This is a genomic window from Qipengyuania gaetbuli, from assembly GCF_020171365.1.
Lineage (GTDB): Bacteria > Pseudomonadota > Alphaproteobacteria > Sphingomonadales > Sphingomonadaceae > Qipengyuania > Qipengyuania gaetbuli_B.
The window spans coordinates 1,400,357-1,624,611 of the sequence record NZ_JAIUZO010000002.1 but is presented as its reverse complement, the minus strand read 5'-3'; the positions used below and the strand labels follow the sequence as shown (position 1 = coordinate 1,624,611).

Annotated in this window: 217 protein-coding genes and 1 tRNA gene (2 of these 218 running past the window's edge); 104 read left to right on the top strand and 114 right to left on the bottom strand. The window is 64.9% G+C overall.

The genetic code is table 11. The features are described 5' to 3' along the window. Positions 1-165: the beginning of a c-type cytochrome gene (locus LCL94_RS08595; protein WP_224831840.1), read on the bottom strand. 537 nt of this gene lie to the left of the window's left edge; the window shows 165 of its 702 coding nt (coding positions 1-165); the start codon lies at positions 163-165; the stop codon falls past the left edge of the window. 133 nt (positions 166-298) lie between these two features. Here LCL94_RS08595 and LCL94_RS08590 point away from each other — a divergent pair, with 133 nt between their 5' ends. After that, positions 299-1,192: a prephenate dehydratase gene (locus tag LCL94_RS08590; RefSeq protein WP_224831839.1), complete on the top strand. Its 894-nt coding sequence runs from the start codon at positions 299-301 to the stop codon at positions 1,190-1,192. Between the two features lie 58 nt (positions 1,193-1,250). Here LCL94_RS08590 and LCL94_RS08585 read toward each other — a convergent pair whose 3' ends face one another. Then, positions 1,251-1,700 carry a hypothetical protein gene (locus LCL94_RS08585; protein ID WP_224831838.1) on the bottom strand — a complete coding sequence of 150 codons (450 nt, stop codon included), beginning with the start codon at positions 1,698-1,700 and terminating at the stop codon, positions 1,251-1,253. A 205-nt stretch (positions 1,701-1,905) separates the two neighbouring features. After that, on the bottom strand, positions 1,906-3,009 hold the full coding sequence (locus tag LCL94_RS08580) for an isoaspartyl peptidase/L-asparaginase family protein (protein ID WP_224831837.1): 1,104 nt from the start codon (positions 3,007-3,009) through the stop codon (positions 1,906-1,908). Between the two features lie 109 nt (positions 3,010-3,118). Between LCL94_RS08580 and LCL94_RS08575 the strand changes: the two genes are divergently transcribed. Beyond that, on the top strand, positions 3,119-4,360 hold the full coding sequence (locus LCL94_RS08575; RefSeq protein ID WP_224831836.1) for a mechanosensitive ion channel: 1,242 nt from the start codon (positions 3,119-3,121) through the stop codon (positions 4,358-4,360). A 101-nt stretch (positions 4,361-4,461) separates the two neighbouring features. Then, positions 4,462-5,424, top strand: a complete 963-nt coding sequence (locus tag LCL94_RS08570) for an SDR family NAD(P)-dependent oxidoreductase (protein WP_224831835.1) — start codon at positions 4,462-4,464, stop codon at positions 5,422-5,424. Here LCL94_RS08570 and LCL94_RS08565 read toward each other — a convergent pair. The 3 genes from LCL94_RS08565 to LCL94_RS08555 all read right to left on the bottom strand — a co-directional run bounded on the left by LCL94_RS08565 (position 5,418) and on the right by LCL94_RS08555 (position 7,388). Further along, complete coding sequence (locus LCL94_RS08565) at positions 5,418-6,170, bottom strand: putative DNA-binding domain-containing protein (protein WP_224831834.1); 753 nt, start codon at positions 6,168-6,170, stop codon at positions 5,418-5,420. The genes LCL94_RS08570 and LCL94_RS08565 overlap by 7 nt on opposite strands. Continuing rightward, positions 6,167-6,994 carry a DUF692 domain-containing protein gene (locus tag LCL94_RS08560; RefSeq protein ID WP_224831833.1) on the bottom strand — a complete coding sequence of 276 codons (828 nt, stop codon included), beginning with the start codon at positions 6,992-6,994 and terminating at the stop codon, positions 6,167-6,169. Before LCL94_RS08560 ends, LCL94_RS08565 begins: the two co-directional genes overlap by 4 nt. A 106-nt stretch (positions 6,995-7,100) precedes the next feature. Further along, complete coding sequence (locus tag LCL94_RS08555; RefSeq protein ID WP_224831832.1) at positions 7,101-7,388, bottom strand: hypothetical protein; 288 nt, start codon at positions 7,386-7,388, stop codon at positions 7,101-7,103. A 185-nt stretch (positions 7,389-7,573) separates the two neighbouring features. Here LCL94_RS08555 and LCL94_RS08550 point away from each other — a divergent pair, with 185 nt between their 5' ends. The 4 genes from LCL94_RS08550 to LCL94_RS08535 are packed head-to-tail and all read left to right on the top strand — an operon-like array spanning position 7,574 to position 9,568. Then, positions 7,574-7,861, top strand: a complete 288-nt coding sequence (locus tag LCL94_RS08550; RefSeq protein WP_224831831.1) for a DUF2282 domain-containing protein — start codon at positions 7,574-7,576, stop codon at positions 7,859-7,861. A gap of 48 nt (positions 7,862-7,909) precedes the next feature. Continuing rightward, a complete protein-coding gene (locus tag LCL94_RS08545; protein ID WP_224831830.1) occupies positions 7,910-8,368 on the top strand; it encodes a DoxX family protein in 459 nt (152 codons plus the stop codon). A gap of 25 nt (positions 8,369-8,393) precedes the next feature. After that, positions 8,394-8,924 (top strand): sigma-70 family RNA polymerase sigma factor, encoded by a 531-nt coding sequence (locus LCL94_RS08540; protein ID WP_224831829.1) that lies wholly within the window; start codon positions 8,394-8,396, stop codon positions 8,922-8,924. 2 nt (positions 8,925-8,926) lie between these two features. Beyond that, entirely contained in the window at positions 8,927-9,568 is a 642-nt protein-coding gene (locus tag LCL94_RS08535; protein WP_224831828.1) for an NrsF family protein, read from the top strand. Positions 9,569-9,571: 3 nt separating this feature from the next. Here LCL94_RS08535 and LCL94_RS08530 read toward each other — a convergent pair whose 3' ends face one another. Then, entirely contained in the window at positions 9,572-10,573 is a 1,002-nt protein-coding gene (locus tag LCL94_RS08530; RefSeq protein ID WP_224831827.1) for a zinc transporter ZntB, read from the bottom strand. A 69-nt stretch (positions 10,574-10,642) separates the two neighbouring features. On the opposite strand from LCL94_RS08530, the gene ispG reads away from it, so the two are divergent. Genes ispG through LCL94_RS08495 form a run of 7 tightly spaced genes read left to right on the top strand, consistent with a single transcriptional unit; the run spans position 10,643 to position 16,746 of the window. Then, on the top strand, positions 10,643-11,782 hold the full coding sequence (gene ispG, locus LCL94_RS08525; protein ID WP_160608878.1) for a flavodoxin-dependent (E)-4-hydroxy-3-methylbut-2-enyl-diphosphate synthase: 1,140 nt from the start codon (positions 10,643-10,645) through the stop codon (positions 11,780-11,782). Then, entirely contained in the window at positions 11,779-12,534 is a 756-nt protein-coding gene (locus LCL94_RS08520) for a hypothetical protein (RefSeq protein WP_224831826.1), read from the top strand. The genes ispG and LCL94_RS08520 overlap by 4 nt, the downstream gene beginning before the upstream one ends. Positions 12,535-12,558: 24 nt before the next feature. Further along, complete coding sequence (locus LCL94_RS08515; protein WP_224831825.1) at positions 12,559-13,104, top strand: TIGR02281 family clan AA aspartic protease; 546 nt, start codon at positions 12,559-12,561, stop codon at positions 13,102-13,104. 50 nt (positions 13,105-13,154) lie between these two features. Next, complete coding sequence (locus LCL94_RS08510; RefSeq protein ID WP_224831824.1) at positions 13,155-13,646, top strand: thioredoxin family protein; 492 nt, start codon at positions 13,155-13,157, stop codon at positions 13,644-13,646. A gap of 13 nt (positions 13,647-13,659) precedes the next feature. Then, the gene (locus LCL94_RS08505) at positions 13,660-15,081 is read left to right on the top strand and encodes a hypothetical protein (protein ID WP_224831823.1); all 1,422 of its coding nucleotides are present in this window, start codon (positions 13,660-13,662) and stop codon (positions 15,079-15,081) included. Between the two features lie 40 nt (positions 15,082-15,121). Continuing rightward, a complete protein-coding gene (locus LCL94_RS08500; protein ID WP_224831822.1) occupies positions 15,122-16,042 on the top strand; it encodes a histone deacetylase in 921 nt (306 codons plus the stop codon). Further along, on the top strand, positions 16,039-16,746 hold the full coding sequence (locus LCL94_RS08495; RefSeq protein ID WP_224831821.1) for a murein L,D-transpeptidase catalytic domain family protein: 708 nt from the start codon (positions 16,039-16,041) through the stop codon (positions 16,744-16,746). The genes LCL94_RS08500 and LCL94_RS08495 overlap by 4 nt, the downstream gene beginning before the upstream one ends. 18 nt (positions 16,747-16,764) lie before the next feature. Here LCL94_RS08495 and LCL94_RS08490 read toward each other — a convergent pair whose 3' ends face one another. Beyond that, positions 16,765-18,165, bottom strand: coding sequence for a L,D-transpeptidase family protein (locus tag LCL94_RS08490; protein WP_224831820.1), 1,401 nt, complete (start codon positions 18,163-18,165; stop codon positions 16,765-16,767). Positions 18,166-18,297: 132 nt separating this feature from the next. Between LCL94_RS08490 and LCL94_RS08485 the strand changes: the two genes are divergently transcribed. Beyond that, entirely contained in the window at positions 18,298-19,182 is an 885-nt protein-coding gene (locus LCL94_RS08485; protein ID WP_224831819.1) for a DMT family transporter, read from the top strand. On the opposite strand, the gene LCL94_RS08480 is transcribed toward LCL94_RS08485, so the two are convergent. Beyond that, complete coding sequence (locus LCL94_RS08480; RefSeq protein WP_224831818.1) at positions 19,179-19,346, bottom strand: hypothetical protein; 168 nt, start codon at positions 19,344-19,346, stop codon at positions 19,179-19,181. The genes LCL94_RS08485 and LCL94_RS08480 overlap by 4 nt on opposite strands. Before the next feature lie 229 nt (positions 19,347-19,575). Here LCL94_RS08480 and acnA point away from each other — a divergent pair, with 229 nt between their 5' ends. The 4 genes from acnA to LCL94_RS08460 all read left to right on the top strand — a co-directional run bounded on the left by acnA (position 19,576) and on the right by LCL94_RS08460 (position 23,812). After that, positions 19,576-22,248, top strand: a complete 2,673-nt coding sequence (gene acnA, locus LCL94_RS08475; protein ID WP_224831817.1) for an aconitate hydratase AcnA — start codon at positions 19,576-19,578, stop codon at positions 22,246-22,248. Continuing rightward, complete coding sequence (locus LCL94_RS08470) at positions 22,245-22,667, top strand: rhodanese-like domain-containing protein (protein ID WP_224831816.1); 423 nt, start codon at positions 22,245-22,247, stop codon at positions 22,665-22,667. The genes acnA and LCL94_RS08470 overlap by 4 nt, the downstream gene beginning before the upstream one ends. A gap of 6 nt (positions 22,668-22,673) precedes the next feature. Further along, entirely contained in the window at positions 22,674-23,390 is a 717-nt protein-coding gene (locus LCL94_RS08465) for a prolyl hydroxylase family protein (protein WP_224831815.1), read from the top strand. A 143-nt stretch (positions 23,391-23,533) separates the two neighbouring features. Further along, positions 23,534-23,812, top strand: coding sequence for a hypothetical protein (locus LCL94_RS08460; RefSeq protein WP_224831814.1), 279 nt, complete (start codon positions 23,534-23,536; stop codon positions 23,810-23,812). Between the two features lie 161 nt (positions 23,813-23,973). On the opposite strand, the gene LCL94_RS08455 is transcribed toward LCL94_RS08460, so the two are convergent. From LCL94_RS08455 to ruvA, 4 genes are all read right to left on the bottom strand, one after another. Then, positions 23,974-25,077: an MYXO-CTERM sorting domain-containing protein gene (locus LCL94_RS08455; protein WP_224831813.1), complete on the bottom strand. Its 1,104-nt coding sequence runs from the start codon at positions 25,075-25,077 to the stop codon at positions 23,974-23,976. A gap of 196 nt (positions 25,078-25,273) precedes the next feature. Continuing rightward, entirely contained in the window at positions 25,274-26,302 is a 1,029-nt protein-coding gene (gene ruvB, locus LCL94_RS08450) for a Holliday junction branch migration DNA helicase RuvB (RefSeq protein WP_224831812.1), read from the bottom strand. A gap of 1 nt (position 26,303) precedes the next feature. Continuing rightward, positions 26,304-26,819 carry a DsrE family protein gene (locus tag LCL94_RS08445; protein WP_224831811.1) on the bottom strand — a complete coding sequence of 172 codons (516 nt, stop codon included), beginning with the start codon at positions 26,817-26,819 and terminating at the stop codon, positions 26,304-26,306. 11 nt (positions 26,820-26,830) lie between these two features. Then, positions 26,831-27,433, bottom strand: coding sequence for a Holliday junction branch migration protein RuvA (gene ruvA, locus LCL94_RS08440; RefSeq protein WP_224831810.1), 603 nt, complete (start codon positions 27,431-27,433; stop codon positions 26,831-26,833). Between the two features lie 116 nt (positions 27,434-27,549). Between ruvA and aroC the strand changes: the two genes are divergently transcribed. After that, positions 27,550-28,620 carry a chorismate synthase gene (gene aroC, locus LCL94_RS08435; RefSeq protein ID WP_224831809.1) on the top strand — a complete coding sequence of 357 codons (1,071 nt, stop codon included), beginning with the start codon at positions 27,550-27,552 and terminating at the stop codon, positions 28,618-28,620. 1 nt (position 28,621) lies between these two features. On the opposite strand, the gene LCL94_RS08430 is transcribed toward aroC, so the two are convergent. Beyond that, positions 28,622-29,404, bottom strand: coding sequence for an energy transducer TonB (locus LCL94_RS08430; protein ID WP_224831808.1), 783 nt, complete (start codon positions 29,402-29,404; stop codon positions 28,622-28,624). Positions 29,405-29,628: 224 nt separating this feature from the next. On the opposite strand from LCL94_RS08430, the gene ahpC reads away from it, so the two are divergent. The 4 genes from ahpC (at position 29,629) to LCL94_RS08410 (ending at position 35,056) form a co-directional block, all read left to right on the top strand. Then, the gene (gene ahpC, locus LCL94_RS08425) at positions 29,629-30,195 is read left to right on the top strand and encodes an alkyl hydroperoxide reductase subunit C (RefSeq protein WP_160608860.1); all 567 of its coding nucleotides are present in this window, start codon (positions 29,629-29,631) and stop codon (positions 30,193-30,195) included. 148 nt (positions 30,196-30,343) lie between these two features. Next, on the top strand, positions 30,344-31,933 hold the full coding sequence (ahpF, locus tag LCL94_RS08420) for an alkyl hydroperoxide reductase subunit F (protein ID WP_224831807.1): 1,590 nt from the start codon (positions 30,344-30,346) through the stop codon (positions 31,931-31,933). A 201-nt stretch (positions 31,934-32,134) separates the two neighbouring features. Next, entirely contained in the window at positions 32,135-34,339 is a 2,205-nt protein-coding gene (gene katG / locus LCL94_RS08415; protein WP_224831806.1) for a catalase/peroxidase HPI, read from the top strand. A 102-nt stretch (positions 34,340-34,441) separates the two neighbouring features. Beyond that, positions 34,442-35,056, top strand: coding sequence for a Pr6Pr family membrane protein (locus LCL94_RS08410; RefSeq protein WP_224831805.1), 615 nt, complete (start codon positions 34,442-34,444; stop codon positions 35,054-35,056). Here the strand turns inward: LCL94_RS08410 and LCL94_RS08405 are convergent. The 3 genes from LCL94_RS08405 to LCL94_RS08395 are packed head-to-tail and all read right to left on the bottom strand — an operon-like array spanning position 35,040 to position 37,479. Then, positions 35,040-35,597, bottom strand: a complete 558-nt coding sequence (locus tag LCL94_RS08405; protein ID WP_224831804.1) for a Smr/MutS family protein — start codon at positions 35,595-35,597, stop codon at positions 35,040-35,042. The genes LCL94_RS08410 and LCL94_RS08405 overlap by 17 nt on opposite strands. Next, positions 35,594-36,781, bottom strand: coding sequence for a murein transglycosylase A (locus LCL94_RS08400; protein WP_224831803.1), 1,188 nt, complete (start codon positions 36,779-36,781; stop codon positions 35,594-35,596). The genes LCL94_RS08405 and LCL94_RS08400 overlap by 4 nt, the downstream gene beginning before the upstream one ends. Before the next feature lie 26 nt (positions 36,782-36,807). After that, on the bottom strand, positions 36,808-37,479 hold the full coding sequence (locus LCL94_RS08395; RefSeq protein ID WP_224831802.1) for a Tim44/TimA family putative adaptor protein: 672 nt from the start codon (positions 37,477-37,479) through the stop codon (positions 36,808-36,810). A 266-nt stretch (positions 37,480-37,745) separates the two neighbouring features. Between LCL94_RS08395 and secB the strand changes: the two genes are divergently transcribed. The 3 genes from secB to trpS are packed head-to-tail and all read left to right on the top strand — an operon-like array spanning position 37,746 to position 40,897. After that, the gene (gene secB, locus LCL94_RS08390) at positions 37,746-38,276 is read left to right on the top strand and encodes a protein-export chaperone SecB (protein WP_224831801.1); all 531 of its coding nucleotides are present in this window, start codon (positions 37,746-37,748) and stop codon (positions 38,274-38,276) included. Between the two features lie 29 nt (positions 38,277-38,305). Further along, positions 38,306-39,874: a murein biosynthesis integral membrane protein MurJ gene (gene murJ, locus LCL94_RS08385; protein WP_224831800.1), complete on the top strand. Its 1,569-nt coding sequence runs from the start codon at positions 38,306-38,308 to the stop codon at positions 39,872-39,874. 6 nt (positions 39,875-39,880) lie between these two features. Beyond that, positions 39,881-40,897 (top strand): tryptophan--tRNA ligase, encoded by a 1,017-nt coding sequence (trpS, locus tag LCL94_RS08380; RefSeq protein ID WP_224831799.1) that lies wholly within the window; start codon positions 39,881-39,883, stop codon positions 40,895-40,897. 1 nt (position 40,898) lies between these two features. On the opposite strand, the gene LCL94_RS08375 is transcribed toward trpS, so the two are convergent. From LCL94_RS08375 to LCL94_RS08360, 4 genes are all read right to left on the bottom strand, one after another. Further along, complete coding sequence (locus LCL94_RS08375; RefSeq protein ID WP_224831798.1) at positions 40,899-41,246, bottom strand: heavy metal-binding domain-containing protein; 348 nt, start codon at positions 41,244-41,246, stop codon at positions 40,899-40,901. Between the two features lie 10 nt (positions 41,247-41,256). Then, the gene (locus tag LCL94_RS08370; protein WP_160608849.1) at positions 41,257-41,508 is read right to left on the bottom strand and encodes a hypothetical protein; all 252 of its coding nucleotides are present in this window, start codon (positions 41,506-41,508) and stop codon (positions 41,257-41,259) included. Between the two features lie 60 nt (positions 41,509-41,568). Then, positions 41,569-41,805, bottom strand: coding sequence for a DUF2312 domain-containing protein (locus LCL94_RS08365; protein ID WP_160608848.1), 237 nt, complete (start codon positions 41,803-41,805; stop codon positions 41,569-41,571). 83 nt (positions 41,806-41,888) lie between these two features. Next, a complete protein-coding gene (locus tag LCL94_RS08360) occupies positions 41,889-42,203 on the bottom strand; it encodes a DUF1244 domain-containing protein (protein WP_224831797.1) in 315 nt (104 codons plus the stop codon). A gap of 46 nt (positions 42,204-42,249) precedes the next feature. Between LCL94_RS08360 and pyk the strand changes: the two genes are divergently transcribed. Beyond that, entirely contained in the window at positions 42,250-43,737 is a 1,488-nt protein-coding gene (gene pyk, locus LCL94_RS08355; protein ID WP_224831796.1) for a pyruvate kinase, read from the top strand. Between the two features lie 15 nt (positions 43,738-43,752). Here pyk and LCL94_RS08350 read toward each other — a convergent pair whose 3' ends face one another. The 6 genes from LCL94_RS08350 to rpoB form a co-directional block, all read right to left on the bottom strand. Then, complete coding sequence (locus LCL94_RS08350) at positions 43,753-44,388, bottom strand: hypothetical protein (RefSeq protein WP_224831795.1); 636 nt, start codon at positions 44,386-44,388, stop codon at positions 43,753-43,755. Between the two features lie 110 nt (positions 44,389-44,498). Continuing rightward, entirely contained in the window at positions 44,499-45,845 is a 1,347-nt protein-coding gene (gltX, locus tag LCL94_RS08345; protein WP_224831794.1) for a glutamate--tRNA ligase, read from the bottom strand. A 128-nt stretch (positions 45,846-45,973) separates the two neighbouring features. After that, positions 45,974-48,316, bottom strand: a complete 2,343-nt coding sequence (locus LCL94_RS08340) for a putative bifunctional diguanylate cyclase/phosphodiesterase (protein WP_224831793.1) — start codon at positions 48,314-48,316, stop codon at positions 45,974-45,976. A 109-nt stretch (positions 48,317-48,425) separates the two neighbouring features. Beyond that, positions 48,426-49,187 (bottom strand): hypothetical protein, encoded by a 762-nt coding sequence (locus LCL94_RS08335; protein WP_224831792.1) that lies wholly within the window; start codon positions 49,185-49,187, stop codon positions 48,426-48,428. Positions 49,188-49,282: 95 nt separating this feature from the next. Further along, positions 49,283-53,611 (bottom strand): DNA-directed RNA polymerase subunit beta', encoded by a 4,329-nt coding sequence (gene rpoC / locus LCL94_RS08330; RefSeq protein ID WP_160608841.1) that lies wholly within the window; start codon positions 53,609-53,611, stop codon positions 49,283-49,285. 61 nt (positions 53,612-53,672) lie between these two features. Further along, entirely contained in the window at positions 53,673-57,854 is a 4,182-nt protein-coding gene (gene rpoB / locus LCL94_RS08325) for a DNA-directed RNA polymerase subunit beta (protein WP_224831791.1), read from the bottom strand. 349 nt (positions 57,855-58,203) lie between these two features. Between rpoB and LCL94_RS08320 the strand changes: the two genes are divergently transcribed. Continuing rightward, on the top strand, positions 58,204-59,268 hold the full coding sequence (locus LCL94_RS08320; protein ID WP_224831790.1) for a metallophosphoesterase: 1,065 nt from the start codon (positions 58,204-58,206) through the stop codon (positions 59,266-59,268). After that, complete coding sequence (locus LCL94_RS08315) at positions 59,265-60,290, top strand: hypothetical protein (protein WP_224831789.1); 1,026 nt, start codon at positions 59,265-59,267, stop codon at positions 60,288-60,290. The genes LCL94_RS08320 and LCL94_RS08315 overlap by 4 nt, the downstream gene beginning before the upstream one ends. Before the next feature lie 10 nt (positions 60,291-60,300). On the opposite strand, the gene LCL94_RS08310 is transcribed toward LCL94_RS08315, so the two are convergent. Beyond that, a complete protein-coding gene (locus LCL94_RS08310) occupies positions 60,301-60,984 on the bottom strand; it encodes a DUF4956 domain-containing protein (protein ID WP_224831788.1) in 684 nt (227 codons plus the stop codon). A 191-nt stretch (positions 60,985-61,175) separates the two neighbouring features. Here LCL94_RS08310 and LCL94_RS13425 point away from each other — a divergent pair, with 191 nt between their 5' ends. From LCL94_RS13425 to rplL, 5 genes are all read left to right on the top strand, one after another. Then, positions 61,176-61,304, top strand: coding sequence for a hypothetical protein (locus tag LCL94_RS13425; RefSeq protein ID WP_263611767.1), 129 nt, complete (start codon positions 61,176-61,178; stop codon positions 61,302-61,304). Between the two features lie 22 nt (positions 61,305-61,326). Continuing rightward, positions 61,327-61,866 carry a DUF2975 domain-containing protein gene (locus LCL94_RS08305; RefSeq protein ID WP_224831787.1) on the top strand — a complete coding sequence of 180 codons (540 nt, stop codon included), beginning with the start codon at positions 61,327-61,329 and terminating at the stop codon, positions 61,864-61,866. After that, positions 61,866-62,096 carry a helix-turn-helix domain-containing protein gene (locus LCL94_RS08300; RefSeq protein ID WP_224831786.1) on the top strand — a complete coding sequence of 77 codons (231 nt, stop codon included), beginning with the start codon at positions 61,866-61,868 and terminating at the stop codon, positions 62,094-62,096. Before LCL94_RS08305 ends, LCL94_RS08300 begins: the two co-directional genes overlap by 1 nt. Before the next feature lie 299 nt (positions 62,097-62,395). Further along, positions 62,396-62,911 (top strand): 50S ribosomal protein L10, encoded by a 516-nt coding sequence (gene rplJ / locus LCL94_RS08295; RefSeq protein WP_160608833.1) that lies wholly within the window; start codon positions 62,396-62,398, stop codon positions 62,909-62,911. A gap of 81 nt (positions 62,912-62,992) precedes the next feature. Next, entirely contained in the window at positions 62,993-63,370 is a 378-nt protein-coding gene (gene rplL / locus LCL94_RS08290) for a 50S ribosomal protein L7/L12 (RefSeq protein ID WP_160608832.1), read from the top strand. Positions 63,371-63,892: 522 nt separating this feature from the next. Here rplL and LCL94_RS08285 read toward each other — a convergent pair. Then, positions 63,893-64,435, bottom strand: a complete 543-nt coding sequence (locus LCL94_RS08285; protein ID WP_224831785.1) for an acyloxyacyl hydrolase — start codon at positions 64,433-64,435, stop codon at positions 63,893-63,895. Positions 64,436-64,575: 140 nt separating this feature from the next. Here LCL94_RS08285 and LCL94_RS08280 point away from each other — a divergent pair, with 140 nt between their 5' ends. Further along, positions 64,576-65,577: a transglutaminase-like cysteine peptidase gene (locus LCL94_RS08280; RefSeq protein WP_224831784.1), complete on the top strand. Its 1,002-nt coding sequence runs from the start codon at positions 64,576-64,578 to the stop codon at positions 65,575-65,577. An 18-nt stretch (positions 65,578-65,595) separates the two neighbouring features. Here the strand turns inward: LCL94_RS08280 and LCL94_RS08275 are convergent, their stop codons facing one another. The 7 genes from LCL94_RS08275 to LCL94_RS08245 form a co-directional block, all read right to left on the bottom strand. Beyond that, positions 65,596-66,861, bottom strand: a complete 1,266-nt coding sequence (locus LCL94_RS08275) for an HlyD family type I secretion periplasmic adaptor subunit (RefSeq protein ID WP_224831783.1) — start codon at positions 66,859-66,861, stop codon at positions 65,596-65,598. Next, positions 66,858-67,880, bottom strand: a complete 1,023-nt coding sequence (locus LCL94_RS08270; protein ID WP_224831782.1) for a cell wall hydrolase — start codon at positions 67,878-67,880, stop codon at positions 66,858-66,860. Before LCL94_RS08270 ends, LCL94_RS08275 begins: the two co-directional genes overlap by 4 nt. Further along, the gene (locus LCL94_RS08265; RefSeq protein WP_224831781.1) at positions 67,877-70,021 is read right to left on the bottom strand and encodes a type I secretion system permease/ATPase; all 2,145 of its coding nucleotides are present in this window, start codon (positions 70,019-70,021) and stop codon (positions 67,877-67,879) included. Before LCL94_RS08265 ends, LCL94_RS08270 begins: the two co-directional genes overlap by 4 nt. Before the next feature lie 24 nt (positions 70,022-70,045). Beyond that, positions 70,046-71,446: a TolC family protein gene (locus LCL94_RS08260; protein ID WP_224831780.1), complete on the bottom strand. Its 1,401-nt coding sequence runs from the start codon at positions 71,444-71,446 to the stop codon at positions 70,046-70,048. A 15-nt stretch (positions 71,447-71,461) separates the two neighbouring features. Then, positions 71,462-72,079, bottom strand: coding sequence for an OmpA family protein (locus LCL94_RS13485; protein ID WP_318245574.1), 618 nt, complete (start codon positions 72,077-72,079; stop codon positions 71,462-71,464). A gap of 118 nt (positions 72,080-72,197) precedes the next feature. Continuing rightward, positions 72,198-83,438 (bottom strand): DUF5801 repeats-in-toxin domain-containing protein, encoded by an 11,241-nt coding sequence (locus LCL94_RS08250; RefSeq protein WP_224831779.1) that lies wholly within the window; start codon positions 83,436-83,438, stop codon positions 72,198-72,200. Positions 83,439-83,813: 375 nt separating this feature from the next. Beyond that, positions 83,814-84,377, bottom strand: a complete 564-nt coding sequence (locus tag LCL94_RS08245) for a DUF2569 family protein (RefSeq protein WP_224831778.1) — start codon at positions 84,375-84,377, stop codon at positions 83,814-83,816. Between the two features lie 540 nt (positions 84,378-84,917). Here LCL94_RS08245 and LCL94_RS08240 point away from each other — a divergent pair. The 14 genes from LCL94_RS08240 to LCL94_RS08175 all read left to right on the top strand — a co-directional run bounded on the left by LCL94_RS08240 (position 84,918) and on the right by LCL94_RS08175 (position 97,102). Further along, the gene (locus tag LCL94_RS08240; protein ID WP_224831777.1) at positions 84,918-85,088 is read left to right on the top strand and encodes a Flp family type IVb pilin; all 171 of its coding nucleotides are present in this window, start codon (positions 84,918-84,920) and stop codon (positions 85,086-85,088) included. 92 nt (positions 85,089-85,180) lie between these two features. After that, positions 85,181-86,104 (top strand): Flp pilus assembly protein CpaB, encoded by a 924-nt coding sequence (cpaB, locus tag LCL94_RS08235; protein WP_224831776.1) that lies wholly within the window; start codon positions 85,181-85,183, stop codon positions 86,102-86,104. Continuing rightward, on the top strand, positions 86,094-87,593 hold the full coding sequence (locus LCL94_RS08230; RefSeq protein ID WP_224831775.1) for a type II and III secretion system protein family protein: 1,500 nt from the start codon (positions 86,094-86,096) through the stop codon (positions 87,591-87,593). The genes cpaB and LCL94_RS08230 overlap by 11 nt, the downstream gene beginning before the upstream one ends. Then, positions 87,577-87,858 (top strand): hypothetical protein, encoded by a 282-nt coding sequence (locus tag LCL94_RS08225; protein WP_224831774.1) that lies wholly within the window; start codon positions 87,577-87,579, stop codon positions 87,856-87,858. The genes LCL94_RS08230 and LCL94_RS08225 overlap by 17 nt, the downstream gene beginning before the upstream one ends. Before the next feature lie 14 nt (positions 87,859-87,872). After that, the gene (locus tag LCL94_RS08220) at positions 87,873-89,540 is read left to right on the top strand and encodes a TadE/TadG family type IV pilus assembly protein (protein ID WP_224831773.1); all 1,668 of its coding nucleotides are present in this window, start codon (positions 87,873-87,875) and stop codon (positions 89,538-89,540) included. Then, a complete protein-coding gene (locus LCL94_RS08215) occupies positions 89,537-90,031 on the top strand; it encodes a TadE/TadG family type IV pilus assembly protein (RefSeq protein WP_224831772.1) in 495 nt (164 codons plus the stop codon). The genes LCL94_RS08220 and LCL94_RS08215 overlap by 4 nt, the downstream gene beginning before the upstream one ends. Then, the gene (locus tag LCL94_RS08210; protein WP_224831771.1) at positions 90,028-90,618 is read left to right on the top strand and encodes a TadE family protein; all 591 of its coding nucleotides are present in this window, start codon (positions 90,028-90,030) and stop codon (positions 90,616-90,618) included. The genes LCL94_RS08215 and LCL94_RS08210 overlap by 4 nt, the downstream gene beginning before the upstream one ends. Before the next feature lie 7 nt (positions 90,619-90,625). Continuing rightward, entirely contained in the window at positions 90,626-91,801 is a 1,176-nt protein-coding gene (locus tag LCL94_RS08205; RefSeq protein WP_224831770.1) for an AAA family ATPase, read from the top strand. Position 91,802: 1 nt separating this feature from the next. Beyond that, on the top strand, positions 91,803-93,194 hold the full coding sequence (locus LCL94_RS08200; protein WP_224831769.1) for a CpaF family protein: 1,392 nt from the start codon (positions 91,803-91,805) through the stop codon (positions 93,192-93,194). Next, positions 93,194-94,195, top strand: coding sequence for a type II secretion system F family protein (locus LCL94_RS08195; RefSeq protein ID WP_224831768.1), 1,002 nt, complete (start codon positions 93,194-93,196; stop codon positions 94,193-94,195). The genes LCL94_RS08200 and LCL94_RS08195 overlap by 1 nt, the downstream gene beginning before the upstream one ends. A gap of 1 nt (position 94,196) precedes the next feature. Further along, positions 94,197-95,168, top strand: a complete 972-nt coding sequence (locus LCL94_RS08190; RefSeq protein ID WP_224831767.1) for a type II secretion system F family protein — start codon at positions 94,197-94,199, stop codon at positions 95,166-95,168. A 1-nt stretch (position 95,169) separates the two neighbouring features. Next, a complete protein-coding gene (locus LCL94_RS08185) occupies positions 95,170-96,003 on the top strand; it encodes a hypothetical protein (RefSeq protein WP_224831766.1) in 834 nt (277 codons plus the stop codon). A 9-nt stretch (positions 96,004-96,012) separates the two neighbouring features. Further along, positions 96,013-96,477, top strand: a complete 465-nt coding sequence (locus LCL94_RS08180) for a prepilin peptidase (protein WP_224831765.1) — start codon at positions 96,013-96,015, stop codon at positions 96,475-96,477. A 40-nt stretch (positions 96,478-96,517) separates the two neighbouring features. Then, entirely contained in the window at positions 96,518-97,102 is a 585-nt protein-coding gene (locus LCL94_RS08175; RefSeq protein WP_224831764.1) for a hypothetical protein, read from the top strand. 13 nt (positions 97,103-97,115) lie between these two features. Here the strand turns inward: LCL94_RS08175 and LCL94_RS13480 are convergent, their stop codons facing one another. Continuing rightward, on the bottom strand, positions 97,116-97,802 hold the full coding sequence (locus LCL94_RS13480) for a helix-turn-helix domain-containing protein (protein WP_224831763.1): 687 nt from the start codon (positions 97,800-97,802) through the stop codon (positions 97,116-97,118). Between the two features lie 137 nt (positions 97,803-97,939). On the opposite strand from LCL94_RS13480, the gene LCL94_RS08165 reads away from it, so the two are divergent. The 3 genes from LCL94_RS08165 (at position 97,940) to groL (ending at position 101,493) form a co-directional block, all read left to right on the top strand. Then, the gene (locus tag LCL94_RS08165) at positions 97,940-99,355 is read left to right on the top strand and encodes an MATE family efflux transporter (RefSeq protein WP_224831762.1); all 1,416 of its coding nucleotides are present in this window, start codon (positions 97,940-97,942) and stop codon (positions 99,353-99,355) included. A 150-nt stretch (positions 99,356-99,505) separates the two neighbouring features. Continuing rightward, positions 99,506-99,793 (top strand): co-chaperone GroES, encoded by a 288-nt coding sequence (gene groES, locus LCL94_RS08160; protein WP_090477425.1) that lies wholly within the window; start codon positions 99,506-99,508, stop codon positions 99,791-99,793. A gap of 53 nt (positions 99,794-99,846) precedes the next feature. Continuing rightward, positions 99,847-101,493: a chaperonin GroEL gene (gene groL, locus LCL94_RS08155; RefSeq protein ID WP_224831761.1), complete on the top strand. Its 1,647-nt coding sequence runs from the start codon at positions 99,847-99,849 to the stop codon at positions 101,491-101,493. Positions 101,494-101,573: 80 nt separating this feature from the next. Here groL and LCL94_RS08150 read toward each other — a convergent pair whose 3' ends face one another. Continuing rightward, positions 101,574-103,796: a DUF305 domain-containing protein gene (locus LCL94_RS08150; RefSeq protein ID WP_224831760.1), complete on the bottom strand. Its 2,223-nt coding sequence runs from the start codon at positions 103,794-103,796 to the stop codon at positions 101,574-101,576. Positions 103,797-104,021: 225 nt separating this feature from the next. Between LCL94_RS08150 and LCL94_RS08145 the strand changes: the two genes are divergently transcribed. Together LCL94_RS08145 and LCL94_RS08140 are read left to right on the top strand one after the other, a co-directional pair. Then, on the top strand, positions 104,022-104,429 hold the full coding sequence (locus LCL94_RS08145) for a host attachment protein (RefSeq protein ID WP_224831759.1): 408 nt from the start codon (positions 104,022-104,024) through the stop codon (positions 104,427-104,429). A gap of 125 nt (positions 104,430-104,554) precedes the next feature. Next, positions 104,555-105,577: a serine hydrolase gene (locus LCL94_RS08140; RefSeq protein ID WP_224831758.1), complete on the top strand. Its 1,023-nt coding sequence runs from the start codon at positions 104,555-104,557 to the stop codon at positions 105,575-105,577. 105 nt (positions 105,578-105,682) lie between these two features. Here LCL94_RS08140 and LCL94_RS08135 read toward each other — a convergent pair whose 3' ends face one another. Further along, the gene (locus LCL94_RS08135) at positions 105,683-106,120 is read right to left on the bottom strand and encodes a hypothetical protein (protein ID WP_224831757.1); all 438 of its coding nucleotides are present in this window, start codon (positions 106,118-106,120) and stop codon (positions 105,683-105,685) included. 57 nt (positions 106,121-106,177) lie between these two features. On the opposite strand from LCL94_RS08135, the gene polA reads away from it, so the two are divergent. Genes polA through LCL94_RS08120 form a run of 3 tightly spaced genes read left to right on the top strand, consistent with a single transcriptional unit; the run spans position 106,178 to position 111,411 of the window. Next, positions 106,178-109,012 carry a DNA polymerase I gene (gene polA, locus LCL94_RS08130; RefSeq protein WP_224831756.1) on the top strand — a complete coding sequence of 945 codons (2,835 nt, stop codon included), beginning with the start codon at positions 106,178-106,180 and terminating at the stop codon, positions 109,010-109,012. Positions 109,013-109,017: 5 nt separating this feature from the next. Next, entirely contained in the window at positions 109,018-110,319 is a 1,302-nt protein-coding gene (locus tag LCL94_RS08125; RefSeq protein ID WP_224832688.1) for a sensor histidine kinase, read from the top strand. A 12-nt stretch (positions 110,320-110,331) separates the two neighbouring features. Further along, positions 110,332-111,411, top strand: a complete 1,080-nt coding sequence (locus tag LCL94_RS08120; protein WP_224831755.1) for a mechanosensitive ion channel family protein — start codon at positions 110,332-110,334, stop codon at positions 111,409-111,411. A gap of 19 nt (positions 111,412-111,430) precedes the next feature. Here the strand turns inward: LCL94_RS08120 and LCL94_RS08115 are convergent, their stop codons facing one another. Then, the gene (locus LCL94_RS08115) at positions 111,431-113,740 is read right to left on the bottom strand and encodes a CDC48 family AAA ATPase (RefSeq protein ID WP_224831754.1); all 2,310 of its coding nucleotides are present in this window, start codon (positions 113,738-113,740) and stop codon (positions 111,431-111,433) included. Positions 113,741-114,207: 467 nt separating this feature from the next. On the opposite strand from LCL94_RS08115, the gene LCL94_RS08110 reads away from it, so the two are divergent. The 6 genes from LCL94_RS08110 (at position 114,208) to LCL94_RS08085 (ending at position 119,399) form a co-directional block, all read left to right on the top strand. Then, on the top strand, positions 114,208-114,915 hold the full coding sequence (locus tag LCL94_RS08110; protein WP_160608799.1) for a CoA transferase subunit A: 708 nt from the start codon (positions 114,208-114,210) through the stop codon (positions 114,913-114,915). Then, positions 114,912-115,436, top strand: coding sequence for a YybH family protein (locus LCL94_RS08105; RefSeq protein WP_224831753.1), 525 nt, complete (start codon positions 114,912-114,914; stop codon positions 115,434-115,436). The genes LCL94_RS08110 and LCL94_RS08105 overlap by 4 nt, the downstream gene beginning before the upstream one ends. Continuing rightward, the gene (locus tag LCL94_RS08100; RefSeq protein ID WP_224831752.1) at positions 115,433-116,356 is read left to right on the top strand and encodes an HAD family acid phosphatase; all 924 of its coding nucleotides are present in this window, start codon (positions 115,433-115,435) and stop codon (positions 116,354-116,356) included. The genes LCL94_RS08105 and LCL94_RS08100 overlap by 4 nt, the downstream gene beginning before the upstream one ends. Before the next feature lies 1 nt (position 116,357). Further along, the gene (locus LCL94_RS08095) at positions 116,358-117,014 is read left to right on the top strand and encodes a CoA transferase subunit B (protein ID WP_160608796.1); all 657 of its coding nucleotides are present in this window, start codon (positions 116,358-116,360) and stop codon (positions 117,012-117,014) included. 71 nt (positions 117,015-117,085) lie between these two features. Next, positions 117,086-118,225: a nitronate monooxygenase gene (locus LCL94_RS08090; RefSeq protein ID WP_224831751.1), complete on the top strand. Its 1,140-nt coding sequence runs from the start codon at positions 117,086-117,088 to the stop codon at positions 118,223-118,225. A gap of 37 nt (positions 118,226-118,262) precedes the next feature. Next, positions 118,263-119,399: a CaiB/BaiF CoA transferase family protein gene (locus LCL94_RS08085; protein ID WP_224831750.1), complete on the top strand. Its 1,137-nt coding sequence runs from the start codon at positions 118,263-118,265 to the stop codon at positions 119,397-119,399. A gap of 1 nt (position 119,400) precedes the next feature. Here the strand turns inward: LCL94_RS08085 and metK are convergent, their stop codons facing one another. The 6 genes from metK to hisS all read right to left on the bottom strand — a co-directional run bounded on the left by metK (position 119,401) and on the right by hisS (position 126,311). Then, positions 119,401-120,639, bottom strand: a complete 1,239-nt coding sequence (gene metK, locus LCL94_RS08080) for a methionine adenosyltransferase (RefSeq protein WP_224831749.1) — start codon at positions 120,637-120,639, stop codon at positions 119,401-119,403. Between the two features lie 32 nt (positions 120,640-120,671). After that, a complete protein-coding gene (gene lnt / locus LCL94_RS08075) occupies positions 120,672-122,267 on the bottom strand; it encodes an apolipoprotein N-acyltransferase (protein ID WP_224831748.1) in 1,596 nt (531 codons plus the stop codon). Positions 122,268-122,331: 64 nt separating this feature from the next. Continuing rightward, a complete protein-coding gene (locus LCL94_RS08070; protein ID WP_224831747.1) occupies positions 122,332-122,952 on the bottom strand; it encodes a DUF4167 domain-containing protein in 621 nt (206 codons plus the stop codon). A 236-nt stretch (positions 122,953-123,188) separates the two neighbouring features. Further along, positions 123,189-124,013, bottom strand: a complete 825-nt coding sequence (gene prmC, locus LCL94_RS08065) for a peptide chain release factor N(5)-glutamine methyltransferase (protein WP_224831746.1) — start codon at positions 124,011-124,013, stop codon at positions 123,189-123,191. Next, a complete protein-coding gene (prfA, locus tag LCL94_RS08060; RefSeq protein WP_224831745.1) occupies positions 124,006-125,073 on the bottom strand; it encodes a peptide chain release factor 1 in 1,068 nt (355 codons plus the stop codon). The genes prmC and prfA overlap by 8 nt, the downstream gene beginning before the upstream one ends. 2 nt (positions 125,074-125,075) lie before the next feature. Continuing rightward, positions 125,076-126,311: a histidine--tRNA ligase gene (gene hisS / locus LCL94_RS08055; RefSeq protein WP_224831744.1), complete on the bottom strand. Its 1,236-nt coding sequence runs from the start codon at positions 126,309-126,311 to the stop codon at positions 125,076-125,078. Positions 126,312-126,428: 117 nt separating this feature from the next. On the opposite strand from hisS, the gene ppa reads away from it, so the two are divergent. Continuing rightward, on the top strand, positions 126,429-126,962 hold the full coding sequence (gene ppa / locus LCL94_RS08050; RefSeq protein ID WP_224831743.1) for an inorganic diphosphatase: 534 nt from the start codon (positions 126,429-126,431) through the stop codon (positions 126,960-126,962). 1 nt (position 126,963) lies between these two features. On the opposite strand, the gene LCL94_RS08045 is transcribed toward ppa, so the two are convergent. The 3 genes from LCL94_RS08045 to LCL94_RS08035 all read right to left on the bottom strand — a co-directional run bounded on the left by LCL94_RS08045 (position 126,964) and on the right by LCL94_RS08035 (position 130,149). Continuing rightward, entirely contained in the window at positions 126,964-128,352 is a 1,389-nt protein-coding gene (locus LCL94_RS08045) for a mechanosensitive ion channel family protein (protein WP_224831742.1), read from the bottom strand. After that, complete coding sequence (locus LCL94_RS08040) at positions 128,349-129,695, bottom strand: TldD/PmbA family protein (RefSeq protein WP_224831741.1); 1,347 nt, start codon at positions 129,693-129,695, stop codon at positions 128,349-128,351. The genes LCL94_RS08045 and LCL94_RS08040 overlap by 4 nt, the downstream gene beginning before the upstream one ends. A gap of 64 nt (positions 129,696-129,759) precedes the next feature. Then, positions 129,760-130,149, bottom strand: coding sequence for a hypothetical protein (locus LCL94_RS08035; protein ID WP_318245573.1), 390 nt, complete (start codon positions 130,147-130,149; stop codon positions 129,760-129,762). Positions 130,150-130,339: 190 nt separating this feature from the next. Between LCL94_RS08035 and lptB the strand changes: the two genes are divergently transcribed. From lptB to LCL94_RS08000, 7 genes are all read left to right on the top strand, one after another. Beyond that, positions 130,340-131,110, top strand: coding sequence for an LPS export ABC transporter ATP-binding protein (lptB, locus tag LCL94_RS08030; RefSeq protein ID WP_224832686.1), 771 nt, complete (start codon positions 130,340-130,342; stop codon positions 131,108-131,110). 26 nt (positions 131,111-131,136) lie between these two features. Beyond that, positions 131,137-132,591, top strand: coding sequence for an RNA polymerase factor sigma-54 (rpoN, locus tag LCL94_RS08025; protein WP_224831740.1), 1,455 nt, complete (start codon positions 131,137-131,139; stop codon positions 132,589-132,591). Positions 132,592-132,730: 139 nt separating this feature from the next. Next, on the top strand, positions 132,731-133,426 hold the full coding sequence (gene ctrA, locus LCL94_RS08020; RefSeq protein WP_160596098.1) for a response regulator transcription factor CtrA: 696 nt from the start codon (positions 132,731-132,733) through the stop codon (positions 133,424-133,426). 189 nt (positions 133,427-133,615) lie between these two features. Next, the gene (locus LCL94_RS08015) at positions 133,616-135,412 is read left to right on the top strand and encodes an SLC13 family permease (RefSeq protein WP_224831739.1); all 1,797 of its coding nucleotides are present in this window, start codon (positions 133,616-133,618) and stop codon (positions 135,410-135,412) included. Between the two features lie 46 nt (positions 135,413-135,458). Continuing rightward, on the top strand, positions 135,459-136,160 hold the full coding sequence (gene trmB, locus LCL94_RS08010; RefSeq protein ID WP_224831738.1) for a tRNA (guanine(46)-N(7))-methyltransferase TrmB: 702 nt from the start codon (positions 135,459-135,461) through the stop codon (positions 136,158-136,160). Between the two features lie 60 nt (positions 136,161-136,220). After that, positions 136,221-137,603, top strand: coding sequence for an NAD-dependent succinate-semialdehyde dehydrogenase (locus tag LCL94_RS08005; RefSeq protein WP_224831737.1), 1,383 nt, complete (start codon positions 136,221-136,223; stop codon positions 137,601-137,603). Beyond that, on the top strand, positions 137,600-138,253 hold the full coding sequence (locus tag LCL94_RS08000) for an SDR family NAD(P)-dependent oxidoreductase (RefSeq protein ID WP_224831736.1): 654 nt from the start codon (positions 137,600-137,602) through the stop codon (positions 138,251-138,253). Before LCL94_RS08005 ends, LCL94_RS08000 begins: the two co-directional genes overlap by 4 nt. 30 nt (positions 138,254-138,283) lie before the next feature. Here the strand turns inward: LCL94_RS08000 and LCL94_RS07995 are convergent, their stop codons facing one another. The 3 genes from LCL94_RS07995 to LCL94_RS07985 all read right to left on the bottom strand — a co-directional run bounded on the left by LCL94_RS07995 (position 138,284) and on the right by LCL94_RS07985 (position 142,418). Further along, positions 138,284-138,892: an outer membrane protein gene (locus LCL94_RS07995; protein WP_224831735.1), complete on the bottom strand. Its 609-nt coding sequence runs from the start codon at positions 138,890-138,892 to the stop codon at positions 138,284-138,286. Between the two features lie 120 nt (positions 138,893-139,012). Further along, a complete protein-coding gene (locus tag LCL94_RS07990; protein ID WP_224831734.1) occupies positions 139,013-140,149 on the bottom strand; it encodes an aminotransferase class V-fold PLP-dependent enzyme in 1,137 nt (378 codons plus the stop codon). A gap of 4 nt (positions 140,150-140,153) precedes the next feature. After that, complete coding sequence (locus LCL94_RS07985; RefSeq protein ID WP_224831733.1) at positions 140,154-142,418, bottom strand: NADP-dependent malic enzyme; 2,265 nt, start codon at positions 142,416-142,418, stop codon at positions 140,154-140,156. Positions 142,419-142,531: 113 nt separating this feature from the next. Between LCL94_RS07985 and mutS the strand changes: the two genes are divergently transcribed. Genes mutS through LCL94_RS07970 form a run of 3 tightly spaced genes read left to right on the top strand, consistent with a single transcriptional unit; the run spans position 142,532 to position 145,968 of the window. Continuing rightward, positions 142,532-145,156: a DNA mismatch repair protein MutS gene (gene mutS / locus LCL94_RS07980; RefSeq protein WP_224831732.1), complete on the top strand. Its 2,625-nt coding sequence runs from the start codon at positions 142,532-142,534 to the stop codon at positions 145,154-145,156. A 26-nt stretch (positions 145,157-145,182) separates the two neighbouring features. Then, positions 145,183-145,521, top strand: a complete 339-nt coding sequence (locus LCL94_RS07975) for a hypothetical protein (RefSeq protein ID WP_224831731.1) — start codon at positions 145,183-145,185, stop codon at positions 145,519-145,521. Positions 145,522-145,557: 36 nt separating this feature from the next. Then, positions 145,558-145,968: a YidH family protein gene (locus LCL94_RS07970; RefSeq protein ID WP_224831730.1), complete on the top strand. Its 411-nt coding sequence runs from the start codon at positions 145,558-145,560 to the stop codon at positions 145,966-145,968. Here LCL94_RS07970 and LCL94_RS07965 read toward each other — a convergent pair. The 5 genes from LCL94_RS07965 to gluQRS form a co-directional block, all read right to left on the bottom strand. After that, positions 145,965-146,306 carry a hypothetical protein gene (locus tag LCL94_RS07965; RefSeq protein ID WP_224831729.1) on the bottom strand — a complete coding sequence of 114 codons (342 nt, stop codon included), beginning with the start codon at positions 146,304-146,306 and terminating at the stop codon, positions 145,965-145,967. The genes LCL94_RS07970 and LCL94_RS07965 overlap by 4 nt on opposite strands. A gap of 47 nt (positions 146,307-146,353) precedes the next feature. Then, positions 146,354-147,226, bottom strand: coding sequence for a 3-hydroxyacyl-CoA dehydrogenase family protein (locus LCL94_RS07960; RefSeq protein ID WP_224831728.1), 873 nt, complete (start codon positions 147,224-147,226; stop codon positions 146,354-146,356). Positions 147,227-147,297: 71 nt separating this feature from the next. Further along, positions 147,298-147,876, bottom strand: coding sequence for a cob(I)yrinic acid a,c-diamide adenosyltransferase (locus LCL94_RS07955; protein WP_224831727.1), 579 nt, complete (start codon positions 147,874-147,876; stop codon positions 147,298-147,300). A gap of 13 nt (positions 147,877-147,889) precedes the next feature. Continuing rightward, complete coding sequence (locus tag LCL94_RS07950) at positions 147,890-148,120, bottom strand: HIG1 domain-containing protein (RefSeq protein WP_160608769.1); 231 nt, start codon at positions 148,118-148,120, stop codon at positions 147,890-147,892. Between the two features lie 9 nt (positions 148,121-148,129). Then, a complete protein-coding gene (gene gluQRS, locus LCL94_RS07945; protein WP_224831726.1) occupies positions 148,130-148,960 on the bottom strand; it encodes a tRNA glutamyl-Q(34) synthetase GluQRS in 831 nt (276 codons plus the stop codon). 103 nt (positions 148,961-149,063) lie between these two features. Between gluQRS and LCL94_RS07940 the strand changes: the two genes are divergently transcribed. The 3 genes from LCL94_RS07940 to LCL94_RS07930 all read left to right on the top strand — a co-directional run bounded on the left by LCL94_RS07940 (position 149,064) and on the right by LCL94_RS07930 (position 150,649). Next, on the top strand, positions 149,064-149,672 hold the full coding sequence (locus LCL94_RS07940; RefSeq protein ID WP_160608767.1) for an HNH endonuclease: 609 nt from the start codon (positions 149,064-149,066) through the stop codon (positions 149,670-149,672). A gap of 52 nt (positions 149,673-149,724) precedes the next feature. Beyond that, a complete protein-coding gene (locus LCL94_RS07935; protein ID WP_224831725.1) occupies positions 149,725-150,243 on the top strand; it encodes a GNAT family N-acetyltransferase in 519 nt (172 codons plus the stop codon). Between the two features lie 130 nt (positions 150,244-150,373). Further along, entirely contained in the window at positions 150,374-150,649 is a 276-nt protein-coding gene (locus LCL94_RS07930) for a hypothetical protein (RefSeq protein WP_224831724.1), read from the top strand. 19 nt (positions 150,650-150,668) lie between these two features. Here the strand turns inward: LCL94_RS07930 and kynU are convergent, their stop codons facing one another. The 7 genes from kynU to dksA form a co-directional block, all read right to left on the bottom strand. Continuing rightward, positions 150,669-151,886, bottom strand: coding sequence for a kynureninase (kynU, locus tag LCL94_RS07925; RefSeq protein ID WP_224831723.1), 1,218 nt, complete (start codon positions 151,884-151,886; stop codon positions 150,669-150,671). Continuing rightward, positions 151,879-152,526: an arylformamidase gene (kynB, locus tag LCL94_RS07920; protein ID WP_224831722.1), complete on the bottom strand. Its 648-nt coding sequence runs from the start codon at positions 152,524-152,526 to the stop codon at positions 151,879-151,881. The genes kynU and kynB overlap by 8 nt, the downstream gene beginning before the upstream one ends. Next, entirely contained in the window at positions 152,523-153,314 is a 792-nt protein-coding gene (locus LCL94_RS07915) for a tryptophan 2,3-dioxygenase family protein (protein ID WP_224831721.1), read from the bottom strand. Before LCL94_RS07915 ends, kynB begins: the two co-directional genes overlap by 4 nt. 62 nt (positions 153,315-153,376) lie before the next feature. After that, positions 153,377-153,748: a DUF4112 domain-containing protein gene (locus LCL94_RS07910; RefSeq protein ID WP_224832685.1), complete on the bottom strand. Its 372-nt coding sequence runs from the start codon at positions 153,746-153,748 to the stop codon at positions 153,377-153,379. 104 nt (positions 153,749-153,852) lie between these two features. Next, complete coding sequence (locus tag LCL94_RS07905) at positions 153,853-155,310, bottom strand: ABC transporter substrate-binding protein (protein ID WP_224831720.1); 1,458 nt, start codon at positions 155,308-155,310, stop codon at positions 153,853-153,855. A gap of 39 nt (positions 155,311-155,349) precedes the next feature. After that, the gene (locus LCL94_RS07900) at positions 155,350-155,709 is read right to left on the bottom strand and encodes a PilZ domain-containing protein (RefSeq protein WP_224832684.1); all 360 of its coding nucleotides are present in this window, start codon (positions 155,707-155,709) and stop codon (positions 155,350-155,352) included. A 123-nt stretch (positions 155,710-155,832) separates the two neighbouring features. After that, positions 155,833-156,291, bottom strand: a complete 459-nt coding sequence (dksA, locus tag LCL94_RS07895) for an RNA polymerase-binding protein DksA (protein WP_160608759.1) — start codon at positions 156,289-156,291, stop codon at positions 155,833-155,835. 270 nt (positions 156,292-156,561) lie between these two features. Here dksA and LCL94_RS07890 point away from each other — a divergent pair, with 270 nt between their 5' ends. Then, positions 156,562-156,894, top strand: a complete 333-nt coding sequence (locus LCL94_RS07890; protein ID WP_160608758.1) for a sel1 repeat family protein — start codon at positions 156,562-156,564, stop codon at positions 156,892-156,894. Positions 156,895-156,897: 3 nt separating this feature from the next. On the opposite strand, the gene LCL94_RS07885 is transcribed toward LCL94_RS07890, so the two are convergent. Genes LCL94_RS07885 through LCL94_RS07865 form a run of 5 tightly spaced genes read right to left on the bottom strand, consistent with a single transcriptional unit; the run spans position 156,898 to position 160,063 of the window. Beyond that, a complete protein-coding gene (locus LCL94_RS07885; protein ID WP_224831719.1) occupies positions 156,898-158,034 on the bottom strand; it encodes a GNAT family N-acetyltransferase in 1,137 nt (378 codons plus the stop codon). Further along, positions 158,031-158,804, bottom strand: a complete 774-nt coding sequence (locus tag LCL94_RS07880) for a glycerophosphodiester phosphodiesterase family protein (protein WP_224831718.1) — start codon at positions 158,802-158,804, stop codon at positions 158,031-158,033. The genes LCL94_RS07885 and LCL94_RS07880 overlap by 4 nt, the downstream gene beginning before the upstream one ends. Next, a complete protein-coding gene (locus LCL94_RS07875; RefSeq protein ID WP_222554900.1) occupies positions 158,776-159,234 on the bottom strand; it encodes a RidA family protein in 459 nt (152 codons plus the stop codon). The genes LCL94_RS07880 and LCL94_RS07875 overlap by 29 nt, the downstream gene beginning before the upstream one ends. Continuing rightward, the gene (locus LCL94_RS07870; RefSeq protein WP_224831717.1) at positions 159,231-159,860 is read right to left on the bottom strand and encodes an HAD family hydrolase; all 630 of its coding nucleotides are present in this window, start codon (positions 159,858-159,860) and stop codon (positions 159,231-159,233) included. The genes LCL94_RS07875 and LCL94_RS07870 overlap by 4 nt, the downstream gene beginning before the upstream one ends. Next, entirely contained in the window at positions 159,857-160,063 is a 207-nt protein-coding gene (locus LCL94_RS07865) for a DUF3572 family protein (protein WP_412070793.1), read from the bottom strand. The genes LCL94_RS07870 and LCL94_RS07865 overlap by 4 nt, the downstream gene beginning before the upstream one ends. 141 nt (positions 160,064-160,204) lie before the next feature. On the opposite strand from LCL94_RS07865, the gene LCL94_RS07860 reads away from it, so the two are divergent. The 4 genes from LCL94_RS07860 to LCL94_RS07845 all read left to right on the top strand — a co-directional run bounded on the left by LCL94_RS07860 (position 160,205) and on the right by LCL94_RS07845 (position 162,664). Beyond that, positions 160,205-160,573: a response regulator gene (locus LCL94_RS07860; RefSeq protein WP_160608753.1), complete on the top strand. Its 369-nt coding sequence runs from the start codon at positions 160,205-160,207 to the stop codon at positions 160,571-160,573. Positions 160,574-160,681: 108 nt separating this feature from the next. Further along, positions 160,682-160,924, top strand: a complete 243-nt coding sequence (locus tag LCL94_RS07855) for an acyl carrier protein (protein ID WP_224831716.1) — start codon at positions 160,682-160,684, stop codon at positions 160,922-160,924. Next, positions 160,924-162,174 carry a serine palmitoyltransferase gene (gene spt / locus LCL94_RS07850; RefSeq protein WP_224831715.1) on the top strand — a complete coding sequence of 417 codons (1,251 nt, stop codon included), beginning with the start codon at positions 160,924-160,926 and terminating at the stop codon, positions 162,172-162,174. The genes LCL94_RS07855 and spt overlap by 1 nt, the downstream gene beginning before the upstream one ends. 58 nt (positions 162,175-162,232) lie before the next feature. Beyond that, positions 162,233-162,664 carry an OsmC family protein gene (locus LCL94_RS07845; RefSeq protein WP_224831714.1) on the top strand — a complete coding sequence of 144 codons (432 nt, stop codon included), beginning with the start codon at positions 162,233-162,235 and terminating at the stop codon, positions 162,662-162,664. A 52-nt stretch (positions 162,665-162,716) separates the two neighbouring features. Here LCL94_RS07845 and LCL94_RS07840 read toward each other — a convergent pair whose 3' ends face one another. Continuing rightward, on the bottom strand, positions 162,717-163,562 hold the full coding sequence (locus tag LCL94_RS07840; RefSeq protein ID WP_224831713.1) for a sterol desaturase family protein: 846 nt from the start codon (positions 163,560-163,562) through the stop codon (positions 162,717-162,719). Between the two features lie 110 nt (positions 163,563-163,672). On the opposite strand from LCL94_RS07840, the gene LCL94_RS07835 reads away from it, so the two are divergent. Next, on the top strand, positions 163,673-164,299 hold the full coding sequence (locus LCL94_RS07835) for a Crp/Fnr family transcriptional regulator (RefSeq protein WP_224832682.1): 627 nt from the start codon (positions 163,673-163,675) through the stop codon (positions 164,297-164,299). On the opposite strand, the gene LCL94_RS07830 is transcribed toward LCL94_RS07835, so the two are convergent. Beyond that, the gene (locus tag LCL94_RS07830) at positions 164,296-164,937 is read right to left on the bottom strand and encodes a YqaA family protein (RefSeq protein ID WP_224831712.1); all 642 of its coding nucleotides are present in this window, start codon (positions 164,935-164,937) and stop codon (positions 164,296-164,298) included. The two genes, LCL94_RS07835 and LCL94_RS07830, sit on opposite strands and share 4 nt — an antisense overlap. 214 nt (positions 164,938-165,151) lie before the next feature. Here LCL94_RS07830 and LCL94_RS07825 point away from each other — a divergent pair, with 214 nt between their 5' ends. The 4 genes from LCL94_RS07825 (at position 165,152) to LCL94_RS07810 (ending at position 167,893) form a co-directional block, all read left to right on the top strand. Next, positions 165,152-165,595: a hypothetical protein gene (locus tag LCL94_RS07825; RefSeq protein WP_224831711.1), complete on the top strand. Its 444-nt coding sequence runs from the start codon at positions 165,152-165,154 to the stop codon at positions 165,593-165,595. After that, positions 165,585-165,935, top strand: a complete 351-nt coding sequence (locus LCL94_RS07820; RefSeq protein ID WP_412070776.1) for a hypothetical protein — start codon at positions 165,585-165,587, stop codon at positions 165,933-165,935. The genes LCL94_RS07825 and LCL94_RS07820 overlap by 11 nt, the downstream gene beginning before the upstream one ends. 197 nt (positions 165,936-166,132) lie before the next feature. Continuing rightward, positions 166,133-167,263, top strand: coding sequence for an OmpA family protein (locus LCL94_RS07815; RefSeq protein ID WP_318245572.1), 1,131 nt, complete (start codon positions 166,133-166,135; stop codon positions 167,261-167,263). A 162-nt stretch (positions 167,264-167,425) separates the two neighbouring features. Then, positions 167,426-167,893: a superoxide dismutase family protein gene (locus LCL94_RS07810; RefSeq protein WP_224831710.1), complete on the top strand. Its 468-nt coding sequence runs from the start codon at positions 167,426-167,428 to the stop codon at positions 167,891-167,893. 12 nt (positions 167,894-167,905) lie between these two features. On the opposite strand, the gene LCL94_RS07805 is transcribed toward LCL94_RS07810, so the two are convergent. The 7 genes from LCL94_RS07805 to LCL94_RS13475 all read right to left on the bottom strand — a co-directional run bounded on the left by LCL94_RS07805 (position 167,906) and on the right by LCL94_RS13475 (position 174,821). Beyond that, positions 167,906-169,522: an MFS transporter gene (locus tag LCL94_RS07805; RefSeq protein WP_224831709.1), complete on the bottom strand. Its 1,617-nt coding sequence runs from the start codon at positions 169,520-169,522 to the stop codon at positions 167,906-167,908. A gap of 4 nt (positions 169,523-169,526) precedes the next feature. Beyond that, positions 169,527-170,243: a 7-cyano-7-deazaguanine synthase QueC gene (gene queC / locus LCL94_RS07800; RefSeq protein ID WP_224831708.1), complete on the bottom strand. Its 717-nt coding sequence runs from the start codon at positions 170,241-170,243 to the stop codon at positions 169,527-169,529. A gap of 40 nt (positions 170,244-170,283) precedes the next feature. After that, positions 170,284-170,700, bottom strand: a complete 417-nt coding sequence (locus LCL94_RS07795; protein WP_224831707.1) for a DUF3617 domain-containing protein — start codon at positions 170,698-170,700, stop codon at positions 170,284-170,286. A 119-nt stretch (positions 170,701-170,819) separates the two neighbouring features. Further along, positions 170,820-171,725 (bottom strand): Hsp33 family molecular chaperone HslO, encoded by a 906-nt coding sequence (locus LCL94_RS07790; RefSeq protein WP_224831706.1) that lies wholly within the window; start codon positions 171,723-171,725, stop codon positions 170,820-170,822. Positions 171,726-171,763: 38 nt separating this feature from the next. Beyond that, a complete protein-coding gene (argF, locus tag LCL94_RS07785; RefSeq protein WP_224831705.1) occupies positions 171,764-172,735 on the bottom strand; it encodes an ornithine carbamoyltransferase in 972 nt (323 codons plus the stop codon). Next, positions 172,735-173,925, bottom strand: a complete 1,191-nt coding sequence (locus LCL94_RS07780) for an aspartate aminotransferase family protein (protein WP_224831704.1) — start codon at positions 173,923-173,925, stop codon at positions 172,735-172,737. Before LCL94_RS07780 ends, argF begins: the two co-directional genes overlap by 1 nt. Before the next feature lie 131 nt (positions 173,926-174,056). Further along, the gene (locus tag LCL94_RS13475) at positions 174,057-174,821 is read right to left on the bottom strand and encodes a cold-shock protein (RefSeq protein WP_318245571.1); all 765 of its coding nucleotides are present in this window, start codon (positions 174,819-174,821) and stop codon (positions 174,057-174,059) included. 258 nt (positions 174,822-175,079) lie between these two features. Between LCL94_RS13475 and LCL94_RS07765 the strand changes: the two genes are divergently transcribed. Both LCL94_RS07765 and LCL94_RS07760 read left to right on the top strand, forming a co-directional pair. Next, entirely contained in the window at positions 175,080-175,898 is an 819-nt protein-coding gene (locus LCL94_RS07765; protein ID WP_224831703.1) for a TerC family protein, read from the top strand. Continuing rightward, on the top strand, positions 175,895-176,335 hold the full coding sequence (locus tag LCL94_RS07760) for a TIGR01244 family sulfur transferase (protein WP_224831702.1): 441 nt from the start codon (positions 175,895-175,897) through the stop codon (positions 176,333-176,335). The genes LCL94_RS07765 and LCL94_RS07760 overlap by 4 nt, the downstream gene beginning before the upstream one ends. On the opposite strand, the gene LCL94_RS07755 is transcribed toward LCL94_RS07760, so the two are convergent. Beyond that, positions 176,336-177,754, bottom strand: coding sequence for an amidohydrolase (locus LCL94_RS07755; protein WP_224831701.1), 1,419 nt, complete (start codon positions 177,752-177,754; stop codon positions 176,336-176,338). 63 nt (positions 177,755-177,817) lie between these two features. On the opposite strand from LCL94_RS07755, the gene LCL94_RS07750 reads away from it, so the two are divergent. Genes LCL94_RS07750 through LCL94_RS07735 form a run of 4 tightly spaced genes read left to right on the top strand, consistent with a single transcriptional unit; the run spans position 177,818 to position 181,142 of the window. Next, on the top strand, positions 177,818-178,222 hold the full coding sequence (locus tag LCL94_RS07750) for a hypothetical protein (RefSeq protein WP_224831700.1): 405 nt from the start codon (positions 177,818-177,820) through the stop codon (positions 178,220-178,222). Between the two features lie 6 nt (positions 178,223-178,228). Then, positions 178,229-179,167, top strand: coding sequence for a sterol desaturase family protein (locus LCL94_RS07745; RefSeq protein ID WP_224831699.1), 939 nt, complete (start codon positions 178,229-178,231; stop codon positions 179,165-179,167). A gap of 24 nt (positions 179,168-179,191) precedes the next feature. Further along, positions 179,192-180,778: a GMC family oxidoreductase gene (locus LCL94_RS07740; RefSeq protein WP_224831698.1), complete on the top strand. Its 1,587-nt coding sequence runs from the start codon at positions 179,192-179,194 to the stop codon at positions 180,776-180,778. After that, a complete protein-coding gene (locus LCL94_RS07735; protein ID WP_224832680.1) occupies positions 180,771-181,142 on the top strand; it encodes a YkvA family protein in 372 nt (123 codons plus the stop codon). The genes LCL94_RS07740 and LCL94_RS07735 overlap by 8 nt, the downstream gene beginning before the upstream one ends. Here the strand turns inward: LCL94_RS07735 and LCL94_RS07730 are convergent. The 8 genes from LCL94_RS07730 to LCL94_RS07695 form a co-directional block, all read right to left on the bottom strand. Continuing rightward, on the bottom strand, positions 181,139-181,663 hold the full coding sequence (locus LCL94_RS07730) for a GNAT family N-acetyltransferase (RefSeq protein WP_224831697.1): 525 nt from the start codon (positions 181,661-181,663) through the stop codon (positions 181,139-181,141). The genes LCL94_RS07735 and LCL94_RS07730 overlap by 4 nt on opposite strands. Positions 181,664-181,730: 67 nt before the next feature. Further along, entirely contained in the window at positions 181,731-184,490 is a 2,760-nt protein-coding gene (locus LCL94_RS07725; RefSeq protein WP_224831696.1) for a TonB-dependent receptor plug domain-containing protein, read from the bottom strand. 251 nt (positions 184,491-184,741) lie between these two features. Next, positions 184,742-186,082, bottom strand: a complete 1,341-nt coding sequence (locus tag LCL94_RS07720) for an ammonium transporter (protein ID WP_224831695.1) — start codon at positions 186,080-186,082, stop codon at positions 184,742-184,744. A 17-nt stretch (positions 186,083-186,099) separates the two neighbouring features. Continuing rightward, positions 186,100-186,438 (bottom strand): P-II family nitrogen regulator, encoded by a 339-nt coding sequence (locus LCL94_RS07715; RefSeq protein ID WP_224831694.1) that lies wholly within the window; start codon positions 186,436-186,438, stop codon positions 186,100-186,102. Between the two features lie 142 nt (positions 186,439-186,580). Beyond that, on the bottom strand, positions 186,581-187,282 hold the full coding sequence (locus tag LCL94_RS07710) for an endonuclease/exonuclease/phosphatase family protein (RefSeq protein ID WP_224831693.1): 702 nt from the start codon (positions 187,280-187,282) through the stop codon (positions 186,581-186,583). A gap of 7 nt (positions 187,283-187,289) precedes the next feature. Next, complete coding sequence (locus tag LCL94_RS07705) at positions 187,290-187,847, bottom strand: pyridoxamine 5'-phosphate oxidase family protein (RefSeq protein ID WP_224831692.1); 558 nt, start codon at positions 187,845-187,847, stop codon at positions 187,290-187,292. Continuing rightward, positions 187,847-188,716, bottom strand: a complete 870-nt coding sequence (locus LCL94_RS07700; protein WP_224831691.1) for an alpha/beta fold hydrolase — start codon at positions 188,714-188,716, stop codon at positions 187,847-187,849. The genes LCL94_RS07705 and LCL94_RS07700 overlap by 1 nt, the downstream gene beginning before the upstream one ends. Before the next feature lie 37 nt (positions 188,717-188,753). After that, on the bottom strand, positions 188,754-190,298 hold the full coding sequence (locus LCL94_RS07695; RefSeq protein WP_224831690.1) for a peptide chain release factor 3: 1,545 nt from the start codon (positions 190,296-190,298) through the stop codon (positions 188,754-188,756). A gap of 125 nt (positions 190,299-190,423) precedes the next feature. Here LCL94_RS07695 and LCL94_RS07690 point away from each other — a divergent pair, with 125 nt between their 5' ends. Beyond that, on the top strand, positions 190,424-191,032 hold the full coding sequence (locus LCL94_RS07690) for a hypothetical protein (protein WP_224831689.1): 609 nt from the start codon (positions 190,424-190,426) through the stop codon (positions 191,030-191,032). Between the two features lie 12 nt (positions 191,033-191,044). Here the strand turns inward: LCL94_RS07690 and LCL94_RS07685 are convergent, their stop codons facing one another. From LCL94_RS07685 to hisN, 11 genes are all read right to left on the bottom strand, one after another. Beyond that, positions 191,045-191,794, bottom strand: coding sequence for an SDR family NAD(P)-dependent oxidoreductase (locus tag LCL94_RS07685; protein WP_224831688.1), 750 nt, complete (start codon positions 191,792-191,794; stop codon positions 191,045-191,047). Continuing rightward, positions 191,791-194,181 carry a phenylalanine--tRNA ligase subunit beta gene (pheT, locus tag LCL94_RS07680; protein WP_224831687.1) on the bottom strand — a complete coding sequence of 797 codons (2,391 nt, stop codon included), beginning with the start codon at positions 194,179-194,181 and terminating at the stop codon, positions 191,791-191,793. The genes LCL94_RS07685 and pheT overlap by 4 nt, the downstream gene beginning before the upstream one ends. Next, positions 194,178-195,278 carry a phenylalanine--tRNA ligase subunit alpha gene (gene pheS, locus LCL94_RS07675; protein WP_224831686.1) on the bottom strand — a complete coding sequence of 367 codons (1,101 nt, stop codon included), beginning with the start codon at positions 195,276-195,278 and terminating at the stop codon, positions 194,178-194,180. The genes pheT and pheS overlap by 4 nt, the downstream gene beginning before the upstream one ends. 53 nt (positions 195,279-195,331) lie before the next feature. Continuing rightward, positions 195,332-196,255, bottom strand: coding sequence for a helix-turn-helix domain-containing protein (locus tag LCL94_RS07670; protein WP_224831685.1), 924 nt, complete (start codon positions 196,253-196,255; stop codon positions 195,332-195,334). A 51-nt stretch (positions 196,256-196,306) separates the two neighbouring features. Then, the gene (locus tag LCL94_RS07665) at positions 196,307-197,212 is read right to left on the bottom strand and encodes a helix-turn-helix domain-containing protein (RefSeq protein ID WP_224831684.1); all 906 of its coding nucleotides are present in this window, start codon (positions 197,210-197,212) and stop codon (positions 196,307-196,309) included. A 3-nt stretch (positions 197,213-197,215) separates the two neighbouring features. Continuing rightward, positions 197,216-198,139, bottom strand: a complete 924-nt coding sequence (locus LCL94_RS07660; protein ID WP_224831683.1) for a helix-turn-helix domain-containing protein — start codon at positions 198,137-198,139, stop codon at positions 197,216-197,218. A 116-nt stretch (positions 198,140-198,255) separates the two neighbouring features. Continuing rightward, complete coding sequence (rplT, locus tag LCL94_RS07655; RefSeq protein WP_160608720.1) at positions 198,256-198,615, bottom strand: 50S ribosomal protein L20; 360 nt, start codon at positions 198,613-198,615, stop codon at positions 198,256-198,258. A 23-nt stretch (positions 198,616-198,638) separates the two neighbouring features. Continuing rightward, positions 198,639-198,842, bottom strand: a complete 204-nt coding sequence (rpmI, locus tag LCL94_RS07650; protein WP_160608719.1) for a 50S ribosomal protein L35 — start codon at positions 198,840-198,842, stop codon at positions 198,639-198,641. Between the two features lie 130 nt (positions 198,843-198,972). After that, entirely contained in the window at positions 198,973-199,722 is a 750-nt protein-coding gene (locus tag LCL94_RS07645) for an SDR family oxidoreductase (protein ID WP_224831682.1), read from the bottom strand. A 103-nt stretch (positions 199,723-199,825) separates the two neighbouring features. Continuing rightward, positions 199,826-200,452 carry a hypothetical protein gene (locus tag LCL94_RS07640; RefSeq protein WP_224831681.1) on the bottom strand — a complete coding sequence of 209 codons (627 nt, stop codon included), beginning with the start codon at positions 200,450-200,452 and terminating at the stop codon, positions 199,826-199,828. Positions 200,453-200,551: 99 nt separating this feature from the next. Beyond that, positions 200,552-201,334, bottom strand: coding sequence for a histidinol-phosphatase (gene hisN, locus LCL94_RS07635; protein WP_224831680.1), 783 nt, complete (start codon positions 201,332-201,334; stop codon positions 200,552-200,554). Between the two features lie 142 nt (positions 201,335-201,476). On the opposite strand from hisN, the gene LCL94_RS07630 reads away from it, so the two are divergent. Beyond that, complete coding sequence (locus LCL94_RS07630; protein ID WP_224831679.1) at positions 201,477-202,430, top strand: helix-turn-helix domain-containing protein; 954 nt, start codon at positions 201,477-201,479, stop codon at positions 202,428-202,430. Between the two features lie 15 nt (positions 202,431-202,445). Next, positions 202,446-203,441 carry a helix-turn-helix domain-containing protein gene (locus tag LCL94_RS07625; RefSeq protein WP_224831678.1) on the top strand — a complete coding sequence of 332 codons (996 nt, stop codon included), beginning with the start codon at positions 202,446-202,448 and terminating at the stop codon, positions 203,439-203,441. On the opposite strand, the gene LCL94_RS07620 is transcribed toward LCL94_RS07625, so the two are convergent. Both LCL94_RS07620 and glpX read right to left on the bottom strand, forming a co-directional pair. Continuing rightward, positions 203,438-204,373, bottom strand: a complete 936-nt coding sequence (locus LCL94_RS07620; protein WP_222554862.1) for a ribose-phosphate pyrophosphokinase — start codon at positions 204,371-204,373, stop codon at positions 203,438-203,440. The genes LCL94_RS07625 and LCL94_RS07620 overlap by 4 nt on opposite strands. Positions 204,374-204,465: 92 nt before the next feature. Continuing rightward, a complete protein-coding gene (gene glpX, locus LCL94_RS07615; protein ID WP_224831677.1) occupies positions 204,466-205,440 on the bottom strand; it encodes a class II fructose-bisphosphatase in 975 nt (324 codons plus the stop codon). Positions 205,441-205,534: 94 nt separating this feature from the next. On the opposite strand from glpX, the gene LCL94_RS07610 reads away from it, so the two are divergent. Continuing rightward, on the top strand, positions 205,535-206,155 hold the full coding sequence (locus LCL94_RS07610) for a hypothetical protein (protein ID WP_224831676.1): 621 nt from the start codon (positions 205,535-205,537) through the stop codon (positions 206,153-206,155). Here LCL94_RS07610 and LCL94_RS07605 read toward each other — a convergent pair. From LCL94_RS07605 to LCL94_RS07595, 3 genes are all read right to left on the bottom strand, one after another. Continuing rightward, on the bottom strand, positions 206,109-207,416 hold the full coding sequence (locus LCL94_RS07605) for a homoserine dehydrogenase (protein WP_222554859.1): 1,308 nt from the start codon (positions 207,414-207,416) through the stop codon (positions 206,109-206,111). The two genes, LCL94_RS07610 and LCL94_RS07605, sit on opposite strands and share 47 nt — an antisense overlap. Then, entirely contained in the window at positions 207,409-207,828 is a 420-nt protein-coding gene (locus LCL94_RS07600) for an acyl-CoA thioesterase (RefSeq protein WP_160608710.1), read from the bottom strand. The genes LCL94_RS07605 and LCL94_RS07600 overlap by 8 nt, the downstream gene beginning before the upstream one ends. Positions 207,829-207,897: 69 nt before the next feature. Further along, positions 207,898-208,767, bottom strand: a complete 870-nt coding sequence (locus tag LCL94_RS07595) for a hypothetical protein (protein WP_224831675.1) — start codon at positions 208,765-208,767, stop codon at positions 207,898-207,900. A 327-nt stretch (positions 208,768-209,094) separates the two neighbouring features. On the opposite strand from LCL94_RS07595, the gene LCL94_RS07590 reads away from it, so the two are divergent. The 5 genes from LCL94_RS07590 to LCL94_RS07570 all read left to right on the top strand — a co-directional run bounded on the left by LCL94_RS07590 (position 209,095) and on the right by LCL94_RS07570 (position 212,257). After that, on the top strand, positions 209,095-209,763 hold the full coding sequence (locus tag LCL94_RS07590; protein WP_224831674.1) for an energy transducer TonB: 669 nt from the start codon (positions 209,095-209,097) through the stop codon (positions 209,761-209,763). A gap of 52 nt (positions 209,764-209,815) precedes the next feature. Continuing rightward, the gene (locus tag LCL94_RS07585; protein ID WP_224831673.1) at positions 209,816-210,592 is read left to right on the top strand and encodes a MotA/TolQ/ExbB proton channel family protein; all 777 of its coding nucleotides are present in this window, start codon (positions 209,816-209,818) and stop codon (positions 210,590-210,592) included. Between the two features lie 78 nt (positions 210,593-210,670). Next, positions 210,671-211,201, top strand: coding sequence for an ExbD/TolR family protein (locus LCL94_RS07580; RefSeq protein WP_199800462.1), 531 nt, complete (start codon positions 210,671-210,673; stop codon positions 211,199-211,201). A 37-nt stretch (positions 211,202-211,238) separates the two neighbouring features. After that, on the top strand, positions 211,239-211,685 hold the full coding sequence (locus LCL94_RS07575) for an ExbD/TolR family protein (RefSeq protein WP_222554855.1): 447 nt from the start codon (positions 211,239-211,241) through the stop codon (positions 211,683-211,685). Between the two features lie 134 nt (positions 211,686-211,819). Further along, positions 211,820-212,257, top strand: coding sequence for an ExbD/TolR family protein (locus LCL94_RS07570; RefSeq protein ID WP_224831672.1), 438 nt, complete (start codon positions 211,820-211,822; stop codon positions 212,255-212,257). On the opposite strand, the gene LCL94_RS07565 is transcribed toward LCL94_RS07570, so the two are convergent. The 5 genes from LCL94_RS07565 to LCL94_RS07545 are packed head-to-tail and all read right to left on the bottom strand — an operon-like array spanning position 212,254 to position 218,097. Further along, entirely contained in the window at positions 212,254-214,713 is a 2,460-nt protein-coding gene (locus LCL94_RS07565; protein WP_224831671.1) for a ligase-associated DNA damage response DEXH box helicase, read from the bottom strand. The genes LCL94_RS07570 and LCL94_RS07565 overlap by 4 nt on opposite strands. Positions 214,714-214,754: 41 nt before the next feature. Then, positions 214,755-215,561 carry a DUF2059 domain-containing protein gene (locus LCL94_RS07560; RefSeq protein ID WP_224831670.1) on the bottom strand — a complete coding sequence of 269 codons (807 nt, stop codon included), beginning with the start codon at positions 215,559-215,561 and terminating at the stop codon, positions 214,755-214,757. 24 nt (positions 215,562-215,585) lie between these two features. After that, entirely contained in the window at positions 215,586-216,989 is a 1,404-nt protein-coding gene (gene pgmG, locus LCL94_RS07555) for a phosphoglucomutase/phosphomannomutase PgmG (protein WP_224831669.1), read from the bottom strand. Then, the gene (locus LCL94_RS07550) at positions 216,986-217,288 is read right to left on the bottom strand and encodes a J domain-containing protein (protein WP_224831668.1); all 303 of its coding nucleotides are present in this window, start codon (positions 217,286-217,288) and stop codon (positions 216,986-216,988) included. The genes pgmG and LCL94_RS07550 overlap by 4 nt, the downstream gene beginning before the upstream one ends. Further along, positions 217,285-218,097, bottom strand: coding sequence for a division plane positioning ATPase MipZ (locus LCL94_RS07545; protein WP_224831667.1), 813 nt, complete (start codon positions 218,095-218,097; stop codon positions 217,285-217,287). The genes LCL94_RS07550 and LCL94_RS07545 overlap by 4 nt, the downstream gene beginning before the upstream one ends. An 86-nt stretch (positions 218,098-218,183) precedes the next feature. On the opposite strand from LCL94_RS07545, the gene panC reads away from it, so the two are divergent. Beyond that, entirely contained in the window at positions 218,184-219,035 is an 852-nt protein-coding gene (gene panC / locus LCL94_RS07540) for a pantoate--beta-alanine ligase (RefSeq protein ID WP_224831666.1), read from the top strand. Positions 219,036-219,047: 12 nt separating this feature from the next. On the opposite strand, the gene LCL94_RS07535 is transcribed toward panC, so the two are convergent. The 6 genes from LCL94_RS07535 to LCL94_RS07510 all read right to left on the bottom strand — a co-directional run. Beyond that, positions 219,048-219,121 (bottom strand) — tRNA-Gly (locus LCL94_RS07535). Between the two features lie 57 nt (positions 219,122-219,178). Further along, positions 219,179-219,814, bottom strand: a complete 636-nt coding sequence (locus tag LCL94_RS07530; protein WP_224831665.1) for an OmpA family protein — start codon at positions 219,812-219,814, stop codon at positions 219,179-219,181. Further along, positions 219,811-221,670, bottom strand: coding sequence for a cation:proton antiporter (locus LCL94_RS07525; protein WP_224831664.1), 1,860 nt, complete (start codon positions 221,668-221,670; stop codon positions 219,811-219,813). The genes LCL94_RS07530 and LCL94_RS07525 overlap by 4 nt, the downstream gene beginning before the upstream one ends. 94 nt (positions 221,671-221,764) lie before the next feature. Further along, on the bottom strand, positions 221,765-222,301 hold the full coding sequence (locus tag LCL94_RS07520) for an adenine phosphoribosyltransferase (RefSeq protein ID WP_224831663.1): 537 nt from the start codon (positions 222,299-222,301) through the stop codon (positions 221,765-221,767). An 82-nt stretch (positions 222,302-222,383) separates the two neighbouring features. Next, positions 222,384-223,235, bottom strand: coding sequence for a cytochrome c1 (locus tag LCL94_RS07515; RefSeq protein WP_224831662.1), 852 nt, complete (start codon positions 223,233-223,235; stop codon positions 222,384-222,386). Between the two features lie 24 nt (positions 223,236-223,259). Next, positions 223,260-224,255, bottom strand: the 3' portion of a protein-coding gene (locus LCL94_RS07510; protein WP_160608695.1) for a cytochrome b. 297 nt of this gene lie beyond the right edge of the window; the window shows 996 of its 1,293 coding nt (coding positions 298-1,293); the start codon falls outside the window, past its right edge; it ends in the stop codon at positions 223,260-223,262.

Sequence of the window (224,255 nt, the reverse complement as noted above, 5' to 3'; positions counted from 1 at the left end):
GCCGCCTTCTTCGGCTTCACCTTCGATGAAGAAGCCGAAATCCTTGCCTTCGGGATAGTCATGGCTGTCGGCATGGAAATACATGCCCGAAGCGATCGATGCCCCGAGGGCCACGATGCCGGAGAAGAGTACCCAACCGGCGGCGGTGTTGAAACGGTCGTCCATTGCGTGAGAACCTGCGAGAATCCGTGTGGTCTATGGTTGCGCGCCGCTCTAGTGCCGTGCGCGCCTTCGTGCAAGTCCGCCCTGTGCAATAGCGCTTGCGATGGGTGCAACTGGTGCCTAGCAGCGGCCTCCCATGCGTAATTTTGCCAAGCCAGCCCTCGCCATGGTCGATTCCATGCGCGCCGCCGCCGCCGAGGAACCCGCGCGCGCCATCGCTTTCGGCGGTGCGCCCGGTTCCAATTCGCACCAGGCGGCGATGCAGTTCGCGCCCGAAGCGCTGCCCCTGCCCTGTTTCAGCTTCGAGGATGCGCTCGACGCGGTGAAGAGCGGCGCGGCCGGCTGTGCGATGATCCCCATCGAGAACAGCCAGCATGGCCGCGTGGCGGATATCCACTTCCTGCTCCCTGAAAGCGGGCTGGCGATCGTGGCCGAACATTTCATGCGTATCACCCATGCGCTGATGGCGGTCGGCGACGGTCCGTTCGAGGCGGCCTACAGCCATCCGCAGGCGCTCGGCCAGTCGCGCGAATTCCTGCGCGCGCGCGGCATCACCGGCATGAGCTATGCCGATACGGCGGGCGCGGCGGCCTATGTGGCGGAAACCGGCGAGGCGAATATCGCCGCCATCGCCCCGCCGCTCGCTGCCGATCTCTACGGCCTCAGGATCGTGGAAGACGCGGTCGAGGACGCGCATGACAACACCACGCGCTTCGTCGTGCTGGCGAAGGAACAACTCGCGCCGGGCGCGCTCGCCGGTGTCGATGCGATGACGACCTTCATCTTCGAGGTGAAGAACATCCCTGCCGCGCTTTACAAGGCGCTGGGCTGCTTTGCCACGAACGGCGTCAACATGACCAAGCTGGAAAGCTACCAGAAGGGCGCCAGCTTCGCGGCCACCATGTTCTTCGCCGATATCGAAGGCGCGCCGGGCGATGCGCGGGTCGATACCGCGCTGGAGGAACTGGCATTCCAGACCAACGAGGTCCGCCTGCTCGGCAGCTATCCGCGCGCCCGCAAGCGCGGGTAGGCGCAGGGCAAGAGAAGACGGGCCGCAGGGCGACCCGCCTTCTCCCGGGGGGCAATCGTCAGTCGCGCCAGACGAGGCGCTTGATCAGCACATCGCCGAGCACGGTGCGGTATTTCGCCCGGTCGCCGCTTTCGGCCTGCAATTGCTGGATGTTGCGCTGCATGAAGGCGCGCATCTGCTTGTTGCGTGCTTCGAATTCATCGTTGCTTTCGAATTCGTCGAAGCGGGTGAGGAGCCACATGTCGGGCTCGCCCTGGCGCGCATACGCGTTCGACCAGATCTCGTAGCTTTCGATCCAGCCCTGCGAGACGGCATAGTCCATGCGCTTGCGCCATTCGCTTGCCAGCCAGTTGGCATATTGGAGGCCTCCGCCGTCCTCGAGGCTGATGCCGGTGACCTCGATCCACTCCGCGCCCTTGAGCGGGTACTGGTCCTGCGCCACGGCAGCCTGCGGCATGGCGACAAGCAGCGCGCCCGCGGCGAGCACGGCTTTGGTAAGTGATTTCATGGTTGTGACTCCTAGGTGACGAGTTGAACGACCCGTGACTTCGGCGTCAGGACCTTATGCGGCCCGTTGTGATGGATTTTCGTCCCCCAACGCTGGCGGCAGGCTGCGCCTTGCCGTCCTCAGAGTCAAAAGAGGGGCGCAAACGCCTGAAAAGCGTGACCAATCGCGTCTTTCGCGAACCGCCAACCGGCCCTGCGACTCGGAGCTATTCGTCGCCGTAGATGGCGACTTCGTTGACGCCTGCGCTGGTGGCGCGGCCTCGGTACATGCCGGCGGTATTGAAGCTGTAGAGCGCGTGGCCTTCGGGCGTCACGACGATCACCCCACCGTCGCCGCCCAGCGCCTTGACATCGTTCATCACGGCATCGGCTATGTCCTGTGCCGCACCTTCGGGAATCGCGACTTCGGGCATCTCGGGCCCGTCGTGATGGTCCAGCGCGACCAGCGTCGGAATCCTGTCGGCGGCGCTCATCGCACCCACGGCCTTCTCCATGCGCAGGCGCGCGCAGATCTCGTGCGCCACCCCAACCCGGATGAAGAATTCGCCCCAGCCGGTCGCCGACACGGCGCAGGCGCGGTCGTCGGCATAGGTGCCGGCCCCGATGATCGGCGCATCGCCCACGCGGCCCCAGCGCTTGCCCGTCATCCCGCCGGTGGAAGTGCCTGCGGCCATGTTGCCGTGCCGGTCCAGCGCCACCGCGCCGACGGTGCCGAATTTCAGGTCGACATCGAGCGCGGACAGCTGTTTCGCCTTCATCCGCTCCAGCGCCTTCAGGCGGAACTCGGTATCGAAATAGCTCGGCGGAACCAGCTCGATGCCCTGTTCGGCAGCGAATGTTTCCGCGCCCTTGCCCGACAGCATCACGTGCGGGCTGTCGGTCATCACCTTGCGCGCGAGGAGGATGGGATTGCGCACGGTGGTGACGCCTGCGACCGCGCCGGCATCGCGCGTGCGGCCGTCCATGATCGAGGCATCGAGTTCGTGCGTCGCGTCCCAGGTGTAGACCGCGCCCTTGCCCGCGTTGAAGCGCGGCTCGTCCTCCATGATCAGGATCGCTGCCTCAATCGCGTCGAGCGCGCTGCCGCCATCGGCCAGCACTTTCGCGCCGGCATCGAGCGCGGCCTGCAAGGCGGCGCGGTGCGCGGCGTCTTCTTCGGGCGTCATGCTGTCGCGCGCGATGGTGCCTGCCCCGCCATGGATGGCGAGCGACCATCCGGCCTGCGCATGGTCCTGCGCCGAGACGGGGTACGAAACGGCGAGCGCGAAGCCCGAAGCCGCGATAGCGAAGCGGGTGAAAAATCCTCTCATGCGAGCGTGATAGCAGCCAAAGTTATCCACTCCAGTCTTTCGTGGATTTTTGGATATTTCCGACAGCGTGATAGGCCATGCCGTAGGGGAACCAATGGGGAGAGGTTTCATGCAAATCGGTAGATATCGCTTCGACGAAGAGGTGGCGATGACCGTCATCGAAAAGGTCGGACTTGCACTCATCGTCCTGCTCGTAACCTGGGCTGCGGCGAAAGCGGCCAAGTGGGCATTCGCCAAGCTGGTCGACAACATATCCTTCTTCCAGCGCGGCACCGGCAGCGGTTCGTCGCTGGGGGCATCGCTCGGCAAAATCGTCTCGCTGCTGATCTGGCTGTTCGGCCTGCTGGTAATCCTGCAGGTGCTGGGCCTCGGCGCAGTGGCAGGGCCGGTCGACAGCCTGCTCGAAAACGTGGTCGCCTTCATCCCGAACCTGGTGGGCGCTGGACTGATCTTCTTCATCGGCCTGATGGTCGCGCGGATCGTGCGCGATCTCATCGTCACCACGCTGCAGACGGTCGATTTCGACAAATGGGCCAATCGCGGCGGGGTCGACAATGTCACCGGCAACACCGCGATCAGCAACACGATCGCGACTATCGTCTATGCGGTGATCGTGATCTTCGTGGCGATCATGGCGCTCGATGCACTCAATATCGAGAGCATCTCGCGGCCTGCCAGCTCCATGCTGCAGCTGATCTTCAACGCCATCCCGAACATCATCGCGGCCGCGGTGCTGCTGGGCATCGGCTACCTGATCAGCAAGTTCGTGGTGCAGGTGCTGAAGGAAGTCCTGCCCGGCCTCGGCGTCGACAGGGCTCTGGCGGAAAGCGGGATGATGGGCGAAAATGCCCGCGCATCCAGCATCATCGCCCGCGTCGTGCAGGTGGCCATCATCCTGTTCTTCGCCATCGCGGCGACCAGGCTGCTGGGCTTTCCCGAACTGACCGCAATCCTCGATGCCGTGCTCGAACTGGGCGGCAAGGTGATCTTCGGTGCGGTGGTGATCGCTTTCGGCTTCTTCATCGCCAATTTGCTGGCCCGGCTCATCTCGGGCGACGGGGAGAACGCGACCGCGGCGACCATCGTGCGCTGGGCGACGATCATCCTGTTCGTCTTCATGGGCCTGCAGTTCACCGGCATCGGCGGGATGATCCCGGCCAATGCGCTGACCATCCTGATCGCAGGCGTCGCGGTTGCAGGCGCACTCGCCTTCGGCCTCGGCGGACGCGACTGGGCGGCACGCAAGCTCGACCAGATGGATAGCGACCTGGCAGGCGCCGCAGGCGCTGCTCCGAAGCCGAAGAAGCGCAAGGCGGGCTCGGCCAACGATCCACTGCCGCCGGGCGCATAACGAGACCCCAAGGGGACGCAAGGAGGGGGCGCGGGACGATAAGGTCTCGCGCCCCCTTACCTTTGTGCTAAGCCACCTCCTGCCCAAGAGGAGACAGGATGATGAGCAAGTTCGGTTACGAAAGCACGGCGGACGAAGTCCTCGAAGGCAAGGACCTGACCGGCAGGACGGTGTTGATCACCGGCGCCTATTCGGGCCTCGGGCGCGAAACGGCGCGGGCCATGGGCGCGAAAGGCGCGCATCTGATCCTGTCGGGCCGCGACGAAGGCAAGCTGGCCGAGGCGGCATCGGAAATTTCGCAGGAAACCGGCGCCAGTGTGGAAACGCTGGTCTGCGACCTCGCATCGCTCGCCAGCGTCCGCGCGGCTGCGAAGGAAGCGAACGAACGGTTCGACAAGATCGACCTGCTGATCAACAACGCGGGCGTCATGGCCTGCGACCAGGCCAAGACCGCCGACGGGTTCGAGATGCAGTTCGGCACCAACCACCTCGGGCATTTCGTGCTGACCAACCACCTCGTCCCGCTGCTGGAGCAGGGAGAGCGTCCGCGCATCGTCAACCTGTCGAGCCGCGGCCACCACATCGCGCCGGTCGATTTCGACGATCCGAATTTCGAGCGCCGCGAATACGAGAAATGGCAGAGCTACGGCCAGTCCAAGACCGCGAACGTGCTGTTCGCCGTTGGCCTCGAAGACCGGCTCGCCGACAAGGGCATCCATGCCTATTCGCTTCACCCGGGCGGGATCATGACCAATCTCAGCCGTCACATGACCGAACAGGACATGGCCGATCTGATGGAGCGTATCCGCAAGAACGCCGAAGCATCGGGCCAGACGCCCGAGCCGTTCAAGTCCATCCCGCAGGGCGCGGCGACGACCTGCTGGGCAGCCACGGCGGAAGAGCTGGAAGGCGCAGGCGGGCTCTATTGCGAGAATTGCCACGTGGCCGACCAGGACGACGAAAGCCCCAGCGGCGGCGTGCGCAGCTATGCCATCGACAAGGGCAATGCCGACCGCCTGTGGGCGATGAGCGAGGAAATGGTGGGCGAAAGCTTCGCTTACTGAGCGAGGCCTTCGACCAGCCCTTCGGCCAGCCAGCGCGCGAGCATGGCCCCGGCGGCGGCCGGTGCCTCTTCCTCGCCCAGCAGGCCGGACAACAGCTCGCAGGCCTCGGCGAAGCTTGCGCCCTCCATCATGGCGGACAGCGCCTCGCCTTCGGGCAGGGGCAGCTGCTGGAAGACGGGCCACTCGCCCTCGCGCCAGACGATGCAGCAGGCGACCTCTTCCAGAAGGTGCGCGTCCCCGTCTGACCAGAGACGTTTCACGTCGTGACGGAGCGTGCGTAGAGCGATGCCGGGCACGAAGCGCAGCCGCAATCCGGCCCAGTCCGCATCGCCGTAGCTCGCCGTCGCTGCAGCAAACCCCGCCCCGTCGAGCCTTGCCGCATCGCGCGCGACGAAGGCGCAGTGCATGGCCCATTCCAGCCAGGCGAGTTCGGCAACCTCGGGGTCCCGCGCGAACAGCTGCGCGCAGGTCGCATCGAACCCCTCGCCTGCAAAGTCGAGGGTCCAGCTGGTCGGAGGGTGGGTAATCACGTGATGCGCGGCGGCGCGCTCGAAACTGTCCTCGCCGACCAGCCGTGCGGTGCGCTCGAAAGTCGACCGCAGCGCCTCGACCAGCGCGGAGCGGTAGTTGTTGCGATAGACCGCAAGGCCCGCTGCATGGCGCGGTGTCCAGCCTGCCGGAAGCGGCAGGTCCTCGTCGAGGATACGCGCCAGCATCGCGTCCTGCGCCTCGGCAAGCCCGCTCATGCCGCGATCCGCTGCGCCGCCAGTGCGCGGGCGTGGTCGAGTTCGCCGAGCAATTCGGCCAGCGGTGGAATCTTGTCGTCGCGCTCGATCATGGTGGCGACCGGACCGGTGCGGGCGATGGTTTCCGCAAAAAGCGCCCACACCTCGCCGCAGACTGCGCGGTCGTGCGTGTCGATGACGATCTCGCCCGGCGTGTGTCCGGCAAGATGGATCTGCCGTACACGGTCGAGCGGCAGTCCGGTGATGTAGTCACTCGCCGAGAAACCATGGTTCCGCGCGCTGACATGGACGTTGTTGACGTCGAGCAGCAGGTAGCACCCGGTGCGCCGTGCCATTTCCGAAAGGAATTCCCATTCCGCCATCTCGTCCTCCGGAAAGGCGAGATAGCTCGACGGGTTCTCGAACAGCATTACGCGGCCCAGCGCGGTCTGCGCACGGTCGATATTCTCGCACACCACCTCCAGCGCCTCGCGCGTGAGCGGCATGGGCAGGAGATCGTGCGAATTATGGGCGCTGTTCCGGGTCCAGCACAAATGGTCGGACACCCAGAGCGGCTCTATCCGGTCGGCCAGCGCCTTCAGCTTGGCCAGGTAATCGCGGTCCAGCCCGTGGGCCGAGCCGATCGACATGGAAACGCCGTGGAGGATCACCGGATGGTGCGCGCGCACCTGTTCGAGGATGCGCAGCGGCTTGCCGCCCTCCACCATGTAGTTTTCCGAGATCACCTCGACGAAATCGACCGGCACGTCGCCTTCGAGGAAGTCCGCATAATGCGTCCGCCTGAGGCCGAGGCCGAAGCCGTGGAAGGGAGCGATGCTCGTCATGGGTGTCTCCGGCAGCAAGGGAAAAGGCGACCCGGCGAGGGACGTTGGGGGACACGAAGGGGGAGGATCCCCCGCACGCCGGGCCGCCCACTTGGGGCAGTGAGGATCAGCCGATGTCGCCGATCGTCCCGCCCTTGGTCAGGCACTGGCCCGCCTTCATCGCCTTGAAGCCGTGGCCCTTGCATTCGTTCTGGCCCTTGCAGGCGTTCTCGCTGGTGGCGCAGTCGGCCTGGCCCTTGCAGCTGTGCACGCCGTAGCAGTGGACGGTATCGTCGGCGGCAATCGCCGAACCGCTGCTGCCGGCAGGGGCAGGCGCGGCAAGCGCGCTCATCGACGAAAGGGCAAAGGCCGCGGCGGCGGCGGCAGTGGCGGTCTTGCGGGTAGCGAGGTTCATGGCATCCATTCCTTGTGATCTGATGCGTGCGTCGGTGCACCCGGTATCCTTCGCCCCCGGCCAGCGACCGGTTACAGGCACTTTTTTCGCAAACCGGCGTAACCGCCCGGCCTCTCGCCCCGAATGACCTGCCAGTTGCGGCGCCCCCGCCCCGACACAGCATTCGAGAACAAGAGAGACTTGCCATGCACAATCAATCGATCGCCCGCCTTGCGGGCCTTGCCCTGACCGCCGGCATCGCCGCCACGCTCACCGCCAGCCCCGCCGCTGCGCAGAAGAAACACGCGATGGAGAAGTGCTACGGCGTCGCCAAGGCAGGCGAGAACGATTGTGCCGCCGGTCCCGGCACCAGCTGCGCGGGCACGTCCACCCGCGACTGGCAGGGCGATGTCTGGAAGCTGGTCAAGAAGGGCAGCTGCGAGACCATCTCCACGCCCAAGGGCAAGGGTTCGCTCACGCCCGTGAAGCGCTGAGCCAAGCGTCCCTCCCGCCTGCCCGGCCAGCCCATGACGAGGTGAGACATGCAGCGAGTACTGACCCCCTACGACCGCCTGGCCGCCTGGCTCGCATCGCGCGGGCCGGAAAGCCTCGCACTGCTTCTCACCCGCGTGGCTCTGGCCGGGATTTTCTGGCGATCGGGCCGCACCAAGGTGGAGGACGGCACGGCGCTGACCGTCAGCGACAATGCCGTCTTCCTGTTCGAATACGAATATACCGGCCTGCCCCTGCCCGCCGACATTGCGGCTCCCCTGGCTACCTATGCCGAGCACCTGTTTCCCGCCCTTCTGGTCGCCGGATTGTTCACGCGCTTTGCCGCGCTGTCGCTGCTGGGAATGACGGTTGTCATACAGGTCTTCGTCTATCCGGAAGCCTGGTGGAGCACGCATGTCGCCTGGGTTGCCATGGCGGCGATTCTCGTCTCGCGCGGCGGCGGGGCGCTGTCGCTTGACGCGCTCCTCGCCTCGCGGCGGGCGGCGTGATAGCCATGCTTGCGGAGGGGCAGAAATGATCGCCGACGAAGCCAGCATGGCGCACATGATGGCGGCCGCGCAGAGGGGCGACCGCGAGATGTACCGCGTTCTCCTGGGCGAAGTGCAGCTGTGGCTGGCGCGCTATTTCAGGAAACGCGTGCCGCCCGCCCAACTCGACGATTTGGTGCAGGAAGTGATGATGGCGGTCCATGCCAAGCGCGCCACCTGGGACCCCACCCGCGCCTTCTACCCCTGGCTGGCTGCCATCGCGCGCTATCGCTGGGTCGATCACCTGCGCAAGGTCTACCGCAGCGCGGAAGACGGGCTGGGTGACCACGATGCCGCCGAAGACAGCGAGGAAGAGGCGGTGATGGCCCGCATGAGCCTCGAGAGGTTGTTCGTGCACCTGCCCGACCGGCAGGTCGAGGTCATCGAACTGGTGAAGATAGAGGGGCTTTCCATCGCGGAAGCCGCAGAACGGACCGGGCAGAGCGAAAGCCTGGTCAAGGTGAACATCCATCGCGGGCTGAAGAAGCTGTCCGCGCTCGTAGAAAAGGCCGAATGACAATGAACCGGGTCCCTAATCCGCTGATCGACGAACTGGCGGACGATCTCGCCCCCGTCGCCCCGATCCGCTTCTGGCACGGCGCGCTGCTGGTCGCGCTGTCCGCGCTCGCCACCGTGGTGCTCGTCGAACTGGTCGACGGGCTGTGGCGCGGCATCGCCAGCGGCGCTGCGTCGAGCATCTTCTTCATCGCCAATGGCATGCTGGGCCTACTCGGCGTGGCAGCGGCAGGCGCGGTCCTCTCCATGGCCAGCCCGCGCGTCGGCAACCGCCACGAAGGTGCGCGCTGGTCGACGGCCATGCTCGGCCTCCTGCCTCTGACCGCCCTGCTCGCGCTAGGTGCCGGCGGCCTTTACGCGGCGGTATCGAGCGATCCCTACGGCTTCGAGTGCTTCCTTGCCGGCGCTGGCTTCGGCCTCGTGACGGCGACAGCGCTGGTGCTGTGGCTACGCCGCGGCGCGCCTGTCTCGCTGGGTGCTGCAGGATTGTTCACCGGCATTGCGGCAGGCGCCATCGGCAGCTTCGCCTACGGCCTTGCCTGCCCGATCGACAGCATCGGCCACCTCGGCATCTGGCATGTCGCGCCGGTCGCACTGATGGGGCTCGTCGGCCGGATCGCCGTGCCCGCGCTGGTGCGCTGGTAGGGCCTAGAGCCAGCGCAGGCGGCGGAAGACGACGATCAGGCACACGAACAGCACGAGGCATAGCGCCACGACGGCCCAGAATGCATCCGGATCGTCCATCCCCGGCATGCCGCCGACATTGATGCCGAGCAGGCCGGTCAGGAACGACAGCGGCAGGAAGATGCCCGCCACGATGGTCAGCATGTAGGTCGCATGTTCGCTGCTGGCGAGGCTGCGGGCACGCAGTTCGTCCTGCAGCACGACGGCGCTTTCCTTGCTGATGTCGATGTCGTCGAGATAGCGGCGCAGGCGCGCGATGCTTTCAGCGATCTCGCGGCGGTCCTCTTCCTCGAACCAGTCGGGCGAATCGCGGCTGATCTGCTCCAGCGCCTCGTGCTGCGGAGCCATGTGACGCTTGAGGCTGAGGCAATTGCGCCGGATGGTGGAGATGCGCTTCAGCATCCCTTCCGGGTCCTTCTCCGGGTCCTCGTCCTCGAGGTCGTCCAGCACCTGGTTCATGTCGACGATCGACTGGCTCATCCGGGTGATGAGCAATTCCGCCAGCAGCGTGATTGTGGCCCCTGCATCGAGTGGGCCGTCGCCGCGGTCGAGCATTCCCATGACCTCGCGCGGGGTCTGCATCGGCGCGCGGCGCAGGGTTATCAGGCGCTGTCCGTCGCTCCACAACTGCATGGAGATCATGTCTTCCGGCTCGGCACCGGGATTGAAGTTGATGCCCCGCAGCGTCGCCACCAGCGTCTCACCCTCGCGAAAGGCGCGCGGCCGGGTCTGGTTGCTGGTCAGCAGTTCTGCGGTGGGCTCGGGCATGCGGAGTTCGTTTTCGAGCCACAGGCGCGTGCCCGCGAAATCGCGGCGCAAGTGGAGCCACAGCACTTCGCCCGGCGACTGCGGCGTCCAGCCCTGCGCTTCGTCCCAGCCGATCGGCCGGGCCCCGCCCCTGCCGTCCATCACGCGCCCGAACAGTAGCGGGGTCTGGGTCGAGAATTCGTCGGTCGCTTCGCTCATGCGCGTCTCATGCCCCAAGTCGTGCGGCCTGTCATTGCCCCTTCATCGAAGCGCCTCTATATCGCCCCCATGTCTTCCGTACGTCCCTGGCGCACTATCGAGCGCCGCCAGTCCCGCCAGATCATGGTCGGCAATGTCCCTGTCGGGGGCGATGCGCCGATTACCGTGCAGACCATGACCAATACGCCCACCGAAGACGTGGGGGCGACGATCGACCAGATCCGCCGCTGCGAGGACGTGGGCGCGGACATCATTCGCGTCTCCTGCCCGACCGAGGAAGCGACCGCGAATTTCGACAAGATCACCAAGGCAGCGAATGTCCCGATCGTCGCGGACATCCACTTCCACTACAAGCGCGCACTCGAAGCGGCCGACAAGGGCGCGGCCTGCCTGCGCATCAATCCGGGCAATATCGGTTCTTCCGAACGCGTCGCCGAAGTCGTGCGAGCCGCCAAGGCGAACGGCTGCGCGATCCGCATCGGCGTGAACGCGGGCAGCCTCGAGAAGGACCTGCTGGAAAAATACGGCGAGCCCTGCCCCGAAGCGCTGATCGAAAGCGCGCTCGACCATATCAAGCTGCTGCAGGACCATGATTTCCACGAATACAAGGTCGCGGTGAAGGCGTCCGACGTGTTCCTCGCGGTCGCCGCTTATCACGGCCTTGCCGAGGCAGTGGATTGTCCGCTGCATCTCGGCATCACCGAAGCGGGCGGTCTCATCGGCGGGACGGTCAAATCCTCCATCGGCATCGGCAGCCTGCTGTGGGCCGGCATCGGCGACACGATCCGCGTGTCGCTGTCCGCCGAGCCGGAGCAGGAAGTGAAAGTCGGCTTCGAAATGCTGAAGGCGCTGGGCCTCAGGACCCGCGGCGTGCGCGTCGTCTCCTGCCCCAGCTGTTCGCGCCAGGGCTTCGATGTCATCCGCACGGTCGAGGCGCTGGAAAAGCGCCTCGAACACATCAAGACGCCGATGAGCCTTTCGGTCCTTGGCTGCGTCGTCAATGGTCCGGGCGAAGCGCGCGAGACCGACATCGGCCTGACGGGCGGCGGCAATGGCAAGCACATGGTCTATCTCTCGGGCGTGAAGGATCACCACATCGAGAACGAGGACATGCTCGACCACATCGTCCGGCTGGTGGAGGAAAAGGCCGCCGCCATCGAGGCCGGAGACGCGGTCGCTTTCGATCCGCACGCGGTCGCCGCCGAGTGATCAAGGCATTCGCGCGCCGCATCGTTGATGTCCTGCGCGACAGCGGCCGCATCTGGCTGCTTGCGCCGGTCATCCCCCTCATCGCGATCGTGCCGGAATTCATCCAGCACGTAGCCGAGATAAACCTGGGCATGTTCGACGATATCGAGACCGCGCGTACGGTATCGAACGGCGAGACGCGCTGGGCCTTCGGCTATGCCAAGCTCGCCGGCTACCTGATCGCCATCCTTGCCGCGATCCGCTTCTGGGCCGCGCAGCGCGAGGGGCTGCCCTGGTGGTCGATGAAGGGCATCGCGTGGAAGGTCTTCGGCATCGCGCTGGTCGCCAATATCGTGGTGGGACTGGCGAGCGCAGGTCTCGAAATCGGCACTGCGCACTATGGCGAGATGGCCGTGCAGGCAGTCTCGATCGCCTTCAGCATCATTACCCTGCCGATCTTGGTCATGTTCATCGCTGGGCTGGTCGGCGACCAATCTGCAACGCTTGCCTCGCTTTATCGCTCTGGCTGGGGCGCGGGGCTGCGGATCGTGATCTTCTCGGCAATCGTCCTCGTTCCGCTGATGTGGCTTCATTCGCAAAACCACGCCTGGGCGATGGGCGCGGACAAGGCACTGGTCTGGGCGCTGATGGTGTTCGACAGTCTCGTCGTCGGCCTGCTGGCGGGCGCATGGGGCACCGCGATCCATCACGGCTACCGTCCGCTGTCCGAACCGCTTGAGAAGGGCGACGACGCGGGCTTTACGGCGGTTTAATCCCTTCCCGCTAGGTTTGCGTCCATGATCAGGCCGCTGCTCTTCATCGTTGCCGCCATTTCGGGCCTCGCCGCGTTCGCCGTGCGCGACCACCCGGGCGTGACCGCGGGGGAGCCGGGAGAGGTGAAACGCTTCAACTCCTCGCCCAACCCGTGGTCGAGCGATGCCGTGATCGAAACCCAGCAAGGCGGCGAATGGTACGGCGAAGTCCGCCTCGAACGCGCGGGCGACGGCCACTATTATTCCAGCGCGAGCGTGGGTGCGGCCAAGTTCAACGTGATCGTCGACACCGGCGCATCGGTCGTGGCGCTGACCGGCGAGGATGCCCGCGCGGCTGGCCTCAATTGGGAACAGCACGAGGTCGCCGTGGTCGGCCGCGGTGCTAGCGGCGATGTCCACGGCGTCATCCGGCGCATCCCCGAAATCGATGTCGGCGGCATCACTGCCCGCAATGTCGAGGCGATCATCATTCCCGAGGGGCTGGACGTCTCGCTGCTGGGCCAGAGCTACCTTACCCATGTCCGCAGCGTGGAAATCCGCGGCGGGCAGATGGTGCTGTCCAACATGTGACTGCGATAGCAGGGCTTTCGGCCCGGCATGACGCTCGCTAAGAACCGGTGATGCACCGCACACCGCTCCTTCTGCTCGCGAGCCTCTCCCTCGTTGCCTGCGCCACCGTCCCTGAAGCTGCCGCACCGGCCCATCCGGAAGCGCGGCCCTATGCCGTAACGAAGAACCCGATGGGCGAAGTCGATGCAGCGCTGGCCCGCGCGTCCGAGCGCGGCACGCGCCTGCTGCTGGTGATGGGCGGGAACTGGTGCCACGACAGCCGTGCGCTGGCAGGCTGGCTGGAAACGCCGCGGTTCGCCGAACTGGTCGAGCGCAAGTACGAACTCGTCTACGTCAACGTCGGCCTCCCGCAGACGGGCGACGGGCACAATCTCGACATCGCGCAACGATTCGGCCTCGAAGAACTGCCCGGCACGCCGAACTTGCTGGTCGTCACCGCCGACGGCACACTGGTCAATGCGGACACGGCAACGACGTGGCGCAATGCTGCGAGTCGCAGCGAGGATGCAATCTACGAGGAACTGGTCGGCCTCGCCGGATAGGAGAAACGGCGCAATGGCTCTCGAAGCGGATTACCTGGTCATCGGCGCGGGCGCGACCGCCCTCTCCTTCGTCGACACGCTGCTCGAACAGGACGAACAGGCGACGGTGGTAATGATCGACCGCCATTCGGCGCCCGGCGGGCACTGGAACGACGCCTATTCCTTCGTCGCGCTGCACCAGCCAAGCTCGTCCTACGGGGTCAACCGCGTGCCGCTGGGGCAGGACCGGATCGACGAGGCCGGTCCCAACAAGGGCTTTTTCGAACTGGCGAGCGGGGCCGAAGTCCTCGCCTATTTCCAGTCCGTCATGCGCGACCACCTGCTGCCCACGGGCCGGGTGCAATATTTCCCGAACAGCGAATATGACGGCGAACGCGGCTTCCGGAACATCTTCTCGGGCGAGGAGACGCAGGTGACGGTCCGCCGCAAGCTGGTCGACACGACCTATTTCGAAACCTCCGTCCCCTCGACCCACAAGCGCGCCTTCGCGGTCGCCGACGGGGTGCGCGTCGTCGTGCCCGGCGCGCTGCCCGACCTGTGGAAGAGCGGGCCTCTGCCGCCGCATTACTGCATCCTCGGCGCAGGCAAGACCGCGATGGACACCGGCGTCTGGTTGCTGGAGGCGGGCATTCCGACCGACAGCATCACCTGGGTGAAACCGCGCGAAAGCTGGCTCATCAACCGCGCTACCGTGCAACCGGGCGAACAGTTCTTCGACAGCACCATCGGGGGACAGATCAGTATCATGAAGGCCGCCGCCACAGCCACCAGCGGGGCGGAGATCTTCAACCAGCTGGAACGCGACGGCGTCATGCTGCGCATCGACCGCGACGTGGAGCCGGAGATGTTCCACTACGCCACCATCTCGCAAGGCGAGGTCGACCGGCTGCGCGGCATCGGCAACGTCGTGCGCATGGGCCGCGTCGAAGCGGTCGAGCATGGTCGCATGGTGCTGCAGGGCGGTGAGGTCGCGATGCCCGAAGGCACGCTCTACATCGACTGCACGGCTTCGGCCGTCCGGCCCAAGCCCGTCGCGCCGCAATGGCAGGGCGACCGCATCGTGCTGCAATTGCTGCACGTCCCGCTGGTGACGCTCAATTCCGCGGTCAGCGCCTTCATCGAAGCGAATTTCGACACCGACGAGGAGAAGAACGCGCTCTGCCATCCGGTGTCCTTCATCGACAATATCGATGGCTATGCCGGCATCATCCTCGGCACCGGCATCAACCGCTTCACCTGGGCGCAGAACCCCAAGGTATCGGAATTCCTCGCGGCATCGCGGCTCGATCCCTCGGCCCCGACGATCCGCCAGCTGCGCGAAACCGCGCCCGAGCGGCTCGGCATCATTGCCGAGATGCAGGGGGCGGTGATGGCGGCCATGCCGAACCTCCAGAAGCTGGCGGCCAAGGCTGCGACAGAGGCGCAGGCAGGCTAGAGGGCGCGCCATCCTCCACGTCGTCCACCACGTCGATTACATGGCGCCCGCGCCGGCGCGCGGGACCTTCCGCTTCGACAAGTACCGGGCGGTCATGCAGGTGCTGCGCGAAAGCGGCGAGCCGATCACCGAACACGCGCCCCCGCCCTGCCCGCGCCACTGGCTGGAGGCGGTCCATTGCCCCGATTACGTCGAGGAAGTGCTGAGCGCCGCGGTCCCGCCCGGCAAGGAACGCCGCATCGGCTTTCCCGTCACTCCGCATATCGCCAGCCGCGTTACGCATACCAACGGCGGCACGTGGATGGCCGCGCAGCTTGCCTTCGAGCACGGCTATGCCGCCAATTCCGCTGCCGGCAGCCACCATGCGCTGCACGATACCGGCGCGGGGTACTGCGTGTTCAACGACCTGGCCGTCTGCGCCAACCGGCTGATTGCGGAAGGCGATGCGGGGCGCGTGCTCGTGGTTGACCTCGACGTGCACCAGGGCGACGGGACGGCCAGCCTCACGGCGGGGCGCGACGACATCTTCACCCTGTCGCTCCACGCGGAAAAGAACTTCCCGGTGCGCAAGGCGCGCTCCAGCCTCGACGTGCCGCTGGCCGACGGGACGGACGACGACGGTTATCTCGAGGCGCTGGAACGCCACCTGCCGCAGGTGCTCGACATTTTTGCGCCCGATATCGTGCTGTACCAAGCAGGAGTGGACGTCCACGCGGACGACCGGCTGGGCCGGCTGGCCCTGAGCGATGAAGGCATCGCGGCACGCGACCGCTTCGTCGTGAATGCGGTGCGCGAGCGTGGACTCCCGCTCGCAAGTGCGCTTGGTGGCGGATACGGGACCGATCCGCTGGAAGTCGCCCGGCGGCACGCGCGTTCCATGCTTACCTGCGCGCAGGCGAATGTCGCATTCGACCATTCATTTTCGCGCAGCACATCCTATGTTATAAGCCAGAAACCATGAAGCGTCGCGATCTCATCAAGGGTACCATTGCAGCCGTCACCGCTGCCGCGCTGCCCGCGCGCGTCTTCGCACAGGTCAATTCGACCGCATCGCGCGACCGCAAGCTGATCGAGATCGCCCGCCGCCAGCTGGACCGCGTGGGCGCGGATATCTGGAAGAAGGATATCGTCGGCATCGCCGATTTCGGCCTCCATTCGGCCAAGGAACGCTTCCACTTCGTCGATCTCGACAACGAGCGGGTGGAAAGCTTCTTCGTCACCCACGGCACGGGTTCCGACGGCGAACACGACGGCTGGCTCAAACGCTATTCCAACATCGAAGGCAGCGAGGCGACCAGCCGCGGTGCCTATATGACGCGCAGCTGGTATCGCGGGCGCTACGGCACCTCGATCAGGCTGGACGGGCTGGACCCGACCAATTCCAACGCCCTGCCGCGCGCCATCGTGATGCATCCGGCCGAATATGCGCGGCCCGAACATATCTCGCGCTATGGCCGGCTCGGCCGGTCGAACGGGTGCTTTGCGCTCGGCCCCGACCAGTTCGACAAGGTGCTGCTGAAGCTGAGCGGCGGGCGCCTGCTGTTTGCCGAAAGCCTCGGCCTCGAAGCGGACGGCAGCCAGCTGCCCCCGCCGATGGCGCAGATGGACCTGCTCCTGCGGCCGGGCGGCGGCACGTTCGAGCGCACCAATCCCGGCCTCTTCTAGGCCCTATTTCTCAATCGCTCAGGTCTGCATGTCGTCGACGATCTCGACGACTTCCTCGCTCGTCTCGCGGGCGCGGTTGGACTGGCGCGGCGCATCGAGTGCGGCCAGCACGGGCGCATCGCGGTCGTAGATGTCGCCGAAGGTCTTCATCACTCCGTCGACGTCGCTCGCCATGGTGAAATAGGTGATGTAGACCGGCCACTGCTTGTCCATCGCATAGCGCGTGTATTCGCCGCTCGCGGTGATTTCGGACACCTCCTGCTGGATCAGCGGCAGGTCTTCCTTGCTCTTCGCATTGCCGAGCATCGACATGGTCATGGCCAGTTCGCGCGCGCCCTGCACGCGGATGCAACCGTGGCTGAGCGCCCGGTTGTCCTGCGCGAACAGATTGCGGCTGGGCGTATCGTGCAGGAAGATCGCATGCGGATTGGGCATGTCGAGTTTCATCAGGCCGAGCGCGTTCTGCGGCCCGGGCTGCTGAACCACGGTGACCCAGCCGTTGGCGCCCTTGGTCGCCTTGTAGCCGGCGGCCTTGGCCCAGCCGGGATTGCCCAGCACTTTCGCGCCAAGACCTTCGCCCTTCACGATCGACTGCGGGACGGTCCAGGTCGGGTTGTAGATGACTGCCTCGACCATTTCCGCCAGCTGCGGGGTCGCGGTGCGGCCCGGCTTGCCGACAATGGTGCGGTAGCTCTTGATGATGCGCCCGTTGACGGTCAGCCGCAGCTTGTATTCGGGCACGTTGGTCAGGAGGTACTGCTTGCCGAGGTCCTGCGGCAGCCAGCGCCAGCGGTCCATGTTGGCGCGGATCAGCTTGCGCTTGGCGGGATCCTTGGCCGACGCCAGTTCGGTGCGCAGCCTTTCGTAATCGGGGTGCACGGGATCGAGCGAATCGAGCGTGCCGGCGATGTCGCCGCTCGCCAGCGCGTCTTCCAGCAGCTTCCAGGTCGGCAAGCGGTCCGCGTCGGGATCGACGACGAACCACTGGCGGCGCGATTCCATCGGCGTGCGCCCGTCGCGCAGGTCCTCGACCAGCCAGACGAAAATCTCGCTCGCCATGCGGTTCACCTCGCCGCCCGGCCCCTTTACGGTCAGCAGTTCGCTGAGCTCGTCGGCGCGGTAATCGGCCGGGTTCAGCCCTTCGGCGGCAACGGTCGGGATATAGGCGAGCAACGCCTCGACCTGTTCGACGCTCCAGACACCTTCGAGCGACGGGACTTCCTGCACGACTTCGCCGCTTTCCATGCGGATATCGCCGAAGGCTTCATCGACGCTCTGCTGCTTTGCCGGGGCGGGCTTGGCCGGCTGCGCCTTGGTGGCCGGCAGGAGGCTTTCGGGCGCGCTGTTCTGCGCCTGCGCAGTGCCTGCAAGAAGAATGGCGCCAGCCGCGCCGGAAAGAAGAAGAGTCTTGATAGTCATTCAGCCCACCGGATGCCGTCCGTTTCGGATCGACCTTCATTAGCAATTGTTTGGCCCTTTATCCACGTGTGCGGCTTGCACAAGGATGAACCAGCGTGACCTTCTCGCCTGCCCGTAATATGCCCGCCCTGCATGAGCGCGCAGGACAACTCGATCCGCCCGGTACTGGCGGCAACGCTGGGAATTGCGCTGTTCGCGGCGATGGATGCCGTGATGAAGGGCGGCGCGCTGGCGATCGGGGCCTACAGCGCCTTCCTGCTGCGCTGCCTGATGGGCAGCGTGCTGCTGGCGCCGATATGGTGGTGGCGCACAAGGGTCTTCCCGAGAGGGCGCGTACTGCGCATCCATTTGGTGCGCGGCACGGTCATCGCCTTCATGGGCTGGAGCTTCTTCGCCTCGCTCGTCTACCTCCCGCTCGCCGAAGCCATCGCCATCAGCTTCGTCGCGCCGCTGATCGCGCTCTATCTCGCGCGGCTGCTGCTGGGAGAAGTCATACGCCCCCGCGCCGTGGCCGGAACGATCCTCGGGCTGGTGGGTGTAACCGTGATCGTGGCGGGCCGCATCGGGCGCGAACGGCTGGACGGCGATGCCGCCTTCGGCATCGCTCTGGTACTGGTATCGGCCGTCCTGTTCGCCTGGAACCTGATCCTCCAGCGGCAACAGGCGTTGGTGTCCTCACCGCTCGAGGCAAGCACCTTCCAGAATGGCACGGTAACGCTGGTGCTGGGGGTCGGCGCGCCATTCCTGCTGGTTTTGCCGGACCGCGAGACGGTCATGCTGCTCGGCCTTGCCGCCGTGCTGGCGATCCTTGCCGCTATGCTGTTCATCTGGGCCTATGCCCGCAGCGAAACGCAGCGGCTGGTGCCGATCGAATACACCGGCTTCCTGTGGGCTTCTCTGTTTGGCTGGCTGTTCTTTGCCGAGCCGATCCGTCCCTTGACCGTGGCAGGGGCGGTGCTGATCGTCATCGGCTGCTGGATCGCGACCCGTCGCAGGACCGAACAGACCGCGCTTTAGCGGGCAGCGGCGATCAGCGTATCGGGCTGCTCGCTCGCCTGTGCCGGATTGCCGGCGCAAGTGAAGGCGGCGCTGAAGCAGCCGATCACGCCAAGCGCGGCTGCAGTTACGGCGATACGAAGGGTGCGGCGCGAACGGGTGTGCGCCTGCGACTGGGCAGTCATGTCATACTCCTCTGGCGGGCCGCGCCTCGACTGGACTGGCCGCCCGGCGCCGTTGCCCCAATTTTGCCTTAATAAGCCATGAAGCGTCGCTTTTGTTCCCGATGAGACGTTTTGCCTAGGCGGCGGGCCTTGATTTTTCGCCCGTCTCGGCGCAGGTGCGCGGCACATTGTGCCCGCCCGCCCGCACAGGCGCGAAAGGCCCCATTCTAGATCAAGGACGAATGCGCGCATGACCCAGGTCGGCAAGGATACGCTCGGAACCCGCTCCACCCTCACCGTCAACGGCAAGGACTATGCCTATTACTCCTTCGCCAAGGCGGAAAAGACGATCGGCGACGTGTCGAAACTGCCGTTCAGCCTGAAAGTGCTGCTGGAAAACATGCTGCGCTTCGAAGACGGCGGCTTCACCGTTTCGACCGACGATGCGCAGGCGATCGCCGACTGGCAGAAGAACCCCGCCACCGGCAAGGAAATCCAGTACCGCCCGGCGCGCGTGCTGCTGCAGGACTTCACCGGCGTGCCCTGCGTGGTCGACCTTGCCGCCATGCGCGATGCGATCAGCAAGCTTGGCGGCGATACCGCCAAGATCAATCCGCAAGTTCCCGTCAACCTCGTCATCGACCACTCGGTCATGGTCGACGAATTCGGCCACCCCAAGGCGTTCGAAAAGAACGTGGAACTCGAATACGCCCGCAATGCGGAACGGTACGACTTCCTCAAGTGGGGTTCCAAGAGCTTCCAGAACTTCACCGCAGTGCCCCCGGGCACCGGCATCTGCCACCAGGTGAACCTCGAATACCTCGGCAAGGGCGTGTGGTCCTCCGCTGGCGATGACGGCCAGTTGGTCGCCTATCCCGACACCTGCGTCGGCACCGACAGCCACACCACCATGATCAACGGCCTCGGCGTGCTGGGCTGGGGCGTCGGCGGGATCGAAGCCGAAGCTGCCATGCTCGGCCAGCCGGTCTCGATGCTGATCCCCGAAGTCGTCGGCTTCAAGCTGACCGGCTCGATGGCCGAAGGCGTGACCGCCACCGACCTCGTGCTGACCTGCGTGCAGATGCTGCGCGAAGTCGGCGTGGTCGGCCGCTTCGTCGAATTCTACGGCGAAGGCGTCGCCAATTTGACCCTCGCCGACCGCGCGACGATCGCCAACATGGCGCCCGAATACGGCGCGACCTGCGGCTTCTTCGGCATCGACGACAAGACGCTCGAATACATGCGCCTGACCGGCCGCGACGAAGACACCATCGCGCTGGTCGAAGCCTATTCGAAGGAACAGGGCATGTGGTTCACGCCGGAGAACGAGCCGGTCTTCACCAAGACCCTCGAACTCGACGTGTCGAAGGTCGTCCCCAGCCTTGCCGGCCCCAAGCGTCCGCAGGACCGCGTCGCGCTGCCGCAGGTGGACGAGCTGTTCAACACCGACCTCGAGAAGGTCTACAAGAAGGCCGCTCCGGCACGCGTCGGCGTCGAGGGCAAGGACCACGACATCGGTGACGGCGACGTGGTCATCGCGGCCATCACCAGCTGCACCAACACTTCCAACCCCGACGTGCTGATCGCCGCCGGCCTCGTCGCCAAGAAGGCGAACGAACGCGGCCTCAAGCCCAAGCCGTGGGTCAAGACCAGCCTCGCACCGGGATCGCAGGTCGTCACCGACTACCTCGAGAAGAGCGGGTTGCAGGACGATCTCGACGCGCTCGGATTCGACCTCGTCGGCTATGGCTGCACCACCTGCATCGGCAACTCGGGCCCGCTGGCCCCGCCGATTTCGAAGGCGATCAACGGCAACGACATCGTCGCTGCCAGCGTCCTGTCGGGCAACCGCAACTTCGAAGGCCGCGTGTCGCCCGACGTGCGCGCCAACTTCCTCGCCAGCCCGCCGCTGGTCGTCGCCTATGCATTGAAGGGCACGGTAACCGAGGACATCACGCAGACCCCGATCGGCCAGGACCAGGACGGCAATGACGTGATGCTGGCCGACATCTGGCCGTCGAACGAGGAAGTGCGCGCACACCGCATCGCCAATATCGACCGCAACATGTTCGAAACCCGCTATGCCGACGTCTACAAGGGCGACGAGCACTGGCAGGCGATCAAGGTCGAGGCCTCGGACACCTATCGCTGGAACCCGGTCAGCACCTACGTCGCAAGCCCGCCCTACTTCGAAGGCATGGGCATGGAACCGGCACCGGTCACCGACATCGAAGCCGCAAAACCGCTCGCCATCCTCGGCGATTCGGTCACCACCGACCACATCTCGCCCGCCGGTTCGATCAAGGAAGACTCACCCGCAGGTGAATACCTCAAGAGCCACCAGGTCTCGAAGGCGGACTTCAACTCCTACGGCTCGCGCCGCGGCAACCACGAAGTCATGATGCGCGGCACCTTCGCCAACATCCGCATCAAGAACGAGATGGTCCCGGGCGTCGAAGGCGGCGTGACCACCTACAATGGCGAACAGATGGCGATCTACGACGCCGCGATGAAGCACAAGGCCGACGGTACGCCGCTGGTCGTCGTCGCGGGCAAGGAATACGGCACCGGCTCCAGCCGCGACTGGGCGGCCAAGGGCACGATCCTGCTGGGCGTTCGCGCGGTCATCGTCGAAAGCTTCGAGCGTATCCACCGCTCGAACCTCGTCGGCATGGGCGTGCTGCCGGTCCAGTTCAAGGACGGCGAGACGCGCAACAGCCTCGGCCTCACGGCGACCGACAGCTTCACGATCCGCGGCCTTGCCGACCTGACGCCGGGCCAGGATCTCGAAGTCGAAGTCACCCGCGAAGACGGTTCGACCTTCACCTTCACCGCGCTCTGCCGCATCGATACGGCGAACGAGATGGAGTATTACCGCAACGGCGGCATCCTCCACTACGTCCTGCGCAAGCTGGCCGCATGATGCTGCGGTCGCTCTTTGCCCTTGCGGCGGCGGGCCTGCTCGCCGCCTGCTCGGCAGGTGCGACCACAGCGGACGACGATGTCGCCGCGCCGCATCTTGCCGGCGCGCTGACGATCGAGGCCAAGGCGCTCGCCACGCGCATCGAGGCGGGCGAACAGATCCAGCTGATCGACGTGCGCACGCCGGAAGAATTCGCCGAAGGCCACCTGGAGGGCGCGATCAACGTGCCGCTCGACAGCTTCGACCCTGCTACCCTGCCCGATACGGGCGGGGCCGAGCGGGTGCTCTACTGCCGTTCGGCACGCCGTTCTGCCGAGGCGGCGGAGAAGCTGGCCGATGCGACCGGACGCGATGCGGTGCACCTCGAAGGCGGCATCCTCGCCTGGGAAAAGGCAGGCCTTCCGGTCAAGCGTGACTGACGCGGCGTGACGCTGCTCGGCCGCCTGTCGGGACTGCTGCGCCCGCGCCCGGTCGATCCCAAGGCCGACCCGCAAGTCCTTTCCGCCATCGGCTCTAGTGTCCGCGAACGGCTGCGCGCCGACCCGCGCGCGCAGGAGCGTGGGGGCACCAAGGCCGACCTGTTCCTGCTGCCCGGCTTCCTGGCGGCTGAAGAATGCGAACGACTGATCGCCATCATCGAAAGCCGCATCCAGCCCTCGAAGCTGTTCAACGAACGCAAGGTGCCGAACGCGCGCACCAGCTCGACGCATTTCTTTGCGCAGGAAGCGCCCGAAACGCTCGCGCTCGGGCGCAAGATCGACGAAGTCACCGGCATTGCTCGCAGCCATGCGGAAACCATCCAGGGCCAGCGTTACCGCGTGGGCGAGGAATACCGCCACCACCGCGACTACTTCCGCGAGGAACGCGACCACTGGCAGAACGAACGGCGGCGCGGCGGACAACGCAGCTGGACCGCGATGGTCTATCTCAACGCTGTGGAAGCGGGCGGGGAGACCGAATTTCCCGAACTCGGTCTCACCGTCACGCCCGAACCCGGCCTGCTCATTGCATGGGACAACATGGACCGCAGCGGGCGACCCAACCGCAATACGCGCCACGCCGCCTTGCCCGTCATCAGCGGGGAGAAATACGTGATCACCCAGTGGTACCGGCAGGAAGAATGGAGCCGCAATTACCGCTGAAAAACCAGCCTGCAGGACTACGACCGGCCGAGCCTGTTCGACGAGCGGCTTTGCCATCCAGTCATGCTACGTGCATAATACTGCTCTATCTCCATGAATGTTGAGACAGATTTGGCCGTCCGATTGGCCCGGAAGGAAGAAACATGAAGAAGACCGCAATGGCCCTCGCCGCAACGCTGCTGCTGGCCCCCGCCGCTTTTGCGCAGGATGCAGAACCCGCTGCCGGCGACACGGCCGCAACCACCTCCGCAAAGAGCGGCGATGAAGAACGCGTCATTTGCAGGCGCACGTCGATCGTCGGATCGAAGTTCAAGAAGAAGATGTGCGGCACCCAGGCCGATTGGGATCGGATGGCGCAAAACGCCAAGGACGCTACGCGCGAGTTCCAGACGCGCGGCCGGGGCGTCGAACCGGGTAACTGATCCTGCTCGTATTCAGGTTCGAAAGGGCGCCGCCTTCGGGCCGGCGCCCTTTTTTCATGTCCAACGGAGGTTCGTGACCTGCCAAGAAAAAGCCCGCCGCGGCACGTGTGCCGGGCGGGCTAGAGGCCGGGCCGGACAAACCGGCCCTGCGGTGTTCGAATTCAGGCCTTCGCGCCTTTCGCGCCGCGCACCAGTCGCAGGCGTCGCCGCCCGAGGATAGCGGCCGCGCCCAGCCCGAACAGCGCCATCATCGGCGGCGCCGGCACTTCCGTACCACTGCTCGTGCTCGACGGCGGCGGCGGAGGCGGCGGAGGCGGAGGAGGCGGAGGAGGGGGCGGCGGCGGTTCGCCACCGGTCGTCGTGCCGCCGGATGTCGAAGTGCTGGTGCTCGTGCTGGTCGAGGAACTCGTGCTCGAGCTCAGGTCCCCGCTGGTCGAGGTCGAGCTTGTGATATCGCCCGAAGTCGAGGTGGACGTCGAGCTGGAAGTCGAGGTCGAGCTGCTCACATCGCCCGAAGTCGAGGACGAGGTCGACGTCGAGCTCGACACGTCGCCCGAGGTCGAGCTGGACGTGGAGCTGGTGACATCACCGGAGCTGGACGAGGTCGAGGTCGAGGAGACCTCGCCCGTCGAGCTGGAAACGCTGCCCGTGCTGGTCGAGGTGGACGTCGAGCTAGAGGTGCTGACCTCGCCCGTTGAGGTGCTGATCCCGCCGGTCGACGTGCTGGTCGAGCTGCCCCCGGTGCTGGTGCTGGTCGACGTGGTCACGGTAATCGGGGGCAGGTCGCCGCCCGTGGTGGTGGTCGAATTAACGACCACGCTGCCGCCGCTCGATCCGCCGCCGAAGAAACCGCCGAAGAAACCGCCGCCGAAGCCGCCACCGTACCCGCCGCCATAGCCGCCCTGGATCGAGCGCGAGCCACCGCCGCCCGACGGCGGGGCCGCCTGCGGCAGCGGTGGCAGCGGCACGGGGGCCATTACCACTCGCTGCACCGGCGGGCAGACGTTGTTGGGATCATAGGCCGCTTCGGGCGAATCGGCGGGAACGCATTCGAGCACGCGCTGCGGAATGGTGCGCGCGGCGCGGACCGGCGGCTTGGCCCGCTTGATTGGGACCGGCTTCGCCTTCGCCTGCTTGATGCTCTTGGACTTGTAGCTCGGGGCATCGGTGATCGGGCGTTCGGCCACATGGACCGCGCCGCCAGCGACGAGCGCACCGCCGGCGGCGATGGCTGACAATTTGGCAAGCGCTGCTTTGACCGACATATGATGCACTTCCTGCTGCGCGGGGGGCTACCCCGCATCGATCGGAAAAGCCGGATTTTCGCGAATCCCCCGACCGACGAATTTACACGTCCTTATGAGGCCACAAAACTAAATTTTCCTGACCGGCGCGAGCGTTGCGCAACGCCTGTCCCGCTATGGGACCGGAAATTCGCGGGATGTTACCGGGCGATTCAGCCTATTTGTCGAACATGTCCGACTGCCCCGCCGCGCGCGGCGCGCTCATGCCGAGATGCTGCCAGCCGCCGTCGTTGAGCATTCGCCCGCGCGCGGTACGGGCAATCAGGCCCAGCTGGATGAGATAGGGCTCGATCACCTCTTCCACCGTGTCGCGTGGTTCGCTGAGGCCCGCTGCCAGCGTCTCCACGCCCACAGGACCACCCTTGTAAGTTGTGGCGATCATGGTGAGATAGCGGCGGTCCATGGCATCGAGCCCGAGGCTGTCGACCTCGAGCCGGGTCAGCGCCTCGTCAGCGACCCTGGTGGTCACCACCGCTTCGCCGAGCACGCTCGCAAAGTCGCGTACGCGGCGCATCAGGCGGCCTGCGACACGCGGCGTGCCGCGCGAACGGCGGGCGATCTCGCGTGCGCCGCCCTCGTCGATGCCCATGCCGAGCAGGCCCGCGCCGCGAGTGACGACCTTTAGCAGCTCGTCCTCGGTGTAGAAATTGAGCCGCACCGGGATGCCGAAACGGTCGCGCAGCGGCGTGGTCAGCAGCCCCTGCCGCGTGGTCGCCCCGACCAGCGTGAAGGGCGGCAAGTCGATCCGCACGCTGCGCGCCGACGGCCCCTCGCCGATGATGATGTCGAGCGCGCGGTCCTCCATCGCGGGATAGAGCACTTCCTCGACCACCGGATTCAATCGGTGGATCTCGTCGATGAAGAGGACGTCGTTGGGTTCAAGGTTGGTGAGCAGCGCGGCGAGGTCGCCCGCCTTGGCGATCACCGGCCCGGAAGTGGCCCGAAAGCCGACGCCGAGTTCCTTCGAAACGATCTGCGCCAGCGTGGTCTTGCCGAGACCCGGAGGCCCGAAGAACAACACATGGTCCATCGCCTCGCCGCGGTTCTTGGCAGCCTCGATGAAAACGCGAAGGTTCTCGCGCGCCGCCATCTGCCCGACGAATTCGGACAGGCTCTTTGGCCGCAGCGCAGCATCCGGGTCTTCCGGCTGCCGCTCGGGCGAATGGAGGGGAACGGGTTCGGTCATCTCAAAACGGGTTCACCGTATAGCCGCGCTGCTGCAGCAATGCGTGAGCCGTCATGGCGGAGAGCGCCATTTCAACGCCCGGCAGCAGGTCCTCCTGCTTCACGCCATAGGCCGCCACGCTCTGGCCGCAGACGATGAAGCGCACGCCCTCGCCGAGCATGACCTGCACCATGTCGGCAGAGGTGTTGTCGGGCTTGGCGAGCAAATCCATCACCGCCTTGCCGTGGACAACCACCGCGATGCGGATGTTGTCTTCCGGCACGCCGTGCGCGACGTGCATGTTGATGAAGCGCGCCGCGCTTTCGAAGCCCCGGTTAACCGTGCCCTCGTCCGCCGGCTTCGACACGTCGAAAGCGATGGCAAACTCGGTATCGGCAGGCACCTGCCCGATCCCCGCGACCGGCGCGTGGGGGCCGAATTGCGGGAAGACGGGGCCGGGTTTGAAGGCGCTCATGTCCTGTGCCGAAGCGCCGGTCGCCATCAGCGCGGCTGCTGCAAATGCTATCGTGATACGCATGGTCATTCCCCTTATCCCGCTGCCCGCTTCAGGGCGACGCGGATGAGGTCGCCCTCGCTTGCGCCTTCTCCCAGTTCTCCCTGCGCCGCTGCGACCGCGCGGGCCGCCACGGCAGGCTTGAAACCGAGGTTTTCGAGCGCGCTCACCGCATCGGCGCTGGCCCCGCCTGCCGGGGTCGCTGCCATCGCCGCGCCGCCGCCCGAGGAGGGCAGCGCGCCCGCCTTGTCCTTCAGTTCGTTGACGATGCGCCCAGCCAGTTTCGGCCCGACCCCGTTCGCGCGGGCGACCGTCGCCGCATCGCCGCTGGCGCAGGCCTGCTGCACCTCTGCGGTCGAGAGCGCGGACAGGATCGCGAGAGCCACCTTGCTGCCCACGCCCTGCACCTGCGTGAGCAGGCGGAACCAGTCGCGCTCCGCCGCTTCGGCGAACCCGAGCAGCCGCATGTCGTTTTCCGACACTTGCAGGTCGGTATAGAGCGTGCAGGCCTCGCCCTTCTCGCCCAGCGCGGCGAGCGTCTTGGTCGAACAGTGGACGAGATAGCCGACGCCCGCGACGTCGATCACCGCCCAGTCGGCACCGGTATCGTCGAGCAGGCCCTTGAGCTTCGCAATCATAAGTCTCTTTCCGCGCCACGCTTCCCTGCATGAGCGCGTTTTGTTCTTGCCCCCCAAGAAGGATTTGGTCCAGCACGAATGGACACGCGCCCACAGTTGCGACAGGAAGGCTCACCATGAGCTGGAACACTTTCGGACGCGTGCTGCGCTTCACCACCTGGGGGGAAAGCCATGGCCCCGCCATCGGCGCGGTCGTCGACGGGTGCCCGCCGGGCATCACGCTGGCCGAGGGCGACCTCCAGCCCTTCCTCGATGCGAGGAAGCCCGGACAGAACAAGTTCACCACCCAGCGCAAGGAGGCGGACGAGGTCCGCATCCTGTCGGGCGTGTTCGAAGGCAAGACCACGGGCACGCCGATCAGCCTGCTGATCGAGAACACCGACCAGCGCTCGAAAGACTATTCCGAGATCGCGAACACATATCGCCCCGGTCATGCCGACTATGCCTATGACGCGAAATACGGTTTCCGCGACTATCGCGGCGGCGGACGGTCCAGCGCGCGCGAGACGGCGATGCGCGTGGCGGCAGGCGCGGTGGCGCGAAAGGTGATCCCCGAAGTCGCAATCATCGCTTACGTCGCCGAAATCGGCGGCGACGGGATCGATCCAGCGAATTTCGACGCTGCCGAGATCGGCCGCAATCCCTTCTGGTGCCCCGATGCAGCCGCCGCCAAGCGCTGGGAAGCGCTGGTCGACGAGGCACGGAAGGCCGGCTCGTCGCTCGGCGCGGTGGTCGAATGCGTCGCCACCGGCGTTCCGGCGGGCTGGGGCGCGCCGATCTATGCCAAGCTCGACAGCGACCTTGCCGCAGGGATGATGAGCATCAATGCAGTGAAGGGCGTGGAGATCGGCGACGGCTTCGAAGCAGCGCGCCTGACGGGCGAGCAGAACGCCGATGCCATGTCGCCGGGCGAAGACGGCCCCGAATTCGCTGCCAACCATGCCGGCGGCATCGCGGGCGGCATCTCCACCGGCCAACCGGTGGTCTGCCGCGTCGCCTTCAAGCCCACGAGTTCGATCCTCACCCCTGTCGCCAGTATCGACCGGCAGGGCGAAGCGACGCAGGTGCGTACCAAGGGCCGCCACGATCCTTGCGTCGGCATTCGCGGGACCCCTGTTGTGGAGGCGATGATGGCGCTGGTGCTGGCGGACCACAAGCTGCTCCACCGCGGACAGACGGGCCGTTGACCTAGGGCTTCTTGCCTCCGGGCGGAGGCTTGAAATGCGCGTTCAGAATGATCCGCTCGCCATAGATGCGCGTCCCGTTGCGCTCGCGCAGTTGCAGGCGATAAACGCCCTCTGCCTGCAAGGCCGCCTCGCCGAAGCCGTAATTGGCAGGCGCTTCTCCCAGCAGGCGGCAATCGCGCACCCGGTCGCGGCGGATGATCTCGCAATCGAGGCGGGCGACGCCTGCAATCCGTTCGGACTTGGCCGCGTCGGGATAATAGCGGTGCAACCGCTCGAACCGCATCGACGGGGCCCAGCTCAACCGGACCAGCCGCTTGGGCGCGGCCGCCTCGCCGCCACCGCCCTTGCCGCTGCCTACGCCCGACCCCGTTCCCGTTCCGATGCCGCCCAGCCCGGTTCCGCCCGGCCCGGTTATGGCGGAAGGCGGCACAAGGGCGAGATCAGGCCGCTCGACAGCGACCATCACCGGCTCCGGCTCCGTCAGGACGATCGGGGCCAGCGGCAGGCTGCGCGCTACTTCGGGGGCAGGTGCGCCGCCCGCGATGTCCGGCTCTGCCGCAGGCGGATCGGGCACCGGCGGCGGCGGTTCGGGCGCAGCTTTGGGTAGCAGGATCACCGGCAGCGGCTGCGGCGGTTCGGGTACCGCGGCGCGCATCTGGAGGGCAATCAGCAGGAGCGCGAATTGCGAGATCGTCAGGCCGGCCGCAATGCCGGCGCTGCGCCAGTCGAGGCGCCTGTTTCCTGCCGCGGAGCGCGGGGATCGGTCTGCGAGGACAGCTCCCATCCCCTTCACCTAGCACGAAAATCAGGATTTCGCGAACCGGCCTCCCACACCCCTCTCTTGCGTCAGGCGCAACGAAATCGCGCGACAGTTGCACTTATCGAAAGTTCCAATCGATTGATTGATTATTTCGATGCTCGCAATCGCACAAAATCACTTTTGTGCATCGCAGCGAACCCTATCTGGAGGGCACGAATTTCAACCCGAACATACGGAGAATAACAACCATGGGTATCATCGGAAGCCAGATCAAACCGTTCAAGGCCACCGCCTTCCAGGCCGGCAAGGACTTCTACGACGTCACCGACGAAGACGTGCGCGGCAAGTGGGCCGTGTTCTTCTTCTATCCGGCCGACTTCACCTTCGTCTGCCCGACCGAGCTCGAAGACCTCGGCGAGCATTACGAAATGCTCCAGAAGCTGGACGTCGAAGTCTACGGCGTGTCGACCGACACCCACTTCAGCCACAAGGCGTGGCACGACACCTCTGAGAAGATCGGCAAGCTGAACTTCCCGTTCCTGGGCGACCAGAACCACGAGCTGGCCAAGAACTTCGACGTGCTGCGCGAAGGCGTCGGCCTGGCCGATCGCGCCACCTTCGTCGTCGATCCGGACGGCGTGATCCAGCTGGTCGAACAGACCTGCGAAGGCGTCGGCCGCAATGCCAACGAACTGGTCCGCAAGATCCGCGCCGCCCAGTACGTGCGCAACAACCCCGGCCAGGTCTGCCCGGCAGCCTGGGAAGAAGGCAGCGAAACGCTGGCTCCCTCGCTCGACCTCGTCGGCAAGATCTAAGCGCGACAAGACTGGCGGCGCCCATCTTCTCCGGGCGTCGCCCAAGAGCCCGAGCCTGACTGGACTCGGGTCGCTGGAAGGCCCGGGGCACTTGCCTCCCCCCCCGCCCCGGGCCTTTTCCCATTTCCCATCCCTTCGGAGACTTTGCATGCTCGACACCGCGATGAAGCAGCAGCTTTCGACCTATCTCGCCAATCTGCGCGAGCCGATCGAACTCGTCGCCTCGCTGGGCGATGACGCCAAATCCGCGCAGACGCGCGAACTGCTGGAGGAAATCGCCGCGCTGCACGATCTCGTGAGCGCAAGCTTCGACGGGACCGACGCGAGGAAGCCCAGCTTCGTTATCCGCCGCGCCAGCGATGCGGAAAAGTGGGTGCGCTTCGCGGGCCTGCCGATGGGTCACGAGTTCACCAGCCTCGTCCTCGCCCTGCTGTGGGCCGGCGGCCACCCGCCCAAGGTCGATGCCGACCTCATCGAACAGGTCCGCGGCCTCGAGGGCGATTACAATTTCGAGATGTACTTCTCGCTGTCCTGCCACAACTGCCCCGACGTGGTGCAGGCGCTGACGCTGATGGCGCTGGAAAACCCGCGCATCACCGCCACGCTGATCGAAGGCGGCACGCACAAGGACGAGGTCGAGGCACGCGAAATCATGGCGGTGCCCGCGACCTTCCTCAACGGTGAGCCCTTCTACAACGGCAAGATGGAACTGGCCGAAATTCTCGCCAAGCTGGATACCGGCAGCGAGGAAAAGGCGGCTGAGAAGCTGGCGGCCAAGGACCCGTTCGAAGTGCTCGTTATCGGCGGCGGCCCGGCAGGCGCTGCGACCGCCATCTACACCGCGCGCAAGGGCTTTCGCACCGGCATCGCGGCGGAACGCTTCGGCGGCCAGTTGCACGATACGCTCGGCATCGAGAACCTGCCCGGCACGCCTTATACCGAAGGGCCGAAGCTGGCTGGTGAACTGAAGCGCCACGTGGGCGAATACGACATCGACCTGATGGATCTCGCCAAGGCCGTGAAGCTCGTCCCCGCCACCAAGGAAGGCGGCCTCCACACGGTCGAACTGGGCAATGGCGCAAGCCTCAAGGCCCGCAGCCTGATCCTTGCGACGGGTGCCCGCTGGCGCAATCTCGGCGTGCCGGGCGAGGCGGAATACCGCAACAAGGGCGTCGCCTATTGCCCGCACTGCGACGGTCCGCTGTTCAAGGGCAAGCGCATCGCGGTGATCGGCGGCGGCAATTCCGGCGTCGAGGCGGCTATCGACCTCGCAAAGATCGTCGGCCACGTCACACTGATCGAATATGACGAGAAGCTGCGCGCCGACGAGGTGCTGCAGGCCAAGCTGCGCAGCCTCCCCAACGTGGAGATCGTCACCAGCGGCCAGACGACCGAGATCACCGGCGAGAACGGCAAGGTGAACGGCCTCGTCCTCAAGGACCGCAAGTCGGGTTCCGAACGCCGCATCACGCTCGAAGGCGTGTTCGTCCAGATCGGCCTCGTGCCCAACACCGAATGGCTGCAGGGCTCGGGCCTCGAACTGACCAAATTCGGCGAGATCGTCACCGACGAGGAAGGCCGCACCAATGTGCCCGGCATCTTCGGTGCAGGCGATGTGACCGACGTGCCTTACAAGCAGATCGTCGTCGCCATGGGCGAAGGGTCGAAAGCGGGCCTGTCCGCCTTCGATTACCTGATCCGTACAGAGCCGGTGGAGGGCATCGCCCAGGCCGCCTGAAATTGATCCAGATCAGTCACGAAAGCGTCGTCATTCCAGCGGGATGGCGGCGCTTTTCGCATCTGGGGCACGCATCACCGCTAAATCGCTTATGGCAATCAATTTGAACCGTTTAATCGATTGGACGAATTAACGGGCGCCGTTCATCGTCCTTCGGTTCTCGGGCGGGAGACCGAGTCTTTTTTCGAAGGAGAGAGTTCAATGGACGCCAAGACCGGAGATATCAGCGGTTGTCCTTTCCACGGCAACGCCGGCACACGCTCGCTGTTCGGCCGTACCAACCGCGACTGGTGGCCCGACCAGCTCGACCTTGAGATCCTGACCGAAGGCGGCCGCGCGGCCGACCCGATGGGCGAGGATTTCGACTATTGCGAAGCCTTCAACGCGCTCGATTACAACGCGCTCAAGAAGGACCTCACCGCCCTCATGACCGACAGCCAGCCCTGGTGGCCGGCTGACTATGGTCACTACGGCCCCTTCTTCATCCGCATGGCCTGGCACGCAGCCGGTACCTATCGCACGGGCGATGGCCGTGGCGGCGGCGGCAGCGGCCAGCAGCGCTTCGCTCCGCTCAACAGCTGGCCGGACAACGGCAACCTCGACAAGGCCCGCCGCCTGCTGTGGCCGATCAAGCAGAAGTACGGCAAGCACATCAGCTGGGCCGACCTGTTCATCCTCACCGGCAACGTCGCCATTGAATCGATGGGTGGCCCCGTCTTCGGCTTCGGCGGCGGCCGCAAGGACGTGTACGATCCGGAAACCGTCTATTGGGGCACGGAAGAACAGTGGGTCGACACCGGTGCGGAAACCCGCATCCTGCCCGACGAGGGCAAGGCGCTCGAAAACCCGCTGGCAGCGATCCAGATGGGCCTCATCTACGTCAATCCCGAAGGTCCGGGCGGCAATCCCAACGACTGGGAAGGCATGGCGCGCGACATGAAGGAAACCTTCGCGCGCATGGCCATGAACGACGAGGAAACCGTTGCGCTGACCGCCGGTGGCCACGCTTTCGGCAAGGCCCACGGTGCCAAGCCTTCGGACACGTTCTCGGGCGCGCCGGAAGGCGAAACCCTGCACCGCATGGGCTTCGGCTGGCTGACCGATCCGGAAGAAATCGAGAAGGGCCACATCACCACCTCGGGTATCGAAGGTGCCTGGACGCCGAACCCGACGCAGTGGGGTGGCGACTACTTCCGCTTGCTGTTCAAGTACGATTACGAGCTCGTCCAGAGTCCGGCCGGCGCGAACCAGTGGCAGCCGATCAATCCCGATCCGGAAGACATGGCACCCGATGCGCGGGACCCGAGCAAGAAGGTCCCGACCATGATGACCACCGCCGACATGGCGCTGAAGCGCGACCCGGATTATCGCAAGATTTCCGAGCGCTTCCGCGACGACCAGGCGGCGTTGGACGATGCCTTCGCCCGCGCATGGTTCAAGCTGTGCCACCGCGACATGGGTCCCAAGGTCCGTTACCTCGGCCCGGAAGTCCCGGCTGAAGACCTGATCTGGCAGGACCCCGTCCCCGCCGGCAAGCAGGCCTCGGACGCTGCAGTTGCCGACTTCAAGGCCAAGGTCCTCGCCAGCGGCCTGTCGGTTGCCGAACTCGTCAAGACGGCCTGGGCCTCGGCCTCGACCTACCGCAATTCGGACCACCGCGGCGGCGCCAACGGTGCCCGCATCCGCCTCTCGCCGATGAAGGACTGGAAGGCGAACGAGCCCGACAAGCTGGCCAAGGTCCTTGCCAAGCTCGACGAGCTGCGCGGTGACCTCTCGATGGCCGATGCCATCGTGATCGCCGGTTCGGCTGCGGTCGAGAAGGCGGCCAAGGATGCCGGTTTCGACGTCTCGGTCCCGGTCACAACTGGTCGCGGCGATGCAAGCCAGGAGCAGACCGACGCCGAGAGCTTCGAGCCGCTCGAACCCTTCGCCGATGGCTTCCGCAACTACCTCAAGACCAAGGCTTCGGTGAAGACCGAGGACATGCTGGTCGACAAGGCACACCTTCTCGGCCTCTCGATCCCCGAGATGACCGTGCTGGTCGGCGGGCTGCGCGCGATGGGCGCGGTCTATGGCGACAAGCCGCTCGGCGTTCTCACCGACACCCCGGGCAAGCTCGACAATTCCTTCTTCGTGAAGCTGCTCGAAATGGGCACGGTGTGGGAAGTGGTCGACGAGAGCGGCGACGAGGAATTCGTCGGTCGCTGCCGCCTGAAGGGTGCCGAAAAATGGCGCGCCACGCGCACCGACCTCGTCTTCGGCTCGAACTCGCGCCTGCGCGCAGTGGCCGAAGTCTATGCCGAGAACGGTAACGAGGAGAAGTTCGTGCGCGACTTCGTCAAGGCCTGGACCAAGGTCATGGACGCGGACCGCTTCGACCTCACCTACGCCAAGTACCACAAATAAGGGTCATACCCAAGCCCACTGGGCCGCAGAAGAAGCCCCCGGCAGCGATGTCGGGGGCTTTTTCGTGCTTTACTGCACGCCGCCACCCGCTACGCAACGGGCATGAGCATCGCATTTTCGCAACGGGCCCGCGTTCTCGCCGGCATCATTTCGCTGGCAGCCTTCATCGGCCTCGCGGTCCAGTCCACGCTCAATCTCGAACGGGACGGCAGCCCGCTCGTCTCCTTCGCCCTGCTGCTGCGTTTCTTCACGATCTGGAGCAATCTGGCAGCCGCCGTGCTGTTCGCCTGGATCGCAGCGAAGGGATCGATCCACCGCGCCGTGCCTTTTGCGCTTGCGACCGCCATCACGATCGTGGCCATCGTCTATCACACTCTGCTGGCGGCAGATCACTACCCGGTCGGGCTGGACTGGTATACCAACCAGATGCACCACACGATCATTCCCGCCGCGACGGTCGGCTGGTGGCTGGCCTTCACCCGTCCGGTCAACAATGGCTGGAAGGACCTGCCGCTGGTGATGATCGCACCGGTGGCCTACACCGTCTTCGCGCTCGTCTATGGCGAGATGAGCGGCTTCTACGCCTATTTCTTCCTCGACGTGCCGCAGTACGGATATGGCCGGGTCTTCGCGAATATCGCGGGGCTTGCGCTGGTGTTCATGTTGTTCGGCGCGCTGCTGCTCGGTCTGCGCCGGCTCGTCAGCGCTCGCGCCTGAGCACGATGTAGAGCGCGCCGTCCCCGCCATGGCGCTGGTGCGCGCGGCGCACGGCAGCGATGGCGGAATGGTGGCTTGAGGCCGCCAGCCAGTCCAGCACCTTGGCCCTGATGGCACCGCGCCGTTCCGCCCGGTCGGCAGGCGCGACGGGCCGCGGCTTGCCAGTAATGAGCAGCACCGTGCGCGCACCCATGGCCCGGGCCTGCGCGATGCCGCTCATCAGCCGGTCGTAGGCCGCATCGAGCCCGTGGTCGTGCAGGTCGAGCGTCACATCGGGCTGGATCGAGCCCGATTTGAGCCTGCGGTCCCAATGGGAATCGAGCGAATTTGTCTGCGGAGGCGGAGGTGGTGACGGTGCCTGCTTCGGCGGCGCTGCCGCCTTGCGGACCTTCGGCAGGGGCTTGGGCGGAGCAGGCGCGGGAACGGCAGCCGGTGCAGGCGCCGCAGCCCGCTTTACAGGCGGGTGCAGCGGATCGACCGTCGCCGCGACCTTTTCCCAGGCCGCCGCTTCTTCTGCCGTCAGGCCACGCGGCGCGCTCACGGTTTGAGACGCGCGAGCGTTCCCTTGGGCAGGAGGATATAGGCCTTGCCGCGCCCGCTCATGCCGCCGGCGATCTCGCGTGCATCGGCGCCGTTGCCCCAGAACGTATCGAAGCGGTTGGCGCCCTTGATCGCACCGCCCGTGTCCTGCGCCACCCAAAGCCCGTCGGCCACGTCGCGGTCGAGATCGAGCCAGACGGGCGCGCCATAGGGCACGAACTTGGGGTCCACAGCCACGCTGTCGCCCCGACGCACCGGCACTTCGAGCGAGCCGAGCGGCCCATCGGTCGTCAGCTCGCGGAAGAAGATCCAGCTCTTGTTGAGGTTCATCAGCGCCTGGCCCTCTGCAGGGTTGTCGCGGATGTGCTGGATGATGCCCTGCATCGAGCCGGGATACTGGCCGGGCCCGTCGCCGATCAGTCCGCGTTCGCGCATGACCGAGCCGACACCGACATATTCGCGCCCGTTCTGCCCGGCATAGCCGATGCGCATGACGCTGCCGTCGGGCTGGCGCAGCAGGCCCGAGCCCTGGATCTGGAGGAAGAAGAATTCGACCGGATCGGCGGCCCAGGCAATCACCGGCACCTTGCCTTCGAGCGCGCCTGCGACGATTTCGGCCCGCTCGAAATAGGGGACGAACTTGCCGCTCTCGTCATACCGGCCGAGCGGAGGGCGACCGGTCCGTTCGGCTTCGGGCGTGTTTTCGGGCCATGCACGCACGAGGTCGGTGGGCATGGCATAGACCGGCACGTCATATCCCGGCGCGCGGGTACGACTGCCGAGGATTTCAGGCTCGAAATAGCCGGTGGCGAAGGCCTTGCCCTCGCCCACGACGGCGGTTTCGAACTGGCTGGTGAAGAACAGGCGCGGCTCGCTCGACCAGTTGGTCGCGGCAAGGCACGGGCCCTGCCAGTCGAGCCGGCTGGTCAGACCGCTCGCATCGTCGCGGAACAGGATCTTGTCGCACGAGGCGCGAAATGCGGACAGCGCCGCGGCGGCATCCTGCGAGCCAATCGGCAAGCTGGCGATGTCGGGCCCGGCGGTCAGCCCTGCCGACAGGGCATTGTCGGCCAGCGTCGCGGGCGGCGGCGGGACCACGCCCGTGTCCATCGGCGGCCTTGCATCGGGAACCACTGCACAGGCGGACAGCAGCAAAGCCGCCCCTGCTATGAGCGCGCTTCGCATCCATCGGTCTCCTGTCCTGGCGGTGATCAGTCCTGGTCGGTTTCGTCGAGGACCCAGTTCGGGTCCATCGCGTCGACATGGCGGCGGAAGGTCCAGATGTCCCGGCTTTCCACGGCATCGTCGAGCGAGCCTGCCACCACGGTGCCGTCCTTGTCGCGGGTCACGGCCGCGATATCGGCGACGAAGCGCACGGCGATGCGCGCATCCTTGCCCGCGAGTTCGGCCGAATGGACAGTCGCATCCTCGATCCGGATCAGGCGGTTGTCGAGCGTTTCGCCCGCAGCTTCGCGCGCGTCGATAGCGGCAGCGAAGCTGGCGTAGACATCGTCGTCGGTCAGTTCTCGCAGGGTCTCGCGGTCGCCGTTCCAGAAGGCTTCGAGGATCATCGCATAGGCCGCCTTCGCCCCTTCGAGGAAAGACAGCAGGTCGAACCGCGAATCGGACGCGGCGATCGCGCGGATCGCGGTTTCGTTGGCGCTGGTGGCATTGTCCACGCTGCGCAGCGTCACGGTCGGGCGGGCGGCAGGAATCGCGTCGGGGCTGCCAGCGACGGGGGGGGGCGGCGCATTCTGTTCGCGCGGGCCGTAGCTGCGGCGGATCGGGTCCTCTTCCTGCTCCGACCGCTGGCCGAGCACCGAATAGAGGCGCAGGCCGAGAAAGGCGGCGATGGCGGCAAGGATGACGATCTCGTAGATCACTGGCGGAATTCCGTTCTAGTCGACTTGGCAAATCTGCGGGGGGAGGCAGGTTAGCGGCCCTGTCTCCCTACTGCCCTAGATAGGGACCAATTACAAACGCACAATGGGCGCTGCCGGGTCCCTACGCCCCTTTCGCGGACCGGACCGTCGCCTTCCTCGCGCATTGCCCCGCGCCCTGCACGGTGCTAGGCGCGCGCCCTGAAATGCGGGGCGCGTGCGCGTCCGGCGACCGATCCCGAATTGCCAGTCTAGAGAAAGCTTGCCCGATGGCCGATGAAAACGACGTACTGACCGATCTCAACGCGGACCCTGCAGCCGGTGCCAACGGCGCGGACAACCGCCCCACGGTCGGCGTCCTCAACCAGTATGTGAAGGACCTCTCGGTCGAGAACCCGAATGCGCCGGCTGCCTACCAGTGGACGGAACAGCCGCGCATCGACGTGCAGGTCAACATCGCGGCCAACAAGATCACCGACGAAGTGCACGAAGTCGAACTGAAGATGACCGTGCGCGCCGATGCGGACCAGGGCGCGATGTACATCGTCGAGCTGGCCTATTGCGGCCTCGTCGGCATCCGCAACGTTCCCGAAGAACACGCGCACGCTTTCCTGTTCGCGGAAACGCCGCGCCTGCTCTTCCCCTTTGCCCGCGGCATCATCGCCGAAGCCGTGCGCGACCTCGGCTACCCGCCGCTGATGCTCGATCCGATGGATTTCGGCACGCTTTACCAGCAGCAGCTGCAGGCTCGTGCCGCGCAGCAGGCGCAGGGCACCCCGGCTCCGACCGGGAACGCCTGAGGCCCCGGAGGGCTGATGGAGGCTCGCCCATGAGCCTGCTCAAGCACGTCGGCACGATCGGCTCGCTCACCATGGTGAGCCGCATCGCCGGAATGGCGCGCGAGATGATCTTCTCGCGCGTCCTCGGCGCGAATGCGGTGACCGATGCCTGGTTCCAGGCCTTCATCATTCCCAACGTCTTCCGCCGCCTGTTCGCGGAAGGCGCATTCTCGGCCGCCTTCGTGCCGATGTTCTCCAAGCGGCTCCACGGCGATGGCGGGCTGGAAGACGCGCGCAGCTTCTCCGCCGACGTGCTCAGCGTTTTCCTGCCGGTGCTGATCGCGCTGTGCATCGTCTTCGAACTGGCGATGCCGGGCGTGATATGGGTGCTGGCGGACAAGCCGGTCGATCCGGGCGAATTCGGCCTCGCGGTCGATTTTGCACGGATCATGTTCCCCTACATCGTGCTGGTCAGCCTGGTGACGCTGTTCACCGGCATGCTCAATTCGGTCTCGCGCTTTGCGCCGGGTGCCAGCTTTCCGATCATCCTCAACATCGTGCTGATCGCAGCCTTGCTGACCGGCGAAAGGTGGATGGAGGCGGGCGCAAGCCTGGAACAGGTCACTTACGGCATCGCCTGGGCGGTGACCGCAGGCGGCGTGATACAGCTGCTCTGGCTGCTCTACTGGGTGCGGGTCGAGGGCTTCCGTCCCAAGCTCCTGTGGCCGCGCATCACGCCCGAGGTGAAGCGCCTGTCGATCATCGCCCTGCCCGCCGCGATCGGCGGCGGCGCCTACCAGATCAACACCCTGGTCCAGCTCTACTTCCTCAACCAGCTCGAAAGCGGGTCGGTGAGCTACATGAACTATGCCGATCGGCTGAACCAGCTGCCGCTCGGCATCATCGGCATCGCCCTGTCGACCGCCATCCTGCCGACGCTGTCGAAGTTCGTGGGCGGCAACAACAAGGAAGGCGCGGACCGCATCCAGTCGGACGCGATCGAGCTGTCGATGCTGCTGACCATTCCGGCAGCCGTGGCGATGGCGATCTGCGCGACCCCGTTCATCACCATGATCTTCCAGGGCGGCCGCTTCGACCTGGCCGATGCGGCGGTCACGGGCGAGGTGCTGGCCGCGCTCGTCCTCGGCCTGCCCGCCTATGTGCTGGTGAAGGTGCTGGTGCCCAATTTCTACGCCCGGTCGGACACCAAGACGCCGGTCTATGCCGCCTTCATATCGCTCGCGGTATTCGTCGGCTTCAACATCGCCTTCCTCCAGCGGTTCGGCGTGGTCGGGGTCGCCTATGGCAGCGTCATCGGCGCCTGGATCAACGTGGGGTACCTCTACCTCGTGCTGCTCAAGCGCGGGTATTACGCGATTCCGCTGTCACTAGTCGGGCGGGTCGGGCGGCAGTTGCTGGCTGCGGGAGCCATGGGCGCGGCCTTGTGGTTCGCGCGCGATTTGCTAACCGGCTGGTATTCGGCCGGCCTGTTCGAACGGCTGGGCGCACTCATCGTCCTCGTCGCCTGTTCGGCGGTGGTCTATTTCGGGGTGGCGTTCGCAGTCGGCGCCATCGACCGGCAGCGCATCGCTGCCCTCACCAGGAAGAAAGCTTCGTAACCCGTCATGCGCGTTGTTTCCGGCATCCAGCCCACCGGCAATCTCCACCTCGGCAACTACCTGGGGGCGATCCGCAACTGGGTGCGCATGCAGGACGAGATGGGCGACGGTCACCAGTGCCTGTTCTTCCTGGCCGACCTGCACGCGATCTCGATGCCGCACGATCCGGCCGAATTGCGCAAGGGCACGCTGGAAATGGCCGCCGCGCTGGTCGCCTGCGGGATCGACCCGCAGCGCAGCGTCCTGTTCAACCAGGCACAGGTCCCGCAGCACGCGGAACTGCAATGGCTGCTTGGCGGCACGGCGCGCATGGGCTGGCTCAACCGCATGACGCAGTGGAAGGACAAGGCGGGCAAGAACCGCGAAGGCCAGTCGGTCGCGCTGTTCACCTACCCCGTCCTGCAGGCTGCCGACGTGCTGCTCTACCAGGCGACCCACGTGCCGGTGGGCGAAGACCAGAAGCAGCATCTCGAACTGGCGCGCGACATCGCGCAGAAGTTCAACAACGACTTCGCGTCCGAGGAAGCGCCGGTCTTCACCCTGCCCGATCCGATCGTGCCGCCGCAGGCTGCGCGCATCATGAGCCTGCGCAACGGCGCGGCCAAGATGAGCAAGTCGGACCCTTCCGACATGAGCCGCATCAACCTCGCCGACGATCCGGACGAGGTGATGAAGAAGATCAAGAAGGCCAAGACCGACCCCGAGCCCTTGCCGAGCGAGGAAAAGGGTCTGGAAGACCGCCCCGAGGCGCTGAACCTCGTGACGATCTATGCCGCGCTGACCGACGGCAGCGTCGAAGGCGTGCTGAAGGATTTCGGCGGCGAAGGCTTTGGCAAGTTCAAGCCTGCGCTGGGCGAACTGCTGGTGGAAACGCTGCGCCCGATCTCGGCGCGGTTCACCGAGCTGCTCGAAGACCGCGAGGCACTGGACGCGATCCTCGCACGCGGCGCGGCGCAGGCACGCGAGATCGCCGTGCCCACGCTCGATGCCACCTACGAGGCGCTCGGCCTCGTGCGCGGCTAGGTCAGACCTTCACCGCAGTGCCGCTGGCGCTGACCATCAGCATCGAACCGGTGTCGCCGATCACTTCGTAATCGAGGTCGATGCCGACCACCGCATTGCCGCCGCGCGTGGCCGCTTCGGCCTGCAGTTCCTCGATCGCCTGGTTGCGCGCATCGGCAAGGATGCGCTCGTAGCTGCCCGAACGCCCGCCGACGATGTCGCGGATATTGGCGAACAGGTCGCGGAAGATGTTGGCGCCTACGATCACCTCGCCGGTGACGATGCCCAGGTATTCCTGGATCGGCCGGCCTTCGATCGTGGGGGTGGTGGTGACGATGACGCCGCGGGCGTCTTTCCAGGGTCCTGCCATGGCTGCTCTCCTACTTGCGCTTCGGGAATGATGCGCGAAGGAAGGTCGCAAGGAAACCCAGCATCGCGCCGAGCTGCCATGCCGGAATCGCCTCGCCGAAGATCAGCGTGGTCAGCCGGTCGAAAACCTGCGGGAAAATGAGCCCGCCGGCCCAGCCGGCCGCAGCGCCGAACAGCATCGCAACCAGCGATACGATGGCGATGAAGACCGGCCCCAGCAGGACCAGCCCGACCAGTCCTGCCCCGCGATTTACTTCCGACATGCCGCTCTCCTTGTTGATTTGGTGTATTACTTCACCAATACGCAAGGAAAGTCAAGCAAATCAACCCATTCCGAGCGCGGCCTTGTAGGTATCGAGGATCGTTTCCTGCTCGCTGCGCTCGTCCGGCTTCATTTTGCGAAGCTTGATGATCTGGCGCATGATCTTGGTGTCGTAGCCCACCGCCTTGGATTCGGCGTAGACGTCGCGAATATCGTCGGCGATGCCCTTCTTCTCTTCTTCGAGGCGTTCGATGCGCTCGATGAGAAGGCGCAGGCGGTCGTCGGTGGCTTCGGCCATGTGAAGGTAACTCCGGTGATCTTGAGAATCGGTTGGCCGGTGCGAATAGCCACCCAGCCGCGCGGGGTGAAGGCGGCGACTCGCTACTCCACGCGATTTTTCGCGATACTGGCTTCCATGCGCTCCAGTTGCTCCGGCGTGGCAGGAGACTGGCGGGTCGCCTTCCACTGGTCCTGCGGCATTCCGTGCACCAGTTCGCGCGCCTGCGCCTTGTCGCCTTCGTAACCGGCATCGATGATCCAGTCGGCAAGGCAGTTGCGGCAGAAACCGGCCAGCCCCATCAGGTCGATGTTCTGGGCATCGTGGCGGTGCTGCAGGTGGCGGACCAGCCGCCGGAAAGCTGCTGCCGCTACGTCATCGGGCAGTCGGTCGAGCGGGTCGGGTGCATTCGTAACCATGTCATCGTCCTTGAAATGTCGCACCGCCCTGCCATAGCGCTGGTTCATGGCAAAGCCCGACAAAGAGCGCGAAGGCGCACCCAAGCTCGATCCCCGTGGCCGCAAGGTCAAGATTCTCGCGACCGTGGGTCCGGCCAGCCGATCTCCCGAAATGCTCGCCCGCCTGTTCAAGGCCGGGGTCGACGCCTTCCGCGTCAACATGAGCCATGGGGAGCACGAGACCCATGCCGAAACGATCGCCGCGATCCGCGCGCTGGAGAAGCAGTTCCACCGCCCCATCGCCATCCTGGCCGATTTGCAGGGTCCGAAGCTGCGCGTGGGCAAGTTCAAGGACGGCAAGGCGGTCATCCGCCATTCGGGCCATTTCACGCTCGACCGCAATCCCGAGCCGGGCGACGAAACCCGCGTCGAATTGCCGCATCCCGAACTGTTCGGCCTGCTCGAAAAGGGCCAGCGCCTGCTCATCAACGACGGCAAGATCCGCCTGCGCGTGATCCGAGCCGACGAGAACGAGATCCTCTGTTCGGCAGAGGTCGGCGGCGTCATTTCCGACCGCAAGGGCGTCAACGTGCCCGATGCCGAAGTACCGATCCCCGCACTGACCGACAAGGACCGCAAGGACCTCGCCTTTGCCATGCAACAGGGCGTCGACTGGATCGGCCTCAGCTTCGTGCAGCGCCCCGAAGACCTTGCCGAGGCCCGCAAGCTGATGGGCGGCTATGGCGCGCTGTGCGCCAAGATCGAAAAGCCCATGGCGGTCCGCCGCCTCGACGAGATCATCGAACTGTCTGACGGCATCATGGTCGCCCGCGGCGACCTGGGCGTGGAGCTGGAGCCGCAGGAAGTCCCGCCGCTGCAGAAGCAGATCGTCAACAAGGCGCGCACTGCCGGCAAGCCGGTGATCGTCGCCACCCAGATGCTTGAAAGCATGATCGAGAGCCCCGCGCCGACCCGCGCCGAGGTCTCCGACGTCGCCAATGCCGTCTACGACGGTGCCGATGCCGTCATGCTGTCGGCCGAAACCGCCGCCGGCGACTGGCCGGAAGAGGCCGTCACCATCATGCACCGCATCGCCCACCAGGTGGAACGGGACGAGGCTTACCTGCCCCGCGTGCGCTTCCTCGACACGCCGCCTGACAAGACCACCGCCGACGCGCTGGCCCATGCCTGCATGACCGTGGCCGACACCGTTTCGATCGCCGCGATCACTGTCTTCACCGGATCGGGCAGCACCGCCCGCCGCGTGGCGCGCGAACGCCCGAGCGTGCCGATGCTGGTCCTCACGCCCAGCATGAAGACCGCGCGCCGTCTCGCCCTGCTGTGGGGCGCGCACGCCGTGGCCACCAAGGACATCGGCAGCTTCGAAGAGATGATCGCCAAGGGCAAGCGCATGGCGCTGCGCCACGGCTTTGCCGGAGCTGGCAGCAAGCTGGTCGCGCTCGCAGGCGTTCCCTTCGGCACGCCCGGCTCGACCAATCTCATGCACGTCGTCACCGTCAGCGGCGACGAGCTGGAGAAATACGAAGGTAGGTGATCGGCCGCGGCTGTCTCAGCCGTAGGGCAACCTCACATCCCAGCGTAGCGCTTCGACACCGCCCGCATCGAGTGCATCCGCGGCGCGTGCGACGAGGAGCGATTCGTCGGCGATATCCTCGATCGCGTTCTCTTTCTCGCCCGGGAAATACATCTGCGTGGTCAGGCGCGCCTGCCGGCTCTTGATGTCGAAATGGATGTGCCGGGGCCGCGGGGTGCCGCCGAAGGCATAGATGCCGGGGCGGATCGTGCGGAAGCGGTAGCGCCCTTGCGCATCGGTCACCAGCACGGCCGAGCCCTGGAAATAGGGGTCGAGCGGCAGTTCCTCGCGCTGGTCGCCGCCATGCATGTACCGGCCCACCGCATTGGCTTGCCACAGGTCCAGCGTCACGCCCGCGAGCGGCGAGCCGTCGTGGTTGGTCACCACCCCGAAGACATCGAGCAGGTCGCCCTGCGCCGTCCCGTGGACGCCCTGCACATGGGTCAGGTCGGAATCCTGGTCGAGCGGCCTTGCAGTCGGATAGAAGGGGCCGAGCTGCTGCGGCGGGGTCGATTTGCCGAGGACTTCGAGCAGGTCCTGTCCGGCAGCAGGAGCCGCGATGGTGGCAGCGCCCCCTGCGACGATGAAATTACGGCGTGAAAATGCAGGCATAGTCTCCCTCCCTAGAAGAGCTGCGCACCCTGCGACCGTAATTGGCTTGTTATCGGGCCACGCTAGAGCGCGGTCCAGTCCGGCACAAGTCCGCTAGAACTCGAATGGGCCTAGGCCGAGGCGCGCCCCAGCCGCGCGCGCGCCTCCGCCTCGCCGATCAGCGGCAGCAATTCCGCCATGTCGGGGCCGTGGTCCATGCCGGTCAGCGCCTGTCGCAGCGGCAGGAAGAGCGGCTTGCCCTTGCGCCCCGTCGCCTCCTTCAGCGCATTGGTGAGCGCGTGCCAGGGATCGTCGCCCCACGCGAGCAGGCGCGCAGCCTCTGCAAGGTAAGCGCGGTCGTCATCGGCAAAGTCCGGCTGAGCGATCGGGCCGGTCACAAGCCGCCACCAGTCGGCCGCCTCGTGCACGTGCGAAAGGTTCGGCCGGATGGCATGCCAGCCGGCCTCGTCGATGCCTTCGGGCAGGCGATGCCCGACGGATGCAAAATCCATCTGGTGGACCAGCGCGGCATTGATCCGCTCCAGTTCCGCATCGTCGAATTTCGCGGGCGCCCGGCCGAAGGTGGACAGGTCAAAGCTCTCGACCAGCACGCTGCGCTCGGCGATCGGTTCGACCGGCTGGCTGGTGCCGAGACGGGCGAGCAGCGCCACCAGGGCCTGCGGCTCGACGCCTTTCTCGCGGAAGGCATCGCAGCCCAGCGAACCGAGGCGCTTCGACAGCTTACCCTCGCGCCCGACCAGCAATGCCTCATGCGCGAAACGCGGCATTTTTGCTGCAGCATATTGTGCAGCAATCAGTGCGGTAAACATCTGAATTTGAACGGCAGTATTGCTGACGTGGTCTTCGCCGCGCAGCACGTCGGTGACGCCCATGTCGAGATCGTCGACCGCGCTCGGTAGCATGTAGAGCCAGCTACCGTCGGCGCGCCGGATGACCGGATCGGAGAGCTGGGCAGCATCGAATTTCTGCGCCCCGCGCACGCCGTCATCCCAGGTGATCGGCTCGCCATGGTCGAGCTTGAAACGCCAGTGCGGGGCGATGCCTTCCGCTTCCTTCGCCGCACGTTCGTCCTGCGTGAGCTTGAGCGCGCCGCGGTCGTAGATCGGCGGCAGGCCGCGGCCCAGCTGGATCTTGCGCTTGAGTTCGAGTTCCTGCGCGGTCTCGTAGGCGGGATAGACCCGGCCTGCGGCCTTCAGCGCCTCGAATGCCGCATCGTACTTGGCGAGGCGCAGCGACTGGCGCTCCTCGCCATCGGGTTCGAGGCCAAGCCAGGCGAGATCGGCGCGGATCGCCTCGACATATTCCTCGCGGCTGCGCTCTGCATCGGTATCGTCGATGCGCAGCATGAAACGCCCGCCGGCCTTTCGCGCGAGCATCCAGTTATGGAGCGCGGTGCGGATATTGCCGACATGCAGGCGCCCGGTCGGAGACGGCGCGAAACGCGTGATCGTGGTCATGGCCGCGCCGATAGCGCAGCGCGCGGCCTATTGCGAGAAGAGCGTGACCGAATGTCCGCCGCCGCGCAGTTCCATCTGATTGGCGGGAGTTCGGCGCAGCTCCTCTGTCCTTCGCATAAACCCAATCCTCACGCGGCCTGGCCTCCGCGGCGCTTCAGGGCTGCCTTGCGTGCGGCGCGGTAATCGATGACCGCCTTGTCGACCGGCGGGCCGATCTTCGCCCCGTGCTCCGGGTCTTCCTGCGCCAGCGTTTCGGCCAGCATCGGCTTGCAGATGAGGAAGCCCTGCGCTTCCTTCACGCCGAGCTTGCGCAAGAGGTCGAGCTGGGCGCGGTCCTCGATCCCTTCGGCGGTGGTCTCCATGTCCATCGCCTCGGCAAGGCGCGTAATGGTCGAGATGATCGCCTGGCTGCCGAGATCATGCGTCACGTCGCGCACGAAGGCGCGGTCGATCTTGATCCGGTTGAAGGGGAAGCGGCGCAGGTAGGCGAGCGAGGAATAGCCGGTCCCGAAATCGTCGAGCGCGATGCGCACGCCCAGTTCGCGCAGGGCCAGCAGCGTCTCGCGATTGGCATCGCTGGTATCCATGAGCACGTGCTCGGTGATTTCCAGCTCGACCCGTTCGGGCGGGAAGTCCGTGGCACGCAAGGCCTGCGACACGGCGGCGACGAGTTTCGCATCGGCGACCTGGGTGGTCGACAAGTTGATCGCGATGCGGAAATCGCCGTCCCAGCCGACCGTCTCTTCCAACGCTCGGCGGATGACCCATTCGCCGATGGACGTGATCAGCCCGGTATCCTCTGCCACGGGCAGGAAGTCTGCCGGCCCCAGCACGCCGCGGGTCGGGTGGTACCAGCGCAGCAGCGCCTCGTAGCCCGTGGTCTGGCCGGTATCGAGTTCGATGATCGGCTGGAAATGCAGACGCATCTGGTCGCGCGCTAGCGCTTCGCGCAGGTCAGCCTCGATATCGCGCCGCTCGCGCGCTTCCTGGTCGAGACGCGGCTCGAACAGGGCCAGATTGTCGCGCCCCTTGTTCTTGGCCGCATACAGCGCAAGGTCCGCGCGGCGCATCAGTTCCTCGGCGTCGCAATCGCCTTCGAGACAGCGCGCCACGCCCACGCTGGTGGAGACGCGGTAGCTCTGCCCGTCGATCTCGTAGGGCGCACGCACGACCGACAGGAAGCGGTGCGCCCGTTCGATCAGCAGGCCGTCACCTGCACGCGTTTCGAGCAGCACGGCAAATTCGTCCCCGCCGAGCCGGGCGACGAGATCCTGCTGGCGGACTTCGCCGGCAAGCCTCTCGCCGACCTCGCGCAGCAGGCGATCGCCGACAAGGTGGCCGCGCGTGTCGTTGATCGCCTTGAAATCATCGAGGTCGAGATAGAATAGCGCGATGTTCGCCCCGCGCGACCGATTGTCTCCCAGCAGTTCGCGCAACCGCTCGTTGAAAAGGTAGCGGTTCGCGAGGTTCGTGAGATTGTCGTAATGCGCCATGAAAGTGACGCGCTGTTCGATCAGCCGCGCTGCCGTGACGTCGCGGGCTATCCCGCTCATCGTGCCGTCCATTCGCGGGCGGCCCGACAATTGCCAGAAGCGGCGTTCGCCCTCGACCGCAATGGTCACGGGCAGGTCGCGGAATGCGCGCTGTTCGACGAGGTAGCGCGACAGGCTCTCCCGCTCTTCCCCCGGCTCCACGAGATCGAGCAGCGACATTCCCTCGAGGGCCTCCCCGTCAAGGCCCAGGACCTTGGCGAAGCGTTCGCTCACTTCGCGAAGGCGCGCATCGCCATCGACGATCCACAGCGAGTCGGTCGACTGTTCTTCGTAGTCGTCGAGCAGCATGGCGACGGTCGCGGCTGCATCCTCGCGTTCGATATCGCCGACAACTGCCGCCTCGAAAGCGGCATCCATGCGTCCGACCGCCCGCCACAGGGTCAGGCCGTAGACCAGCAGCAAAGCCGCCACGGGCGCCGCTTCGATGCCGATGGCGAGCCAGGCCGCGGCCAGCAGCCCGCCCAGCAGCATGAGGATATGGACATAGCCGGCCTGCGGTGCCGCGCGGTGGATGAGCAGCACGCCGACCATCATCGCGGTACCGACGACCGCCAGCGTCGCGATTTCCAGCCCCTGTGCAATCAGGGCAAGGAGCACGAAACCGACCGCCCAGACCACGCTGGACGCCATCATCGCCGCGGTCACGCGACGGTAATCGCGGCGCAACGAGGCAGAATCGCCGATCTCGGGATCGAGCGAGGCGAAATAGAACGCCCTGAGGCAGAACAGGCCGATGGCCACGCCCGCCCAGGTCAGGATCGGCACCTCCAACTTGGCTTCGTCGAAAGCGATGACGAGCACGAAAATGGAAGCGATGGCCGAAAGGGTCGCAAGCGTATTGCCCGCGGTTACGGCCCGCAGGCGCCGCACCAACAGCAGGCGGCGCACCTCTTCGCTTTTCGCGCTCGGTCTTCCCATGCGGCCCCCGGTTGTGCGCAGGATCGCGCGCATCCTGCTCAAGTGTAACCGAATTCCCGGTCCGCTGTATAGCTTTCTGCTCCGGATCGGGGGATTGTCCGCCCGGTTGTCAGCGCCGCTGCAACACTACCTCGTGTCCCTTGCCCGACAGGATGACGCGGTTTTTCCCGTCCGCGCGCACGGTGTCGGCCATGTCCATCGCCTGCCAGAGCGCGGGCAATTCCTCGGGGAAACCGATGTCGCAGACCATCTCCGGAGGTTTGTGGTCCATGAGGTCGAACCGCGCGCCATCGATCGTATAACCGACCGACTGGCCGGCGCAGCCGGGTTCCCACCAGACCTGATCGAAATTCGCCTCCAGCGGGATCGGCTCCGCGAGGGACTTGCCGTCGAGGCTGACGAGGTCCCAAGATCCGCGGAGGTCCACCGCACGTGCGGCGACCTGTGCGGGGTCGGGAATGCTTTCGAGTTGCACCGTCCCGCCTGGCCCCGACAGCCAGAGCCCGCCCCGCACAGCCGTGATGGTTGTCGCCTTGTCGATAGCGGCGATGATCGCCTCCTCGCCCGGCGCGTAACTGCGCGCGCACATGGCGGGCGGTTCGGCATAATCCCATTCGCCGGTCTCGATACCCTCGCCCGCGCGGTCGAAGGACCAGTCGTCGTAGATACACTGCGACTGGAAATGGATGCGGTTGCCCGAAAAGGTGATCGTCGGCTCGTACCCTTCGATGCCGATCAGCGGCGTTTCTTCATTGACGAAGGTGACGACATAATCGCCGTCGAGGGCAGGCGCAGCGCTGGCCGGGGCATCTTCGGGTGCGGGCGAACAGGCCAGGAGGCCTAGGGTGGCAAGGACGACAGCTACTCGCATCGGACACTCCCCAAACTGTCCGGAGCGCGGATAGAAAAAGGCCCCGGAAGCGATGACTTCCGGGGCCTTTTCAATTTGTTGCGATGAACGGGGGCTTATTCGCCGTCCTTCGCCTCTTCGTTGAGGTAATCGCCCGCATCGGCATCGGTGCCGTGGGTTTCACCTTCCATCACCGCCAGCGGATCGTCGCCGATCGCAGCTTCGGGGCCCTGGGCCAGTTCCGCCGCGTGCTCTTCTTCTGCGGTATTGGCAGCGATGATCGCTTCCTGGGCCTTCTTCCACGAGGCGCGCAGGGCGGCATCGCGGCTGGAGGCAGTGACGCGCATCCGGTTCATGCCCGCGCCGGTACCGGCGGGGATGAGACGGCCGACGATCACGTTTTCCTTCAGGCCGATCAGCGTGTCCTTCTTGCCCTCGACAGCGGCCTGCGTGAGCACGCGGGTCGTTTCCTGGAACGAGGCGGCAGAGATGAACGAGCGGGTCTGCAGCGAGGCCTTGGTGATGCCGAGGAGGATCGGGGTGCCCTGTGCGGGTTCCTTGTTCTTCGGCAGCTTGGCGTTGGTCTCGTTGAGTTCCTCGAGGTCGACCTGTTCGCCCGGCAGCAGCGTGGTGTCGCCGCCATCGGTGATCTCGACCTTCTGCAGCATCTGGCGAACGATCACCTCGATGTGCTTGTCGTTGATCTTCACGCCCTGGAGTCGATAGACTTCCTGGATCTCGTTCACGAGGTACTCGGCCAGCGCCTCGACCCCGAGGACATCGAGGATGTCGTGCGGGTTCGGCGAGCCCGAGATCAGCGTGTCGCCCTTCTTGACGAAGTCGCCTTCCTGGACGTCGATGACCTTGGTCTTGGGGATGAGGTATTCAACCGCATCACCTTCCTCGGGCACGATCGCGATCTTGCGCTTGGCCTTGTATTCGCGGACGAATTCGATCTTGCCGGAAATCTTGGCGATGATCGCATTGTCCTTCGGCACGCGGGCCTCGAACAGTTCGGCGACGCGCGGCAGACCACCGGTGATGTCGCGGGTCTTGGCGGCTTCGCGCGAGGCACGGGCGAGAATGTCACCGGCCTGCACCTGCGCACCGTCCTCGACCGAGAGCGCGGTACCGGGCGCCAGCATGTAGCGCGCGGCTTCGTTCTCGTCGCCGGCTTCGTTGAAGAGGGTCAGCCGCGGACGCAGGTCTTCCTTCTTCGCACGGCCGCTGGTGCGGATCTCGGTGACGACGCGCTGGGCGATACCGGTGGCATCGTCGACGCGTTCTTCCATCGAGGTACCGTCGATGAGGTCCTGGAACTTCACCACACCCGAGGTTTCGGTGATGATCGGCAGCGAGAACGGATCCCATTCCGCCAGGCGATCGCCTTCCTTCACCTTCGCGCCATCCTTGTGCATCAGCACGGTACCGTAGGGCACCTTATGGATTTCGCGCTCGCGGCCTTCGGCGTCGATCACGGCCAGTTCGCCGTTGCGGGCGAGCGACAGGATGCGACCCTTCTTGTCGGTGATGGTCGGCATGTCGCGATAGACGACCTTACCGTCCGACACCGCTTCGAGGTGCGAGGTTTCGTTGAGCTGTGCGGCACCGCCGATGTGGAAGGTACGCATGGTCAGCTGGGTGCCCGGCTCACCGATCGACTGGGCGGCGATGACGCCGACAGCTTCACCGATGTTGACCGGCGTACCGCGGGCAAGGTCACGGCCGTAGCAGGTCGCGCAAACGCCCTGCTTGGCTTCGCAGACCAGCGGCGAACGGATCTTGGCGACCTGCGTTTCGGCCTCCTCGATCGCCTTCACCAGCGGTTCGTCGACCAGCGTGCCGGCCTTGGCGATGACTTCGTCGGTCGATGCGTTGACGATGTCTTCGGCCAGCGTACGGCCGAGGATACGTTCGCCGATCGATGCGATCACGCTACCGCCCTGGACGATGGCACGCATTTCGAGCGCGTTGTCGGTCTTGCAGTCCTCTTCGACGATCACGCAGTCCTGCGACACGTCGACCAGACGGCGGGTCAGGTAACCCGAGTTCGCCGTCTTGAGCGCCGTATCCGCGAGACCCTTACGGGCGCCGTGGGTCGAGTTGAAGTACTCGAGGACGTTCAGGCCTTCCTTGAAGTTCGAGATAATCGGGTTCTCGATGATCTCGCCCGACGGCTTGGCCATCAGGCCGCGCATGCCGGCCAGCTGCTTCATCTGGGCCGGGCTACCACGGGCGCCGGAGTGGCTCATCATGTAGATCGAGTTGATCTGCGCTTCCTTGCCGTCCTTGTCGATCGGCTGCGACTTGATCTCTTCCATCATGGCATCGGCCACCTTGTCGCCGCACTGGCTCCAGGCGTCGATGACCTTGTTGTACTTTTCCTGCTGGGTGATGAGACCGTCCTGGTACTGCTGCTCGTAATCGGCAACCAGCGCCTTGGTCGCTTCGACCAGTTCAACCTTGGCATCGGGGATGATCATGTCGTCCTTGCCGAAGGAGATGCCGGCCTTGAACGCGTGGCGGAAGCCCAGCGCCATGATGGCGTCGGCGAACAGCACGGTGTCCTTCTGGCCGGTGTGACGGTAGACCTCGTCGATCACGTCGGCGATGTCCTTCTTCGTCAGCAGGCGGTTGACGATGTCGAAGGGAACCTTGTGGTTCTTCGGCAGGCATTCGCCGATCAGCATGCGGCCCGGAGTGGTGACGAAACGCTTCATCGAAACGTTGCCGTCCTCGTCCGCCTGGGGAACGCGGGCCATGATCTTCGAGTGCAGCGTGACCGACTTGATTTCCAGCGCCTGGTGCACTTCCGCCATGTCCGAGAACAGGGGCAGCTTCTCGACCTTGTTGCCGTCGCTGTCTTCGGTGAACTCGGGCTTCTTCTCCTGACGTTCCATCGACAGGTAGTAGAGACCCAGCACCATGTCCTGCGAAGGCACGATGATCGGCTTGCCGTTGGCGGGCGAGAGGATGTTGTTGGTCGACATCATCAGGACGCGCGCTTCCAGCTGGGCCTCGAGGCTCAGCGGGACGTGCACGGCCATCTGGTCGCCGTCGAAGTCGGCGTTGAACGCGGCGCAGACCAGCGGGTGGAGCTGGATTGCCTTGCCCTCGATCAGCACGGGCTCGAAAGCCTGGATGCCGAGACGGTGGAGCGTCGGTGCGCGGTTCAGGAGGACCGGGTGTTCGCGGATGACTTCATCCAGGATGTCCCAGACTTCCTTGCGTTCCTTCTCGACCCACTTCTTCGCCTGCTTGAGGGTCATCGAGAGACCCTTGGCGTCGAGACGGGCGTAGATGAACGGCTTGAACAGCTCGAGCGCCATCTTCTTGGGCAGGCCGCACTGGTGCAGCTTGAGTTCCGGGCCGGTCACGATGACCGAACGGCCCGAATAGTCGACGCGCTTACCCAGAAGGTTCTGGCGGAAGCGGCCCTGCTTGCCCTTGAGCATGTCGGAGAGCGACTTGAGCGGACGCTTGTTCGCGCCGGTGATGACGCGGCCGCGGCGGCCGTTGTCGAACAGCGCGTCGACGGCTTCCTGCAGCATGCGCTTTTCGTTGCGGACGATGATGTCCGGCGCGCGCAGCTCCATGAGGCGCTTCAGGCGGTTGTTACGGTTGATCACGCGGCGGTAGAGGTCGTTGAGGTCCGACGTCGCGAAGCGGCCACCGTCCAGCGGGACGAGCGGGCGCAGTTCCGGCGGAATGACCGGCACGACTTCGAGGATCATCCACTCGGGACGGTTGCCCGATTCGATGAAGCTTTCGACGACCTTCAGACGCTTGATGATCTTGGCGGGCTTGAGCTTCGACTTGGTGGTCGCGAGCTCTTCCAGCAGGTCCTCTTTCTCCTGTTCGAGATCGAGGTCCATCAGCATCATCTTGACGGCTTCTGCGCCGATGCTGGCCGAGAAGGCGTCTTCACCGTACTCGTCCTGCGCTTCGAGCAGTTCGTCTTCGGTCAGCAGCTGGAACTTGTCCAGCGGGGTGAGACCCGGTTCGACGACGATGTAGCTTTCGAAATACAGCACGCGCTCGAGCTGCTTGAGCTGCATGTCGAGCAGCAGGCCGATGCGCGAAGGCAGCGACTTCAGGAACCAGATGTGCGCGACCGGCGCGGCCAGTTCGATGTGGCCCATGCGCTCGCGGCGGACCTTGGTCACGGTCACTTCGACGCCGCACTTTTCGCAGACGACGCCCTTGTACTTCATGCGCTTGTACTTGCCGCAAAGGCATTCGTAGTCCTTCACCGGACCGAAGATGCGCGCGCAGAACAGGCCGTCACGTTCGGGCTTGAACGTACGGTAGTTGATCGTTTCAGGCTTCTTGATCTCGCCGAAGGACCACGAGCGGATGCGCTCGGGGCTGGCGATGCCGATCTGGATCTCGTCGAAAGTCTCGGGCTTCGCGAGCTGGTTGGTGAATTTGGTCAGTTCGTTCATGACTTAAATCCCTGTCGGGTTAATTCTTTCGGGCGGAAGCGGTGGGGAGCGAAACGCCCCCCTATTCCGCCGCGATCGCGAGGCCGTCGTCGTCTTCGTCGTCGGTAAGCGACTTGAGTTCGACGTTGAGACCCAGGCTGCGCATTTCCTTGACGAGCACGTTGAAGCTCTCGGGAATGCCGGCCTCGAAGGTATCGTCGCCCTTGACGATGGCTTCGTAGACCTTGGTACGGCCGATCACGTCGTCCGACTTCACGGTGAGGATTTCCTGCAGCGTGTAGGCTGCACCGTAGGCCTGGAGTGCCCAGACCTCCATTTCCCCGAAGCGCTGGCCGCCGAACTGCGCCTTACCGCCCAGCGGCTGCTGGGTGACGAGGCTGTAGGGGCCGATCGAACGTGCGTGGATCTTGTCGTCGACCAGGTGGTGCAGCTTGAGCATGTAGATGATGCCCACGGTCACCTTGCGGTCGAACGCTTCGCCGGTGCGGCCGTCGTAGAGGACGGACTGGCCGTCCGCATCGAGGCCGGCCTTTTCCAGCTCCACGGTCACGTCGCCTTCGCGGGCGCCGTCGAACACCGGAGTGCCCATCGGGACGCCGTAGCGCAGGTTGCTTGCCAGCTCGACGATCTCTTCGGTCGAACGGCTGTCGATCGCCTCGACATACTGTTCGCCGTAGACCTCCTTGAGGCGGTCGATCACGGCTGCAGGCGGCTTGGCCTTGGCGTAATCTTCCTCTGCATTCGGGTTGGCAGCCTTCCATTCGTCGAGCTGCTGGCCGATCTGCATGCCCAGGTTGCGGGCCGCCATGCCGAGGTGCGTTTCGAAGATCTGTCCGACGTTCATGCGCGAAGGCACGCCCAGCGGGTTCAGCACGATGTCGACCGGCGTACCGTCTTCGAGGAACGGCATGTCCTCGACCGGCAGGATGCGCGAAATCACACCCTTGTTACCGTGACGGCCGGCCATCTTGTCGCCCGGCTGAAGCTTGCGCTTCACGGCAACGAAGACCTTGACCATCTTCAGCACGCCCGGAGCGAGTTCGTCGCCGCGTTCGAGCTTTTCCTTACGGTCCTCGAACTTCTCGTCGATGAACTTGACGCTCTCGTCGTACTGCGACTTCACCGCTTCGAGCTGGGCCTGGCGGTTGTCGTCGGCGACCGCGAACTTGAACCATTCGTGGCGGTCCACGCTTTCCAGCAGTTCCTCGGTGATTTCCGAACCCTTCTTGACGCCCTTGGGGGCGGCCGAAGCGGTCTGGCCGAGCAGCATGTCGCGCAGGCGGTTGTAGGTCGCACGGTTGAGGATCGCGCGCTCGTCCTGCGCGTCCTTGCGCAGGCGCTCGATTTCCTCGTTCTGGATCGCGCGGGTACGGTCGTCGATCTCGATACCGTGACGGTTGAAGACGCGGACTTCCACGACTGTACCGGCAACGCCCGGCGGCAGGCGGAGCGAGGTGTCGCGCACGTCGCTGGCCTTTTCGCCGAAGATGGCGCGCAGGAGCTTTTCTTCCGGCGTCATCGGGCTTTCGCCCTTCGGCGTGATCTTGCCGCACAGGATATCGCCCGGGTGCACTTCGGCACCGATGTAGACGATGCCCGCCTCGTCGAGGTTGCGCAGCGCTTCCTCGCCGACGTTCGGGATGTCGCGGGTGATGTCTTCCGGCCCGAGCTTGGTGTCGCGAGCCATGACTTCGAATTCCTCGATGTGGATCGAGGTGAAGACGTCGTCCTTCACGATACGCTCGGAGATGAGGATGGAGTCCTCGTAGTTGTAGCCGTTCCAGGGCATGAAGGCGACGAGGCTGTTGCGGCCCAGTGCCAGTTCGCCGAGGTCGGTCGAAGGACCGTCGGCGATCACGTCGCCGGCTTCGACCGTCTCACCGACCTTCACCAGCGGACGCTGGTTGATGCAGGTGTTCTGGTTCGAACGCTGGAACTTCTGCAGCGTGTAGATGTCCACGCCCGACTGGCCGGGTTCGACATCGCCGATCGCACGGATCACGATACGCGTCGCGTCCACCTGGTCGACCACGCCGCCGCGCTTGGCGGTGATGGCCGCGCCGGAATCGCGGGCGACGGTTTCTTCCATGCCGGTGCCGACCCAGGGCGCTTCCGCCTTCACGAGCGGAACGGCTTGGCGCTGCATGTTGGCGCCCATCAGGGCGCGGTTGGCGTCGTCGTTTTCCAGGAACGGAATGAGCGATGCACCGACCGAGACGAGCTGCTTGGGGCTGACGTCCATCAGCGTGATGGTTTCACGCGGGGCCATCAGGTTGTCGCCGGCCTGGCGGGCCGAAACGAGCTCTTCCACGAAGCCGCCGTTCGCGTCGAGTTCGGCCGAAGCCTGTGCGACGGTGTGCTTCTGCTCTTCCATGGCGGACAGGTAGATCACCTCGTCGGTGACCTTGTTGTCCTTCACCACGCGGTACGGCGTCTCGATAAAGCCGTACTTGTTGACGCGCGCGAAGGTCGAGAGCGAGTTGATCAGACCGATGTTCGGGCCTTCCGGCGTTTCGATCGGGCAGATGCGGCCATAGTGCGTCGGGTGGACGTCGCGGACTTCGAAGCCGGCGCGCTCACGCGTGAGGCCGCCCGGGCCAAGCGCCGAAACGCGGCGCTTGTGGGTGACTTCCGACAGCGGGTTAGTCTGGTCCATGAACTGCGAGAGCTGCGAGGAGCCGAAGAACTCGCGCACGGCGGCAACGGCCGGCTTCGCGTTGATCAGGTCGTTCGGCATGACGGTCGACACGTCGACCGAGCTCATGCGCTCCTTCACCGCGCGTTCCATGCGCAGCAGGCCGACGCGGTACTGGTTTTCGAGCAGTTCGCCGACCGAACGGACACGGCGGTTGCCGAGGTTGTCGATGTCGTCGACTTCGCCCTTGCCGTCCTTGAGGTCGACCAGTTCCTTGACCACGGCGAGGATGTCTTCCTTGCGCAGCGTGGTGACGGTGTCTTCGGCATCGAGGTCGAGACGCATGTTGAGCTTGACGCGGCCGACGGCCGACAGGTCGTAGCGTTCGGCGTCGAAGAACAGGCCTTCGAACAGCGCTTCGGCGGTTTCCTTGGTCGGCGGTTCGCCCGGGCGCATGACCTTGTAGATGGCCTCGAGGCCTTCGTCGCGGTTCTCCGCCTTGTCGACCTTCATCGTGTTGCGGATCCAGGGACCCGTGTTGATGTGGTCGATGTCGAGCAGCACGAGGCTGTCGACGCCCGCATTGTCGAGCGCTTCGAGGTTCTCGGCCGAGACTTCGTCACCGGCTTCGATGTAGATGCGGCCCGTGCTTTCGTCGATCATGTCGGCCGAGGCATAGCGACCGAAGATTTCCTCGGTCGGCAGCAGCAGGGTTTCGAGACCGTCCTTGGCAGCCTTGTTGGCAGCACGCGGGCTGATCTTCTGGCCGGCGGGGAAGACCTCCTCGCCGGTCTTGGCGTCCACCAGCGGGAAGGCCGGCTTACGGCCGCGCCAGTTTTCGGCGACGAACGGGATTTCCCAGCCGTCCTTGGCACGCTTCCAGGTGACGGTGTCGTAGAAGTGGGCGAGGATGTCCTCGGCATCGAGGCCGAGGGCATAGAGCAGCGCGGTGACCGGCAGCTTGCGCTTGCGGTCGATACGCACGTTGACCACGTCCTTGGCGTCGAACTCGAAGTCGAGCCACGAACCGCGGTAGGGAATGATGCGGGCTGCGAACAGCAGCTTGCCCGAGGAGTGCGTCTTGCCGCGGTCATGGTCGAACAGCACACCCGGCGAACGGTGCATCTGCGACACGATAACGCGCTCGGTACCGTTGATGACGAAGGTGCCGTTGTCCGTCATGAGCGGCATGTCGCCCATGTAGACGTCCTGCTCCTTGATATCGAGGACGGAGCGGGTTTCGGTTTCTTGGTCCACCTCGAACACGATCAGGCGAAGGGTGACCTTCATCGGGGCGGCGTAGGTGATGCCGCGCTGGCGGCATTCGACGATGTCGTACTTCGGCGCTTCGAGCTCGTAATGCACGAAGTCGAGCTCGGCGGTGCCAGCGAAGTCGCGGATCGGGAACACCGAACGCAGCGTCTTTTCGAGGCCCGAGACGTAGTCGATCTGCTTGTTCGAGCGCAGGAACTGCTCGTAGCTTTCACGCTGCACCTCGATGAGGTTGGGCATGTCGACGACTTCGTGGATGTCGCCGAAAATCTTGCGGATGCGCCGCTTAGCGGTGCCCGACGACGTGTTGCGGGGTGCCTTCGCCTTGGTAGCCATAAAGGAGCTCGTGCCTCTTTTCGTGTGCTTGCAGCCCCGCGCGGACAGGGCTGCCAATCAGATGTCTCATGCGCGTGAGAACCGTATCGCGAGACGCAAAAAGGCCGCAGCGATGACACGCCCGTGGGGGCGGCGGCTGCAGCTCGTTAAAAAGCGTCGCGATATGGAAACGCCGCTTCCATCCTGTGTCCGAAACCCGCGCATGAATCGGACTCGCTCGAAGCGTGCGGTCGAGGGGCATTTAGGAAGGCGCAGGGGCTTTGTCAAACGCCCTGCGACGTAACGACAGGCAGGCCTCGCAGGTCGCAAAAATATGCTATGGACCGGGCTTCGCAAGGGGGGAGGACGCATGCTGCGACTGCTGGTCCTGCTGGCAAGCCTGCTGCTCGCGCCACTCGCGCTGGCAGCGCAGGAGGCCGCACCTCCTGCGCCTGCCCGCATCGTCGCGGTGGGCGACCTGCATGGCGATTACGAGGCATGGGAGGAAATCGCCCGCGCGGCCGGCATCGTCGATGCGAAGGGCGGCTGGTCGGGCGGCGGGACGACGCTGGTCCAGATGGGCGACATCACCGACCGCGGACCGGATTCATTGAAGATCATCCGCCAGCTGCAGCGGCTGTCCGGCGAAGCGCCTGCGGCCGGCGGGCAAGTCATCGTCCTGCTCGGCAATCACGAGGCGATGAACGTCACCGGCGATCTGCGCTACGTCCACCCCGGCGAATACGAGGCCTTCCGCGACCGAAGCTCGCGCGCGGTGCGGCTCGATGTCTGGGCCACCCAGCGCGACCGGCTGGCAGAGCTTTACCGGACGGCGAAACCCGACCTGCCGATCGACGAGATCAAGCGGCGCTGGCTGGCCGAAACGCCGCTCGGCATGATCGAGCACCGGCGCAGCTGGCGCGCCGGGGGCGAGCTGGGCTTGTGGGCCGCCACCCTGCCTGCCGTGGTGCAATTGGGGCCGACCCTCTTCGCGCATGGCGGCCTCAGCGCGGAACGGTCGGCAGAGGATATCGCGACGATCAACCGCCGCCACCAGGCCGCGCTCGCCCCCGGGGACGAGGTCGACAGGAGCGTGCTCGACGATCCGCTCGGCCCCTTGTGGTATCGCGGTAACGTCGTCCGCGAGGCCGATGACACTACGCCCCCTCCCGCCAGGCTATCGCGCGAAGAAGAGCTGATAGCGGTCCTCGCCCGTTATGGCGCACAGCGGCTGGTGGTCGCCCATACGCCCTCGCGAGACGGCATCGCGGACGATCTCGGCGGCAGGCTGCTGCGCATCGATACCGGCATTTCGCGCCATTACGGCGGGCCTGCATCCTACCTCGAAATCGAAGGCGATCGCGTCACCGCGCACCAGCGCGGCAGCGACGGCTCGTGGACCAGCCGGATATTGTCCGAAGGAGCGCCCCGATGAAGCGTCTCGCTCTCACCCTTGCCCTTGCCTGCGGTGCCCCACCCGCTTTCGCACAGGGCGAGCCCACCCCGCTCTTCGCGTCCGACGAAATCCTCGAACTCGCGCTCGACGGACCGATCCGCGAGATCGTGGCGCGGGGCGAGAAATCGACCGATCCCCACCCCGCTACCTTGTCGGCTGCCGGCGAGAGCCACGCCATCCAGCTGTCCGCCCGCGGCAATTCGCGGCGCCTGAAGGAACTGTGCCGCTTCCCGCCATTGAGGGTACGTTTCGATGCCAAGCCGGACGAGGCCTCGCTGTTCCACCGGCAGGGCAGCATCAAGCTGGTCACCCACTGCCGCGACAGCGACAGTGCGGAACAGACCATGCTGCGCGAATATGCCGCCTACCGGCTCTACAATGTCCTGACGCCGGAAAGCTTCAGGGTCCGGCTGGTACGCGTCAGCTACCGCGACGGCGTGAGCGAATATGCGCGCCGGCTGGCCTTCTTCATCGAGGACGGGGACGATGCGGCGCGGCGGCTGGGCCTGAAGGAACTGGACGTTGGCAACACCCCGCTGGCGCAGGTCGACCGCGAGGATGCCGCCCGCTACGCGCTGTTCCAGTACATGATTGGCAATACCGACTGGGCCATGGTGCTCGGCCCGACGAAGACCGATTGCTGCCACAACTCGCGCCTGTTCGGAGCAAGCAAGGAAGCCCGCAGCGAGCTGGTGCCGGTGCCCTATGATTTCGACAATTCGGGGCTAGTGGACGCAGGCTATGCCGTGCCCAATCCGGAACTCGGCACCTATTCGGTGCGCACCCGCGTCTATCGCGGCTTCTGTTCGTTCAACGACCTCGTCCCTGCGGCGGCGGCACGGATGCGCGCCTTGCGCAGCCAGCTCGAAGCGAGCCTTGCCGCAACGCCCGAAGCCGATGCCGGGACCGTGGCGGCCATGACGAAATACCTCGCGACCTTCTACGAGGACATCGAGGACGAGGAATCGATCGGGAAGAAGCTGCTGAAGAAGTGCCGCTGAGGGCGGGCGGTCAGCCCACCTCGCTGCCTTCGCCCGACTGGTCGTGGCGGTCGGTGTCCGCATCCTTGCCGCCGGCAGAGGCCTCGGGCGAACGCAGGTAGCGGTGGGTGCCGTCCTTGGCCCCGTAATCCGCCATCCAGAGCAGCGCGAAGGCGTAGTTGAACATCACCGTCATCACGAGCGCGATCTCCAGCGCGCCGATGCCGGCGGCCAGCCCGATGCCGATGGCGAGCAGGATATAGATCGCATCGCCCGAACTCTTGAGCGTGTTGCGGAAACGCACGCCGCCCACAATACCCGCCAGCGAGAAGGCCAGCGCCAGCGAGTTGTGGACCATGACCACGATCGCGGTCACGGCGATGGGCAGGACGATCATCGTCTCGACCAGCGCCTGGTCGTATTCCGCGCGGTTGCGGCTGGCCATATAGGTCCAGGTCACCGGGATCGTCGTCAGCATCGCCCCGGCCACGGCGACGAACAGCCAGAGGATCGAACTGCCGAGGTTGGCGACCTTTTCCGCCCCGATCTGCACCCCGCCGAGCGGATCGCCGGAGGTTGCGCTGAGCAGCGTCTGCGCGCCGCCGATGGGCAGGAAATGGCCAAGCGAGGGATCGAGCGCCACCACGCCCAGTACCGCGCCGGTCACGACGAGGTAGAACACCGTCAGCCTGACGAACAGCATCCGGAAAACCATGAAGACCAGCCCTCCCCTTGCGTGCCTTATAGAGTGAAGCGGGGCGCCTGCCAAATCCCGCTCCTGGGGCCTGAGCGAGGCCCGTTTATCGCCTCTCGCTAATTCAGATATTGTTTTTCGATATTATCGATTGACAATAAGTGCGACTCGGATTATTGATTATCGATATTGAGATGCAAGGAGATCGATAAATGTCCCGTTTCCAGTCCCACTTCGCCGCGGCGCTTGCCGCCATCGTCATCACCCTCGTTTCGGTCCAGACTGTCGTGACCGTGCCGTCTGCTCAGATGGCGGTGGTATCCGCGCCGCTCATCGCCTGACCCGGTAGAGAAAGGACCAGCCATGGCCCGCATCATTCCCAACGACCCGCTGCTCGCGATCGGCCGGATCATCATCCTGATCGGCCAGGCGATCATGGGCTTCGCCGCCACCGCCGTGGTGGTCGGACTCCCGCTCGTCATCTTCCTGCGCGACAAGGCGACCGTCGAAGTCCGCGCCGAACTCGGCAATCCCGACTTCGTTTTCCCCACGCTCGCCGTAGTACTGGTCATGCTGCTCGCGCTGGCGATCGTCGTCATGGCCTTCCTGTTCCTCGACCGGATGCGGCGCATCGTCGACACGGTCGGCGAAGGAGATCCGTTCAAGCCGGAGAACGCGCAGCGCCTGACCTCGATGGCGTGGCTGATGCTCGGCATCCAGCTGCTCGCCATCCCGGCGGCAGGGGCCGGCCTCTACATCGCGAAGCTGATGGAAGAGACTGACGCGACCGTCGATGCCTCGATCGACCTCAGCGGCGTCGTCATGGTCGTCACCCTGTTCATCCTCGCCCGCGTCTTCCGCAAGGGAACCGAAATGCGCGCCGACCTGGAAGGGACCGTGTGATGGGCGCCGATTCAGAAGGAACCGCAATCATGGTCAAGCTCGACGACCTGCTCCACGACCGCCGCATGACGCTGACCGAACTCGCGGAACGCGTCGGCCTCACTCTCGCCAATCTGTCGATCCTCAAGACCGGCAAGGCCAAGGCGATCCGCTTCTCCACACTGGAGGCGATCTGCCGCGAACTCGACTGCCAGCCGGGCGATCTGCTCGCCTACCAGAAAGCCCAGTGAAAGCTTGACAGAATCGCAGGAATGCTTAGAGGCCCGCCCCCGAAGGCGGGTCTCTTTGTATTCGCCTTCATCCGTCCGAGACAGTTGGTGGCCGGGATCTGCCCGACCTTAATTTCCAGCCTAGACGGGGAACAGAGATTTTCCGGCGGTTCGCCCAGTCGTGGGTAAACCGTTGTTTCGCGCCAATTGGCGCACTCCTTCCCCCTCAACGGACTCGCCCGTGTTGCAGTTTGCAGCATGGACAAACGTAGCCGATTTCGCCGGTCCATTCCGGCGGGGTCATAGTGAAGGAGTATGGCATGGATCGTTCGCAGAAAGCCGATTCGGTCGCCCAGCTCAGCGAAGTCTTCAACCAGGCTGGCGTGGTCGTCGTGACCCGCAACCTGGGCCTTTCGGTCGCCCAGTCGACCGAACTGCGCACGAAGATGCGTGAAGCCGGTGCGTCCTACAAGGTTGCGAAGAACCGTCTCGCCAAGCTCGCGCTGAAGGACACCGATTACGCAGGTCTCGAAGAGTACCTGTCGGGTCCGACCGCCCTCGGTTATTCCGAGGATCCGGTCGCTGCGGCCAAGGCCGTGGTGGACTTCGCCAAGACCACCGACAAGCTTGAAATCGTCGGTGGATCGATGGGCGCGACCGTGCTCGACGAAGCAGGGGTCAAGGCACTCGCCTCGATGCCGAGCCTCGACGAGCTGCGTGGCAAGATCGTGGGCCTCGTCAACGCGCCGGCAACCAAGGTTGTCCAGCTCGTCAACGCACCCGCAAGCAAGCTCGCTCGTGTCTTCGGCGCATATGCCGCCACGGAAGCCGCGTAAGAGCTGGTTCTCGCACAGAACACATATTCATCGGGGCAGAGCCTATCCGGCACCCCGGCCTATTATTTGGAGTGAAACATCATGGCCGATATCGCCAAGCTTGTTGAAGAACTGTCGAAGCTGACCGTCATGGAAGCCGCTGAGCTTGCCAAGGCGCTCGAAGAAGAGTGGGGCGTTAGCGCCGCCGCTGCTGTTGCCGTTGCCGCACCTGCTGGTGGTGGCGACGCTGGCGCCGCTGCTGAAGAGAAGGACGAATTCGACGTCATTCTCACCGGCGACGGTGGCAAGAAGATCCAGGTCATCAAGGAAGTCCGTGCCATCACCGGCCTGGGCCTGACCGAAGCCAAGGCTCTCGTCGAAGGCGCCCCGAAGGCGCTCAAGGAAGGCGTGAACAAGGCCGAGGCCGAAGAAGTGAAGGCCAAGATCGAAGCAGCCGGCGGCACCGTCGAACTGAAGTAAGCTTTTCGCTTACGCTTCGAACAGCCTACGCTGATCACGGAAAGGGCGGTGCCGAAAGGCGCCGCCCTTTTCTTATGCGGCCAAGTGATTTATAGAAATTCTTCAAATTAATCAGGCTTTTGGTGCAATATTGATATGTTGTTGCACTTGCAGAGAATTGATTGGGCGGTCACTTTGCTGCGCAATTTGAGGGGGTTGCTATCATGAACGTCATATTGGGTTGCCTTTGCGGTTATTTATTCCTCTGCTTCCTGCTAAGTGCCGCGCTCGTACGAATTTGCCCGCACAGCTGGATTGCAATGAAATTGCGGCGACGGTTGATATTATTCGGCGCATTGCCAGGCTTTCTCGCATTTCAAGGTGTCGCCATGAGCCTCAAACTCTGGAAGAAAACACGAATAAGCGCGATCAGAGTTTTCGAAATTATCTCGGGTCACAAGACTTTACGTACAAAGTCATGCTATTTCGGTCATAGCCGGGCAATCAAGAAAGCGAAAACGAACCTTCTATAAATACGACTTGTCACATCCGGTAATTCACCCGCAGGCCCATCATGTCGATGCCGGGATTCTGCTCGGAATTGAACAGCCTCGCATTGCTGATGTGCACCCAGCTGGCCTCGATCGACCATCGCTGGTCCAGGCGCGTGCCGATGGCCAGTTCGGGCTCGAACAGCACGCGGCTGCCGAGGTCGGTGCGGTAGCCCGTTTCCGGATCGACGCGCAGCGCGGGCGCATCGTGGAGCACGAGGCCGACGCCCGGGCGCAGGTAGATCCTGCCGATATCTGCCTGCCAGCTGACGCCCATGCCGACGAAGTTCGTGTCACCTGCAGTGTTCACCGACGCGAAGACATAGGGCTGCGGCCCGCCCAGCGCGCCAAGCGCCTCGATCTCGTCGAAACGGTAGCCCGCCTGGACGTCCATGCCGCCTTCGCCCGTATCGAAGGTAAAGGGCGTATCGACGCCGTGGGCATAGGCGCCGCCGTAGATTTCGCCCGCGGATGCACCGGCGGGAAGCAGCGCGGCAGTCAGGGTCAGGGGTAGCCAGAGGCGGCAGGCACGCATCGCGCGATCCTCGCTGGAATTGGGGGGAAGGCCGCTCCTAATCTCCCCACGCTTTCGCGCCGATGAAGCGCCAAAGCGTTTCCTCGCCGTTAACCAGAGCGCGAAACCTCGTCTTGACCGCGACCCACTAGCAGGGGGGCATGGTCGATGCACCAATCTCCCTGCGCCGCGGTAAGCACGGCATTTCCCTCGCCCTGGCGGGTGCGGCCCTTGCAGCCATGCTGCCGGCCAGCGCCTCTGCGGCGAGCGCGGAAGTGCTGATGCGGGCCGCGCCGGGCCTTGCGCCGGCAGAGGATTGCGCCGCCAGCACAGGCGCCGCATCGGTGCCCGCAGACCTCGCCCCTGCCGCACAGAGCAAGTCCGCCGCCATCCTCGGCGGATCGAGCGCGCTTGACGCGATCCGCGCCCAGCAGGAAGGCGTCAAGGAAGACCACCCGCTGTTTGCAGGCGTGCCGGCCAAGCCGCTGGAACCTGCCGCAGCGCCCTCGCCCGCACGCAGCGCCGGTTGCAGCGTGGCCAGCCCCTTCGCCGCACGGCCCGCTTTCGATCCCGTGAAGCCGCTGTCCTTCGTGCTGCGCCCACAAGCGCAGCCGGCGCTGGCACCGGCCCCCGGCCCTCGCCGCGCAGACGCCAATCTCGTCCTAGGCAGCAAGATGGTGCCGGTGGGGCATACCAGCTTCGACGGGGCCTTCGCCCGCGTCAGCCGCGCCCGCAGCAACCTTGGCCCCACGCTGGCCGCGATCGGCACCGCCAAGACCGACAAGTCGGCGCTCGTTGCCTCGGTCAACCGCTGGGTCAATCGCAGCATCCGTCATGCCGAGGACCGCGACCTCTATGGCCGCGCAGACTACTGGGCCGATGCCGCCACGACGCTGCGCCTCGGCAAGGGCGATTGCGAGGATTTCGCGCTGCTCAAGATGGAATTGCTCGCCGCCGCCGGTGTCGCGCGCGAGGACATGATGCTCACGCTTGCCCGCGACCTCATCCGCCGGCGCGACCACGCCGTGCTGCTGGTGAAAACCGACCACGGCATGATGATGCTCGACAATGTCGGCGATGCACCGCTCGATGCGCGCTCAGACCACGGCTATCGCCCGGTCATGAGCCTGGGTGCGAAACAGAGCTGGCTGCACGGCTATTGAGCCGCGCCCCGGCGCTGGTCAGCGCTCGGTCATTGCCCTGTCGAAAGCGCGGTTCACCGGCTTGAAGAGGTATGACAGCACGCTGCGGCGGGCGGTCATGATCTCCACATCGCAGACCATGCCCGGCACGATCGGCAGGCGGACCCCGCCCTTCTCGATGAAGGCGCGATCGGTCTCGATGACCACGGCGTAATAGGCCTCGCGCTCGACCTCGTCGAAGATGCTGTCGGCGCTTACCTGCGCCACGCGGCCCTTGATCCCGCCGTAGATCGAAAAGTCGTAGGCGGTGACCTTCACGTTCGCCGCGTCGCCGACCTTCACGAAGGCGCGGTCGGCAGGCGAAATGCGCGCCTCGATCAGCAGCTTGTCGCCCACGGGGACAATCTGCATGATCTGCTCGCCCGCATTGACGAAGCCGCCCTGCGTGCTGACCTGCAGATCGTTGACCACGCCGTCGGAAGGCGCGCGCAATTCATTGCGGTCGCGGCGTGCGGATGCGCCGCGGATGCTTTCCTGGTTCACCGCGATGCGCGTGGCGATCTCGCTCCGCTCGGCCAGCGCCTGCTGGCGGAAATCGGCGCGCGCCTGGCTGAGATCGGCCTGCGCCTGCATGATCGAGGCCGAAGCACGGCCCGCAGCCTGCCGCGCGGCGGCAAGGCGGCCCTGCAGGTCGACCACTTCACGCTGGGCCTGCAGCAGGTCGGTCTGCGGGACGATGTTCTTGGCCGCCAGCGGGCGGAGCATGTCCACCTGCTCGCGGGCAAGGCGCAGGCTGCTCTCGAGGCTGCTGGCAGTCGCTTCGGCTTCCGAAAGGTCGCGGCGACGCTGCTCTACAGCCGATGCAAGCGAAGTCTCGCGCGCCTGGGCGGTCGCACGGCGGGCCTGGGCAAGCCGCGCTTCCTCGGCACAGGCACTGCCGGCCTCGCAGCCGATGCTGCCGCCCGACGCTTCCTGGTCGAGCCGCTGGGCACGAACGGCAAGCCGCTGGTTCTCGGTTTCGAGTTCGCCGAGCGCTGCGGAAGATTGCGTGTCGTCGAGGCGGACCAGGAGGTCGCCCTTCTTCACGCTCTGCCCGTTGCGCACGAGAATCTCGGCGATCACGGACGGTTCGGCCGGTTGCACCAATTGTGCCTTGCTCGACGGGATGACTTTGCCCGTGCCGCGCGTGATCTGGTCGACCTGCGCAAACGCGGCCCAGACGAACAGCAGCGCCATGCCGAGCGCGGCGGTGACGATCAGGCGCTGGGCGGCAGGCATTGTCCGCCAGCGTGCGGCGAGCGTCATTGTTTCATCTCCGTGGAACCATCGGTTGCGACCGCGCCGGCCTCGCCCTGTCCTGCCAGGGTCGAGCGGTAACCGGCGCTCAGTTCGACGGGGTCGGGGATCGACAGGCGCCAGGTCTTGGTGGTGTCGATGCGCCCGCCGACGTCGGCAGCAGCGTGGCGGTCCTTGACGTCGGGGACAACGGTCAGGCCCGGCGTGTATCCGGTGTCGATCGCCATCTCCTCCGCGCCCTCGGCCTCCGCGAGGAGGAAGCGCGTGTAGTCGACCTGCGGCAGCACTTCGCGTCCGCCCCAGCCGCGATAGAAGCTGGCGGACATGCCGGGCGAGCCCGGGAAGCGGTAGAAGATGTGGCGGCCGATCTGCGTGATCTTGCCCAGGGTGTAAGCCCATTTCGGCACCACGTAATCGGCATGGTAATGCGTCGCCGTGCCCACGTCGGGCATGACGTATCCGGCCAGCGCATCCTTCGCGAGGGCCTGCGCGCGCTTCCACAGATTGGCCTGCGGGCGGCGCAGCAGCGCCCCGTCGCAAGTGAAGCTGAACTGGCACACGCGCTGGTCGTAGCCCTGGTAGACCACGCCGCAGACCGTGTTCGGATAGGCGGGATGGCGCACGCGGTTGAGCACGACCTGTGCAACGGCGCGCTGGCCCGATTCCGGTTCAAGCGCGGCTTCGTAATAGATCGCCTGCGCAAGGCATTCGCGCGCCGTACCGAAATAGGCCGACGAAAGCGGGATGCCGCTGAACCGCCCGGTCTTCTCCAGTCGCAGGCCGCTCAGCGGAATGGCGAGGTTGCGGCTGCGCGCGCTGTCCACGTCTTCCACGGCGAGCTCGGCGATATCCTGGCTGCCGGTGGTCATGGCGACCAGTCCGGCCTGCATTTCGGGATCGAGCCGCGCCATGGCCCGCGCCGCTTCCTGCGGAGCGAGCAGCGAGGAGGTGCCGACCAGCAGGCTGGCCAGCGCCAGCATCATCAGCGCGCCGAAGCGGCGGACGCGGGTGACGGCGGCGGCGCTCACGAGACCACTCCGCGCGGCGCACCGGCCTTGGCCAGCACTTCCTTGATGGGGCCATCGGCCGCAACGCGGCCGCGGTCGAGCACGATCAGGCGGTCGCAAATGGCGAACAGCGCCGGGCGATGTGTCGCGATGACGAGAGTCTGTTCGGGCTTGAGCGCAGTCGACAGGCGCTCGACGAACATCTTTTCGGTCTCGCTGTCCATCGCGCCGGTCGGCTCGTCGAGGAACAGGAGTTCGCGCGGCTCGACCATTGCACGGGCCAGCGCCAAGAAGCTGCGCTGACCGCCCGAAAGCTGGCGGCCGTCCTCGCCCACCGGACGGTCGAAACCGCCGGCATCGCGCGACAGGTAAGTGTCGGCCCCGGTGGCGCGCATCGCGGCCAGCAGGTCTTCTTCCGAAATGCCCAGCCGGCCGAGGGTGAGATTGTCGCGCACCGAACCGGAGAACAGCGCCGCATCCTGCCCGACGAAGCCGAGCGCCTCGCGCAACTGCTGCGGGCGGTACTGGTGCACGTCGATGCCGTTGACCAGCATCGCACCGCCGGTCGGGCGGTAGAGGCCGCACAGCAGGCGCCCCAGCGTCGACTTGCCCGAGGCGACGCGGCCAACCAGCGCCACGCGCTCGCCCGGCTCGATCGTCAGGTTGAGACCCGAGAGCGCCGGTTGCATGTTCTCGCCATAGGCGAACTCGGCGTCGTGGAACTCGATCTTCGGGCGGGCAATCGCGGTCGGGGCGACGCTGGCGCCTTCGCGCCGTTCGTCACCGCCTTCGAAGAGGCGCTCGATACTGCCGAGCGTTTCCTGCGCCTGCCGCCCGCGGGTCAGCAGGAATGCGATCTGGCCGGCAGGAGCGAGCGAGCGCGAGGCGAGCATCACGATGGCGATGATCGCGCCCATGGTGATGTCACCGGCCGCGAAGAGATAATAGCCGCCGATGATCAGCGAGACGGTCGAGACCTGCTGGAAAACCTGCGCCAGCCCCACGGCGAGCGAGTTGATCGAGCGCAGGCGAAGCTGCGAATGGCCCCCGATTTCGGCCAGCTGGTGCCAGCGCGACAGCATCCCGCCCTCGCCGCCCATGGCTTTCAGCGTTTCCGCGCCGGTCAGCGATTCGACCAGCAGCGTCTGCTGGAGGCCGTAGTCGGCCTGCGCATCCTGCGAGGCTTCGACGACTTTCTTCTGGAGCACGTAACCGGCCACCATCATCGCCAGGATGATCGTCAGCGGCACCAGCGCCAGCCAGCCGGCAATGATGGCGATGACCGCCACGAACACCACCAGGAAGGCGACGTCCACCAGCAGCACCACCGAGGTCGAGGCGAAGAAATCGCGCACCACGGCATATTCGGACACCCGCGCGGCAAGCGAGCCGGTGTGGCCCTTGCGCTCGGCCAGCGGCACGGCGAGCAGGCGCGAGAAGATTTTCTGGCTCAGCTTGAGATCAAGCCGCTGGGCGATTTCATCGACGATCGAGGTGCGCGCGCGGCGCAGCGCGAATTCCAGCGTGAAGGCCAGCAGCACGCCGATGCCCAGCACCCAGAGCGTTTCCTGCGCCTGGTTGGGGATCACCCGGTCGTAGACGTTCATCGTGAAGATCGGCAGCGCGATCGCCAGCAGGTTGATCAGCAGCGAGCCGAGGATGACCGGAAGGAAGGCGCGGCGTTCGCGGCGCAGCTCGCCCCAGAACCAGTGCTGGCGCGCCTTGGCGTGCCACGGCGCCTCGTTGGCGCGCATCTTGTCGGGATCGCCGTAGATGGAAATGAGCGTGCCGGAATAGGCCTGCTCCACATCGCCGCGCGGCTCCCACAGCTCGTTGCCGCTTTCGGGATGCCACAGCAGCAGTTCCTCGTCCTGCGCATCGAGCAGCAGGGCGACGCCGCGATCGGCCAGCGTGATGATGGCCGGCAGGTCGCCTGCGCCATTGGGCAGGCGGCGACGCGGCACCACGTCATAGTTGAGGCCCGCAAGCTCCAGCGCTGCCGGAGCCTGGTGGAAAGGAAGCAGCCCTTCGGCATTGCGCGGCAATTGCGCAAGCAGGCCGCGCGCAAAGGGCAGGCCGTACCGGCGCGCCCCTTCCGCGATGCACTCGACGAGCGGGTCCAGGACCCGCCCGTCGATCTGGTCTGCACTTGTCTGTTCCATGCCCGTCACGAGCCTCTACGCGTTTCAGTCTCCGTCAACGCGCCTTTGCAGTTCGGCTTCGACAGGCGGTCCGTAATCGAACCGCTCGCGTTCCCGCTCGTTAGCACCGGCTCCCGGTGCAATGCTCAGCGCGTCCAGAAACTGGTTTGTAGCAGCAAGTGTCTGGTACTGGGCGAACAATTGGGAGAAGCGTGCCGTTTCGAGACGAACCTGGGTGTTAAACCTAGTATTCTGAGCATCGAGAACATCGAGCAAGGAACGGCGTCCGATGTTGAACTGGCTGCGGTAGGACAGCAGCAGATCGTCGCTCACCTGGCTCTGCCGGGCAAGCTGGTCGGTAATGCGGCGCTGCGTATCGAGCTGCTGCCAGGCGAGCCTGACATCCTCTTCCGCGGCACGCTGCCGGTCATGCAGCGCATAGCGTGCAAGGCTGGCCTGGCGGACCGTTTCCTGCAGCTTGGCGCGGTTGATGCCGCCGTCGAACACGTCCCAGCGCAGAACGACACGCGCCTGCACATCGTTCGTCTCGCCGGCGAAACCGTCGATGTCCTCGCCGACGCGGCCGCGAGCTTCGATACCGATCGTGGGCCACAGGTCGCCTTCGGCCGATTTGACCACGGCATTTGCCGCATCGACATCGGCCTGCGCCTCGCGGACCAGCGGGTTATTGAGCCGTGCCATGCCGACAGCGCTCGGAAGATCCGGCGGCATCGCGCTGGCAAGGTTCGGCGGCAGGGTCGCAGCCGACAGGTCCAGGCCAGTCAGGCGGCGCAGCGAGATATAGGCATTCTCGAGCTCGAGATTGGCTTCTTCGCTGCGGACCAGGGCGGACTGGAGCCGTTCCTCGGCCTGCTGCTGGTCGGCGATGGAGATCGAGCCTTCATCGACGCCGCGCGACAGGTCGCCCACCAGCGACTGGTGGAAGGCCGCATTGTCACGAGCTGCTGCCACGACGCGCTGCTGGAGCAGGACGTCGAGATACTGGCGCGCGATCTGGAGCGCGATGAACTCCGAGCGTTCGAGCACGCGGAGCGAGGCGCCATCGACTCGGGCGGCCTGACGCAGCAGTTCGCCCCGACGGCGACCGAAGTCGATGACCGTCCACTCGCCGGTGATGCCCGCTTCGAGCGGATAAAGCTCGTCATCGGCGATACCGAGCGTGCGGCGCGTATTGTTCTCAAGCCGGCGGATGCCCGCACTGGCTTCGATATTGACGCGGGGCATGTAAAGGCCCTGCGCCTGGCGGCGTTCGAACTCGATCGCCTCCTTGTTGTACTGCGCCTGCAGGATTTCCGGGTTGGACTGCATGGCGATGGTAATCGCCTCCTGCATGGTCACCGGATCGGCGGCCTCTTGGGCCATTGCTGCCGGAGCCGCACCTGCAAGCAGGAGCGCTGCGGTCATTGCCAGGGTTGTCGTACGCATTTCTCGTCCCCCCTCTTATTCGCTGACCTGGATTTCGACGCGGCGGTTCTGCAACTCGCGCACGCCATCGGCAGTCGGCACCCGGGGCGTTTCTTCGCCCTTGGCGTCGGTGGAGATGCTGGCCGCGGGGATACCGCGACTGGTCATCAGGTTCGCAACCGCTTCGGCGCGCCGCTCGGACAGGCCCTGGTTGTAGGCATTGCTGCCCGCGCGGTCCGTATGGCCGATCACGGTGAAGCTGCGCCAGTTGCAGGCGGGTGCGTTCTGCACGACGTATTCGACGGTCTGGATCGCGTCGTCCTGCGGCGTGGCGGAATCGAATTCGAAGAAGATCAGGCCCGGTGCCTCGACACCGCACTGTGCCGGCGGCGGCGCGACCGGAGCCGGCTCTACCCGCGTCTGCGGCATGCGCTGCATCATTGCATAGGCCATACCGCAACGCCGCAGGCTGGTCTCGTCCCTCGTGTTGGACTTGAGGAAGCCGAGCGCGATACCGCACTGCGCCTTTGCCTCGCTCGCCCAGATGTAGCGGGGGTCATTGGCCGAAACCACCGAGGCATCTCTCGTCAGCGCAAGCGCCGCGTCGTACCGTCGCTGGACTTCGGGCCGCAGCTGGCCCTTCTCCATCGCCATCAAGTCATCCTGCGCAAAAGCCGCGGTAGGGCATAGGCCCACCGCAGCTCCTGCCAGCGTGAACACCGCTGTTATTTTCTTCATTGCAAGTTCCCCTGTTGCAAGGTTTCTTGGATCCTCATGCTGCCGCCCCCGCTTGGGCTGCAGCTTCATCGAGATTGTCGACCGTCATGCCGCTGGCCAGCGACTGAGCCAGGCCCGGGTGGACCATGGCATCGAGCAGGCCTTCGGCAGCGAAGTGGCTGTGGTTGCCGCCACTCTCGCCCGTCGTGCGGACATCGAACTGGGCCACCAGCGCATCCACTCCGGCTTCCGCCACCACGTCCGAGATCGCATCGCCCAGCGTGCTGGCAAGCGCCGCATCGCCGAGGAAGTCGGCCGCCGGAGCCTTCGTGCCGGGGAGGTCGGCAGTCATCTGGAGCAGCGCTTCCATCGAACTGTCGACTGCGCCGCCGGTCGCGAAGGCCGTGTCCGAAACCTCGCCCGTGGTGCCATCGGCCCAGGTAAAGGCGGACTTGCCGAAGACGGTCACATCGCCGTCGGCCGCAACCGACTGGATGCCGTCCGACACGAGGTCGATCGAAACGATGCCCATGTCGGAGAGCGAGACGAATTCGCCGTCGTCGGACACGCCGTCGAGATCGCCGTCGATCCACACTCCAAATTTACCATACGCATCGTCGGAAGCGTCGAGCTTGCCGTTACCGTCGCTGTCGTACTTGGCAGCGATGGCTTCGAGGTCGGTCATCGTGCTGGTGCCGAAGACGAACTCCGATGCCCCGCTGACCGCGCCGTCGCCGTTCATGTCGTAGGCAAGTATGGCGCTGCCGGCAGCGATCCAGGCGGTCTGCGCCTTCACGCTGTCGCCATTGTAGTCGTAGGCAACGCCCGCAGCCTTGGACACGAAGCTGTTGCCGCCGCCGTCGAGGTCGAGGACCACCGGAGTGACAGCCGGGTTCAGGGTGATGTTGAGCACGCCCGAGCTGACCGTGTCGCCGTCATTGTCCGTCACCGAAATCGGCACCGAGAAGGGAACCGGATCGTCGGTGATGGCGATCGTGTTGAAGTCGCCGATCTTGAAGGTCTGGCCACCGGCCCAGTGGAATTCGATGCTGTTGTAGTTGTTGTCGGCAATCCCGCCGAGTCGGGTATTGGAGACAACCCCTGCAACGGTGGCGAAATCCCCGTTGAAGGTAACGGTGAAGGTGTTGCCGCCCACATCATGGTTGCCGGCAGTCGTGATGATCTTGGTGACACCGTTGTACTCGATCACGACCGCATTGATGTTCACCGCAGTGCCATCGCCCACGTCGTTGTCGGTGTCGGTATCGCGGTAGGCCCGCAGTTCGACCGTGCTCTTGGCAGTGCCGCCACTGATCTGCGTGAACAGGGCCGATGCGCCGTTCACGTCGTAGTGACCGGCAAAGCTGTGGTTCTGGTTGGCGAGGATCGAATAATCCGCACCGTTCTTCGGCGAACCTGCCAGGTCGATCACGAAATCGACGCGCATGGCCTCGCCCGTTCCGACCGAGTTGCCCGAACCGATACCGCCTTCATTGGCGTTGGTGTTCACGGTGCTGGAGTCGACGTTGTTGCCTTGCGTCGGCGTCAGCAGGACGTCCAGGCTTCCGGTCGTACCCGGCTGGTTGAACCCTGCCCACGAGCCGTTGCCGCCGACGAAATTGTAACCGCCACCGTTGAAGTCGATGTTCGAGGTAGCATCGAGCGGCAGCGACATATCAAGGACGTACTTGTCATCCGCGCTGGCGGGATCGAGCGTGATTTTGAACACCTCGGTCGTCGTGCCGGCCTTGACCGCCGTAAGGACGGTGCCGTCGGCAGAGATCGAATAGCTCAGCTGCGACAGGCCCGAAGTCAGGTTCTGGCTCTGCAGCGAAGAGATAGTTGCCGCAGTGAAGATCACCCGGCCGCCGTCGCCACCATAGTTGTTGTCGACATTGCCATCACCGGTATCGAGCGAGGCCTGGAAGGAGCCGGCCGTGTTCGTAGCCGTAAGCGCAGCGGCTGTGGTGGCCACCGGGCTGTCGTCCTCGATCTTCACGGTGATCGCGTCGGTCTTGGTCTCGGTGACCGTGCCGTCGTTGACGTTCACGTCGATCTGGAACTGGGTGACGTCCTCGCTCGTGGTGTCCGAGTGGAAGATCGGAGCGAACTGGATGACGTTGAACGCACCGGTATCATCGATCTCGACCGTGATGGCCGTGATCGGCGTGCCGGGGTTATTCGGATCGTCATAGCTGCCGACGAGGATCTTGCCGCCATTGGTCAGCGACCAGCTGATCGGCGAGCCCGAGGCCGAGCCGTCGGCCACCGCCAGAGTCTCGCCCGGGATCGACAGCGTGACCGTCAGCGCGTCGCCGTCGACGTCGGAGATCGACACCGCGCCCACCGCGACCAGCGAGTTGGTCGTGTCGGTCGGATTGCCGACGCTGTCCTTGTTGCCGTTCGTGAAGCCCTCGTCGGACACTGCAACGGTGGCCGTGCCGATGACCGGCGCGTCGTTCGCACCGAAGATGCTGATGGTCAGCGAAGTCTCGTTGCTCTGCGCCGTGCCGTCGAAGGCATTGTAGAGGAACGTGTCGGTCAGCGGCGTATCGCCCACGTCGAGCGCCTGGACCGTATTGTAGGCCCCGGCATTCTCGCCCTGGGTGTAGAGACGGTAGCTGTACGAACCATCGGCATTGAGCGTCAGGACGCCGTAGGTGCCGTTGATCGTGCCCGTGTCCGCCGCGGCGACGAACAGCTGTTCGATATCGACATCGCTGTCGGCCACGTCGGCACGGTCGACTGCATCCGGCGCGCCGTTGTGGGTCGCACCGACGATCACGTTGCCGGTGATCGGTCCGCCGTCCTCGACGATCCAGTTGGTGTCGGCATTGGCCACCGGCGCATCGTTGGCACCGTTCACCGTGATGGTGAGCGTGGCCGTGCTGGTGTCGCCGTCGCCGTCCTGCATGGTGTAGGTGAAGGTGTCGGTGACGCTTTCCGTGTCATCGAGGATCTGCACCGCGGCCTTGTTGAGGACGTACTCGTAGGAACCGTCCTCGTTCATGACGAGTGTGCCGTAGGTGCCGACGACCGAATAGTCGCCCGAACCGTCGGCCGTGTTGTCCGAATTGCCGAGGCCCGGATGCGTGATCGAAAGGATCGCAGGATCGCCGACGCCGTCCGCACCGGGCAGGTCCGAACCGCTGGCACCATTGGTGGTGCCGGTGCCGAGGATGACGTCGCCAAAGGCGCTGTCATCGTCTTCGCCCATCGAATCCGTGTCGTTGCGGGCGATCGGCGTATCGTCGTCGATATTGATCGTCAGCGTGCCGTCGTCACTGTCGAGATCGCCATCGGTCACTCGGAAGGTGAGCTGCAGGCTGAGGTCGTTCTCGTCCCCGCCTGCCGCGTGCAGCACATTGGCGTTCTGCGTGACGGTATAGGCACCGGTGGTCGGGACAAGGGTCACGGTCACGACCGTCACCCACGAACCGCCCTGGTCCTGCTGGATCAGGATATCATTGCCGCTCGCCACATACTGGAAGCCGGCCGGCGCACCCGTGGTCAGGAAGGCGATGGTGCCGCCGTCGCTGCCGAAGCTGTGTGCCAGCGTGCCGCTGGTGAAGGCGGTGTCAGGCGTAACGTCGCCCGTGCCGCCCGGATTGCCGCCGGCAAGGGTATCGTCGTCGAGCTGGACGGTGTTGTTGCCAGCGCCGGGATTGGCGTCGCGCAGCTGGATGTCCCGGCCGATCTCGATCGTCGCGCTGTCCGTATCGCCGTCACCATCGGTGGCGGTTGCCGTCAGCGTGATGAGGTCGTCAGATGCCAGGAACGCGGGTTCGTTTGCATTCGTGGGATCGGAATGCTCGACCGAACGCAGCTGGGTGAGGTTCACGAAGCCGTTCGCATCGACCGACAGGGTGAAGACCTGCTCGCCCGTGGCGGCATCGATGGCATCGGTACCTTCACGGCCGACGACCACGCCGCCCTCAAGGAAGAGGTAGACGTTATTGCCGGTCAGCGTGTCGTCCAGACCGCTGTCGGCGCCGGTGGCCGAGATGCCGAGGGTGTAAGCCTTGCCGCCGTTCACGGCACCTGCGCCGTCGGCCCCGAAATCGAAGCTGAACACATCCGCGAACGTGGCGTTCGCGCCGTCGGGCAAGAAGCTTTCATCGGTAATGAGCGTCGGGATCGCACCGATTACGGTCACGTCCGGACCATGGTCGGCAAAGCGGATGTTGCCGCCGAGGTTGAGCGTCACGGTCTCGCTGGCCGTGTCGCCGTCGCGATCTTCGATGGTGGCGGTGCCCGAAAGGATGACCAGATTGGTGCCCAGAGCTTCCAGCTGGTTTTCATAACCGCTGGTGTCGCCCGGCAGATCGTGATCGATCTCCTGGAACTGCGTCAGCGTGACCACGCCCGTCGCTTCCACAACGCCGATGGTGAAGACGGTGTTCGTGGCATCGATCGCGCCGCCGCCCGGCGTCTGCGTCGAACCGACCACCAGACCGCCTACCTGGTAGAGGTAGATGGTGGTGCCGTTCTGGGTCAGGCCACTGTCCACGCCCGACGTTCCGACGATGGAAAGCGAGAATTCCCAGGAAATGCTTCCTGCGCCGTCTGCACCGTAGGCAGAGCTGGCAACACTGAAGGCATTGCCGAAGTTCGCGCTCGACACATCGGCATCGGAATTCGCCCCGATGGTGGCCCCGTCCTCGGTCGTCAAGGTGACGGTGTCGAGGTCGACCACGGCTGCATCGATGCTCGGCCCGTCGTCGCGGAAGCTGAAGGCGCCGCCGATATTGGCCGTGGCGTTGGCGGTATCGCCGTCGCCGTCGGTGACGGTTGCCGTCAGCGTGACGAGATCGTCGGCAAGGCCGCCGGTGGCATCGTCGGGATCGGTGTCGTCGGCGTGCACCACGGCGCGCAGCTGGGTCAGCGTCACGGTGCCGTCGCTGGCGACGGTGATCGTGAAGACGAGGTCGTCGCTGGTCGCCGTGCGGCCTTCGATGGTCGTGCCGTTCATCGACACTTCGACCGCTTCGCCAGTGGCAGTGTCCACCAGGCTGGTGGCCGAGCCGGTCAGGCCGAGGACGTAGCCGCCCACGCTGCCCGGACCGTCCGCATTGTAGTCGGGCGTGAACAGGCCGGAGAAGTCGGCATCGGCCGGAACGCCGAGAGCGGTTTCATCGACCTCGATCGAATCTGCAAGCGGCGCTGCAGCCTCGAGCGTCGGACGGTCGTCGGACACGCGCACCAGCACGCTGCCGGTAGCGGTGTCGCCATCGATATCGGTCGCGATCACGTCGATCGAGCCGAGCGTCGCGATTTCGTCGAGCAGCGGGTTGGTGTGGCCGAGGTAGTTGTCCTCGAGCGTCGCCGTGACCGTCGCGTCATTGCCCGAAACGCTGAGTTCGAGCGTGATGACGAGGCGGCCACCGTCGGAGCCGGTGATCGTGTTGTCGTCAACGCGCAGCCAGGTGAGCCCGCCGAGCAGGCCCGACGTATCGCCGAAGACGAAGCTGGCAAAGGCGTCCGAACCTTCGGTGAAGCTCAGGACGTGGAAGGCGGAATCCGGGCCTGCCGGCGTGCTGCCATCGGCCAGGTTCTGGTCGTCCACGGTGACAGAGCCCGGGGTCGGGTCGGCCGGACCGGTGCCATCCTCGATGCGGATCGGCTGGGTGGCGGTGGAGATATCGCCGTCACCGTCGGTCAGCGTGTAGCTGAAGTCGGCCACGATATCGCCGCCGCTCTGGTCGAGGCCGGTGTTCGGGTCGAACGTCCAGTTGCCGTCCATGTCGATGGTGTAGGTGCCATTGGCAGTGATGACCGTGGCATCGGTGCCGTCCTGCGGGACCGCGACGGTCTGCGCGCCGACAGTGATGGAGGTGACGGTCGCGCCGTCGGCCCCTTCGGTGTCGTTGGCCATGACGTCGCCGCCGATGGTACCGACTGCATCTTCCGCCACGCTCTGCAGCGTTTCGTCGCGCGCGGTCGGGACATCGTCGACGATCGAGACCGAGATGGTGCCCGTGCCGATGAGGTTGCCGAGCGTGTCGCGCACTTCGTAGTCGAAGGTTTCGAAGCCGGTGACGGTGTTGGTGCTGTTGTTGCCGCCCTGGTCGGGGACCAGCGTGTCGCCGTCCACCGCGCTGGTCAGCGTGTAGGTGTATTCACCCGTGTTGCTGTCGAGCGTGAGCGTACCGTAGCTGCCCGTCGCCGGATCGAGCAGGGTGTAAACCAGCGTGCCCGATGCGCCGCTGACCGTAATCTGGCCATTGGCATCGACTTCGCTCGGATCGCTATTGTTGCCACCATTGCCGTCGGCGAGTTCGCCCGAACCGGTCGGCAGGCCCTTTTCGTTGACGATGGCGTCATTGTCGAAGACTTGGCCGGCCACGTTGTCGATATCGATCGTCAGCGTCGCGGTGGCTTCATCGCCGTCACCGTCACGGATGGTGTAGGTGAAGACGTCCGCCACATCGGCATTGGTCGAGTCCACCTTGGATTCGTAGGTGTAGGCACCCGTCGTCGCATTCAGCGTGAGCGTCCCCAGCGTGGTCACGATGACCAGGTTCCCGTCTACGTCGACCGTGGTCTGGGTGATCGTGTCGTTCACGCTGCTGATGGAGACGATGCCGCCGCCAGCCGCATAACCGTCCGCACCGGCCGCATCGAGGCCGAAGCCGTCGCTGTCGGTCAGGACATTGCCGGCGGTGGAGCCGCCTTCGCTCACGTCATTGGCATTGTCGTAGGCAGACGGCGCATCATCGTCGAACACGATGCCGAGATTGGTCGTGGTCTGGTCGCCGTCGCTGTCCGTGACAGTGAAGTCGATCGAGACCGAGGCATTGTTCTCGTCGCCACCGGCTGCGTGCAGGACATTCTGCAGCAGGGTGACGGTGTATTTGCCGGTCGCGCTGTCGGTGATTTCCACGGTGAAGACCGCGCCGCGGGCGCTGCTGGCAGTCAGCGTGTTGCCGCTGATCGAATAGGTTACCGTCTCGGTGCCGAGCGAGGCCGAGGCGCCTTCCAGCGCCGGGTCGAAAGCGATTGCTGCGGGCGTGTCGTTGCCGACGTTGAAGAACAGCGTACCGGTGAAGCTGGCTTCGCTGGTGTCGGCCGGGTCGTCGCCATTGTTGGCGTCGAGATCGCCAGTGGTCGACGCGGCATTACCGCCGGCCAGGCCGTCATCATCCACGCTCGCGGTGCGTTCGCCGCCCTGCGGCTCGGAATCGGGTTTCAGGGTCACTTCCACCGTCGCGGTCGAGGTGTCGCCGTCATTGTCGGTGATGGTGTAGGTGAAGCTGTCGGTCAGATTGCCGTTGCTGCCTGCGCCCGGTGCGGGCGTGTAGGTGAACAGGCCGGTCGCCGGATCGTAGGTCACGGTGCCCTGCGCAGCCTGCGTGGTCACTTCCACGCTGGCGACATTGGCGGTGTCGACGCCGTCGGCCCCGAACACGTCGTTGTCGAGCGCGTCGATGGTGAAGGCCTGGTTCTCGTTTGCCTGGACGACACCGTCATCATTGGCAGTGGGAACATCGTCGACCACTTCGATGTCGAGCACGGAGCTCGCGCTCGAACCGTCGCTATCGGTGGCCACCACGTCGAAGGCGTCGAAGAGCGAGTCCTGCGAGTCCGCGATCGGGTGATCGAGCGTGTTCTGGATGAGCTCGTATTCCCAGGTCACGGTCAGCGAAACCGTATCGCCATCCGCATCGGTGACCGGCGTAGCGCCGGTGATGCGCAGCGTGCCGTAATCGCCGGTCAGGACGACCGGATAGGTGACGCCTGCACCGAACACAGCGGTGCCGCCGATGGTGAGGGTTTCGAGCCCGTCCTGTGCATCGACCGAGAAGGTGCCGTTCGTGACAAGGCTTTCCTTGGTCGTGTCCGAACCGTCGGCAAGGTCGTCTTCGTCGACGAGGCCTTCCGGAGCGGTCAGCGACAGGTCGTTGATGACGACCGGATCGTCGGCACCGTTGATGGTGATCGTCAGCGTGGTGACGCTGTCATCGCCGTCGCCGTCGGTCAGCGTATAGGTGAAGACCTCCGTCAGGCTCTCGGTCTCGTCGAGGCCCTGGACAGTCTCGTTCGTGTTATCGAGCTCGTAGCTGTAGCTGCCGTCGGCGTTGAGCGTCAGCGTGCCGTAGAGGCCCTGCAGCGGAGTACCCGGCGTGCCGTCGGTTGCGCCGAAATCGACGTCGGTGACAGTGGCACCGTCGGCGCCGCGCGTGTCGCCGCCATTGTCGCCATTCGCCTCCGCATCGGTGATGACATTGCCGCTGGCAAGCAGCGGGCCGTCTTCGGTGACGCTGTCGGTGTCCGGACGCGCGGTGGGCACGTCGTCGACGATGGCGATTTCGAGGTCGCCGCTGATCGAATCGCCGTCCTGGTCGGTCACGACGATCGCGAAGCTGTCCGACGTGGTGTCGCCGTTGGTATTGGTGGTCAGCTCGTAGGTGTAGCCGACCGTGCCGTTGCCAACCGAGGTGATGGTCAGCGTACCGAAACTACCCGTATAGGTCTGGCCGGCGACCAGCGGAGCGCCGTCGATGGTCAGGACCGCCGGGCCGTCGGGCGCGGTGAAGGTAAAGGTGCCGCTTGTGAATTCGCTGTTGCTCGCGGCATCCGAACCGGCAGCAAGGCCGGCCTCGTCCACCTGCGTCGTCTCGCCGCCGGCAACCGGCAGGTCGAGCGTGACGGGGCTGTCGGCGATCGAGATGACCAGCGTCGCAGTGGAAGTGTCGCCGTCGTCATCGGTGATGACGTAGTCGAAGCTGTCCTCCACGCCACCCGGCGTGCCCGCGTCGCGGGTGTAGCTGTAAGTGCCGTCGGCAGCGATGGTCAGCGTACCGTAGAGGCCCTGGATGGTCTCGCCGGCCACGCCGCTGTCGCTCGCGCTGGAATAGGAGGTGACATCGGCGCTGTCCGCGCCCTGCACGTCGTTCGACAGCACGTTGCCGCCGACCGGACCATAGGTGCCGGCGCCGAGCGCGTTCGCATCGTCATTGGCGGTGGGCGCATCGTCGATGATGGCGATGACCAGCGTGGTGGAGGCGGTGTCGCCATCGCTGTCGGTCACCGTCAGGGTGAAGCTTTCGCTGTCCGGATCCGACAGCGTGTTGTCCTTCAGCTCGTAGCTGTAGCTGTAGGCACCATTGTTCACCGAGATAGTGAGCACGCCGGCAGCCGTGGTTACCGTGCCGCCGCCGGTGACATTGACGCCATTCACGACGAGCGAGGCGACGGTGTCGTTGCCGGTGCTGATCGCGATCACGCCCGAGGCGGTCTCGCCATCGCTGGCTTCGTTCGAGCCGGCCGGCTCGCCATCACGGGCAGCCAGGGCGGCTTCTTCGACATCGTCGTCGCCTTCGACCGCGATTTGCGGGGTCGAATCGTCCGAAAGGGTGATGGTGACAGTCGCGGTGGACACGTCGCCGTCGCCATCGGTGATGGCATAATCGAAGGTGACCGTGCCGGTTTCGCCGGCGGCGGGCGTGTAGGTGAAGGTGCCGTCGCCATTGTAGGCAAGACTGCCGCCACCGCTCAGCGTTCCGTCGACAGCGGCAACGCCGGTCGCCAGGTCGACGCCGTCGGCGCCGGGCGTGTCGTTGGCAATCACGTTCACCGAAACCGGTGCGTTCTCGCTGCCCTGCGTCGCGCTGTCGTCGAGCGCGGTCGGGGTGTCGTCGACGATGGTGATGACGAGGTCGTCGGATGCCACGTCGCCGTCGAGATCGGTGATGACGATCGGGAAGGTGACCGTGGTCGTGTCGGCATCGCCGGTGTTGTCGGTCAGCTCGTAGACATAGGTGATCGTGCCTGCGCCGGTCACCGGGTCATAGGTGTAGCCCGTGACCGTCAGCGTGCCCGTTTCGTCCGAGAAGACGACCTGCGGCAGGCTGCCGGGCGTGATGACTGTGCCGCCGAGCGTGACGCTGCCGACACCGTCGGGCGAATTGAAGGTGATCGTGCCGGTCGCGGTTTCGTCGTCGCCGTCGAAGTCCGAACCTTCCGGCTCGTCGGTGCGCGTACCGGTGTTCGGCGGAAGCTGGCCTTCCTCGACCACGGTCTCGTCGAAGCCGTCGGGAACGTTGGTGATCGAATCGGGCGCATCGCCGATGTTGATCGTCAGCGTGGCGGTGCTGGTGCTGCCGTCGGCATCGACGATCGAATAGGTGAACTGCTCCGACACGCCGCCGGGCGTGTTGACGAAGCGGGTGTATTCGTAGGTGCCGTCCGCGTTCAGCGTCAGCTCGCCATAGGTTCCGACCAGGGTCGCGCCGGGCGCAGCGCTACCGCCGGCATTGGCGAAGCCGTTGACCGCGCCGCTGGGCGCGTAGTTGTCGGCGCCCGATTCGTCGTTGACGAGCACGCTGCCCGAAATCGTCGCGTGGCTTCCGCCCGGGACCGAGCCCGTGTCGTCCTGCGCGATCGGCGCATCGTCGATGACGATGATCTGCAGCGTTGCGGTCGCGGTATCGCCATCGGTGTCGGTGACCGTCATCGAATACGAACCGTCGACGGTTTCGCCCACGAGGTTGTCGTTCAGCGTGAAGCTGAAGCCGATCTGGCCGCCGGCAAAGTCGATGCTGGTGATCGTCAGCACGCCGTACTGGCCCACGAAGGTCTGGCCGACCGCGGTGATGGCCACGCCGTTGATCGCAACCGATCCCACGCCGTCGGGCGCGTTGAAGACGATGGTGCCGTTGGCGGTTTCGCCATTGGTTTCGCTCTGCGTGCCTTCGCTTTCATCGACGCCGTTGATCGTGCGTTCGGGCAGGCCCGATTCGGCAACGGTCGCGATGGCGTTGATCACGCCAGCCGGATTGTCCGGCGTTTCGATGATGATGTCCGGATCCTGGTCCGGCGCATTAGGGATGATCTCGCGCTCTTCGGGCTGCGGGAACTGCAGCTCGGTATAGGGCAGCAGGTCGCCGAGGTCGTAGGCAGCCTGGATGGCGCCCGGATCGACTTCGAAATTGCCGCCCGAGCTCTGCGGATCGCCGGCAGCGGGCTGCGGCTCGTTGCCGGTCAGCAGGGCTGCAAGGTTGGCAGCCGGAACCGTGACGCCGTCGACCACGATCTGCGGGACGATGATGGCGCCTTCGGGAATGATGATGCGCGTGCCGTCGTCGAGGACGAGGACGAGGTCGCGGCCGGACGCGGTCAGGTTTTCGAGCGATGCACCTTCGGGCAGGACCACGACGCCGTTTTCATCGGGCGTGAGCACGATATCGCCGCGCGCACTGCGCTGGGCCGGGGCCCGTTCGACACGCGGGGTGTCGCCGGTGTCCTGGCTGTCCTGTGCGCCGGTGAATTCACCATTCTGCTCGAAACTGTCCATCGTATCGGTCCTTCCTGCAGCCGGGAGGAGGAGCGAATTCCCCCCTATGACGCGGAAGTTGCCGGGAACGATACGGGCTGCGAATCTTCGGGGTACCACCCCCCAAGGATTGTTCGAGCAAGATCCGGGCAGGTGCCCGTCCAGCAATTTCCGCGGCCCGACTTGTAGTCCTCGCAAGGGCGAATCGAGCCGCCTGCGGGACGTGTCGTTGCATTAGGTGAAACAGGTACAACCTGATCTTTCAATGTTGTTAACCAGTTGATGGATAGCAAAAAAACGCCATTCCCGCCCGAGAAGGGCAGAAAATGACACTTAAAGCTCTGAAAGATTGAGAAACTTGCCTGCTGTCCGAAAATGGGACCGGAGGACAGTGAATCAGGCCAATGGCGCTTCCGAGGGCACTCGGTGGCGGAAGGTAACGTTCACACGTTCCGAGAGAATCAGGTAGGGCAACCAGATGGCCGCGCTGATGAGGACGGTATTGAGGTTCGCAGTGAGCAACGTGGCCAGCGGCTCTCCGATGGCAGGCGGCAAATCCTTCCCCGCCAGCGCGCGCGCGATTGAGAGCTGGCACAGCACGTCGAGAATCCAGACGTAAAGCAGCATGCGCGGAAACAGCGGCACGCTGCGCAGCGCCATGACGAAGCAGATCATGTAGAAGAAATTCATCACGGCGATTTCCACGCTCATCGCGAGGAACAGCGTATAGGCCCATGCAGGCGCGTGTTCGTTCAAGGCGGGCTGGATCATGACGAATTCACCAGTGCGCATCACCACGCCGCACATCATTCCCACGATCAATGAGGTCAGGAAGCCGATCGACCCGAAACTGGGATGCGCTTCGGCCTGGATGCGGTCGAGTTCCCGCCACCGGCCGAACAGGGCGAAGCGGTATTCCGGCTGCGTGCGATTCCGCAGGAAGGCAACACGGCCGATCATGAAGCCCGCGATCGGGGCCAGCCAAGCAAAGGCCAGCAGGCGCAGGTGGTTTTCGATTCAGGAGGTCAGCGCAACGCTGCGCCGGTGGAGATCCGCCTTCCGGCGTGCGAACCAGGCGGCCAGTAGGGGAAACGGCGAAACCGTTAATTTCCCACGAGCATTCGCTGGCCTGCGAATCATTTCAAACTCCTCGCCGAATCAGCAATTTCCCGATTCGAGCAGTGCGATAAAGCCGCAACTTCTACCGCCTGTTAACTAGCAGAATTAACTTTTCTCCGAATTATCTTGCTGAAAATTTGAGAAATGTTAGATTCGTTGCACCAAAGTTGACCGTAACGGCTGTTTGCGGGAACTTGTAATTGCTCCGAGGGAGCCAGCGTGAAACGGATCGGCGCATGCCGATTAAACAATAAAAGGTCGCGCCGGTTCCAACACCTTACCCCCTCGGGCGGGCCATCCGGAAATAGATGCCGGGGTCCTGTTTAGAAGACGACACTTCGCTCTCCTGGCGAATTGTCATTCAAGACTTGGGGTAATATCATGTTCAAGAACTTTCTTCGCAATGAGTCGGGCGCTTCGGCTGCCGAGTACGCTCTGATCCTCGCCATCGTTGGCCTCGGCATCGTCGTTGCTACCGGTACGCTGAGCACCTCGATTTCGGGTGCAATGAATGCCGCATCGGACACCATTGATACTTCTGCTACAGTCTAATGGCTTCGTGGCCCCGCTGATCCGATCAGCGGGGCCATTTGTCATCCGGGCTTTGGCGTTTGCCAAGATAATTTCAACTGGGGGGTTAAGCCATGCAGGGCAGGAATCTGCTGATCGCCGGCATTGCGGTGTTTCTCGGCCTAGTCGCCGTCTATCTCGCGAATGCCTATTTTTCCGGCATGGAAGAACAACAGGAAGAAATTGCTGAACAGCAGCAACTTGCCCGTATCGTTGTCGCTTCCCAACCCCTCGCCTTTGGCCAGCAGTTAACAGACACGAATGTGCGGTTGGTCAACTGGCCCAGCGATTCGGTTCCCCAAGGGGCCTTTACTTCATTAGAGCAGGCCATGCTGGGCGGACGTGTGGCACTACGCCCGATCGTCCCCGGCGAACCGGTCCTTGCTTCCAAGGTCAGCGGCGATAACGGCCGCGCAACCCTGGCTTCCAATCTTCCCGAAGACATGCGTGCTGTGTCGATCCCAATCAACGACGTATCCGGCGTGGGCGGTTTCGTCCGTCCGGGCGACGTGGTCGACGTGATCCTGACCCGCCAGATCCCGGGCGAAGGTGCCCAGCAAACCGATAAGATGACCACCGTCGCGCTCGAGAACGTCCTCGTCCTCGGCATCGATCAGGTGGCCGACGAGAACAACACCGAACCGGTCTTGAGCAAGACTGCCACCCTGCAGACCGACATCTACGGCGCGCAGAAACTGGCGCTCGCCCGCGAAATCGGTGTACTTAGCCTGGCGCTGCGCAATGTCGAGAACCAGGAAGTTGGCGCGACGGAAACCGTAGTTGCTAACGATCTGGGCGGGGAGGGACGCTATGTATACCGCCGCATGGGGGGCGCTGCCCCGGCAGTGGCGACTCCTTCCTATTCGGCGGCCCCGCGCGGAGCTAGTTCTGCTCCGCAACAGGCCAGTGCCCCGGCACGCCCGCGCGGTCCGACGATGAGCGTCGTGCGCGGCACCGAAGCAGAAACCTATTCCGTGGAGGCTCTCCGTGGTTACTAAGAAAGCAGCCCTGGCGGCATTTGCACTGACCACCGCGCTTTCCGCGGCGGCCCTTCCCACCCCGGCTCTGGCCCAGACGCAGTATTCGGGTGCTTCCATGCACGCCGGTACGGTCGAAATCCCGGTCAACAAGAGCCAGGTCGTCACGGCCGACGTGCCGATCGACCGCGCGATGATCGGCAACGAGGAAGTGGCCGACATCCTGCCCGTCTCGGACCGTTCGGTCTACGTGCTGGGCAAGAAGATCGGCACCACTTCGCTGACGCTTTACGATCGGTCGAACCAGGTCATCGCGGTGATGGACATCGCCGTGGGCCCCGACGTGCTGAGCCTACGCGAACAGATGGCAGACCTTCTCCCCGGGGAGGAAGTCGATGCCCGTATGTCAGGTGAAGCGATCATCCTTTCTGGCTCCGTGAGCGACCCAGGCGTTGCCGATCGCGCCGTCCAGCTGGCCAAGGCCTATGCCGGCGGCACGGACAACGTACTCAACCTGATGACCTTGGCAGGCAGCCAGCAGGTCATGCTGGAAGTCCGCTTTGCCGAAGTTTCGCGGAACATCGGCAAAGAATTGGGTGTGCGCACGCTGTTCTCCTCGAACGGCGGAAGGCTGTCCGGTGTGACCGGAAGTGGCTCCGGCCTCATCTTCACGCCTGAAGATGGCATCCCGAGCAGTAATTTCGGCAACCGCAGCCTCGGCCAGACCGAACTGCTCAACACTTTCGGCGTATTAACTCGCTCCTTCACCGACATTCTCGGCCTCGACGTTGATGTGGCTATAGATGCGCTGGAAGAGAAAGGTCTCGCCAAGACGCTCGCCGAACCGACGCTTGTCGCCCTTTCGGGCCAGCGCGCGTCATTCCTTGCCGGCGGCGAATTCCCGATCCCCGTGGTCCAGAGCGGCGGCGGTGGCGGGGTCGGCGGTGGCGGCCAGAACGGCATCACGGTCGAGTTCAAGTCCTTCGGCGTCAGCCTCGGCTTCACTCCGACGGTGCTGTCGAACAAGGTCATCAACCTCGTCGTGGAACCGGAAGTCAGTTCGATCGACGAAAACGCCTCGATCACGCTGAACGGCATCCGCATTCCGGGCCTGCAGACCCGCCGGGCCAGCACCGTGCTGGAACTGCGCGACGGCGAAAGCTTCGCCATCGCCGGCCTGCTGCAGCGCGATTTCCAGACCACCGTCAGTCAGATCCCGATCCTCGGCTCGATCCCGATCATCGGATCGCTGTTCCGTTCGACCGGCTTCCAGAAGGGCGAGACGGAACTGCTGATCATCGTCACGCCGCGCCTCGTCGCGCCGATCCGGCCCGAACTGGTGCAGCTGCCGACCGACCGCGTGAAGGACCCGATCCAGGCGGACGTGCTGCTCAACGGCAATGCGCACCGCGTGAATGACCTGCCGCCGATCCAGGGGGCAACCCCGGCGAACACGCAGCAGGGCACCGAAACCACCGCGCAGGAGGGCGCCGATGACTATGAATTCTAAGTTCATTCGCACCCTTGCTCTGGCAGGCGGCACGCTGGCAGTTGCCGGCTGCGCCACCGGCAGCGGCGAGGATTTCATGGCCGACGCCACCTGGGGCGAGGCGAACCGCCGGACCATGGCAGCGCAGGTGATCGACCCCAATCCGGTCTATGAAGACCCGATCCCGCCGACTTCGGCCGACAACTCCGTCGGCGCGATCGATCGCCTTCGCAACGACCAGGTCAAACAGCCCGAGCGCGTTTCCACCACGGAAGAGCCGGACTGATAGGACATGACACGATGGCCAGCGCACTTCACCATCTGAGGCGGTTCCACAAGGACCAGAGCGGCGCAGTCGCTGCTACCTATGCGCTGGCCCTCATCCCGCTCGTCGCCATGGCGGGCCTGGGCTTCGACTATGCCCGCATGGCGGGGATGGATTCCGAACTGCAGAACGGCGCGGACCAGGCAGCCCTTGCCGCCGCGACCCAGCTCGACGGCCGCGTTGGTGCCTGCGCCAGGGCTGGCAATGCCGCCATTGGACTGGTTTCGAACACCACCCTGCTGGCAGACGGTAATGATGCGTTGACGGTCGGCACAGCCGTGGGAGTTTCCGCCGACCAGTGTTCGGCATTCCCGGCGATCCGCTTTTTCTCGGAATATACCGACCGGGACAACTTCACCCTCGCCACAGGCGATGACGATGCGAACTATGTCGAGGTAACTATCGACGGGCGTGAGGTAACGTATTCACTCGTTGCGGTCACCGGCGTCGCCAACGCGGACGGGATCGCTCTTGCAGTCGCGGGCCTTGGCTCGGCGATCTGTAAAGTCCCGCCGGTGATGATGTGCAATCCGAACGAAAGCAACGACCCGGAATTCACCATTGCGAATTATGTCGGCAAAGGCATTCGCCTCGTCGCCAACGTAAACGGGCAAAACGGTGCCGGTGAGGACCCCGATGAGCCCACCGGCAGCTACGGGCCAGGCGTATTCGGTTATCTCGAGACCAATGCAGGCAATGGTGCAGTCGCAACGGCACAGACGCTGGGTCGCGAAAACTTCCCGGGCGATTGTGTCTCGATCGACGGTGCCGACGTGAAGCCGGGGCAGCAGGTTAGCGTGCTTGACGCCCTGAATGTTCGCTTCGGGATTTACGCGAACGGCCTCAACAACGCCTGCGGCAATGGCAACACATTCTGCCCGCCGTCTGCCAACAGCCGGATAGACCTGGTGCGTGAAGTGGCGCCTGGCGGTAGCGGCGGTTCCTGTGCGATCGGCCCGGGCGGCTTCGAGGTTGGCCCGCGACCCTATCGTCCTGTCGATGCTGTCAACAATATCGACCCGTCTAATACGCAACCGATGGGCTATCCGCGAGACAAGTGTCATGCGCTAAGCTTGGCAGGCAACTGCTCAGGAAACGGAAGTGCTCGTATCGGCGATGGCAACTGGGACCGTGCGGCCTACTATGCGACCAACGGGCTTGGCACGATGCCCACTACCTGGTCGAACTATGGCTACGCCGAGCTTACCGGCCGAGCGATGCCGACCCGCTACCAGCAATATCGTTATGATTACGAACAGCGTCTTGCCAATCTCAACAGGCGGACCTTCCAGCACACCAGGACATCTCCACCGATCAAAACGGTAAACTACGAGCATCAGGGCACACCTTTTTGCCAGGCTCCCGGTATCGCGCCTGCAAGCACGCCCGACCGTCGCATCCTGAGCATCGCGGTAATCAATTGTACCGCTGAAAATGTCGGCGCAAACACGACGGATGCCGATATTCTGAAGTTTGTAGATGTGTTCCTGGTTGAACCGGTCGCGCGGCGCGTCGGTCCGGACGGAACGCGCTTCACGAACAATTCCGACGTTTATGTGGAAGTGATCGGCGCGACAACTGTCGGCGGCGGCGGAACATCAGGGCAGGAGGTCCGCAAGGACGTCCCGTATCTCATTGAATGATGTGCCTGCGCATCTATGCTCTCCGCGACGACGGTGCTGCAGCGGCGGAAATGGCGCTCATGTTGCCATTGCTCTTGGTCATGCTCTTCGGAGGCTTCGAGGCTGGCCACTACCTTTATACGGAACAGAAGATCGTGCAGGCGGTGCGCGAAGGAGCTCGTTATGCGGGTCGACGCCCGTTTTCCGACTATCCATGCCCAGGAAATGGGACCACGCCAGCTGCGGACGCAATAAGAAATGTCACCCAGACCGGCACGATTTCTGGCGGTACGTCACGAATAGCGAACTGGGATAAGAACTTAATTACAGTCACTTATACATGTAACATTTCCTATGCTGGGCAAGGTATTTTCAAGGGCAATGCTGGCGGAGCGCCAGTTGTTACAGTCACAGCCGCCGCAACATACCCTTCCCTATTCGGCGCGCTGGGCCTGATCGATGGAACCTACCAGGTGCGCTCGTCGGCGCAGGCAGTGGTGAACGGGATATGATTAGCTCACTTCACCTCTTGAAGCGATATGGACGCGAGAACGCTGCAGCGTCTGCCGCAGAGTTCGCCTTGGTCCTGCCGGTCATGCTGATCTTCCTTATCGGCATTATCGACGTCGGCTACTACATCTGGCAGGTTAACCGGGCAGAAAAGGCCGTCCAGATCGGTGCCCGATGGGCAGTGGCTACGGACATGATTCCGGCAACTTTGCGCGACTACAGTTTCGCGGTTTCGGGCGGCATCCCCCAAGGCACCGTCGTTCCAGCTGGATCTTTTCCCAAGGTTACCTGCACTTCGTCAAGCTGCACTGCCTGGGGTCACAACCAAGCTGCCTTCGATTCCATTCTGACCCGGATGCAAGAAATAAAATCGGGCATCGCAGCCAACAACCTTATCGTCGAATACGAATGGTCAGGCCTTGGTTACGCGGGGGACCCCAACGGTCCGGACGTCGCTCCCATCGTCACAGTCAGGCTGACTGGGATGACCCATACGCCGATCACATCGCTGATTTTCGGCACCCTAAACCTTCCTACTTTCGCTTATTCCCTCACCGCGGAAGACAGCGCTGGAAGTTTCTCGAATTGAGCTTGCGATGACCGATTTCTCAGACATCTACCACACGGATACCGGAATGACGCTACCTGATGGAGTGCACGTGTTTGCACGCGAGGAGGCGCTTGGGAACATCGCTATCCTCGACAGCGCACTAACCCTGCACAACACCGGACTGGCTGAGGACTTCCCGGCCGCCGTCATCGAGCATGCGACCATCGCTGTCGTGGAAATCGATTCCAACAATCCTTCGTCCCTGGCGCGCTTGGAAAGACTTCGTGCCTTGAGGCCCAATCTTCCGGTGATCGCGGGGCTGCAGGCCGCACCGGTTGCGACTGTGCGCTCTCTTTTGCGCAAGGGCGTATCCGACGTGCTCGAACTTCCATTTTCGAGTGAAGAACTCGTTGCTGCGATTATCGATGTAGCGCGCGTCAGCGAAACGCCGGCAGCCCCTGTCGAACTTGCACCCGTCATCGCGGTCATCGGTGCCGCTGGTGGGGTCGGCGCAACGACAGTTGCTACTCAGCTTGCCCCGTTGATGCCCGAACATCTCGGCGAGAACGCTCGTACTGCCCTGATTGACCTGTCATTGCAGAGCGGAGACGCGTCAGCCTATCTAGACAAACACCCCAAGCTCTCAATTCATCACCTTTTCGGTGCAGTCGGCAGGATAGATGATGAACTGATCCGCTCGGTCGCGATGAAATGTGATGACGGTTTCGATCTCATAGCCGCGCCGGACGAAATAGAGCCGATTGAAAGCGCACCAGCCGAGGCGGTCTCCCAGGTTCTGCGTGAAACCAGGAAGCGCTACGACCTTGTAATTCTTGACATGCCATCGACGATTGCAAACTGGGCAATGCCTGTCTTGCTCTCCGCTGATGTCGTGGTGCTTGTAGGCGTGGGTAAACTCTCAGCCCTGCGTCACGTAAAGCGCAAGCTGTCGCTTCTCCAAATGCTTGGCCGTCCACGCGAGTCGATCGCCATCGTGTTGAATCGCTGTGAATCCGGATTGTTCAAGCGGGCAGATGCCTCCCAGATGGAGGAGCTCCTCCACCATCCGGTCGAACAGATGCTTGAGGATGATCCCTCTCTCCTCGAGGAAGCACAGCTACAAGGTTATGCAGTTTCGCACCTTCAGAAGCGCGCGAAACTTTCGAAACAATTTGCGGAATTGGCAGCAGCACTCGGCGACAAGATCGAGAAGGACAGCTGACATGTGGAAGATCAAACTAGATGATAGCCAGAATCAGGATCACCATTCTGCAACCACGTCCGAGCCCATCTCGACCGAAGAGGAGCAACGTATTCTTTTCGGCCGTAAGGACGAGCGGACCGAAAAGATGCTGCAGCTCAAGCTGTCGATCCATCGCAATCTGCTGGACCGGCTCAACCTTGCCCTGCTCGACCAAGCACCGATTGAGCAAATCAAGTCTCAAATCGCGGCAATGCTGCCCGAATTACTCGCCGATTTCGACGAGCCGCTGAACCGCGAGGAACGCGACCAGCTCGTCCAGGAACTGGTCGATGAGCTGATGGGCCTCGGCCCGCTTGAACCGCTGCTGGCGGACGACACCATCACCGATATTCTCGTCAACGGCGCGGAGACGGTCTTCGTCGAAAAGCGCGGCCAGCTGGAACGGGTCGGCACGCGCTTCCAGGACGAAAAGCACCTCATGCGCGTGATCCAGAAGATCGTCAGCGCGGTCGGCCGACGGGTCGACGAAAGCTCGCCCTTCGTCGATGCGCGCCTTGCAGACGGTTCGCGCGTCAATGCGATCGTCGCACCGCTGGCGCTCGACGGCTCGCTCCTCTCGATCCGCAAGTTCGCCAAGAAGCCGATCAGCATCGCCAAGATGATCGACCTCGGCAGCATCCCCGAGCAAATGGAACCGGTGCTCGAGGCGATCGTGCGCTCGCGCCGCAACGTGCTCATCTCCGGCGGTACCGGTTCGGGTAAGACGACATTGCTGAACGCGATGTCCTCCTACATCGACGAGAAAGAACGTATCGTCACGATCGAGGACTCGGCGGAACTCCAGCTCCAGCAGACGCACGTGGCGCGGCTCGAAACGCGACCGGCCAATATCGAGGGCAAGGGCGAAGTTACCCAGCGCGATCTCGTGAAAAACGCCCTGCGTATGCGTCCCGACCGCATCATCGTCGGCGAAGTGCGCGCCGGCGAGGCCTTCGACATGTTGCAGGCCATGAACACGGGCCACGACGGCTCGATGACCACGGTCCATGCCAATACGCCGCGCGATGCACTCAGCCGTGTCGAACAGATGATCGGCATGAGCGGGATCGACATTACCTCGCAATCCTCGCGTGCGCAGATTGCCTCGGCGATCAACGTGGTGGTCCAGGTCGGCCGACTTTCCGACGGTCGCCGCAAGATCAAGAGCCTGTCCGAGCTGACCGGCATGGAAGGCGAGACCATCACCATGCAGGAAATCTTCCGCTTCAAGATGACCGGCCGCGGCGAAGACGGCAGCGTGCTTGGACACTTCGAGGCAACCGGCATCCGGCCCAAGTTCCTCGCCGACGCCGAAGCCCATGGCATCACGCTTCCCGCCGACCTGTTCCGTCCGGACATGAAGATCGGCTGATGGCGACAGAAATCATCCGCATCGTTTTCCTGCTGGCAATCTTCGCAGCTGCCTTCCTATTATTCCAAACGATTGGAAGAGTAGTCGCATCAAAGCGAGCTCATTCTGCGGCAGCAAACCGTCGAATGACAATGATCCAAAGCGGAACCAACCGCGAGGAACTGTACAGCGAATTATTGAAGAACCGTCCTCGAAAACACGAAGGCTTGCCGTCATTGATCCGAAATGCGGTCGTCTCTTTCGAACACAATGTCTACACATCCGGTGTTAGTTGGAGTGTATCGCAGGTCGTTGTGGCGATGTTGGTCGGCGCGGCCATACTATTTGTCATCGCCTTGGCAATTGCATTGGGTACTGGTGCAGAATTGGGTTTCGGCGCAGTCCAAGTGTGCTTGATCTTCGCAATTGCTGCTGGAATTATGCTCCCTTATCTTGTCCTCAAGCGCATGGCGACGGGTAGACGAAAGAAAATTGAGAGCCAATTTCCCGTTGCATTAGACATCTTCGTCCGGGCCCTTCGCTCCGGCCATCCTGTCGCTTCCGCAATCGATTTGCTCACGCAAGAGATGGAAGATCCCATCGGATCTGAGTTCGGGTTGGTGAGTGACGAGGTCACCTATGGTGCCGATCTCACGATGGCTCTCGATGCAATGGCCGAGCGTTGGCAACTCGAAGACATGCGAATGTTTGTCATCTCGCTCTCTGTCCAAGGGGAAACCGGAGGCAACCTTGCGGAAATTCTCGAGAACTTGGCCAACGTAATTCGTGAGCGCGCGGCCCTCTATCTCAAAGTCCGTGCTCTAAGTTCCGAAGGTCGCATGACCGCTTGGATGCTTTCGGTATTGCCCGTCTTCGCCTTTGTAATGACGTTCCTCGCGGCGCCATCATTCTATTTGGACGTAGCGGACGACCCAATTTTCATCTGGGGCTGGGTGTTTCTGGTGTCGCTATACATCATTGGCGTCATAGTCATGCGCAAGATGATCAACCTCAAGGTGTGACATGTTAGAGATTGCAGCCTCAAGCACCGCATTCCGTATTATCGCCCTAGCGATTGTTTTTGCTCTGGTTACCGGCGCAATTTTGATTGTTGTAAATGGCATTGAGGCCCGAAGGCGCGCGAGCCGCCAGATTGCTCGGCTTGATGCAGCTGCTTCGGTCGATTCCCAAGTCGATTTGTTAAGAGATCAGCGCAAGGATCGATGGGTCAAGATCGCTGATACCATAGAAAAGTCCGGCATAAGCCTGACGGATAAGAATAATTTGAAGCTAGAGCAACAGATGCGCATGGCCGGCTATCGGAGCAAGGCTGCAGTTAGAACATTTACTATTGCAAGAATAATGTTAATATTCACAATACCTGGAATTTATCTGCTTCTTTCTTTTTTTAATAGCGATCCTCCTTCGGTTTTTAAACTTTATCTAGTAAGCTCTATACTAGCGGCAGCTGGTCTATATTTGCCGAATCTATATGTCCGCGCAAAGGCCGACAGGCGTAAAGAACGGATCATCAACGGCTTTCCGGACGCACTTGATCTCATTCTGGTCTGTGTCGAAGCGGGTTTGGGCCTAGAGGCGGCGCTCGACAAAGTTGGCCGCGAGATGAGCCGATCACATACCTTAATAGCAGAGCTCTTGGTTGAAACGACCCTACTGATGCGTGCCGGCGCATCACGAGAACTCGCTCTGCGTCAGCTCGCCGACAATTCAGGCGTGCAAGAGATTCGTTCCTTTTCTACACTCCTGATTCAATCGGACAAACTAGGCACCAGCATAGCTGACACGCTTAGGATCTATGCTGGCGAAATGCGGGAAGCTCGACGTCTGCGTGCTGAAGAAAAAGCTCACCGCATTCCGGTACTCGTATCTATCCCTTTGGTGGCCTGTATGCTTCCAGTGATGGTTGGCGTATTGGCTTTGCCCGCAATAATCGGGTTTGTTCGTGAACTTGGTCCCGCACTGGCAGGAGGATAACATGAAGAAAGTCCCCGCAACCCTTGCAGCCCTGGCGGTGGTAATGCCGCTGTCCGGTTGCCAGAGCTTCCTCAGCGCTTTCGATCTCGGCAAGCATTCGCGGGCGAGCCAGCCGGTCTTCGGCGAAGCGGATCTCGAGGAAGGACGCCGGTTGCTGGCCGAAGGCCAGATCGGCAACGCCCTGCCCGCCTTGCAGCGGGCCGCGCTCAATCGCGAAACCGCGCCTGAAGCTGCCAATGCCCTTGGAGTAGCCTACGCCCGCCTCGGCCGCGGCGATTTGGCCGAACGCTATTTCCGTGCTGCCGTCACGCTGGCGCCGGAAGAGACCAAGTTCGCTGCCAATCTCGACCGCTTCTATGCCAGCGACCTCGGCCAGGACCTGCGCACGCTCTACGCCCAGCGCGAGGAGGCTCGCAAAGCCTACACCGAATTCGCCAAGTCCGACGAGGCCGTGCGCCCCGATATGCCGGCCGAGCAGGAACGCGTGGTGATGAGCGGAGGGCAGGAACGCCGCATTACCCTCGCCCGCGGCGCGACGTCTTCGCGCATCGCGCTCGGCGCGCCCCAGCCTCTCGCCGCGCCCGAGCGCGTACGTGTCTCGGTGGCCGAAGTGGCTGACGCACCCGCCAAGCCGGCCGTGCGGGTAAGTGTGAACGGCCAACAGATGCACACCAGCGCTTCTGCCCGTCCGGCCGAAATTCGTGTCGGTGCCACATCCGGTTATCCCATGCGCGTGCGCATCGGGAAAGAGGCGCGCGTATCCGCCACGCCTGCCAGGGGCTATCCGGTGCGGGTCAGCCTTAATGTGCCCAAGGTCGAGCAAGAAAAGAAATAATCGCTCGAAATGGCTATAGCCTCCTTGTCCTTCGGGGTTCTCGCGGCGCTATCGTTCATCGGTGCCCTCATCGATGTATTCAAGCGCAAATTGCCCAATTACCTGTCACTTGCGCTTGCCATCGCCGGTCTTGGCTTTGCCTTCGCTGCGGCAGGATCGGTCGGCATTGGCCTGCATTTCGCCCATGTCGTCGCCGCCTTCCTTATCGGCTACGGGCTATTTGCCGGCGGCATGTTCGGGGCAGGCGACGGCAAGTTCTATGCCGCAGTAGCGGCGTTCTTTCCGATCCAGCTTGCGCCGGCCCTTGCACTTGTCATCCTTCTGATGGGTGGCGTGATGGCCATCTTCTGGCTGTTCGCCAGGAAGTTCAGTCCCGCTCTGCGCGCGCGCAAGGACGACTTTGCCAAGATGCCTTACGGTCTCGCGATCGCGACAGGAGCGGTTGTGCTAGCCGGATTGCGACTGGCGGTTTGACATGGGCTGCGCCCCTCCCCAGCCGCGGAAGACCAAGGTCATGCAACTGGGGGTCATCGCCGCGACCTTGGCGGTCACGTTCCTCGTCGTCTTCCTTGCCTTCGCCTCGACGGCGGCAGTCCATCCCCATGATCCCTCGCGCGATATCCTGCGCGTAGCGCTCGAACCCGCGCCTGCCGAAAGCGTGGTCGACTTCGGCCACGGGGCGCAGCGCGCCGACACGGGTGAACAGGCGGCCAAGCTTGCCGAAGTTGCCACGCAGACGCCCGGCGCACCGGAGCCGTCTCGTATGGGGTCGTCGCCGCGCGGCTCCTCCGACAGGAACATCCTCGCACTCGATTACTCGCTCAAGCCCAATTTCAATCCCGGGCCGGACGGCATGCGGGTGACTAAGGCGCTGGCGCGGGAAAAGGGCCCGCAGACCGAGCTGCCCATTATCCTGGTCGATGCGACCCGTATCGAAATCGGGCGCGCGGACCTCATGGCCGCGCTCGAACGGCTGGGGCTGGCGATGGACGACGCGAAGCTTCCGCAGGGAGATCGCCTTTCGCTCGATGCCGTCCGCCGTGGGGGACTGGACCTGCGCTATGACGCGATAAGGGACCGGCTCGTATTGATGGACTGAGCCGGGCGCCGGCCTATTCGCCGTCGCCCCAATCGATCGAGACATCGACCTTGGCCTCATCGACGCCGGCCGCCTCGGCGATGCGCTTTTTCGCATCGCGCACGATTTCCGCCAAGGACCCCTGCACGATCTCGTCCGGTTCACCGAGGTCCGGGGCCCCGTAGACCAGTTCCAGCTCGCTCACTCCCAGCTCGTCGGCGAGGCGCTGCATGGTCTTGTGCCGCGGCCGCACCTGGTCGCTTTCCCACTTCCACAAGGTCGGCTTGCTGACCCCGACAGCGGCGGCGAGCCCCCGCATGGTCATGCCGCGGCGATTGCGCAGGTGGCGGATGCGTCCCCCCAGCGTAGCGTGGTCGACGCCGTGCGTTTCATCCGGATCGGATGCCGCCTCGTTGGCCGCGTCAAGCTGTTCCGGCGTAAGCGGCGTTGCGAAACTGCAGCCGTATAGCTGGTCGTCGAACCAGACGACCTTCGCCACCGTGGGCCCCACTTGCGGCAAGACCACCTCCAGCGGCGCGTCGAAGGCAAGCGTCGCCTGCGTCTTCACCAGCATGCCACTGTGCGACAAGTTCATGATTTCCGCGTCGAAGGCGCGGCCCGACTGGCCGACGCCGGTATTGAGACGAAGCACGAGGCGGGGTTTCCGGCGTCGCCGGTCGGCCTCGTCCGCTGAGGTTTCCTCGGTCCTCGTCTCGTTCACCTGTTCGTCCCAGTCGCGTGCGATGCTGCGTCATCACGAAATGCAGTGTGGCAAAGCGGTGCCAGTTTGTCACCGTGTAAGGCCCAGAATCGGGCGCGGGATTGGTAAGTGTCCCCGGCTGGCCTATCGAGCGGGCCATGCGCAGTGATCGCCCGCTTGCGCCCACGCCCGCGGGCGGTGACGGCTGGCGCGAGGAAATCGCGGCGACCTTCCGGCTGGCCTGGCCGCTCGCGCTCGCCAACCTGCTGCAGATGCTGGTCCATGCGGTCGACGTGATATTCGTCGCGCGGCTGGGCGAGCGCGAACTGGCAGCCTCCGCTCTCGGGATTGCGCTGTTCGGCCTGACCATGTGGGCCTTCACCGGCCTGGTCGGGATGGTCGCAGCACTCATCGCCGAGGAACTGGGCCGGCGCCGCCATTCGGTCCGCGAGGTTCGCAGCTCGGTGCGCATGGCCATGTGGCTCTCGGTCGTCGCATCGCTGGTTGGCATGGCGATCTGCTGGCAGGGCGAGGCGCTGATGCGGCTGACGGGCCAGGACGACGCGTTGTCCGAGCGGGCGGGAGACTTCCTCGTCATCATCATGTTCGCCATGTGGCCGATGATTGCCTCGAGCGTCCTGCGCAATTTCGTTTCCGCGCTCGGCCGTCCGGTTTTCGCCACTGCCATCACGGGCGTCGCGCTGGTTGCCAGCGTGGTGTTCAATTACGCTTTCGTGTTCGGCAATCTCGGTGCCCCGGCGCTCGGCCTCGAAGGCTCTGCACTGGCGAGCGTGCTGACTTCGTTCGTCCAGCTTGCCAGCTACCTTGTCGCCATCCGCCTCGACCGGCGCCTGCGCCGCTACCGCATCCTTGGCAACTGGTGGCGACCGGAATGGCCGAGAATGCGCGAGCTGGTGATCCTCGGCACGCCGGTGATGATCATCATCATCGCGGAAGCCGGCCTGTTCAGCGGTGCCGCGCTGCTGATGGGCCGCATCGGACCGGCCGAGCTGGCTGGCCACACGATCGCCCTGCAGATTGCAGCGCTCGCCTTCCAGATCCCGTTCGGCCTGGGGCAGGCGGCGACCATCCGGGTCGGCTATCACTATGGCGCACGCGACCGCGCGGCGATGGGCCGGGCAGGCTGGGTCGGTATCGCCATGGGCGGCGCCTTCATGTGCATCACCGCGATCCTCATGCTCGCCGCACCGATGCTGCTCCTGCGCATCTATATCGATCCGACCCTCGCCGCGAACGCCGCCATGGTGGTCTTTGCCGTGCGCTACATGAAGGTCGCCGCCGCGTTCCAGCTGTTCGACGGCGTGCAGGCGGTTGCAGCAGGCGCCTTGCGCGGCCTGCAGGATACCCGCGTCCCCATGCTGATCGCGGTCTTCAGCTACTGGGTGCCCGGCTTCGGGACGGCAATCTGGCTCGGCTTTTATACTCCGCTGGAGGGAACCGGTGTGTGGATCGGGCTGGCCATCGGGCTGGTATTCTCGGCCGGACTGCTGACCTGGCGCTGGGCGAGGCGCGAAACGCTCGGCCTCACGGCAGAGCCACACCACGCCTTCTAGGATCGCGCACGCCGCGACCTGCACGGGGCAAATTTTTTCCTCGCCGACCCGTTGACTCCGCGCCGGGGCGCTACCAAATGCGCACCCGCTGGCACTCTCCGGGTGGGAGTGCCAATCCAGACATTCACTCTCAGTAGAAAGGTCATCAACATGGCATTTCGTCCGCTGCACGACCGTGTGCTCGTGCGTCGCATCGAAGCAGAAGAAAAGACCGCCGGCGGGATCATCATTCCCGACAGCGCCAAGGAAAAGCCGAGCGAAGGCGAAGTCGTGGCCGTGGGCAACGGCTCGAAGGCCGAAGACGGCACCGTCACTCCGCTGGACGTGAAGGCCGGCGACCGCGTGCTGTTCGGCAAGTGGTCGGGCACCGAGGTCAAGCTCGACGGCGAAGACCTGCTGATCATGAAGGAAAGCGACATCATGGGGATCATCGGCTGAGCCCGATCCTCTGACGCTTCCAACCACCAGACAGAATTCCAGGAGAAACACCAATGGCAGCCAAGGACGTAAAGTTCGGCCGCGACGCGCGCGAAGGCATCCTGCGCGGCGTCGACACCCTCGCCAACGCCGTGAAGGTCACGCTGGGCCCCAAGGGCCGCAACGTCGTGATCGACAAGAGCTTCGGCGCACCCCGCATCACCAAGGACGGCGTTTCCGTCGCCAAGGAGATCGAACTGAAGGACAAGTTCGAGAACATGGGCGCGCAGATGATCAAGGAAGTCGCATCGAAGGCGAACGACGCCGCCGGTGACGGCACCACCACTGCCACCGTGCTTGCCCAGGCCATCGTCACCGAAGGCATGAAGTCGGTTGCCGCCGGCATGAACCCGATGGACCTGAAGCGCGGCATCGACCTCGCTGTCACCAAGGTCGTCGAAGATCTCAAGGGCCGTTCGAAGGACGTGTCCGGCTCGAACGAAATCGCGCAGGTCGGCATCATCTCGGCCAATGGCGACCGTGAAGTCGGCGAGAAGATCGCCGAAGCGATGGACAAGGTCGGCAAGGAAGGCGTGATCACCGTCGACGAGAGCAAGGGTCTCGAATTCGAGCTCGAAACCGTCGAAGGCATGCAGTTCGACCGCGGCTACCTGTCGCCCTACTTCATCACCAACCCGGAAAAGATGACGGTCGAACTCGAAAACCCGTACATCCTGATCCACGAAAAGAAGCTGTCGAACCTGCAGGCGATGCTTCCGGTGCTCGAAGCGGCTGTCCAGTCGGGCCGTCCGCTGCTGATCATCGCGGAAGACATCGAAGGCGAAGCGCTGGCCACCCTCGTGGTCAACAAGCTGCGCGGCGGCCTCAAGGTTGCAGCGGTCAAGGCTCCGGGCTTCGGCGATCGCCGCAAGGCCATGCTGCAGGACATCGCGATCCTGACCAAGGGCGAAATGATCAGCGAAGATCTCGGCATCAAGCTCGAGAACGTCACGCTGGGCATGCTCGGCCAGGCCAAGCGCGTCACCATCGACAAGGACAACACCACCATCGTCGACGGTGCCGGTGACGAAGCCGACATCAAGGCCCGCGTCTCGGAAATCCGCACGCAGATCGACAACACCTCGTCGGACTATGACCGTGAGAAGCTGCAGGAACGCCTTGCCAAGCTCGCTGGCGGTGTGGCCGTGATCAAGGTCGGCGGTGCCACCGAAGTCGAAGTGAAGGAGCGCAAGGACCGCGTCGACGACGCGCTGCACGCAACCCGCGCAGCTGTCGAAGAAGGCATCGTCCCGGGCGGCGGCACCGCCCTGCTCTACGCCACCAAGGCTCTCGACGGCCTCGAAGGCGCGAACGACGACCAGACCCGCGGCGTGGACATCGTCCGCCGTGCGCTGCAGGCTCCGGTTCGCCAGATCGCGACCAACGCCGGCCATGACGGCGCCGTTGTCGCCGGCAAGCTGGTCGACGCCAATGACGAAACGCTCGGCTTCAACGCCGCGACCGACACCTACGAAAACCTCGTGGCTGCCGGCGTCATCGACCCGACCAAGGTTGTTCGCACTGCCCTGCAGGACGCAGCCTCGGTTGCCGGCCTGCTGATCACCACCGAAGCGGCCATCGTCGACAAGCCGGAAGACAAGCCGGCCGGCGGCATGCCCGACATGGGTGGCATGGGCGGCATGGGCGGCATGGGCTTCTAAGCCCGGCACCATTGCCGAAAGGAAAGAGGCCCGGCGGAGCGATCCGCCGGGCCTCTCCTTTTCGTCTACGGAATGACTGGTCAGCCGCCCTTGCGGCTTGCTTCCACCGCCGCGATGACATCGGCCGGCCAGGTCACTTCGGTCTGCGTCTGCGGATTGAAGACGCCGCCCGAGTACTGCGCCGCTTCGGCTGCCGCGATTTCCTCGGCAGTGAGGAATTCGCTGGGTTCGAGCGCGAAGACGTCGAGGCCGCGGCTGATCTCGGTCGCGTAGATACGGCCGTTGTACCAGTAGGCCGACCAGTAACCGCCGGTGATCAGCTGGTCCTTGTCGATCGGGCCACGGTCGAAATAGGCGATCTCGACCGGGTTGGTCGCATCGGTGAAGTCGATCACCGAAATGCCGCCCTGGTACCATGCCTGCACGAAGATATCGCGGCCCGGGACCGGGATGATCGAACCGTTGTGCGCGACGCAGTTCTCCTTGTCGCTCTGCGGAGCGGGAAGCTTGAAGACACCGCGATATTCGAGCTTGTCGCCATTGAGCGCATAGAAGGCGTCGGCACCCCAGGTCACGGGATCGCCCGCCTGGCAACGCGGACGACCGCCGCCGCCCCATTCGTCGGTGAACAGCACCTTGGTGCCGTCATTGTTGAAGGTGGCCGAGTGCCAGTAGGCGAACCCCTTGTCCGTCACATCGGCGATACGCGTCGGCTTCAGCGGGTCCGAGATGTCGAGCACGATGCCGTTGCCCGAACAGGCGCCGGCAGCGATCTTCTTGGACGGGAAAACCGTGATGTCGTGGCACTGGTTCGTGACATTGGTGTCCTGCGTGCCCTCGCCGTGGTCCCCGCCGCGCCAAAGGCCGGCGATCTGGCCGTCCTTGGCAAACACGCGCGGGCTGTCGACGATGCGGGCCGCCGCCGGATTGGCGACCGGGATCTCGATCACGTCGATGCTGAAGAGAGCGGTCTCGTCACCGGCGGTGTTGAAACAGCCCGGCATTTCCTTCTCGTCGCGCACATAGGACGTGCCCGAATTATAGACGACGATGGTCTTGTCGTCGGCCGTGACGATCGAGTGGGTGTGGCTGCCACGGCAGGTCTGCACCTGGCCGACCTGGCGCGGGCGGGTGATGTCGGAAATGTCGAAGATACGCAGGCCGCGGAAGCGTTCCTCGCTCACCTTGCCGTTGACGCCCTGCAGGCCGCAATCGACGCGCGCGCGGCTGTCCTGCACGCTCATCACGAGCAGGTCGCCGACGATCGAGACGTCGCCCTGCCCGCCCGGGCAGACGACCGAGCTGACCAGCTGCGGCACCCCGTCTTCGCCAAGGCGATAGGCGTTGAAGCCGTGATAATTGCCCGCCACCATCAGGTCGCCGGAAAAGGCCATGTCGGTATTGGCGAAGTCGAGCAGCGAACCACGCTTGCCGAAGCGCGGCTTTTCTTCCTCGCCGTCCTCGCTCGCAGCCTTCTTGGCCGGTTTGGCCTTGCCGCCCTTCTCGTCCTTATCGTCCTTGTCCTTCTCTATGCGCGGCTGGAGGCCGGCGGGGTTGGCAGGATCGAAAAAGCCGGTGGGCTTGGGCTGTGCGACGACCAGGCGCAGGCCGGAAATCGCCTCGCCAGCGTCGCGGAAACCGGCGGCCAGCGTGGCGCGCGGGTCGGTCGACAGTTCGGCGAGCACGGCGTTCATGCGCTCGATCTCGGCCTGCTGGTCGCTGACGACCTCGTTCGTGAATTCGAACATGACCGGTTCGTAAGCGCTGCCGGGGGCATCGTGCAGGGCCTCGACCATGTCGAGCGCGCCCTGGTGATGTGCGACCATGAGCATGAGGAACTGGCGGTCGAATTCGGTCCCGCGAGCGGCAGCAAGCGCCATCATCTGCTCACCGCTGGCCATGCCCTTCATGCCGCCGTGACCGGCGTGACCCATATGCGCCGAATGCGGCATGGTGACCGCTTCTCCGCGCGCTTCCAGCCACTCGCGCATGAATTTCATCTCGTCCTTCTGACCCGCCTCGATACGGTCGGCAGTCTTCAGGATGGCATCGTTATTGGTACGTTCCTTCACCAATGCAGCCATGTCGACGGCCTGCTGGTGGTGGACGATCATGCCCTGCATGAAGGCGACGTCGGCGGGCGAATAGGACGTGTCCGAAAGCGCAACGGCTTCGGTCTTGTCGATGACGCGCGGCGCTTCGCCCGGCGCGCCGGGCAGCACGATGGGCACGTCCTGTGCCAGCACCGCATGCGAAGAGGAAAGCAACAGGCCAGCAGCCGTTACGCGGATAATCGATTTCATGTCAGTCCCCCGGGGCAACCCAAACCTTGGCGGGGCACATAGTTGGCATGGATCAAGGCCGGTCAAGCCGGAAAGCGATAGGCTCAAGTCGTTGGCCCGTGATGGTTGGCAATTCGTCGAACCATGAAAGGCAGGGCGAGCGCGCAGCGCGCTGGATTGGCGGACCGGATCGCTCCCTCGTCCGTTGACAGGATGAGACATCAACCGAGCCAGAGGAGATATCCCATGAAAGTGCCGCACAAGGCCCATGTCGCCATCGTCGACGGCGAAAGCTTCACCGTCATGCGCAATACGGGCAAGCCCTTCGAGCCCCGACTTTCGGAAGCGCAGAAGCCGGACCTCAGCCCGAGCAATTTCAGCGCAGGCGTGCGTCACCAGGACCAGATCGGTCGGCAACTTGGCCGTACCGACCTCGAAGAACTTGCCCACGGTGCCGCGGCAGCCGAGTGGCTGAATGCCAAGGCGATTTCCGGCGAGATCACGGACGTGCTCATCATCGCCGATCCGAAGACTCTCGGTGAGATGCGCAAGCACTATCATTCCGAACTGCAAAGCAGGCTGGTGGGCGAAATCGACAAGACCGTGACCGGACAGAGCACCGACCGGATCGAGAAGGTGATTGCGTCCGCGTAACGCGTCCTGACGCCGATAAACAAGCATCGGGCGTGCTTGCGACACATTCTGTCGCGGGCGCGCTTGATTTGCTCGATTCCGTTACGTTAAGCAGGCCCTAACCAAACTGTGCTATACGTAACGGTATGCGGATGAAGAACCTCGGCAAGACAATCCTGGCAGCGACGCTGGCCTTCGCAGCCCCGACCACGCTTAGCGCGCAGGACAATTCCTACCTCAAACAGTTCGATACGGCGCTCGGCACGGAACTGCGTGCGCCGCAAAGCTTCGAGGCAATCTACGACAATGCGTTCGAGCAGCGGCTGGCCGAACTGGCCGACGGCTCCAACGGCCGGATCGGCGTTGCCGCCATCGACCTGACGAGCGGCCAGATGGTCACCGTGCTGGGCGACCAGCGCTTCCCCATGGCGAGCACCAGCAAGATCGCGGTCGCTGCGACCTTCCTCGAAGGCGTCGAGAAGGGGAAGTGGAGCCTCACCAGCGAATTCCCGCTGCTGCTTCCGCGCAAGTCGGCCCGCTTCTCCAGCAAGGTCGCCCCGGTCTACGAGGGCGAGTACATGAAGGCGATCGACCTGATCGAAATCATGATCACCCGCTCGAGCAACCCGGCCACGGACGCGCTGCTGCGGGTTGTGGGCGGGCCTGATGCGGTAAACGACTGGGTGCGCCGTCAGGGTATCAGGGATTTCAGCATCGACCGCGATATCGCCACGCTGGTGCGTGACGACGGCGAATACGATCCGGCCCAGCACATCGACAAGCGCGACAGCGCCACGCCCAAGGCGATGCTCGACCTGCTGAGCGGCCTGTACCAAGGCAAGTTCCTGAAGCCCGAAAGCCGCCGCGTGCTGCTCGGCGCGATGAGCCGCACGCGCACCGGCAAGCGCCGCATCCCCGCGCTGATGCCGGAAAGCGTGCGCGTCAGCCACAAGACCGGCTCGCTCAACAATACCTCGAGCGATGTCGGCATCCTTGAGATGCCGGACGGCCGCGCCGTGGCGGTTGCCATCTATGTGACGGGACAGGGTTCGCGTCTTAATCGCGAAGCGAAGATCGCGCAGATCGCGCGGGCCATCCACGATGGCTATTCGGCCCAGAGCAGCAACACCAAGCGCGTGTGGACCAACGCCGATTTCGGCGGGAAATAAGCGTCCGTCCCTTCGGGGTCTCATGACCGGACAAACGAAAAGGGCGGCACCTTGCGGTACCGCCCTTCTGTATCGTTGGCTTATCAGCCAGCGAAGAGTGCGCGATTACTCGGCAGCAGCTTCTTCGCCTTCGACAGCTGCTTCGACTTCGGCAGCAGCTTCTTCGCCTTCAGCGGCAACTTCTTCACCAGCTGCTTCGACGGCTTCGCCAGCAGCTTCCATGTTTGCTTCTGCGTCAGCAGCAGCAGCTTCGGTGGTGGCTTCAGCAGCGTCTTCGGTGGCTTCCGAGCAAGCGGCGAGCGAGAGAGCAGCGGCCGAAGCGGCAGCAACGAGAGCGATCTTGCGCATAAGATAAATCCTTAAACAGCGAGTTTGAGTGCGAATTCGGCGATGATCCACCTCCTCCGCGCAAGACCCTTTCGAGGCCTTACGAGGCCCTAAATAATGGCCGGATTGTGGCGCTGCAAGCGATTTCGCCACATTCATGCCCAAATTCGCCTTATTTGCCCCCAAATTGCCGGATTTCCGCCATTTGTCGGCCACATTTTTTCGGGCCTTTCCGCTCCCCAAGTCCCTTAACCGCTGCTAGGCAGCGCCATGATGGCCGATAAAAAGCACCTCTATCTCGTCGACGGGTCCGCCTATATTTTCCGCGCCTATCACAGGTTGCCGCCCCTCACCGATCCCGAAGGCACGCCGGTCGGCGCGGTTTACGGCTACACCACCATGTTGTGGAAGCTGGCTGAAGATCTCGACAAGGCTGAAGGCCCGACGCACCTCGCGGTGATTCTCGACAAGTCGAGCCACTCTTTCCGGAACGAGATCTACGACCAGTACAAGGCCAACCGGCCCGCTCCTCCCGAAGATCTCGTGCCCCAGTTCCCGCTGATCCGCGATGCGACGCGCGCCTTCTCGTTGCCCTGCATCGAGGAGCCCGATGTCGAGGCCGACGACATGATCGCCTCCTATGCCCGGGCTGCACAGGCACAGGGCTGGGACGTGACCATCGTGTCCTCCGACAAGGACCTGATGCAGCTTGTCGGCGAAAAGGACGGCGCGCGCATCGACATGCTCGACACGATGAAGAGCGCGCGCATCTATATCGAAGAGGTCGAGGAAAAGTTCGGTGTCCCGCCGGAAAAGGTAGGCGACGTGCTCGCGCTGATGGGCGATTCGGTCGACAATATCCCGGGCATTTTCGGCGTCGGCCCCAAGACCGCAAGCAAGCTGATCGCCGAGCATGGCGACCTGACGGCTGCGCTCGATTCGGCAGAGGACATGAAGAAGTCCAAGCTGAAGGAGCGGCTGCTGGAACACCGCGCTGACGCGGAACTGAGCCGCATTCTCGTGACGCTCAAGGAAGACTGCCCCCTGCCCGTCGCGCTCGACGACATGAAGCTCGACGGCGTGCCGCCCGGCCCGCTTGCCCAGTTCCTCGAAAAGCACGGCTTCACCAGCCTGCTGCGCCGCCTCGATGCCGGTGCCGGGAGCCCCGGTAGGCCGACCGAACTCAATCCCGCCAAGCAGGAAAACGCCAGCGCTCCCGCCAACGCCGAGGGCAGCCGGCAGCCTCTCCCCGACATGGCGAAGGTAGACCGGAGCGCCTATGAATGCGTCCAGTCGATGGAGCGCCTCGAGCACTGGATCGAGCGCGCCAAGGCCGCACGGCTGGTCGCCATCGATACCGAGACCAGCGCGCTCGACAGCATGGCGGCGGACCTCGTCGGCATCAGCCTCGCACTCGGCCCGAACGATGCCTGCTACATTCCGCTCGCCCACGGCGGTACGGATATGTTCGCCGAAAAGCCCGACCAGGTGCCGCTGGACGCCGCGCTTTCCGCGCTGCGCCCGCTGCTGGCCTCCGATGCGGTGATCAAGGTCCTGCACAACGGTAAATACGACCTCAATGTCCTTTCCCGCTACGACGTCGAAGTCGCGCCGGTCGAGGATACGATGATCATCAGCTTCGACCTCGATGCGGGGCGCGGCCTCGACGGGATCGGCGGCGGGCACGGCATGGACGAGCTTGCCGAACGGCACCTCGGCCACACCTGTATCGCGTTCAAGGACGTGTGCGGCACCGGCAAGAAAGCCATCCCCTTCGGCGAGGTTCCGCTCGACAAGGCGACCGAATATGCCGCCGAAGACGCCGACGTCACATGGCGGCTCTACCAGCACCTTAAGCGCCGCCTGCCGGACGAAGGCGGTGCGGCCATTTACGAGCGTGTCGACCGTCCACTCGTGCCTGTTGTCGCCCGCATGGAACAGCGCGGCATCAAGGTCGACCGGGCGCGGCTGGCCAAGCTGTCGGAAGAATTCGCGACGGAGACCGGAAGGCTGGAAAAGGAAATCCACGCGCTCGCCGGCGCAGAATTCACCGTCGGCAGCCCCAAGCAGCTGGGCGACGTCCTGTTCGACACGCTCGGCTACAAGGGCGGCAAGAAGGGCAAGAGCGGCCAGTATTCGACCGACCAGTCGGTGCTCGAACGCCTGTCGGGCGAAGGCGCCGAAATCGCCGACAAGGTGCTGGAGTGGCGCCAGCTCAGCAAGCTGAAGTCGACTTATACCGACGCCTTGCAGGACGCGATCAACCCCAAGACCGGCCGGGTCCATACGAGCTACAGCCTCGTGGGCGCGCAGACCGGGCGCCTGTCCTCGACCGACCCGAACCTGCAGAACATCCCGATCCGCACCGAAATCGGCCGCCAGATCCGCGAAGCATTCGTGGCGGAAGAGGGCAATATCCTGCTCGCCGCCGACTATTCCCAGATCGAGTTACGGCTGGCCGCGCACATGGCCGATGTCGGCCCGCTGAAGGAAGCCTTCGCAAACGGAGAGGACATCCACGCGCGCACGGCAACCGAGATGTTCGGCGAAGTGACGCGCGATACCCGCGCCCGGGCCAAGACGATCAACTTCGCCATCCTCTACGGCATCTCGCGCTGGGGCCTTGCCGGCCGCCTCAAGGTTGAGCCGGACGAGGCGCAGGCCATGATCGACACCTATTTCCAGCGCTTCCCCGGCATCCAGCGCTACATCCTCGAAACGCTCGAGCGGGTGCGCGAGCGCGGCTATTCGGAAACGCTGTTCGGCCGCAAGACATGGTTCCCGCGCATCTCGTCCAAGAACCAGGCCGAGCGGCAGGGCAGCGAGCGCGCGGCGATCAACGCGCCGATCCAGGGCACCAGCGCCGACATCATCAAGCGCGCCATGGTCCGCATGGACGAAGCCCTTGTAAACGCAGGGCTCGACAAGGTGCGCATGCTGCTCCAAGTGCACGACGAACTCGTTTTCGAACTGCCCGAAGGCGACGTCGAACGCGCTTCGAAGGTGATCGAGGAGGTCATGGCCGGTGCGGCCGGCCCCGCGGTCAGTCTCGATGTCCCGCTCGGCGTCGAAATCGGGACCGGCAAGAGCTGGGGGGCCGCGCATTGAAGGACATGATCGCCGCTGTGCGCACGACGCGCCGATGGCCCAATGCGGCGCTGTCGCTGGTCATCTTCGGCGCGATGATCGCGGTGGTCTTTCTCGTCTACCAGACCCTTGCGGGCGAACGGGACGAACGCGAACAGTCGCGCCTGACCGCCAGCGTGCTTGCCGAACTGCAGCAGGTCGAAGTGGCCGCGCTCAATGCGGAAACCGGCCAGCGCGGTTATCTCATCACGCTCGACCGGCGTTACCTCGCATCCTACGAGGAAGGCAGCGAGCAGATCGAACCGACGCTGCGCCGCCTGCGCGCGCTGCTCAAGGGACAGACCACAGTCCGGCAGGAAGAACTGCTCGACCAGATCGATGCCCTCGCGCGCGCCAAGTTCGACGAGATGGAACGCAGCGTGCTGCTGGTGCAGGACGGTCGCCTGCTCGACGCGCGCCGTGCGGTCCTGTCCGACGAAGGGCAGGAAGCGATGGAGCGCCTGCGCCGCGCGATCGAGGAAATGCGCCTGATCGAACGCGACATCCTGGCCGCACAAGGGGCGGAAACCGCCCGGCTGGAGGCGCGCATCCTGCCGCTGCTCGGCGGCCTCATCATCCTCATCCTGATCGCCATCCTGCTGGGTGCAAGGCTGGTATCGCGCGCAGCCCGGGCCGAAGCGGAAGCCGCACAGGCCGCTGCCGTCGTCGAGGCGCGCGACCGCGCGGACCTGCTTGCGCGCGAACTCAACCACCGCGTGAAGAACCTCTTCGCGGTGGTGCTCGCCATCGTGCAGATGAGCGCGCGCGACAAGCCGGAAGCGAAGCCGGTCACGGACAGCATTTCGGAGCGTATTCGCGCCCTCCTGACCGCGCACGAAGTAAGCCAGGGCGCGCTGGAGACGCAGGTCGCCTCGCTCGAGGCTCTGGTCGATACCTCACTTGCGCCCTACCGCTCGTCGTCGCAAACGGCGACCATCGGCGGCCCCGAAGTGCTGGTACCTGCCAAGCGGATCACGCCGCTCGGCCTCGTGTTCCATGAGCTGACCACCAATGCGGTGAAGTACGGTGCCTGGGCAAACGGCGGTACCATCGACGTATCCTGGGATCGTAAGGACGATCGCGTCGTGCTGGTGTGGAAGGAAAGCGGCGTCCCGCTCGACGGAGAGCCCGAGCGGCAGGGCTTCGGCAGCCTGCTGATGAACTCCGCCGCGCGCCAGTTCGGCGGATCGGTCACGCGGGATTTCACGCCCGACGGGCTCGTCGTGACTATCGACCTGCCTGCCGACGAAGGCCCCGCTTCGCTTGCAACCGATAGCGCCAAACCCTAGTCGCCTCTGCCGATGCTAGAACGCTACGATCCCCGCAACTGGCCGATTTCCTACGAAGGCCTGATTGAAACCGCAGTCGCACTGGGCAGCTCGATTTTTCTCGCGCTGATCGTCCATTACGTCGCCTTTGCGCTGCTGCGGCGGTTCACCCGCGCATCGGAAAGCCAGATCGACGACGTGATCGTCCAGCGCGTGCGCAAGCCGCTGCGCTGGGCCATGATTGGGTTTGCGATCTCCATTGCCGCAGAGAACGACCACCTTGTGGGCAATGGCTGGGACGTTCTGGCGAAATTCCTCCAGCCCTTCGTACTCGGCTGGGTCGCCTATGCCGTGGTCAAGGGTTTCGCAGCCGGATACGAACGGCAGGTGGAGCTGGCCGGCGACGAGGTGGCGACACGTTCGCTGCGCACCCGAATTGCGATCCTGTCGCGCACGGCGACCTTCGCCATCGTCCTTATCACCATCTCGCTGATTATGCTGAGCATTCCGGGTGTCGCCAAGGTCGGCACGACCATGCTCGCATCCGCCGGTCTTGCCGCACTGGCCATCGGCGCTGCCGCCCAGCCGGCGCTGAAGTCGCTGATTGCAGGCCTGCAGATGGCGCTGACCCAACCGCTGCGCATCGGGGACCTCGTCAAGGTCGACGGCCAGGCCGGGCGCGTGGAAGAGATCCGCATGAGTTTCGTGACAGTGCGGACCTGGGACGAGCGCGTGCTGGTGGTGCCGACCGCACGCTTCCTCGACAACACGTTCGAGAACTGGTCACGGGTGAGCGAGAAGCTGACCGGCCCGGTCATGCTCCATCTCGACCCGGCAAGCGAAGTCGAGCCGATCCGCGAGGAATTCGAAGCCTTCGTGAAGGCCCATCCCCTGTGGGACGGCCGCAATCTCGCGCTCGTCATGACCGAAGCCTATCCGGAAAGCATCGAGCTGCGCCTGTCGATGAGCGCGGAGACAATCGGCGATCTCTTCAACCTGCGCTGCGCCGTGCGCGAGCACATGGTGAAGTGGCTGCGCGAAAACCAGCCGGATGCGCTGATCCGCCACCGCCTCGAAGTGGAAGCAGCGAACGCGCGGGCGAAAGAGGTCTGACCCTTCCGCCCGCTGCGGCTCAGTGCTTCTGGTCGCGCGTGCTTTCCACCATGCCTTCGTGAATGAAGCCGATCGGCTGGATTTCCGCCGCCCGCTTCTTCAGTTCGCCGCGCATCTTCTGGTATTCGGCTTCCATCTGCGAGGTCACGGTCGCGCGGCTGTCCTTCAAGGCTTCCTCGAAATCGACCGCCGCCACTTCCTGCACATCGCCGCCTGCCCGCTGCAGGGCGTTGAGGCCTGCCCGGCGCACGACGTCTTCGAGGTCGGCGCCGGTGAAGCGTTCGGTCTTGCCTGCCACGTCGGCCAGCGAGACATCGGCGGCCAACGGCATGTTCTCGGTGTGGATGCCGAGGATCTGCTCGCGTCCGGCCCTGTCGGGCGTGCCGACATAGACCAGCTCGTCGAAACGGCCGGGGCGTAGCAGTGCTGGATCGACCAGCGTGGGCCGGTTGGTCGCACCGATGACGACGACAGACTGGAGTTCCTCAAGCCCGTCCATCTCGGCAAGGATGGTATTGACGACCCGGCCGGTGACCTGCGGTTCGCCCTGCCCGCTGCCGCGCGCCGGAACGAGGCTGTCGATCTCGTCGATGAAGACCACGCAGGGCGCCACCGCACGGGCGCGCTTGAACATGCGGGCGATCTGCTGCTCGCTCTCGCCGTACCATTTCGACAGGAGGTCCGAGCTCTTCATCGAGATGAAGTTCGCCTCCGCCTCCTTGGCGACGGCCTTGGCCAGCAGCGTCTTGCCGGTACCGGGCGGGCCATAAAGCAGGAAGCCCTTGGCCGGACGGATACCGAGCCGGTGGAAAGCGTCGGGGTTCTTGAGCGGCAGCTCGATGCCTTCCTTCAGCTTCTCGATCGCATCGCCCACACCGCCGATGTCGGACCAGCCGACATTGGGCACCTGGACCATGACTTCGCGCATGGCTGAGGGCTGGATGCGCTTGAGCGCGGAAAGGAAGTCCTCGCGGCTGACGAACAGCTCGTCGAGAACTTCGGGCGGGACCGTGCGTTCGTCGAGATCGAGCTTGGGCATGATCCGGCGCACCGCGTCGATCGCGGCCTCGCGCGACAGGGCGGCGATGTCCGCACCGACGAAGCCGTAGGTCGCCTTGGCGAGCTCGTTGAGGTCCACCTTGTCGCCCAGCGGCATGCCACGAGTGTGGATGCCGAGAATCTCGCGCCGACCTTTTTCGTCTGGCACGCCGATGACGATCTCCCGGTCGAAACGACCGGGACGGCGCAATGCCTCGTCGATTGCGTCGGGGCGGTTGGTCGCGGCGATGACCACGAGATTGGAGCGCGCCTCCAGCCCGTCCATCAGCGTGAGCAGCTGCGCAACGAGGCGCTTTTCCGCCTCGCCCGGCACACGGTCGCGCTTGGGCGCAATCGAATCGATCTCGTCAATGAAGACGATGGCAGGCGAGGACTTGCTCGCTTCCTCGAACACCTGGCGCAGGGCCTTCTCGCTCTCGCCATAGCCCGAGCCCATGATTTCCGGGCCGTTGATGGTGAAGAAGTTCGCGTCGCTCTCGTTGGCTACCGCCTGCGCGAGGCGGGTCTTGCCGGTGCCGGGCGGGCCATGGAGCAGCACGCCCTTGGGCGGATCGACTCCGAGGCGGGTGAACAGCTCGGGATAGCGCAGCGGAAGTTCGACCATCTCGCGCAGCGCCTGGATGGTGTCGCCCATGCCGCCAACATCGTCGTAATTGACGACGGCGCGGGCATCGCGCGGCTCCTCGAACTCGGCGCGCAGCTCGACCTCGGTATTCTCGTCGATATGGACGATGCCCTTGGGGCTGGTCGACACGACCGATAGACGGATCTGGGTCAGCGCATAGGCCGGTGCATTGAACATGCCGCGCACGTTGGGCGGCAGGTTCTGTACCGGCTGCTGGCCAGTGGTGGCGACGAGGTCGCCGGCCATGATTGGCTTGCGGAAGAAATTGCGCTTCAGCGCCTGCGCCGGCCCTTGCAGGCGCATTTCGCGGGTCGCGGGGGCGAAGACCACACGGGTGGCAGGCCGCGATTCGGCAGCCACGACCTTGACGTGTTCCCCCGAGCCGACCTCGGCATTGCCGCGCTGGAGGCCGTCGAGGCGGATGACGTCGAGGGTCTGGTCCTCGTCATAGGCGGCCATGGCAATCGCCACCGTGTCTCGCTTGCCGGTGATCTGGACGGTATCGCCTTCGGTGATGCCCAGCGCCTGGAACGCCGAACGCGGCATGCGGGCGATCCCCTGGCCGCTTTCCTCCTGGCGGGCAGCGGCGACCTGGAGCCGCACCGTCTTGTCTTCCACGGCAGTCGCAGCGTCGGCATCGGCCATCTGGGTAGTCTCCCTTCCGTCAACTCGTATCCGGTTGCCCCCCAGATGGGGTCACCGTGCAAGGTTGCAATGAGCGAGAGGCGCAAGGGGTCCGGAGAAAAGCCCCGTGCAGGCAAGAAAAAAGCCCGGCTGGAAGTCCAGCCGGGCTTGGAAAGTCTTGGGAGAGGATGCCTGAAAGGCAGGCCTACATATGCTTTCCGGACACATTTTGTGCAAGTGCGAAAAGCACATGGATTGTTGCACGAGACGCAACATTTGGAGGCAAATAACTGAATTAACAAAGGCTGACTTTTGGGGTTATTTCGCACCTGCAGCGCAAAGACCCAAAAGTGGCCTGGGGACTCACGAAAGGCCGGCACCGTATGCTGCGATGGCGAATGCGCTGCTTCACTTACGCGCCTGCGCCATTCTTCAGGGGTGACAGGCGACCGGTCCAAGGCTAGCAGCCATGCCGTAACGGAGGATTGATGAACAAGCTTTACCCCGACGCCGCCAGCGCCCTCGAGGGCATCCTGAAAGACGACATGCTCATCGCCAGCGGGGGCTTCGGCCTGTGCGGCATTCCCGAACGCCTGCTGGAAGCCATCCGCGAGAGCGGGGTGAAGGGCCTGACCTTCGCCAGCAATAACGCCGGGATCGACAACGAGGGCATCGGGATGCTGCTGCGCACGCAGCAGGTGAAGAAGATGATCTCTTCCTATGTCGGCGAGAACAAGGAGTTCGAACGCCAGTTCCTCTCCGGCGAACTGGAAGTCGAATTCTGCCCCCAGGGCACGCTCGCCGAACGCATGCGCGCCGGCGGCGCGGGCATTCCCGGCTTCTACACCAAGACCGGCGTCGGCACGCAGGTCGCCGAAGGCAAGGAAACCAAGGTTTTCGACGGCGAGGAATACATCCTCGAGCGCGGCATCTTCGCCGACCTTGCCATCGTGAAGGCATGGAAGGCCGACGAGACCGGCAATCTCGTCTTCCGCAAGACCGCGCGCAACTTCAACCTGCCGGCAGCGACCTGCGGCAAGGTCTGCGTCGTCGAGGTCGAGGAAGTGGTGCCGGCCGGCAGCCTCGATCCCGACTGCATCCACCTGCCGGGCGTCTACGTCCAGCGCATGATCGTCGGCGCGCCCTACGACAAGAAGATCGAATTCGTGACGACGCGCCCGCGGGAAACCGCATGAGGGCGCTTGCGGCAGCCCTGCTGCTGTCAGTTCCGGCAGCAGCATCCGCCGGGCATCACGGGGAGAGCGCGATGAGCGAGAACATTGAAGACAAGGCTGCCATCAACGCGGCGGTGGATGCGGTTTACGCCGTCATTTCCGGCCCCGTCGGCCAGCCGCGCGACTGGGATGCGATGCGCGCCCTGTTCCTGCCGGACGCGAAGATGACCGCCTTGCGGGTCGACGGCTTCTGGAGCGGCTCGGTCGAGGACTATATCGAACGCAGCGGCCCGTTCCTCATCGATCGCGGCTTCACCGAAAGCGCGCTGGTCAACCGGATCGAGGTCTATGGCGACATCGCCCACGCCTGGTCCTCCTATGCCGGGACCTGGACCAACGAGGATGGCAGCGCCGGTTCTGTGCGCGGCATCAACTCGTTCCAGCTGATGCGCCAGGACGACGGTCGCTGGCTGGTGCAGTCGATCTACTGGCAGGCCGAAACGCCCGCGAACCCGCTTCCCGCAGACATGGAAGGCAAATGATGAAGCTTCGCCTCGCAATCGCCGCCTCGACGATGCTCCTCTCGGCCTGCGCCACGACCGGCGCCGCGCCCGAAGCCCCTGTCGCCAGCGCGCCCGCCGTCACACTCGATAGCGACGCGCCCGACACGATGCGCTGGCTCTACGGCTCGGGCGAAGCTGCGGCCGTATCCATCCAGAGCTGGCGGATGCTGGCCGACTACGCGACCGCCCGCGCCCGCGAACGCCGCATTCCGCAGGCCGTGCCGATGGGTATCGACGGCGACGTCTCCGCACCGTCCTGCATGGACGGGGACCGGATGAAGCCGCTTGCCGTCGTGTTCGACGTGGACGAGACCGTGCTGCTCAACCAGGGCTACGAATACTGGCTGGCACAGGGCAATCGCTACACCAGCGATAGCTGGCGCAAGTGGGAAGAAAGCGCCGCATCGCTCGCGCGCCCCGTGCCCGGTGCCGTCACCGGTATCCGCCGGCTTCGCGAGGCAGGCATCACGCCGGTCTTCAACACCAACCGCCAGCATAGCCCCGAAGGCGCTGCACGTGCGATCGAGGTCGCCGGGCTCGGCAAGGCAGTCCACCTCGACACGCTGTACCTGCGCGGTGACGATGGCGGCGGAGGCGGCAAGGACGGTCGCCGCAAGATGATCGCAGCCAAGTACTGCGTCATCGCTCTGGCAGGCGATAACCTCGGCGACTTCGCCGACGTCTTCAACGAGGAAGGCCGTGCGCCTGCCGCGCGCCGCCAGCTGGCCGCCCGCGGCGACTATGCGCAATTGTGGGGCAAGGGGTGGTTCGCCCTCCCCAACCCCGTCTACGGCGATTCCATCAAGGGCACGATCGGCGAGGTCTTTGCCGAAGACCAGCGCTGGAACCCCGATACCGCGCGATCGAACGCGCCTGCAATCATGAGCGAAGGCAATTGAGATGAGCGACACGGCAGAAAAGACCGGCTGGGACCGTAACCAGATGGCCGCCCGCGCAGCGCGCGAGCTGAAGGACGGCTATTACGTCAACCTCGGCATCGGCATCCCGACGCTGGTGGCCAACCACATCCCCGAAGGCATGCACGTCACGCTGCAGAGCGAGAACGGAATGCTTGGCATCGGCCCCTTCCCCTATGAAGGCGAGGAAGACGCCGATCTCATCAATGCCGGCAAACAGACCATCAGCGAACTGGCGCACTCGGCCTATTTCGACAGCGCGGCGAGCTTTGCCATGATCCGCGGCGGGCACATCGACCTGACCGTGCTGGGCGCGATGGAAGTGGCCGCAAACGGCGACATCGCCAACTGGATGATCCCGGGCAAGATGATCAAGGGCATGGGCGGCGCGATGGACCTCGTCGCAGGCGTGAAGAAGATCATCGTCGTGATGGAACACACGGCCAAGGACGGCAGCCCAAAGTTCATTCCCGAATGCACGCTGCCGCTGACGGGCCGCAATGTCGTCGACATGATCATCACCGATCTGGCCGTGTTCCAGCGCCCCGACCACGACAGCCCGTTCCGTCTCATCGAGATGGCACCGGGCATCACGGCCGACGAGATCGCCGCCAAAACGACGGCAAATTACGTTTCCTAACGCAACGGGTATTGCCAGCCTCCGATTCGCCCCGCACGATGCTGCGAGGGAGTAATCGAGGGGAGAATGCGATGCCGATGAACCGCGTCTGCGAACTGACCGGTGCGGAGTTCCCGCTGTTCGCTTTCAGCCATTGTCGCGACGTCGTCGCCGCAGTGAGCAAGGCCGGCGGGTTCGGCGTGCTGGGCGCCACGCGTTTCAGTCCCGACCAGCTCGAGGAAGAGCTTGCCTGGATCGACGCCCATGTCGACGGCGCGCCTTACGGCGTCGACGTGCTCGTGCCGGAGATCGTCGATCCGCGCGTACGCGACCTTGGCGACAACCAGTCCCGCGCGGCAGCTATCGACCCTGCTTACCAGGGCTTCGTGAACGAGGTGCTCGGCCACTATGGCATCGCCCCCGAGGCCGAGATGCCGATCCTGCGTGAACGCATGGGCATTACGCCTGAAAACGGGCTCGCCTTGATGGAGGTCGCCTTCCGCCATCCCATCCGGCTGATCGCGAATGCGCTCGGCATCGCGCCGCCCGCGATGATCGAGGAAGGCAAGAGGCGCGGCGTGCCCGTGGCGGCACTCGTCGGTGCGAAGGAACATGCCATCCGCCAGGCAGAGGCCGGCGTCGACATCATCGTCGCGCAGGGCACGGAAGCCGGAGGTCATTGCGGCGAGGTATCCACCCTCGTCCTGATCCCCGAGGTCGTGCGCGAACTCAGGCGGGCCGGGCACGACATCCCCGTACTTGCGGCCGGCGGCATCATGACCGGCGGCCAGATGGCCGGCATGATGGCGGCCGGGGCGCAAGGCGCATGGACCGGCTCGATCTGGCTCGCCACGCCCGAGGCGGAAACCTCCGAGGCCTTCCGCGCGCGGATGATCGCCGCACGCAGCCGCGATACCGTCCGTTCAAAAAGCCGCACCGGCAAGCCCGCACGCCAGTTGAAGACCGCATGGCATGATGCGTGGGATTCGGCAGACGGCCCCGGGACCTTGCCGATGCCGCTGATGGGCATGGTCTCCGAACCCGCCTTTGCCCGCATCGAGCGGGAAGCGGCGGCAGGCAACCGGCAGGCGCACGAACTGGTGAGCTATTTCGTCGGCCAGGGCGTCGGGCTGGTCGAACAGGTCCGTTCCAGTCGTCAGGTCGTGCAGGACTTCCGCGAGGAATTCCTCGAAGCGGTGGGCAGCCTTGCCGCATCGGTCGGCATGGAGTGACTTGACCGCCGCGCGCGCGCCAAGCACTGCGCATCGCATGTGGCTCGATACACCGCGCAATCCCAAGGCCCCGCTTGCCGGCCTGAAAGTGCTTGAACTCGCCCGCGTGCTCGCCGGGCCATGGGCGGGACAGATCCTCGCCGATCTCGGCGCGGATGTCATCAAGGTGGAAAGCCCGGAAGGCGACGGCACCCGGCTGTGGGGGCCGCCCTGGGTCGAACATGAGGGAGAGCGTTCGGCGGCGTATTACCACGCGACCAATCGCGGCAAGCGTAGCATCGTCGCCGATTTCAAGAACGCGGACGACCTTGCCCGGGTGCGCGAACTTGCCGCGAATGCGGACGTGGTGCTGGAGAATTTCAAGACCGGGACGCTGGCGAAATTCGGGCTCGACTACGAAACGCTGGCCAAGGCAAACGCGGGTCTCGTCTATTGCTCGATCACCGGCTTCGGCCAGACCGGCCCCCGCGCGCACGAGGCGGGGTACGATTTCGTCATTCAAGGCATGAGCGGCTTCATGGCCCTGACGGGCGAGCCGCAGGGTCAGCCGATGAAAATGGGCGTGTCGATCTCCGATCTCACCTGCGGCCTTTATTCGGTCATCGGGATCCAGGCGGCCCTCGCCATGCGCGAGCGCACGGGGCGCGGGCAGCATGTCGACATGGCGCTGCTCGATTGCTCGGTCGGCCTGCTCGCCAGCCAGGCGCTCCATTACCTCACCACCGGTTCCAATCCCCCGCGGATGGGCAACGAGCACGCACAGGTCAGCGCCTATGGCGTGTTTCCGGTAGCCGATGGCGAAGTGGTGCTGGCGCCCGCGAATGACGGACTGTTCCGCCGCCTGCTGAAGCTGCTCGGCCGGGATGACCTGCTGAGCGACGAACGCTTCTCCTCGAACGAGGCGCGCCTTGCCAACCGCGGCAAACTCGACGCGCTAATCGCTGGCGAAACGGCCAAATGGCAGAAGGAAGACCTGCTGGCCGAATGCGGCGAGGCCGGCATCCCCGCCGGGCCGATCAACCCGGTCGACCAGGTCTTCGCCGACCGCCAGGTGGTGGCACGGGGGATGCGTGTCGATCTGGACGGAGTGCCGGGCGTGCGCAGTCCGTTCACCTTCTCGGACGCCGAACTCGCACTCGACCGGCCCAGCCCGCGCAAGGGCGGCGACGGCTAGCTCAGGCCAGCGCGGCCTTCAACTCGTCCACCAGGTCTGTGCGTTCCCACGGGAAGGCATCGCCGTCCGCCTGCCGGCCGAAGTGGCCGTAGGCAGCAGTCTGGCGGTAGATCGGCTTGTTGAGCCCGAGGTGCGTGCGGATGCCGCGCGGCGTCAGGCCGCCCAGCTTCTCGATGTTCGCAATCGCGGTTTCGAGCTTCTCGTCGGTAACACCTGCCGCACTGGTACCGTGCGTGTCGACATAGAGCGACAGCGGCTTCGACACGCCGATCGCATAGGACAGCTGGATCGTGCAGCGCTTCGCCAGTCCTGCCGCCACGATGTTCTTGGCGAGGTAGCGGGTGACGTAGGCAGCCGAACGGTCGACCTTGGTCGGGTCCTTGCCGCTGAAGGCGCCGCCGCCGTGCGGTGCTGCGCCGCCATAGGTATCGACGATGATCTTGCGGCCTGTAAGACCGGCATCGCCGTCGGGACCCCCGATTTCGAACGCACCGGTGGGGTTGATATGCCATTCGGTCGCATCGGTCAGCCAGCCATCGGGCAGCACGTCGGAAACGACCTCCTTCACATAGGCCTTGAGCTCGGCTTCCTTTTCGCCCTCGTGGTAGCCTTTTCCATGCTGGGTCGAAACGACCACGGCAGTGCATTCAACCGGCTTGCCGTTCTCGTAGCGCAGAGTGACCTGGCTCTTCGCATCGGGTTCGAGAAAGGGAGCTGCACCGCTCTTGCGGTCGGCAGCGAGCCGTTCGAGGATCTTGTGGCTGTAGTCCAGCGTGGCGGGCATGAAATCGGGGGTCTCGTCGCATGCGAAGCCGAACATGATGCCCTGGTCGCCTGCGCCCTCGTCCTTGTTGCCGCTGGCATCGACGCCCTGTGCGATGTGGTCCGACTGGCCGTGCAGATGGTTCTCGAACTGGAGCGTCTGCCAGTGGAAGCCTTCCTGCTCGTAGCCGATTTCGCGCACGGTGCGGCGAACCGCCTGTTCGATTTCGTCCTTCGCGCCCGGAGCCCAGCCGCCATTGTCGGCCCAGTCGGGATTGTGCTTGTCGTACATGGGCGCGCAGCGGATTTCGCCGGACAGGATGACGCGCTGCGTCGTCGTCATGGTTTCGCAGGCAACGCGCGACTCCGCGTCCTTTGCCAGCATCAGGTCGACGATGGCATCGCTGATCTGGTCGGAAACCTTGTCCGGATGGCCTTCGGAAACGCTTTCGGACGTGAACAGGTAATTGGCGCGCATTGAGACCCCGGAATCTGGATATAAAGAAATCTTTATGTGTCTTGGGACAGGTAACGCCCCTTGGCGCGCATGGCAACAAGCGATCCGCCCAGCAGAGCAATCGTCCAGATCAGCGTGAGCCAGTGACCTAACCGGGAGAATGGCGTCGGCGCACTTGCGGGAGGGACATAGCCATCGATACGGTCGGCTTCAGCGCGTCCAATGTGATCGCGCACCACGCCGCGCGCATCGATCACCGCACTTATGCCGGTCGTGGTCGAGCGCAACACCGGCAGACCCTCCTCGATCGCGCGCATCCGCGCCTGCGCGAGATGCTGAGGCGGACCCCAGCTACCAAACCAGCCGTCGTTGGAAGGGTTGAAGATGTAATCGGGACGCTTGCCCCGCTCCGCCACTTCGCCGCTGAAGACGATTTCGTAGCAGATCTGCATGCCTGCCTTGCCATAGGGGCCAAGGTCGATGGTCTGCGGCCCGGGTCCTGGAATGAAGTCGATCGTGCCGGCCACCAACCGCGAAAGGCCAAGCGGCTCGAGGATTTCGCGCATCGGCAGATATTCGCCGTAGGGCACCAGATGCGCCTTGGAGTAGCGCGGCCCCAGCGTCCCGTCCGCCTCGATGGGGGTGATGGTGTTGTAGGCGCCGGTTGCCCGCCGGTAGCCATCGACCTCGCCGATTTCGAGGTCGGTCGCGCCAGTCAGCAACAGCGAGCCTTCGCCAATCGCCTGGCCGATGCGGAATCGCGCGAAGGCCGGGTCGCCGGCAGCGGTCATGCGGTCGTAATAGCGCTGCGGATAGCCGTCGCGCAGGTAGTCGGGCACACCGCTTTCAGGCCACAGGACGAGCCGCCTTTCGACATCGCGCTGCGGCAGGCTGAGGCTGGCGATGGTGAGGAACTGGGCCTCGAACTTCGAAGGATCGTCGATATCCTCCTGCTTCAGATCCGGCTGGACGAGCGTCAGCGGCAGCGTGCCCTCCCGCCCCTCCCCGGCTGGCAGGAACATGGCGAAGGTGAGGACGGCCAGTGTCCCGCCAAGCACGGCCCACCGCCGGCCGGCGACCATCCATGCCAGCAGCCCACTCAGGGTCGCGGCAATGCCCGACAGGGCATAGGTCCCGGTAAACGGCAGAACCACCGCTGCACCCGGCGTGCTCCAACCGCCAAGCAGGGCGAGCGAGAAGGGTCCCCAGGCATAGCCGGTGAACATCCAGCTCTTGAACCATTCGCCAGCGATCCAGAATGCGCCGAAAGCGAGCGCAAAGGCGACCGTCCCGCCGCGCCGCGCGAGCAACCATGCCCCGAGCGAGGCAAGACCCGGCCAGACAGCAAGGTAGAGGCACAGGAGCGGCACGGCGAGCCAGCCCAGCCAGGCAGGCATTTCGGCCTGGAAGGTGAAGGCAGTCGCGATCCAGTTGTTGGTGAGCGTGAAATGCGCAAGGCCGAACAGCCAGCCCGCGAGGAAGGCTCCACGCGCCGTGCCCCGCTCGCTCAGCAGTTTCACGAAGAACGCCATGCCGGCCAGTGCCAGCGGCCAGAAATGCAGCGGCGGAAAGCCGAGAGCGGCCACCAGCCCGAGCACGAAGGCGCTGCGGAACGGGTAGCGGGTGAGCAAGCCGGTAAGACTGTCCATCGCCGCGCCTGTTACGAACAAGCGCGGCGATGGCAAGCGAAAGCGTCAGCCGGTCGCGGAGCGATCAGCCGACGGCGCTTTCGGCGTCTTCGCTCTTGCGGCGACGGCGGCGCGGAGCCGGGCTCTCGTCGCTGTCGTCATCGTTGGAGCCGAAGGCCGGCGGCAGCACCGCCACGTCGATTTCGCCTTCGACGCCCGGTTCACCCTCGACGGCGCGCGGCGCTTTCTTGGGGCCGCGGCGCTTCTTGGGCTTTTCATCGGCCTCGATGTCATTGTCCCGGTCATCGCGGCCGTCGTCATTGCCGTCGCGCTGCTTGCGCCCGCGGCCGCCCTGCTGGTCGTCGTCGCGGCGCGAACGCTGGCGGCGGTTGCCGCGGCGGTCGTCGCCCTCGTCTTCGCCATCATCCTCGTCATCGGAGGAGCGGTCGTCGCGCTTGCCCTTGGACTCTTCCTGGCGCGCCTTGTTGTCGGCGATCACGCGGAAGTAGTGGTCGGCGAACTGCAGGTAGTATTCGGCCTGCACGCGGTCGCCATTGTGCTGGGCGTCCTGGGCAAGCTTCTTGTACTTGTCGAGCAGCTGGGGTGCATTGCCCCTGGCACGGCTGTCGATCCGGTTGGCGGAATTTGCCCCGCCCTGATTCCGGTTGCCGCGACCGCGACGACGGTTATTGCGATTGTTGTTCAAGGATATTCGTCCTCATCACTGGCGCGGCGCAGATCCTGTGATCCGCATACAGCCGCGTATCCCCTTGCGCAGGACGCGACCTATGGCGACCTGCGTGCCCCTGTTCGTGCATGGTATGCGGGGCTTTCGCCTCGCACCAAAACTGCAATGTCGGAGCTGGAACCGGTGGGACGAAGTCCTTCGCACACCACTGGCCTGTGGCCAGAGGTAAAGCGTCGAATCGCCTTTGCCAAGTCTTATCTGAGAATCAGTGCCCGGGGGCGTCCGGCAAGGTCGTGGCGCAGGGTCACATCGAAGCCCGAGTCGCGTGCCAATGCCGCGACCGCATCTGCTTGACTCGAGCCGATTTCGAGTACTGTCACCCCGCCCGGATTTAAAAGCTTGCCAAGCTGCGGGATGATCACGCGATAGTCGTCAAGTCCTTCCGGGCCGGCGAAAAGAGCGGAGGCCGGCTCGTAATCGCGCACATCGGGTTCGAGCGCGGCATCGTCTTCCACATAAGGCGGGTTGCACAGCACGAGGTCGAACTGGCCGAGCCCGTCGGTCCAGCCCGCCTGCGTCCAGTCGCGCTCCACGAAGCGGGTGCGCGCGGAAAGCCCCAGCCGCTCCGCATTGTCGCGCGCCACGGCAAGGGCGCCGGAAGAACGGTCGGTCGCCACCCCTTGCGCTTTGCAGTGGGACAGGATGGCGAGCAGCAGCGCGCCAGTCCCCGTGCCCAAGTCGAGCACGCGCGCGGCATCTGGTTTTAACTCGAGCGCCGCCTCGACCAGCACCTCGCTATCCCCGCGCGGCACCAGCGTTTCCGAAGTCACGCGCAGCGGCAGGCCGAAGAATTCCTGCTCGCCAGTTATGTGTGCGACCGGCTCGCGCGCGGCACGGCGTTCGACTAGCCCGGCAAAAGCAGGCGCAGGTGCTTCGCGCATCATGGTGATCAGCATCCGCGAGCGCGGCAAACCCAGCGCGTGCGCCATCAGCAATTCGGCATCGAGACGCGCGGTATCGCTGGTGGCGGCAAGCCGTTCCGCAGCAGTGCGGATCGCATCCGCGACCGTCTCAGTCATTCATCGCGGCGAGCCGCTTGGCCTCGTCCTCGGCGATCAGCGCGTCGACCAGTTCGCCAAGGCCCGGCCCGGCGATGATCTGCGGCAGCTTCTGCAAGGTCAGGCCGATGCGGTGGTCGGTCACGCGCCCTTGCGGGTAATTATAGGTGCGGATGCGTTCCGAGCGGTCGCCGCTGCCGACCATCGCCTTGCGCGCCTCGGCCTCCGCGCCCTGCGTCGCCTCGCGCTGGGCATCGTAGAGGCGGGTGCGCAGCACCTGCATCGCCTTCTCGCGGTTCTTGTGCTGGCTGCGGCCATCCTGGCAGGTGACGACCGTATTGGTCGGCAGGTGCGTGATGCGTACCGCGCTGTCGGTGGTGTTGACGTGCTGGCCGCCCGCACCGCTGGCACGGTAGACGTCGATCTTGAGGTCGCCCGGATCGATCTGTACGTCGACCTCGTCTGGTTCGGGCAACACGGCGACCGTCGCTGCGGAGGTATGGATGCGCCCTCCGCTTTCCGTCTCGGGCACGCGCTGGACGCGGTGCACGCCGCTTTCGAACTTGAGCTTGGCAAACACGCCCGTGCCGGTGACGTTGGCGACGATTTCCTTGAAACCGCCGACTTCGGACGCGCTCATGCTGACCGGCTCGACCTTCCAGCCCTGTTCGGCGGCATAACGTTCGTACATGCGATAGAGATCGCCGGCGAACAGCGCCGCCTCGTCGCCGCCGGTCCCCGCGCGGATTTCCAGCATGGCCGGCTTGTTGTCGGCATTGTCGCGCGGCAGCATGGCGATGGCCAGCTGGCGTTCCGCCTCGGGCAGGCGCTTGCGCAATGCCGCTAGCTCTTCCTCGGCCATCGCCTTCATCTCGGGATCGGTCAGCATCTCCTCGAGGCTATCGATCTCCTCGCGAGCGGCCTTCACCTCGGCAGCGATCTTCGCCACCGGTTCGAGCTCGGCATAGTCGCGGCTCGCCTGGACGAAGGCATCGCCTTCCAGCTGGCCCGAGGCCATGCGCGCTTCGAGTTCGGCGAAGCGGTTGGCAATCTGGTCAAGGCGTTCGGCAGGAACCTGCATGGTCAGTCAAGCAGCTTCTCGATGGCACTGCGCGCATGGTCGTCCGCCTTGATGCGCACGTGTTCCACGCCGTCGCGAAGATCGAAGGCGACGATCTTGTCGGCCCCCGCCTTCACGGCCTTGTCGAAACGCTTGCGCGGACTTCCGCTCGCCATGAGTTCGGCCGAGTGGCCGCCGGCCCTGATCTTGCCGATGGCCGCGATCGCGCGCTGGATGAGATCATCGTTTTCGACCACCACGATGACGTCGGCATTGGGCTCACCCTTGTCGCCGACCAGCATCGCGAGGCGCTCGATCCCGGCCGCCCAGCCGACGGCGGGCGTGGGCGATCCGCCGAGGCTTTCCATCAGCCCGTCATAGCGTCCGCCGCCAAGGATGGTGCTCTGGCTGCCGAGCTTGCCTGCGGCCTCGCTGCCTTCGTCGGGAATGAACTCGAAGGCGGTGTGGCGATAATAATCGAGGCCGCGCACGAGGCTTTCCGCGCGCGTCCACTTCACACCCGCCGCATCGAGGCCCGCAGTGACAGCATCAAAGAAAGCGCGAGCGTCTTCCGACAGGTAAGCGTCGATCTTCGGCGCATCAGCCACGAAACGCCTGTCGCGCGGGTCCTTGCTGTCGAGGATGCGCAGCGGGTTCTTTTCGAGCCGCTCCTGCGAATCTTCGCTCAGCTCGCCCTTCACAGCGCGGAAATGCTCGACCAGCGCGCCGCGCCAGGCTTCGCGGCTGTCGCCGTCGCCCAGCGTGTTGAGGTGGAGCGTCACGCCCTCGATCCCCAGTTCGCGGATGATTTGGTCGGCCATGGCGAGCAGTTCGACATCGGCCTGCGGCTCGGCGGCGCCGAGAATCTCGGCATCGATCTGGTGGAACTGGCGATAACGGCCCTTCTGCGGGCGCTCGTAACGGAAGAGCGGGCCATGCGTGGCAACTTTGAGCGGCGCATGCTGCTGCCAGCCATTCGACAGATAGGCGCGCGCGATGCCGGCGGTGAATTCGGGGCGCAGGGTGAGCGATTCCCCGCCGCGATCATCGAAGGAATACATCTCCTTCGAGACGACATCGGTCGTTTCGCCGATGGCGCGGCTGAACACCTCGGTCTTCTCGAACACGGGCATTTCGACCCGGCGGAAGCGATAGAGCTTGCGCACGCGCTCGAAGGTTTCGACGACGAAAGCGAATGCTTCCGCATCGGGACCGAAGATATCCTGCGTGCCGCGAATGGCCTGTGGTGTTTTCGACATGGGCGCCGCGATTAGGACTATCGTCCCCCTTCCGCAATCCTTCGCAAGGCGCTAGGGCGCGCCGCGAAGTCTTTCTGGGGAGAGGGGCGAACCTAAACTTAGTTAGAAGAGTAGCGCATGCGCATCGACAAGATCCCCGTTGGCGACAATCCGCCCGAGAGCCTCAACGTCATCATCGAAGTGCCCACCGGCGGCGAACCGGTGAAGTACGAATTCGACAAGGAAAGCGGCGCGCTGTTCGTCGACCGCATCCTGCACACGCCGATGCGCTACCCGGCGAACTACGGCTTCGTGCCCCACACGCTGTCGCCCGATGGCGACCCGCTGGACGCGCTGGTCATCTCGCGCTCGCCCTTCATCCCGGGCTGCGTCGTTCGTGCCCGCCCGATCGGCGTGCTCAACCTCGAAGACGAGCATGGCGGCGATGAAAAGCTGATCTGCGTGCCGGTCGACACGACTTTCCCCTATTACTCGGACGTCGGCGAGACGAAGGACCTCCCGTCCATCATCTTCCAGCAGATCGAGCACTTCTTCACGCACTACAAGGATCTGGAAGCCGAAAAGTGGGTCCGCGTCGGCGCTTGGGGCGATGCAGCCGAAGCGCGCAAGATCGTGATCGAAGCGATCGAGCGTTACGAAGCGGGCGAGTAACTCATTCCACCGGGCGTGAGCGGTCGAGCAGGTCCTTGTCCTGCTCGCCGCCCGCCTGACGACGTTCCTGCTCGACCATCTCGACGATCTCGTCGACCGGCCGCACGTCCTCTTCGGGCGGCGCGGCACTTACCTGCCGCACTTTCTTCGCCGCCTGCTGTTCCTTCTCGCTCGTGCCTTCCGCACGGTTCTCGAACGGCAGAGTGGCCGAACGCGGGTCGAACCGCAGGCGGTAGATCGGCTCCGGCAGTCCGAAGCCGGCCTCTTCCAGAGCATCCTTCACCGCCGGGATCGCCTGGCTTTGCGCCTTCCACCAATCGGTCTTGGTCTGGTCGATCCAGCCGAGGAAGCGGATCACCACGTTCGAATCGCCCACTTCGACAATCCGCGCTTCGGCAGGCGGGTCGTCGAGCACGAAGTCGAGCGCCGCCAGCGTATCGCGGCCCAGCTGCCGCGCCGCGCGCGCATCGTCGTCCGCATCCACGCCGAGATCGAATTCGAAGCGCCGGTTCGGATTGCGGGTGAAATTGGTGATGACCGCCTTGAACACCTGGCTGTTGGGGATGCGCAAGTGATTGCCGTCGAGCGTCATGAGGATTGTCGCGCGGCTGGTCAGGCGGATGACGCGGCCTTCCAGCTGGTCGATCTGCACCCAGTCGTTGGCGCGGAAGGGCTGGCGCAAGGACAGCATCAGCGAGGCGACGTAGTTCTCGATCGTATCGCGCAGCGCAAAGCCGAGCGCGAGGCCGATAACGCCGGCCCCGCCCAGCACCGCGCCGAGCAGTGCGCCCGCCCCGACCATGTCGAGCGCCACCACGAGGCCGCCCACGATGAAGACGAAACGGATGGCACTGGCGATGAGTTCGGCAAGGAAGTTGTTGGGCGCGAGCTTGTGCCACAGCACCCCCAGCCCGGCGATGATGTAGCCGACCAGCGCGATCACGCCCCACACGGCAAGCGCCAGCGCAATCAGCGGCAGCATCGCGACGAAGCCGGACCAGCGGTCGGCAAGGCTCGACAGCCCTTCGCCCTGCGAGGAAATGGACAGGTCGCGCTGCAAGTCGTTCTCGACCGTCACCACGCCCGAGACGCGCCCGGCGATCGCTTCGGCGCGGGCGATGTCTTCCTGTCGCGGTACCGTGCCGCCGAGCGAGACGACGCCCTGGCGGACCGACACCTCGACCTCCGAAAAGGCCGGGAGTTCGGCAAAGATGCCGCGGATCCGCTCTGCAATTCTGTCGTCCGCGCCCTCGTCGATGGTGTCGTCGATCTGCTGGACGGGGGCCTCGACAGGGGCGGCGGCCTCGCTGCCTTCCTGCGAGAGCTCGGGCAAGATCGCACCCGCTGGCGTCGCCGCAAGCAGCGCGAGCGAGGCGAGGAGCGCCCTCATTCGCCGGCCACCGTCATGCCGTCGATCCGGATGGTGGGCACGTTGATCGCGCGGTCCATTTCGAGATCGTTTGCCGGGATCATAGCACGGAACATGTCGAGCAGATTGCCGGCGATGGTAATTTCCGCAACCGGCCCGGCAATCTCGCCATTGCGAATGCGGAAGCCCGTCGCGCCGCGACTGTAATCGCCCGTCACCATGTTCACACCCTGCCCGAACAGTCCGGTGACATAAAGCCCGTCCGCAATACCGGCCATGAGTTCGGCTGGCGTGACGGTGCCCGCTTCAAGATGCCCGTTGGCAAGGCTGACACCGGGTGCCCCGCCGCTCGACCGGGCTGCATGACCCGTCAGGCCAAGACCCAGTTGCCGGGCCGAGGCGACATTGGTCAGCCAGCCGGTAATGCGTCCGCCCTCGACCAGATTGCGCGGCGTGCAGGCCACCCCTTCGCCGTCGAAGGGGCGCGAGCGCAGGCCGCGCGCGCGAAGCGGATCTTCGACGATACGGATCGCGCTGTCGAACAGGGCCTCGTCCTCGCGCCCGAGCAGAAAGCTGGATTTGCGCGCAATGGCCGGTCCGCTCATCGCACCGGCGAGGTGGCCGAGCAGGCCTGCACCGATACGCGGATCGAAGACCACCGGCATTGGCCCGCTGGGCAGCGATCCGGGACCGACCTTAGCCACCGCCCGCTCGCCCGCCTCGCGCCCGATTTCGGCGGCTGACGGCAGGTCGGCGAGATGCCGCGCGCTGCGAGTGGCGTAATCGGTCTGCATCGTGCTGCCTTCGCCCGCGATGACATTGGCAGAGAGCGAGAAGCCGCTACCCGAATAGCCGCGTGCGAATCCTTCCGAGGTGACCAGAGCGACCAGTGAACGGCCACTGCTGGCGCCCCCGCCATTGCTGTTCGTCACGCCTTCGACGGCGCGCGCGGCGTCTTCCACCGCCAGCGCCATCTCGCGCAGCTTTTCCGGGCCGGGTTCGCTATCGTCGGAAAGGTCGAGGTCGGGCAGATCGCCGGTCATCAGCGCGTCGGCCCCGGCAAGCCCGGCATAGGCGTCTTCCGGCGCGTGGCGCGCCATCTCGACCGCACGTTCGGCTAGCGCGCGTAGGCCCTCGGGCGCGAAATCGCTGGTATGGATCGAAGCCGAGCGCTTGCCGACGAAGACGCGCAAGCCGATCTCCTCGCCTTCGGACCGCTCCACCTCTTCCAGAACACCCAGCCTGACGCTGACGCTTTCGGAAGAATCGGCGCGCGCCACGGCATCGGCAGCATCGGCGCCCATCTTTCGGGCCAGCGCGACGAGGTCCTGGCAGCGCGCTAGCGCGGTGTCGGTATCGATCATGTAAATGCAACTCCGCTGGACCTGTTCGGGGTCCGGCTAGAGCGCGGGAGGCGTCCCCGCAAGGTCAGCCGAAAGCGGCGTAGGCGAGCTTGAACAGGCCGGTCAGGATCATCGGCAGCCCGATGGCGAGGCCCCACAGCAGCACGAGGTCGCGGCGGAACGCGCCGAGCAGTTCCGAACCATGCGCTTCTTCGTCGGTGAGATTGGCCCAGCGCTTCTCGAACCAGCGGCAAGCCGGGATGATAAGCGCGACGAGGATCGCCAGGGCGAAATAGGGGGCGGTGGAAGACACGCCTTCCTTCATGGCGTGAACCGTGAAGAAGATGTGGAGACCGGTGTAGACGATCAGCGCGATCGCGACATTGTCGCTCATCGATTTGCGCAGGTCCCTGCGGTGGACGCGAGGCTCGGCCCCCGACACCGCGCTGTCCTCGATCGCCTTGCCCATCGGCATTCTCCCCGTTCTCTCTCCGACTCGCATTGTTTCAAAATTGCGGCAGGCTGGCAAGCTTGGCGCGCGACATTGCGCGGGACTGTTCCAATGTAGTCCATGCAGGAATCCTGCCAGTTCGTCGAAAGAGGCGTCCTCGGGGGTTTCCAGCAAGGCCTGCCATGCTATGGCGCGGCCCATGGCAGATGTCAGCATGAGCCCTGAAAACGAAGCGGTGCACGATGCCGCCCCGCCCATCCCGCAGGGCGGGCTGGAAGTCATTTCGATCGCCAAGAGCTACGACAAGCGCGCCGTCCTTACGGATATTTCGCTGACCGTGGGCAAGGGCGAAGTGCTCGGCCTGCTGGGCCCGAACGGCGCCGGCAAGACGACTTGCTTCTATTCGATCATGGGTCTCGTGCGCCCCGATGCAGGCCGCATCCTGATGGACGGCGAGGACGTGACCAAGCTGCCGATGTACCGGCGCGCGATCCTCGGCCTCGGATACCTGCCGCAGGAAACCAGCATCTTCCGCGGCATGACGGTGGAGCAGAATATCAATTGCGTGCTCGAGATGGTCGAGCCCGATGCCGACACACGCGAAAAGGAACTGGACCGCCTGCTCGACGAATTCGGCCTGCAGCGGCTGCGCACCAGCCCGGCCATGGCGCTGTCGGGCGGTGAACGCCGCCGCGCCGAAATCGCCCGCGCGCTGGCCGCCAAGCCTTCGATCATGCTGCTCGACGAACCTTTCGCCGGGATCGACCCGCTTTCGATCAGCGATATCCGCGACCTCGTGAAGGATCTGAAGACGCGCGGCATCGGTGTGCTCATCACCGACCATAACGTGCGCGAGACGCTGGAAATCGTCGACCGCGCCTGCATCATCTACGGCGGCCAGGTCCTTTTCGCAGGAACGCCGGAGGCTCTGGTGGCGGACGAGAACGTCAAGCGCCTCTACCTCGGCGAGAACTTCACGCTGTGACGACGGCGCGCGCCCGGAGCTGACCCATGGCGCTTGGTCCGAGGCTAGACCTCCGGCAAACCCAATCGCTGGTGATGACGCCGCAACTGCAGCAGGCGATCAAGCTGCTGGCGTTGTCCAATCTGGAAATCGAAAGCTTTGTGGCCGAAGCGCTGGAAAGCAATCCGCTGCTCGAAATCGGCGAGACACGCCGCGAGGCAGGCGAGCCGGATGCGCCCGAGCCAGCCGGCGAACACGATAGCGCTCCCGGCCCTGATGGCGAAGGGGCGCTCGATATTGCGCAGCACGCACTCGATCCCGATGCAGCACCCGGCGACATGGGCGACTGGGGCCGCGCAGGGACGAGCGGCGCCGGCGAAGGCGACCTGCCCGATTTCGAGAACCGCAGCTCGGACGGTCCGACGCTGGCCGAACACCTGCTCGACCAGGTCGGTGCGCAGGCGCATGACGGGCGCGAGGCTCTGATCGCGACGCGGATCGTCCACGAGCTGGACGAGGCGGGCTATCTCCATACCGAATTGCGCCACCTCGCCGAGGAACTCGGCACCTCGCTGGCCGAGGTCGAGCGCGGCCTCATGCTGGTCCAGTCGCTCGACCCAACTGGCATCGGTGCCCGCAGCGTAGCCGAATGCCTCGCGCTGCAGGCGAAGGAAGCCGACCGCTACGATCCTTGCATGGCGCGGCTGATCGACAATCTGGAGCTGCTCGCGCGCGGCGAGATCGCGCGCCTCAAGCGGCTGTGCGATGTCGACGACGAGGACTTCACCGACATGCTCGCCGAATTGCGCAGCTACGATCCCAAGCCCGGCTGCCGCTATGGCGGGACGGCGGAGGCAGCGGTGGTGCCGGACGTGCTCGTCAGCCCGAGCGGGAAGGACAGCTGGACGATCCGCATCAACGAGGCGAGCCTGCCGCGTCTGGTCGTCAATCGGGAATACTACGTGGAACTGGAAGCGGGGGCTCGGGACAAGGCCTCGCGCAAATGGCTTAACGAACAGCTGGGCGAAGCCGACTGGCTGATCCGCGCACTGGACCAGCGCCAGAAGACCATCCTGAAGACCGCGAGCGAGATAGTGAAGCGGCAGGAAGGCTTCTTCCGCGAAGGCGTTTCGGCCATGCGTCCGCTTACCTTGCGCGAAGTGGCCGAAGCCATCGAGATGCACGAAAGCACGGTCAGCCGCGTCACCAGCAACAAGTACCTGCACTGCCCGCGCGGCACCTTCGAGATGAAGTACTTCTTCTCCAGCGGGGTGGCCGCTGCCGACGGGGAAGGCGCCTCGTCCGAGGCGATCAAGGCCCGCATCCGCGCCCTGTGCGATGTGGAAGATCCCAAGAAGGTCCTGTCCGACCAGGCCCTCGCCGACCTGCTCAACAAGGAGGGGTTCGACCTCGCCCGGCGCACCGTCGCCAAGTACCGCGAGGCCATCGGTATCGGGTCGAGCGCAGAGAGGCGCCGGCAGAAGAAACTGAAATCATTGTGAGTCTCTTCTGCAACACCGAAAAATCTTAACGCACTTTACCTCACGTTAACCTTTTCCGTTCAGACCTGCTGTGGTTAACAACGGGCAACACCTCTTGACGGGGCGTTACCGCGAACTGGGGCAACGGGGGACCAGACCCATGCGTGTACTGCTGATCGAAGACGAGCCGACAACCGCCAAGGCGATCGAGCTCATGCTTACGACCGAAGGGTTCAACGTCTATTCGACCGACCTGGGCGAAGAGGGTTTGGATCTCGGCAAGCTCTATGATTACGACATCATCCTGCTCGACCTGAACCTGCCGGACATGCACGGCTACGACGTGCTCAAGAAGCTGCGCGTCGCCAAGGTGCAGACGCCGGTTCTCATCCTCTCGGGCATTGCCGAGATGGACAGCAAGATTCGCAGCTTCGGTTTCGGCGCCGACGACTACGTCACCAAGCCGTTCCACCGCGAGGAACTGATCGCCCGCATCCACGCCGTGGTGCGCCGTTCGAAGGGCCACAGCCAGTCGATCATCCGCACCGGCAAGCTGGCCGTGAACCTCGATGCGAAGACTGTCGAAGTCGACGGCGCCCGCGTCCACCTGACCGGCAAGGAATACGCCATGCTGGAGCTCCTCTCGCTCCGCAAGGGCACCACGCTGACCAAGGAAATGTTCCTCAACCACCTCTACGGCGGCATGGACGAACCCGAACTCAAGATCATCGACGTCTTCATCTGCAAGCTGCGCAAGAAGCTCAGCCATGCATGCGGCGGCGACAATTACATCGAAACCGTATGGGGCCGCGGCTACGTGCTGCGCGACCCGAACGAAGAGGCGGAAGCCGCCTGACCTGATTAATCCTGGACGGGACAGCGAGACGCCCGCAGGCCACCGGCTTGCGGGCGTTATTCGTTGCGCATGGCCCCTGCGCCGCGCTCCATTGATTGGCTATCCGGCCCGATTGCCCATCTTGCTTGGAACCCGCCGCGCGATCTGCGAATTTGATGGCCTGCAAACCAGACAATTCGATCGGGCCCTATGTCGTTTCTCTCGGACTATTCGGCCCAGATAGGGCTCCTGCTGCTGGCCGCGACATTTGCCGCCTTCGTGCTCGAGCGCAGGCCGCCGGTCGTCATCGCCGTCGTCTCGGCCGTGCTGATGCTGCCGCTCGGCTATCTCTCGCCCAAGCAGATGCTGGAGACCTTCTCCAATTCCGCGCCGATCACGATCGCGGCCATGTTCATCCTTTCGGGCGCGCTGCTGCGGACCGGGTCGCTGGAGGCGATATCGGGCTGGGTCGTGCGGCGCACCTTGCGCAAGCCCCGGCTGGCTGTGGGCGAGATCGGTGTCGGCACGCTCGCCGCTTCGGCCTTCATGAACAACACGCCGGTAGTCATCGTGATGATCCCGGTGGTCAAGCGCCTTGCCCGCGCATTGAAAATCTCGGCAACGCGCCTGCTGATCCCGTTGTCCTACCTGACCATCCTCGGCGGCACGATGACGCTGATCGGCACCTCAACCAACCTGCTGGTAGACGGCGTGGCGCAGGAACAGGGGCAGGCCGCCTTCGGTATCTTCGAGATATCGGCGGTGGGCGCGGTCGCGGTGCTGGCAGGCCTTGCTGTGCTGCTGGTGTTCGGCCCCTTCCTCCTGCCCGACCGCGGGCCGCGGGTGGGCGACGAGGAACGCGAGGACGATCTCTACCTTACGCACCTGATCCTGAACCCCGCCAGCCGCTATGTCGGCCAGCGCATCAAGGATGCCGCCTTCTCGCGCCGTCCTGGGCTCAAGGTGCAGGCGATCATGCGCGGCGGCAAGCCGGTGCGAAAGGACGTGGGCGATGCCGTCCTTGCAGCAGGCGACCAGCTCGTCGTGGCCGGAAGCCCGGAAGAGATCGCCTCGCTTGCCGAGGCGCGCGATTTCCGCACCGGCCTCGTCGGCGTGGGCGGCGGAGTGGCGACCGCCGCGCCCGACCGGCCGCGCGACCTGCGGATCGTCGAGGCGATGGTCGCTGCGTCGCACCCCGTGGTCGGGCAGCGACTGGCCGAAATACCCATGCTTTCGCGACTCAAGGTCCGCGTGCTCGGCCTCTCGCGGCCGCGCCATCTTGCCGGGCCTTCGCTGGCCGAGGTCCGCGTGCGACCGGGCGACCGCCTGCTGATCGCGAGCGGCACTGAGGCGCTGCAATCGCTCCAGGACAATATCCAGCTAGCAGGCGTGGGCGAGACCGCCGTCCGGCCTTTCCGCCGCGACAAGGCGCCCATCGCCATCGCCACGCTTGCCGCCGTGGTCGTCGGAGCAGCGCTTTTCGGCCTGCCGATCGACGCGCTGGCAGTGGCCGGCGTAGCCGTTGCGCTGGCGACGCGCTGCATCGAGCCGACCGACGCCTGGGCGAGCCTCGATGGCAATACGCTGGTACTGATCTTCGCGATGCTCGCCTTCGGCAAGGGGCTCGACAATGCGGGCACGATCGAGCTCATCGTGGAGGCCATCCAGCCGTTCATGGGCGCAAGTTCACCCTTCCTGCTGATCCTTCTGGTCTATGCCGTGACCAGCGTGATGACCGAGGCAGTGACCAACAACGCCATCGCGGTCATCATGACCCCGATCGCCATCGGCCTTGCGCAGGCGGCAGGGATCGACCCGCGCCCGCTGATCGTGGCAGTGATGTTCGGCGCCAGCGCGAGCTTCGCCACGCCCATCGGCTACCAGACCAACACGCTGGTCTACGGCGCGGCCAATTACCGCTTCGGGGATTTCGTGAAAATCGGCGTGCCGATGAACATCGGCGTGGGGCTGGCTACCTCGGTCGCCATATGGATGCTCTTCGCCTGAGCACACACGCTGGACCGCAGCGTCCGGCACGGCTAACGGGCGCGTCATGTCTGCACACAAGGATGGCGATCCGACCACGTTGAACCGGCTCTACGGGCGCAGCCAGGGCAAGCCCCTGCGCGCAGCCCAGCAGGAGCTGGTCGACAAGCTGCTGCCGCAGATCGCGGTGCCCGAGGAAGGCCCGGTCACCGCTGAGCGCCTGTTCGGCTTCGACCGCCCGCTCCATTTCGAAATCGGCTTCGGCGCGGGCGAACATCTCGCCTACCGCGCCGACCTGCTGCCCGACCATGGTTTCATCGGCGCGGAGCCCTTCCTCAATGGCGTGGCGCAGGCGCTGACGCATATCCGTGACGGCGGCCTGGCCAATGTCCGCATCCAGCACGGCGATGCGCTGCAGGCCCTCGCCCGTGTGCCCGACGGCGGGCTGACAATGCTCTACCTCCTCCATCCCGACCCCTGGCCCAAGGCCAAGCACGCCAAGCGCCGGATGATGAACGACGGGCCGGTGCGGATGATCGCCGACAAGCTAAAACCGGGCGGCGAATTCCGTTTCGGCACCGACCACCCGATTTACCTGCGCCACGCGCTGATGGTGATGCGCCGGTTCACCGACGAGTTCGAATGGCTGGTCGATGGCCGGCAAAGCTGGGAAAACCGCCCGTCGGGCTGGTGCGAGACGCGCTACGAGCACAAGGCGCGCAACACCTACGGCCACGAGGTCTGGTATTTCCGCTTCCGCCGCAAATAGGGCCGGAACGCCTGGCGGGGGCGGCCATTGGTGGAGCATACCCCGCACAGGAGCGCGTTCTTGATTACCACCACCAACCCCGCCACCGGCGAGACCATCGCGGAATATGAAACGCTCGATGCGAACGGCATCGATGCGAAGCTGGAGGCGGCCACGCGGGCCTATCGCGATTGGCGCACCAGCCCCATGGAGCAGCGCACGCAGCTGCTTGCGCGGCTGTCGGAGCTTTACCTCGAACGCAAGGAAGAGCTGGCAAGGCTCGCCGTGACCGAGATGGGCAAGCCGATTACGCAGGCCCGTTCCGAAGTCGAAAAATGCGCCAGCCTGTTCGCCTACCTTGCCGAACACGGTCCGTCGATGCTGGAATCCGAATTCTGGGAACTGGGCGATGGCGGCAGGGCCGAAGGGCGCTGGCTGCCCCAAGGGCCGGTGCTGGCAGTCATGCCGTGGAATTTCCCCTACTGGCAGGTGGTCCGCTTCCTTGCCCCCACCATCCTTGCCGGTAACGTCGGCGTGCTGAAACACGCCAGCATCGTGCAGGGCGTCGCACACAAGATGGAAGAGTTGGTCCTGGAAGCCGGCGCGCCCGCGGGCCTGTTCCAGAACCTGTGCGTTTCGTCCGACCCGATTGCCGATGTCATCGCCGACACGCGCATCGTCGCCGCCACACTCACGGGCAGCGAAGGTGCAGGCAGCGCGGTCGCCGCGCAGGCGGGCAAGCACCTGAAGAAGGTCGTACTGGAACTCGGCGGATCGGACCCCTTTATCGTCATGCCGTCCGCCGACATCGACAAGGCGGTGGAGGACGCGGTCTTTGCGCGCATCCAGAACAACGGCCAGTCCTGTATCTGCGGCAAGCGAACCATCGTCCATGCCGATATCCATGACGCCTTCGCCGGCAAGTTCATCGCGGCACTGGAGGCGATCAAGCCGGGCGACCCGATGGACGACGACACGAAGCTCGGCCCGCTTTCGAGCGAAGGGCAGCGGGACACCGTCCTCGAACAGGTCGACAAGGCACAGCAAGAAGGCTGCACGCTCCTGTTCGGCGCGGAGAAACTCGAACGCCCCGGGGCGTGGATGACCGCCGGCCTGCTCACCGATGTCCCGCTCGCCAGCGAGACCGGTACGGACGAAATCTTCGGACCCGTGGGCCAGATCTACAAGGCGATGGACATCGACGAGGCGATCACCATCGCCAATGCCATCCCCTTCGGCCTCGGTTCTGCCGTCTGGACCCGTGACGAGGAAGAGCGCGAAGTCTTCGCCAACCGCATCGAGGCGGGAATGACGACCTTCAACGCGGTCAATGGCTCCAAGATCGAGGCGCCTTTCGGCGGCATCAAGAAATCGGGCTTCGGGCGCGAATTGTCGCACCACGGCTTGCACGAATTCATGAACCTCAAGACGCTGGTCTACCCGGCAGAAGGACAATCCGCATGAGCAAGACTATCCTCATCGTCGGCGCATCGCGCGGCATCGGCCTCGGCCTCGCGCGCGAATTCAAGGCGCGCGGCTGGAACGTGATCGCGACCGAACGCTCGCAAAGCGAGGAACTTCACGCGCTGGGCGATGTGACGATCCAGAAGATGGACGTGACCGATCCCGCCAGTTTCGAAGGCTTCGACACCCCGCTCGACGCGCTGATCGTGAATGCGGGCATCACCGGCGCAAGGCACCAGTCGGCCGAGCAGGCAACGGGCGAGGAAGTGGCAGAGGTCATGATGACCAACGCCTTCGGCCCGGTGCGGCTGGCCAAGACGCTGCTGCCCCGCGTGGGGGATGGCGGGACCATCGCCTTTATGACTTCGCTGATGGGCTCGATCGAGGACAGTTCGGGCGGATACGAACTCTACCGCACCAGCAAGTGCGCGCTCAACATGCTGGCCAAGGGCGTGGCGGAGCAGGATGCCGGACCGCGCAACATCGCGACGCTGGCGCTCCATCCGGGCTGGGTCCAGACCGACATGGGCGGGCCCAATGCGCCGACCACCGTCGATGAAAGCGTGAAAGGCCTTGCCGATGTAATCGAGAGCGCGGGGGGAGGAGAGTTTCGCTACGTCGACTACACCGGCAAGGACCTGCCGTTCTAGCGCCTCACGGGCGCCAGAAGGTTTGCCCGGTCAGAACCGGAAACCGATACCTGCAACCAGCTGGTCGGTCGTGGCATCGCCCTGGTCGAGATCGGCCAGGTCGTTGTACTTCGAACGGCGATATTCGACCTTCGCTTCCAGCGCCCCGGGCAGCTGGAACTGCAGGCCCGCGCCGTAGCGGAAGCCGTCGGCGTTCTCGTCGAGATCCGACAGCGAACCGCTTTCGGTGAAGGCCTTGGTGTCGAGCGCGGTGTAACCGGCCTTGCCGTAAGCCGCGATGCCCGGAGTGATGGCGAAGCCGGCGCGCGCACCGACATAATACTGGCCATTGGCTTCAAGACCTTCACGCGCACCGCCGAAGCTGTCCGGGAAGCTGGTCGAACCGTCGCTGGTCGATAGCTCGCCCTCGAGGCCGACGAAGGCGCTGCCGAGGCTGAGGTCGTAACCGGCCGTGATGCCGTAGACGGCACTGTCGGCACTGGCGGTGGCGCTGCCGTCGGCCGCGTCCACGTCGAGGCCCTGGTAGCCGCCGATCACGCCGATGTGCAGTCCGCCGGGGGCGGCGTTCTGGTCCTGCGCCATGGCCGGCGCGGCTGCGAAGCCTGCACCGATGGCGGCGAGCGCGATGATTTTCTTCATGTTCTGGGTATTCCTTGTTCTGCTTTCCCCGTTGGGGCGCGGCCTTTGCGCAAGGCCGCCTTGCGCGCGGCTTAACCGCGCGGCCAGCTTGCAGAACCGCTCGACGAGCCGTGCGGGAAGCTAGGCGAGAACCTGCCGGAGCGTGCCCAGCAGCGCCGCCGAATCTTCCTCGTCATTGTAGAGATGCGGCGTGACGCGCAGCGACTGGCCGCGTGCCGAAACGAACACCTGCGCCTCGGCCAGTTTCTCGGGCAGCCCCGCAGGCAGGCCGCCAGGGAATTCGAGCCCGAGGAAATGCGCCGCGCGAGTGCCGAGCGGCGCCGCGCCCAATCCGAGGGTCGCAGCCTCATCGGCGATCGCCTGCGTCTTCGCGGCAAGAGTTGCTTCAATCGCGTCGACCCCGTGACCGGTCAGGAAATCGAGCGCTGCGCCCGCCCCCATCAACAGCGGGGCATTGGACTTCTCGCCCATGTCGAAACGCCGCGCGCCGGGCTGGAAATCCTCGCGATAATCGACCAGCCGGGCAAAATCCTCCGAGCCTGCGCGGTTGATCCAATTGTGCTCGATCGGTTCGCCCCCGTGATGCTTCGGATCGACGTAGAGCACCCCGATGCCATAGGGCCCCATCAGCCACTTGTAGCAGGCAGCAACCGCGAAATCGGGCTTCACTGCCGCGAAATCGAGTGGCATCGCGCCCAGCGACTGGGTCAGGTCCAGCACCAGCGCGGCGCCGACTTCGCGGCACCGCTCGCCAACCCTCACCAGGTCGACCACCCGCCCGTCGGCCCAGTGGCAGTTCGGCACGGCAACGATGGCGGTGTCTTCGCCTATCGCGTCGAGCACGGCGCCGGTCCAGCAATCCTGCGACGGGCGCTGCACGGCAATCACCTCGCCGCCTTCGTGCTTGGCCTTTTCCTGCCAGGGATAGACGTTGGAAGGAAACTGGTCGCCCAGCGTCACCACCTTGCGGCCCGGCCCCAGCGAGAGGTTCTTCGCCGCGACGGAAATTGCATAGCTGACGGACGGCACCACGGCGATGCAATCGGCATCGACCCCGGCCAGTCCTGCCGCCCTGGACCGGAAATCCTCGACCACGCGGAAGAAGTCCGGCGGACGGAAATCCCACGGCTGTTCCTTCAGCCGCGCGCCCTCCACCATTGCCGCGCTGACCGCGTGCGAGAGCGGCGCCATATAGGCGCAGCTGAGGTAGTGCACCTCGCGCGGGATCGAGAACAGGTGGCGCTGCGAGCCGATCAAGGCGTCAGCCCAGCACGCCCGCACTCGCCAGCACGGCCAGCGTCAGGATGTCGGGCGCAATCGAGGTCATCGGCGCGATCTGCACCGGCTTTTCCATTCCGATCATCATCGGGCCGACCGTAGTCTCGCCGCCGAGTTCGCGCAGCAGCTTGGCCGAAAGGTTTGCCGATTGCAGGCCGGGCATGATCAGCACGTTGGCCGGACCCGACAGACGGCTGAAGGGATAGAGCGCCATGACCTTGGGGTTGAGCGCGGCATCGGGCGCCATTTCGCCCTCGTACTCGAAGTTCACGTTCGGATCGGCATCGAGCAGCGCCACCGCATCGCGGATATTGGCCAGCCACTGGCCCGACGGATTGCCGAAGGTGGAATAGGACATGAAGGCGACGCGCGGCTCATGGCCCATCCGGCGGGCGACGGCAGCCGTCTCGCGCGCGATGTGTGCGAGCTGTTCGGCGCTCGGGCGTTCGTTGATGGTCGTATCGGCAAGGAAGGTCGTCTGGTTCTTGCCGATCATCATATGGATGCCGAACGGCACTGCGCCGGGCTTTGCATCGAGCACGCGGCCGACCTCGCGCGCAGTCTGCGCGAAGGTGCGGGTAAGGCCCGAAATCATTCCGTCGCCATGCCCCAGCGCCACCAGCAGGGCGGCGAAGACGTTGCGCTCCTGGTTGACCATGCGGCCCACATCGCGCTCGGTATAACCGCGGCGCTGCATGCGCTTGTAGAGATAGTCGACCATGGCCGGGACCTTGTCCGACACGGCCGAATTCTCGATGATCCAGTCGTCCGGATCCTCCACCGCCAGTTCGACCAGCTTCTCGCGCACCTTCTCGGTGCGGCCGACGAGGATCGGTTCGCCATAGCCGAAATCGCGGAACTGGATCGCGGCGCGCAGCGCCACTTCCTCTTCGGCTTCGGCAAAGACCATGCGCTTGGGATTGGCCTTGGCGAGTTCGTAGATATTGGTCAGCGCGGCCGTGGTCGGGTTGAGGCGCGCCTTCAGCTTGTGGCGGTATTCCTCCATGTTCTCGATCGGGGCCTGTGCCACACCCGAATCCATCGCAGCCTGTGCGACCGCGCTGGAGACGACTTCCATGAGACGCGGATCGAAGGGCGCGGGAATGATGTATTCCTCGCCGAACTGGTGAGTCACGCCGTAGGCGGCGGCCACTTCCTCGGGCACGCGTTCGCGCGCCAGTTCCGCGATGGCGCGGGCAGCGGCAATCTTCATTTCCTCGTTGATCGCGGTCGCCTGCACGTCGAGCGCGCCGCGGAAGATGAAGGGGAAGCCCAGCACGTTGTTGACCTGGTTGGGATAGTCGCTGCGCCCGGTAGCGATGATCGCATCGGGGCGCACGGCCTTGGCGTCCTCGGGCATGATTTCCGGCACCGGATTTGCCATGGCGAAGATGATCGGCTTGTCCGCCATCTTCGCGACCCATTCGGGCTTCAGCGCGCCGGCTGCCGACAGGCCGAGGAAGACGTCGGCACCTTCGAGCGCTTCTTCGAGGCTGCGGGCCTTGGTCTCGACTGCGTGCGCGCTCTTCCACTGGTCGACGCCATCGCGGCCCGGGTAGATCGGGCCGGAACGGTCGCACACGATCACGTTTACGTGGCGCACGCCGACCGACTTGATCAGCGCGGTGCAGGCGAGCGCCGAGGCCCCTGCCCCGTTGACCACCATCTTCACGTCCTCGAGCTTGCGCCCGGTCAGGTGGCAGGCATTGATGAGGCCGGCCGCAGAAATGATCGCGGTGCCGTGCTGGTCGTCATGCATGACGGGGATGTTCATGCGTTCGCGCAGCGCCTGCTCGATGATGAAGCATTCGGGCGCGGCGATGTCTTCGAGGTTGATGCCGCCGAAGCTCGGCTCCATCAGCGCGACCGCTTCGATGAACTTGTCGGGATCTTCGGTATCGAGTTCGAGGTCGATGGAATCGACGTCGGCGAAGCGCTTGAACAGGACGGCCTTACCTTCCATCACCGGCTTGGATGCCAGCGCGCCCAGATTGCCGAGGCCAAGGATGGCGGTACCGTTCGAGATCACCGCGACGAGGTTCGAGCGCGCGGTGTATTTCGCTGCATCCTGCGGATTGGCTGCAATCGCTTCCACCGGCGCGGCGACGCCCGGCGAATAGGCAAGCGACAGGTCGCGCTGGCTCGCCATCGGCTTCGAGGCGATGATCTCGATCTTACCGGGACGGATGGTCTCGTGGTAGAACAGCGCCTCGCGCGTGGTGAATGCGGTCGGTTTCTCGTCGTCCATGTGCGTCCTTGTCTCTATCCGGCCCCGCCCTAAGGGCATTTTCCGAGAAGTCATAGGGGAAAGGCGCCTCCAGCCGACTCCCGAATCGCCAAGCCCCTCGCTAGGCCGGTCCCATGTCCGGCAAGCCTACCCCGATGATGCAGCAATATCTCGCGCTGAAACGCGAGGCCGGCAATGCGCTGCTGTTCTACCGTATGGGTGACTTCTTCGAGCTGTTTTTCGAGGATGCGAAAGTGGCCTCGGGCGTGCTCGACATCGCGCTGACCAGCCGCGGCGAGCACGGGGGCGAGCCTGTGCCCATGTGCGGCGTGCCGGTGCATGCGGCGGAAGGCTATCTCGCCCGGCTGATCAAGGCGGGTTGCCGCGTTGCCATTGCCGAACAGACCGAAACACCCGACGAGGCCAAGGAGCGGGCGAAGCGCGAAGGCACGCCGACGTCGAAGGTGCTGGTCGCCCGCGATATCGTGCGCTTCGTCACAGCCGGCACGCTGACCGAAGAGGCGCTGCTCGAGCCGCGCCGGGCCAACCTGCTGGTGGCCATCGCGCCGGTACGTGACGGCGTGGGCCTTGCTTCCTGCGACATCTCAACCGGGCGGATGGAACTGGAAGAATGCGCGCCGCAGGCGCTCGATGCGGCCCTTGCGCGGCTCGGGGCAAGCGAGATCGTCGCGCCCGAAGACTGGGATGATGCGCCTGCCGATGTCATCCCCCGCCCGCGTCCCGATTTCCGGAGCGAGGAAGGCGAAGCGCGGCTGAAGGCGGTTCACGGCGTGGCGACGCTTGACGGGCTGGGCGATTTCACGCGGCCCATGTTGGCGGCTGCGGGCGGACTGGTCGCCTATCTCGACCATGTCGGCCGCGGCACGCTGCCGTTCCTCCTGCCTCCCGTCGCCCGCGGTAGCGGCGCGCATCTCGCCATGGACGCAGCGACTCGCGCCAGCCTCGAAATCCTCGAGGCGCAAGGCGGCGGACGGGCAGGCTCGCTCATCGCCTGTGTCGATCGCTGTTCGACCGGGGCAGGTGCGCGGCAGCTGGCCGAAGACCTTTCCGCTCCGCTCGCCGACCGTGGCGCGATCGAGGAGCGGCTCGCAGCAGTCCAGCATTTCCACACCGATCCCCTGCTGCGCGCCGATCTGCGCGCAGTGTTGCGGCAGGCGCCGGACATCGGCCGTGCGCTGGGTCGCCTCGTCGCGGGGCGCGGCAGCCCGCGCGATCTGGGCCAGATCCGCGACGGCCTGTCCGAAGCGCGGCGTGTTCGGGACATGCTGGCCGCCAGCCCCGACCTGCCAGCGCTGCTTCAGCGGATGACGGGCGCCCTCGGCGGCCATGCAGCCCTGGTCGATCATCTCGCCCGCGCGCTCGTTCCCTCCCCGCCGACCGAGCGTAGCCAGGGCGGCTTCATTGCGGCAGGCTATGACCATTCGCTCGACGCGCTGCGGGAAGCTTCGGGCAATGCACGCAAGGCCATCGCCGCGCTGGAAGCGAAATACCGCGAAGAGACCGGGACGCCCTCGCTCAAGATCAAGCACAACAAGGTGCTCGGCTATTTCATCGAAGTGCCTGCCAAGCACGGCGACAAGCTGATGGCAGCCGACAGCGGCTTCACCCATCGCCAGACCATGGCCGGCGCGGTGCGGTTCAATTCTGTCGGCCTGCACGAGGAAGCGACCCGTATCGCCGAAGCGGGCGGCCATGCACTTGCCACCGAGGACGCGCATTTCGAAGTGCTGCTCGGCGAAGTCGTGGCCGCGCGCGAGGCTATTGCTGCAACCGCTGCCGCCCTTGCCCGCATCGATGTGTCCGCAGCGCTCGCCGAACGGGCGGTGGAAGGCGACTGGTCGCGGCCCGAGATGCTCGACGAGCCCTGCCTCGAGGTAAGCGGCGGGCGTCACCCGGTCGTGGAGCACGCATTGGCCAAGGCGGGCGAGCGTTTCGTCGCGAATGATTGCGCCTTGGGGCCGGACGATCGCCTGTGGCTCATCGGCGGCCCGAACATGGGCGGCAAGTCGACTTTCCTGCGCCAGAACGCGCTGATCCTGCTGCTGGCGCAGGCGGGCAGCTTCGTCCCTGCTTCCTCGGCGCGGATAGGCCTTGCCGACCGGCTGTTCAGCCGCGTAGGCGCATCGGACAACCTCGCCCGCGGACGCTCCACCTTCATGGTCGAGATGGTGGAAACCGCCGCCATCCTGTCGCAGGCGACCGAGCGCAGCTTCGTGATCCTCGACGAAGTGGGGCGCGGCACGTCGACTTATGACGGCATGGCGCTGGCCTGGGCGGTGGTGGAGGCCGTGCACGAGCAGCTGAAATGTCGTTGCCTGTTCGCAACGCACTACCACGAGCTGGCCCGCCTCGCCGATACCTGCGACGCACTATCGCTCCACCACGTGCGGGCGCGCGAGTGGAAGGGCGACCTTGTCCTCCTGCACGAGCTCGCAAAGGGCGCCGCGGATCGCAGCTACGGCCTGTCGGTCGCCAAATTGGCGGGTGTACCTGCGCCGGTCATCCGGCGGGCCAAGGCGGTGCTCGACAAGCTGGAAAAGGGCCGCGCGGAAACCGGGGGACTAGCAGCCGGGCTTGGCGATTTGCCGCTGTTCGCTGCCAGCCTCGAAGCGCCGGAAGCAAAGGACGACGGCTTGCGCACTATGCTGGAAGCGCTCGACGTCGATACGCTCAGCCCGCGCGAGGCGCTGGAAAAACTCTACGAACTCAAGGCCGAAGCGGGATCAACGAAGGCTTAACCGCGCCGCGCCTATAGTTGCGCGTCATGGAAACCAGCCTGTTTACCACCCAGCGCAAAAAGCTCGTGATGATCGGCCTGTTCCTCCTCGCCGTCATGGCGATGGTGGGGCGCGAGGATGACCCGGGCATGTTGCAGAGCCTTGCCGACCAGTCGGCCGAAGCTACCGCTCGTCCCGTAGTGGCTGCACCAGCCGCAGCCCCGGCGCAGGCGCAACCGCGCCAGCAGGTCTCGCCCGAACTCGACAGCTGGTATTCCGAAGCCGGCAGCCTCGACGCGCCCGCCGAAACGATGCCGGAAGACCAGAGCTGGCTGGTCAACGATACCGAGCCGCTGGTCTCGACCGACCCGATCGCTGCCCAGTAATCCGGAACGCCCGCCTTCCTCGCTCGCTTCTAGGGCATGGCCCAGGACGATCCGCCCGAGAAACCCGACCAGAGCACCCGGTGGGCCGAACTGCGCACCGACCTTGCCGAAGACCGCAACATCATGGCGATGGAACGGACCTTTGCGGGCTGGATACGTACATCCTTTGCCGCAATCGGGATCGGCTTGGGCTTCAAGGCCGTGTTCGGCGCATTCGACCCGCCTTGGCTGGCAAAAGCCATTGCGACGGTATTCATCCTTGCCGGAGGGTGGCTGGCGATCACCGCACAAAAACGCGCCTGCCGCACGCTGGAACGGCTCGACGCACACAAGTTCGAGGCCATTTCGACCCCGAACTTCCGCGCGCTCGCCTATTCGGTCGCCGCAGGCTCGCTCGTGCTGACTGCGGGCCTCTGGATCCTCAACGACGGGAACCTGGGCGGCTAGCTGTCGTCCTCTTCGAATTCGGCATCATGGCCTTCGCCGTACTTGCCGGCATTGTCGTCCATGTTGGGTTCGCCGCGAAAGGCGCCCATGTCGATCCGGCCCGAGCTTTCCATGTCGCGCATGTGATCGACGGTGTCCTGCGTGGAATCGCCCATCAGGCCCGACGAATTGGGACCTTTTTCGCTCTCGGTCGGCGAATGCGTTTCAGAGGTCAGCGATCGGGCCTGCTCGGCCACTTCCTGCGCCTGCGAGCGGTGATCGTCCTGCTCGTCATTATGCGTCTCGGGCGCGAGGCCCGACTGGCGCATTTCCTGGCTCTCTACCTTGGTGTCGGTCATGCAAAATCTCCTTTGCATGACCAACGGGCAGGCGGCCTGCGCGGTTCCTAGCGTGTGGGGGTCGGGACCTCGCCCGAGTAGTCGTAGAAGCCGCGACCGGTCTTGCGGCCGAGCCAGCCGGCCTCGACATATTTCACCAGCAGCGGCGCCGGACGGTACTTGCTGTCACGCGTGGTCCGATACAGCACCATCAGGATGTCGAGGCAGGTGTCGAGCCCGACGAAATCGGCTAGCTGGAGCGGGCCCATCGGGTGGTTGAGACCGAGGCGGCAGCCCTTGTCGATGTCCTCGATACCGGCGGTAGACTGGCCGAGGACGAAGATCGCCTCGTTGATCATCGGCAGCAGGATGCGGTTGACGACGAAGCCCGGCTCGTCCTGCGACAACACGACTTCCTTGCCCAGCGCCTCGGCAAAGGCCTTGGTGCGCGCGGTCGTTTCCTCGCTGGTGGCAAGGCCGGGAATGACCTCGATCAGGCCCATCACCGGAACCGGGTTGAAGAAGTGCAGGCCGATGAACCGCGCCGGATCGGGCGAGTAATTCGCCATGCGCGTGATCGGGATGGAACTGGTGTTCGACGCCATGATCGCACCGGCGCCCAGCTTCTCGCCCGCCTTTTCGAAGATGGCCTTCTTGATTTCTTCCTTCTCGGTCGCCGCCTCGATGATCATCTCGGCTTCGTCCATGCGGGCATAGTCGCCCACCGGCGTGATGCGCGACAGCGCCGCCTCGGCATCGGCGATCTCGATCTTGCCGCGGCCGACCAGCTTGCCGAGCGCCTTGTCGATGCCTGCGTGCGCTTTCGCCGCGACTTCGAGGCTGACATCGGCCAGCAGCACCTGCATGCCGTGCTGCGCAATGGTCTGCGCGATGCCCGAGCCCATCTGGCCCGCACCGATGATCGCGATTGTCTTGGTCACTTGGAAATTCCTTCGCACGTGCAGCAAAGCGCGCGGTCTAGCGAAGGTGGAGGGGGCTGGCTAGCGGCCAGTTAACGGTTTTGGCCCGGAATCCACTTCACGTCCGCCCTGCCGCCGTCATTGGCCAGCCGGGCGAGGACGAAGAGATAGTCCGACAGGCGGTTGATATAGGCGAGCGCCTGCGGGTTGACCGGCTCTGCCGCAGCCATGGCCGTCATCGCCCGCTCGGCGCGGCGGGCGGATGCGCGTGCGACATGGAGGCGCGCCGCGGCTTCGCTTCCGCCCGGAAGTACGAAGCTGGTCAGCGGCTCAAGCTGTTCGTTCGCCTCGTCGATGGCCTGTTCGAGCCAAGCGACCTGGCTGGCAACCACGCGCAGGACCATTTCGGACGGCGCGAAATCCTCGCCCTCGCCCGCAGGCGTGGCAAGGTCGGCACCGAGGTCGAACAGGTCGTTCTGGATGCGGTAGAGCGTATCGCCCGGCGCGCTGCCCGCCAGCACGACAGCCGCAACGCCGAGGGCGGAATTCGCCTCGTCCACCGCGCCGATCGCTTCCATGCGCGGAGCGTGTTTGGCAAGGCGCGAACCGTCGACGAGGCCGGTGGTCCCGTCGTCGCCCGTGCGGGTATAGATTTTGTTGAGCTTTACCACCCCCGCAGCCCGCCTAGCTGGCGACTGCGAGCATGATCGCGATGATGATGATCGCCACCGCCTGCCACTTCACACGCGCCATCATGGCACGGTTCTGTTTGAGCTGCATTTCGGTCGCATCGACCTGCTCGCCGCTCTCGAGGTCGATCTTGGTGCTTTGCAGGAAAGCGACCACGCCGCGAACGAGCGAAACGACGACCATGACCATGGCCGCGATGAGCAGGATAACGAAGAAGGTGTTCATGGGCACAACCTAGGCATTGGCGAGGGAAATTCCAGCCGGAAACTCTCCAGCGCGCAGGCGGGCGGCAAGTTCCCGTCCGTCTTCGCCGTCCTTGCGCCGCTGGGCGAGGCTGGGCGAGTTGCGGCGCTTGGCGAGTTTCTGCCCGGTCTCGTCCAGCAGGATGGGATGGTGATGGTATTCGGGCACCGGCAGCCCCAGCAATTCCTGCAGGACGCGGTGGATATGCGTCATGGCGAAAAGGTCCTGCCCGCGCGTCACCAGCGTCACGCCGTCTGCGGCATCGTCCAGCGTGGCGGCAAGATGGTAGCTGGCCGGCGCATCCTTCCGGACAAGCACGACATCGCCGAAGACCCGCGGATCCGCGACCATCACGCCATTGGTCTCGTCTTCCCAGATGACCTCGCCCACCCGCGCCAGCGCCTTGTCGACGTCCAGCCGCAGCGAGACGGGCTTTTCGGGATCGAAGTTCTGCCCCTTGCAGGTGCCGGGATAGATGGCCCCTTCCGGCCCCAGGCGCGGTTCGAGGGCGGCGATTTCGGCGCGCGTGCAGGTGCACGGATACAGCAGCCCTTCGTGGAGGAGGAACTGCGCCACCTCTTCGTAATTGGCGAGGCGGGTGGACTGGGCGGGCACTTCCTCCCACTCCAGCCCGAGCCAGGCGAGGTCTTCGCGGAATTCGTCGGGCTTTTCGGGGAGCGAGCGCACTCCGTCGATATCCTCGATCCGCAGGAGGAATTTCCCGCCACGTTCCCTGGCAATGTCGTGTGCCACCACCGCCGAATAGGCGTGTCCCAGGTGGAGCGAACCATTGGGACTTGGGGCGAAGCGCGTGACTACCAAATGACCGGACTCGCTGGATAAGCCTGTGGAAAGCCTGTCTGTAACAGTCTTGACCCGTATCTGTGCAAGTGCATTCTCACAGCCATCGGGGAGGAACGCCGAAGTGTTCAGGGCCGAACTGCTTGAACGGGCCGCCAGGTTCCGAAGTACGGACGGGGATCCGACGCGCAATCTGCAGTCGTGTCCGTCACTCGTCCTGAACGCCGATTACACCCCGCTTTCCTATTACCCGCTCAGCCTCTGGCCATGGCAAACCGCGATCAAGGCCATCTTCCTCGACCGGGTGGACGTCATCGCCACCTACGACCGCGAGGTCCACTCCCCCAATCTCGACATGAAGATTCCCAGCGTGATCGCGCTGAAGCAATATGTGAAGCCGAGCGAATTTCCCGCCTTCACCCGCTTCAACCTGTTTCTGCGTGACCGGTTTTCCTGCCAGTTCTGCGGGGACATGAACCATCTCACCTTCGACCATGTCATTCCGCGCCGGCTGGGCGGCAAGACGACATGGGAAAACATCGCCACCGCCTGCGCACCCTGCAACATGAAGAAGGGTGGCCGCACGCCGAAGCAGGCGGGCATGCAGCTTTACAACGAGCCGATCCGGCCGACGCACTGGCAGCTGCAGCAGCATGGCAAGATGTTCCCGCCCAACTACCTCCACGAAACCTGGCGCGACTGGCTCTACTGGGACATCGAGCTGGAAGAGTGAGGGAGCGGACATTCGCTTGACCTCCGCAACATGCCGCGGTTAGCCCGCATTGATGACAGCTATCTCGATCCTGCCGGTCCAGCCTGACGAGGTTTCTAACTTGGCCGCGATCGGGCGCCGGACCTTCGAGCAGACTTTCGCAGCCGGAAACAATCCCGACGATTTTGCCGTCTACCTCGACCGGGCATTTTCCCATGGGCAGCTCGAGCAGGAACTGCAAAATCCGGAATCCCACTTCTATTTCGCACGGATCGGGGAGGAGATTGGCGGATACCTCAAGACCAACACCGGGGATGCCCAAACCGAGGCAGTCGAAGGTCGGACGCTTGAGATCGAGCGCATCTACGTCGACGAGGCAATGCAGGGGACCGGCGTCGGCAAGGCGCTCTTCCAGCATGCCATAGGTCAGGCCCAGGCCATGGCGGCCGATGCCGTATGGCTCGGGGTGTGGGAAGAAAATCCCAAGGCGATCGAGTTCTATTCGCGGCAGGGCTTCACGGCTTTCGGCGAACACGAATTCACGATCGGGGACGACGTGCAGCGCGATATCCTGATGCGCCGCGCCCTCTAGTTCGGGTCTTGATCAAGCATTGCGGCGGCAGTCACCGCAAGTGTATGGACGCGATTAAAAGCTTGTCCGAAAATATCATCACAATTATTGAAGAACTGGCGCTGATCTTGGCGTAAGGAACTAATCAATCATGAAAATTACTGGCGTCGCCTTCCTCCTGCCGCTGGTGGCAGCACTGGGCGGTTGCGTTTCGACGGCGATCGACCAAGCAGGCAACAAGCTGGCCGATCTGTGCGAGTCCAACGGACCGAACACGCGGATCGCTTCTCCCACTGCGGAATCGCAGGGCGGGATGTTCGGCAATGTCGTCGTGACCGGCGATTGCGTCTCCCCCGGCGACGAGGGTTACGAAGAAGCCATGACGATTGAGGAATACCGCGCCAGCCTCGGCAAGCGGCCGGAGTAGGCACACACGGCCAAGCCTGTCAGGTGACGGCTGCTCGCTCGCGAAACTCGCTGCGCTGCCACTCGCCGGTCTCGAGCACCTCGGCGAGGTGCCGTACGGCCTCGGCCATGTCTTCGAAACGCAAATAGGCAGGCGCGAACCCGAAACGCAGGATATCGGGGTCGCGGAAGTCGCCGATCACGCCGCGCGCGATCAGCGCCTGGCAGATAGCGTAGGCGTCGTCATGGCGGAACGAGAGCTGGCTGCCGCGGTGAGCGGGATCTGCAGGGCTGACGAGGTCAAGCTCGACACCCGCTTCGGAAAGGCATTGGCGGAAGAATTCCGACAGCCTTTGCGACTTGGCAAAAAGCCGCTCCACCCCGATTTCGGCGATGAGGTCGATGCCCACTTCCAGCGCTGCGAGGCCAAGGATGCCGGGCGTACCGCACAGCAGGCGATCGACGCCCGGAGCCGGCGTGTAGTTGTCACTGAACTCGAACGGCCTGGCATGTCCCATCCAGCCGCTAAGCGGCTGCGCAATGGCATCGTGATGGCGCTGAGCGACGAAGGCGTAGGCCGGTGCTCCCGGGCCACCATTCAGGTACTTGTATCCGCAGCCGACCGCGAAATCGGCTCGGCAGGCCTCGAGGTCCACCGGAAGCGCGCCGCCCGAATGCGACAGGTCCCACAGCACCAGCGCGCCCGCCTCATGCGCCGCGCGGGTGAGTGCCACCATGTCGAAAAGCTCGCCCGTCTTGTAGTGCGCGTGGGTGAGGAGGAGCAGCGCGACATCATCATCCAACGCCTCTGCCAATTCCTCGCGGGCGACCAGCCTACGCTGCGCCAACCCCTGCTTTTCGAGGCCTTCGATCATGTAGACGTCGGTCGGGAAATTGCCTGGCTCGCTCAGCACGATTTTGCGGCCCGACCGCATCGCAAGCGCAGCGGAGATGAGCTTGTAGAGGTTCACCGAGACGCTGTCGCAGGCGATGACTTCGTGCGGCTGCGCGCCGATGAGCGGAGCGATCTTGGCCCCGACGCGCTGCGGCAAGTGAATCCAGTCGACGCTGTTCCAGCTGCGGATGAGATCCTTGCCCCACTCGCCCCGGACGACCTGTTCGAGACGCGCCGGCGTGGCCTTGGGCAGGCAACCGAGGGAATTGCCGTCGAGGTAGATGACGCCCTCGGGCACGTCGAAACGGACGCGGAAACTTGCCAGCGGGTCCGCCGCGTCGAGGCTGCGTGCGCGCTCAAGCATCGGGCAGTTCCCGCAGGATCGCGCGGGTGAGCCCGGCATCGCCGCCGCCCACCTTGAGCGGCAGGGCGATGAGTTCGTAGCGGCCCTCCGCGACATCATCGAGCACGAGACCTTCGAGGATGCGCATGTCGTTTCTCGCCACGGCCTTGTGTGCATCCATGGTCTTGGAATCCTGCGGATCAACGCTGGGTGCGTCGGTTCCGACCAGCTTCACACCCTGCAGCGCAAGCCACTCGATCGTCTCTGCGGCGATGGGCTTCCAGTCGCTGCGCCATTCGTCATGCGGGAAGGCGTCCCAGGTGCGGAACAACACGCGGTCGGCGCTGCCGAGGTGCGGCAGGTCGGCGACGTCGATCTCGCCGGAAACGCCGCGTGCATCCACCACCAGACATTCACCGATGAAGGGATCGAGTTCCATTCCGGCTGCGTCCAATCCGGCAGCATCATAGTGCAGCGGCGCGTCGGCATGGGTGCCCGAATGCGTACTCATCACCATCCGGCCGACATTGACGGGCGAGCCGTCCTCCATCCGCCACGTCCGCTCGAATTCGAAGGCGGTATCGCCCGGCCAGACGGGCAGTCCGGGGCGCAGCACCTGGCTGATATCCCATATCTGCCGCGAGCTGCGCCAGAAACTCATATCGCGGTCCTCACGCTCAGCAGCTCGGGGAAGAAGGCCTGCTGCAGGACGCCCGCGAGGTAGGGCACGCCGGGCGTGCCGCCGGTGCCGGTCTTGAAGCCGATGATCCGTTCCACCGTCTTCAAATGGCCGAAGCGCCACCGCTGGAAGTGATACTCGAGGTCGACCAGCTTCTCCGCCAGCTCGTAAAGGTCCCAATGTGCCTTGGGATCGCGGTAGATTTCGGCCCATGCCGCCTCGACCTCGGGCGAATGCGCCCACGGCTCCCCGACATCGCGGTCCAGGACCTCGGCAGGAATGGCGAAGCCGCGCCGCGCGAGCAGGGCGACCGTCTCGGCGTAAATGCTCTTGCGGCCAAGCTCGGCGCGCAGCTGCCCCGCCACCTCAGGCGTGGCCTCGTGCATCTTCACCATCGCCGGCTTCCGGCCGCCAAGGAGGAATTCCATCATCCGGTACTGCGCGCTCTGAAACCCGCTGGACGAACCGAGGTGCGGCCGGATCGTCGAATAATCGTGCGGGGTCATCGTGCTCAGCACGTCCCAGCTCTGGATCAGCTGTCCCTGTGCGCGGGCGACGCGGGCGAGCATCTTGAAGGATGGGCGCAGCCGGTCCTCGCGGATGCAGTCGCGCGCGGCGAACAGTTCGTGCAGGCACAGCTTGAGCCACAGTTCGCTCGCCTGGTGGACGATGATGAAGAGCATCTCGTCATGCGCATCCGACGAGGGGTGCTGCGCCGCCAGAATGCGGTCGAGATCGAGATAGGAGGAATAGGTCACGTCCTGCGTCATGCGCGCAGCCTTATGGCCGCAGGAACCGCCGCGCAATGGCCGCGACCCCGACGCAGGCAAAACTACTGGTCGATGACGCGCGTCTCGGGGTGGTGACGGTCGAGATGCTTCTTGATCGTCTTCACGTTCTTCGTGTTTGACCGGTAAAGCACGTCGAAAGCATCGCCCAGCAGCGGCACGGCGCCTACTGCGGTGTCGAAGCCAATGCGGCCCATCATGTGCCACAGCTTCCACTTGGGAATGCCCAGATTGCGCGCTTCCCATACGATATAGCTGCCCATGGCCGCGGTAATGATATCGCCCAGTACGGGCACGAGGCCGATGATCGTATCGAGACCGATCCGGTAGTTCGTGCCCGGGATGACCATGCTGCGCTCGAGGATCATCTCCAGCGCTTCCACCCGGCGGCGGATGGATTGGGGGTCGTTACCCATGGGCAGTTCGATGCCGAATGCCTGCGCAGAAGCGCGGTCAGCACGGGGCTCCTCGCGACCGGTGTAGATATCGATCGGGGTCAGGCGATTGTCGTCCATGCCCTTTAGATGGGCGCGAGGGTCAGCGGGAACAAGGGATGGAAGCCCCAGGGGTTCTCCGAAAAGCCTTCGACTTCAGAGCGTGTCTGGGTCCAGCGGATCGGTGCGCCGAGGGGGATGTAGAGGTTTGTCGCCGCCAGCGTGCTCTCGGCCTCGAGCAGGTAGGAGGCCTCTTCCTCGGCATTGGCGGCATCGGTGGAGAGCGAGACAAGGAAGTCCACATCTTCGGAGCAGATACGCGGCGAAATGCTGCAATTGAACTGGTTGAGGAACCAGCGCGGCCCCGCATAGCGCGCAACACGGTCGCGCAGGACCATGTCGGCCCGAACTTCCGATGCGGCGCGTTCAAGCACGATTCCGACTGCAGAGAGGTCCTTGGCGAGGCTGGCAAAGAGCAGGTCCGAACCGGGCCCTTCGGGCAGTGCAAGGGAGACACTCGGCGCGCTGCCGTTCGAGGCGCGCCACCCGGCCGCCCGCTGCGCCGCGCGCGCCCTGCGCTGGTCGAGCGACAAGCCTTCCCAGCGCTCCGGCGAAGGTGCGATGCCCGGCAGGTCCGACGGGACGATCCGGGCAGAAGCGCTCCAGCCGCCGATGCCCAGTGCGCTGGCGATGGCATTGCGGTCGATGGCCAGGGCAATCGCTTCCCGGTTCGCTGCATCTGCAAGGAAGCCGCGCTGCTGCCTGACGTCGAGGCCGAACAGGCCGATGGCCGAATCGAGCCTCACGGTCGCGCGCGAAAACGTGCTTGTGGAGGCGCGCGGGAGGTCCTGTATCCGCCCGCCGAGGATGAGGTCGTAGCGGTTCTGCTGGAAGCCTTGTGCCGCCTGTTCGGCAGGCACGGTCTGGAAGCGGATGGCGCGCATGCCTTCGCCCCACTCGGGCTGCGATGGCTGGCCGCGCAATTCGGGCGCCATCGCTTCGAGCAGCCAGGCATCGCCGTCGCGCGCCGCGCTCATCGGGCCGGTGCGGGCCGCCTCTGCCGAGACGCCGAGCTCCGGCTGGGCCAGGACCTGCAACAGCCCGGGCATGGGGCTCTTCAGGCGGATTTCGACCACGCGTCCCGTCATGGCCCTGATCTCTGCGACTTTTTGCAAGTCGAGGCCGAGACTGGTGCCATCCAGCCGCGCGATCGTGCGCCGCAGCGAATCGCGCACCATGGTTGCTGTCAGGCGCTCGCCATTCGGCAGGTCGAATTCGGTGATCCGGAAGATGTAGCTTTCGCCGTCATCGGTGACGATCCAGCGTTCGGCGATGCCGGGAACGACCTCGCCGGCGGCATTCAGCCGGACGAGGCCCTGCTGTGTCGACGCGCGCACCAGCTGGGCGGCCGGACCGATGCGCAGCCCTTGCTCGAAGGCATCCTCGGGTTGCCCGATGAAAGCGACATCAAGCACACCGTCATCCTCGCGCCCCGAACAGGCGGCAAGGACCAGCACGGCAAGGGTAAGAACGACGCGGCGCATTGCGCTGGGTTAGCAGCGCACCGCCGTCGTGCAAGGCAATCAGATCTTGCGAAGCTGCGAAGGGTCGCGCTGGTAGAAGCCGATCGGCCGCGTATGGCGCGGAGCGGCACTTTCCGAGACGGCCATCACCGCACGGGCGGCCTTGGCGTCGATCTCTTCCTCGAAGGCGATGCCGAAGCGGCTGCCCTGAGTCCACGCGACGACGCCGCGAACCGGCTTGGTATTGCGCAGTTCCACCGTGACCCGGTCCCCGCGCGAGAGGGCCAGCAGCCCTTCCGCCATCATGCCGCCGTCCGACAAATTGCGCACCTTGACCCTGACCGCCTCGCCAGTCGGACCGGCGTGCAGCGTTGCAGTCAGGAAGAGACTGTCACGGTTCAGGTTTCGCGTGTCTATCATCGACAAGGGAGTGGGCTCCGAGCAGCTTCGCGCGCCGACCCGAAAACCGGGTGCGCTGCCGCCGAAACTAGCGATTTACCGATGAAGAAATGGTTACCCGCGCAGCAAGATTTCCTAGGGAAATCAATCGTCGCGCGAGATCTTTTCCTTGCGTTCGTGCGCGGTCTGCGCCTCGACTGTCATGGTGGCGACCGGTCGAGCGATAAGACGGCGCAGGCCGATCGGATCGCCGGTAACCTCGCAATAGCCGTATTCGCCTTGGTCGATACGGCGCAGCGCAGCGTCGATCTTGGCGATGAGCTTGCGCTGGCGGTCGCGGGTGCGCAGTTCGATGCCCCAGTCGGTTTCCGACGATGCGCGGTCGTTGAGATCGGGTTCGCGGATCGGGCCGTCCTGCAAATGCTGGAGAGTGAGCCCGGCCGCGTCGTGGATCGATTTCTTCCAGTCGAGCAGGAGCATGCGGAAGTAATCGAGCTGCTGGTCGCTCATGTATTCTTCGTCGTCGGACGGAACATAGTCCGGAGCGACAGCCGCCTTTGCCTTGGCGAGCTTGTCGGAAACACTCGAAGCCGAAGTGGCCATTGACCTCGTAATCCTTCTACCCATCGGAACGGATGCCGCGTCGCCCTGCTGGTCCGGATCTTTCCGGTACCTCGCCGCCTGTTCGATGGCGCGGCCTATAGGTCGCACGACTTTCCGGCACAAGGCGCAATCCCAATCCTTTCACCGACCTGTGGCAAATGGACCGCATCCCCCGCGGGGTAACGAAAACCGCGTTAACCTTTTATTGACCATAACAGGCGAGGACTGTCCTCACCCGGCGGGGGGCCGGGCCAATGGGGGAAGTTCGAAATGACCGTACTGACGAGCATCGAAGGGGGCGCCGGCCGCATCGACCAGACCGGTGAAGGCGAAGCGACCATCGCGGAATATCTGGGTGCCTTTGCCAAGGGCAGCATCGACGCGCTCTACGACCTGGGCGTTGCTTTCTCGACCGGCAGCCACGGCGTGGCCTGCGACATGATCGAGGCGCACAAGTGGTTCAACATCGCCGCATCCAAGGGTCACGAGGAAGCTGCCTGGTGCCGCGCCGACATTTCGGACGAAATGACCGCCCGCGAAATCTCCGAAGCCCAGCGCCGTGCTCGCCAGTGGCTGTGCGAAGGCGAACGCCGCGTCGCCTGATCCCTACCCGCCGCGCCTGAACGGGGTGCGGCGCGCGAGGTGGTTGCGATCGGCCGCCACTCCGGCGCGTTCGCGTGTCAGGAAATCGGCCACCGCCTCGCGAAAACCCGGATCGGCGATCCAGTGCGCCGAGACCGTTTCGACAGGTTCATATCCGCGGGCCAGCTTGTGCCCGCCCTGCGCGCCGGCTTCGACCCTGTCGAGACCCAGTTCGATGGCAACATCGATGGCCTGGTAATAGCACAGTTCGAAATGCAGGAAGCGCACGTCCTTCGTGCAGCCCCAGTAGCGCCCGTAGAGCGCATCTCCCCCGATGAAATTGAGCGCGCCGGCAATCGGCAGCCCGTCTTCCAGCGCAAGGATCAGCAACAGTTTCTCGCCCATCCGCTCGTGGAACAGGTCGAAGGCCTCCCGCGTCAGATAGGGCCGGCCCCATTTGCGTGCGCCGGTGTCCTGGTAGAAGACCCAGAAGGCATCCCAGTGTTCGGGCCGGATCTCCCCGCCCCGCAGCTTCACGATCTCCAGCCCTTCCTGCGCCGCGGCGCGTTCCTTGCGCAAATCCTTGCGCTTGCGCGAGGTGAGCGTGGCGAGGAAATCGTCGAAATTTGCAAACCCGCGATTGTGCCAGTGGAACTGGAGGTCCTTGCGGATCAGCCAGCCGGCCTTTTCGAACAGGGCGACCTGCGCCGGTTCGATGAAAGTCGCATGCGCGCTCGAAAAGCCGTTCTGCAGGCACAATTGCTCGGCCGCTTTCAGGAGGGACGCGGCAAGGCTCTCGTCCGACAGCAGCAGGCGCGGGCCCGTCGCCGGCGTGAAAGGCGCAGCGATCTGGAGCTTGGGGTAATACTGCCCCCCCGCCCGCTCGTAGGCATCGCCCCAGGCATGGTCGAAGACATATTCGCCCTGGCTGTGGCTCTTCAGATAGGTGGGCATGGCAGCGAGCGGCGGCCCGCCTGCCGAAGAGATGACCAGCGGCGCGCTCTGCCAGCCGGTGCCGGGACCGACACTGCCCGAATCCTCCAGCGCGGTGAGGAATTCGTGCGATACGAAGGGATTGTCCCCGGCAAGCGCGTTCCAGGCATCGCGGTCGATCGCGCCCACCGATCCCGCCACCCTTGCCGCCAGGTCGCCCTCGCTCACGCCAGTCCCGCTCCTTCCGCGATCAGGGCGTCGGCATGCTCTTCGCCGACCGCGCGGCTTTCGGGCGAGTTCACCGTCCAGGTGAGGACCGGCATACCGCGCGCCTTCAGTTCCGCGACCATCGGGTTCGGCAGGGCCGCGACATGGTAGGCGATGAATTCGGGGCGCGCCGCCCACAAGGCGAGATGGCGGCTGGCGGCCGACTGCGTGTAGCCGCGCTCGTCCTCGCGCATGACGAGGCCGCGCACCGTTTGCGGGTTATGCCTGGCGAACCAGCGCGAGACGCGCGGATCGAAACTCATCACACCGTGGAGACCGACATAGCCTTCCAGCGCATCGGCTACCCGCCGGCAGGTCAGTTCGACATCGTAGCCGCGCCGCGACTTGATCTCGATCAGCAGCGGCACCCGGCCTGCGACCATCGCCAGCAGCTCGGGCAGGTCCATCGGCCGGTCCTCGCTTTCGAGATAGGCCAGCTCGCGCCATTCTTCGCGGGTCAGCGCTTCCGTCTTCTCCGGTCGCCCGACCAGCCGGGCGAAATCCCAGTCGTGGAAGACCATCGGCCAGTCGTCGGCACTGCGCTGGATATCGCATTCGAGCCCGAGGCCCGCTTCCACCGCGGCGCGAAAGGCGCTCGGCCCGTTTTCGATACGGCCCGGCCCGTGAAGGCCGCGATGGGCATAGGTCCATGTCCGCAGCCACTCGACCCGCACGGGGTCGGGTGCCGGAACGACCAGCCGGTCAATGAGGGCGAAGGGCGACAATCGCATCGACCTCGACCGCGGCGTCGAGCGGAAGGACCGGCACCCCGACCGCGCTGCGCGCGTGCTTGCCGGCATCGCCGAAGACCTCGGCCATCAAGTCGCTGCAGCCGTTCACGACCTTGGGCTGGTCGGTGAAATCGGGCGTGCTGGCAACGAAGCCGCCAAGCTTGACCACCTGTTCCACGCGTTCGAGCAGCCCGGCTGCCTTGAGCTGGGCAAGTATCATCAGCCCGCAGGCGCGCGCGGCCTGCTGGCCGGTTTCGAGCGAAACGTCGGCGCCCAGCTTGCCGGTGACGAGCTGGCCGTCGACGAACGGCAGCTGGCCCGACAGGAAGGCCATGTTCCCGGTGACGACCACGGCCTGGTAGCTGGCGACCGGTGCCGCCGCCTGCGGCAGGGTGATGCCGAGTTCTGCCAGTTTCGCTTCGATGCTCATGCTTCTTCCCTCTCCAGTTCGCCCATCAGCCAGGGCAGCGCCTCGGTCCAGCAGTCGATGCGGGCATCGGCATGGCCGGAGGTGTGGGCACAGTCGATATGCGGGGCAAGCATGGGCTCGCCGCACAAGTGTAGCGTGGTGATCGACCCGATCGTCTCGCGTGCGGAGCGGTGGTGCTGCGCAAGGTCGTCGATGAAGATCGCCTTGGTCGGATTGTATTCTTCGAGGATGCGCTGCAGCGCCGGGCCCTTGGGGCCCTGGTTGGTGAAGACCCGTGCGGTCAAACCGTGGTCGGCCAGCTGCTCGGTGCGCATCTGCTGGCGCTTGTCGACGAGGTTGGTCAGCACCACCACGTCGGCCTTCTCGCCCAGCGTGTTGATGCCCTCGATCGCGCCGGGAATGGGCGACTGGCGATGCATTTCGGTATCGAAGAAGCGGCCCAGCATGTGCCAGATTTCTTCGGGCGCAAGATATTCGCCGCTTTCCTGCCAGCGCAGCGCTTTGGAAAAATCGTTCGTGCCCATGTGGAAGTCGACGCCCTGCGTCTCGTCCAGCCAGTCGCGGAAGGGCGACACCATGTAGAGCAGGACTTCGTCGCAATCGGTGATGATCAGCGGGCGGCTCATTGTGACAGGCTCCTGTAGGCAGCGACCAGCGCTTCGGGCGTCGTGCCCAGCGCATCGGCTGCCGAGATAAGGTCGGGTTCGTGATTTGCGAGGAATTCGAGCACTGCGGCCTGCACTTCGCGTTCGGCGATGCCGTGGCGCAGGCGTTCGGGCGTGAGGCCGGTCAGCGACAAGAGGCGCTCTGCCCGGCGCTCGTCGACCAGCGCCCAGCCCAGCGCTTCCAGCGCCAGGACTTCCGGCGCGCGCGTTTCGTCAGCTTTGTCCGATGCAGGAATTGTCAGCCCTTTCGCTTGTCCCTATGCCGCCTGCCGGTACTTGCGCCATTCGCAGGAGACGGCAGGCCCGTGGCAAGAAGAATCCTCGTTGTCGAGGACAACGATCTCAATCGCAAGTTGTTCTGTGACGTGCTCAAGGCAAACGGGCACGAAGTTGTTCCCGTGGCCGACGGCAACAACGTGCTGGCGACGGCGCGCAAGTTCTCGCCCGACCTCGTCATCATGGACATCCAGCTGCCCGGCGTGAGCGGGGTCGACCTGATCGCCGAAATAAAGCGCGACGGCGAACTGGCGAAAGTGCCGGTGCTGGCCGTGACCGCCTATGCCGGCAAGGGCGACGAGGAACGGATTCGCGGTGCCGGGGCAGAGGATTATCTCGCCAAGCCGGTGTCTATCGGCCCCTTCATGGCCGCCGTGCGCCGCCTGGTCGGCGAATAGGAACGCGCCGCCGCGCTTGACAAAACCCTGCGGAAACCGCTTTGCCGCGCCAATGGTTATGAACCGCAACAGCTGCGGCTCGCCACGCATTACAAGGACAGGACCTTCATGGACCGAGCGGAAGTCGACGCGAAGATTCGCGAGATCGCCGAACCCTTCAACAAGAAGGGCGTCACCATCACCGAAGACACGAGCTTCCAGAACGACCTGGAATTCGACAGCCTGACGGTCATGGATTTCGTCGCCGAGATCGAGGACGAGTTCGACATCATCATCTCGATGAACCAGCAGGCCGAGATCGAAACCTACGGCCAGCTCGTCGATGCCGTCACCAAGATGCAGGCCGGCTGATGAGCGAGGGCATCTCCCAGCCGGACCAGCCGATCGAGCGCGAGGGCGAAGGCAAGGACCTGTTCTCCAAGTTCGACGACATCATCGCCATGCGCCAGGGCCTGCTCGACAGCGGTGTCGAGGATCCCTTCAACCTGGTGATGGAAAAGGTCCTCTCGCCAACACGCGCGATCTGCAACGGACGCGAGACGATCCTGCTCGGCACCTACAACTACATGGGCATGACCTTCGACCCCGACGTGGTCGAGGCGGGCAAGCAGGCGCTGGCCGATTTCGGTGCGGGCACCACCGGCAGCCGCGTGCTCAATGGCACTTACCAGGGTCACAAGGACGTCGAGGAAGCGCTCAAGGACTTCTATGACATGGACCATGCGATGGTCTTCTCGACCGGCTACCAGGCCAATCTCGGGATCATCAGCACCATCGCGGGCAAGGGTGATTACATCATCCTCGACATCGACAGCCATGCCAGCATCTGGGACGGCTGCGCGATGGGCAATGCCGAAGTCGTGCCCTTCAAGCACAACGACATCGAAGCGATGGAAAAGCGCCTCAAGCGCATTCCCGAAGGCGCCGGCAAGCTGGTCATCCTCGAAGGCGTCTATTCGATGCTGGGCGACGTCGCGCCGCTGAAGGAAATGGTCGCGGTCGCCAAGAAATACGGCGCCATGGTGCTGGTCGACGAAGCGCATTCGATGGGCTTCATCGGCGAACACGGGCGCGGCGTGTGCGAAGCGGCCGGCGTGATCGACGATTGCGATTTCATCATCGGCACCTTCTCCAAGAGCGTGGGCACGGTGGGCGGCTTCTGCGTTTCGAACCATCCCAAGTTCGAGATCATGCGCCTGGTGTGCCGCCCCTATGTCTTCACCGCCTCGCTTCCGCCGAGCGTGGTGGCGACCGCCTGCACCTCGATCCGCAAGCTGATGCACGGGTCGAACAAGCGCGCGCATCTCTGGGAAAATTCCAAGGCACTTCACAAGGGCCTGAAGGACCTGGGCTTCCAGCTCGGGACCGAGGAACCGCAGAGCGCGATCATCGCGGTGATCATGCCCGACCTCCAGCAGGGCGCGGCCATGTGGGAAGCGCTGATCAAGAACGGGCTCTACGTGAACCTCGCGCGTCCGCCGGCAACGCCTGCCAACATGACGCTGCTGCGCTGCTCGCTCTGCGCCGAACACAGCGAGGAAGAGGTCGGCCAGATCCTCGATATCTTCGAGAAGTCGGGCAAGGCCGTCGGCATCATCTGACAAGCCGGGAACGGCAGGTGCGGCCATCCGTCTCATCGGTGCAAAGGAGATTGCACCGATGAAGACGACCAATAGCGGCAGCGCGACCTACGAAGGCCTCGGCAAGGACGGCAAGGGCCATGTCTCGACCGGCTCGGGCGCGCTGTCGGACCAGCCCTACGGGTTCAACACGCGCTTCGAGGATGCTGCCGGGACCAACCCGGAAGAGCTCGTGGCCGCGGCCCATGCCAGCTGCTTCACCATGGCGCTATCGTTCAAGCTGGCGGAAGCCGGCTTCACCGACGGCAAGGTCGAAACCGAAGCGAAAGTGACGCTGGAAAAGCTCGACGGCGGCTTCACCGTGACCCGCTCGGCCCTGTCCACCAGGGGATCGGTCCCGGGAATGGACGAGGGGAAGTTCGAGGAACTGGCTGCAGACGCCAAGGCGAACTGCCCGATCTCGCGCCTGCTGGACTGCGAAATTACGCTGGAAACCGCCTTCGAAGGTTGAGCGGAAATGGAAAGACCGGCCGGAGGGTCGCGAAAACCGGCCGGCCTTTCCGTCAGGCGACCTTTGCGGTCGTCCCCTCTCCAACCGGTTCGTCCATCACCTTGTTCTCCGGGAAGATCGGCCACAGCAATTGCTGGCCGAGCGTTGCGGGCGCGAGATTCTCGACCCCGTAGCTTTCCGGGAAGGTGCGGGTGATCTTGGCCGTGCCGAACAGCACGTCCCAGAAGAACAGCAGGTTTCCGTAATTTCCCTTGTAGTGGACCGCCGGATCGTCGGCATGGCGGCCGTGGTGAGCATGGTGCGTGGCGGGCGTCGAGATGGTGCGCTCGACCACCCACATGACGGGCGAAAGCCACTTCTTCGCATAAAGCGGTTTGTCCCAGGCGACGTCCGAATGCGCGCCGGTGATGACCAGCAGCTTCACCACGATGTAGCCCGCATAGACCCAGCCGAGCCCGAGCCAGATCAGCACGCCCGACATCCACAGGCTGGGCATCATGGCGTAGTAGATGATGTTGTTCCGGTAGACGAGCCGCACGCTCATGTAGCGCGCGTTGTGGTGGGCGCGGTGGAGGTTGTAGAGCCATGGCGTCGAATGGCTCGCGCGGTGCCACCAGTATTGCAGCATGTCGTCGAGCACGAGGAACAGCGCGATCGCGGCGAAGATGTTGAGGCCCGACAGCGCGCCTGCATATTGCGGTGCGACCGTGTCGGCGATCTTGCCCGCCAGGAGCAGCACGGTCGGCTGGGTCACGGCGAGCAGCATGGTCATGCTGATGGCCTCGACGATCCCGTCGTCGCGCGACTGTTCTTCCTTCGAAAACAGGTTGGAGCGCCACAGCTCCAGCAGCGCGAAACCAAGGTAGATCGCCACGATGGCGATGGTCGATGCAGGCATGTGTCCTCTCCCCGGACAAACTTGTCGATTCGCCTTGTAGCGTTTACCGAGGTGCAAGAATGTCCAATATTTTACATTCTCGCACGACTCGGCGCTCGCTGGTGACACCCATGCTGTTCACCGCGCTCGATCCGTCGCTCCAGGCGCATTTGCGCAATGGCGGCGTCGACCGGGAATTCGCCGACGGGCAGCTTATCCAGCAGCGCGGGACGCAGGCGGACGGTTTCTGGCTGATCGAGGAAGGCTCGGTCATGGTCGGCCAGTTCCTGCCCGATGGAGAGTTCCGCGCGATGGCCCTGCTGGGCCCGGGCGAATCCTATGGCGAGCTGGCGGTGTTCTCCGGCCGCCCGCGCATCGTCGATGCCGTGTCGCGCGGGACCAGCCGCATCCGCTTCATCGCCGCACGCCGGTTCCTCGATGCGCTGGGCAATTACCCGGCATCGAGCAAGGCCCTGCTCGGCGCATTGTCGGCGCAGCTGCAGGACGTGCTCGCGATCCTTGCCAGCGTACGGCGCGGGACCAACCCTGCGCGACTTGCCGAACTGCTCGCCAACATGGCGGGTGAGGACGGGACGGTGGCGATCACCCAGCAGGAACTGGCCGAACTCCTCGGCGTGACGCGCGCGACCGCCAATGCAGCCCTGCGCGAATTGCAGGCGAAACGGCTGGTGGAACGCGGCTATGGCCGCATCAGGGTGCCCGACCGCGAGCGGCTCGCGGCCTATGCGCTTGGCTAGGCGCCCGCCTCGATAGCCGTGGCGTTGGCGCAGACGTCGTCGCTGCCTTCATCGCTGCTGCCGAACTGGGCGAGCACCAGCACGCCGCCCACCACCAGCACGACGAACAGCGTGGTCAGCAGGCCGAGGTACTTGTCGATCAACCGCTTGATCGGCGCGCCGAAGACGCGGAACAGGATACCGACCGTCATGAAGATCAGCGCGCGGGCGAACAGGCTCGACAGGACGAAGGTCACGAGGTTCATCCCGACGAAGCCGGCAGTGATCGTCAGCAGCTTGAACGGGACAGGCGTGGCGCCGGCGATCAGGATCGCCTCGAAGTCGTATTCCTTGAGGTGGCACGCCGCGACCGGGAAGGCTTCGCTGAGGCCGAGGCTGGAGATCAGCCACACGCCGACCGTGTCGTAGAGCCCCCAGCCGATCGCATAGCCGAGCAGCGCGCCCGCGACCGATGCCAGGGTGGCGACGGTGGCGAATTTCAGCGCCTTCTTCGGTTCGGCAAGGCACATGAGGCCCAGCAGCGGGTGCGGCGGGATCGGGAAGAAGGAGGATTCCACGAAGCAGAAAAAGGCCAGCCACCACACCGCATGCGGGTGCGCGGCCTTGTCCATCGTCCAGTTGTAGAGGCTGCGCAGCACCGGTGTGACCCTTCCCGTTGGAAGCGATGCAATTAGGCGAGCGCCGCCCTGTAGGCAAGCTCCCCGAGATAACCTATTTGGTTATTTTTTATTGACATCGTAACGCTATTTGGCTAGACAAATGGAACATCGCGATAGTGTGATTCGAACGGGCAGGGCCGCATCGGCCACCGCCCTTTTTCGTGTCCGCCGTCGTTTTCAATCGGAGGAGCGCATGGCGAAGAAGAACTGGGAGAGGATTTTCATCAACGCGCTGGCCGAAACCTCGAACGTGAAGGCCGCCTGCGAGCTGGCCGGCGTCAGCCAGAGCCTGGTCTACAAGACCCGCCGCGAGAAAGCCGAGTTCGCCCGCCAGTGGTATGCGGCCCTCGCCGAAGGATACGACAATCTGGAGATGGAGCTGCTCTCCCGCCTGCGCGAAGGGCGGCTCGAGGACATCGACAAGGACGGCAACAAGCGCAAGTTCGACATTGGCACCGCCTTTCGCTGCCTGATCGCGCACCGCGACACGGTAGCCAAGGAGAAGGGGCGCGCCACGCTCGACGACGAGCTTGCCACGATGAAATCGATCAATGCCAAGATCGACGAGATCCGCCGCCGCGAGGAAGCCGCCGCTGCCCTCGAAGCGAAGCGGGCGCGCAAGACCGATGGCCGCTAGGCCGCGCGAAAGCCGTGGAAGCTGGTTTCGCGCCGAGGGCGATGTCGGCGTGATCCGTCGGCGCGATCTCGACAAGGCGCTGCAGCCGCACGAGCGCGAGGCGCTGGGCAGCTGGCACTGGGAGGTCTGGGGGCGCGACGAACAGCTCGCCCCGCCGGGCGACTGGCGGGTCTGGCTGATCTGCGCCGGTCGCGGTTTCGGCAAGACGCGCGCGGGCGCCGAATGGGTGCGCGCGGATGCTCCTACTGAGCCTTCGGGAGGCAGCGTCATCGACGCCGAGGCCCGTACTGCCATCGGCGAGGTTGTAGCCGTTTTGCGACAGTTCGGCCTATTCGTCTGATTTGTCGGAACTAGTTTCAGGCGGTCACGTTAAAGCCGCGTGCTGGACGGGGAAACCCGCCGGACAACCCAGTAATCTGACGGGAATCGCGACATTCTTGCAACAGTTCCCGTTCAATGGCCGCTTGCCACCTTGCTGAGGGAAAGTTAGATAAGTTTCACTCGGTGGCTTAAATTCGCAAAAAGGGGAAATAAATAATGCGGAATTTCGTCCTAGGAATGGCGATGGCCTCTACGGCCCTTGCATCGCCTGCCCTCGCACGAGACAATTCGTGGTACATCGGCGCTGAATTCGGCCCGATGCTCGCGGAAGATCTCGACCTCGCCGTTCGCGATGCCGACGGCAACGAAACCAGCATCGTCAGCCTCGACACCGACTACGGTTTCGATGGCGGTGGTTATGTCGGTTATGACTTCGGTGCGTTCCGCCTCGAAGCAGAAGCCAGCTACCGCGATGCCTCGCTCGACAGCGTCGACGTCGGTTCCAGCCTCGCATACGGCACCGGCAGTGTCGCTCCGGCCGGTGAATATCCGGCGGCCGGCGGTGGTATCGATGCTCTCAGCTTCATGCTGAACGGTCTGTTCGACTTCGGTTCGGACGATGGCCTTCAGTTCTATGCAGGCGCCGGTATCGGTGTCGCTCGCACCAGCGTCGAAGCACGTGTCGTCGATTACGGCGCCGCTTCGATCGACGATTCGAGCACCGACCTTGCCTGGCAGCTGATCGCCGGCATCAACGCTCCGCTGAGCGACAGTGTCGACGTCGGCCTGCGTTACCGCATGTTCACCGCTGAAGACGTTGAGCTGGTCGACCTCGGTGGTCGTTCGCTCGACGAAAAGTGGCGCACGCACTCGCTTATGGGCACCCTGACCTACAACTTCGGTGCTCCGACCCCGCCGCCGCCGCCGCCGCCGCCGCCGCCGCCGCCGCCTCCCCCGCCGCCCCCGCCGCCGCCGCCCCCGCCGCCGGCTCCGGTGTGCCAGCAGGGCCCGTACATCGTCTTCTTCAACTGGGACGAGTCGGACATCACTCCGGAAGCAGCGACGATCCTCGACAACGCGGTTTCGGCTTACGCCAACTGCGGCATGGCCTCGGTCATGCTCGCTGGCCACACCGATACCTCGGGCTCGGCCCAGTACAACATGGGCCTGGCAGAGCGTCGTAACTCGTCGGTTCGCGACTACCTGACCGCCCGCGGCATCCCCGATGGCCGGATCAGCAGCGAAGCCTTCGGCGAAACGCAGCTTCGCGTTCCGACTGCCGACGGTGTCCGTGAACTCCAGAACCGTCGTGTGGAAGTCACCTACGGTCCGGGTTCGGGCATGTAATTCTACCCTTCAAGGTGGAAACAGGATTAGGGGCCGGAGCAATCCGGCCCCTTTTTCGTTGGGCCTTGCAGAAGCAAGAAACTTCCGAGGATCGATCACATGATAGCGAAGAAACTAGCCGCCCCTGCCCTGCTCGCTCTCGCTCTTGGCGGATGCAGCACGTTGAGCGACTTACCGACGGACCGCGTGGGCCAGGCGAGCCTGACGCTCGCAAACGGCGTTCCGGCAGGCACGGCGCAGCTCCTGTCGAACGGCACCACGGTGAGCATCGCCATTGCCGTTACCGGTATCGAGCCGGGCCCTCATGGCTTCCACCTTCATACGACCGGCAAGTGCGAAGCACCGGGCTTCACCAGCGCTGGCGGACATCTAAACCCGGCAGGTCGCCAGCACGGCAGCGAGAACCCTTCCGGCAAGCATTTAGGGGACCTGCCCAACCTTGTTGTCGGGGCTAACAGCACCGCTACTGCCGAGTTCGACCTCTCTGGAACGCGCGACCAGGTCCTCGCCGATATCTTCGACGCGGACGGAACGGCGGTGATGATCCATGCTGGCGCAGACGACTATCGCAGCGATCCTGCCGGCGATGCCGGATCGCGGATCGCGTGCGGGGTGTTGCGCCCCGCCTGATCGCCTACTGGCCTAGACGTTTTCCCCTGCGGCCCGGGCGCGCTCCACAACGCTCGCCCCGGCTGCAGGTACGAGCTTCATGGCAGCGAGCAGCAGCACCAAGCCGATCGGCACGGCGACGAGGGTCGACAGCACACCGAAGGACAGGTTGTCGCCGTTGGTGGCGGAGACATAGCCCGCCATGAACGGACCCAGCCCCAGGCCGACCAGCGTGGTCGACAGGAAGAAAGTTGCCGTCGCAAGGCCGCGCATCCGCGGCAGGACCAGGGCCTGACTGCTCGCAGCGGCTGCACCGAGCGCCGATGCCGAGAACATGTTGGCAAAGAAGCTAGCGATATAGAAAGTGACGAGCGCGTCGGTCGTGTAGGCGATTAGGAGCGCCGGGATCGGAGCCACGAGGCCGAACATCACCACGTAGAGACGGCCCTCGGGGCGACGCTCGAGCAGGAAGTCGGCGAGGCGTCCGCCCAGGATCACGCCGAGGAAGCCCGCCACTGCCGCAGGTGCACCGAGGAACCAGCCGAGGTCAGACTTCGCCGCGCCCAACGCGCGCTCCGCATAAGGGGCGCCCCAATAAGACCCCGCATAGGACATGAAGGCGACCATGCCGTATCCGAGGATGACGGTCAGGAAGGCCGGCGATCCCCAGGTCAGCTTGAAGGTGGGCAGGTCACGCGCCTTCAGACCCATAGCCCAGCTGAATACGGCGTAATAGCCGATGCCGAGGAAGAGCCACTGGTCCGATACTATGCCGGGTAGCAGTGCGGCACTGGCAGGTGCGATCTGGGTCATCACCCAAGCGAGGACAGCAAAGCCCACGAGGCCCGCAAGGTTGACCATCAACGCCGAAGTACCGCGCATGGCCGCGCCGAAAATCGTGAACGGCGGAATGACCTGGAACAGTTCGCGCAGGAAGCCGCGAAACGGCTCGGGATCTTCAGGCGTGGGCAGGCCGTCGATTTCGCCGCGGACCGGTTCGCGCAGGCTGAGGACCCAGATGGCGAGCAGCAGGCCGGGAATGCCGACCGCAAGGAATGCAGCCTGCCAGCCTACGAGCCCCAGCGGGCCGCCGCCGGGATATGCCTCGTTCCAGGCCTCGACCACCATCGCGCCGATCAGCAGCGAGATGCCGCCGCCGACATACAGGCCCGACGAATAGATCGCGAGGGCAGTGGCACGCAGTCGCGCAGGGAACCAGTCCGAAATGAGTGAATAGGCCGAGGGGCTGGCGGTCGCTTCGCCGACGCCCACGCCGATACGGGCAACCGTCAGGCCTGCCGCGGTCTTCGCAAAGCCCGACATTGCGGTCATGGCCGACCACAGCGTCAGGCCGATGGCCATCAACCGGACGCGCTTCCAGCTATCCGCCAGCTTGCCGAGGGGGATCCCGAAGAGCGCGTAAAAGACCGCAAATGCGGTCCCGTAGAGAAAGCCCAGATAGTCGTCGCCGACACCTAGGTCGGCCTTGATATCGTTGGCGAGGATCGAGAGAATCTGCCGGTCGATGAAGTTGAGCATGTAGACCACGACCAGCACGCCCAGTGCGTACCAGCTATAGGCAGGGACCTTCGCGTCTGGTTGAGCCGATGTCTGTGTAGCTGTCTCGTTGCTCGCATCAGTCTGGCTCAATCTCTCACTCCCTCAGTTCCGGCGCATCGGCCTTGTAGGCGGTCGTATCGACAAGACCCGCCTCGGCAAAGCCCTTTCGACGCAAGCGGCACGAGTCGCAGGCTCCGCACGCCAGTCCGTCGGGGCTTGGGTCGTAGCATGACCAGCTCCAGGACGGATCAAGACCGAGGCGGTGGCACTCGCGCGCGATGTCCGCCTTGGTCATATGCTGGAGCGGGGCGTGGATGTTGAAGGGCTTGCCCTCCACGCCCTGCTTGGTGCCGAGCCGTGCCGTTTCGGCAAAGCTGGCAATGAATTCGGGCCGGCAATCGGGATAGCCCGAGTAATCCAGGGCATTCACGCCGATGAAGATGTCGCTCGAGCCGGCGCTTTCGGCAAACGCGGTCGTCAGCGCAAGGAAGACGAGGTTGCGCGCGGGGACATAGGTGACCGGAATATCGTCACCGACGCCGGTTTTCGGCACATCGATATCGTCGGTCAGGGCCGAGCCGCCGAACTTCCTGAGATCGAGCGGCAGTTCGACATGACGCTCCGCGCCGAGACGCTCGGCAATCGCCCGGGCCGATTCAAGTTCGCGGCTGTGCCTTTGGCCATAATCGATGGTGAGCGCATGGACGGCAAAGCCGGCCTCCTGGGCCAGCGCGGCTGTTACCATGGAATCGAGGCCGCCCGACAGGAGCAGGACGGCCGCAGGTTTCGGCTGGGTGTCAGTTGCAGGCATGAGAGGGGCAGCTAACGGAGAGCCGCCGCCTCGGCAATGCTCACTTGCAGGCGCCGGTCCGGCGGGCTTCGGCAGAGAACTGGAACGGACGACCGTCGGCAATCCCCTGGCTGTCGATCTGGACCAGGCCGGACCCTTCCTTACGGATATTCGTGCGGCCGTAGCCATTGCCCGGACAGGTATACTGGACCGTCACCTCGTCCTTGCCATCTTCGACGACGAAGCGGTTGCACCCGCTCTCCGTATGGCGGAGCTGGATGAACTCGCGCCCGCTGCGCACGCACAGCTTGCGGCTGGGGCTGCCGTCACGAAAACGGACCTCCCATGCACCGCTATCGAGCGAGGCGAGCATGGCGAGCGAGGCCTGCGCCAGCGAAGGCGCAGCCAGGCCAAGCGCCGGCAGGGCGACAATCGCGCCCAGAACAGCCATGCGTTTGCGGGCCTTGAAAGGTCCCATGATCCACCTCGTCATCGTGCTCGCGAGCCGATTCGCTAGCATCAGTCTATGAACAATTCGCGCTGAACGGTTGTAGAACAGCGACATTCGGTTGTCGGTTCCGCCTCGACAGGCAGGATTTACGCTTCGATCGGGAACTTGCGCGAACAGAATGCGCAATCGACCATGATGATCCCGTCATCGTCGCGCATTTCGGCGCGATCCGCTTCGGGAAACTTCGCAAGTACCATTTCGTAATGCTCTTTCGAGCAGCGACAACCGCGGGTTACTTCGTGTCCCGCGATTATGCGTACTTCGTCTTCTTCATGGAACAGGCGCCAGACGATCGCTTCGAGCGAAAGTGCCTCGTCGAGCAGTTCGTCATGGCGGAGCGAGCCGCCCATGACAGCCACATGTTCCCACTCCGGATGGTCGAGCCGAGCGTGCAGCCGCTCGCGCCCTTCCTCGCCATCGGGCAGGTGCTGCAGGAGCATGCCTGCAGCAAGACTGCCGTTCTTGCCCGACCTGACGGCCGTGCGGATCAGCGTCGGCACCTGCTCGGACTGGAAGAAATAGCTCTGGCAGGCATCGGCCAGCGAATCGCCTTCGAGCGGCACGATCCCCTGATACCGCCCGCGCCCGTCGGCCATGTCGAAAGTGATCGCCAGATAGCCCTTCCCGAACAGGGCGAAGAGCGATGGATTGGCCCCCAGTTCTGCCAGCTTCGCCTCGTCGAAATCGACGTATCCGCGAAGCGCGCCCGCCTTGTAGTCGCAGACCAGCAGCCGGACCGCGCCGGCCTCGGTCTGCGCCTGCATCGTCACTTGCGATGCATCGTCCTTGAGCAGTCCGCCGATCAGCGTCGCCAGCACCAGCGCTTCTGCCAGCAGGTGCGTGACAGGGGCAGGATAGTCGTGCGCTCCGAGGATTTCGTCGAGCGTACGATCAAGGCGCACGACCCTGCCGCGCGCATTGCGCGAGGGGATGGCGAAAGCGAGCGTGCGACCGGCGAAGGTCTCTTCGGGTGAAGCGGGAATCTGCGTCATGGGCGCCATATGGGGCGGCATGCCCCGATTAACAGGGGTCAGTTGCCCGCGGCGAGCAGGCCGAAGCACCACAGCAGGACGGATTTCTGCGCGTGGATCCGGTTCTCGGCCTCGTCGAAGACGACCGATTGCGGGCTCTCGAACACGTCCTCGGTGACTTCCTCGCCGATATGCGCAGGCAGGCAATGGAGGAATTTCGCGTCCTGTGCGGCAAGTTGCATCAGGCGCTTGTCGACCTGGAACGGAGCCATCGCCGCCAGCTTGTTGTGCGCGTGCTGTTGGCCCATGGATACCCAAGTGTCGGTGACGACGATATCGGCGCCCCGCGCCGCTTCCTGCGCATCCTTGGTCAGCAGGACATTTGCACCTCCGGCGCGCGCCATCTCCACGAACTCGGCTTCGGGCTCGTAGCCCTGCGGCGTGCCGACCCGGACGTTGAACTTGAAGATACCGGCCGCTTCAAGGATCGAATGGAGCACGTTGTTGCCGTCGCCCAGCCATGCGAGCTCCAGCCCGGGCAGCGCCTTGCCGTGTTCCACCATGGTCAGCAGGTCGGCGACGATCTGGCAGGGATGCGACCGGTCGGTCAGCCCGTTGATCACCGGCACGTGGGCATAGTGCGCCAGTTCCTCGGCCTTGGCGTGATCGTCGGTACGGATCATGATCGCATCGACCATCCGGCTGAGCACCCGGGCAGTGTCGGCGATGCTTTCACCGCGCCCCAACTGGCTGGTGCCGGAATCGAGGATCAGCGCCGATCCGCCGAGCTGGCGCATCGCGATATCGAAACTCACCCGCGTACGGGTCGAATTCTTCTCGAAGATCATGCCGAGCACATGGCCCGCGAGCGGCGCGTCGCAATCGGGCTTGCCCTTGGGCCAGCCCGCCCGCGCCGCCTTGCGGTCCTGCGCATCGGCAAGCATGGCGGCAATCGCATTCCCGCCTGCGTCCGACAGGTCGAGGAAATTCCTCACTGCCGGCCCCAGGTCGAGTGCGCTGCCGCCTGCCATCAGGCGTCTTCCGGCTCGAAGCTCGCCGCGCCTGCGGAAAGCTTCTCGATGAATTCGTCGAATTCCGCATCGCCTGCCACCAGCGGGGGCAGGACGCGCAGCGTGTTGTCGCCGGCGGCCACCGTCAGCAGCTGGTGGTTGTCGCGCAGGTGGACGAAGAAGGGACGGCTTTCGACCTTCATCTTCAGGCCGAGCATCAGGCCCTTGCCGCGAACGAGCTCGAACAGGTCAGGATAATTGCCGATGAACTGTTCGAGACGGGCGCGCAGGCGCTCGCCCTTTTCGGTGACTTCGGCGAGGAATTCGTCATTCGCGACGGCATCCATGACCGCCATGCCGGCAGCCATCGCAAGCGGGTTGCCGCCATAGGTGGAACCATGCGTGCCGAAGCCCATGCCGCGCGCGGCCTTTTCGGTCGCGAGGCAGGCGCCCAGCGGGAAGCCGCCACCGATGCCCTTGGCGGTCGCCATGATGTCGGGCTCGATGCCGTAATGTTCGTAGCCGTAGAGCTTGCCGGTACGGGCAACGCCGCACTGCACCTCGTCGAGGACCAGCATCAGGTCGTGTTCGTCGCACAGGGCGCGCAGGCCATGCATGAACTCGTCCGAAGCGGGACGGATGCCGCCTTCGCCCTGGATCGGCTCGACGAGGAAACCGGCCGTCTTGTCGCTCATCAGCGCCTTGGCGCTGTCGAGATTGTCGAACTCGGCATATTTGAAGCCGGCCAGCATGGGGTAGAACCCCTTGTGCATCTTCTCCTGGTTGGACGCGCTGATGGTTGCCATCGTGCGGCCGTGGAAGGCGTTGGAGAAGGTGATCAGTTCGAAGCGGTCGGAATTGCCGTCCTCGTGCTGGTGATAGGCGCGCGCGGTCTTGATCGCGGCCTCGACCGCTTCCGCGCCCGAATTGGTGAAGAACACCGTATCCGCGAAGGTCGCATCGACCAGGCGCTGTGCCAGCGCCTCGCCCTGCGGGCTGCCGTAGAGGTTGGAGACGTGCATCAGCTTTTCGGCCTGGCGCTGGATGGCGCCGATCAGGCCGGCATGGCTGTGGCCGAGCAAATTGACCGCGATGCCGCTGGCGAAGTCGAGGTAGCGGGTGCCGTCCTCGTCGATCAGGTGGCAATGGTCGCCTTCGACGGGGCGCACGCCGCAACGGGGATAGACGGGCATCAACGGGGTAATCGACATGGGGCCTCCGGCACTCACGAAATTGAAACGACAAATGGCGGCCCCATCAGGGAACCGCCATCTGCGTGTTGATCGACGATCTATTGCCTCGCTCGCCGCGGGTCAAACCGGGCGGGAGGATTCCGGCGGAATTATTCCGCCGGGACGAGATTGACCGCCGAGTACTTGCCGCGTCGGTCGACCTCGAGATCGAACTCGTAGCGTTCGCCCTCGTTGATGGCGGACAGGCCCGAACGCTCGACCGCGCTGATGTGCACGAATGCGTCCGGCTGGCCATCGTCGCGGGTCAGGAAGCCGAAGCCCTTCATCGAATTGAAGAACTTGACGGTACCCGTCGCCTTTTCGCCGGTCAGTTCGCGGCGCGGTGCGGCGCTGCGCTGTTCGACTTCGATGACGTCACCGACGACCTGGAGATCCTGCGCCGACACCTTGCCGCCGCGATCCACCAAGTTGAATTCCAATTCCTGGCCTTCGGCAAGGCCTTCGAGGCCTGCGCGTTCGACAGCACTGATGTGGACGAAGATGTCTTCGCCGCCGGTTTCCTGCTGAATGAAGCCGAAGCCCTTCTGTGCGTTGAAGAACTTCACCGTACCCTTGCCGGTGCCGACGACCTGGGCGGGCATGCGATTTCCGCCGCCGCCACGCGGGCCGCCGCCGAAGCCGCCACCGCCACGGTTGCCGCCGCCGAAGCCGCCACGGTCACCGCCGCCGAAACCACCGCGGTCACCGCCGCCGTAGCCGCCGCGATCGCGGTCGCCACCGAATCGGTCGCCGCCGCCGAAGCCGCCGCCCTGCTGTTCGAAGCCACCCGGGGGGCCACCGAACGGATCGTAATTGTCTTCACCGAAACCGTCCCGCTTGTCCCGTCCGCGGCGCCGCCCTCTGTCGTAACCCATAACCCTCGAAATACCTTGTGCTCAGCCCGGTAGTCAGTGCGCCGGCACGAGGGCTGAAAGACGTGCCGAGCGCGGGCGGGCACGTGCGAAAACGCGCGAGACCTACCCCTCATGACCCTACGCATAGCGCGAAAGAACGCGACACGCGAATGTTTTAGCATTTGAGGCCCTTGTCGCGCACGATTGTGACATTTCCGCATGGCGCACTGCAGCAGCGTTTCGCTTGCATCAGGCCCGTTCCTTCGCCATCGCGCCCGCATGGATATCATAGCCCTGTTGAGCGATCCGGCTGCCTGGCTCGCCCTGCTCACGCTGATCGCGCTCGAAGTCGTCCTCGGGGTCGACAACCTCATCTTCATCGCGATCCTGTCGAACAAGCTGCCCGAACACCAGCAGCAGCGGGCCCGCAGGATCGGCCTGGCGCTGGCGCTGATCATGCGCATCGGCCTCCTCATGCTGATCGGCTGGCTGGTGACGCTCCAGACCCCGCTGTTCGACCTCGGCATCGTGGGCGCGGCAAACGAATACGGCGAGCCGAGTTTCGAAACGGCGTTTTCGGGCCGCGACCTGATCCTGCTGGCAGGCGGCTTCTTCCTGCTGTGGAAGGCCACCAAGGAAATCCACCACTCGATGGAGCCGGAAGACGATTCCGGCGACCTGCTCGACAAGACGCCGGGGGCCGGTGCTGCCGTGAAGGCGACATTCGGCGCGGTGATCGCGCAGATCGTGGCCATCGACCTCGTCTTCTCGGTCGATTCGATCCTCACCGCAGTCGGCATGACCGACGACATCCCGATCATGGTCACGGCCGTAGTCATCACCGTCGGCATCATGATGGTCGCCGCCGACCCGCTGGCGCGCTTCATCGAGAAGAACCCGACGCTGGTGATGCTGGCGCTGGCCTTCCTCGTGATGATCGGCCTCGTGCTGATCGCCGACGGCTTCGGCTTCCACGTGCCCAAGGGCTACATCTACGCCGCGATGGGCTTCTCGGTCGGTGTCGAAATCCTCAACATCGTCCAGCGCCGTCGCCGCACGCGGCTTGCTGCGGCCGCTAGCGAAGGGGGCGCGGCATGATCGATTTCCGCAAGGTCACCGATAGCTTCTACGCCAGTCCGCAGATCCAACCGGATGACGTCGCCACCGCCAAAGCGCTCGGCATCACGCTGATCGTCAACAATCGTCCGGAAGGCGAAGAACCCGGCCAGCCCGACGGTGCCGCAATCGAGGCTGCCGCTGCCGAGGCAGGCATCGGCTATCTCGCCATACCGATCCGGCCCGGCGGCTTCGGCCCGGCCGAAGTCGAGGCGCTGCAAGCCGCTCTCGACGAAAATGACGGGCCGATCCTCGGCTTCTGCAGGTCGGGCACGCGTTCCACATTCCTGTGGTCGCTTGCCCAGGCGGCTGCGGGCCGCGATCCCGCCGAAATCGCGGGCCTCGCCATGGTGGCCGGCTACGATGTCACGCCGCTCGCCCCGACGATCGAGGCATTGGCCGCCCGCGCGCGGAGCTGATTACTTGCGATAGTCGAGCGGCGGGGCGCGGTCGCCCACGAGCGAGACGTACTCGTAATCCTCGCCGCGCGATTCGACGAATTCGGCCCGCGCTGCCTCGCGCAGCTGCGGATTGGTGTAGAGTTCCGCCGCCATCAGCGTGAGCGCCTTGGCGGCAAGTTCCGCCCCCTTGTGCCCAATCGAATGGCCGCTTGCAGCGACTGCCTGCCAGCTATGCGCGCTGGTGCCCGGGACCCAGGTCGCCGTGCGCACTCCGACCGTGGGCGTGGCCCAGGACACATCGCCCACGTCGGTCGAGCCATAGCCCAGCGTCTTTTCGTAAGGCTGGACTTTGGCCGCTTCCTCGAGCGGCTTGGCATTGTCGCCGAAGCTGGCCGAGATCTTCTCCGCCCACGCCTTCTCTTCCGCCGTATACTCGATACCGCCGAGGCTGCGCAGCTTGGCGTCCATCACCCGCGCGAGCGTCTCGTTCACCAGCAGCGGGTTGTTGCCGTGGATGATCTCCCAGTCGACATCGGTACCCGTTCCCATCGCCGCGCCCTTGGCGGCGGCTTCGAGGCGGGTCCACAAGGCACGCACTTCGTCGGCATCGGAATGGCGGACGTAATAGAACACCTCCGCGAAATCGGGGATCACGTTCGGGGCCGCGCCGCCTTCCGTGATGACGTAGTGGATGCGCGTATCCATGCTGGTGTGCTCGCGCATCATGTTGACCATCATGTTCATCGCCTCGACCCCATCGAGCGCGCTGCGCCCGCGTTCGGGCGCGCCGGCCGCATGGGCAGAGACGCCGCGGAACCGGAACTTGGCCGAACGGTTGGCAAGGCTGGTGCGGGCAGCCGCGCTGTTCTCGTCGTCGGCGTGCCAGTGCAGCGCGATGTCGACATCCTCAAACAGTCCGGCGCGGGTCATGTAGACCTTGCCCGAGCCACCTTCCTCGGCAGGCGTGCCGTACAGCCGGATGCGACCGGGCGTGCCGGTCTTTTCCAGCCAGCGCTTGACCGCGATCGCCGCCGTCAGCGAACCCGCCCCGAACAGATTGTGCCCGCAGGCATGGCCGGCGCCGAGTTCCGACTGCTCGCGCGTGGGCGATGAGGTCTGGCTGATGCCCGGCAGCGCATCATATTCGGCCAGGATAGCGATGACCGGACCGCCCTTGCCCCATTCGGCCATGAAGGCGGTGGGGATGTCGGCAACGCCCGCTTCGACCTTGAAGCCTTCGCTCTGCAGCTCGTCCTGCAGCAGCCCGCTCGAGCGCGCTTCGAGATAGCCGAGTTCCGACCAGTCCCAGATCTGCTGGGCAACGCGGGCGGTGCGATCGCCTTGCGCATCCACCTCGGCGAGCGGGTCGGCGGTCTGGGCGGCGAGCGGCGCGGCAAGCATGGCGCTGGCGGCTGCAAAGAGAGCGATTCTGTTCATGGGCATCCTTTCCTTGGCTTGCTGCTTGCCGCAAACTTGCTGCCATGCCAATCCGTCCTTCCCATGGATTTGCCCCCCGCTCTCTTCCAGTTTCTCGGCTCACTCGTCGCCATCCTCGCGCTCGCTGCAATAGCGTGGGCGATAAAGCTCGGTCCCGAGCGGAGGCTCGAGTCGCGCGAAGAGGCACTGGAAGCGGCAGAGGAAGCGGTCAGCGGCTTCGGTGCCGTCGCTCTCGCGCTTGATGCCGATGGTCGCGGCGCGCTGCTGCGCGATGCACAGGGCCGCATCCTCCTGCTGCGCCCGCACGGCACGCATTTTGCGGGGCGTATCCTTACAGCCGCCGCCAGGGCCCGGCTCGAAGGCGATGCGCTGGTGATCGACACCGCCGAGAAGCGGTATGGCACTGCGCGGCTGCGCGTCGATGATGCCGATGCTTGGATGCAGGCGATCGAGGCGATAGAAGGCTGATCCGCCATGCCCGATTTCTCGCCCACCGAACTTGCCGTGCCCGGTTTCGTGGCCCTCGTCCTGATCGAGATGATCTGGGCCCGCCGCCGCAACCCGCGCGCCTATGAACCGAAGGACACGCTGACCAGCCTCGCCTTCGGCCTCGGCAGCACCGTTTCGGGACTGATCTTCGGCGGCGCTTTCCTCGCACTGTTCCTGTGGGCCTGGCAGTTCCGCCTGTTCGACGTGCCGTGGACTTGGTGGGCCTTTGCCCTGTGCTTCGTGCTCGACGACCTCGCCTATTACTGGGTGCACCGGTTCGGCCACCGGGTGCGCTGGTTCTGGGCGAGCCATGTGAACCACCATTCGAGCCAGCACTACAACCTCAGCACCGCACTGCGACAGACGTGGACCGGCTTCCTGACGCTGGGCTTCGCATTCAAGCTGCCGCTGGTGCTCATCGGCTTCCATCCCGGGATGATCGCCATCTGCGCCGGCTTCAACCTGATCTACCAATTCTGGATCCACACCGAAGCGATCGGGCGGATGCCGCGCTGGTTCGAGGCTGTGATGAACACGCCCAGCCACCACCGCGTCCACCATGCGACCAACCCGCGCTATCTCGACCGCAATTACGCCGGCGTCTTCATCGTCTGGGACAGGATGTTCGGCACGTTCGAGGCCGAAGTGGACGACGAGAAAATCCGTTACGGCATCGTCAAGCAACTCGGCAGCTTCAACCTGCTGTGGGCCGTGTTCCACGAATGGATCGGCATCGTGCAGGACATGTGGCGCGCGCCCTGGGGCAGCAAGCTCGGCTACCTGCTGCGCGAACCCGGCTGGACCCATGACGGCAGCCGCGAAACCTCCGACATGATCCGCCAGCGCTGGCTGGAACGGCAGGGCGAGCAGACAAAATCGGTTTCAACCGAAAACCCGATTGCGGGCGAGGCCGAGCCTGCCTAACCTCTCGAATCGAGAGGAGTACCCATGGACGAATTCGACGTAGTGGTTGTCGGTGGCGGCAGCGGCGGGAGCGCGGTTGCAGGCCGCCTCGCAGAAGCAGGAAAAAGCGTTTGCCTGCTCGAGGCTGGCGGGCGGAACGATGGCTTCAGGGTGACGATCCCGGGCATGCTCGCTTTCAGCACCGACAAGATCAATTACCGCTTCGAGACCGTCCCCCAGAAGGGCCTCAACGGCCGCATCGGCTACCAGCCGCGCGGCAAAGGGCTCGGCGGATCCTCCGCCATCAATGCCATGGTCTATATCCGCGGCCACCGCTGGGATTACGACAATTGGGCGAGCCTCGGCTGCACCGGCTGGGCCTATGACGACGTGCTGCCCTATTTCAAACGCGCCGAGCAGAACGAGCGCGGCGAGAATGCCTATCACGGCGCCGACGGGCCGCTGTTCGTGTCGGACCAGAAAACTCCCAATCCCGGCAGTCTCGCCTTCATCGAGGCGGCGAGCGAGCTGCAGCTTCCGCGCAATGCCGATTTCAATGGCGAAAAGCAGGAAGGCTTCGGCCTTTACCAGGTCACGCAAAAGGACGGCGAACGCTGGTCCGCAGCGCGCGCCTATGTCGAGCCGCTGCGCAGCAGCCGAAACCTCGACGTGCGCATCGGCGTGACCGTCCAGAAGCTGGAGATCGAGAACGGGCGGGTAACCGGCGTGACTTATTCGGTCGGCAAGCGCAGCCGCACCGTCAAGGCGCGCGGCGGCGTGGTGCTGAGCGCCGGCGCATTCAATTCGCCGCAGATCCTGATGCTTTCGGGCATCGGCCCCGGTGCGCATCTGAAAGAGCACGGGATCGATGTCGTGCTCGACAAAGCTGCGGTGGGCTCGGACCTGCAGGACCACCTCGATTACGTGTCGAGCTGGGAAAGCCCCAACCAGGACCTGCTGGGGGACAGCCTCAAGGGCACCATCCGCATGGCCAAGGGGCTGATCGAACACCGCCGTCACAAGACCGGGCCGTGGACCTCGCCCTATGCCGAGGCAGGCGGGTTCTGGACCGTCATGCCCGATGCACCTGCGCCCGACATCCAGTGGCATTTCGTGCCGGCGATGCTGGAAGACCACGGCCGCACCAAGGTGAAGGGTCATGGCTTCTCGCTCCATGCCTGTATCCTCAGGCCCGAAAGCCGCGGCACCGTCAGGCTGGGCAGCCGCAATGCTGCCGATGCGCCGGTGATCGATCCCAATTTCCTCGGCGAGGAACGCGACCTCGCGACCTTGCGCGAAGGCGTGCGCCTGTCGCACCGTATCGCGGGCTCGCCCTCGCTACAGGCGTTCGAGCCGCGCGACCGTTACCCCATCGACATCGACGACGATGCACAGCTGGACGAGCTGATCCGCAATCGCGCCGACACGGTCTACCACCCCGTCGGCACCTGCCGCATGGGCGCAGACGAGGACGCGGTGGTCGATCCGACCCTCAAGGCACGCGGTATCGACGGACTGTGGATCGCCGACGCCTCGATCATGCCGCGCCTCGTCTCGGGCAACACCAATGCGCCGAGCATCATGATCGGCGAACGCTGTGCCGATTTCGTGAAGGCGGCGCTGGCTGCCTAGCCTGCGCGACTGGGCAAAGGCGCTCAAGCGGGACACGCTCGCACTGTGGCTGGCGGCGCGCGACCATCGCACGCCGCTGGCCGCCAAGCTGCTTGCCGGGGCGGTGGCCGCTTACGCGCTGAGCCCGATCGACCTGATCCCCGACTTTATCCCGGTGCTGGGGCTGCTCGACGACCTGCTGATCGTCCCGGCGGGCATCTGGCTTGTGCTGAAGCTCATTCCCGCCCCGCTGATGGCAGAGTTACGCGAACGTGCAGGAAAGCTGGCGGAACGGCCCAATTCCATGGTCGGGCTGCTGCTCGTCCTAGCGATATGGTTCGCGCTGGCGGCGGTCGCAGGCCTGTACCTGATCCGCGAGGTCTAGAGCGCCTTCGCCATCGTCGCGAGCGGGACGGGCACGGCGCCATTGGTGTCGAACCATTCGCTCTCCACGACATAGCCGCAGCGCTCGTAGAACGGCTTGCCCGCCATGGTCGCGGCCATCTCGATTTCGCGGAAACCTTCCGCGCGCGCGGCTTCCTCGCCCGCTTCGAGGATCATTCGGCCCACCCCTTTGCGGATGTGATCGGGATGGGTGTACATCGCCCTGATCCGGGCGCGTTCGGTTGCCGGATCGAGCAGGCGCGGATCGCGGCCTGCCGAATGGTTGCCGCCGTATAGGGTGGCCCGGCGCGACCAGCCGCCGCAGCCCGCCAAGGCATCGCCTTCCTCGACGCAGAAATAGGTCCCATCCTCGATCAGCACGCGGTCGAGGCCCATGCCCGCCTTGGACGCCTGCACCTGCTCGGGCGTCAGATAGCCGTGTTGCAATTCCTCGATCGAACGCTCCATGAGGCTGCTGATCGCATCGATATCGTCGAGCGTAGCAAGGCGGATCGTCAGCATGGAATTCTCCAATTGAAAAGGGGCGACCTTGCGGCCGCCCCTTTCCTCTCCCCAGACTGTTATGCGCTTACCACTGGAAGCGGGCGCGCAGGTAGTAGCTGCCGCCGTTGAAGCCGAACGGCGAACGCTCCCCGTACTTGGCCCCGACGATGCCCGAATACGGGTTCTCGATCGGGTAGTTGTCGAACACGTTCTGCGCGCCGACTGCCAGTTCGAGGCCATCGAACGCTTCGTAGGCCAGTTCGGCATCGAAGGTCAGTTCGGCATTGGCATCGATCGGCAGCGTTTCGTCTTCGAGGTGGGCCTCGTAGTAGCTGCCGAAATAGTTGGCCCGCACGAAGCCGCGGAAACGGCCCTGTTCGTGGGTGATGTTGAGGAAGCCCTTCCACTTGGGCAGGCCTTCTTCGAGCTGGCGGACACGGGTCGCCGAGATGGTCTGGCCAACGTCGGTGACTTCGGTCTCGGTGTAGTTGATTGCCAGCGTGGCACGCGTGGTGCCGCCCTCGATCGGATAGAACCGGGCGTTGGCAACGAAGTCGAGACCCTGCGTGCGGGTGTCGAAGTCATTGTTGAAGAAGGTGAAGGCCACCAGGTCTTCAAAGCCGGTGAAGTCGTTCCGGTCGATCACGCCTGCCGCGTCGAGCTGCGTGAGCAGTTCGGCCGGGGTCGGCGTGAAGCTTGCCGTGCAATTGTTCGCCACGTTCTCGCGATCGGCCAGGTAGCAAAGCGCTGCCGGGAAATCGATCGTCGAGGAACGCGAGATGCGGTCCTTCAGCTTGATGTTGAAGTAGTCGAGCGTGACCGAGAAATCGCCCATGTCACCCGCGATACCCAGCGTGAAGCTGTCGGCCTTTTCGGGCCCGAGGGTCGGGCGGTCGAGGCCGAGACCGCCATTGGCGACGGTATCCGCGATGTAGTCCGAAGCGATCAGGCCCGCGGGGCTGAAGAGCGGGAAGGTGCCTTCATCCTGCAGCTGGCCGTTCGAGAACTGGGTGGTCACGTTGATGACGTTCGCCTGGCCCGCGGTCGGGACGTGGAAGCCGGTCGAATAGGTACCGCGAATGCGCCATGCGTCCGAGACCTTGAACAGGCCGCCCAGCTTCCAGGTCAGCGTATCGCCGAAGCTCTTGGTGTCCTCGTATCGAACCGCACCCTGCAGGGTCAGCGCGTCGATGAGGTCGGCTTCGATGTCGATGTAAGCTGCCTTGTTGTCTTCCTTGCTGGTGCCCGCCGCATTGGTGGCGAAGCCCGGGAAGCCGTTGGAGCTGGTCGAGAAACCCTGGCCCGTCGGGTAGGCAGCCGTCGGCTGGGCAAGCGGGCCCAGTTCGAACGAAGCCGCATCGCCGGCAGTGATGCCGAATTCCTCGTCGCGATATTCCGCACCGGCCGCGACATAGACGCTGCCGCCGCCGACCGGGATTTCATAGCCGAGGTCGAGGTTGATCACGTTCTCGGTCTGCGAATAGCCGCCCGGGTTGAATTCGGTCGGCGTGTTCGGGCCAAGCGAAGCGTTGACCGTGTTGCGGATCGCAAAGGACGACTTGTTGCGCCCGTGACGATAGCTGAGGTCGAAATCGAGCCCGCCAAGGATCTGCCCGCGGATACCGGCTGCAATCGAGTAGTCCTCGATATCGCCGCCGAAGCGCGGGGTGAAGCCGCCCGGGAACAGTTCGACGAAGCTGAAGCAGTTCGCATCGGCGCTGACCTGAGCCAGGATCGTCGGATCGGGGATCAGGCCGCCCTGCGTCAGCGGGATACCCGCCGGGCAGTCGCCCGCAGTGGTGTTCGAAAGGTCACCCACGAGGACCGAAGGCACACCGCCTGCCGAAGCGGCGAGCGGCTGGCCGGTGGCCGGATCGACCGTCGGACCGGCATAGACGCCGCCGCGATTGGTCGGGTTGCGGAAGAAGAACCCGCCATCGACGTTACGCTCGGCATAGTTGCCGAATGCGTAGAGTTCGATCGCATCGGTCAGGTCGACGCCGAAGTTGGCGAAGATCTTGAAGTCGTCGTTGACGTTTGGCTGGCCCCAGATCTGGGCCGGGTCGGCAACGGCGGTGTTGCCGGCAGCGATCAGGGCTGCGGCATCGTCGCGCTGGACGGAACGCACAGTTGCGTCCTGTTCGCCATATTCGGCCGACAGGTTGAGGAAGCCGGTCGAGCCCAGCGGAACGCCGACATTGGCAGCGATGGTGTAAGTGTCACCGTCACCTTCGTAGGTTTCACCCCACTGGCCGGAAATCGTGCCGCCTTCGGGGCTGTCCTTGAGGATGAAGTTCAGCACGCCTGCGATGGCGTCCGAACCGTATTGCGAGGATGCACCGTCGCGCAGGACTTCGAGCTGCTTGATGGCGATCGACGGGATGACCGAGATGTCGGGGCCCTGCGAGCCATCCGAGATGCCGCCGCCGAGGAAGGCGATGACAGCGGCGCGGTGCTGGCGCTTGCCGTTGACAAGGACGAGGGTGTTGTCGGGCGAAAGGCCGCGAAGGTTGGCCGGACGCACCAGCGTCGCCGCGTCGGAGATCGGCTGGGTGCCGACGTTGAAGGAGGGAACCGAAACGCGAAGGACGTTGCCGATGTCGCTATCGGCGTTGTTCGACAGCTCGGCTGCGGAAACGATATCGACCGGCGCGACGGTGTCAGCGGCCGAGCGGTCGGACTGGCGGGTACCGGTCACGATGATGGCCGGCGCATCCGAAACCGAGTCCGTGCGGATCTGCGTCTGGGCGTCCTGCGCAGCGGCCGGGACCGCCATCGCGATGCCTGCGGCACCGCTCAGGAACGCGGCGCGCGTGCGAAATTGGGAACGGGTTTTCCGTAGCATATTTTCCCTCCTCCTGTTGTCGGCGGCAATTCGTGTTGCCGCGATGCACGCCGGTCTATTGCGAATTTTTTACAATTGCAACGAAACGCCCGCAACAAACGGGAAAACCGTGTGGCCTTTGCGCAACAAAAAAAGGCCGGAACCCGCGGGCTCCGGCCTGTGGCTAGTCTTGTGTTCGCAGGAGGAACATCGGTGGGCGGGGCCGCCCGGGGAGAGAGAGGAGAGAGTGGGCGGCCCCGCCAAGTCGGTTGTCAGTTGTAGGCGCGCTCCCCGTGTTCGGAGATGTCGAGCCCGTTGACCTCGTCTTCCTCGGTCACCCGGAGGCCGATTGCAGTCTTGACGATCAGGCCGGCGATGAGCGTGCCGATACCTGCCCAGGCGATGGTGACGATGACGCTGAAGACCTGCACGCCGAGCTGCGCACCGAGCGCGGTCGAGCCGTCGCCGGGGCCGCCGAGGAACGGCTGGTAGACCACGGCCGTGCCGATGGCGCCGACGATGCCGCCGATGCCGTGGATGCCGAATGCATCGAGGCTGTCGTCATAGCCGAACTTGGCCTTCACCTTGGCAACGAAGAAGTAGCAGACCGCCGAGGCGAGGATGCCGAGCAGGATCGCGCCGAAGGGGCCCGAGTTGCCGGCTGCCGGGGTGACGGCGACGAGGCCGGCGATCACGCCCGAACAGAAGCCCAGGGCCGAACCCTTGTGACCGGCCATCCGCTCGATCACCATCCAGGTCAGAGCACCTGCCGCCGTGGCGACGAAGGTGTTGATCATGGCGAGACCGGCCGAACCGTCGGCTTCGAGTGCCGAACCGGCGTTGAAGCCGAACCAGCCCACCCACAGCAGGCCCGTGCCGACCATGGTCAGCGTCAGGCTGTGCGGCATCATGGGCTCCTGCGGCCAGCCGCGGCGCTTGCCGAGCAGGTAGGCAAGGACGAGGCCCGAGACACCGGCGTTGATGTGCACCACGGTACCGCCGGCGAAGTCGAGCGCGCCGTCTTCGAACAGCAGGCCGCCGCCGGCCCAGACCATGTGGGCGATCGGGAAATAGACGATGGTCAGCCAGATCGGCACGAACAGCATGACGGCGTTGAACTTCATGCGCTCTGCCGTCGCGCCCAGGATCAGCGCCGCGGTGATGGCCGCAAAGGTCATCTGGAAGCTGATGAAGACGTACTTGCTGATCACCTCGTCGGTGAAGGTTGCAGCGGTGCTGGACGCATCGGTGCCGGCAAGGAAGTAGCTGCCCCCGCTGACGAACAGGCCCAGGGTGCCTTCATAAGTGGTGTCGCCGAAGGCGAGCGAATAGCCCCACATCACCCAGATGATCATCGCCAGAGCGGCGGTGGCGCCGATCTGGGTCATGGTCGAGAGCATGTTCTTCGAGCGGGTCAGGCCGCCGTAGAAGAGCGTCAGGCCGGGGATGATCATCAGCATGACGAGGACCGTTGCGGTCATCATCCAGGCATTGTTGCCAGGGTTGGGAACGGCAGCGGCAGCTTCTGCGGCCTCCTGCGCGAAAGCTGCCGTGGAGGCAGTGAGGGAAGCTCCGAGCACGGCGGCACCGGAGAGGAACTTACGCATGGTCATGAGTGTCTCCTTGCGGCTCACAGCGCGGTTTCGCCGGTTTCGCCGGTGCGGATGCGAGTGACTTCGGCGAGATCGAGAACGAAGATCTTCCCGTCGCCGATGGCTTCGGTGCTGGCGGTCTGCTGGATCGTCTCGATCACCTGCGGTGCGAGACTGTCCGCGACGGCGATTTCCAGTTTCACCTTGGGAAGCATGTTGGTGGAATATTCGGCACCGCGATAAATCTCGGTCTGCCCCTTCTGGCGTCCGAAGCCTTTCACCTCGGACACGGTCATCCCCGCCACTCCAATGCCGCCGAGGGCTTCGCGCACCTCGTCGAGCTTGAACGGCTTGATGACTGCGATGATGTATTTCACGCGTTCACCCCTCTGGCTGCGCACCGGCCAAGCACCGGCGTTCGCACATGCAGCACGAAGCGTGCCAAATTGCACAGAGAGGGGAACATAGACGCAGAACCGTGCGCCCGGTGCGCCGGCTGCCTAATTTATGTGCGCGTGGCTATTTTTTGTGCAATTCGAGCGTTGCCACGACCGGCAAATGGTCGGAAGCGACGGCCGAAAGGGCCGTGTGGTGCACTTCGGACGAAATGCAGCGCCAGTGCTTGCTGGCGACGATCCGGTCGAGCGTGGCGACGGGCTGGCGACTGGGGTAGCTGCGCCCGGGGGTCACGACCATCCAGTCCTTGGTGAATTCGCGCATGGCGCCGGTGGCTCGGCCCCACTGGTTGAAATCGCCCATGATGACGGTCGGCAAATTGCGCTCGCAGGCCTCGACATGGCCGAGCAGCGAGCGGATCTGTTCGCGGCGGCGAAGCCCTGACAGGTCGAGATGCGTGCCGATCACGCGGATCGCATGGCCTTCGACAAGGATTTCTCCGCTCGCGGCGCCGCGTGGTTCCAGTGTCGGCAGGTCGAGCGCCTCCCCTTCGCTCACTTCCAGGTCGCGGCGCACCAGCAGTGCATTGCCGTGCCAGCCGATGCTGCGCGGCCTGCGCGCGACCTCGACGACGCGCCAGTGGGTATCGTCCAGCTCGGCACGCGGGATGGTCGTCGCCCTGTCGCCGATGCGCCGGTCGACTTCCTGCAGCGCGATGATGTCGGCATCGATTTCATGCAGGACCGTGAGAATGCGGTCGGGATCGCGCTTGCGATCGAGGCCGACGGCCTTGTGGATGTTGTAGCTGGCGAAGGTGAGCCGCACTGCCGTTCTATTCGCCTGAAATGTAGCGGTCGGTCGTACGCACTTCGATTCCGTCGATGCTCCGGTCGCGGCCTTTTGCCCGTGCGAGCCATTCTTCGGGATCGGACTGCGCATGCGCCTTCTTCAGCGTGGCACGCTCGTCCGTGAACTCCATGAAGGGCACGCCCCAGCCGCAGCTGGTCTGCACGCTTTCGACCGCGATATCGAAGATTTGCCGCGTGCCCGGCAACAAATCGAAATGCGCGGACAGCTCCGCCCAGTCCGCATCCTGCGGCAGGACCGCGCGGCCCGTACCGTAGAGCCGCAGGATCAACGCAGGCCGGTCGAAATTGCAGAACATGACGGTAATGCGCCCATCCTTCGACAGATGCGCGTGGGTCTCGTTGCCCGAGCCGGCAAGGTCGAGATAGGCGACGCGCCGCGGGCCGAGCACGCGGAAAGCATCGTAGCCCTTCGGGCTCAGGTTGATGCGGGCATCTTCGGCAGCGGTGGCGACAAAGAAGACCGGCTGCTTGCCGATCATGGCGATGTGCTTGTCGTCCAGCGCGTCGAAGAAGTCGGCCACTAGAGAAACTCTCCCAGCGTCGCCATGAAGCGGTCGAACTGGTCGTGGTGCAGCCAGTGGCCTGCGTTCTCGAACTCGATCACCCGCGCATTGGCGAAATGGTCGAGCCTGCCATCACCTTCCGGATTGGAAGCCCAGCTGTCCGCGCCATACAGCAGCAGCGTGGGCGCCTTGATCGCCGCCCAGGTCTGGTGGAGGAACTCGTCGGCGATATCCTCCACCGGCCAGACGTTAAGGTGCGGATCGAACTTCCAGCTGTAGGTGCCGTCCTCGTTGCGGTTGACCCCGTGGATGGTGAGATGGCGCGCCTGCTCCTCGGTGAGGTAGCTGTTTTCCTCGATCATGCGGGCGAAGGCCGTCTCGATGCTCTCGTACTTGCGCGGGATGCGGCCGGAGGCGCGGCGCTTCTGCCCGATCCATTCGGCCATGCGTTCGGGATAGGGGCGCTCGCGCATTTCGGCCTGCCGCTTGGGGCTCGGCCCGAGCCCTTCGATCGCGACGATCTTGGTGACCATGTCGGGAAAGGTGCCGGCATAGCGCAGCGAGACATTGCCGCCCATCGAGTGGCTGACGATCGTCACCGGTCCGACGCCCAGCTGGTGGACGAGCTGTGCAAGGTCGTAGACCATGTCGTTCACGTGGTAATTGCCGTCGCTGACCCAGTCGGAATCGCCGTGACCGCGGTGGTCCATGGCGACGACGTGCCAGTCCTGGCGCAATTCCTCTGCCACCCAGTCCCAGCTGCGGGCATGGTCGCGCCCGCCATGGACGAGCACCAGCGGCGGCTTGCCGCGGTTGCCCCAGTCGAGATAGTTGAGCCGCAGGCGCTGCGAAATGAAGGTCTGCGAAGTCGGTCCGGTGAGCGTCATGCAGGCGCTTTGCAACGCCTCCACAATTGATTCAACCTCACCTTTCCTTCGTGGCCGAGAAAACCAGCTCCGGATTCTTCTCCTGCTGGTAGCTCACGTCCCACGGGCTCTTGGCCATGAAAACGAGATCGCCGTCGCGGTCCTTGGCCAGATTGGCGCGGTTGAATTTCTCGAATTCGTCCATCGCCCTGGCATCGCCCCTGAGCCAGCGGGCAGTGGCGAAGGGAGAGGCTTCGAGGCGTGCCTCGACCTTGTATTCCGCTTCGAGCCGGCTGATCAGCACTTCGAGCTGGAGCTGCCCGACCACGCCGACGATCCACTGGCCGCCGATTTCGGGATAGAAGACCTGGATCACGCCTTCTTCGGACAAATCGTCCAGCGCCTTGCGCAATTGCTTGGTCTTGGTCGGGTCTTCCAGCTGGACGCGGCGCAGGATTTCGGGCGCGAAATTGGGCAGGCCGGTGAAGCGGATCTGGTTCTTTTCCGACAAGGTGTCGCCGACCCGCAGCGTGCCGTGGTTGGGAATGCCGATGATGTCGCCGGCCTGCGCCGTGTCCGCCAATTCGCGGTCCTGCGCGAAGAACAGGATGGGCGAGTGGATCGCGATCGGCTTGCCGAGGCCGGACGGGGTCAGCTTCATGCCGCGCTTGAAGGTGCCCGAGACCTGCCGCATGAAAGCGATACGGTCGCGGTGGTTGGGGTCCATGTTGGCCTGCACCTTGAAGATAAAGCCGGTGACCTCGTCGCGGTCGGGCGAAATCTGCTCTTCGCCGGCGGGCTGCGGGCGCGGCGGCGGGGCGTATTTCGCAATCGCCTCGATCAGTTCGGTTACCCCGAAGTTCTTCAGCGCCGAGCCGAAATAGACCGGCGTCATGTCGCCGCTGCGATAAGCGTCGAGATCGAATTCGGGATAGCCGATCTGCGCCAGCTCGACATTCTCGGCGATCGCGTCGGGCAGGTCGAACCCGGCCACCCGCTTGCCCTTGAATTCCTTCGACGGGCCTTCGGGCACAACCACTTCGCCGCTGGCGAAATCGAGGATGCCCTGGAATTCCCCGCCCATGCCGACCGGGTACATCTGAGGAGACACGTCGAGCGCGAGCATGTCGGCGATCTCGTCGAGCAGTTCGAATACCGGCCGCCCTTCGCGGTCGACCTTGTTGACGAAGGTAATGATCGGCACGCTGCGCAAGCGGCAGACCTCGAACAGCTTGCGCGTCTGCGGCTCGATACCCTTGGCCGCGTCGATCACCATGATGGCGGAATCGACCGCGGTGAGCGTGCGGTAGGTGTCTTCGGAGAAGTCCTCGTGCCCCGGCGTGTCGAGCAGGTTGAAGGTTATGCCGTCACGCTCGAAGGTCATCACGCTGGAAGTGACCGAGATCCCGCGCTGCTGTTCGATCTTCATCCAGTCCGAACGCGCACGCCGCGCCGCCCCGCGCGCCTTGACCTCGCCGGCAAGGTGGATCGCGCCGCCGGTCAGCAGCAGCTTCTCGGTCAGCGTGGTCTTGCCCGCGTCAGGGTGCGAGATGATCGCGAAAGTGCGGCGGGACTGGGTGGTATCGGTATTCGCTTGCGCCATGCGCCGCCCGCTAGACCGCAAGCGCCCCCGCGTCCACCGCTAACCGCGCCGCCCCGAGGGGCGCGCTTTAAGTGAATGGAAACACTCTGCATTTATAACAGGCGATAATATTCGGGGGAATTACAATGAGCCTGTTCAAGTCAATACTCGCCCTGTTCATGGCTGTTTCGCTGGCCGCTTGCGGTGCATCGGGCGATTATTACGAAAAGCCGCCGGCCGAAGTCGCCAAGGCGATCAAGGGCGCGTACCTGCCGACCCACGTGCTCGGCAGCCAGATCAAGCGCAGCCGCGTGACGCAGCCTTCGCCCGATACCGTGGTCACCACATTGCTGGGCGCTGGCGGGCGCGAGATGATGCATTTCGTCACCACGATTACGCCGGACGGGTCGGGCAGCCGTGTCTCCACCGAACTCAGCATCCCGGAAGGCGTGAAGGACCGGCTCGACGAAGCCGTGTCGAAGGACCCGATGGCAGCGCATGCGATGGGCGTCATGCAGATGCTGGCCAAGGAACACGTCGCCGCCGCGATCGAGGGGCGCCCCTTCGACATGACGCTGGGCAATCCCAACGCCAAGGCCGCCATGGCGATGAACCCTGAAATGAAGCAGCATGTCGATGCCGCCAATGCCGCCGCCGCCGACATGGCGCGCTACGAACAGCAGGCGGATTTCGAAAGCAGCTACGGCAGCGAATGGGGCGAAAGCAGCGATTCGGGCGCAGGCTGGGGCAACTGACCCCGGCCCCGCTCAGCCCTCGCGCGCGATCCGGAAGCCGGCGAAATCCTGGCTGACGGGCATCAGTTCGAGCGTGTTGATATTGAGATGCGGCGGCAATTCCGCGACCCAGCGGATCGTTTCCGCGATATCGTCCGCCGTCATCGGGTTCGCCCCGCCGTAAAGCGCCTGGTGGGCATCCTCGTTGCCGCCGGTGCGTACCAGCGTGAACTCGGTTTCCACCATGCCCGGCTCGATCGAACACACGCGCACGCCGGTGCCGTGCAGATCGGCGCGCAGGCCGAGGCTGAACTGGCGCACGAAGGCCTTGGTCCCGCCATAAGCATTGCCGCCCGGATAGGGATAGGTCGCCGCCACGCTGGAGACGTTGATCACCGCGCCCTTGCGCGCGATCAGCGCGGGCAGGAGCTTGTGCGTGATCGAGGCGAGCGCGGTGACGTTCGTCTCGATCATGGTCTTCCACTGGTCGAGATCGGCGCTTTGCGCAGGCGCAGTGCCGAGCGCGAGGCCGGCATTGTTCACCAGCAGGTCGATGGCCGCAAACGCTTCGGGCAGGCCGGAGAGCGCCGCATCGCGGGCCACCTCGTCGCGCACGTCGAAGCTGGCGGCATGGACCTTGTCCGCGCCCAGTTCCTCGACCAGCGCATCCAGCCGGTCCTTGCGCCGCCCCGTCGCCACACAGCGCCAGCCGCTGGCGACCAGTGCGCGCACGGTCGCCTCGCCAATGCCCGAAGTGGCTCCGGTGACGAGCGCGGTCTTCATCCGCGCAGCTCCGCGCCCTGCTTGGCCGCGCTTGCCACGATGCTGTCGGAGATCGCCTTGATCTCCTCGTCGGTGAAGGTCTTCTCGCCCGGCTGGAGGATGACCTCGACCGCGACCGACTTCTTGCCTTCGGGCACGCCCTGCCCGGCAAAAACGTCGAACACGCGGGCATCGACGATCGACTTCTTGTCCGCGCCGCGCACCGCCTTCACCAGGTCGCCTGCGGCAAGGCCTGCCGGCACGAGGAAGGCGAAGTCGCGCGTGACCGCCTGCAGCGCGGGCGGCGCATAGGCTGCGCGGGCAAAGCCGCCGCCGCCGCGCTTGGCGGGAATGGCGTCGAGGAAAATCTCGCCCGCGACCACCGGCCCGTCGATGTCGAGCGCTTTCAGCGTATTGGGGTGCAACGCGCCGAAGCGGGCAAGCACTGTCTTGGGGCCGAGCCGCAAGGTGGCCGACTGGCCCGGGTGGAACTGTTCGCCGGCTTCTCCCATCACCATGAGGTTGGCGACCGGCGCGCCTGCCGCTTCGAGCAGGGCCGTGACTTCGGCCTTGGCGTCATAGGCATCGAAGCCTTGCGCCTTGCCATTGGCCCAGCCGCGCGGGGTCCGCTCGCCCGCCAGCACGAAGCCAAGCGTCGGCTTCTCGTCGCTCGACCCGTCGGTTGCGCGGAAATAGCGGCGGCCGATCTCGAACAGGCGCGAGGCGTCCGCGCCGCGATTGGCGTTGCGGCGGGCAGCCATGACGAGGCCCGGCAGCAGCGAGGGGCGCATGACCTTCATGTCCTCGCTGATCGGGTTGTCGAGCGCCCAGAGCTGCGCGCCGTCACCGAAATGCGCGGCTTCCGCAGCGGGCAGGAAGGACCAGGTCACCGCCTCGTTCAGCCCGCGCGCGGCGGCTGCCCGGCGCAGCTTGCGCTCGGTCTGCTGGAGCGGGGTCGCGGTGGGCTTCGCCACGCCGTCGGCGCGCGGCAGGGCGACGCTGGCGACATTGTCGAGGCCGTGGATGCGGACCACTTCTTCGACGAGATCCGCCGGGCCCTCGATATCGTGGCGGCGCGGCGGGCAGGTCACCTGCCAGTCGCTGCCGACACTGAATTCGAGCGCGGTCAGGATGCGGCGCTGCTCGTCTTCGGCGACGTCGATGCCGCCAAGATCGCGGGTCAGCGCGGGTTCGAAGGCGACGACCTTCGGCTCCACCGGCGGCTGGCCGGCGCGCACCACCTCGCTCGCCTCGCCGCCGCAGATGCGCTGGATGAGCGAGGTCAGCAGGGCAAGGCCATCGTCGAGGAAGGCCGGGTCGACGCCGCGCTCGAACCGCGTGCGCGCGTCCGAGGCGAGGCCGAGCTTGCGGCCCGTCACGCCGATCCGCTCGGGATCGAAATAGGCGACTTCGAGGAGGACGTCGGTCGTCCCCTCGGTCACGCCCGAATGTTCGCCGCCCATGATGCCGGCGACATCGTGCACGCCTGCATCGTCGGCGATGACAGTCATGGTCTCGTCGAGCGTGTAAGTCTTCTCGTTCAGCGCCTCGACCTGTTCGCCGTTCCTGGCGCGGCGGGCGACAACTGCACCCGTCAGCTTGGCAAGGTCGTAGGCGTGCGCCGGGCGGCCGAAAGCGAGCATCACGTAATTGGTGATGTCGACGATGGCCGAGATCGGGCGCTGGCCGGCCGCGATCAGGCGGCGCTGCATCCATTCGGGGCTGGCGCCGTTCGACACGCCGCGGATGGTGCGGCCATAGAAGGCCGGGCAACCCTCTGGATCGTCGGTGCGGATTTCGACCGGGCAGGCGAAGCTCGCCTCGATTGCCGGAATCTCGATCGGCTTGAACGTGCCGACGCCGGCTGCGGCGAGATCGCGGGCGATGCCGTAGACGCCCATGCAATCGGGCCGGTTGGGCGTGATCGCCACGTCGAAGACGGGCGAGGCGTCATGGTATTCGGCAAAGCTGGTCCCGACCGGCGCATCGTCCGGCAGTTCGATGATGCCGTCGTGTTCGTCGCCCAGTTCGAGTTCGCGCACGGAGCACATCATGCCGTTCGATTCGACGCCGCGGATCGCGCTCTTGCGCAGTTCCATGCCGTTTGCCGGAACCACCGCACCGGGCAGACCGAGCACGCCCTTCATGCCGGCGCGCGCATTGGGCGCACCGCACACGACCTGCAACGGATTGCCGTCACCGGTGTCGACACTGAGCACCTGCAGCTTGTCGGCATCGGGGTGCGGGGCCGCGGTCAGCACTTTCGCGACACGGAAGCCGGCGAGGCGCTCAGCCGGGTCCTCGATCCCCTCGACCTCGTGGCCGATACGGTTGAGCGCAGCCGCGATGTCAGCCGCACTCGCGTCGGTGTCGAGGAAGTACTTGAGCCATTCGAGCGAGAACTTCATGCCTTCGCTCCTACGCCAGCGGAAAGGGTCGGCTGGTCGAACGGCGAGAAGCCGTAATGGTCGAGCCAGCGCTGGTCGCCGTCGAAGAACGCGCGCAAATCATCCATCCCGTATTTGAGCATGGCGAGGCGATCGACGCCCACGCCGAATGCGAAACCCTGCCATTCCTTCGGGTCGAGCCCGGCGAACTCGATCACGCGGGCATTGACCATGCCTGACCCAAGCAGTTCCATCCAGCCGTGGCCCGGCGCATCGCCGTCCCCGCCGAGGACGCGGCGTCCGCCGACGTCCTGCCAGCCCACGTCGACCTCGACCGAAGGTTCGGTGAAGGGGAAGTAGGAGGGGCGCAGGCGCAGCACGATATCGTCGCGCTCGAAGAAGGCCTTGAGGAAGGTTTCCAGCGTCCACTTGAGGTGGCCGAGGTGGATGCCCTTGTCGATCACGAGGCCTTCGACCTGGTGGAACATCGGCGTGTGCGTCGCGTCGCTGTCGGAGCGGTAGACACGGCCCGGCGCGATGATGCGGATCGGCGCGCCCTGTGCGACCATCGAGCGGATCTGCACCGGCGAGGTATGCGTGCGCAGCAGCATCCGGCGGCCTTCGCTATCCACGTCGGGGAAATAGAAGGTGTCGTGCATGGCGCGCGCGGGGTGCGTTTCGGCCATGTTGAGCGCAGTGAAATTGTGCCAGTCGTCCTCGATTTCCGGACCGGTGGCGACCGAGAAGCCGAGGTCGGCGAAGATTTCGGCAAGCTCGTCCATCACCTGGCTGACCGGGTGCACGCTGCCGCGCGGTGCGTGCGGCGCAGGCAGGGTGAGGTCGAGCGTTTCGGTGGCGAGCCGAGCCTCGAGGGCAGCGGCGTCGATAGCGTCCTTGCGCGCGGCCAGCGCGTCGGCGACGTCGGTGCGCAGCGCCTGGATCTTCGGCGCTTCACTCTGGCGCTCTTCCGGGCTCATCTTGCCCAGCGTCTTCATCAGTGCGGAGATGGAGCCCTGCTTGCCCAGGAACTCCACGCGCAGGGCCTCGAGTGCGGCGGCATCGCCGGCTTCCTCGATACGCGCGAGCGCGGTGTCCCGCATTGTTGCCAGATCGGTCATTGAATCCTCGGGTTTCGTCTTGCGCGCAGCCTCTAGCGGGATGTGCGGCAATGCTAAAGCCCAGTTTCGGACTCTCTTTCGCGGTCGGGATTGTAGAGTGCCTGCATGGCAACGCCGCTGCCCGCATTGGTCACCGCCACGGCGGCATGGACGATGGGGTGCGGCAGGGCGGCATATTCGCCCGGCGTCATGCCCATCACGGACCGGAAATCGCGGATGAACTGCGCCTGGTCCCAGTAATGCGTGTCGAGCGAGCTGATCCAGTTCATGGAAGGATCGAGCATGTACTTGCCGAGGCTGCGCAGGAAACGCTGGCGGCGCAGCAGGGTGCTGGGCGCAAAGCCGAAATGGCGCCGACAGAACCTCACGAAGGTGCGCGACTGCATCCGCGCGATCTCCGCCAGTTCGGTGACGGTGTGCACATCGGTCGAGGTCACCGCGAGATGGACGTCGCGGATCGCCTTCACTTCGGCTAGCGGATCGCCGGCGAGCGAGCGGAAGGTCGCGGCGATGAGATCGGCGGCCTCCTCCATCCGGTCCACTTCGTGGCACAGGGTCTTCAGCAGATCGCCGAGACTTTCCTCCGCAAGGGCGCTTTCCGCGCACTCGAAACGGTTGGCCATGGAAGCTGCGGGTTGGCCCACGAAGCGCGCCCAGCCTGCCGGGGTGAGGCCGATGCCCCAGAAACGCCCGCCGCCGATCCTGAGGCGCGTGACCCGGTCGGTCGGCCCTGACAGGACGCAGGCGGGAGCCCGTGCAAGGGCGGCGTCGCCGATGGAAGCGTCGTAGACCTCGGCCTTGCCGCAGCGCAGATTGGCTTCTTCCGGCGGCAACCAGTCCTCGACCACCGTGCCCGGGGCAACTTCGGTGCGGTAGTAGGCGGAGATATAGGGCGAAAGGTCAGCCGGCGGCCCGGCGACCTGCAGGCGCAGGCCACCTGCCGCGAATTCGGCATTGGCAAAGACACGATCCGACATGATGCCTCCCCAAGCGCAGGAGAAGGCAAGGAGTTCCCAAGCGGGTAGGCCTCAGTCCGCGCCCGGTGCCCCTTCCGGCTTGTGGAGCACCTGCATCGCTTCGCCGGCAATCGCCTTGCGGGCGAGGGCAGCGGCGCCCAGCACGGGATGCGGGAGCCTGGCGTATTCACGCGGCGGCATCCCCATGAAGCGCTTGAAATCGCGCGTGAATTGCGACTGGTCGTAATATTGCGGATCGAGCGTCTCGATCCAGTGCATCGAGGGGTCGAGCATGAACTGGGCAAGGCTGCGCAGGAACCGCTGCCGGCGCAGCAGCAGTTGCGGCGAGAACCCGAACGCCTCGCGGGAGAAGCGCTCCAGCGTGCGCGTGGTCATCGACAGGCTCGTGGCCAGCTGGGCGACCGTGGCGCAGGCCGGATCGATCAGCGCCTGCTGTGCGCGCACGATGTCCTCCTCGCGCCGGTGGGGCGTTGCCAGCAGCGGTTTCAGCATGGCGAAAATGCGATCGCGCTCTTCCTCCAGCGGGGCCTTGTCCTCCAGCCTGCCGAGCGGCCGCAAATGGGCGAGCGCGGGGTCGCGGCCGACGTCGACCGAGCGGTCGGCATAAAGGTTGGCTGCCGTATCTACGAGCCGTGCCCAGCCGAGCGGCAAGATGCCGATGCCCCAGGTCCGCCCGGGGGGCGCGACGAAATTGATCGTCCGGCTGGTCGGCCCGGTCATCACGACGCGCGGCATGGGCAGCGGGTCTTCGGTGCCAATGCCGGCCATGAGTTGTCCGCTGGTTGCTACCCTCAGGTTTGCCCATTCGGGATGCAGCCAGTCACGCACCGCGGTGTTCTGGCCGCGGCCCGAACCGGCCACGCTCATGTGGTAGACGGTGGTGATGAAGGGCTTCAGCTCCGGCGGAGGAAGGAAGAACGTGAGTGTTACTTCGCCCTGGTCATCCGATCTTGCCACCCGTCAGGTCCCGTTCGCCTGATTGGCCTGCGCCGCCACGGTTTCCCGCACAGGCGCTCCCCAGACCCTTTGCCGCTCGGCAGCAAAGGCGCCCATTACCGGGTGCGGCAGGGCGGCATATTCGCTGGGGCTCATCCCCATGAAGACCTGGAATTCGCGGAAAAAGTGCGACTGGTCATGGTAATGGAGATCGATCGTCTGCCTCCAGTTCTTGTCCTCTGACAGCATGAAAGCCATCAGACAGCGGGTCATGCGCTGGCGCCGTAACATAAACCTTGGCGAAAAACCGAAATGCTTTCGGCACAGCCGCTCCAAGGTACGCTTGTGCATCTTCGCGGCATCGGCGAAATCCTCGATCTGGGTGAGATAGGGATCGACCATGGCCGTGTGGATGGCCTCGATCCTGTCCGCATCGCGGCATTTGGATCTCTGGCGGCGCAGGAATTCGACCAGTGACGCGAAGTTTTCATCCTGGTCCCGATCAGGTTCGCACAGCACATCGCACAGGGGTACGAAGCGCGCGAAGGCTGGGTCGCCTTCGCCGTCACCGGCAAAATCGACATATTCGCTGGCATCTTTGCCGACGAAGGTCGCCCAGCCGAGCGGCTTGAGGCCGATGCCCCAGATTTCGGTACTGCCCACTTCGAAATGGACCGGCTTGGCCCTCGGCCCGGTCATGACGAAGCGGTAGTCCCCGTCGACAATACTGTCCTCGCCCGGCAGCTCGCTCGCGCGCTTGAGCGTATCGCCGCAGGAAAAGCGCAGGTTTGCCCACTCGGGCTGGAGGAAATCCTCGATCTTCTCGCCTTCGGGAAGGTCGATCTTCATGTGGTAGACGGAAGTCAGGAAGGGTTCGAGATCGTCTGGCAGGCGGAAGAACCGCACGTCCAGCCGGCCGGATTTCTCGGGAAAGACCACTTCCACCATGCGTCAGAGATTAACGCAAACACGGGGGTTTAGCCAATCGGGCGCAGACAAAAAGAAAGGGCGCCTCCCAAAAGGAGACGCCCTTCCTGATTTCGTCCGGCCTGTCAGGCTGGCGTTCAGGCGGGAAGTGCCTTCTTCGCCTGCTCGATGATCGCCTTGAAGGCAGCGCCTTCGTTCATGGCGAGATCGGCCATCACCTTGCGGTCCAGTTCGATGCCGGCCAGCTTGGTGCCGTGCATGAACTGCGAATAGGTCAGGCCTTCGGCGCGGACCGCTGCGTTGATGCGCTGGATCCAGAGAGCGCGGAAGTTGCGCTTCTTGATCTTGCGGTCGCGGTAAGCGTACTGGCCGGCCTTTTCGACGGCCTGGCGCGCGACGCGGATGGTGTTCTTGCGGCGACCGCGATAGCCCTTGGCCTGGTCTAGGAGCCGCTTGTGCTTCTGGCGCGTGGTGACGCCGCGTTTAATGCGAGGCATATCAGTTTCTCCTTAGTTCGCGATCAGTCGAGGCCGTAAGGCGCCCACTTCTTCACCGTCTTCGTGTCGGCTTCCGACAGGACAGAGGTGCCGCGGTTCTGGCGGATATACTTCGCATTGTGGCTGATCAGGCGGTGACGCTTGCCAGCGACGCCGTGCTTGACCTTGCCGGTGGCGGTGATCTTGAAGCGCTTCTTCACACCACTCTTGGTCTTCAGCTTGGGCATTTTCATCTCCTTTACGGATATCGGTTCGGAGACACGTCCAACCAGCCCTGGCAGCCCTTGTGGCCAGACCGGCGGTGAATCACGTGTCGGTGAAGGGCGCGCAAATAGCGTTTCGCGCGGCGAATGCAAGTCAGAAGTGGGTGAGGTAGCCCCCGTCGACCGCCAGCGTCTGCCCGGTGATGTAGCTCGCCTCGTCCGAGGCAAGGAAGGCCACCGCGCCCGCGATCTCGTCCGGCTGGCCCCAGCGACCCAGCGAGGTGCGCCGCGCGAGATGGGCGGCGATGTCCCCGTCGGCGACCATCTCGCCGTTTGCCTCGGTCGCGAAATAGCCCGGCGCCACGGCATTGACGGTGATGCCCTGCCCGCCGAGTTCCGCCGCCAGCGCACGGGTCAGCGCGGCGAGCCCGCCCTTGCTCGCGGTATAGAGCACGTCGCCGCGCGCGATATCGGCAGCGATCGAGGTGATGTTGACGATCCGCCCCTTGCCCTTGGCCTGCATCTGCATGGCCGCGCGGCGGGCGAGGTCGAAAGGCGCTGTCAGGTTCACGTCGAGCATGGCGCGCATGTCCTCGCGGCGCAGCTCGGCCAGCGGCCGCCGGTCGCGCTGGCCCACGTTGTTGACGAGGATGTCGAGCCCGCCTGCACCGGCCAGAACGTCGAATGCCGCAGCCGTGGCCGCATCGTCGGCAATGTCGAAGGCGAGCGGTTCGCAGCCCCCGCCGATCCGCGAGGCAGCTGCCTCGAGCGCCGCCCGATCGCGCCCGTTGAGCCAGACCTTCGCGCCGCGCGCGGCAAGGCGCTGCGCGATCTCGAAACCCAGCCCCCGTGCCGCGCCGGTGACCAACGCATTGCGTCCTGCGAGCGATAGACCGTCCTGCATGGCGCCTTCCTAGCGCATTCGCCCGGTTTCGCTACCGGATAGAAAAAGGGGCGGGCCGCCTTCCCGGCAGCCCGCCCCCGATTTGGCTCGCAGGCCCGCGAACTTAGAAGCGCGCGCCCAGCGAAAGACCGATGTGGCCGCGCTGGAAATCGAAGCCGTAGATGTCCGAGGCTTCGCTCACGCCCACTTCGGCGCGGCCGTAGAGCGTGCTGGTGAAGCCGTGCTCGTAGCCCATCGCGAAGGCGTAGCCGCCACCGGTTTCGCTCTCGTCGAAGACGAAGGTGGTGTTCGTGCCGGCATCGTAGAATTCGCCGTCGAGGTAGATGGTCTGCTCGCCATAGCCGAGCTTGGCATAGACCATGCCCGACTGGCCGGTGATGAGGCCGGCGTGGATCCCGGCCGACCAGAAGCCGTCCGAACCGACGCACAGGCCGTCGGCGCAATCCTCGACGCTCGAGGCTTCGTAGTTCACGTAGGGGCCGAGCACGACGCGCTCGCTGACCGGGAAATCGACGCCGATTTCGCCGCCATAGGCGATGCCCGAACCCACTTCGTAATTGATGCCGGCGTCTTCTTCGGGATCGTTGATACGCTCCCACGAAAGGCGGCCTTCGACGCGCACGCCTGCCTTGTCGGCAGCGACGGCGTTCGAGCTGTCGTAATCCTGTGCCTGTGCCGCTGCGGGCATGGCGACGCCTGCGAGCGCAAGCGCGATAATCGTCTTCTTCATGTGTTCTGAGACCCTTTTGAGTTCATGCCGTCCAAACGGCGGAAGGGTCGCTAGCCGCGCCAAAATGATTGTAAAGTGAACGGATTGGGTAGTGCCCGCCTATTCGGCGAGGCCCATCGCCTCCAGCACGTCCTCGAGCCGCGCCGGATCGCCGATGGCCAGCACATTGCCGTCGCTGCCCGCATGGAGCGGCTCGCCCGACCAGTCGCACATCAGGCCGCCTGCGCCCTCCACGATCGGGGCGAGCGCGGCGAAGTCATGCAGCTTGAGGCCCGCCTCGCACACGAGGTCGACATGGCCGCTCGCGACAAGGCCGTAATTGTAGCAATCGCCGCCGTAGATGATCTTGCGCTCGGCCACCGACTTCGCAAGGCCCATGAAATGGTCCGCCTCGTGGTCCGAGAACTGGTGCGGCGTGGTGGTGGCGAGCACCGCATCGCCCAGCGCACGGCAGGGAGCGCTGCGCACCGGCTTGCCGTTGAAAGTCGTCTCGCGCCCCGAAAAGCCCGCCCAGCGTTCGCGCCCGATCGGCTGATCGATGATGCCGAGCACGGGAAAGCCGTCCTGCAGCAGTGCGATCAGCGTGCCGAAGATAGGCCGTCCGGCGATGAAGCTGGTGGTCCCGTCGATCGGGTCGAGCACCCAGCGGCGCCCTGCGCTCTCGTTGCGGACGCCGTATTCCTCGCCGAAAATACCGTCATGGGGATGCTCCGCCTCGATCAGCGCGCGCATCGCGGCCTCGGCCGCGCGGTCGGCTTCGGTGACGAAAGTGGAGTCCGATTTCTGCTCCTGCTCCCAGCTTCCGCGGAACAGCGGACGGATCGCTTCACCGGCGGCATCGGCGAGGCGGTTGGCGAAGGCGAGATCGGAAAGCGTTGGCATGGCGGTGCATTTGCGGCATTACACAAAACGGTCAAGATAGCTTGCTAAAGCATCCCGCCTTCGGGTCGCATCGAAGGGGGATTACGTCACGACGTCCAAGGACGCCACTGACCGGCCGGGGCCTGGTGGCACCGAAGCCGACATGTCGTCGATCCACTCCAACACCGGATCGACGCCAAAAGGCATGCCCTTGTCGCTCAACCGCTCGCCGCACCCCGACCTGCGGCATTGGCTGATGCGCGTGGGCGTGACTTCCGTCGACCTGCCCGCAGGCGCCTCGATCGAATGCGCGTCCATGTGCGAGCACCCGGTCCTGCGGATGATCTACGGCGCGAAATGGACCGCCGAGACGGCTGACGGCGAGCAGGAGTTCGAGCCGGGCGAAGAGGGCATGGCGCTCTATTTCGGGCCGGAAACGCGCGCCATGAAGCTGAAGGTGCACGGTTCTTTCCGCGTCGTCTCGGTCAATTGCACCTCCGGCTTCGCGCATAATTTCGACCTGCCCACGGCGAGCGAGATGCTCGACCGCATCCTGCCGATCGACCCGCTGACCGGCCACGCCATTCCGCACGAAGGTCACCGCCCGCAGGACGATCCCGTCGCCTGGCTCGATGCCTGCGAGGCCCATCTGCACGAGCGGATCACGTCGGCCGACCTCCAGGAGCCGCACGGCCTGCTCGAGGCTTTCGAATGGCAGTGCCTGACCGCTCCCAATGCGAGCCTTGCCGATTTCGCCGACACGACCGGCGTGACCCGGCGCACCCTGGAGCGGACCATCAACCGCCACTGGGGCGTGACGCCCAAGTTCGCCCTGCGCCGGGCGCGCGCGCTGGACATGGCAGCGGCGCTGCTGGGCGTGGCGGACGAGGAGGAAGAGCCCGAGCTTCGCCTGCGTTATTTCGACCAGTCCCACCTGTCGCGCGAGATGCGGCACTTCTTCGACCAGACCCCGCGCGGGCTGCAGGTCGGCGATTGCCCGCTCTTGCGCATCACGATGGAAATCCGCCAGTCTCGCCGCCTGGAAGCGCTGGCGAAGCTGTCCGCCGACGAGCCTGCCCCCTGGCGCGACCCCGACGCGGAACCCGATACCGATTGACCACCTGACCTGCCCATGCGTGACGAAACCGACCAGCCCCTGACCCCGGACAGCCACCTGCACTCTCTTGCGGGCGCCACCCGCGACGGCAATCCGCTGTCGTTCAACCGCGCGGCCTGCAAGGAACTGCAGCCTTGGGTCTGCCGCCTCTACGCCACCAAGGTCGAGGCTCCGGCGGATAATCTCGTGTCCTGCGGGGTGTTTTCCGACGTGCCGATCATCCGCTTCATCCTGAGGGGCGACTTGCACGGCGAGACGGCATCAGGCTCCTACCTCCATGGTCGCGGGTCCTATTTCTACGGCCCCAATTCCAGGCGCATGCCGGCGACCTTCCGCGGCGGCTTTTCGACCGTGGCGATCCAGTTCCACCCCGGGGCAGTGGGCGCGCTCGGCGGTCCGGAAATCGCGCCGCTGGTCGACGAAATCAGGACGCTGGCGGAAGTCTATCCCGCCATCCGCGAGGAATGGCTCGACGAATTCGACCTCGACGGTACCCCGCGCGACTGGATCGATTTCGTCGAACAGTGCCTGCTCGACCTGGTCCGGAAAATGCAGCCGGAAAAGCCGAGCGAGACGATCCGCCTCTTCGACCTTGCGACGCTGGCCGACCCGAACCTGCAGGTCGGCGACCTCGCCGACCAGCTGGGCGTCAATCCGCGCACGCTGACCCGGCAGGTGCTGCGCGATTACGGCCTGCCACCCAAGCACGTGCTGCGCCGCGCCCGCGCGCTCGACCTCGCCGCGACATTGCGGGGCATCTGCGAGGGTGCGGAGGGCGATGAAGCGGTGATGCGCTATTACGACCAGTCGCACATGATCCGCGAGTTCAGCGAGTTCTTCGGCATGACCCCGATGGTCTTCGCTCGCTCGCCCCAGCCGATCATCACGCTGACGCTGGAAGCGCGGCAGGCGCGCAAGGCCGAGGCACTGGCCATCGCGCACGAGGGCGAAGTGCCGAGCTGGCGCGACCCCTCGTCGGAACTGCCGATGGCAGGACCGGCCGAAACCTAGTCGAAGAGCGAGCTGACCGAGCTTTCGTCGGCGATGCGGCGGACCGCTTCGCCGATCAGCGGGGCAATGGTGAGGATGCGGATACGCTCGGAATCGCTGGCCGCGTCGGTGGCGCGGATGGAATCGGTGATGACCAGTTCCTTGAGCGCGGAGCCGTCGACGCGGGCCACCGCACCGCCCGACAGGACGCCGTGGGTGATGTAGGCCGCGACCGATGCCGCCCCTTCGTCGAGCAGGGCCTGCGCCGCGTTGCACAGCGTGCCGCCCGAATCGATGATGTCGTCGATCAGGATGCAGTGGCGGCCCGACACGTCGCCGATAATATTCATCACCTCGCTCTCGCCCGGACGGTCGCGGCGCTTGTCGACGATCGCCAGCGGGGCATTGTCGAGCCGCTTGGCCAGCGCGCGGGCGCGCACCACGCCGCCCACGTCGGGCGAGACGACCATCAGTTCCTGGTCGCCGTAGCGCGCCTGGATGTCGGCTGCCATGACGGGCGCCGCATAGAGGTTGTCGGTCGGGATATCGAAGAAGCCCTGGATCTGGCCGGCGTGCAGATCGACCGACAGCACGCGGTCGGCGCCCGCTTCGGTGATCAAGTTCGCCACCAGCTTGGCCGAGATCGGCGTGCGCGGGCCGGGCTTGCGGTCCTGCCTCGCGTAGCCGAAATAGGGAACGACTGCCGTGATGCGCCGCGCCGAGGCGCGCTTCAGCGCATCGATGCAGATCAGCAGTTCCATGAGATTGTCGTTCGCCGGATAGCTGGTCGACTGGACGACGAAGACATCCTCGCCGCGCACGTTCTCGTGGATCTCGACGAAGATCTCCTCGTCGGCGAAGCGGCGTACCTGCGCGTCGACGAGCGGCAGTTCGAGATAGCCCGCAATCGCGCGTGCGAGCGGCAGGTTCGAATTGGCGGCCAAGATCTTCATGCGTGCGAATCCCCGTGAGCGGCTGTGCAATCCGCCTAGCGACACGTCATGGGATTGCAACATGGCATGGCGGGCATTTCCCCGCCCGGAACCTATTTCGTGCGGTGTTCGCCCTTGATCCAGCGCACCGTGCCGCTGGAGGCGCGCATGACCACGCTTTCGGTCGTCATCACGCCGCCGCGGCGGTACTTCACGCCTTCGAGCAGGCTGCCGGACGTCACGCCGGTCGCAGCAAAGATGCAGTCGCCCTTCACCAGGTCGTCGCGCGTGTAGATGCGGTTGAGGTCTTCGATGCCCCACTTGCGGGCGCGGGCCTTCTCGTCGTCGTTGCGGAAGACGAGGCGGCCGTTGAACTGGCCGCCGACGCAGCGCAGCGCGGCTGCCGCCAGCACGCCTTCCGGTGCGCCGCCCTGGCCCATGTACATGTCGATGGTGGTGTCCTCGTCGGTCACCGCGATAACGCCGGCCACGTCGCCGTCGCCGATCAGCACCACGCCGCAGCCAAGGCTGCGCAGCTCGGCGATGAGATCGGCATGGCGCGGGCGGTCGAGCACGCAGACGATGATGTCGCCCGGCTCCACGCCCTTGGCGGCGGCGACCGCCTTCACATTCTCGGTCGGGCTCTTGGCGAGGTCGATGATGCCTTCGGGATAGCCCGGGCCGACCGCCAGCTTGTCCATGTACACGTCGGGCGCGTTGAGCAGGCAGCCCTCTGCCGCCGCCGCGAGCACTGCAAGCGAGTTCGGCCCGGCCTTGGCGGTGATGGTCGTGCCTTCCAGCGGGTCCAGCGCGATGTCGATCTTCGGGCCCTTGCCCGGCGCGCCGCCGACCTTCTCGCCGATGAAGAGCATCGGTGCCTCGTCGCGCTCGCCCTCACCGATGACCACGGTGCCGTCCATGTACAGCGTGTCGAAGGCGCGGCGCATGGCTTCCACGGCAGCGGCGTCGGCGGCCTTCTCGTCGCCGCGGCCGATCAGCTTGGAGGCAGCGATGGCGGCAGCTTCGGTCACGCGGACCATTTCGAGCACGAGAACGCGGTCGAGGGGATTTTCGGCAGGCGAGTTCATGGCGGGTTCAGTCCTTGAGGCCAGTTTGGGGAGCGACCGGGTGGGCGGTGCGCGAATTCGTATGCGCCGCGCCGATAGACGCAGGAGCATGACATTGTCGAGACGCGTCCTTGCGGTCGTACCCGTCCTCATTGCCGCAAGCCCGTTCTCCGCCTCGGCGCAGGAGGCCCTGCAGCCCCAGTCGGCGACGCCGCCCGAGCGCATCGACCTGCGCGTCCAGCCGGAGGACGACGGCCCCAAGTTCGAGGATTGCAGCGCCGAGCAGGATGCCGCCGAAATCTCCGGCGAGATCATCGTCTGCCGCCGCAAGACCGGCGATGAAAACCGCCTCTACGACAAGGAAGCTGCCGAGCGCCGCCACGCGCAGCGCACGCAGGGCCAGAAGCCGGTGGAGATGTTCGGCATCCCGAACCACGGCCCGGTCGTCGCGCGCGGCTGCTTCATTCCGCCCTGCCCGCCGCCGATGGCGGTGCTGATCGATATCGAGGCCCTGCCAGAGGCCCCGCCCGGCTCCGATGCCGACCGGATTGCGCGCGGCCTTGCGCCGCTGGGGCGCGAGACGCCCGTCAGCCAGCTCAGCGAGCCGCAGGTCGTGACCGAACCGGGCCGGCAGGACAATGCCGACGCGCTCGGCCTTCCCCCCGCCCCGCAGGGGCAGGCGGCAGGGGTCAGTCCTTCAGGATCGGCATCACCAGAGGCGGAGCCGTCAGGCTAGGCGAGCCGTCGAGCAGCGCCAGCGCCTCGTCGACGCAGCGCTCCGGTCCCTCGTGGGTGACCATCGCCACCTGCACTTCGCCCCCCTCGTGGTCGCGGCCGCGCTGGATCAGGCTTTCGATGGAAACGCCCGCATCGCGCATTGCCGCGGTGATTTCCGCCAGCACGCCCGGGCGGTCGGCCACGGTGAAGCGGATGTAGTCGCGGCCCACGCGCTGGCCCGGATCGGCAGGCGCGCATTCGCGCAGCGCGGTGACCGGTACGGAGAACGGCGCCCCGCTCTGCCCGCGCGCGATCTCGATGAGGTCGGCCACCACGGCGCTGGCGGTCGGCTTGTCGCCTGCGCCTGCGCCCTGGAACAGCAGCCGTCCCGAAAAATCGCCTTCCGCCACGACTGCATTGGTTGGGCCCGTCACGGCGGCCAGCGGATGGCGGAACGGGACAAGGCAGGGCCGCACGCGCTGGAGCAGGCGCGGCTCGTCGCCGCTTTCGTCGAAGGCGGCAGTGCCGACCAGCCGGACCACGTAGCCCAGCGCATCGGCCTGCGCGATGTCGGAGGCGCGCACCTTGGTGATGCCCTCGGTGCGCACGGCGTCGAAATCGATCCGCGTGCCGAACCCGATGGCGGCCAGGATCGCGAGCTTGTGCGCTGCGTCCACGCCCTCGATATCGAAGGCAGGGTCAGCCTCGGCATAGCCCTTCTCCTGCGCGGCGCGGAGCATGTCGTCGAAATCGGCCCCGGTGCGCTCCATCTCGGAGAGGACGTAATTGCAGGTGCCGTTGAGGATGCCGTAAATCCGGTTGAGCGCATTGGCCGCCGTGCCTTCGCGCAGTCCCTTCACCACCGGGATACCGCCCGCGACCGCCGCCTCGAAAGCGAAGGGGGCAGACTTGATCGCGGCGAGTTCAGCCAGTTCGAGACCGTGGTGCGCGACCATCGCCTTGTTGGCGGTGACGAAGCCCTTGCCCGCATCGAGCGCGGCACGGGCGAGCGTCAGGGCCGGACCGTCCGACCCGCCCACCAGCTCGACCACGACATCGACATCGGCGCGCTCGGCCATGGCGTGCATGTCGTCGACCCAGGCATAGGGCGACAGGTCGACGCCGCGGTCCCGGCCGCGATCGCGCGCGGTCACCGCGGTAATCTCGATCGGCCTGCCGGCTCGCGCCGCGATCATGTCGCGATTGGTCTCGATCAGGCGGATGACGCCGGTGCCGACAGTGCCTAGGCCGGCAAGCGCGATGCGCAGCGGATCAGCCATGGACAGCCTCCCGCGCCGGGAAGCCGAAGGCAGTGCGCACGGCATCGGGAACCGGCGTCGGGCGCCCTTCGGGCAGGTCGACATGGACGGTGAGCAGGCGCATTTCCGCGCGCAGGTCGCCCGTTTCCGCGCCGTGCAGCGTCACCAGCGTCTCCATGCTGGAATTGCCGATGCGTTCGATCGTCAGGCGGCCCTCGATCAGTTCTTCCAGGCGGATGGGCGCGAGGTAATCGACCTCTGCCCGGCGGACGTGGAACTCGACATCGGCGGGCATCCCCCGCTCCTCGCGCGCCTCGCGGAAGAATTCGCTGACCAGCAGGTCGGCATATTCGAGATAGCGCGAATTGAAGACGACGCTCTGCGGGTCGACCTCGGCGTAACGCACGCGGAAGGTATGGGAAAAGGGCTTCATGCCGCCCCGCCTAGCGCAGGCAGGGCGGCGAGGTGAACCAGTTTGTCTTTGGCAGGCCTAAGCGCGCGTTCAGTTCCGCGTCCGCTCGCACGGGCCGAGCTGGTCGATCACGAAGGCATAGTCGCGTGCCGCCAGCGCCCTTGCGCCCGGATCGCGCGACAGGTTCGCGCTGCCCGGCAATTCGGCGGGAAGGCTGCAGGCGAGGCGATACCAGGCGATCGTGCCGGCGCGCGGCGCGCGGGCGGCTTGGTCGACGATCTCGGTCCACGACACGCCCCAGCGCGGAGCCTGTCCGGGGCGGCGCACGATGGTGACGGACACCGGCCCGTCGTTCGCCGTGTCGAGGAAGAGCTGGGTTTCCGATTCGCCCACCAGCGTCCCTTCGACGGCCAGCGCATCGCTGATGCCGGTCACCGCCGGCGGCGCGTCGGAAGCCAGCAGGTCGGTCAGGATCGGTCGCAGGCGCGTTTCGAGGTCCGGCGAATAGGGCAGCTGCGCCCCGCTATCGACCAGCTGGATCTCGCCCGGGCGACCGGCGACGGGGCGCGCGAACAGCAGCACTTCCTGCTTCTTCAGCTTGGGCGGCTTGCCCTTCGCATCGAGCGGCACATCGACGAGATAGCGCAGTTCCTCGCCCACCGGCACGGTGCCCGAAATGAGCGCAGAGGTGCGTGCCTCGATGTAAAGGCGGGCATGGCCCGGCGCGAGGCCGCGGGCGCGCTCGGGCTCGACCGTCGCCTGCTTGCGAATCTGCGCCTTGATCACCAGCGGCGTGCCGTCGGCCAGGTCGACGAGGTCGGCATAGGTGAGCGGCGCCGGGGCGGCCTGCTGCGCGGCGGCCGGAGTCGCGATCGCGAGGACGGCGGCGCAGGCGAGTATGTGTCGGGGAAGCATGATCGGGACGAACCTCGTGATTTCTCGGGCGCTTTTCTCAGGCATGTCTCAATATGCCATGGATTCGGCGATAACGGTCATACCTTCCAGCGGTGCCGTGAATCCGCCGTTAACCGATAAAGCGTTTGCCCCTGTCTGGCATCGCAGCTAAGGGGATGGCCAGAGCCGGGCGAATGATACAATATTGCCTGAATGGGTCCACTTGCGGATTTTTTCGGGAACAGCCAAAGGCCTGCACCGTCGTTACCCCTAGGGTAGTGCACGTGTGAAAAATGGAATTCGGCGTCGGGAATACGGTTGAGTAAGCCACCCCCCACGGCGCCAGAACGGCCCGGTGCGAATCGGGCAGACACGATGGAGTGATGCAACCGAATGGCTTATGCTGACCAAGAGATGAGTGGCAATCGCATCGTTGCGATCATCATCGTTGCCCTCATCCACATAGGACTCGGTTACGCACTGATCACCGGCCTGGCACTCGATGTGGCCAAGTCGGTTGTCGAACGCGTGACCACGATCGACGTGGAAGAACCACCGCCGCCGGAGCCCGAGGACGAGCCGCCGCCGCCGGAAGACATTCCCGAAACGGCTCCGCCGCCGCCGGTGGCCCCGCCGCCGCCGATCAATATCGCGGTGACGCCGCCCCCGATCCGTACGCAGACGACGATCCCGCCGCCGGCCCCGCCCGCGGTCCGGATTCCGCCGCCCGCTCCGCCGGCTCCGCCCGCTCCGCCGCCCGTCAACAAGTCGCGTGAAGCGACCCCGAAGGGTCTCAGCGGCTGGGCTGCCCGAATCCAGCGCAACTATCCGCGTCGTGCGGAACGCGATGGCATCGAAGGCAACGTGACCGTCCGCGTCACTGTCGGACCCGACGGCCGCGTCTCGGCCTGTGCGGTCTCGGCTTCGAGCGGCAATGCCGACCTCGACGCTGCAGCCTGCGACGGCATGACCCGTTACGCTCGCTACGATCCGGCGCTGGACCAGAACGGGAACCCGATTCCCGACAGCGACGTGCGTACGATCAGCTACCGTTTGAACTAAGAATCCGCCCGGTCTTGGGCCTGAAAGCAATTACCTAAGAGGATTACTCGCTATGATTATCGAACTTCTTGCCGCGGCGGGCGATGCTGCTCCGCAGACCTCTTTCGGCTTCTGGGAAGCCATGGAACAGGGCGGCTTCGTTGCCTGGTTCATTCTCTCCGTCATGATCATCATGTCGGTGGGTTCGTTCTACATCCTCTTCACCAAGCTGTTCGAACAGCAGAAGGTGATGAACCAGTTCAAGGGCGTGCGTCAGAACTTCTGGCGTGCAACCACCCTCGACGAAGGCGCGAAGAAGCTGGACAAGAACAGCGCATGGCGCCAGCTCGTCGACGATGCCGTCAAGGCTCGCGACAGCCACCACCAGATGGGCGACAGCCTCGAAGCCCACGACTGGCTGCACGGCTCGCTCGCTCGTTCGGAAGCCAGCATCAACGCCAAGCTTGCAGGCGGCCTGCCGTTCCTCGCGACCGTCGGTGCAACCGCACCGTTCGTCGGTCTGCTCGGTACGGTTATCGGTATCTACCGCGCCCTGATCAACATCGGCGCTGCCGGTTCGGCATCGATCGACAAGGTCGCCGGCCCGGTCGGTGAAGCACTGATCATGACCGCCATCGGTCTGCTCGTCGCCGTTCCGGCCGTGTTCGCCTACAACTGGCTGCAGAGCCGTAACCGTCGCATCGCAGAACTGATGACCGGTTTCACCACCGACCTGCTCGCCAACATCAGCTCGGACGGCAAGATCCGCCCGGCAGTGATGACTGCGGCTTCGACCCAGCAGGCTAGCAAGGCTGCCGCTGCTCCGGCCGGCACCACGGTCAAGAAGTAAGCTGGATCGGCGGGGGCCTGACGGTCCCCGCCATTCCCGCAAGCAGTCGATAAGTTTTAGCTACGGACAGGACACAAGATGGCGGTTTCAGTAGGCGGCAGCGCGGAAACGCCGATGTCGGACATCAACACCACCCCGCTCGTGGACGTGATGCTGGTGCTTCTGATCATCTTCCTTATCGCGGTCCCGGTCGCGATCCAGACGATCGAGAAGCTCGAGATCCCGATCTTCGAATCGATCGAATCGAAGGATAAGGTCGAGAACCTGCTCCTGACGGTCAGCACGACCGACGCTGCAGGACGCAGCGCGGGCGAGGCCGGGTTCGAAGGGGCTGCACGCAACGGCGAATGCCGCGTGTACTTCAACAACACCACGCCGGTGACGTCTGAAGAGCTCTACGACCAGGCATTCGAACGCCTCGACCAGATCGTTCAGCGCTACGGTGGACCCGAAGCGATCATGGAAGATCCCGAAGCGATCCCGCAGGTCCACATTCGCGGTGACGTGAATGCTCCCTGGTCGTGCGTCGCAGGGGCGATCTACAACGTGCAGGCGGCCGGTTATCCGACTGTCGGCTTCATCTCGAACCCGGTCGACCCGAACGGCTGACCGGGCCTCGAGCCCGAATTTCTAGGGAGATACCCTCATGGCAATGTCAGGCGGCAAGGATGATGGCGCGCCGATGATGGAAATGAACATGACGCCGCTTATCGACGTCCTGCTCGTTCTCCTCATCATGTTCATCATCACCATCCCGGTGGCGACCCACTCGGTCGACATCGACCTTCCGCAACCGAACCCCAACCCGCCCCCGGTCACGGTGGAGCCGGACAAGAACAAGCTCGTCATCACGCAGGGTGACGAACTGCTCTGGAACGGCGAAGTGATCCAGGAAGGCGATCTGGTGAACCTGCTCGCGCAGTCGCTGACCATCAATCCGGAACCCGAACTGCAGTTCGAACCGGAAGCACTGGCCAGCTACGAAGCTTCGGCCCGCGTGCTGCAGATCATCAAGTCGAGCGGTGTGACCAAGTTCGGCTTCGTCGGTAACGAACGTTACCGCACCTTCGGCAAGGCGGCTTCGGCCCAGTAACGCCGGACAATCGGAACAAGGAAAGGGGGCGGAGCGATCCGCCCCTTTTCTTTTGCCTGCAGAAATTCCGACACCGGCTTGTCCCAACCTAATTCCATGGTATGTTATCCTGTTTCATTAAGAGGAGGAACAGCATGCCTTATCCCTCGCGCACCCTTGCACCGGCCGGTCGTCCCATGGGCGACATGAACATCACGCCGCTGATCGATGTCATGCTTGTTCTGCTGATCATGTTCATCATGGTGATCCCCATCGCCACCCATGCGCTGCAGGTCCCCTTGCCTACGGGCCGCGCGACCGAAGAGATCAGGGACGTCAACGTCGTCACCATCGACGCGCAGGACCGCCTCTACTGGAACGGTGCGGAGCTGGACCAGCAGGACCTCCTCAACCAGCTCGCCGCCGCCGCCGACAAGCCCGAGGAACCGCTGCTGCGCTTCGAGCCGCACGCCTTCGCCAGCTACGAGGCCTCGGCCCGCACCATCGCTCTCATCAAGGACGCCGGTGTTACCCGCTTCGCTTTCGTCGGGAACGAGAAGTATCGCGAATTCGGCAACGAGGCCGCCAACTAGGACAGATCGTCGACCCGCATGGCGGCCCCGGCCAGGCTCTCCGCCTCGAGCAGGAGTTCATCGTCGACCGCCCCCTGCGGCGTCGCCTCGCGCCCGATCATGACCATGACGGGAACGGCCAGCGGGCTGACCCGGTCGAGCTCGACATGGACCAGCTGCTCGGCCGACCGGTCGAGCAGGTTGCCGAGCCGCCCCACGTCGGTCATCCGCGTGCGCGCATCGGCCCAGGCCGCCTCCAGCAGGACATGGTCGGGCTCGTACTTGCGCAGCACGTCGTAGATGAGGTCGGTCGAGAAGGTGACCTGCTTGCCGGTCTTGCGCTTTCCCGGATGCTGGCGTTCGACCAGCCCACCGATCACCGCGACTTCGCGAAAGGCGCGGCGCAGGAGGTGCGAATTCTGCACCCATTCGATGAATTCGTCCTGCAGGATATCGGGCGACAGCAGCGGCGCGGGATCGGTGACGGGCTTGAGTCCCCAGACGGCCAGCGAATAATCGTTGGCGACGAACCCGCCCGGCATCAGGCCCCGGTCCTCCATCCGCCGCGTAATCAGCATGCCGAGGCTCTGGTTCGCGTTCCAGCCCTCGAACGTATAGTAGACGCTGTAATGCCGCTTGGCGTGCGGGAAGCTTTCGACCAGCAGCTGGCCCGGACCCGGCATCCGGCTGCGCCAGTCCTGCACTTCCAGCCATTCGCGCACGTCATCGGGAAAGCGCGCCCAGCCTGCGCGGTCCACCAGCATCTCGCGTACCCGGTCCGCAAGATGGGTCGTCAACGGCATGCGCGCCCCGCCATAGCTCGGGATCATGGCGGACGCCTTGGCGGCCTTCACCACCACCTCCATGTCCTGCAGCTTGACCACTTCGAGGCTCATGCCGGCAAAGGCGAAAGTATCGCCCGGGCTGAGCGAGGCGGCGAAGCGTTCCTCCACCTTGCCGAGGCTGCGGCCGCCCCTGCCGCGCCCGGCGTTGATGCGCACGTCGAGCATTTCGCTGTCGATGATGATCCCGGCGTTCATCCTGTGGCGCTGCGCCTGTTCGGGATGGGTGAGGCGCCACACGCCCTCACGGTCGCGCACGATGCGCTTGAACTTGTCGTAGGCCCGCAGCGCATAGCCTCCGGTGGCGACGAAGGTCAGCACGCGCTGCCACACCTCCTCGTCGACCCAGGCATAGGCGAGGCTGGAGCGGATCTCGGCCAGCAGCGCCTGCTCCTCGAACGGGGCCGCGCAGGCGCAGGCCATCACGTGCTGCGCCAGCACGTCGAGGCCGCCGGGCCGGAAATCCTCTCCGTCGCGCTGGCCCTCGTCCACTGCTTCCTTGGCTGCGGTCGCCTCGAGGAACTCGAAGCGGTTGCCGGGGACCAGCAGGGCCCGGCTGGGCTGGTCGAGCCGGTGGTTCGCACGCCCGATGCGCTGGAGCAGGCGCGAGGAACCCTTGGGCGCGCCCATCTGGACGACGAGGTCGATATCGCCCCAGTCGACCCCGAGATCGAGGCTGGCGGTGGCCACGAGCGCACGCAGTTCGCCCCGCGCCATCGCCCCTTCGACCTTCCGCCGCGCCTCGCGCGAAAGCGAGCCGTGGTGGATACCGATGGGAAGCTTGTCCTCGTTCACGTCCCACAGGTTCTGGAAGATGTATTCGGCCAGGAACCGGGTGTTGGTGAAGACCAGCGTGGTGCGGTTCCTGCGGATCTGTTCGTACAGCTGCGGGATCGCCCAGGTCGCTGCATGGCCGCCCCAGGGCACGCGCTCTTCATCGGGCAGCAGGATTTCGACTTCCGACGGCGCGCCTTCCTCGCCCTCCACCAGCCGCACCGCATCCAGATCGCCCCAGGGAGCAAGCCATTCGCGAAAGGCTTCCGGGCTGGCGACAGTGGCCGACAGGGCTACACGCCGCATGCCGGGCGCGATGGCCTGCAGCCGTGCCAGTGCCAGCGCCAGCAAGTCGCCGCGCTTGCCGGTGGCGAAGGCGTGGACCTCGTCGATGACGATCCGCTTGAGGCCCGCGAACAGCGCGAAGCTGTCGGGGAAGGAGAGCAGCAGCGAAAGGCTTTCCGGCGTCGTCAGCAGCACGTTGGGCGGCTTCTGGCGCTGCCGGCGCTTGCGGTCCGACGGCGTGTCGCCGCTGCGCGTTTCGACCGTGATCGGGAGCCCCATCTCCTCGATCGGGATCAGGAGGTTGCGTTGGACGTCATGGGCAAGCGCCTTCAGCGGCGAGACGTAGAGCGTGTGCAGCCCTTCATGCGGCTTGCCGCCGGCCAGTCGCGATGGCGTGAAATCGGCCAGCGTCGGCAGGAAGCCCGCCAGCGTCTTGCCCGCCCCCGTATCGGCCACCAGCAGGGCATGGTCGCCCGCATCGCTCGCCGCGAGCATTTCGGCCTGGTGGCGGCGCACGCGCCAGCCGCGACCGGCAAACCAGTCTGTGATTTCCGGCGGTATGGACACGTCGCTCACGCTGTCAGAGCGAGCCGGATGGAAGTGCGTTCCCGCGCGCCTCAGAAGGGGTTCTGTTCCGCAGCCGCTTCGGCGGCGACCTGCATCCCAAGTTCGAGCTCTTCTGCGCTCAGCCCGGCAAGGCCCATGATCCGCTCCTTCTGCGCTGCGGTGAGCGTTGCATAGGTGCGCTTGGCGCCGAGTTCGGCGGTGACGGCCGCCATCTTGGCCTCCATCGCGGCGAATTGTTCGAGCATGACCGGCAGGCTGCCCATGGCTGCGCCCATGATGCGCGGGTCATTGGCCAGCTGGTAGGACTTGCGCGCGAAGGTCGCGCCGCTCGGGGTCGAGAAGAAGGCGGAAATGTCGTTCAATTCCGCGACCGAGAAGGTGGCGGCATAGGCCTCGCTCATGCCCTTGCGGATGGCGGGTTCCATCGCCGTCATCAGGTCGACCATGACTTCCTGCATCAGCGCGCCCTCGCGTTCGCGCCGCTCGCGCCAGGCGGGATCGACGATGGCCGCGATCTCGATCACCTGCTCGTCGGTGAGATCGAGCTCGGAAGCGTCGTAGCCGATGTGTTCGGCCAGGTCTGGCGGGGCCTTCTCGGCCAGCTTCATCATCGGGCCGAGCAAACCTTCGAACATCGAGCCCATGACCTCGCCCATGGTCCCTTGCGGCATGAGCTTGTCGACCACGCTGGTGGCCAGCGGCAGGCGGGCCTGCTGTTCGGCGGTCAGCGGCGGCGCGGCGAAGACTTCCGCCATGGCCGCCATCATGTCCGCTTCCTTGGCGGAATTGTCCTGCGCAGCCAGCGGCTGGGCAGCAAAGGCAAGCGGCGCACCCAGCGCCAGGAGCCACCTGGTCATCGAAATTCCCTCTCCGTAAATTCCTTAGTGCCCGACGCTTTCGCCGCGCTCGAGCCCACTGAGGGCCAGCTGTTCGTCGATCTGCGCCATCAGGCGGGCAAGGCCTTCCTCGCTGTCGCTCTCGGCGCGGGCGACGAGCACGTCCTGCGTGTTCGAAGCGCGCAGCAGCCACCAGCCGTCGGGCGTGCTGACGCGTACCCCGTCGGTGCCGTTCACATCGGCATCGGTGCCCGCGAGGCGGTCCTCGACTTCCTTGATGGCAGCGAACTTGCGGCTCTCGTCGACCTGGAAGCGCATCTCCGGCGTATTGACCAGCTGGGGCATGGCGCCGCGCAGTTCGGTGACCGACTTGCCCAGCCGCGCCGAGGCGGCAATCAGGCGGACACCGGCATAGAGCGCGTCGTCGAAACCGTAATATTCGTCGGCGAAAAAGACGTGGCCGCTCATCTCGCCGGCCAGCGGCGAGCCAGTTTCCTTCATTTTGGACTTAATCAGCGAGTGGCCGGTCTTCCACATGAGCGGCTCGCCGCCATGCGAAGTGACATGGTCGAACAGGGCGCGGCTGGCCTTCACATCGGCGATGATCGTCGCGCCGCCCAGCGTTTGCAGCAGGTCTTCGGCGTAGATCATCAGCAGCTGGTCGCCCCAGATCACCCGGCCCTCGCCGTCGATCGCGCCGATGCGGTCGCCGTCGCCGTCGAAAGCGATACCGAAATCGAGGGACTTTGCGGAGACGAGCCTTCGCAAATCCGCAAGGTTCTCCTCGACAGTAGGATCGGGATGATGATTGGGAAACGTGCCGTCGACATCGGTGTAGAGCAGGTGGTGTTCGCCGGGCAGCTGCGCGACCAGCTTTTCGAGCGCCGGACCGGCGGCCCCGTTACCCGCGTCCCAGCCGATCCGCATGTCCGCAAGCGCTTCGCTGTCGATGGCGTCGAGCGCGGTCACCATGCGGTGGACGTATTCGTCGATGATGTCGCGTTTCTCGACCTCGCCTGCACCATCCGTCCACTCGCCCGCAGCCGCACGGCGCCCCAGTTCCTGGATGTCCGCGCCGAAAAACGGGCGGCCCTGGAACACCATCTTGAAGCCGTTGTAATTGGGGGGATTGTGACTGCCGGTTATCTGGATGCCGCCGTGGATGTCGTGATCGCTTGCCTCGGCGTAATATAGCATGGGCGTCGCGCCGAGGCCGATGCGCACGACGTCGCAGCCCGAGGCGGTCAGGCCTTCCACGAGCGCGTGTTCCAGCATGGTCGAGCTGACCCGCCCGTCATAGCCGACCGCGACGCGGCTTCCGCCGGCTTCGCGCAGCATCGAACCGAAGGTGCGCCCGATCGCGCGGGCATCGTCCGCCCCGAGCGTTTCGCCGATGATCCCGCGAATGTCGTATTCGCGCAGGATGGTCGCGTCGAAGGCGTGGCTCATTGGGGAGGCTCCGGATTTTCGTAAGGTAGTTCGTTCAAGAGGAGGTCGCGCGCCGCGTTCAGTTCCTGCATCTGTGCCTTGTCCCCGCCCCTGTCGGGATGAAGCAGGGCGGCCATCTGGCGGTGAGCATCGCGGATTTCGCGGTGGCTCGCCCTGGCCGAGACATTGAGCAGCCGGCGGGCCTTGAAGATCGCCTGTTCGCGGGTGGGAGTGGGCCTCAGATAGTCCCACGGCCACTTGCCCAGTGCCCAGCGGCAGAAGATCGAAAGTGCCGCAGCGATCAGGATGAAACGGGTCATTCGGCTGCCTCTTCCTGCGGTCCTGTCGCGCTGCCGGGAAGCCGCAGCGAGGCGACCAGACCGCGCAATTCCTGTCGCGCGACCAGATGGCTGGTTCCCAGATCGCCCAGATGCCCCTTGTCGAGCAGGGTCAGGCCGGAGGGAAACAGCTCGCGGTAGATCACGCGTTCCGACAGACCCTTGGCCGTGCGGAAGCCGACGCGCTTGGACATTTCCGCCAGCGCCTGTTCGATACGCGCCATGTTGCGCGCCTCGGTGTGGCCGGTGCGGTTACGCACGACGACCCAGTCCATCGGCGGGCGCTGGCGTTCGAGCTGGGCGCGGCCGCGCTTGATGCGCGCCTCCCAGATAAGTTCGGCGTAGAAGGACAGCTTCTTCACCTTGAACGTCTCGCCCTCGACCTGGCCGATGAGGTCGAAATCGACGAAGCTGTCGTTCATCGGCGTGACCAGCGTATCCGCCTGCGTCGCGGCGAAACGGGCCAGCGGATCGTCGCGGCCGGGTGTATCCACGACGACGAAATCGGCCCCCGCCCCCTGCTCTTCCACGAAGGCGCCGAATTCCTGTTCGTCCATGCCCTCGACCGTGTGGCACCGCACTGTCGGCAATTCGATGCCGCGACGCGCAGCGGTCTCCGCGCGGTTCTCGAAATAGCGGCACATGGTCCGCTGGCGGTGGTCGAGATCGAAGGCGACGACGTCCGCCCCGCGATAGGCCAGAGCAACCGCGACATGCACGGCCGTGGTCGATTTTCCCGTGCCGCCCTTTTCGTTGGCGAAGGTAATCCAGTGGGGCGCGGCGGTAGGCACGGTGGGGCTGTTCTCGCAAATGGTTGATGCATCCCCGCGCACGGCGCTAGGGCTTGGCATCGATCCTTATCCAAGGGGATACACAGGTGCAAACAGCCCGTGAACTGGAAGTGTTGAGGAATGAAGTCGCAGCCCTGCGGAGCGGAGGCCGGACCATTGCGCTCGTTCCCACGATGGGCGCGCTGCACGACGGCCATCTGACCCTGATGCGACGCGCGCGCGAAGTGGCGGATCATGTCGTCGCTTCGATCTTCGTCAATCCCCGCCAGTTCGGCGCGGGCGAGGATCTCGACGCTTATCCGCGCCAGCTTGCCCGCGATTCCGAACTTCTGGAAGCGGAAGGCGTGGCCCTGCTGTGGGCGCCGGTGCCCGAGGCCATGTATCCGGCAGGCTATGCCACCAATATCTCGGTCGCCGGGGTGAGCGAGGGCCTGTGCGGCGGAAACCGGCCTGGCCATTTCGACGGTGTCGCCACGGTCGTGTGCAAGCTGTTCAACCAGGTCACGCCCGATATCGCCTTTTTCGGAGAAAAGGACTGGCAGCAGCTCGCCGTCATCCGCCGGATGGCCCGCGATCTCGATCTCACGCTGCCGCATGTCGACAATATCCGCGGCGTGCCGATCGTGCGCGAGGCGGACGGCCTCGCGATGAGCAGCCGCAACGCCTACCTTTCCGACGAGCAGCGCAGCCAGGCGGCCGCCATTCCGCAGGCCATGCGTGAAGCCATCGCGGCGATCGGGGACGGTCAGGCAGTCGAGAGTGCCCTCGCTGCCCTTTCCGCCAAGCTCGTCGAGGCCGGGTTCGACAGTATCGATTATGCAGAAGTGCGCGATGCGGACAGCCTCGTCCCGCTCGATGCAGACAACGGCAACGCGCGCCTGTTCGTCGCGGCGCGGATCGGCGGCACACGGCTGATCGACAACATGGCTGTGGCTTGAAGGCCTGCGGACTGGAGCGGGTAAGGGGAATCGAACCCCTCTAGCTAGCTTGGAAGGCTAGAGCATTACCACTATGCTATACCCGCTCGTGTCCGTCCGGGCGGCCGCGCAAATGCCACCGGGACATGCCTGCCGTCAACAGGTCATTCGCTGGCGACTTGCGATTGCGCGCGCTCTTCTTCCTGCTCCTTGGTGATCGTCTCGATCAGCGTCGGTTCGCGCGCGTCGTCCTCTTCCAATCTGGTGGTCTCGATGGTGATTTCCACCCTGCGATTGGCTGCGCGCCCGACTTCGTTGGGCTGGCCATCGGGCAGCGCATTGGGTTCCATCGGGTTCTGTTCGCCGAAAGCGATGACCTTGATCCGGCTTTCGGCGACGCCATTCTCGACGAGGAAAGCCTGCACCGCCTCGGCCCGCTTGAGCGAAGCAGCAAGGTTGGCTGCATCCGTGCCGCCCGAATCGGAATGACCGCGCAGCACGATGCGGCCGCCCTGGCCCATCTGCGGGGAATCGAGCACCGTCGCCAGTTCCGCCAGCGCCGCCTCGGTCAGCTCCGCCGTCCCGTCGGGAAAGCCCAGCGTGGTGACGAGCGGCGGCAACACCGCTTCGGGCGCCTCCGAGCCCTTGGGACCTGCGCCCTCCTTGTCGAAGATCGAGCGCGGCCCGTCGGTCGGCGTCGCATCCGGATCGGGCGCGTCCCCGCTGCCGCAGGCGGAAAGGCCTGCGACGGCGACGGCCAGCGCGATGGTGGGGATCCATGTCCTCGGTGGGCGGGTCATGCTGTCTGGGTTCCCTGTTTCTTGCCCGGCTTCCGGCGGGCCGCATTGTCTTCCGCAGTGCGGGGTTGCGGCGGGAGGAAGCTCAGGATCGTGTCGCCCGCGCGCGGTTCGGGCCGCGCGGCGTGCGTGAAGAAGCGGATGGTGCCGTCGCGGCGGATCAGCAGCAGCATGTTGGCCGCATCGGGCAGGCGCTCGCGCGCATCCTCGAAATCGAATTCGTCCGACAGCTTGGTCTTGCGGAAGACCCATCCCTGGCGCTGGCGCTCGGACACGTCTTCCACGCCGAAGCCGGATTCGAACAGGGCGCGCCCGCGCAGGCTCTCGGGCAGCGCATGACGGTCGCCGCTTTGCGCCGCCTCGCCCAGCTGGAACACCTTGTCGCGGCCGATTTCGTGAGCGAATTCGTTGCACACGAGCGCGTTGTAGGCCTCGTTCTCGGTCGCAGCGACCAAGTTCTGGTAAGGCGCGAGCTCGAGATTGTGCTCGGTCGCCTCGTTGAGGATTTCGCCATGGTAAAAGGGAATGCCCTTCTGCCGCGCGAGCGCGAGGCGCTGCCAGCTGGCATCGACGATGATGACCGGCGCCTTCATGTCGCGCACCTGTTCTGCCAGCGCGATGGTCCAGGGCGTGCTGCCGACGATCAGGATGCCGGGCCGGGTGGCGCCCTTCACATTGAGCAGCCTGGCGACGAGGTTCACGGTGAAGCCGTGCGCCACGATGGTCACGACGACCACGGAGAAGCTCAGGCCGATGAGCAGGTTCGCGTCCTTGAAGGCGAGCGGCGGTTCGGCAAGCCGCAGCGCGAACAGGCCCGAGATGGCGACCAGCACGATGCCGCGCGGGGCGATCCACGAGAGGAACAGGCGCTCGTTCCACGGGATATTCGTGCCGAGTAGGCTGATGAGGATGGTTGCCGGTCGAACCACGAACAGCAGGGCGAGCAGGAAGGCCACGATCGGCCAGTTGAGCAGCCTGATGTCCTCGAAACTGAGCGAGGCCGAGAGCAGAATGAAGATGCCCGACACCAGCAGGATCGCGATGTTTTCCTTGAACGGATGGATCGAACGCAGGCTGGAGACATGCATATTGGCCAACGCCACGCCCATGACGGTCACCGCGACGAGGCCTGCCTCGTGCTCGATCAGGTTCGAGATCACGAAGACGCCGATCACTGCGGTCAGCAGTACCGGGACCTTGAGGTATTCGGGCACCGCACCGCGCGGGAAGGACCAGGCGATGGCAAGCGCGGCGACATAGCCGATGATGCCGGCGATGATGGCCGCGATGATGAGCGGCGGTACCACCTCGAACAGCGTGGCGTTCGGCTGTTCGGCTACCTTGCGGAAATATTCGAAGGCAATGACCGCACACAATGCGCCGGTCGGATCGTTGACGATTGCTTCCCACTTGAGGATCGAGGCGGGGCGCGACTTGACCGAGCTCTGCCGCAGCAGCGGGATCACGACGGTCGGGCCGGTCACGACGAGGATACCGCCGAACAGGATCGCCACTTCGGGCGCGAGGCCGGCGATGTAGATGCCTGCCAGCGAGCCGAACAGCCAGCCCAGCACCACCCCGACGGTTGCAAGACGCATGACCGCGCTGCCGGTGTGGCGAAGCTCGCGGAAATCGAGGCTCAGCCCGCCTTCGAACAGGATCAGCGCAACGCCGACGGCGACCATGGGTTCGAGCAGTTCGCCGAACGCGTGTTCGGGGTCGAAGACGCCCAGCACCGGTCCTGCAAGGAAGCCGGCGGCGAGCATGAGGACGATGGCCGGCCACCCGGTCCGCCACGCAAGCCATTGCGCGCCGATCCCGAGAATGCCCACCAAGGCTATGACAAGTGTCTGTTCCATGCCCCTCGCACTGACTGCCGACGCCCCCGCGGCACGTCACGCAGCCTCAATGCCCGAAACGCCCGATATATCCAAGTTTTCGCGGGACTTCCGGCTACTCGCCTTCAAATTCCATTAGCGAGCGCACCTGCACGCCGCAGGCCTCGAGACGCTTGGCCCCGCCGAGATCGGGCAGGTCGATGACGAACGCCGCAACGGGCACGCTGGCACCGGCCTTGCGGAGAAGTTCTGCCGCCGCGCAAGCCGTGCCGCCGGTCGCGAGCAGGTCGTCGACGATCGCGACCTGCTGGCCTGCCGCGACCGAGGTCGGGTCCATCTCCAGTCGATCGGCGCCGTATTCCAGCGCGTAGTCGACGCCGATGGTCGCGATCGGCAGCTTGCCGGGTTTGCGGATCGGGATGAAGGGCATGCCGAGCGCGGCCGCACTCGCCGCGCCGAAAATGAACCCGCGTGCTTCCATGCCGGCAATCGCCTGCGCTCCGGAATCGGCAACCCGTTCGACCAGCCAGTCCACGCTGGCCCGGAAGCCCTCGCCATTCCCGATCAGCGTGGTGATGTCGCGGAACTGGATGCCGGACTTGGGAAAGTCCGGAACGGTCCGCACGAGTGCCTTGAGCTCGGCCGGGGTCATCGAAACGCTACTCCTGAAATGCAGAGCGCCCCTCGCATCGCTGGGATGGAGGGGCGCCCTGTTATCGTGATCGAAGCGGGGATCAGTCTTTCCGCGGCTTTACCGCAGCCCAGATCTGCTTCTTCGACATGTAAGCGAGGATCGTCGCGAACAGCAGGAAGATCAGTACCGGCCAGCCGGTCTGCTTGCGCTTCACCAGCGTCGGTTCTGCCGTCCAGGTGAGGAAGGCGGCGACGTCTTCCGACATCTGCTTCACCGTCGCCTCGGTGCCGTCGTCATAGGTGACCTGGCCGTCGGTGGTGATCGGCGGGGCCATGGCGAGGTTGAGGTTCGGGAAATAGATGTTGTGGTGGAGGCCCGGCGACGGAGCCGCTTCGGGATGTTCTGCCAGCAGTTCCGCGCTCGGCTCCTGGTAACCCTGGAGCAGCGAGGCGACGTAGTTCGTGCCGTCGCCGCGTGCCTTGGTGATCAGCGAGAGATCCGGCGGGATCGCGTTGCCGTTGGCAGCGGCCGCGGCAACCGCGTTCGGATAGGGCGACGGGAAGTAATCGGTCGGCAGGCCAGGACGCATGTTGGCTTCACCGGTTTGCGGATCGATGCCCGGAACCTGCTTGGAAGCGGCGAACGCCTTCACCTGGCCTTCGGAATAGCCCAGGTCCTCGAGGTTGCGGAAGGCAACGAACTTGAGGCTGTGGCAGGCCGCACAGACTTCGCTGTAGACCTTGAGGCCGCGCTGCAGCTGCGCCTTGTCCCAGGTGCCGAAGGGGCCGTCGAACGAATAGTCGACGTCCATCGGCTTGGAATAGGGCAGGTGTCCCTGCGCTTCTTCGGTGGCGGCGTTATAGGCGCCGATCACGAAGGCGAAGAGAGCAACGAAGGCGAAGCCGAGGCCGACGAGAATGGCGACGAGGCGGACGCTGAGGAGTTTGGTCATGACCTGGTATCTTTCTCGTATCGCTTAGACGGCCGGCGTCGTGTTTTCGCCGAGCACGGCCTTCTTGTCCGAACCCAGCACCGCTTCGGTGATCGAATAGGGCAGCGGTTCGGGCTTCTCCACGCTGCTGACGATCGGCAGGATCACCAGGAAGTGGAGGAAGTAGTAGGCCGTGGCGATCTGGCTGAGCATCACGTAGGGCTCTTCAGCCGGAGCGCCGCCGCAGATGAACAGGACGATCATCGCCGGGATCAGGCCGAACCAGAAGAACTTGCGGAACATCGGGCGGTAGTGGCCGCTGCGCACCGGCGACTTGTCGAGCCAGGGCAGGAAGAACCACAGCAGGATGGCGCTGAACATGGCGATCACGCCCCACAGCTTGGCCGGCAGGATGAAGTCCACCGTGAAAGCGCGCAGGATCGCGTAGAACGGCCAGAAGTACCATTCCGGAACGATGTGCGCCGGGGTCGAGAGCGGGTTCGCCTCGATGTAGTTGTCCGGGTGGCCAAGTGCGTTGGGCAGGAAGAAGACCAGCGCGAAATAGGCCAACAGGGCGATGCCGAGGCCGAAGCCGTCCTTCGCCGTGTAGTACGGGTGGAAGGGAACGGTGTCGCTTTCGCTCTTCACTTCGACGCCGGTCGGGTTCGACGAACCCGGGATGTGCAGCGCCCAGATGTGCAGGATCACGACGCCCAGGATCACGAAGGGCAGCAGGAAGTGCAGCGAGAAGAAGCGGTTCAGTGCGGCGTTGTCGGGGGCGAAGCCGCCGAGCAGCCAGATCTGGATCGGCTCGCCGACCAGCGGGATGGCGCCGAACAGGCCGGTGATGACCTTCGCGCCCCAGAAGCTCATCTGGCCCCAGGGAAGGACGTAACCCATGAAGGCGGTCGCCATCATGAGCAGGAAGATCACGACGCCCAGCAGCCAGATCATCTCGCGCGGGGCCTTGTACGAGGAGTAGAAAAGGCCGCGGAAGATGTGGATGTAGACGACGATGAAGAAGAAGCTGGCGCCGTTGGC

Excerpts from the sequence above, each read along its gene's own strand:
- LCL94_RS08590 (WP_224831839.1), top strand. The coding sequence starts at position 299 with ATGCGTAATTTTGCCAAGCCAGCCCTCGCCATGGTCGATTCCATGCGC.
- LCL94_RS08585 (WP_224831838.1), bottom strand. The coding sequence starts at position 1,700 with ATGAAATCACTTACCAAAGCCGTGCTCGCCGCGGGCGCGCTGCTTGTC.
- LCL94_RS08580 (WP_224831837.1), bottom strand. The coding sequence starts at position 3,009 with ATGAGAGGATTTTTCACCCGCTTCGCTATCGCGGCTTCGGGCTTCGCG.
- LCL94_RS08575 (WP_224831836.1), top strand. The coding sequence starts at position 3,119 with ATGCAAATCGGTAGATATCGCTTCGACGAAGAGGTGGCGATGACCGTC.
- LCL94_RS08570 (WP_224831835.1), top strand. The coding sequence starts at position 4,462 with ATGAGCAAGTTCGGTTACGAAAGCACGGCGGACGAAGTCCTCGAAGGC.
- LCL94_RS08565 (WP_224831834.1), bottom strand. The coding sequence starts at position 6,170 with ATGAGCGGGCTTGCCGAGGCGCAGGACGCGATGCTGGCGCGTATCCTC.
- LCL94_RS08560 (WP_224831833.1), bottom strand. The coding sequence starts at position 6,994 with ATGACGAGCATCGCTCCCTTCCACGGCTTCGGCCTCGGCCTCAGGCGG.
- LCL94_RS08555 (WP_224831832.1), bottom strand. The coding sequence starts at position 7,388 with ATGAACCTCGCTACCCGCAAGACCGCCACTGCCGCCGCCGCCGCGGCC.
- LCL94_RS08550 (WP_224831831.1), top strand. The coding sequence starts at position 7,574 with ATGCACAATCAATCGATCGCCCGCCTTGCGGGCCTTGCCCTGACCGCC.
- LCL94_RS08545 (WP_224831830.1), top strand. The coding sequence starts at position 7,910 with ATGCAGCGAGTACTGACCCCCTACGACCGCCTGGCCGCCTGGCTCGCA.
- LCL94_RS08540 (WP_224831829.1), top strand. The coding sequence starts at position 8,394 with ATGATCGCCGACGAAGCCAGCATGGCGCACATGATGGCGGCCGCGCAG.
- LCL94_RS08535 (WP_224831828.1), top strand. The coding sequence starts at position 8,927 with ATGAACCGGGTCCCTAATCCGCTGATCGACGAACTGGCGGACGATCTC.
- LCL94_RS08530 (WP_224831827.1), bottom strand. The coding sequence starts at position 10,573 with ATGAGCGAAGCGACCGACGAATTCTCGACCCAGACCCCGCTACTGTTC.
- ispG (WP_160608878.1), top strand. The coding sequence starts at position 10,643 with ATGTCTTCCGTACGTCCCTGGCGCACTATCGAGCGCCGCCAGTCCCGC.
- LCL94_RS08515 (WP_224831825.1), top strand. The coding sequence starts at position 12,559 with ATGATCAGGCCGCTGCTCTTCATCGTTGCCGCCATTTCGGGCCTCGCC.
- LCL94_RS08510 (WP_224831824.1), top strand. The coding sequence starts at position 13,155 with ATGCACCGCACACCGCTCCTTCTGCTCGCGAGCCTCTCCCTCGTTGCC.
- LCL94_RS08505 (WP_224831823.1), top strand. The coding sequence starts at position 13,660 with ATGGCTCTCGAAGCGGATTACCTGGTCATCGGCGCGGGCGCGACCGCC.
- LCL94_RS08500 (WP_224831822.1), top strand. The coding sequence starts at position 15,122 with ATGGCGCCCGCGCCGGCGCGCGGGACCTTCCGCTTCGACAAGTACCGG.
- LCL94_RS08495 (WP_224831821.1), top strand. The coding sequence starts at position 16,039 with ATGAAGCGTCGCGATCTCATCAAGGGTACCATTGCAGCCGTCACCGCT.
- LCL94_RS08490 (WP_224831820.1), bottom strand. The coding sequence starts at position 18,165 with ATGACTATCAAGACTCTTCTTCTTTCCGGCGCGGCTGGCGCCATTCTT.
- LCL94_RS08485 (WP_224831819.1), top strand. The coding sequence starts at position 18,298 with ATGAGCGCGCAGGACAACTCGATCCGCCCGGTACTGGCGGCAACGCTG.
- LCL94_RS08480 (WP_224831818.1), bottom strand. The coding sequence starts at position 19,346 with ATGACTGCCCAGTCGCAGGCGCACACCCGTTCGCGCCGCACCCTTCGT.
- acnA (WP_224831817.1), top strand. The coding sequence starts at position 19,576 with ATGACCCAGGTCGGCAAGGATACGCTCGGAACCCGCTCCACCCTCACC.
- LCL94_RS08470 (WP_224831816.1), top strand. The coding sequence starts at position 22,245 with ATGATGCTGCGGTCGCTCTTTGCCCTTGCGGCGGCGGGCCTGCTCGCC.
- LCL94_RS08460 (WP_224831814.1), top strand. The coding sequence starts at position 23,534 with ATGAAGAAGACCGCAATGGCCCTCGCCGCAACGCTGCTGCTGGCCCCC.
- LCL94_RS08455 (WP_224831813.1), bottom strand. The coding sequence starts at position 25,077 with ATGTCGGTCAAAGCAGCGCTTGCCAAATTGTCAGCCATCGCCGCCGGC.
- ruvB (WP_224831812.1), bottom strand. The coding sequence starts at position 26,302 with ATGACCGAACCCGTTCCCCTCCATTCGCCCGAGCGGCAGCCGGAAGAC.
- LCL94_RS08445 (WP_224831811.1), bottom strand. The coding sequence starts at position 26,819 with ATGCGTATCACGATAGCATTTGCAGCAGCCGCGCTGATGGCGACCGGC.
- ruvA (WP_224831810.1), bottom strand. The coding sequence starts at position 27,433 with ATGATTGCGAAGCTCAAGGGCCTGCTCGACGATACCGGTGCCGACTGG.
- aroC (WP_224831809.1), top strand. The coding sequence starts at position 27,550 with ATGAGCTGGAACACTTTCGGACGCGTGCTGCGCTTCACCACCTGGGGG.
- LCL94_RS08430 (WP_224831808.1), bottom strand. The coding sequence starts at position 29,404 with ATGGGAGCTGTCCTCGCAGACCGATCCCCGCGCTCCGCGGCAGGAAAC.
- ahpC (WP_160608860.1), top strand. The coding sequence starts at position 29,629 with ATGGGTATCATCGGAAGCCAGATCAAACCGTTCAAGGCCACCGCCTTC.
- ahpF (WP_224831807.1), top strand. The coding sequence starts at position 30,344 with ATGCTCGACACCGCGATGAAGCAGCAGCTTTCGACCTATCTCGCCAAT.
- katG (WP_224831806.1), top strand. The coding sequence starts at position 32,135 with ATGGACGCCAAGACCGGAGATATCAGCGGTTGTCCTTTCCACGGCAAC.
- LCL94_RS08410 (WP_224831805.1), top strand. The coding sequence starts at position 34,442 with ATGAGCATCGCATTTTCGCAACGGGCCCGCGTTCTCGCCGGCATCATT.
- LCL94_RS08400 (WP_224831803.1), bottom strand. The coding sequence starts at position 36,781 with ATGCGAAGCGCGCTCATAGCAGGGGCGGCTTTGCTGCTGTCCGCCTGT.
- secB (WP_224831801.1), top strand. The coding sequence starts at position 37,746 with ATGGCCGATGAAAACGACGTACTGACCGATCTCAACGCGGACCCTGCA.
- murJ (WP_224831800.1), top strand. The coding sequence starts at position 38,306 with ATGAGCCTGCTCAAGCACGTCGGCACGATCGGCTCGCTCACCATGGTG.
- trpS (WP_224831799.1), top strand. The coding sequence starts at position 39,881 with ATGCGCGTTGTTTCCGGCATCCAGCCCACCGGCAATCTCCACCTCGGC.
- LCL94_RS08375 (WP_224831798.1), bottom strand. The coding sequence starts at position 41,246 with ATGGCAGGACCCTGGAAAGACGCCCGCGGCGTCATCGTCACCACCACC.
- LCL94_RS08370 (WP_160608849.1), bottom strand. The coding sequence starts at position 41,508 with ATGTCGGAAGTAAATCGCGGGGCAGGACTGGTCGGGCTGGTCCTGCTG.
- LCL94_RS08365 (WP_160608848.1), bottom strand. The coding sequence starts at position 41,805 with ATGGCCGAAGCCACCGACGACCGCCTGCGCCTTCTCATCGAGCGCATC.
- LCL94_RS08360 (WP_224831797.1), bottom strand. The coding sequence starts at position 42,203 with ATGGTTACGAATGCACCCGACCCGCTCGACCGACTGCCCGATGACGTA.
- pyk (WP_224831796.1), top strand. The coding sequence starts at position 42,250 with ATGGCAAAGCCCGACAAAGAGCGCGAAGGCGCACCCAAGCTCGATCCC.
- LCL94_RS08350 (WP_224831795.1), bottom strand. The coding sequence starts at position 44,388 with ATGCCTGCATTTTCACGCCGTAATTTCATCGTCGCAGGGGGCGCTGCC.
- gltX (WP_224831794.1), bottom strand. The coding sequence starts at position 45,845 with ATGACCACGATCACGCGTTTCGCGCCGTCTCCGACCGGGCGCCTGCAT.
- LCL94_RS08340 (WP_224831793.1), bottom strand. The coding sequence starts at position 48,316 with ATGGGAAGACCGAGCGCGAAAAGCGAAGAGGTGCGCCGCCTGCTGTTG.
- LCL94_RS08335 (WP_224831792.1), bottom strand. The coding sequence starts at position 49,187 with ATGCGAGTAGCTGTCGTCCTTGCCACCCTAGGCCTCCTGGCCTGTTCG.
- rpoC (WP_160608841.1), bottom strand. The coding sequence starts at position 53,611 with ATGAACGAACTGACCAAATTCACCAACCAGCTCGCGAAGCCCGAGACT.
- rpoB (WP_224831791.1), bottom strand. The coding sequence starts at position 57,854 with ATGGCTACCAAGGCGAAGGCACCCCGCAACACGTCGTCGGGCACCGCT.
- LCL94_RS08320 (WP_224831790.1), top strand. The coding sequence starts at position 58,204 with ATGCTGCGACTGCTGGTCCTGCTGGCAAGCCTGCTGCTCGCGCCACTC.
- LCL94_RS08315 (WP_224831789.1), top strand. The coding sequence starts at position 59,265 with ATGAAGCGTCTCGCTCTCACCCTTGCCCTTGCCTGCGGTGCCCCACCC.
- LCL94_RS08310 (WP_224831788.1), bottom strand. The coding sequence starts at position 60,984 with ATGGTTTTCCGGATGCTGTTCGTCAGGCTGACGGTGTTCTACCTCGTC.
- LCL94_RS13425 (WP_263611767.1), top strand. The coding sequence starts at position 61,176 with ATGTCCCGTTTCCAGTCCCACTTCGCCGCGGCGCTTGCCGCCATCGTC.
- LCL94_RS08305 (WP_224831787.1), top strand. The coding sequence starts at position 61,327 with ATGGCCCGCATCATTCCCAACGACCCGCTGCTCGCGATCGGCCGGATC.
- LCL94_RS08300 (WP_224831786.1), top strand. The coding sequence starts at position 61,866 with ATGGGCGCCGATTCAGAAGGAACCGCAATCATGGTCAAGCTCGACGAC.
- rplJ (WP_160608833.1), top strand. The coding sequence starts at position 62,396 with ATGGATCGTTCGCAGAAAGCCGATTCGGTCGCCCAGCTCAGCGAAGTC.
- rplL (WP_160608832.1), top strand. The coding sequence starts at position 62,993 with ATGGCCGATATCGCCAAGCTTGTTGAAGAACTGTCGAAGCTGACCGTC.
- LCL94_RS08285 (WP_224831785.1), bottom strand. The coding sequence starts at position 64,435 with ATGCGTGCCTGCCGCCTCTGGCTACCCCTGACCCTGACTGCCGCGCTG.
- LCL94_RS08280 (WP_224831784.1), top strand. The coding sequence starts at position 64,576 with ATGGTCGATGCACCAATCTCCCTGCGCCGCGGTAAGCACGGCATTTCC.
- LCL94_RS08275 (WP_224831783.1), bottom strand. The coding sequence starts at position 66,861 with ATGACGCTCGCCGCACGCTGGCGGACAATGCCTGCCGCCCAGCGCCTG.
- LCL94_RS08265 (WP_224831781.1), bottom strand. The coding sequence starts at position 70,021 with ATGGAACAGACAAGTGCAGACCAGATCGACGGGCGGGTCCTGGACCCG.
- LCL94_RS08260 (WP_224831780.1), bottom strand. The coding sequence starts at position 71,446 with ATGCGTACGACAACCCTGGCAATGACCGCAGCGCTCCTGCTTGCAGGT.
- LCL94_RS13485 (WP_318245574.1), bottom strand. The coding sequence starts at position 72,079 with ATGGCGATGGAGAAGGGCCAGCTGCGGCCCGAAGTCCAGCGACGGTAC.
- LCL94_RS08250 (WP_224831779.1), bottom strand. The coding sequence starts at position 83,438 with ATGGACAGTTTCGAGCAGAATGGTGAATTCACCGGCGCACAGGACAGC.
- LCL94_RS08245 (WP_224831778.1), bottom strand. The coding sequence starts at position 84,377 with ATGATCGGCCGTGTTGCCTTCCTGCGGAATCGCACGCAGCCGGAATAC.
- LCL94_RS08240 (WP_224831777.1), top strand. The coding sequence starts at position 84,918 with ATGTTCAAGAACTTTCTTCGCAATGAGTCGGGCGCTTCGGCTGCCGAG.
- cpaB (WP_224831776.1), top strand. The coding sequence starts at position 85,181 with ATGCAGGGCAGGAATCTGCTGATCGCCGGCATTGCGGTGTTTCTCGGC.
- LCL94_RS08225 (WP_224831774.1), top strand. The coding sequence starts at position 87,577 with ATGACTATGAATTCTAAGTTCATTCGCACCCTTGCTCTGGCAGGCGGC.
- LCL94_RS08220 (WP_224831773.1), top strand. The coding sequence starts at position 87,873 with ATGGCCAGCGCACTTCACCATCTGAGGCGGTTCCACAAGGACCAGAGC.
- LCL94_RS08215 (WP_224831772.1), top strand. The coding sequence starts at position 89,537 with ATGATGTGCCTGCGCATCTATGCTCTCCGCGACGACGGTGCTGCAGCG.
- LCL94_RS08210 (WP_224831771.1), top strand. The coding sequence starts at position 90,028 with ATGATTAGCTCACTTCACCTCTTGAAGCGATATGGACGCGAGAACGCT.
- LCL94_RS08205 (WP_224831770.1), top strand. The coding sequence starts at position 90,626 with ATGACCGATTTCTCAGACATCTACCACACGGATACCGGAATGACGCTA.
- LCL94_RS08200 (WP_224831769.1), top strand. The coding sequence starts at position 91,803 with ATGTGGAAGATCAAACTAGATGATAGCCAGAATCAGGATCACCATTCT.
- LCL94_RS08195 (WP_224831768.1), top strand. The coding sequence starts at position 93,194 with ATGGCGACAGAAATCATCCGCATCGTTTTCCTGCTGGCAATCTTCGCA.
- LCL94_RS08190 (WP_224831767.1), top strand. The coding sequence starts at position 94,197 with ATGTTAGAGATTGCAGCCTCAAGCACCGCATTCCGTATTATCGCCCTA.
- LCL94_RS08185 (WP_224831766.1), top strand. The coding sequence starts at position 95,170 with ATGAAGAAAGTCCCCGCAACCCTTGCAGCCCTGGCGGTGGTAATGCCG.
- LCL94_RS08180 (WP_224831765.1), top strand. The coding sequence starts at position 96,013 with ATGGCTATAGCCTCCTTGTCCTTCGGGGTTCTCGCGGCGCTATCGTTC.
- LCL94_RS08175 (WP_224831764.1), top strand. The coding sequence starts at position 96,518 with ATGCAACTGGGGGTCATCGCCGCGACCTTGGCGGTCACGTTCCTCGTC.
- LCL94_RS08165 (WP_224831762.1), top strand. The coding sequence starts at position 97,940 with ATGCGCAGTGATCGCCCGCTTGCGCCCACGCCCGCGGGCGGTGACGGC.
- groES (WP_090477425.1), top strand. The coding sequence starts at position 99,506 with ATGGCATTTCGTCCGCTGCACGACCGTGTGCTCGTGCGTCGCATCGAA.
- groL (WP_224831761.1), top strand. The coding sequence starts at position 99,847 with ATGGCAGCCAAGGACGTAAAGTTCGGCCGCGACGCGCGCGAAGGCATC.
- LCL94_RS08150 (WP_224831760.1), bottom strand. The coding sequence starts at position 103,796 with ATGAAATCGATTATCCGCGTAACGGCTGCTGGCCTGTTGCTTTCCTCT.
- LCL94_RS08145 (WP_224831759.1), top strand. The coding sequence starts at position 104,022 with ATGAAAGTGCCGCACAAGGCCCATGTCGCCATCGTCGACGGCGAAAGC.
- LCL94_RS08140 (WP_224831758.1), top strand. The coding sequence starts at position 104,555 with ATGCGGATGAAGAACCTCGGCAAGACAATCCTGGCAGCGACGCTGGCC.
- polA (WP_224831756.1), top strand. The coding sequence starts at position 106,178 with ATGGCCGATAAAAAGCACCTCTATCTCGTCGACGGGTCCGCCTATATT.
- LCL94_RS08125 (WP_224832688.1), top strand. The coding sequence starts at position 109,018 with ATGATCGCCGCTGTGCGCACGACGCGCCGATGGCCCAATGCGGCGCTG.
- LCL94_RS08120 (WP_224831755.1), top strand. The coding sequence starts at position 110,332 with ATGCTAGAACGCTACGATCCCCGCAACTGGCCGATTTCCTACGAAGGC.
- LCL94_RS08115 (WP_224831754.1), bottom strand. The coding sequence starts at position 113,740 with ATGGCCGATGCCGACGCTGCGACTGCCGTGGAAGACAAGACGGTGCGG.
- LCL94_RS08110 (WP_160608799.1), top strand. The coding sequence starts at position 114,208 with ATGAACAAGCTTTACCCCGACGCCGCCAGCGCCCTCGAGGGCATCCTG.
- LCL94_RS08105 (WP_224831753.1), top strand. The coding sequence starts at position 114,912 with ATGAGGGCGCTTGCGGCAGCCCTGCTGCTGTCAGTTCCGGCAGCAGCA.
- LCL94_RS08100 (WP_224831752.1), top strand. The coding sequence starts at position 115,433 with ATGATGAAGCTTCGCCTCGCAATCGCCGCCTCGACGATGCTCCTCTCG.
- LCL94_RS08095 (WP_160608796.1), top strand. The coding sequence starts at position 116,358 with ATGAGCGACACGGCAGAAAAGACCGGCTGGGACCGTAACCAGATGGCC.
- LCL94_RS08090 (WP_224831751.1), top strand. The coding sequence starts at position 117,086 with ATGCCGATGAACCGCGTCTGCGAACTGACCGGTGCGGAGTTCCCGCTG.
- LCL94_RS08085 (WP_224831750.1), top strand. The coding sequence starts at position 118,263 with ATGTGGCTCGATACACCGCGCAATCCCAAGGCCCCGCTTGCCGGCCTG.
- metK (WP_224831749.1), bottom strand. The coding sequence starts at position 120,639 with ATGCGCGCCAATTACCTGTTCACGTCCGAAAGCGTTTCCGAAGGCCAT.
- lnt (WP_224831748.1), bottom strand. The coding sequence starts at position 122,267 with ATGGACAGTCTTACCGGCTTGCTCACCCGCTACCCGTTCCGCAGCGCC.
- prmC (WP_224831746.1), bottom strand. The coding sequence starts at position 124,013 with ATGACTGAGACGGTCGCGGATGCGATCCGCACTGCTGCGGAACGGCTT.
- prfA (WP_224831745.1), bottom strand. The coding sequence starts at position 125,073 with ATGCAGGTTCCTGCCGAACGCCTTGACCAGATTGCCAACCGCTTCGCC.
- hisS (WP_224831744.1), bottom strand. The coding sequence starts at position 126,311 with ATGTCGAAAACACCACAGGCCATTCGCGGCACGCAGGATATCTTCGGT.
- ppa (WP_224831743.1), top strand. The coding sequence starts at position 126,429 with ATGCGCATCGACAAGATCCCCGTTGGCGACAATCCGCCCGAGAGCCTC.
- LCL94_RS08045 (WP_224831742.1), bottom strand. The coding sequence starts at position 128,352 with ATGAGGGCGCTCCTCGCCTCGCTCGCGCTGCTTGCGGCGACGCCAGCG.
- LCL94_RS08040 (WP_224831741.1), bottom strand. The coding sequence starts at position 129,695 with ATGATCGATACCGACACCGCGCTAGCGCGCTGCCAGGACCTCGTCGCG.
- LCL94_RS08035 (WP_318245573.1), bottom strand. The coding sequence starts at position 130,149 with ATGCCGATGGGCAAGGCGATCGAGGACAGCGCGGTGTCGGGGGCCGAG.
- lptB (WP_224832686.1), top strand. The coding sequence starts at position 130,340 with ATGAGCCCTGAAAACGAAGCGGTGCACGATGCCGCCCCGCCCATCCCG.
- rpoN (WP_224831740.1), top strand. The coding sequence starts at position 131,137 with ATGGCGCTTGGTCCGAGGCTAGACCTCCGGCAAACCCAATCGCTGGTG.
- ctrA (WP_160596098.1), top strand. The coding sequence starts at position 132,731 with ATGCGTGTACTGCTGATCGAAGACGAGCCGACAACCGCCAAGGCGATC.
- LCL94_RS08015 (WP_224831739.1), top strand. The coding sequence starts at position 133,616 with ATGTCGTTTCTCTCGGACTATTCGGCCCAGATAGGGCTCCTGCTGCTG.
- trmB (WP_224831738.1), top strand. The coding sequence starts at position 135,459 with ATGTCTGCACACAAGGATGGCGATCCGACCACGTTGAACCGGCTCTAC.
- LCL94_RS08000 (WP_224831736.1), top strand. The coding sequence starts at position 137,600 with ATGAGCAAGACTATCCTCATCGTCGGCGCATCGCGCGGCATCGGCCTC.
- LCL94_RS07995 (WP_224831735.1), bottom strand. The coding sequence starts at position 138,892 with ATGAAGAAAATCATCGCGCTCGCCGCCATCGGTGCAGGCTTCGCAGCC.
- LCL94_RS07985 (WP_224831733.1), bottom strand. The coding sequence starts at position 142,418 with ATGGACGACGAGAAACCGACCGCATTCACCACGCGCGAGGCGCTGTTC.
- mutS (WP_224831732.1), top strand. The coding sequence starts at position 142,532 with ATGTCCGGCAAGCCTACCCCGATGATGCAGCAATATCTCGCGCTGAAA.
- LCL94_RS07975 (WP_224831731.1), top strand. The coding sequence starts at position 145,183 with ATGGAAACCAGCCTGTTTACCACCCAGCGCAAAAAGCTCGTGATGATC.
- LCL94_RS07970 (WP_224831730.1), top strand. The coding sequence starts at position 145,558 with ATGGCCCAGGACGATCCGCCCGAGAAACCCGACCAGAGCACCCGGTGG.
- LCL94_RS07965 (WP_224831729.1), bottom strand. The coding sequence starts at position 146,306 with ATGACCGACACCAAGGTAGAGAGCCAGGAAATGCGCCAGTCGGGCCTC.
- LCL94_RS07950 (WP_160608769.1), bottom strand. The coding sequence starts at position 148,120 with ATGAACACCTTCTTCGTTATCCTGCTCATCGCGGCCATGGTCATGGTC.
- LCL94_RS07935 (WP_224831725.1), top strand. The coding sequence starts at position 149,725 with ATGACAGCTATCTCGATCCTGCCGGTCCAGCCTGACGAGGTTTCTAAC.
- LCL94_RS07930 (WP_224831724.1), top strand. The coding sequence starts at position 150,374 with ATGAAAATTACTGGCGTCGCCTTCCTCCTGCCGCTGGTGGCAGCACTG.
- kynU (WP_224831723.1), bottom strand. The coding sequence starts at position 151,886 with ATGCTTGAGCGCGCACGCAGCCTCGACGCGGCGGACCCGCTGGCAAGT.
- kynB (WP_224831722.1), bottom strand. The coding sequence starts at position 152,526 with ATGAGTTTCTGGCGCAGCTCGCGGCAGATATGGGATATCAGCCAGGTG.
- LCL94_RS07915 (WP_224831721.1), bottom strand. The coding sequence starts at position 153,314 with ATGACGCAGGACGTGACCTATTCCTCCTATCTCGATCTCGACCGCATT.
- LCL94_RS07910 (WP_224832685.1), bottom strand. The coding sequence starts at position 153,748 with ATGGGTAACGACCCCCAATCCATCCGCCGCCGGGTGGAAGCGCTGGAG.
- LCL94_RS07905 (WP_224831720.1), bottom strand. The coding sequence starts at position 155,310 with ATGCGCCGCGTCGTTCTTACCCTTGCCGTGCTGGTCCTTGCCGCCTGT.
- LCL94_RS07900 (WP_224832684.1), bottom strand. The coding sequence starts at position 155,709 with ATGATAGACACGCGAAACCTGAACCGTGACAGTCTCTTCCTGACTGCA.
- dksA (WP_160608759.1), bottom strand. The coding sequence starts at position 156,291 with ATGGCCACTTCGGCTTCGAGTGTTTCCGACAAGCTCGCCAAGGCAAAG.
- LCL94_RS07890 (WP_160608758.1), top strand. The coding sequence starts at position 156,562 with ATGACCGTACTGACGAGCATCGAAGGGGGCGCCGGCCGCATCGACCAG.
- LCL94_RS07880 (WP_224831718.1), bottom strand. The coding sequence starts at position 158,804 with ATGCGATTGTCGCCCTTCGCCCTCATTGACCGGCTGGTCGTTCCGGCA.
- LCL94_RS07875 (WP_222554900.1), bottom strand. The coding sequence starts at position 159,234 with ATGAGCATCGAAGCGAAACTGGCAGAACTCGGCATCACCCTGCCGCAG.
- LCL94_RS07870 (WP_224831717.1), bottom strand. The coding sequence starts at position 159,860 with ATGAGCCGCCCGCTGATCATCACCGATTGCGACGAAGTCCTGCTCTAC.
- LCL94_RS07855 (WP_224831716.1), top strand. The coding sequence starts at position 160,682 with ATGGACCGAGCGGAAGTCGACGCGAAGATTCGCGAGATCGCCGAACCC.
- spt (WP_224831715.1), top strand. The coding sequence starts at position 160,924 with ATGAGCGAGGGCATCTCCCAGCCGGACCAGCCGATCGAGCGCGAGGGC.
- LCL94_RS07845 (WP_224831714.1), top strand. The coding sequence starts at position 162,233 with ATGAAGACGACCAATAGCGGCAGCGCGACCTACGAAGGCCTCGGCAAG.
- LCL94_RS07840 (WP_224831713.1), bottom strand. The coding sequence starts at position 163,562 with ATGCCTGCATCGACCATCGCCATCGTGGCGATCTACCTTGGTTTCGCG.
- LCL94_RS07835 (WP_224832682.1), top strand. The coding sequence starts at position 163,673 with ATGCTGTTCACCGCGCTCGATCCGTCGCTCCAGGCGCATTTGCGCAAT.
- LCL94_RS07825 (WP_224831711.1), top strand. The coding sequence starts at position 165,152 with ATGGCGAAGAAGAACTGGGAGAGGATTTTCATCAACGCGCTGGCCGAA.
- LCL94_RS07820 (WP_412070776.1), top strand. The coding sequence starts at position 165,585 with ATGGCCGCTAGGCCGCGCGAAAGCCGTGGAAGCTGGTTTCGCGCCGAG.
- LCL94_RS07815 (WP_318245572.1), top strand. The coding sequence starts at position 166,133 with ATGCGGAATTTCGTCCTAGGAATGGCGATGGCCTCTACGGCCCTTGCA.
- queC (WP_224831708.1), bottom strand. The coding sequence starts at position 170,243 with ATGCCTGCAACTGACACCCAGCCGAAACCTGCGGCCGTCCTGCTCCTG.
- LCL94_RS07795 (WP_224831707.1), bottom strand. The coding sequence starts at position 170,700 with ATGGGACCTTTCAAGGCCCGCAAACGCATGGCTGTTCTGGGCGCGATT.
- LCL94_RS07790 (WP_224831706.1), bottom strand. The coding sequence starts at position 171,725 with ATGACGCAGATTCCCGCTTCACCCGAAGAGACCTTCGCCGGTCGCACG.
- argF (WP_224831705.1), bottom strand. The coding sequence starts at position 172,735 with ATGGCAGGCGGCAGCGCACTCGACCTGGGGCCGGCAGTGAGGAATTTC.
- LCL94_RS07780 (WP_224831704.1), bottom strand. The coding sequence starts at position 173,925 with ATGTCGATTACCCCGTTGATGCCCGTCTATCCCCGTTGCGGCGTGCGC.
- LCL94_RS13475 (WP_318245571.1), bottom strand. The coding sequence starts at position 174,821 with ATGGGTTACGACAGAGGGCGGCGCCGCGGACGGGACAAGCGGGACGGT.
- LCL94_RS07765 (WP_224831703.1), top strand. The coding sequence starts at position 175,080 with ATGGATATCATAGCCCTGTTGAGCGATCCGGCTGCCTGGCTCGCCCTG.
- LCL94_RS07760 (WP_224831702.1), top strand. The coding sequence starts at position 175,895 with ATGATCGATTTCCGCAAGGTCACCGATAGCTTCTACGCCAGTCCGCAG.
- LCL94_RS07755 (WP_224831701.1), bottom strand. The coding sequence starts at position 177,754 with ATGAACAGAATCGCTCTCTTTGCAGCCGCCAGCGCCATGCTTGCCGCG.
- LCL94_RS07750 (WP_224831700.1), top strand. The coding sequence starts at position 177,818 with ATGGATTTGCCCCCCGCTCTCTTCCAGTTTCTCGGCTCACTCGTCGCC.
- LCL94_RS07745 (WP_224831699.1), top strand. The coding sequence starts at position 178,229 with ATGCCCGATTTCTCGCCCACCGAACTTGCCGTGCCCGGTTTCGTGGCC.
- LCL94_RS07740 (WP_224831698.1), top strand. The coding sequence starts at position 179,192 with ATGGACGAATTCGACGTAGTGGTTGTCGGTGGCGGCAGCGGCGGGAGC.
- LCL94_RS07730 (WP_224831697.1), bottom strand. The coding sequence starts at position 181,663 with ATGCTGACGATCCGCCTTGCTACGCTCGACGATATCGATGCGATCAGC.
- LCL94_RS07725 (WP_224831696.1), bottom strand. The coding sequence starts at position 184,490 with ATGCTACGGAAAACCCGTTCCCAATTTCGCACGCGCGCCGCGTTCCTG.
- LCL94_RS07720 (WP_224831695.1), bottom strand. The coding sequence starts at position 186,082 with ATGACCATGCGTAAGTTCCTCTCCGGTGCCGCCGTGCTCGGAGCTTCC.
- LCL94_RS07700 (WP_224831691.1), bottom strand. The coding sequence starts at position 188,716 with ATGACGCTCACCGGACCGACTTCGCAGACCTTCATTTCGCAGCGCCTG.
- LCL94_RS07695 (WP_224831690.1), bottom strand. The coding sequence starts at position 190,298 with ATGGCGCAAGCGAATACCGATACCACCCAGTCCCGCCGCACTTTCGCG.
- LCL94_RS07690 (WP_224831689.1), top strand. The coding sequence starts at position 190,424 with ATGAGCCTGTTCAAGTCAATACTCGCCCTGTTCATGGCTGTTTCGCTG.
- LCL94_RS07685 (WP_224831688.1), bottom strand. The coding sequence starts at position 191,794 with ATGAAGACCGCGCTCGTCACCGGAGCCACTTCGGGCATTGGCGAGGCG.
- pheT (WP_224831687.1), bottom strand. The coding sequence starts at position 194,181 with ATGAAGTTCTCGCTCGAATGGCTCAAGTACTTCCTCGACACCGACGCG.
- pheS (WP_224831686.1), bottom strand. The coding sequence starts at position 195,278 with ATGACCGATCTGGCAACAATGCGGGACACCGCGCTCGCGCGTATCGAG.
- LCL94_RS07670 (WP_224831685.1), bottom strand. The coding sequence starts at position 196,255 with ATGTCGGATCGTGTCTTTGCCAATGCCGAATTCGCGGCAGGTGGCCTG.
- LCL94_RS07660 (WP_224831683.1), bottom strand. The coding sequence starts at position 198,139 with ATGGTGGAAGTGGTCTTTCCCGAGAAATCCGGCCGGCTGGACGTGCGG.
- rplT (WP_160608720.1), bottom strand. The coding sequence starts at position 198,615 with ATGCCTCGCATTAAACGCGGCGTCACCACGCGCCAGAAGCACAAGCGG.
- rpmI (WP_160608719.1), bottom strand. The coding sequence starts at position 198,842 with ATGCCCAAGCTGAAGACCAAGAGTGGTGTGAAGAAGCGCTTCAAGATC.
- LCL94_RS07645 (WP_224831682.1), bottom strand. The coding sequence starts at position 199,722 with ATGCAGGACGGTCTATCGCTCGCAGGACGCAATGCGTTGGTCACCGGC.
- LCL94_RS07640 (WP_224831681.1), bottom strand. The coding sequence starts at position 200,452 with ATGAAGAAGACGATTATCGCGCTTGCGCTCGCAGGCGTCGCCATGCCC.
- hisN (WP_224831680.1), bottom strand. The coding sequence starts at position 201,334 with ATGCCAACGCTTTCCGATCTCGCCTTCGCCAACCGCCTCGCCGATGCC.
- LCL94_RS07630 (WP_224831679.1), top strand. The coding sequence starts at position 201,477 with ATGTCGTCGATCCACTCCAACACCGGATCGACGCCAAAAGGCATGCCC.
- LCL94_RS07625 (WP_224831678.1), top strand. The coding sequence starts at position 202,446 with ATGCGTGACGAAACCGACCAGCCCCTGACCCCGGACAGCCACCTGCAC.
- LCL94_RS07620 (WP_222554862.1), bottom strand. The coding sequence starts at position 204,373 with ATGAAGATCTTGGCCGCCAATTCGAACCTGCCGCTCGCACGCGCGATT.
- glpX (WP_224831677.1), bottom strand. The coding sequence starts at position 205,440 with ATGAACTCGCCTGCCGAAAATCCCCTCGACCGCGTTCTCGTGCTCGAA.
- LCL94_RS07605 (WP_222554859.1), bottom strand. The coding sequence starts at position 207,416 with ATGGCTGATCCGCTGCGCATCGCGCTTGCCGGCCTAGGCACTGTCGGC.
- LCL94_RS07600 (WP_160608710.1), bottom strand. The coding sequence starts at position 207,828 with ATGAAGCCCTTTTCCCATACCTTCCGCGTGCGTTACGCCGAGGTCGAC.
- LCL94_RS07595 (WP_224831675.1), bottom strand. The coding sequence starts at position 208,767 with ATGCCTGAGAAAAGCGCCCGAGAAATCACGAGGTTCGTCCCGATCATG.
- LCL94_RS07590 (WP_224831674.1), top strand. The coding sequence starts at position 209,095 with ATGGCTTATGCTGACCAAGAGATGAGTGGCAATCGCATCGTTGCGATC.
- LCL94_RS07585 (WP_224831673.1), top strand. The coding sequence starts at position 209,816 with ATGATTATCGAACTTCTTGCCGCGGCGGGCGATGCTGCTCCGCAGACC.
- LCL94_RS07580 (WP_199800462.1), top strand. The coding sequence starts at position 210,671 with ATGGCGGTTTCAGTAGGCGGCAGCGCGGAAACGCCGATGTCGGACATC.
- LCL94_RS07575 (WP_222554855.1), top strand. The coding sequence starts at position 211,239 with ATGGCAATGTCAGGCGGCAAGGATGATGGCGCGCCGATGATGGAAATG.
- LCL94_RS07570 (WP_224831672.1), top strand. The coding sequence starts at position 211,820 with ATGCCTTATCCCTCGCGCACCCTTGCACCGGCCGGTCGTCCCATGGGC.
- LCL94_RS07560 (WP_224831670.1), bottom strand. The coding sequence starts at position 215,561 with ATGACCAGGTGGCTCCTGGCGCTGGGTGCGCCGCTTGCCTTTGCTGCC.
- pgmG (WP_224831669.1), bottom strand. The coding sequence starts at position 216,989 with ATGAGCCACGCCTTCGACGCGACCATCCTGCGCGAATACGACATTCGC.
- LCL94_RS07550 (WP_224831668.1), bottom strand. The coding sequence starts at position 217,288 with ATGACCCGTTTCATCCTGATCGCTGCGGCACTTTCGATCTTCTGCCGC.
- LCL94_RS07530 (WP_224831665.1), bottom strand. The coding sequence starts at position 219,814 with ATGACCCGCCCACCGAGGACATGGATCCCCACCATCGCGCTGGCCGTC.
- LCL94_RS07525 (WP_224831664.1), bottom strand. The coding sequence starts at position 221,670 with ATGGAACAGACACTTGTCATAGCCTTGGTGGGCATTCTCGGGATCGGC.
- LCL94_RS07520 (WP_224831663.1), bottom strand. The coding sequence starts at position 222,301 with ATGACCCCGGCCGAGCTCAAGGCACTCGTGCGGACCGTTCCGGACTTT.
- LCL94_RS07515 (WP_224831662.1), bottom strand. The coding sequence starts at position 223,235 with ATGACCAAACTCCTCAGCGTCCGCCTCGTCGCCATTCTCGTCGGCCTC.